Below are 179,240 nucleotides of genomic sequence, written 5' to 3' on the forward strand. Positions count from 1 at the left end.
ATGTGGGAGCTGGCTTGCCTGCGATAGCGATATATCAGTCAACATGTGTATCGACTGATGCGGCGCAATCGCAGGCAAGCCAGCTCCCACAGGGGATTTAGGGTGTCTGCGGAACTCAGCCCTTGAGCTTCTCGGCAATCCAAATAGTGTGCCGCGTGCCTTTGTTGCCATGGGCAAACACCTGCACTTCCTCAGCCTTGAAACCCGCCTTGCGCAGTTTGTCGCTGAACAGCTTGTCGGCACTGGCCGACCACACGGCCAGCACACCCTTGGGGCGCAGGGCCTTGGCGCAGGCAGCCAGGCCACCGGCCGAGTAGAGCCAGCTGTTGGCCTTTTGCGTAAGGCCTTCGGGGCCGTTATCGACATCCAGCATGATCGCGTCAAAGCCTTGAGGCTCGGCCTGCAGCACCTTGGCCACGTCTTCCATGCGGATCACGGTGCGTGGGTCGAGCAGCGGGCGGCCGGACTTTTCACCCAGGGGGCCACGGTTCCACTCCACGACGCCGGGCACCAGTTCGGCGACCACCACTTCGGCCGTCTTGCCCAGATGTTTGAGCGCTGAGGCCAGGGTAAAGCCCATGCCCAGACCGCCGATCAGCACCCGCGAACCCGGGCGCCCGGCCACTTTGCGGCAGGGAATTTCCGCCAGCGCGTCTTCGGAGCCGTGCATGCGCGTGTTCATCAGCTGGCCGCCGTCACCGCCCTGGATCTTGATGACAAAATCCTCGCCGTATTCGAACAGGCACAAGGCACCGCCGTTATCGGGGATCGGGGTGGTGTCGAGCAGAACGAAACGTTTCATTGAAATCTCATTGGGAAGGGCATTCTTGCGCGGTTGGGAGTAGCCTTACGACATTCCGGTCAGGCCATGGAGCCATCGATGAAGTGCAGCATTCTAACGGTCATTGTGCTTGGCGCGCTCACATTGGGTGCGGCCCAGGCCCAGGAGGTGCAAACCGTTCCGGTCGCACCCGCGCCAACGCCCGGTGCGCCGGGTACACCGACACCGACGTTGTACCCGCAAGTCACACCGCCGGTGGCGCCCAAAGCCACCGCCAACGGTTCACCCGCGCTGGTGCCGATTGTGTTGCCAACGCCGCCCAAGGACCAGAGCGCGCCTGGCCTGCTGCAAAATGACAGCAAGCCGAAGACGCCCGGCGGTTAAAACGGTTGTGAGAGCAATTGCCCGTCGGCCATGCGCAGGCGTTTGGACAAGGCGATCGCAATCGCGCGGATGATCTTGGCCGCGACCCTGGGCGCTTCGTTGAGCATTTTTTCCAGGGAATCCTTGCCCAGGTTCAGCAGCACGCAATCACTGGCCGCCAGGCAACTGGCAGAGCGCCGCTCGCCATCGAGCACCGCCATCTCGCCAAACGCCCGCCCACTGCGCAGGGTGGCGATGGTCAGGCGCTGGCCTTCATGGTTGGTTTTCTGCACGGCCACCTGGCCGCTGTGGATGATGCACATGAACGAGCCGGCATCGCCCTCAACGAAGATCACTTCGCCCTGGGCGATGCTGCTGATGTTGAAGTAGCCGGCGGCGACGTGAAAATCTTCCGGCAGCAAAGGGTCGAACAGGCCGCAGTCCATGAGCATGTCGCGGATTTCATTGTTCAATAAAGTTGGTTGAGGCATAGCTGCAATCTTGGTCCATCAATCAAGTAGGCGGTCTGTGTGTTCAGACAGGACCGCCGTCCTAAGTTCCTTAAATCAAGCCCAGCGCCTTGAACACAAATGCGTATTCGAGCGCTACATCACGTAATCCCTGATAACGCCCGCTCATGCCACCATGGCCGGCGCCCAGTTCGGTCTTGAGCAGCAGCAGGTTGTCGTCCGTCTTGGTGTCGCGCAGCTTGGCCACCCACTTGGCTGCCTCCCAGTACTGCACGCGGCTGTCGTTGTAGCCGGCGATCACCAGCAGCGCCGGGTAGGCCTGGGCGCTGACGTTCTCGTACGGCGCGTAGGCCTTGATGCGCTCGTACACCTCTGGTTCTTCAGGGTTGCCCCACTCGTCATATTCGGTGATGGTCAGCGGCAGTTCCGGGTCGAGCATGGTATTGAGCACATCGACGAACGGCACTTCGGCAATCGCCGCCTGGAACAGCTCCGGGCGTTGATTGAGCACCGCGCCGATCAACAGGCCGCCGGCACTGCCGCCGCTGATGGCCAGTTGTTTGGAGGTGGTCAGGCCCTCGGCGATCAGGTGCTCGGCGCAGGCGATAAAGTCGCTGAAGGTGTTCTGCTTGTGTGCCTGCTTGCCGTTGCGGTACCAGGCTTCACCCAGTTCGCCGCCGCCGCGTACGTGCGCGATGGCAAACGCCACGCCACGGTCCAGCAGGCTCAGGCGCGCGTGCGAGAACCAGGGGTCGAGGCTGTGGCCGTAGGCGCCGTAGCCGTAGAGGTACAGCGGCACCGGTTTGCCCAGCTGGTCGCGTTTGACCACCAGGCTGATCGGCACCTGGGTGCCATCGGCAGACGTGGCCCACAGGCGTTGGCTGACGTAGTCATCGGCGTTGAACACGCCGAGTACCGGCGTTTCCTTGAGCACAGCTTGCGCGCCGCTCGCCAATTCCAGCTGGCGCACCTGGGCCGGACGGTTCAGCGCTTCATAGCGCAGACGGATCTTGTCGCTCGGGAATTCCAGGCTGTTTTGCACATAAAGGCTGTAGGCGGCGTCGGGCAATTCGACGCGATAGGCCGGCACGTCCTGAGGGTGCACTTCGATCACCGGCAGGCCGCCGATGCGCAGGCTCAAGGTCATCGCGCTGGCATTGAGGCTCACGCCGTCGAGCATCACTTCGTCGCTGTGCGGGATCAGGTTTTGCCATTGATCTTCGGTGGGCACGCTGCCGGTGTCGGCGGCGACGAACAGCGCGTAGTTGATACCGTCGCGGTTGCTGCGGATAAACCAGGTCCACTCGCCGTTGCGCTGGCCGTGGTCGACATCGTATTCGTGGTCTTCGACCCGTGGCGCCAGGCAAGTGAAGTCGAGGTGCGGCTGGTTGGCGTCCAGCGCCCAGATTTCACTGGTGGTCTTGCTGCCCAGGGCCAGCAGCAATTGACGTTCGGAACTGGAGCGGTAGCAATGCAGGAAGAAACGTCCGTCAGGCTCGTGGAACACTTCCTGCGCCGCCGTGCCATCCAGGCGGTAGCGATACAGTTTGTGTGGGCGATGGGTGTCGTCCAGTTCGCCGAAGAACAGGGTCAGGCTGTCATTGGCCCAGGTCATGCTGCCGTCGCAGTCCTGAAACTCCAGTTCGCTGACTTTGCCGTTAGCCAGTTCCTTCACGTACAGGGTGTAAATCTCTTCACCGCTGGTGTCCAGGCTGTAGGCCAGGCGCTGGTGGTCGGGGCTGATGCTGAACGCGCCCAGCGAGAAAAAGCCGCCGTTGGCGAGTACGTTGGGGTCGAGCAGCAGTTCTTCGCTGCTGTCGTCCACTGTGTTGCTGTCATCTGCCGGGCGGCGGCAGCGGTAATGGCGGGCGTATTCGTCACCGGCGGTGGTGCGCGTGTAATACAGGTACGGGCCCCACGGCGAAGGCAGGGACAGGTCGGTTTCGAGAATACGGCCCTTGATCTCGTCGAACAGGGTGTCGCGCAGCGCCTGCTGATCGGCGAGTTGCGCCTCCTGCCAGGCGTTTTCGGCTTTGAGGTAATCGAGGACTTCAGCCGTGTCACGCGCTTGCAGCCAGGCGTACGGGTCCTGGCCTTCGGCCTTGCGGGCAATCGGGGCGGCAGTGATGTGGGTCGATGAAGGCATGGATCACTCTCTGTCTGGCGGATGGTGGCAGGCATTGCAGCCGAGACACGCAAAAGCCGTTATCATAGCCGCCTGTTTGCCTACCTTGCCATGGACACCATGACCGAGAACGACTATCTGACCGCTTGGGGCCTTTACGCCTTCGCCGCTTTGGGCTGCCTGTTGGTGTGGTGGCGCATGACCCGCTGGATCTGGCGCTGGCTGCGCGAGCCGCTGCAGTTGCTGATGGCGGTGCTGCTGTTCAGCCCGACCATCGTCGATCCGGTCAAGACCCAGTTCGCGCCGGCCGTGGCGATCACGGCCCTGGACCTGGTGCTGCATGTCGGCAATAACGCCTGGCGGGCTATTTCCGATCTGTTCATGTACACGATGATCGCGTTTGGCGTGTATATCGTGTTTGTGCTGATCCGCTGGCCCATCGAGCGCGCCGCCAACGCCCGGCGTGAGCGCAAGGCCGCTGTCGACGCCGCCCTGGCTGCCGAGACGGTTGACGAGGACGACGAGCCGTTCAGTCGCCCGGCGCCTGCCAGCGGAATGCGCGTCGAACCGCGCCTTTGACGTCGTCCGCCCTGCAGCGAGAGCCCTGGCATGTGTGAATTATTGGGCATGAGTGCCAACGTCCCCACCGACATCGTGTTCAGCTTTACCGGGCTGATGCAGCGGGGCGGGCGTACCGGCCCCCACCGCGACGGTTGGGGCATCGCGTTCTATGAAGGCCGTGGCCTGCGCCTGTTTCAGGACCCGGCCGCCAGCAGTGAGTCGGAAGTCGCGCTACTGGTGCAGCGCTATCCGATCAAAAGTGAAGTGGTGATTGGCCATATCCGCCAGGCCAACGTGGGCAAGGTGAGCCTGGCCAATACCCACCCGTTCGTGCGCGAGCTGTGGGGCCGCAACTGGTGTTTTGCCCATAACGGCCAGCTGGCGGACTTCAACCCGCGTGCCACCTTCTACCGGCCGGTGGGAGATACCGACAGCGAAGCAGCGTTCTGCGACCTGCTCAACCGTGTCCGCGAAGCCTTCCCCGAGCCGGTGGACATCGAACAAGTGCTGCCGGACCTGATTGCCGCCTGCGCCGAATACCGCAGCAAAGGCGTGTTCAACTGCCTGCTCAGCGACGGTGACTGGCTGTTTTGCTACTGCTCGACCAAGCTGGCGCAGATTACCCGGCGCGCACCGTTTGGCCCGGCGCGCTTGAAAGATGTCGACGTGATCGTCGATTTTCAGGCCGAAACCACGCCAAATGACGTGGTCACTGTGATCGCCACCGAGCCGTTGACCGACAACGAAAACTGGACCCGCTACGAACCGGGCCAATGGAGCCTGTGGCGACGCGGTGAATGCGTCAGCCAGGGCATTACCGAGTAAGGATATCGACCATGCTGCTCAGTTATCTGCGGTTGGTGCTGTTTGCCATTGGCTTGTTGGTCGGTGTGCAGGTGCCGGGTTTCATCAACGACTACGCCAAGCGCGTCGAGGCCCACCTGATCGAGGCCCAGACCGGCCTCAGCGGGTTTGAAAGCACCGCACGGCAGTTCTTCAACGGTGATTTGCAGGCGTTGGTGGCGCATTACCGCGCCAGCGATGACCCGGTGTTCCAGAGCGACGCCAACAGCCTGGGCACCCTGCTTGATCGACAGGTGGCGTTGGACAAGCAATTCCAGGCCATGCAAGGCCCGTGGTACATCCGCGCCCTGCAAGTGGCGGTGGCGGCGGACCCGGCGATTCGCCTGGAAACCTGGAATGGCTACAGCTATCAGATCCTGCTGACGCCGGAGGCGATGGGCTGGGGCCTGGGCGGGGCGATGCTGTTGTCGTTCGGCATTGAATGCCTGTTCCGCTTGATTGACTGGGTGGTGTTGGGCGGCAAGCGCCTGCGTCAGAGCCGGCCGATTGAAGAGCGAGACCTGAAGGGCCTCTAGAACCGCTGAAAATCTAAATGTGGGAGTGGGCTTGCCCGCGAATGCGGTGGATCAGTCGCCTAATAGGTTGGCTGACACTGCGCATTCGCGAGCAAGCCCGCTCCCACATTTGGCCCCGGTTTTTTCAGTGGCTTAGCACCATATTCGCTTCGCCGACCTCTTCGGCATAGCGGGCCACCACCTTCTGGCACAGCCCGACAATCTCCTCCACCAACTCCACGCCCACCCGCCACGACACCACCACCTGCAAATTCGGCAGCTTCTGCGCCATCGGCAGCATCACCAACTCCCCGCGCGCCAGTTCCTCGCTGACCAGCACCGGCGGCAGTGCGCCAATCCCGAAGCCATCGCGCAGCAGGCGGGTAATCGCCGACACCGAATTCACGCAGTTCATGCGCGGTGCGGCGACGCCGTTGGCCTGCATCAGGCTCAGCACGTCCTGGTGTGGGTGGGAGTTTTTCGAGTAGGTAATGATGCGCTCCTGGGCCAGTTCGGCGAGGGAGGCGTAGTCGCGGTTGTAGAGGGAATGGCTGGCGACGATCCAGGCCATCGGGTGGCTGGCCAGTTCCAGGCTGCGCACGGTTTCCAGGCGCAGCAGGTCGGTTTGCAGGATCAGGTCGAGGAAGCCTTTTTGCAGTTGATCGCTGAGGTTCAATGCGGTATCGGCGACCAATTCGATTTCCACCAACGGGAAGTGGTCCATCAATTCGGCCACCAAGGGGCTGAGCCAGGTGTGAATCACCGTGTCCATCGCGCCGATGCGAATCCGCCCGACCTTGCTGCTGGTGGTTTCCAGTGACTGCTTCAAACCCTGCATGGTCACCATCATCTGCTCGGCGTAATCGAGCACCTTCAAGCCTTCCGGGGTCAGGCTCACGCCGCGTGAGTCGCGTAGAAACAGCTTCACACCCAACTCGCTCTCGAGCACGGCAATGCGGCTGGAAATCGAGGCCTGGGTGGTGAACAACTTCTCGGCGGTCAGGCGAAAGCTCTTGAGCTTGGCCACCCAGACGAAGGTTTCGAGGAACTTCAAATTCATGGGATCAACTTTTCTTATGCATGGATCGGTTTTTATTAGTTGGACGCCGCACCGGGCAAACGCCAAAAATCGAGCTATTCCACGATAAGCGTCGTTGGGGTGTGAGGACAAGTTGCCAGTTCTGTACGAAAAATCCCACACTACAAAAAATACAACGCCTGAAAAACAACGCCTGGAGGAGCACCCACCGTGAGCCGTCTGCTATTGAATTGCGACATCGGCGAAAGCTTTGGCAACTGGACCATGGGTCTGGACGCCGAGGTCATGCCGTTCATTGATTGTGCCAACGTGGCGTGTGGCTTTCATGCCGGCGACCCGAGCATCATGCGCAAGACCGTCAGTCTGGCCTTCAAGCACGGCGTGCAAGTGGGGGCGCACCCGGCGTACCAAGACCTGCAAGGCTTCGGTCGCCGCTCCATGGCCTACACACCGCAGGAAATCCAGGACCTGCTGCACTACCAGATCGGCGCCCTCGACGGCATCTGCCGTGCGCAAGGCGGGCGGGTCAGCTACGTCAAACCCCATGGCGCGATGTACAACGACATGATGGCCAACCCTGCGCAATTGCGCGCAGTGATCCAGGCCGTGGCCGCGTATGGCGACCTGCCGCTGATGCTGCTGGCCACCCGCGACAACAGCGCGGCCCAGGCCTTGGGCGATGAGTACGGGGTGACCTTGTGGTTCGAGGCTTTTGCCGACCGCGCATACGACCCCAAGGGGCATCTGGTCTCGCGCCAGTTGCCGGGCGCCGTGCACCATGACTCCGAAACCATCGTGCAGCAGGCCCTGACGATTTCCCGCGGCGACGCCCTGACCGCCAGCGATGGCAGCGCCATGGTGTTGCAGGCCAACACCTTGTGTGTGCACGGCGACAACGCCAGTTCGGTGGCCGCCGTGAAGCGTATCCGCGAGGCTCTGAAGCCAGCATGAAGCCACGCATTGAAGTGGTGGCGATCGACTGCCTGATGGTGCGTCTGTTTGATGTGATTGCCGAAGCCAACATGCCGTGGATGCTCGCTGCCACTCAACGTCTGCGCGAAGGTTTTGGCCCAGCGTTGGTGGACCTGGTGCCGTCCTACACCACGCTGATGGTGCATTACGATCTCACCGCGTTGAGCCCGGCGCAGGCCAGGGAGTTGATCGGCCAGGCGCTGACCGACCTGCAGCCTCAGGCCCAGGGCAGCGGCCAGCGTCACGTGTTGCCGGTGTGGTACGACCTGAGTGTCGGCCCGGAACTGAGCTTGCTCAGCCAGCGCAGCGGTCTGTCGGTTGAAGACGTGATCCGCCGCCACAGTGCCCATGAATACCAGGTGTTCGCCCTCGGCTTTGCCCCCGGTTTTGCGTTTATGGGGTTGGTGGACGAAATCCTCGCGACGCCGCGCCTGAATACCCCGCGAAAGCGCGTGGCGGCTGGCAGCGTCGGCATCGCCGAGCGGCAAACCGCCGCGTACCCGGTGGTCTCGCCCGGTGGCTGGAACCTGATCGGTCGCACCCCGGCCAAGCTGTTTGACCGCGAACGCGACGGTTACAGCCTGATGCAGCCCGGCGATACGGTGCGTTTCGAGGCGGTCGGCCACGCCGAATTTATCAAGCTGGGTGGCGATGACACGCCGTTGGAGGCGCAGGCATGAGCCGCTTGTTGATCGAGGCCAGCACGCCGCTGTGCCTGTTGCAGGATGCCGGTCGCTTTGGCGTGCGCCACCTGGGCGTGACCCAGGGTGGCGCGCTGGACTGGGTGTCGATGTCCTGGGCCAACTGGCTGCTGGGCAACGTGCTGGATGCGCCGGTGGTGGAAATCACCTTGGGCGGGTTCACCGTGCAGGCCGAGGCGTATTGCTTGCTGGCATTGGCCGGCGCGGATCTGGGCGCGTACATCGATGAGCGTGCGATCAGCCCGGGACGCAGCTTTATCCTGCAAAAGGGCCAGCGTTTGCGCTTTACCCAGCCGTTCAATGGCGCGCGGGCGTACCTGGCTGCGCCAAGCGGGTTTGATGCGCCGCAGGTGCTGGGCAGTTGCGCCACGGTGGTGCGAGAGGAATTGGGCGGGCTTGACGGTTTCGGCAAGGCATTGGTCGAAGGCGGGCGGTTGATGTATTCCGGAACGGGCGGTGCGATGAAGGTGTTGGGTAGCGCGGATTTGCAACCCGCTGCACCACTGGAGGTGATAGTCGGCGCACAAATCGGTCAATTCAGCGGCCAGAGTTTGTTCGATGCCTTCAACACCGAATGGGCGCTGGACAGCCGCGCCGACCGCATGGGCATGCGTCTGCTGGGCACGCCGTTGCAGTATCAGGGGCCGTCGTTGATCTCCGAAGGGATTCCGCTGGGAGCGATCCAGGTGCCGCCGGATGGGCAGCCGATTGTGTTGCTCAATGATCGGCAGACCATTGGCGGCTACCCGCGTTTAGGCGCGTTGACGCCCTTGGCGCTGGCGCGGCTGGCGCAGTGTTTGCCGGGGGAGAAGGTGCGCTTGGCGCCGGTGGTGCAGGAGACAGCGCATCGCCAGCATGTGGACTTTTTGCAGCGCTTCAGCGAAGGCTAACAATGTAGGAGGGGGCTTGCCCCCGATAGCGGTCTTTGAGTGCCAAATGCATTGACTGAGGCGCTGCTATCGGGGGCAAGCCCCCTCCCACATTGGATTTATGGTGCATGTGAGTTACTTGGAGAGAAAACGCATCCCTTCTTCCAGGCCCCGCAGCGTCAGCGGGTACATCTGATCTTCCACCAACTCCCGCACAATCCCCGTCGACGCCGTATACCCCCACGTGTCTTTCGGGTACGGATTAATCCAGATCAGCTTCTTGTACTTGGCCATGAAGCGCTGCATCCACACGTACCCAGGCTCCTCATTCCAGTGCTCGACGCTGCCGCCGGCCTGGGTGATTTCATACGGCGCCATCGACGCATCGCCGATAAAAATCACTTTGTAATCGGCGCCGTATTTATGCAGCAAGTCCTGGGTGGAGGTGCGTTCGGAGGTGCGCCGCTGGTTGTTCTTCCACACCGACTCGTACACGAAGTTATGGAAGTAGAAGTACTCCAGGTGCTTGAACTCGGTCTTGCACGCGGAGAACAGCTCTTCGCAGATCTTCACGTGGGCGTCCATTGAGCCGCCGATGTCGAACAGCAACAGCAGTTTGATGGTGTTGCGCCGCTCCGGACGCATCTGGATATTCAGCAGCCCGGCATCGCGGGCGGTGTGGTCGATGGTGCCGTCGATGTCCAGTTCTTCGGCCGCACCCTGGCGCGCGAACTTGCGCAGGCGGCGCAGGGCAATCTTGATGTTGCGCGTGCCCAGCTCCACCTGATCGTCGAGGTTCTTGTACTCGCGCTGGTCCCAGACTTTTACCGCCTTGCCCTGGCGCTTGCCGGCGTCACCCACACGGATGCCTTCCGGGTTGTAGCCGCCGGAGCCGAACGGGCTGGTGCCGCCGGTGCCGATCCACTTGTTGCCGCCGGCATGGCGCTCTTTCTGTTCTTCCAGGCGTTTCTTGAATTCTTCGATGAGCTTGTCCAGGCCACCGAGGGACTGGATCTGCGCACGCTCTTCATCGCTCAACGAGCGTTCGAATTCCTTGCGCAGCCACTCTTCGGGAATCAGCGCCTGCAGGTGGTCGTCGAGCTTTTCCAGGCCGTTGAAATAGGCACCGAACGCGCGGTCGAACTTGTCGAAATGCCGTTCGTCCTTGACCAGAATCGCCCTGGCCAAGTAGTAAAACTCGTCCATGTCGGCGAAGACCACACGCTGTTTCAGCGCATTGATCAGGTCGAGCAGCTCGCGCACCGACACCGGCACCTTGGCGGCGCGCATTTCATTGAACAGGTTGAGCAACATTATCGATTACCGCGACGGCTCATGAAGGCCAGACGTTCCAGCAACTGCACGTCTTGCTCGTTTTTCACCAGGGCACCGGCCAACGGCGGGATGGCTTTGGTGGGGTCGCGTTCGCGTAACACGGCTTCGCCGATGTTGTCGGCCATCAGCAGCTTGAGCCAGTCGACCAACTCGGAGGTGGACGGCTTTTTCTTCAGGCCTGGCACCTTGCGCACGTCGAAGAACACGTCCAGTGCTTCGCTGACCAGGTCTTTCTTGATGTCGGGGTAGTGCACGTCGACGATCTTTTGCAGGGTGGTGCGGTCGGGGAAGGCGATGTAATGGAAGAAGCAGCGGCGCAGGAACGCGTCCGGCAGCTCTTTCTCGTTGTTGGAGGTAATGATGATGATCGGGCGTTTCTTGGCCTTGATGGTCTCGTCGATTTCGTAAACGTAGAACTCCATCTTGTCGAGTTCTTGCAGCAGGTCGTTGGGGAACTCGATGTCGGCCTTGTCGATTTCATCGATCAGCAGAATCACCCGCTCTTCGGACTCGAAGGCTTCCCAGAGCTTGCCCTTCTTCAGGTAGTTGCGCACATCGTGGACTTTGTCCACTCCCAGTTGCGAGTCGCGCAGGCGGCTGACCGCGTCGTACTCGTAGAGGCCCTGATGCGCCTTGGTGGTGGATTTGATGTGCCAGGTGATCAGCTTGGCGCCAAAGGATTCGGCCAGTTGCTCGGCAAGCATGGTCTTGCCGGTGCCGGGCTCGCCCTTGACCAGCAACGGCCGCTCCAGGGTGATGGCGGCGTTGACGGCCAGTTTCAGGTCATCGGTAGCCACATAGGCCTGGGTGCCTTCGAACTTCATCGGTCATTCCTCGAATTCATCAATGCCCGGACTATACCGCGCGGCCCCGGCGACTGTGAACGCAGACGGGTTATTCAGTCTCTGAATGGCCGGTCACACGCGACCCTTGGCGGCTTTCTCCAACGCGTACGCCCGCGCGTCCGCTTTGTCCCTGAGCTTGCTGCCGCCCCACAGGGCCAGCGCAGCCAAAACCAGTGTGCCGATGCCGGCGAGGATCATCATGCCGGCGAGGGGGCCGCCGTGCATGGCGAACCCCACTATTTTCACGAAGCCTGAATAGGCCAAGAGGTAGCCAAAAATTGTCAGTATCCAGCCTGTGATGCGCATGCTCAGTGTCCTTACTCGTTGTTGTCATTGATCCGTTGGCACGCTAACCGATAGCCCGTTTCCCGGTAGGGCGTAGGACTTAGTTTGCACTGGGCTTGGGTTGTTCATACCGGGCATTGAATGCCTGGATAAAACCATTACGCAAAATCGCCAAAAATGCCGAGAACGCGCTGATATTTTGCTGGTGCACGCTGCCGCTGAGTTCCACGCGAGTGGCAAACTGGTTTTTGTTCTGGTTCTTTAATACGGTCTCGCTGGCGCCGACCACGGCTTCCCAGATCGAGCGGAAGATATTCTTGTCCTTGTTTTCGACATCCTGTTTCCAGTCGAACACCTCTACGTCACGCAGCAGCGGCTTGATATAACCGCTCAGTTGGCCTTTTTCAGCCTGCGCTTCGACCACCACATCGCCCGTGCCGGCCTTGAAGTCGAACTTGCCGTACGCCGACGCGAAGTCATTCAGGCGTTTGAGTTGAATATCCTTGGCGCGAAAGCGGAATTCGAAGTCTTCGAAGTTGCTCAGCGGGTCGAAAGCAGCGGTGGCTTCCAGTGGCGCCTGGCCGAGCAATTGCGCCTTGCCTTCAAAGGTGGCGTCCCGCTTGCCTTTGATGTCCACCACATTGGTCAGGTTGTAGAAGCTGGCGTTGACCTGGGTGGCGTAGATATTCACCGCGGGCTTGGAATTGAAGTTGTGGAAGGCGATCTTGCCGTCCTGAATGCGGACTTCGTTAAGGGTGATCGGCAACAATTTGCCCAACTGTTCACGCCAGTCGGTGCCTTTACCGGTCTGCGATGCCTGTTGGTTGCCACCGTCGACGAAGTTCAGCTCGGGCTGGAAGAACTGCACCTCGGCCACCACCGCATGGTCGTACCACAACGAATGCCAGCTCACCGACACGTCGATCACCGGCGCTTTGACGAACGGAACCGGCACTTTGCCGTCGACTTTGACGATCTGCAGGCCGTTGATTTTATAGGCCCCGCGCCACAGCGCCACGTCCACATCCGTGACCTGGCCGCGGTAATCACCCATGTCGGCGAGCTTGTCGTTCAGGTAGTTGCGCACCAGGTAGGGCAGGGCGAGGTCCAGGGCAATCAGTACTACCACCAGTATGGCGACGATCCATAGCAGCCCACTGTAGCGACGTTTCATGTGCAGGTTCTCCAACGTTATAGGCGATGGACCGCGCGCACCGGCGCAACGTTCCTCTGACTGGACGCCCACCAGCCCGAGGCATACCCTTGTGGCCTTGTTGAAATTGCCTTAAGGACCCGTCATGAGCCGTATCTTTGCAGACAACGCGCACTCCATCGGTAACACGCCCCTGGTGCAGATCAACCGCATCGCACCACGTGGCGTGACCATCCTGGCCAAGATCGAGGGGCGTAACCCGGGTTATTCGGTGAAGTGCCGCATTGGCGCGAACATGATCTGGGACGCCGAAAGCACCGGCAAACTCAAGCCGGGCATGACCATTGTAGAACCGACTTCCGGCAACACCGGCATCGGCCTGGCGTTTGTCGCCGCCGCCCGTGGCTATAAGCTGCTGCTGACCATGCCGGCGTCGATGAGCATCGAGCGGCGTAAAGTGCTCAAGGCGCTTGGCGCCGAGCTGGTGTTGACCGAGCCGGCCAAAGGCATGAAAGGTGCGATCGACAAGGCTGGCGAGATTGTCGCCAGCGACCCGGCCACCTACTTCATGCCGGCGCAGTTCGAAAACCCGGCCAACCCTGCGATCCACGAAAAAACCACCGGCCCGGAAATCTGGAACGACACCGATGGTGCCGTGGACGTGCTGGTGGCGGGCGTCGGCACCGGCGGCACCATCACTGGCGTGTCGCGTTATATCAAGAACACGGCGGGCAAGCCGATTCTATCGGTGGCGGTCGAGCCGATCGTTTCGCCGGTGATCACCCAGGCGTTGGCCGGTGAAGAGATCAAGCCGAGCCCGCACAAGATCCAGGGCATCGGCGCCGGGTTTGTGCCGAAAAACCTCGATCTGTCGATGGTTGACCGCGTAGAGCGGGTGACCGACGAGGAATCCAAGGCCATGGCCCTGCGCCTGATGCAGGAAGAGGGGATTCTGTGCGGTATTTCGTGTGGCGCCGCAATGGCCGTGGCCGTGCGTCTGGCCGAGAAACCGGAAATGCAGGGCAAGACCATCGTGGTGATCCTGCCCGACTCCGGTGAGCGCTACCTGTCGAGCATGCTGTTCAGCGATTTGTTCACCGACCAGGAAACCCAGGCCTGATCGGTTCTCCGTGGCAAGGAGGCTTGTTGTGGCGAGCGGGCTGGTTGTGGCAAGAGGGCTTGTCGTGGCGAGCGGGCTTGTTGTGGCGAGCGGGCTTGCCCCGCGTTGGGCTGCGAAGCAGCCCCCAAAACCTGACGCCGCGGTTTATCAGTTGCACCGCGGCGTCTGAAGTGGGAGCGCTGCGCGCTCCAACGCGGGGCAAGCCCGCTCGCCACAACAGCCTGCAAGCCACAACCAGCCCGCAGGCCACGACAAACCCGCCAGCCACAAGGCCCCCACGGTGTTGATTTATGTCAGCCGGTCGGCCTGGGCCTTCTGCATAATGGCCCAAGTGTTTATCATGGCCGGCTGCTACGTCTGGTTTCCCGTCGACGGGAGGCTGTTGGCCAGGCGCTTATTTCCAGGAGTTGCTGCATGACCTTTTCTTTGGCCGCCAAACTGTCGGTGTTGCTGTTGTTTATCGGCAGCACGCTGTATGTGCACCTGCGTGGCAAGGCGCGTTTGCCGATGTTGCGTCAGTTCGTCAACCATTCGGCGCTGTTCGCACCCTATAACGCCCTGATGTACCTGTTCTCGGCCGTGCCGTCCAAACCGTACCTGGACCGCAGCAAGTTCCCGGAGCTGGATGTGCTCAAGGACAATTGGGAAGTGATCCGCGAAGAGGCCATGCACCTGTTCGACGAGGGTTATATCCGCGCCGCCGAAAAGAACAACGACGCCGGTTTCGGTTCGTTCTTCAAGAAGGGCTGGAAGCGTTTCTACCTCAAGTGGTACGACAAACCGCTGCCATCGGCCGAGGCGCTGTGCCCGAAAACCGTGGCCCTGGTCAGCAGCATCCCCAACGTCAAGGGCGCGATGTTCGCGCTGTTGCCGGGCGGCAGTCACCTCAACCCGCACCGCGACCCGTTTGCCGGTTCCCTGCGCTATCACCTCGGGCTGTCCACGCCAAACTCCGACGATTGCCGCATCTTCGTCGATGGTCAGGTCTATGCCTGGCGTGACGGTGAGGACGTGATGTTCGACGAAACCTACGTGCACTGGGTGAAGAACGAAACCGACCAGACCCGCGTGATCCTGTTCTGCGACATCGAACGCCCGCTGAGCAATCGCCTCATGACCCGCGTCAACCGTTGGGTCAGCATGCAGTTGGGCCGCGCAACTGCGCCGCAGAATCTGGATGATGAACGTGTTGGCGGGATCAACCAGGCGTATGCCTGGAGCAAGACCTTCAGCGACAAGTTCAGCGGCGTGGTCAAGCAATGGAAACGCAAGCATCCCAAGGCCTACCGCATTGCGCGGCCGGTGCTGGCGGTGGTGGTGCTGGTGCTGCTGTGGAAGTGGTTGTTCAGCTGATTTGAAAGGTTAAACACAGGTTGAAATGTGGGAGGGGGCAAGCCCCCTCCCACATTGGTTTTGCAGTGTTGCTTAAGAGGCGATCAACTGGCGCAGTACATAGTGCAAGATGCCGCCCGCCTTGAAGTACTCGACTTCATTGAGGGTGTCGATCCGGCACAGCACCTCGACTTTCTCGCTGCTGCCATCCTCACGCGTAATCACCAACGTCAGGTTCATGCGCGGCTCGATCTCGGCATGGGTCAGCCCAAGAATGTCGATCTTCTCCTTACCGGTGAGTTTGAGCGCCTTGCGGTTCTGATCCAGCTTGAACTGCAACGGCAGCACGCCCATACCCACCAGGTTGGAACGGTGAATCCGCTCGAAGCTCTCGGCGATCACCGCCTTGACCCCCAGCAGGTTGGTGCCCTTGGCTGCCCAGTCGCGGCTGGAACCGGTTCCGTATTCCTGGCCGGCGATCACCACCAGCGGTGTGCCCGACGCCTGGTATTTCATGGCCGCATCGTAGATCGGCATTTTCTCGCCGGTGGGGATGTACAGCGTGTTGCCGCCTTCTTCGCCGCCGAGCATTTCGTTGCGGATACGGATATTGGCAAACGTGCCGCGCATCATCACTTCATGGTTGCCCCGGCGTGAGCCGTAGGAGTTGAAGTCACGCGGCTCCACGCCCTGCTCGCGCAGGTAGCGCCCGGCGGGGCTGTCTGCCTTGATGTTGCCAGCAGGGGAGATGTGGTCGGTGGTTACCGAATCGCCCAGCAAGGCCAGTACATTGGCGCCTTTGACGTCCTCGATCACCGGCAGTGGCCCGGCGATGTCGTCGAAGAACGGTGGGTGCTGGATGTACGTAGAGTCTTTCTGCCATACGTAAGTCGCCGCTTGCGGCACTTCAATCGCTTGCCACTGCTCATCGCCGGCAAACACCTCGGCATATTCCTTGTGGAACATGCCGGTGCTGACTTGAGCCACGGCGTCGGCGATTTCCTGGCTGCTTGGCCAGATGTCTTTCAGGTACACCGGCTGGCCGTCTTTGCCTTCGCCCAGCGGCTCGCTGCTGATATCGATGCGCACCGTGCCGGCCAACGCGTAGGCGACCACCAGGGGCGGCGAGGCCAGCCAGTTGGTTTTCACCAGGGGGTGTACGCGGCCCTCGAAGTTACGGTTGCCGGACAGCACCGAGGCGACGGCGAGGTCGGCTTTCTGGATGGCTTTTTCGATCGGTTCAGGCAATGGCCCCGAGTTACCAATGCACGTGGTGCAGCCGTAACCCACAAGGTCGAAGCCCAGTTGGTCAAGGTATTGGGTGAGGCCCGCTGCCTTGTAATAGTCGGTGACCACTTTGGAGCCAGGCGCCAGCGAGGTTTTTACCCAGGGTTTGCTGGTCAGGCCTTTTTCCACGGCTTTTTTTGCCACCAGGCCTGCGGCCATCATCACGCTGGGGTTGGACGTGTTGGTGCATGAGGTAATCGCGGCAATCACCACGGCGCCGTTTTTCAGGCGATAGGTGTGGCCGTCGTACTCATAGTCGGTTTCGCCCACCAAGTCGGCGTTGCCCACGGCGACACCGCCGCCGCCTTCGCTTTCCAGGCGGCCTTCTTCTTTGCTGGTCGGTTTGAATTGCAGGTCGAGGAAATCGCTGAAGGCCTGGCCTACATTCGGCAGCGACACACGGTCCTGCGGGCGTTTCGGCCCGGCGAGGCTGGCTTCGACGCTGCCCATGTCCAGTGCCAGGGTGTCGGTGAACACCGGCTCCTGGCCGGCGTTGCGCCACAGGCCCTGGGCCTTGGTGTAGGCCTCCACCAGCTTGACGGTTTCGGCAGGGCGGCCGGACAGGCGCAGGTAGTCCAGCGTCACCTCATCCACCGGGAAAAAGCCGCACGTGGCGCCGTATTCCGGCGCCATGTTGGCGATGGTGGCGCGGTCGGCCAGCGGCAGGTCGGCCAGGCCGTCGCCGTAGAACTCGACGAACTTACCCACCACGCCTTTTTTACGCAGCATCTGGGTCACGGTCAGCACCAGGTCGGTGGCGGTGATGCCTTCCTTGAGTTTGCCGGTGAGTTTGAAGCCGATCACTTCCGGAATCAGCATCGACACCGGCTGGCCGAGCATCGCCGCTTCTGCTTCGATGCCGCCCACGCCCCAGCCGAGTACGCCAAGGCCGTTGATCATGGTGGTGTGCGAGTCGGTGCCTACCAGTGTGTCCGGGAAGGCGTAAGTGCGGCCGTCTTCGTCCTTGGTCCACACGGTGCGGCCCAGGTATTCAAGGTTGACCTGGTGGCAGATGCCGGTGCCCGGTGGCACCACGCTGAAGTTGTCAAAGGCGCTTTGGCCCCAACGCAGGAAGGCGTAGCGTTCGCCGTTGCGCTGCATTTCGATGTCGACGTTTTGCTCAAACGCGCTGGTGCTGCCGAATTTGTCGACCATCACCGAGTGGTCGATGACCAGGTCCACGGGGGAGAGCGGGTTGATGCGCTGCGGGTCGCCACCGGCCTTGGCCACGGCGGCGCGCATGGCGGCCAGGTCGACCACGGCGGGCACGCCGGTAAAGTCTTGCATCAGTACGCGGGCCGGGCGGTATTGAATTTCGCGGTCGGACTGGCGCTCTTTGAGCCAGGCGGCGATGGCCTTGAGGTCGGTGCCGGTGACGGTTTTGCCGTCTTCCCAGCGCAGCAGGTTTTCCAGCAGCACCTTGAGGGACATCGGCAGCTTATCCAGGTCACCCAGGCTCTTGGCGGCTTCGGGCAAGCTGAAGTAGTGGTAAGTCTTGTCGTCGATTTGCAGGGTTTTAAGGGTTCTCAGGCTATCAAGGGATGACATTACATGACTCCTTATGGTCCGCACGGCTACGGACCTGACGGGACGAACAGAGCTTTCAACTTAGCCCTGTTTTCATTAGCAGGCTAATAACTGGACTCTATCGTTAAGTCCAAGGTTCCGAACTCGGCTATCATGCGCGCGTTTTCATGACAGGTAGTGCGATAGCGCAATGCCGGTTGATTCACCAGGAGAGTTGATGAACACCCTTTTTATGCACTGCCGGCCGGGTTTTGAAGGCGAAGTCTGTTCCGAGATCGCGGAACACGCCGCGCGCCTGAACGTTTCCGGCTATGCCAAGACCAAGACCGGCAGCGCCTGCGCCGAATTTGTCTGCACCGTCGAGGACGGCGCCCAGCGCCTGATGCACGGCCAGCGCTTTGCCGAGCTGATCTTCCCAAGGCAGTGGGCGCGCGGGGTGTTCATCGACCTGCCGGAAACCGACCGTATCAGCGTGATCCTCGCGCACCTGCAGGGCTTCCCGGTGTGCGGCAGCCTGTGGCTGGAGATGGTCGACACCAACGACGGCAAGGAACTGTCGAACTTCTGCAAGAAATTCGAAGTGCACCTGCGCAAAGCCTTGTTGAATGCCGGCAAGCTGGTCGACGACCCGAGCAAGCCGCGCCTGCTGCTGACCTTCAAGAGCGGCCGCGAAGTGTTCATGGGCCTGGCCGAGTCGAACAACTCGGCGATGTGGCCGATGGGCATCCCGCGCCTCAAATTCCCGCGTGAGGCGCCCAGCCGCTCCACCCTGAAGCTGGAAGAGGCCTGGCACCACTTCATCCCCCGCGACCAGTGGGATGAGCGCCTGCACAGCGACATGACCGGCGTCGACCTCGGCGCAGCCCCCGGCGGCTGGACCTGGCAACTGGTCAACCGTGGCATGTTGGTAACGGCCATCGACAATGGCCCAATGGCCGAAAGCCTGATGGACACTGGCCTGGTTCAGCACCTGATGGCCGACGGCTTTACCTTTGTGCCCAAGCAGCCGGTGGACTGGATGGTCTGCGATATCGTCGAGAAGCCGGCGCGTAACGCGGCCCTGCTGGAAACCTGGATTGGCGAAGGCTATTGCCGTGAGGCGGTGGTGAACCTGAAATTGCCGATGAAGCAGCGTTACGCCGAGGTGAAGCGTTTGCTGGAACGCATTGAAGACGGCTTCAAGGCGCGTGGTATTCGTGTTGAGATCGGCTGCAAGCAGCTGTACCACGACCGTGAGGAAGTGACCTGCCACTTGCGTCGGCTGGTGGATGTGAAGAAACAGAAGTCCCGCTGACACCTTGAGGTAACCACAAGACCAATGTGGGAGCGGGCTTGCTCGCGAAAGCGGTATAACAGTCGAAATTTATGTTGAATGTGCCCGCGTCTTCGCGAGCAAGCCCGCTCCCGTATGTTGAGCGGCGCCCGTTTCAGGAGTGATGTATGAATCAGCCCCTCGATTTGCCGGCAGACGCCGTGCTCGACGCCACCGGCCTCAACTGCCCTGAGCCTGTGATGATGTTGCACCAGCACATCCGCGACTTGCCGCCCGGCGGCTTGCTCAAGGTGATTGCGACCGACCCGTCCACCCGCCGCGATATTCCCAAGTTTTGCGTGTTCCTTGACCACGAACTGGTGGATCAGCAGGAGCAGGCCGGTACGTACCTGTACTGGATTCGCAAGAAGGCCGATTAAACCAGGCGAATCCGCCGGCGCGCGCTGCGTGTCAGGCGGATCACCAGCATCGCCGCGGCGCAGCTCAAGCCCACGATCAGTCCCTGCCACAAGCCACTGGGCCCACTGGCGGCGCCCAGCCAATCGGTCAGCCCCAGCGCGTAACCCACCGGCAGCCCCACGCCCCAATACGCGAACAAGGTCAGCACCATGGTCACCCGTGTGTCCTGATAACCCCGCAGCGCGCCGGCGGCCGTGACCTGGATCGCGTCCGAAAACTGGAACAGCGCCGCAAACACGATCAGCATCGACGCCACGTGGATCACCGAGGGATCTGGGGTGTAGATCGTGGCAATCTGTTCGCGAAACAGCAGCATCAGGCTGCACGACAGGCACGCGTAGGTCAGTGCCGTGCCCATGCCGACCCCAGCGGCAAAACGCGCTTCACGCGGCTCACCGCGGCCAAGGGCCTGGCCGACACGCACGGTAACGGCCATGCTCAGCGAGTAAGGGATCATGAACACCAGCGAACTGAAGTTCAGCGCGATCTGGTGCCCGGCCACTACGCTGGCGCCCAGGCTGCCGATCAGCAGGGCGATCACCGCAAAGATGCTCGATTCGGCAAACACCGCAATGCCAATTGGCAGGCCGATGCTCAGCACACGCTTGATCACCGACCATTTTGGCCAGTCGAAACGCTTGAACAACTCGCTGCTCTGATAGGCCGGTGCCCAGCGGGTCCAGGCGGCCAGGCCGAGCATCATCACCCACATCACGATTGCCGTGGCCCAGCCGCAACCCACGCCGCCCATGGCCGGCACGCCGAAGTGGCCATAAATGAACACGTAATTCAGCGGAATATTCAGCGCCAGCCCGCACAGGCCCATGACCATGCTCGGTCGCGTGCGACCCAGGCCGTCGCTGAAGCAGCGCAGCACGTAATACAGGGCGATGGCCGGCATGCCGGAGGCGATGCCGTGCAAGTAGGCCATGCACGGTTTGATCAGCTCGGGGTCGACATTCATCGCATGCAGGATCGGCTCGGCGCTGACCAGCATCAGCAGCGCGGTGAGCCCGACTACCACGGCCAGCCACAACGATTGACGCACCAGCGGGCCGATCTCGGAGTAGTGGCCGGCACCGAAGCGCTGGGCGACCTTGGGCGTGGTGGCCAGCAAAGTGCCGGTCATCAGCAGGTACACCGGAATCCAGATCGAGTTGCCCAGAGCCACGGCTGCCAGGTCTCGCGGGCTCACGCGCCCGGCCATCACCGCGTCGACGAAGCCCATGGCGGTGGTCGCGAGTTGGCCGATCATGATCGGCAGGGCCAGGGTCAGCAGGCTGCGCACCTCGCGGCTGACGCGTGCGGGGCGGGAGAGGGCGGTGGTGGCGGTGTTCACGTGCGAGTGTCCAGTAAAAGTGTTGCAAAGGACGGCGCAGTCTACGCGCTGACGCACCGGTCAGGAAAAAACCTGTGTTAGCGATTTGTAAGCAATCCCAGAGCCGGCACATAACCCCTGTGGGAGTCGGGCTTGCCCGCGATAGCATCAGCTCGGTGCAGCGGTTGGGCCGAGGTGTCTGCATCGCAGGCAAGCCAGCTCCCACACCAGTCTGGCTCCCACATAAGCACTGCTCACCCGGCATCTGCGGTGTTACACAGATCGCATCCCTGTACACTGCTGGTCCGCGAAAGGAGCCTGCCATGCTGATTGTTGCCGACGAAAATATCCCGCTGCTCGATGCATTCTTCGAAGGGTTTGGCGAGATTCGCCGGGTGCCAGGCCGGTCCATCGACCGCGCCACGGTCGAGCAGGCCGACGTGCTGCTGGTGCGCTCGGTGACCAACGTCAATCGCGCGTTGCTGGAAGGCACACATGTTCGGTTTGTCGGCACCTGCACCATCGGCACCGACCATCTGGACCTCGACTACTTCAAGCAGGCCGGCATCACCTGGTCCAGCGCGCCGGGCTGCAATGCGCGTGGCGTGGTGGACTATGTGCTGGGCAGCCTGCAGACCCTGGCCGAAATTGAAGGCGTCGATCTCAATCAGCGCACCTACGGCGTTGTCGGTGCCGGTGAAGTCGGCGGGCGGCTGGTCAAGGTGCTCAAGGGCCTGGGCTGGAACGTGCTGGTGTGCGACCCGCCGCGTCAGATCGCTGAAGACGGCGATTACGTCAGCCTCGAACAGATCATCCAGCAGTGCGACGTCATCAGCCTGCACACGCCGCTGACCAAATCCGGCAACGGCTCCACCTGGCATTTGTTTGACCGCGAGCGCCTCAACCGCCTCAGGCCTGGCGCCTGGCTGATCAACGCCAGCCGTGGCCCGGTGGTGGACAATGCTGCCTTGCGTGAAGTGTTGCTGGAGCGTGAGGACCTGCAAGCGGTGTTGGACGTGTGGGAAGGCGAGCCCGAAGTGGATGTCGATTTGGCTGACCTGTGCGTGCTGGCAACCCCACATATCGCCGGTTACAGCCTCGACGGCAAGCAGCGCGGCACTGCACAGATTTATCAGGCGTTCTGCGCCCATCTGGGCCAGGCGCCGAGCATCCAGCTAAGTGATCTGCTGCCGCAGCCGTGGCTGGCCGAGGTGCACTTGAACGCTTCGACCGACCCGGCCTGGGCGTTGGCAACCTTGTGCCGCAGCGTGTACGACCCGCGCCGTGATGACGCGGATTTGCGCCGTAGCCTCGGAGGCTCTGTGGACGAGCAGCGCAAGGCGTTCGACCTGCTGCGCAAGCATTACCCGCAGCGCCGTGAGATTGACGGCTTGAAGGTGCGAATCAATGGCGACTCTGCCGCGCTGTCGGCGATCGTCACCGCCCTGGGCGCCGAACTGCTCTGACGCGCGGCGCCGGCAAGGGGCGTGCGCATACGCGCGGCATAAAAAACCCGGCCACAGGGGCCGGGTTTGAAAGAGCTCGGGCGTATCAGCCTTGCTGCGCAGGCTTGACCAGGCGCTGTTCCAGTTCGCGGCACGCTTGCTGGATCATCTCTTCGGTAATCTGCACTTCGCGGCCTTGAGCGTCGATCACGGAGCAAGGCAGATGCTGCGGTTGGCGGATCACTTCAATCTTGGCATCGCTGCTGTTTTGCAAGGTCATGGCCTGTCTCCTCATCAGGTTGTGTACCTACTGTGTTTCTTACATTAAGCCCCCCGCGTGACCAAGCTATTACAACTCCTTACAAAGTCACCGGTTCGAACAACCAGTCCACCAGAAAGCGATACAAATTTCCAGCGGGGGGTTAGACCGATAACCTCTAGGGATCAGCATCGGCGGGCATAATTAACCTGACTCATTGTTATTTACTCAAGTTCCCCCAATGTTGTGGTGTAGATACTTATCTCCCCTGCGCAGGTGATGCCCTCCATGTTCTCAGTCCGTCAACGCCGTGCGATCCGCTTGGCCAGCCGCTTTATCGCGCCCTACCGTTGGCAGGCGCTGGGTGCCTTGCTGGCGCTGATCGTCACGGCCGGCATCACCTTGTCCATGGGGCAGGGCATTCGCCTGCTGGTCGACCAGGGCTTCATGACGCAGTCGCCGCACCTGCTCAACCAATCCATTGGCCTGTTCATGATGCTGGTGCTGGGCCTGGCCGTGGGTACGTTTGCGCGGTTTTACCTGGTGTCGTGGATCGGCGAGCGGGTGGTGGCGGATATTCGCCGGCAGGTGTTCAACCATTTGATCTACCTGCACCCCGGCTTTTACGAAAACAATCGCAGCTCGGAAATCCAGTCGCGGTTGACCACCGACACCACCTTGCTGCAATCGGTGATCGGCTCCTCGCTGTCGCTGTTCCTGCGCAATGCCCTGATGGTCATCGGCGGCATCGTGCTGTTGTTTGTCACCAACCCCAAGCTCACCAGTATCGTGGTGATCGCGCTGCCGCTGGTGCTGGCGCCGATCCTGATTTTCGGCCGGCGTGTGCGCAGCCTCTCGCGCCTGAGCCAGGACCGCATCGCTGACGTCGGCAGTTATGTGTCCGAGACCCTCGGCCAGATCAAGACCGTGCAGGCCTACAACCATCAGGTCCAGGACGAGCAGCGTTTTGCCGTTACCGTGGAGGAGGCCTTTGCCACAGCGCGCAAGCGTATCGTGCAACGCGCCTGGCTGATTACGCTGGTGATCATGCTGGTGCTCGGCGCCGTTGGCGTGATGCTGTGGGTCGGCGGGATGGACGTGATTGGCGGCCGTATTTCCGGCGGTGAGCTGGCCGCGTTCGTGTTTTACAGCCTGATCGTCGGCAGCGCAGTCGGCACCTTGAGCGAAGTGCTTGGCGAACTGCAACGCGCCGCCGGTGCTGCCGAGCGGATTGGCGAGTTGTTGCAGTCGAGCAACGAAATCCAGGCCCCCGCCGATGGCACCGTACAGTTACCGGAGCGCGTCAGCGGCCGCATGGAACTGCAAGACCTGCGCTTTTCCTACCCGTCGCGCCCGGACAGCTACGCCATCGACGGTTTGAGCCTGGCCATCCATCCCGGCGAAACCCTGGCACTGGTCGGCCCATCCGGCGCCGGTAAGTCCACGATCTTCGACTTGCTGCTGCGTTTCTATGACCCCCAGCACGGCCGCATCCTGCTCGAAGGCCACCCGCTGACCGCGCTCGACCCGATGGACCTGCGCCGCCACTTCGCATTGGTGTCGCAAAGCCCGGCGCTGTTTTTTGGCAGCGTCGAAGAAAACATCCGTTACGGCAACCCGTCCGCCACCACCGCGCAGGTCGAGGGCGCGGCGCGCATCGCCCATGCCCACGACTTCATCCTGCAAATGCCCCAGGGCTATCAGACCCACCTTGGCGACGGCGGCATGGGCCTCTCCGGCGGCCAGCGCCAACGCCTGGCCATCGCCCGTGCGTTGTTGGTGGACGCGCCGATCCTGCTGCTGGACGAAGCCACCAGCGCACTGGATGCCCAGAGCGAGCATTTGATTCAGCAGGCGTTGCCGCAACTGATGCAGGGCCGCACCACCTTGGTGATTGCGCATCGGTTGGCAACGGTGAAAAACGCCGACCGCATTGCGGTGATGGACCAGGGCAAGCTGGTGGCGGTGGGCACGCATCAGCAGCTGATCGCGAGCAATCCGCTGTATGCGCGGTTGGCGGCGTTGCAGTTCAATGAGGGTGATGAGGTCGCGAAAAGCGAGGGCTAGCCGGCCTGCATTGCGCTGTTCCTGTGGCGAGCGGGCTTGTTGTGGCGAGCGGGCTTGCCCCGCGTTGGGCTGCGTAGCAGCCCCAAAACCTGTGTACTCGGTTTGAGCGGTTATATTGAGGCGCCTGAATGGGAGCGCTTCGCACTCCAGCGCAGGGCAAGCCTGCTCGCCACATCAAGCTTGCTCACCACAACAGGCCTGCTGGCTACATTAACCCTGCTAGCCACACCAAGCCCCCGCACCAGTAAACCCGCCACTGCCTCTTCGTCAGCCAGCCTTACTGATCATCAAAATACCGCTCATGCCAATCCACCAGCGGCTGCGGTGAGTTGAGCTTTTGCCCGTAGATCACCGAATAAGACAGCACGTTCTGCACGTACTGGCGGGTTTCGTCGAACGGGATGCTTTCCACCCACACATCAAAACTCAGGTGATCCGCACCGCGCAGCCATTGGCGTACGCGCCCTGGGCCCGCGTTGTAGGCGGCGGAGGCAAGCACGCGGTTGCCGTTGAACTGGCTGTGCACCTGGCTCAGGTAGGCGGCGCCAAGCTGGATGTTTTTGTCCGGGTCCAGCACTTGGGCCGGGGAGGCCAGCGGGATGCTGAACTTGCGCGCGGTTTCCTTGGCGGTGCCGGGCATCAGTTGCATCAGGCCGCTGGCGCCGACGCCGGAGCGTGCGTCGTCCATGAAGGCACTTTCCTGGCGGGTGATGGCAAACACCCAGCTGGAATGCAGGCCACGCACCTTGGCTTCGCGCACCAGGGTGTCACGGTGGGCCATCGGGAAGCGGATATCCAGGTCATCCCAGTATTGGGCCTGGCTGATGGTGCGGATCGCCGGGAAGTACCACTTCATGTCGTAGGCCAGCTTGGCCTGGGCGACCATTTCATCGCGGTTGAAGTGGCGGCTCACGTGGTACCACTCGCGGCGGCCATCGACAATCTGGCCACGTGCATAAAACTCCAGCGCGCGGCGTACACCGGGCGTGTTACGGACCTTGTTGACCAGCGCCTGGCTCATCACCAGCGGCTTGTTTTTCAGCTGATACGGCGCTTTGGAGCGGTCGGCGGCGAGGAAACCGTAGAAATCCCGTTCCTGCGCGAGGTTTTTGTACAGCACCAGCGGCTGCGGGTTTTTCGGCTCGGCCAGCTCCAGGCTGCGCGCTTGCCAGTAACGCCAGCGGTTGGTTGTCGCCAGGTCTTGTGGGAGTTTGCGGGTCAACTGGTAGGCATCTTCCCAGCGTGCCAGGCGCAGCAGCAGGCGCAGGCGCCATTCAGAGACGGTGTTATCACGCAGCTCCGGGTCGTATTTGGTCATTACGTCCAGCGCGCGCGGGTCGTAGCGGCGTGCCAGGGTCAAGCCGATTTCACGGGCGATCGACACTTTTTCGTCACGGGAGAAGTGCATGCTGCTGGCGTAGCCGTCGAGCAGCGCCATGGCCTTGTCCGGGTCCTGGCGTGCCAGGCGGCGCAAGCCCAGGCCGACGGCGTCAGACATCGCCTCGTTGGCCGGCAGGAAGCGCGACGGGTCGCTGAGCATGTCCGGTTTTTGGGCCACGTCGACCATCAGGCGGCCTTGGGCGCCAAGGGTTGGCAGGGTTTTCACCAGGCTGTTGGCCAGCGCGTAATTGCGTGCTTCGGCGGCGAGCTTGGCGCGATCCCAGATTTTCTGTTCAGTGAGTTGGCCATCGGCGGCCCACTGGCCGAACGTGGCATCACACGCGGCGGGTTGGGATTTGCCGGTCAGCCAGAGTTTTTCGGTGGTCTTGTAGCCTTCGGCTTTCAAGTTATGGGTGAGCTGGTACTGACCATGCAGGCAGTCCAGTTCGACGAAATTGAGTTTGGCGTCGTAGTACTTTTCAAACGTCTGCCAGTCGCCACGGTCGGCCAGCCAGCGCAACCAGCGCAGCTTCATCCAGTTGGCCTGGGGCAGGTCGCCGTTTTTAGCGAGGAACTGTTCGATTTCCTCGTTGCTCGCGGTTTTCAGGCGCGCGGTCAGCTCGTCATAGGCCAGGTACGGCGTGAGCGGGTAGTCGGCCAGGGCCTGGCTGTATTGCATGTACGGCCCGCTGTCGCCTTTGGCGAGGGCGCGTTTGGCTTCATCGTAATATTGACGTTGGGTGGTGAGGTCCACGGCCTGGGCGGATTGAACGGCGGTGGCGGAAAGAAGCAGACAAGATAAAAAGTTGAAAAGGCGACTGCGCATGAGACGTCCGTGCAGAGAAATCACGACTAGCACCGGCACCGCCGACACTGATTGCCCCTAGCTTAGCCTTTTGCCAGCGACCGGCGAAAGCTTTGCCGGCCGGCTGGCTGAAGTTCATCGTAAATGTCCTGCAGAACGTGTCGCCAGCGAAAATGCCGGCCGCATCCCACCCTCAAGTCAGGTAGAATGCGCGCCCAGTTTTTGGAGAAGCGTATGACCCTGCTCAAATTCAGCGATGTGTCCCTTGCTTTCGGCGCTATGCCGTTGTTGGACAAGGTGTCCTGGCAGATCGCCCGTGGTGAGCGGGTGTGCATCATCGGCCGCAACGGCACCGGCAAGTCCAGCATGATGAAGCTGGTTAAAGGCGATCAGAAGCCCGATGACGGCTCTGTTTGGCGTGCCCCGGGCCTGAAGATCGGCGAATTGCCGCAAGAATTGCCGGTGGCCGACGGACGGACAGTGTTCGACGTGGTTGCCGAAGGCCTGGACGGCGTCGGCGAGTTGCTCGCGCAATACCACCACCTGGCGCAGAACTGCGTCACCGAAGAGGACCTGGACAAGCTGATGCACGTCCAGCAAGACCTCGAAGCCCGTGACGGCTGGCGCTTGCAGCAACTGGTCGACAGCACCCTGAGCCGCCTGCAACTGCCGGCCGACAAGACCCTCGCCGAGTTGTCCGGCGGCTGGCGTCGTCGCGTGCTGCTGGCTCAGGCGCTGGTGTCCGAGCCGGATTTGTTGCTGCTCGACGAACCAACCAACCACTTGGACATCGGCGCAATCGCCTGGCTGGAAGAAGCCCTCAAGGATTTCCAGGGCGCCGTGCTGTTCATCACGCACGACCGTTCCTTCCTGCAGAACCTGGCCACGCGCATCCTCGAACTGGACCGTGGCGGCCTGATCGATTGGAACGGCGACTACGCCAGCTTCCTGGTGCACAAAGAGGCCACGCTGGCCGCTGAAGAAACTGCCAACGCGCTGTTCGACAAAAAGCTGGCCCAGGAAGAAGTCTGGATCCGCCAGGGCATCAAGGCCCGTCGCACCCGTAACGAAGGCCGTGTACGCGCCTTGAAAGCCCTGCGCGTTGAGCGCAGCGAGCGCCGTGAACGCACCGGCAAGGCCAATATCCAGCTGGATACCGCCGACAAGTCGGGCAAGCAGGTGATGGTACTGGAAAACGTCAGCTTCCATCACCCGGACGGCCCGTTCCTGATCAAAGACTTCTCGATGGTCCTGCAGCGCGGCGACCGTATCGGCCTGCTGGGCGCCAACGGCACCGGCAAGACCACCTTGCTCAAGCTGATGCTCAATGGTCTGCAACCGACCAGCGGCACGGTGGAAGAGGGCACGCGCATCGACGTGGCCTACTTCGACCAGCTGCGCCATCAGTTGGACCTGGAAAAAACCGTGATCGACAACGTCGCCGAAGGCCGCGACTTTATCGACATCGACGGCCAGAGCCGCCACGTGCTGAGCTACCTGGGCGACTTCCTGTTCAGCCCGCAACGCGCACGTACGCCGGTGAAAGCCTTGTCCGGTGGTGAGCGTGCGCGCCTGCTGCTGGCCAAGCTGTTCAGCAAGCCGGCCAACCTGCTGGTGCTCGACGAACCGACCAACGACCTCGACGTGGAAACCCTCGAACTGCTGGAAGAGGTCTTGCTGACCTTCAACGGCACCGTGCTGATGGTCAGCCACGACCGGGCATTCCTCGACAACGTGGTCACCAGCACGCTGGTCTTCGAAGGTGAAGGCAAGGTGCGTGAATACGTCGGTGGTTACCAGGACTGGCTGCGTCAGGGCGGCTCGCCGCGCCTGCTGGGCGTGACCGAGAGCAAGTCCGGTAAGGCCGATCTGACCTCCGCCGTCGTTGCGCCAGTGGCTGCCGCTGCTGCTCCGGCCCAGGACGCTGCACCGTCGACCAAGAAGAAGCTCAGCTACAAGCTGCAACGTGAGCTGGAAGCCTTGCCGGGCGATATCGACGCCAAGGAACAGCAGATTGCCGCAGTAGAAGCAGAAATGGCTGACGCAGGTTTCTACCTGCGTCCGGCGGCGGAAACCGCCAAGGTCATTGCGTCCCTGGAAACGTTGAACCAGGAGCTGGAAGTGTTGGTTGAGCGTTGGGCCGAGCTGGATGCCTGATTGATTCAAGCGCACTAAAAAAGCCCGGCGCCCATCTGTATGAACGCCGGGCTTTTTATATGGAGTGCGATTAGACATGTGGGACGGCTTGTGTGGGAGCCGGGCTTGCCCGCGATGCAGGCACCGCGGTGTGTCAGTTGGCCTGCGGTGATGCTATCGCAGGCAAGCCAGCTCCCACATCAGCCCGCTCCCACAGTTGTTTGGCGCCGTTCTTAAGTATTTTTTACCAGTTTTACCGCCAGCACATCACACGGCGCGCCGTGCAGTACGTCATTGGCGGTCGAGCCCAGCAGCAGCGCCAGGCCATGACGGCCGTGGCTGCCGACCACGATCAGGTCGCAGCCCTGTTCCTTGGCCAGGTGGTGGATTTCCTGACGAGGCTGGCCGTAGGTGAGGTGGGAGTTTTCCTTGGTTACTTCCGGGTACTTGAGGATCAACCGGTCCAGGCGCTCTTTGGCCTGGTCAAATTGTTGTTGCTGCAACTGGGAAAGGTCCATCGGCACGTCGCCACCAAACGCCATGGCCATAGGCTCGACGATATGCACGAGTGACAGCTTGGCGCCGTTGGCGATTGCTGAAGCCTGCGCGCGCTTGATCACTGGGTCGCACTCTTCGGTCAGGTCGACAGCGACCAGGATATGTTTGTAGGAGTGTTCGTTGGACATGGCGCGTTCCTCCAGGGGACTGCAATAAGTTCAGTATGGCTGCTTTCAAGCGGATGGGGTTGCGTCAGGTCAAATCCGCTCATCTAGAAATTCGGGAGTACACATATGACGGTCTGGATAGTGGTGTCAATCCTTCTCGTGGTACTGAGCCCTCTGGCATGGTTGCGCCCCTCGCGCCATCAGAGCGGGCGCATGGCCCTGCGGATGGAGGCGCGCCGCATCGGCCTGGCCATGCAATTGGCGCCGCAGGACTGGCCGTACTGGCTCAAGCACGAGCCGCCAAGCCCTTGCGCGCAGTACTGCCGACCGCGCCGCGCAAGTGCGCCGGCCCTTTGGTGTTACTGGCAGCTGGAGCCCGGGGTTTGGGTCAATCAGTGGCGCGAAGTGTGCGTCGATGAGACGTTGTTGGCGCACTTTGCGACCCTGCCGGATAACGTCTACAAGGTCGAGGCGGACAAGCAGATGATCGCCCTGTACTGGGGCGAGAAGGGCGAGGCGAGTGTGTTGAAGGACATTGATGCGCTGCTCAAGGCCCTGGCTTGATGCCTGTCGGATAAAACCCAGGCAATAAAAAGCCCGACATCATCATCGGGCTGGAGTTGGCCAGGCAGGCCGGTAAATCTGTGATGCATGCGTCGGATGTTCATCCAGGCGCATTAAGGTTGTCGCTAGCCTAGCGGCATATCCTGTTCTGTACAGTCTTTTCCTACAAAATTTCCATTATTGATTTCGTGAATAGTTGAATATTGGCCAGGCGTAAGCCGTGGGCCTGGGTTCTGAACTGACTGGAAAGTCGCGTTTTTCCTAGCCTTTCGAGCGATTGACAATTGCCCGGAATTGGATGAAGGTGACGTACCCAAATCAAACGGGCGTATGAATTGAGCGTTTGTCTGTCAGACCGCTCATACAGAACCCCGACTAGCGCGTTGGCGGGTGTGCCTGGCGGATTGGCATGAGCATTGACCCAATAATCAATGTCCAACCAGAGGCCAGCGTCCAATGTGTACTGTTCAGCTTCCATATCGTGGAGATCAGTTGATGATTTACGAAGGTAAAGCCATCACGGTTAAGGCTCTTGAAAGTGGCATCGTCGAATTGAAATTCGACCTCAAGGGTGAGTCCGTCAACAAGTTCAACCGTCTAACCCTGAACGAACTGCGTCAGGCCGTAGACACCATCAAAGCAGATGCTTCGGTCAAGGGCGTGATCGTCTCCAGCGGCAAGGACGTGTTTATCGTCGGCGCTGACATCACCGAATTCGTCGACAACTTCAAGCTGCCCGATGCCGAGCTGGTGGCTGGCAACCTCGAAGCCAACAAGATTTTCAGCGATTTCGAAGACCTCAACGTGCCAACCGTTGCCGCGATCAATGGCATCGCGTTGGGCGGCGGTCTGGAAATGTGCTTGGCCGCAGACTTCCGTGTCATGTCGGCGACCGCCAAAATCGGTCTGCCTGAAGTCAAACTGGGCATCTACCCAGGTTTTGGCGGCACCGTGCGCCTGCCGCGCATCATCGGTGCCGACAACGCCATCGAGTGGATTGCCGCCGGCAAGGAAAACAAAGCCGAAGACGCGCTGAAAGTCGGTGCCGTCGATGCTGTGGTTGCCCCGGACAAACTGGCCGAAGCTGCACTGAACCTGATCAAAGGCGCCATCAGCGGCGAATTTGACTACAAGGCCAAGCGTCAGCCAAAGCTCGAAAAACTCAAGCTCAACGCCATCGAACAAATGATGTCGTTCGAAACCGCCAAAGGTTTTGTGGCAGGCCAGGCCGGCCCGAACTACCCGGCGCCGGTTGAAGCGATCAAGACCATCCAGAAAGCCGCGAACTTCGGTCGCGACAAAGCCCTGGAAGTGGAAGCTGCAGGCTTCGTCAAACTGGCGAAAACCTCGGCTGCCCAGAGCCTGATCGGCCTGTTCCTGAATGATCAGGAGCTGAAGAAAAAGGCCAAGGCCTACGACGAAATCGCCAAAGACGTGAAACAGGCTGCCGTACTCGGCGCCGGTATCATGGGCGGCGGTATCGCCTATCAGTCGGCCTCCAAAGGCACGCCGATCCTGATGAAAGACATCAACGAGCACGGCATTGAGCAAGGCCTGGCGGAAGCCGCCAAGCTGCTGGTGGGCCGCGTTGATAAAGGTCGCATGACCGCAGCGAAGATGGCTGAAGTGCTTAACGGCATTCGTCCTACGCTGTCCTACGGCGATTTCGGCCACGTCGACCTGGTGGTCGAAGCGGTTGTCGAGAACCCGAAGGTCAAGCAAGCCGTACTGGCCGAAGTGGAAGCTCAGGTTAAAGAAGACACCATTCTGGCCTCGAACACCTCGACCATTTCCATCAGCTTGTTGGCCAAGGCCCTCAAGCGTCCGGAAAACTTCGTCGGCATGCACTTCTTCAACCCGGTGCACATGATGCCGCTGGTGGAAGTGATCCGTGGCGAGAAGTCCAGCGAGCTGGCGATTGCTACTACCGTTGCCTACGCCAAGAAAATGGGCAAGAACCCGATCGTCGTTAACGACTGCCCGGGCTTTTTGGTCAACCGCGTGCTGTTCCCGTACTTCGGCGGTTTCGCCAAGCTGGTCAGTGCTGGTGTGGACTTTGTGCGTATCGACAAAGTCATGGAAAAATTCGGCTGGCCCATGGGCCCGGCGTACCTGATGGACGTGGTCGGCATCGACACCGGCCACCACGGTCGTGACGTCATGGCTGAAGGCTTCCCGGACCGCATGAAAGACGACCGCCGTTCGGCGATCGACGCGCTCTACGAAGCCAAGCGCCTGGGCCAGAAGAACGGCAAGGGCTTCTACGCTTACGAGGCCGACAAGAAGGGCAAGCAGAAGAAAGTGGCCGACCCTTCGGTGCACGAAGTGCTCGCGCCGGTCATCTACGAGCAGCGTGAGGTGTCCGATGAGGACATCATCAACTGGATGATGATCGCCCTGTGCCTGGAAACCGTGCGTTGCCTGGAAGACGGCATCGTTGAAACCGCCGCCGAAGCCGATATGGGCCTGGTGTACGGTATTGGTTTCCCTCCATTCCGTGGTGGTGCGCTGCGTTACATCGATTCGATCGGTGTGGCCGAGTTCGTTGCCCTGGCTGACAAATACGCTGATCTGGGCCCGCTGTACCACCCGACCGCGAAGCTGCGTGAAATGGCCAAAAATGGCCAGAGCTTCTTCGGTTAAGCGCCCAGACGACTAGAGCGAGAATATTTATGAGCTTGAATCCAAGAGACGTGGTGATTGTCGACTTCGGTCGCACACCGATGGGCCGCTCCAAGGGCGGCATGCACCGCAACACCCGCGCCGAAGACATGTCGGCGCACCTGATCAGCAAGTTGCTGGAACGTAACGTCAAGGTTGACCCGAACGAAGTCGAAGACGTGATCTGGGGCTGCGTCAACCAGACCCTGGAGCAGGGCTGGAACATCGCGCGCATGGCGTCGTTGATGACCCAGATCCCGCACACCGCCGCTGGCCAGACCGTCAGCCGCCTGTGTGGCTCATCGATGAGCGCGCTGCACACCGCTGCCCAAGCGATCATGACCGGTAACGGCGATGTGTTCGTGGTCGGCGGCGTGGAGCACATGGGCCACGTCAGCATGATGCACGGCGTCGACCCTAACCCGCACATGTCGCTGTACGCGGCAAAAGCCTCGGGCATGATGGGCCTCACCGCAGAAATGCTCGGCAAAATGCACGGCATTACCCGCGAAGCCCAGGACGCGTTCGGCCTGCGCTCCCACCAGCTCGCCCACAAGGCGACGGTGGAAGGCAAGTTCAAGGATGAAATCATCCCGATGAACGGCTATGACGAAAACGGTTTCCTGAAGCTGTTCGACTACGATGAAACCATTCGTCCGGACACCACCCTGGAAAGCCTGGCGGCCTTGAAACCTGCCTTCAATCCAAAGGGCGGCACCGTGACTGCCGGTACTTCGTCGCAAATCACCGACGGTGCTTCGTGCATGATCGTGATGTCGGCGCAGCGTGCCCAGGACCTGGGTATCCAGCCGATGGCCGTGATCCGTTCGATGGCCGTGGCGGGTGTGGACCCGGCAATCATGGGCTATGGTCCAGTACCGGCCACACAAAAAGCCTTGAAGCGCGCGGGCCTGACCATCTCCGATATCGACTTCTTCGAGCTCAACGAAGCTTTCGCCGCACAGGCCCTGCCAGTGCTGAAAGATTTGAAAGTACTCGACAAGATGAACGAGAAGGTTAACCTGCACGGCGGTGCGATTGCCCTGGGCCACCCATTCGGTTGCTCCGGTGCACGTATTTCCGGCACTTTGCTTAACGTGATGAAGCAAAATGGCGGCAACCTTGGGGTTGCAACCATGTGCATTGGTCTCGGCCAAGGCATTTCCACCGTCTTCGAACGCGTCTAAGCGTTGCGTTGACGGAAGCCGGGGCCCAGTGCCCCGGTTTTTGTTTTTTGGAATTTTTAATATTTTTTTCAACAAATTTTACAAGAGGGCCAGAGCATGAAAGTCGAACCAGGGCTCTACCAACATTATAAGGGGCCGCAGTACCGCGTTTTTAACGTGGCGCGGCACTCCGAGACCGAAGAGGAAGTGGTGTTTTACCAAGCACTGTATGGCGATTACGGCTTTTGGGTGCGCCCATTGAGCATGTTCCTGGAGACCGTCGAAGTTGACGGCGAGCAGGTCCCGCGCTTTGCTTTGGTCCAGGCCGAACCCAGTCTTTTTTCAGGGCAATAACGGCAGGTCGCGCAGAATGCTGCGCTTGACCTCACCTTGTTGCCACTATATATAGCGTTGCCGCGACAGGCGCCAACTGCCTTTCACTTCTCGAATTCAGGAATTTTCCGATCCATGGGCAAATCGCTGGTCATTGTGGAATCCCCGGCTAAGGCCAAGACCATCAACAAGTACTTGGGCAACGAGTACGTGGTGAAGTCGAGTATCGGCCATATCCGAGACCTGCCCACCAGCGGTTCGGCTAGCGCCAGCAAGGAGCCTGCCGCCAAGCGCGGCAAGGCGGCTGCGGGCGAAGGTCCGGTGCTCACGCCTAAAGAGAAAGCGCGCAAGCAGCTGGTCTCGCGCATGGGTGTAGACCCTGAACATGGCTGGAAGGCCAAGTACGAGATCCTTCCCGGCAAGGAAAAGGTCATCGAAGAGCTGCGCCGGCTCGCCAAGGATGCTGACACCATCTATCTCGCAACCGACTTGGACCGCGAAGGGGAAGCCATTGCCTGGCACCTGCGCGAAGCCATCGGCGGTGATGACAGCCGCTACAAGCGTGTGGTGTTCAACGAAATCACCAAAAAAGCCATCCAGGAAGCCTTCTCCAAGCCGGGCGAACTGGACATCGACCGTGTAAACGCCCAGCAGGCCCGTCGTTTCCTCGACCGCGTCGTGGGCTACATGGTCTCGCCACTGCTGTGGGCCAAGATCGCCCGTGGCCTGTCGGCCGGTCGTGTGCAATCGGTGGCGGTAAAGCTGGTGGTGGAGCGTGAGCGCGAGATTCGTGCGTTCAACCCCGAAGAATACTGGGAAGTCCACGCTGACCTCGGCACCGCCAAGGGCGCCAACGTGCGCTTTGAAGTGGCCCGCGAGAAAGGCGAGGCCTTCAAGCCGCTGAACGAAGCCCAGGCCATGGCCGCGCTGGAGAAGCTCAAGGCTTCCAGCTACAGCATCGTCAAGCGTGAAGACAAACCGACCAGCAGCAAGCCGTCGGCGCCGTTCATCACGTCCACCCTGCAACAGGCCGCGAGTAACCGCCTGGGCTTTGGTGTGAAGAAAACCATGATGATGGCTCAGCGTCTGTATGAAGCTGGCTACATCACGTATATGCGTACCGACTCCACCAACCTGTCGCAAGACGCGGTGGCGATGGCGCGTACTTATATTGAAACCGAATTCGGCAAGAAGTACCTGCCGGAGAAGCCGAACGTCTACAGCAGCAAGGAAGGCGCACAGGAGGCTCACGAAGCGATTCGTCCTTCCGATGCCAATACCGAGCCAAGCAAGCTGACCGGCATGGAGCGCGACGCTGAGCGCCTTTACGAGCTGATCTGGCGCCAGTTCCTGGCCTGCCAGATGCTGCCGGCGCAATACCTGTCCACCACTGTCAGTGTCGGTGCTGGCGACTTCGAGCTGCGTGCCAAGGGCCGTATCCTCAAGTTCGACGGCTACACCCGCGTGATGCCGCAAATCGCCAAGCCTGGCGATGACGATGTGCTGCCGGACATGGCCCAGGGCGACACGTTGAAGCTGATCAAGCTCGACCCGTCCCAGCACTTCACCAAGCCGCCGGCGCGTTATTCGGAAGCCAGCCTGGTAAAAGAGATGGAGAAACGCGGTATCGGTCGTCCTTCGACTTACGCGGCAATCATTTCGACCATCCAGGACCGTGGCTACGTCGCGCTGCACAACCGTCGCTTCTACTCGGAAAAGATGGGCGACATCGTTACCGAGCGCCTGTCCGAAAGCTTCTCCAACCTGATGGACTACGGCTTCACCGCCGGCATGGAAGAGAACCTCGATGACGTGGCCCAGGGCGAACGCGACTGGAAAAACGTACTGGATGAGTTCTACGGCGACTTCAAGAAGAAGCTCGAAGTAGCCGAAAGCCCTGAAAGTGGCATGCGTGCCAACCAGCCGGTGATGACCGACATCCCGTGCCTGACCTGCGGCCGTCCGATGCAGATTCGTACCGCGTCTACCGGCGTGTTCCTCGGTTGCTCGGGTTACAGCCTGCCGCCGAAAGAGCGCTGCAAGGCCACCGTCAACCTGGTGCCGGGCGATGAAATTGCCGCTGACGACGAGGGTGAATCCGAGTCGCTGGTATTGCGTGGCAAGCACCGCTGCCCGATCTGCAGCACGGCAATGGATGCCTACCTGCTCGATGAGAAGCACAAGTTGCACATCTGCGGTAACAACCCTGATTGCGACGGCTACGAGATCGAAGAGGGCAGCTACCGCATCAAGGGCTACGAAGGCCCGAGCCTGGAATGCGACAAGTGCGGCAGTGAGATGCAGCTCAAGACCGGCCGTTTCGGCAAGTTCTTCGGTTGCACCAACCCGACGTGCAAGAACACTCGCAAACTGCTGAAAAGCGGTGACGCGGCGCCGCCGAAGATGGACCCGGTGAAGATGCCTGAACTCAAATGCGAGAAGGTCAACGACACCTACATCCTGCGTGACGGCGCCTCGGGCTTGTTCCTGGCCGCCAGCCAGTTCCCGAAAAACCGCGAGACCCGTGCGCCGCTGGTGCTGGAAATCGTGCCGCACAAGGACGAGATCGATCCCAAGTACCACTTCCTGTGTGAAGCGCCGAAGAAGGATCCCGACGGTCGCCCGGCCGTGATCCGCTACAGCCGCAAAACCAAGGAGCAGTACGTGCAGACCGAAGTGGACGGCAAGCCTACGGGCTGGAAAGCGTTCTACGACGGCGGCAAGTGGAAGGTCGAGGACAAGCGCCAGGGCGCTTGATCGACTACGTTGCGAAATACAAAGGCCGCCTGCATAGGCGGCCTTTTTTTGCGCTTGCAGGAGTCTCGGCTGATCCGTGACACTGTTGAGCCAGCATCCGGCTTATTTCGTTGTGGAGACTGCCGTTATGGCCAACGAACTCTATACCCGTACCAATCAGAAAATTTACTTCGCGGGTTTGTCCCTGGAAGCCCTTGGTCGTGCCGAGGAAGGGAAGGAGATGAATGCCATCGCGCTGGTCCAAGCGGGGCGTGAGGCTGCATTGTTCCATCTCTACGGCGCCCTGTTGGGGCTGTGCCATGAAATCGCCGGGTTCTACCGTTTGCCCCAGGCCGGTTCGCCGCGTGCAGAACTGATCATGAACCGCGAAGTGCTGGAAAGCATGGCCATTCCTGAGCTGGCCGAGCTGGTGGAAATGGCCCAAAGCCCCGACAGCTGGGTCGCCCGCTTGCTCAAGGCGCATGCCGACATGTTCCAGCCGCCACGCGTGCCGCATGTGCCCAAGGGTGATGTGACACAGCCGCTGATCGTCGCTGTTGCGGTGGAGGAGGATGAGCCCAAGCCGTTGAGCCGCGAAGAGCTGGAGAGCTGGCGCCAAGAGCTGAAGAAGATGGCGTTGCGGTTTCGCGAAGGCTTGAACGAGTGCTAAGAAGCCGTCAATGACTTATGCGATCAAAAATGTGGGAGCGGGCTTGCTCGCGAAAGCGGTCTATCAGCCGGCCTATGCATCAACTGACAGATTGCTTTCGCGAGCAAGCCCGCTCCCACAGTTGAACCAAGTTGCACGGAAAGTCCAGCACGAGGCTCAATGAGCACCATTCATCAAGCCGTAGAGAAACCTGTTCAGATCCTCTGCGAGGCTGGGTGGATGACTGATATAATCCCGGCCTTTCGTGGAGAACAGACTTTTATGCCAACGTCCTTTCTGGAAATTGTTGAATTGCCTGACGGCCGAATCGAGCTGCGTCGGGCTGAGGACGAGGGTTCTCTGGTTATCTTGGATTTTTCCGAAGACGCAAAAGCATTCCTGCAAGGCCAGCACGTGGAAGTGGCGAAAGCCATGTTGAGCGTCGGTGTGCAGATGGCGGGTCGCCTGGCAGAAGGCGAACCGGAGAAGGACGACGGGCCGCGGGTTCTGCACTGAGTTTTGCAGTTAAGTGCACTTTTCGTTGTAGGCGGGCTTGTTGTAGTGAGCAGGCCTATGCAGCAAGCAGGCCTCTGAGGTGAGTGGGTTCGCTGTTGTGGGCGGGCTTGCTGTGGTAAGCGGGCTTGTCGTGGCGAGCGGGCTTGCCCCGCGTTGGGGCGCGAAGCGGCCCTGATGGATTAACGCGGTATATCAGGTATTCCACGGTGCTTGGTTTTGGGGCTGCTTCGCAGCCCAACGCGGGGCAAGCCCGCTCGCCACAACAAGCCCGCTCGCTACATCAGTCCGTTTTGCCACAGAAGCAAGCTCTGCACAGATACCTGTCTGTCACCTACGCAATCAGCCAGCTCCCTGTTACCCCAATCGAATATTCAAGCTCTGCGCATCGCCCGTCCGTGCGGCGCTGATCAGTTGTTGCTTGGCCGCAGTGTTCAACGGGTTCAACCAACTCACCACCGTATGGCTACGGCCCAGACGCAAGGCTTCGCAGGTCAACTGTTGAGCGCTTTGCGCGCCGCGCGGTTGCAGCAGCAGGATACGCTCACGGTTGAGGCCGGCGTCTCGCAGCCAGGCCTGGGTCAGGCTGGCAGGTGGAGCGATCAGCGTCAGCCAGCGTGCGTCCTGCTCCTCGCTCAGTTCACGAAGGATCGGTGCCAGCAGGCTCAGGCAGCTTCCAGCTGCACCGCGCAACGACAATTCACTGAACGCCTCAGGTTCGGAGCCCCACGGGGCCTCGACCGTTTCCTTGAGGATAGGCGCAAGGGGTTGAGCCATGAAGGCCTCGAACAGCGACAGTTGTGTGTGTTGTGGGGTGTGCACGAGCTGCATGGTGCCTCCTTTAGCGGCGAATGACGCCGACGCTCAAGCCTTCGATCACCAGGTCCTGATCTTTCAGGTTCACTTCAATCGGGGCGAACTCAGGGTTTTCGGCCATCAGCCAGACCTTGCTGCCTTCGCGCTTGAAGCGTTTGACGGTGACTTCATCGCCGATACGCGCAACGACGATCTGGCCATTACGGGCTTCACGGGTGGTGTGGACGGCCAGCAGATCGCCGTCGAAAATGCCCACGTCCTTCATACTCATGCCGTGTACACGCAACAGGTAGTCGGCGCGCGGATGGAAGAAGGTCGGGTTGATGTTGCAGGATTCCTCGACGTGCTGTTGCGCCAGAATCGGCGCACCGGCGGCGACGCGGCCAATGATCGGCAGGGTCGATTCGTCGGCCTTGGCTTCAAAGCCAGGGATGCGAATACCGCGAGAAGCTCCTGGGGTCATCTCGATCGCGCCTTTGCGAGCGAGGGCCTTGAGGTGTTCTTCAGCGGCGTTTGGGGACTTGAACCCCAGCTCCAGCGCAATTTCTGCTCGTGTCGGCGGGTAGCCGTTGTCATCGAGGCAGCGCTTGATAAAAGCCAGAATCTCAGCTTGGCGTGGCGTCAGTTTTAGCATGTTGATCGCTCTGTCTTTTTATACAGTGACTGGGATTATATACAGTGAACTGCGCTTGGCAATCATCCTTTTTGAGCACACCGCTGGACGGTCATTCGTCACCCGTCCTACAAGGCAGAAACAGCGCTGCCTACAGACCAGGAAGGATGTGATTAAATAGCGGTTAAATAGATGACTGCCCGGCCGGAAAACGGACTCGCAGGCTTGACAAGACACACCCTGAAACGTATGTTTCAAACAAGTGTTTGTCAGGCGGAGTAGCCATGGCCCAGTCGGAAACCGTTGAACGCATTCTCGATGCTGCCGAGCAATTGTTCGCGGAAAAAGGATTTGCTGAAACTTCATTGCGGCTGATCACCAGCAAGGCTGGGGTTAACCTTGCCGCAGTGAATTACCATTTCGGCTCAAAGAAAGCCCTGATCCAGGCGGTGTTTTCGCGCTTTCTGGGGCCGTTCTGCGCCAGCCTCGACCGTGAGCTGGAGCGCCGCCAGACCAAGCCTGATAACAAGCCGAGCCTGGAAGACCTGCTGGAAATTCTGGTTGAGCAAGCGCTGGTGGTTCAACCACGCAGCGGCAATGACCTGTCGATCTTCATGCGTTTGCTCGGCCTGGCGTTCAGCCAGAGCCAGGGCCACTTGCGGCGTTATTTGGAAGACATGTACGGCAAGGTGTTCCGTCGCTACATGTTGCTGGTCAACGAAGCCGCGCCGCGTATTCCGCCGATCGAACTGTTCTGGCGCGTGCACTTCATGCTCGGTGCTGCCGCGTTCAGCATGTCCGGGATCAAAGCCTTGCGCGCAATTGCCGAGACCGATTTCGGTGTGAACACCTCCATCGAACAAGTGATGCGCCTGATGGTGCCGTTCCTTGCCGCCGGCATGCGCGCCGAAACCGGTGTGACCGACCAGGCCATGGCGGCCGCGCAGTTGCGCCCACGCAGCAAATCCACGCCGGCCGTGGCCAAGGCGTGATTGCCCCGGGTGTGCGCGGCCGCTTGCATCCGCTAAGCTAGCCGCCATGCCGATTTCAGCTATTTACTCGCAACCCGTTGTGCTCACTGCGCTTATCGCGCCAGGTGAGGGCAACGGGTTGTGTGCGTTATTTAAGGAAGGTTTATGACTGCTGCCCTGCAAGGTTCTTTGATGGTTGATGTGGCCGGTACCTGGCTGACGGCCGAGGATCGTCACCTGTTGCGTCAGCCGGAAGTGGGCGGCCTGATCATTTTCGCGCGCAACATCGAGCACCCACGTCAGGTGCGCGAGTTGAGCGCGTCGATCCGTGCCGTGCGTCCCGACCTGCTGCTGGCCGTCGACCAGGAAGGCGGGCGCGTGCAGCGCCTGCGCCAGGGCTTTGTGCGTCTGCCGGCCATGCGCTTGTTGGCGGATAAGCCGAATGCCGAATACCTGGCCGAGCAGTGCGGCTGGATCATGGCCACAGAAGTGCTGGCGGTTGGCCTTGACCTGAGCTTCGCCCCGGTACTGGACCTGGATTACCAGCGCAGCGCCGTGGTCGGCACCCGCTCGTTTGAGGGCGACCCCGAGCGCGCCGCCGTGCTTGCCGGTGCCTTCATTCGCGGCATGAACAGCGCGGGCATGGCCGCCACCGGTAAACACTTCCCGGGCCACGGCTGGGCTGAGGCCGATTCCCACGTCGCCATTCCCAATGACGAGCGTAGCCTGGAACAGATTCGCGCAAATGACCTGGTGCCTTTCGCACGCCTGAGCAAGCAATTGGCCGCCGTCATGCCCGCACACGTCATCTATCCGCAGGTGGATGCCCAGCCGGCTGGTTTCTCGCGGCGCTGGCTGCAGGACATCCTGCGTGGCGAGTTGCAGTTTGATGGGGTGATTTTCAGTGATGACCTGTCCATGGCCGGGGCGCATGTGGTCGGTGATGCGGCCAGCCGGATCGAAGCGGCGCTGACCGCCGGTTGCGACATGGGCTTGGTGTGCAACGATCGTGCGGCCGCCGAGCTGGCGCTGACTGCGGCGCAGCGCATGAAGGTTACGCCTTCGGCGCGGATTGCGCGGATGCGTGGGCAGGCGATTGCTTCGACGGACTATAAGCAGGACCCGCGTTGGCTGGCGGCGCTTACCGCGTTGCGGGATGCTCAGTTGATCGGCTGAAAACCGTGGTGCGCCCATCGCAGGCAAGCCAGCTCCTACACTTGAATGTATTCACACATCAAAATGTGGGAGCGGGCTTGCCCGCGATAGCAATCTGAAGGTCAGCGCTTCTCTTGCTTATTGGGCAACGGCGCAAACAACGCCTCGATATCCTCGTTGCCCAGCTGCCAATCTCCCGTCGTACGCCCATCCAGTACGCCCGCCGCCAGGTCGGACTTTTCCTTTTGCAGGTGTTGGATTTTCTCCTCCACCGTGCCCCGCGCAATCATTTTATAGACGAACACCGGCTTCTCCTGACCGATGCGATACGCGCGGTCAGTCGCCTGGTTCTCCGTGGCCGGGTTCCACCACGGGTCATAGTGGATCACCGTATCGGCTTCTGTCAGGTTCAAGCCCACACCGCCAGCCTTCAAGCTGATCAGAAAAATCTGCAACTTGCCGCTCTGGAAATCCTTCACCGGTGTGCGGCGGTCGCGGGTCTGGCCGGTCAGCAGTGCGTAGGCCACGCCGCGCTTTTTCAGCTCGACTTCGATCAGGCTCAGCATCGAAGTGAACTGCGAGAACAGCAAAATCCGGCGTCCTTCGGCAAACAGCTCTTCGAGCATTTCCATCAGGCTGTCGAGCTTGCCCGAGCTGCTGCCGCGCGCGGGCAGGGCGGCGTCGTTGACCAGGCGCAGGTCGCAGCACACCTGGCGCAACTTGAGCAGCGCTTCAAGAATAATGATCTGGCTACGCGCCACGCCCTTGCGGGTGATCTCGTCGCGCACCTTCTTGTCCATGGCCAGGCGCATGGTTTCGTACACATCACGCTGGGCTTCGTTGAGATCGACCCAGTGGATGATCTCGGTCTTGGGCGGCAACTCCGTGGCCACCTGTTCCTTGGTACGGCGCAGCAGGAAGGGTTTGATCCGACCGTTGAGGTGCTGCAGTCGTACATCACTGGCGCGCTTTTCAATGGGCACGCGGTAATCGCGGTTGAAGCTTTTTACGTCGCCCAGCCAGCCCGGCAGCAGGAAGTGGAACAGCGACCACAGCTCACCCAAGTGGTTTTCCAGCGGTGTACCACTCAGGCACAGGCGCTGGCGCGCATTGAGCTCGCGCGCGGCCTGAGCGGCCTTGCTGTTGGGGTTCTTGATGTACTGGGCTTCGTCGAGGATCAGCACGTGCAAGGGCAGGGCGGCGAGTTGCTCGATGTCTTTGGGCAGCAGCGCATAAGTCGTCAGCAGCAAGTCGTAGTCCTGCAGGTTGGCGAAGTGCTTTTTGCGTGTCGCGCCATACAGCGCCACTACCTTGAGTTGCGGCGTAAAGTGCGCGGCTTCGTCGAGCCAGTTCGGGATCAGGCTGGTAGGCATCACCACCATGCACGGCCGATCCAGGCGCCCGGCGATTTTTTCACTGAGGATATGTGCCAGGGTCTGTAGGGTTTTGCCCAGGCCCATGTCATCCGCAAGAATCCCGCCCACGTCGAGTTGGCGCAGCGACTGCATCCAGCTCAAGCCTTCGAGTTGATACGGGCGCAGTGTCGCGTTCAAGCCTTCGGGCGCCACGCAGGTGAAGTCCTTGATGTCACGCAGGCGCTGGGCGAAGTTGCGGATCTTCTCGCCGCCTTCCCATTGCAGCGGCAGGTCTTCCAGCGGGTTGAGACGAATCGCATCGGCCTTGGCCAGGCGCAAGGTGGTGGTGCCCGATTCCTGCAGGTAAAACTCGCCAAGGGTGGCCAGCACCGGTTTCAAGCGGCCGTAGGGCAGCGCCACTTGCAGCGGCCCGTGGCCGTTGGGCAGGCCGGGGATGTTCACCAGGATCAGCTCGTCATCGCGGCGCCGGGCGAGCTTTTCCGGGTTGAGAATCTCGGTGTGCGAGCGCATCAGGTTCAACAGAATCGGCAGCAGGCTCAGGCGCTCGCCGTTGACGATGATGCCCAACTCCAGGTCAAACCAGTCGCGTTCCGGGCCTTCATCGACGGTCGCGTACCAGTCATCGACGGCGCTCAAGTCGAAACCGAAATCCTCATCGATCTGCAACTCCCAGCCCTCGGCGCGCAAGGTCGGCGAGGCGTTGAGGGTGAAGTTCAGCCAGGCGCTGTCGTTGACCATCTCGAACAATTCGCCGGCGCTTTCCGGCAATGCCTTGCTCTGGCGCGTGGCGATCTTGAAGCCGAGCAGGCGCAGTTGCTCGCGGTACGGTTGCTCCAGCTCCGGATGGCGCTTGATGCGCAGGCTCTGGGTTTCCTGGCGCACGACGATGTCGGCATTTTTTTGCCCGCTGACATAGTTGCCCAGGTAGTTGAACGACAACGCCGCACGGTGCTGGATGTAACGCTGCATCTTGCCATTGCGCGGTTCAAACGCGCTGAACTCGACACTCGCCAGCCACAGGCGCGGCACCGGTCGCACATCCTCCATCACCACCTGCGGCAGCACCACGCGGTTATCCAGCACGGCCTGAAGTTTTTCCAGCAGCTCGGCATCTTGCGCAGCCGCCGGGTAAGCCAGGGTTTCCTGGACCTTGAGCAGCACCGCCGCGATGTGTTTGCAGTTGGTGTGCACCGGGCACGTGCAGCGGCTGTCCACCAGAATCAGCATGCCTTTGGCCGATTCGCGCAGCGAGATGGTCTGCCGGTAAACGTTACCGCCCGAGCCTTCGCAGCTGGCAACAATGGTGCTGTCGCCGGACTCGACGATACGCACGCGGTTTTCCAGGGCGTAGCGTCGCCCGCGCTCAAGGCTTTGCTCTTTAAAGCGATTGGCCCACGAAGGGGCCAGGGGTTTGGTCAGTGACGATGTCAGGGGCATGGCGCTGGATCAGTCCTGAGCGTCGGGCGGTGGTGCGCTGGGTGGTTTGGCGGTCAGCGAGGTGATCTTGATCAGCAGGGCCAAGTGGCCGCCGTCCAGGTAGTTGAGCTGGTTGTTCTTGGTGCGTACACCTTGCTGGCTCAGGTGTTCGCTGGCGATGACGCTGCCGTTGGCGTCGAACTGGTTGATCCAGAAGTCTGCGTCGATATCGGTAAAGCGCCCCAGTTGCAGGTTCAGCGTGCCTTCGATGGGAAACTGGCCAAACTGCTCCTGGCCATCGCTGATGGCCAGCTTCACCGGCTGCTCGCCCAGGTTCTGGTCCCAGGCCCGGTGCAGCAGCACCGTGTAACCGGTGTCGGCACTGAGCTTGTCGACGATGTTGCCCAGCCGCGGCGGGCTGATTTTGTCCGCCGGCAGCCGTGGTGCCCCGGCGTCCCAGTTTTCCGGCGCCGCGCGGCTATTGATCACCGGCTCGGCGTTCTGGCGCACCAGAATCATTTCCACCAGATAGGGGCTGTCGGCAAACGCCGAAGGAGCAACGACCACCAACAACAAGCTCAAAATGCGGAACAGGCGCATTGGGGCGTCCTTCAAGCAGATTTCGGGATGAGGCGCTCAAACAGCGCCTCTAATGTATTAAAGCGTTCTTCGGCACGTTCCATTGGCACCATGAACTTGAACAGCGTAGCCCCTTCGAACTTGTAGCGGTTGGGCTGGCCCTGAATCAGCTTGATCAGCACCAGTGGGTCCACCGGCGTTTGCGCTTCGAACTCGATACGCCCGCCTTGCGGCCCGGCGTCGACCTTCTTGATGCCCAATTGCTCGGCCTGCAATTTGAGCAGGGTCAGGCGCACCAGGTTTTTGGTCGGTTCCGGCAACAGGCCGAAGCGGTCGATCATCTCCACCTGCAGGTCCTTGAGACCTTCTTCGTCGGTGGCCGAGGCGATGCGCTTGTACAGAATCAGCCGCGCGTGCACATCCGGCAGGTAGTCTTCGGGAATCAATGCCGGCAAGCGCAGGTTAATTTCCGGGCCGCCACCCAAGGGTTGATCGAGGTTCGGTTGTTCGCCCTTGCGGATGGCTTTTACCGCGCGCTCAAGCATTTCCATATAGAGGGTGAAACCGACGGCCTGGATCTGCCCGCTCTGGCCGTCGCCGAGCAGCTCGCCGGCGCCACGGATTTCCAGGTCGTTGGTGGCCAGCACAAAACCGGCACCCAGGTCCTGGGTGTTGGCGATCGCCTCCAGGCGCTTTTCGGCGTCGGAGGTAATCTGCTGGCGCGGCGGCGTCAGCAAGTAGGCATAGGCTTGGTGGTGACTGCGCCCGACACGGCCGCGCAACTGGTGCAGCTGCGCCAGGCCGAACTTGTCGGCGCGCTCGATGATGATGGTGTTGGCGCTCGGCACGTCGATACCGGTCTCGATGATGGTCGAGGCGATCAGCACGTTGAAGCGCTTGTGGTAGAAGTCGCTCATCACCTGTTCGAGTTCGCGTTCGCGCATCTGCCCGTGGCCAATCGCGATGCGGGCTTCGGGCACCAGTTCGGCGAGGTCGGCGGCGCATTTCTCGATGGTCTTGACGTCATTGTGCAGGTAGTACACCTGGCCGCCGCGCAGCAGTTCACGCAACAGCGCTTCCTTGACCGTGCTTTTGTTCTGTTCCATCACGAAGGTGCGCACCGACAGGCGACGTGCCGGCGGCGTGGCGATGATCGACAGGTCACGCATGCCCGACACGGCCATGTTCAGCGTGCGCGGAATCGGCGTGGCGGTGAGGGTGAGGATGTCGACTTCGCTGCGCAGGTTCTTCAGTTGTTCTTTCTGGCGCACTCCGAAGCGGTGCTCTTCGTCGATGATCACCAAACCGAGGTTTTTGATCTTTACATCGTCCGACAGCAGCTTGTGGGTGCCGATCACGATGTCGATCTTGCCTTCGGCCAAGTCGGCGACGGCGGCATTCACTTCCTTGGCGGACTTGAAGCGGCTCATCACCTCCACGCTCACCGGCCAGTCGGCAAAGCGGTCGCGAAAGCTGTTGTAGTGTTGTTGGGCGAGCAGGGTGGTCGGCACCAGAATCGCCACCTGCTTGCCACCATGCACGGCAATAAAGGCGGCGCGCATGGCCACTTCGGTTTTGCCGAAGCCCACGTCGCCGCACACCAGGCGGTCCATCGGCTTGGGCGCGAGCATGTCGGCGCGCACGGCTTCGATGGTGGTTTGCTGGTCCGGGGTTTCTTCAAACGCAAAGCCGGCGCTGAAGGTGGCGTAGTCGGCTTTCGGGTCGGCAAACGCGTAGCCTTCGCGGGCTGCGCGGCGTGCATAAATGTGGAGCAGTTCGGCGGCGACGTCGCGCACCTGTTCGGCGGCTTTGCGCTTGGCTTTCTGCCAGGTCTCGGAGCCCAGGCGGTGCAACGGCGCCAGGGCGTCGTCGCTGCCGGTGTAGCGCGCGATCAGGTGCAGGCTGGCCACCGGCACGTAAAGCTTGGCGCCCTCGGCGTATTCCATGGTGAGGAATTCGGCGGCCTGGTTGTCGATCTCCAGGGTTTGCAGCCCGAGGTAGCGACCCACGCCGTGGTCGATATGCACCACCGGTGCGCCTTCGCGCAGCTCGGTCAGGTTCTTGATCACTGCGTCGTTGTTGATGTCGGCGCGTTTTTCACGGCGGCGGCGCTGCATCACGCGCTGGCCGAACAGCGGGCTCTCGGCGATCAGCGCCAAGGCTGGGTCATCCAGCAACAAACCTTCATCCAGCGGCGCGATGGTGATCGCCAGGCGGTCTTTGCTCTTAACAAAGTCCGGCCAGCTGTCGACGGTCTTCGGGCGCAGCTTCAGGCGTTCCAACAGTTCCAGCAGCACTTCGCGACGGCCGGCGGATTCGGCGGTAAACAGCACGCGGCCGGGGAAGTCGCCGAGGAAGTTGGATAACGCTTCCAGCGGCTGCGTGGCTTTGGCCTGGATCGCCAGGTCCGGCAGCATGCTCGCCGGGAAACGCTCGCGGCCGCTGCCGGCGTCCACGTCCTGTTGGCTGGCGACGACGCGCGGCCAGTTTTTCAAGCGGGCGAAGCAGTCTTCCACCGGCAGAAACAGCTCGGCTGGCGGCAATAAAGGCCGCGATGGATCGACGCGGCGCTCTTCATAGCGATTGCGCACATCGTTCCAGAAGTTTTCCGCCGCCTGCTCGATCCCCGGCAGCGAGAACACCTGAGTGTCCTGAGGCAGGTAGTCGAACAGGGTGGAGGTTTCGTCAAAGAACAGCGGCAGGTAGTACTCGATACCGGCCGGTGTAATCCCGCTGCTCAGGTCCTGAAAGATCGGGCAGCGGCGGAAGTCCACGTCGAAGCGTTCGCGAAAGCGGGCCTTGAAGCGTGTGACGGCGTCTTTTTGCAGCGGGAATTCCCGCGCCGGCAGCAGCTTGATCGACTCGACTTTATCAATCGAGCGCTGGTTCTCCGGGTCGAAGGTGCGCAGTGTCTCGATTTCGTCGTCGAACAGGTCGATGCGGTAAGGCAGCTTGCTGCCCATCGGGAACAGGTCGATCAGCGCGCCGCGCACGGCGAACTCGCCGTGTTCGTACACCGTGTCGACGCAGCGGTAGCCGCTGGCTTCCAGGCGCGTGCGCATCTGTTCCACGTCGAGCTTCTGGCCGATATCCAGCACCAGGCTGCTGCCCAGCAGAAACTTGGTCGGCGCCAGGCGATGCAGGGCCGTGGTGATCGGCACCACCAGCACGCCGTGGGCCAGTTCCGGCAAGCGGTACAGGCTGGCGATGCGCTGGGAAATGATGTCCTGGTGCGGCGAAAACAGGTCGTAAGGCAGGGTTTCCCAGTCGGGAAAGTGCAGCACCGGCAAATCGGGGGCGAAGAAGCTCAGCTCCTGCTCCAGCCGTTCGGCGCTTTGGCTGTCGGCGGTCAGCAGCAGGGTAAAGCGCTTGGCTGCGCTGGCAGCCTCGGCGATGGCCAGGCTCAGGGCGGCACCGGGCAGGTTGCCCCAGTGCTGTTTACCTGCCGCAGCAGGGAGAATCGGTAGACGCAGAACGGGCACGGAAGGTTGAGCTCCAAGCGTTGCGACAAAGTCGGTAATTGTAACGGCCCGAGGTGCCGCCTGTCAGTTGCTGACTGAGCCTATTACGGTTTGCAGGAAATGTAGTGGCTAAGACAAACAATGGTGGGTTTTGACTCAATATGTAGTGCCAAAAAGCGCGGATGTTTCGGAGGGTTACGGACAAGTTGGCGGTGCGGCGCCATTGGTGGCCTTCTGGAACCCGCGTATTTACTGGGCTGTAGCGGGGTGGTGTTTTTTTGCAAGCGCTTTTTGTTGTGGTTGGCGCATTGCTCAACGGCCGGTCGGACGACATAATGTAGCCCCTTTTTTCTGCCCCTACATGTGGAAGGTTCCCGTGACTCAGAAGCCCGACCAGTGTCTTGGTGAATGGATCGACCGTGAAGCACTCGCTGAAGCGATGATTCCGCTTATCGGTCAGCTGTACCGCAATAACAATGTGGTGAGCTCGATCTATGGCCGCAGCCTGATCAACCAATCAGTCATCGCGATTCTCAAGGCGCATCGCTTTGCTCGCCATCGTTCCGCCGACGACAGCGAACTCTCCGTCCACGAAACATTCCCTCTGCTTAAAGCCATGAGCGAGCTCAAGCTCGGCGCGGCCTCGGTAGACCTGGGCAAGTTGGCTTACAAATTCCGCAAAGAAGGCGCTGGTCGCACCGCCGAGCAGTTCGTGCGTGAAGAAATGGCCGATGTGGTTGGCCAGCAAAACGCCGCTGCCCGCAAAGGCACCGACGTTGTGCTGTACGGCTTTGGCCGTATCGGCCGCCTGCTGGCGCGCATCCTGATCGAAAAAACCGGTGGCGGCGACGGCCTGCGCCTGCGCGCTATCGTTGTGCGCAAAGGCGCCGAGAACGACCTGACCAAACGCGCCAGCCTGCTGCGCCGCGACTCGGTACACGGTCCGTTCAACGGCACCATCGTCATCGACGAAGAAAACAACACCATCACCGCCAACGGTAACCTGATCCAGGTGATCTACGCGAAGAACCCGTCTGAGGTGGATTACACCCAGTACGGCATCAAGGACGCCCTGCTGGTAGACAACACCGGCGTATGGCGTGATGCCGAGGGCCTGGGCCAACACCTGGCCTGCCCGGGTATCGACCGCGTTGTGCTGACGGCGCCTGGCAAAGGCAAGCTGAAGAACATCGTTCACGGTATCAACCACGGCGAAATCACCGCTGACGACAAGATCGTGTCGGCCGCTTCCTGCACCACCAACGCCATCGTGCCGGTGCTGAAGGCTGTGAATGACAAGTTCGGCATCGTTAACGGTCACGTTGAAACCGTTCACTCGTACACCAACGACCAGAACCTGATCGACAACTTCCACAAAGGCGATCGCCGTGGCCGTAGCGCCGCGTTGAACATGGTCATCACCGAGACCGGTGCTGCCACCGCTGCTGCCAAGGCCCTGCCTGAGCTGGCCGGCAAGCTGACCGGTAACGCGATCCGCGTGCCGACGCCGAACGTGTCGATGGCCATTCTCAACCTGAACCTTGAGAAAGCCGCTACCCGTGAAGAAATGAACGAGTACCTGCGCTACATGGCGCTGCACTCGGACCTGCATAAGCAGATCGACTTCGTTAATTCGCAGGAAGTGGTGTCGACCGACTTCGTGGGCTCGCGCCACGCCGGTGTGGTGGATGCCGAGGCGACCATCACCCAGGACAACCGCGTTGTGCTGTACGTCTGGTACGACAACGAGTTCGGTTACAGCTGCCAAGTGGTTCGCGTGATGGAAGACATGGCTGGGGTTAACCCGCCTGCGTTCCCGCGCTAAGCATTAGCGGTCAATGAAAAAGCCCCGACTGGTTCGGGGCTTTTTTTATGGCTGCTGTTTTTGTGGTGAATGTTCGGGCCTCATCGCGGGCAAGCCCGGCTCCCACAGTGTTGACGTGTGAATACAGTCAAAGGTGGGAGCTGGCTTGCCTGCGATAGCGGTCTATCAGGCGCCGCCAACCACCGAGGCCTGCGCAGTGCGCAGTTCATGCCGATTGCCCTTGAACAGTATCAATGTAGCGATCAAGCCGAGTATCGCCGCACCACTGAGCCAGATCCCAGGCGCGGCCTTGTTGTCCAGCACATGGATCAGGTAGGTGCACGCCGCTGGCGTAAACCCACCAAAGGTCGCCGTCGCCAGGCTGTAGGCCAGGGAAAACCCGGTAGTGCGCACTTCCACCGGCATGATCTCGGTAAGCGCCACCACCATCGCCCCGTTGTACGAGCCATACAGGAACGACAACCACAGCAGCACGATCAGCAGATGGCTGAAGCTCGGATTGGCCACCAGCCACGACAACGCCGGATACGCGGTAAGAATCGCCAGAATCGTCGCGCCCAGCAGCAGGGGTTTGCGTCCGATCTTGTCGGACACCGCGCCCATCACCGGCAGCCAGATGAAATTTGATATGCCCACGCACACCGTCACCAGCAACGCGTCGAAGTCCGACAGGTGCAGCTCGGCCTTGCCGAAAGTTGGGGTGTAGGCGGTGATCAGGTAGAACGACACGGTGGTCATCACCACCAGCGCCATGCCGGCGATGACGATGCCGAAGTTCTGGCCGATCGAGCGCACGATTTCCTGCAGGGTAGGGCGGTGCTTACGCGCCTGGAACTCAGGGGTTTCTTCCAGCGAGCGGCGAATCACGAAGATCACCGGCACGATCAGGCAGCCGATCAGGAATGGCACGCGCCAGCCCCAGTCACCCATCTCTTGCGGACTGAGCCAGTGGTTCAGGCCCACGCCGAGCAACCCGGCGAACACCACCGCGGCTTGCTGGCTGGCGGATTGCCAACTGACGAAGAAGCCTTTGCGCCCGGGTGTGGCGATTTCCGCCAGGTACACCGACACACCGCCCAGCTCGACGCCGGCGGAGAAACCTTGCAGCAAGCGACCAAACAGCACCAGCAACGGCGCCGCCACGCCCAGGGTGGCATAGCCTGGGACGCAAGCGATGAGGACGGTGCCGGCGGCCATCATGGCCAGGGTGATGACCAGGCCTTTCTTACGGCCGTGGCGGTCGATGTAGGCGCCGAGGAAGATCGCGCCCAAAGGCCGCATCAGGAAGCCGGCGCCGAAGGTCGCCAGGGACAGCATCAGCGAGGCGAAGGCGCTGTCGGTGGGAAAGAAGGTTTTGGCAATGGCCGTGGCGTAGAAGCCGTAGACCATGAAGTCGAACATCTCGAGGAAGTTGCCGCTGACAACGCGAAAAATCGCCCTGCCTTTGCCCGTGGTAGTGGACATGTCATGCACTCATTTTGGCTATCTTATTAGTGATCCCTGGTCATCACTCGTCCTTGCTGCGCTTTTGTAACCATATGTGTATTAGCCACTACCGGCAATAGAAAGCGATAGCAAGCTGACTAAATGCGCAGGTGTCTTGGCGGGTAAAAACCACTGTGGGAGCTGGCTTGCCTGCGATAGCGGTGTGTCAGTCAGCAAAGGACGGGCTGATCCAACGCTATCGCAGGCAAGCCTGCTCCCACATGGGTTCTTTGGTGTTTTTGCGAGCGCTGATTAATTCAGCAGAGATTTACGCAGGCTATCCGACAAGCCCTTCGGCGCCAGCCAAATGCCGAGATAGGCTTTCGCCAATTCCTCATCGCGGCTGCTGAACACCACCTTGTCGTTGATCTCCAGATTCAACCCACGGCCAGGTCGAACGTCGAGGGCATACCGATCGCCACTGCGGATATCGCGGAAACTCGCGTGCAGCCGATCCAGTTCGGGCTTCAAGCGGGCTAGGGTGGCGCTGCTGTGCTGGCGCTCCAGGGTCGTGGTGGCCGCCTTGATCACGTCGTTACGGTCGATGTCGCGAAAGTAATACAGCGCCAGGCGCAGATTCTTTTGCTGATCCCAGGCGGCTCTCGCACTGGTATCGGCGGGGGCATACACCGCTGCCGCATACACATCCGCCCAGAGATACACCAGCACCGCCTGGTTTTTCAGGACCAGGTCATGAGATTGCGCAGCAAAACCGGCCTGCTTCAGGCGCTCCGCCTCACTGGCCTGCACTGCCACGCAGAAAATCAGCAATAAACAGAAAACGACATGCCGCATAATGGCTCTTCCTGCAAACGGTGCGTGTCAGCAGTCTAATTGCAATTTGCGGGTTCTGTAGTTAAGGCAAGACTGGCCTACGACGCGACCAAGGGTTAATGTTCGCGGCGTTGAGCCTTCTATAGACTGTGCCCCGGCTCACACACTTGAGCCAAATTGTCCTTCATGCCCGCTGGCCGCGGCATGATTTAGCCAGGCGTCCAACCGTACGCCTGGCCTGTTCTGAGGAGTACGCATGGCTGTCTACAACTACGACGTGGTGGTACTGGGTTCCGGCCCGGCTGGAGAAGGTGCGGCGATGAACGCCGCCAAAGCTGGGCGCAAGGTGGCGATGGTCGATAGCCGTCGCCAGGTCGGCGGTAACTGCACCCACCTGGGTACCATCCCGTCCAAGGCCTTGCGTCACTCGGTGCGCCAGATCATGCAGTTCAACACCAACCCGATGTTCCGGGCCATTGGTGAGCCGCGCTGGTTCTCGTTCCCGGACGTATTGAAAAGCGCCGAAAAAGTCATCTCCAAGCAAGTCGCGTCGCGCACCGGCTACTACGCCCGTAACCGCGTCGACCTGTTCTTCGGCACTGGCAGTTTTGCCGACGAGCAAACCGTCGAAGTGGTCTGCGCCAACGGCGTGGTCGAGAAGCTGGTGGCCAAGCACATCATCATCGCCACCGGTTCGCGCCCGTATCGCCCGGCCGATATCGATTTCCACCACCCGCGTATCTACGATAGCGACACCATCCTGAGCCTGGGCCACACCCCGCGCAAATTGATCATCTACGGCGCCGGCGTGATCGGCTGTGAATACGCCTCGATCTTCAGCGGCCTGGGTGTATTGGTGGAGCTGGTGGATAACCGCGACCAGTTGCTGAGCTTCCTCGACTCGGAAATTTCCCAGGCGTTGAGCTACCACTTCAGCAACAACAACATCACCGTGCGCCACAACGAAGAGTACGAGCGGGTCGAAGGCCTGGACAACGGTGTGATCCTGCACCTCAAGTCCGGCAAGAAGATCAAGGCCGACGCCTTGCTGTGGTGCAACGGCCGTACCGGCAACACCGACAAACTGGGCATGGAAAACATCGGCGTGAAGGTCAACAGCCGTGGCCAGATCGAAGTCGACGAGAACTACCGCACCTGCGTGACCAATATCTATGGCGCCGGTGACGTGATCGGCTGGCCAAGCCTGGCCAGTGCCGCGCATGACCAGGGCCGTTCAGCGGCCGGCAGCATTGTTGACAACGGCAGCTGGCGCTATGTGAACGACGTGCCGACCGGTATCTACACGATTCCGGAGATCAGCTCGATCGGCAAGAACGAGCACGAACTGACCAAGGCCAAGGTGCCTTACGAAGTCGGCAAGGCGTTCTTCAAGAGCATGGCGCGTGCGCAGATCGCCGGTGAGCCGCAAGGCATGCTCAAGATCCTGTTCCACCGCGAGACCCTGGAAGTCCTCGGCGTGCATTGCTTCGGCTACCAGGCCTCGGAGATCGTGCACATCGGCCAGGCGATCATGAACCAGCCGGGTGAGCAAAATACCCTCAAGTATTTTGTGAACACCACGTTCAACTACCCGACCATGGCCGAAGCCTATCGGGTAGCAGCCTACGACGGCCTCAACCGGCTTTTTTGAGCGGCTCCGGCCGGTGGCCTGAGCCGGCCGGGGAGACCGATTTCAGTAATTCTCGAGGGTGGCAGTGGCCAAACCGGGAAAGTCTGTAATCAGGCTATCTACGCCGAAGTCAGCGAGCCTGCGCATCAGCGCCGGTTCGTTGACCGTCCACACGGACACGTGCAAACCCTGGCGCTGGGCTTTTTCCAGACGCTCGGGGGTGCACAACGTCCAGTTCAATGCCAGGTATTCACAGCCGTAGTTTTGCGCGACCTTCAGCGGGTCGAGCCAGGCGTATTCGGCGACCAGGCCGCGTGACAGGTCCGGGGTAAGCTCCACGGCCGCTTTCAAGACTTCCCGCGAACTTGAGGTCACGGTGACCTTGTCCATCAGGCCATGACGCACAGCCATCTCGCGGATTGCCAGTACGGTCGTCGCGGCGCGGGTGCGCGAAGCGCTTTTGACTTCGAGCTGCCAGTGATCGAAGTCGCATTTTTCGAACAGCTCTTCAAGGCGTGGGATCGGGCAGGGGCTGACCCAGCCCGGGCCGCCTTTGCGCGCGTCCATCTTCACCAGGTCGGCTGCCGAATACTCGACGACTTTGCCGCGCCGGTCGGTGGTGCGTTTGAGGGTCGGGTCGTGGATGACCATCAACTCGCCGTCCATGGACAGGTGCAAATCCAGTTCGCAGCGGCGTACGCCGTGCTTGAGGCACTCCTGAAAGCTGGTCAGGGTGTTTTCCGGTGCTTCGCCTTTGGCACCGCGGTGGCCATAAATCAGGGTCACAGTTGCTCCTTTGCGCCAGATAGCCCGGCGGGGTCATACGAGATTCAGGTGTCTTGGGCGTCGCTTTGTTCCCGCGCCAGGCGTCGTTCCTGAGCTTGTTTCTGCAGGATGTAGCGCGCCAGCAATTGGCGTTGGGCATCGGTCATCGATTCGAATTCCGTGCCCACGTCAAAGCCTTCGCCCTTGGCGTCGCAATGCTTCACGCGGGCACGCAGCAGCAAGCCGAGCGCCTGGGGCATCAATACCAGCTTGACCGCCAGGTGCGTGTCGGGCGCCAGCGGCGTTGGGTGCTGGAAGTCGATACCGCCTTCGGAAAGGATCACCGGCTGCGGCGCGCCCACCTCATCGAGCAGGCCGCGGGCCATGATCTGGCTGAGCAGGTCCACGCGTTTGTTCTGGACTTTGAGGAAGGCGGCCAGGCTGCGATCTTTCTCGCTGATCTGGCGCAGCAGGTGCTGGGCTTCGAATTCGCTGAGGTGCAATTCGCTGAGCAGGTTGAACAGCGGCGAATCATCCAGCAACACTTCCTTGCTCGCCGCTTCGGGGGCAGAGAGGGTGCTGATTTGAAGTGCGATCATGTCGTCGATACGGTAGTATTCGCGGCGCTCTTCTTCATCTAATGTCGACATGGCGAACCCAAAGTAGCGGTAATGGTCTGAGTGTAAAGCTGCTTACCTGACCCCGCCACCGGGACGTCTTCTTTTCCTCCGAACAAGCCCCGACATGTTCAGACCTCTCTTCGTATTTATCGGCACGCGTTATACCCGTGCAAAGCGTCGCAATCATTTTGTGTCGTTCATTTCCCTGACCTCGATGATCGGGCTCGCCTTGGGCGTGGTCGTGATGATCGTGGTGCTGTCGGTGATGAACGGCTTCGATCATGAGATGCGCACCCGCGTGCTGGGCATGGTGCCCCACGCGACCATCGAGGGCGATTCGCCCATCAGCGACTGGCCGAGCCTTGCCGACAAGGTCAAGCAGAACCCCAAGGTGGTGGCCGTTGCGCCGTTTACCCAGATGCAGGGGTTGCTGACCAACGACGGCAAGGTGCAGAAAATCCTGCTCAATGGCATCGACCCGGCCCAGGAACGTAACGTGTCGATCATCGACAAGTTCATGTTGCAGGGCAAACTCGACGACCTGGCGCCCGGCAGCTTCGGCATCGTGATCGGCGACAAGGCGGCGGCCAAGCTCGGCGTGAACATCGGCGACAAGCTGACCTTCGTCGCCCCGGAAGTCACCGTGACCCCGGCCGGCATGTTCCCGCGCATGAAGCGCTTCACTGTGGTCGGCACCTTCCACGTCGGCGCCGGCGAGATCGATGGCTACCTCGGCCTGACCAACCTCACCGACCTGGCGCGCCTGCATCGCTGGAAGCCGGATCAGGTGCAGGGCCTGCGCCTCAAATTCAACGACCTGTTCGACGCCCCGCGCGGCGCCTGGGAAATCGCCCAGCACCTGGGTGAATCCCAGTATTACGCCCGCGACTGGACCCGCACCCACGGCAACCTCTACCAGGCCATCCGCATGGAAAAAGCCATGATCGGCCTGCTGTTGCTGCTGATCGTCGCCGTGGCCGCGTTCAACATCATCTCCACGCTGGTGATGGTGGTGAACGACAAGAAAGGCGACATCGCCATCCTGCGTACCCTGGGCGCCACGCCGGGGCAGATCATGGCGATCTTCATGGTGCAGGGCACCGTGATCGGCGTGGTTGGCACCTTGATCGGCACCGCGGTCGGCATCCTGGCCGCGCTGAACGTCAGCGCCGCCATCGCCGCGCTGGAAAAAGTCATCGGTCACAAGTTTCTCAACGCCGACGTCTACTTCATCGACTACTTGCCGTCCCAGGTTCAGGCCCAGGACGTGTTGATGGTAGGCGGCGCCGCGTTGGTATTGAGCTTCCTTGCCACCCTGTATCCAGCCTGGCGCGCGGCACGTACCCAGCCAGCACAGGCCTTACGTTATGAGTGAATCGGGCATGAGTGAAAAAGCAATCCTGAGCTGCCGCAACCTGGGCAAATCCTACGAGGAAGGTCCGGAATCGGTGGTGGTGTTGTCCAACCTGCAACTTGAGCTGCACCCGGGCGAACGCGTGGCGATCGTCGGCAGTTCCGGCTCCGGCAAAAGTACCTTGCTCAACCTGTTGGGCGGCCTGGATACGCCGTCCCAGGGCAGCGTGTGGCTGGCTGGCGAAGAACTGTCGGCCCTGGGTGAGAAGGCGCGTGGCCAACTGCGTAACCGCTCGTTGGGTTTTGTGTACCAGTTCCACCACCTGCTGCCGGAATTCACCGCGCTGGAAAACGTGTGCATGCCGCTGCTGATCGGCAAGACCGCGATCCCGGAAGCCCGCCAGCGCGCCAAGGCATTGCTGGAGCGCGTCGGCCTCGGTCATCGCCTGGAGCACAAGCCGGCCGAGTTGTCCGGTGGCGAGCGCCAGCGTGTGGCGATTGCCCGTGCCCTGGTCAACAACCCAGGCCTGGTGATGCTCGATGAGCCAACCGGCAACCTCGACTCCCACACCGCCCAGGGCATCAAGGATTTGATGCTCGAACTGAGCACCCAGATGCGCACCGCGTTCCTGGTGGTGACCCATGACATGAGCATGGCCCGCCAGATGGACCGCGTGCTGCACCTGCAGGAAGGTCACTTGGTCGCCATCTGACCCGTTTCAAGCCCGGCGCCTGGCGCTGGGCTTTTTCATTTTTTAAACGGTGCCCGCGAATGTTCAGACCGTTATCGATTTTCATCGGCACGCGCTATACCCGCGCCAAGCGCCGCAACCGTTTTGTTTCGTTTATCTCGATGACCTCGATGATCGGCCTCGCCCTGGGCGTGTTGGCGATGATCGTGGTGTTGTCGGTGATGAACGGCTTCCAGCGCGAAATGAGCTCACGCATCCTCGGCATGGTGCCCCACGCGACCATCGTCGGCGTGAACCCGATTGATGACTGGCAGCCGGTGGCCGCCGCCGCCATGAAGAACCCGCAAGTGACTGCCGCCGTACCATTCACGCAGATGGACGGGATGTTCTCCTACAAGGGCGCGATGCAGCCGATCGAGATCAGCGGCGTAGACCCGGCCCAGGAAGGCAAAGTTTCGATCGTGGCCCAGCACATCGTGCGCGGCAAACTGGACGACCTGAAGGCCGGCGAGTTCGGTGTGGTCATCGGCGACATCACTGCACGGCGCTTCCGCCTGAACGTGGGTGACAAGCTGACCCTGATCGTGCCGGAAATCAGCACGGCGCCGGGTGGCATCACCCCACGCATGCAGCGGCTCAACGTGGTCGGTATCTTCAAGGTCGGCGCCGAGCTGGATGGCTCTATGGCACTGATCAACATGGCCGACGCCGCCGAAATCCAGCATTGGCAGCCTAACCAGGTGCAAAGCGTGCGCCTGGCGGTGAAAGACCTGTACGCGGCACCGAAGGTCTCGGCAGACATCGCCGCCAGCCTCGGCGCGGCCTACAAGCCGGATGACTGGACCCACACCCAGGGCAGCCTGTTCAGCGCGATGAAGATGGAAAAGACCATGATCGGCCTGTTGCTGCTGATGATCGTCGCCGTCGCCGCGTTCAACATCATCGCCACCTTGATCATGGTGGTGAACGACAAGGGCGCCGACATCGCGATCCTGCGCACCATTGGCGCCACGCCACGGCAGATCATGGCGATCTTCATGGTGCAGGGCACCGTGATCGGCATCGTCGGCACCTTGATCGGCGGCGTGCTGGGCGTGATTGCGGCGCTCAACGTGAGCGAACTGGTGGGTTGGCTGGAGCGCGTGACCGGGCAACATATCTTCAGTTCGGACGTGTATTTCGTCAGCAACCTGCCTTCGCAACTGCAGGGTGGGGATGTACTGCTGATTTGCACGGCCGGGTTTGTGTTGAGCTTTTTGGCGACGATTTACCCGGCGTATCGGGCGGCGAAGATTGAGCCGGCGCATGCGCTCAGGTATTCGTAAGGGCTGAGACCGCTATCGCAGGCAAGCCAGCTCCCACATTTGAATGTATTCACACATCAAAAATGTGGGAGTCGGGCTTGCCCGCGATAGGGCCGGAGCAGCTTGCATCAATCCCCCTTGGGCAACTCAATCACAAACCGCGTCCACCCAGCTTCAGACTCACAATAAATCCTCCCCCCATGCGCCCGCACAATCGACTGGGTAATCGCCAGCCCCAGCCCCGCATGCTCACTGCTGCCTTCACGGCGCGCCGGGTCAGCCCGATAAAACCGATCAAACAACCGCGGTAACAACGCCGGCGGAATACCTTCGCCCGTATTCTCCACGGTCAGCGTCACACCCCGCGCGGTTTCAGCCATCCGCACCCGCACCTCGCCACCGGCCGGGGTAAACCTGAGCGCGTTATCGAGCAAATTCGACAACGCCCGGCGCAACATGCCGCGATCACCCGCCGTATGCGCCGTGCCCTCGCGCACCAGGCTGACGTGCGCGTCTTCGGCCAGCAACGCGAAGAACTCGATCAACGCTTCCACTTCATCGCCCAGCACCAAGGCCTCGCGCTTGGGCATGAGCAAGCCGTGGTCGGCCTTGGCCAGGTACAACATGTCATTCACCAGCTGGGCCATCCACTGCAACTCTTCCAGGTTGCTGTGCAGCGCCTCGCGGTAGTCCTCCAGCGGGCGCGGCTGGGTGAGGATCACTTGGGTGTGGGTGAGCAGGTTGGAGAGGGGCGTGCGCAGTTCGTGGGCGATGTCGGCGGAGAAGGCCGAGAGGCGCTGGAAGGCGTCGTCCAGGCGCCCGAGCATGGCGTTGAAGGCCTGGGCCAGTTCAGCCAACTCCACCGGCATGTGCTGTTGCGGCAGGCGTTGGGTCAGGGAGTGCGCCGACACGCTGGCGGCCACTTCGCCCATGCGCCGTAGCGGCCGCAACCCGCTGCGCGCGGCCCAGGCGCCGAGCAGCGCGGTGGCCAGGGCCGAGAGGCCGACGGTCAGCCAGATCAGGTGCTGCATGCGTTGCAGGAAGTGCTGGTGATGGGTGATGTCGAGCATCAGCGTCAATTGCGGCGAGCCGGGTTGGCCGGCGACCAGCGGCGCGTTGTACACGCGATACTCAGTCCCGGCATTTTGCAGGCTGTGCAAGCCCGGCGCTTCAGGCAGGCTGATGCCGGGCGCGCCGTCAAACCAGCGCTGGCCTTGGGCAGTAACGCGCAGCGCCAGTTCGGGTTGGCGATTGAGCTCGGCGCGCAGTTGCGCTTCGCGTTGCGCAAATAATTGTGGCGAGTCGACCCCCTGCAAAGTGCTGCGCAGCGCCACCAGCTGGCTGTCGAGTTGTTGCTGGTCCAGCTCGATAAAGTGCGCCTCGCTGGCGTGGTTGAACAGCACGCCGGCGAGCAACGAAACCACGGCGGTGCACGCCGCAAACAGCAGCGCCAGACGGCTGGCCAGGGACAGGCGCTTGATCAATTGCACCGCTCCTCCAGCACATACCCCATGCCGCGCACGGTGTGGATCAGCTTGTTGGGGAAGTGGTCGTCGACTTTCAGGCGCAAACGGCGGATGGCCACTTCGATGATGTTGGTGTCGCTGTCGAAGTTCATGTCCCACACCTGCGAGGCGATCAGCGATTTGGGCAGTACTTCGCCCTGGCGGCGCAGCAGCAGTTCCAGCAGGGAAAATTCCTTGGCGGTGAGGTCGATGCGCTGGCCGTCGCGTTCGACGCGGCGGCGGATCAGGTCCAGGCGCAGGTCGGCCAGTTGCAGCGCGGTTTCCTGTGGCGCGCTGCTGCCCCGGCGTAACAGGCTGCGCACGCGGGCCAGCAGTTCGGAAAAGGCAAAAGGCTTGACCAGGTAATCGTCGGCGCCCAGTTCCAGGCCGTGCACGCGGTCTTCCACGGCATCGCGGGCGGTGAGGAACAGCACCGGAATGTCCAGGCCGGCGCTGCGTACCGCTTGCAGGATTTGCCAGCCGTCGCGGCCCGGCAGCATCACGTCGAGGATCAGCAAGTCGTAATCACCGGTCAGTGCCAAGTGTTGCCCGGTGGTGCCGTCGGCCACCAGCTCGGTGGTAAAGCCCGCCTCGCTCAGGCCCTGGCGCAGGTAATGGCCGGTTTTCGGTTGGTCTTCGACGATCAGCAGTTTCATGGGCGACTCTTGGCAGCGGTGAGCAACGGGCTTTATACCGTGGGTGCCAGGGCAGGGGCGCAACCTGACAAAGTTGTAATCTAGCAGTCAGCTGCCTGGCAGCGGCGCCATCTTAGAGTGCTGACAGAGCTGTTCACACACTTTTGGAGAATCGAGATGGCGCTGCGTACACCTCTGATATTGGCGGGTTGCTTGTTGGCATTGAGTTTTGATGCGCTGGCGGACACGGCCCACACCTTCGCGTTCGGCCAGCCGGCAGCCGCCGATAAAGCCACGCGCACGGTGGAAGTAGTGCTGCAGGACATTTCCTTTTCGCCCAAGGCGTTGGACGTAAAAGCCGGTGAGACCGTGCGCTTTGTGCTGGTGAACAAAGGCCAATTGCTTCACGAATTCAACCTGGGCGACGCGGCGATGCACGCCGAACACCAGAAAGAAATGCTCAAGATGCAAGCCAGCGGCATGCTCACCGCCACCGGCATGGGCAAGATGGACCACAGCGCGATGGGGCACGGCGATATGGCGGGCATGCGGCATGACGATCCCAACAGCGTATTGGTCGAGCCGGGCAAGACCGCTGAGCTGACCTGGACCTTCACCAAGGCCACGGGGCTTGAGTTTGCCTGCAACATTCCGGGGCATTACCAGGCGGGCATGGTCGGCACGCTGACCGTTGAGTGAGGCGATTCTTAAGGGCGGGAGCAAAGGCTGGTAGACTGGCGCGGTTTATTTAGCCAGGTTTCCGCCATGCATCCCGCAGCCGAACATTCGCCGCTGGGCAAGTCCAGTGAATACATCTCCACTTACACCCCATCGTTGCTGTTCCCGATCCCTCGCGCCGCCAAATGGGCCGAGCTGGGCCTGAGCGCCGACACCCTGCCTTACAAGGGTGTGGATTTCTGGAACTGCTTCGAGCTGTCCTGGCTGCTGCCATCGGGCAAGCCGGTAGTGGCTATCGCAGAGTTCAGCATCCCGGCCGACTCGCCGAACATCATCGAGTCCAAGTCTTTCAAGCTGTACCTCAATTCGCTGAACCAGACCGCGTTTGCCGATACGGCCAGCCTGGAAGCGACACTGCGCACCGACCTCAGCGCAGCCGCTGGCAAGCCGGTCAGCGTGCGCATCCGCAGCCTGGCGGAGGTTGAGGCCGAGGGCGTGCAAGCCCTGCCGGGCGTGTGCATTGACGACCTCGACATCAGCATCAGCAACTACGAACACCCGCGCCCGGAACTGCTGCGTTGCGATGACTCGCGCATCGTCGAGGAGAGCGTGCACAGCCACCTGCTCAAATCCAACTGCCCGGTCACCAGCCAGCCGGATTGGGGCAGTGTGGTGGTCGAGTACCGTGGCCACGCGCTGGATCACGCCAGCCTGCTGGAATATATCGTCAGCTTTCGCCAGCACTCGGACTTCCATGAGCAATGTGTGGAGCGGATCTTTCTCGACCTGCAGCGCTTGCTCAAGCCGCAGAAGCTGACCGTGTATGCGCGCTATGTGCGCCGCGGCGGGTTGGATATCAACCCGTATCGCAGCACTGAGGCTGTGCAGTTCCAGAACCTGCGCCTGGCCCGCCAGTAGCCTTCACGCAAAACAATTGTGGGAGCTGGCTTGCCTGCGATAGCGGTCTTTCAGTCATACATCTGGCGACTGATACACCGTCATCGCAGGCAAGCCAGCTCCCACATTTTGGTTGTGTGTTCGGCTTGGGCTCGGGTTAGATCCCGATATTGCCCAAGGTCACCACAATATTGCGCAAGGTCCCGGCAATGCCCGGGTGGTCCAGCTCGAAGCGTTCCACCGCCAAGTTCACGCCATCGGCAATGCTGGGGTCCTGAATCGCGCCTTCCAAAGGCTCTTGAACTTCAAGTTCGGCAATCAATGCTTCGAGTTCGTCGCGTTTCTCCGCCGACATCAGCGGGTCGCTATTCAATTGCTCGCGCAATTCTCTGACTTGGTCTTTCAGCTGTTCGCGGGCAGGCATGGCGTTCTTCCTTTTATCGATAGGCACTGGCATAGACCGCGGCACGCCGGGAAAGGTCTACGGGCTGACCAGTAGATTAATCCACCGGCGCCGACCGTGCATGATCTCGATCAGGGCTTCTCGCCTTTGAGCTGGCGTAGGCTGATGTCCGCCAGGCAGGTGCCGAGCTCGCCGAGGTGATCGATCACCGAATGCACGCCCAGCCCATACAGCGCCACCGTGGCCTTGCCGCGCTTGTGCTCGCGTTGCTGCTCGGTCAGCGCCTGCCATTGTTCGGGCGCCAGGCCGCACAGTGAGCCGCAGGACGCCAGGCCGATGGTCCACAGCCCGGCATTCAGGCCCGATTGCAGCAGGCGCGGTTCGCCGCTGACCAGCACGCAGCCTTCAAGGCGTTCGATGTTCAATTCCATCAAGGCCTGCCAGCACGCATGCGGCGCCGGCCAGCGAATCGAGGAGGGCGATGCTGCTTTGAGCCAATCAGGCAGCACGGCGGCCAGAGGGGTGGTTACCGCGGCAGGCAGTTCATCCAGCCAGGCGCAGGGCACGCCCTGGTCTTTGAGGCTGCGCAGAATCTTCAGCGCGCCAGGTGTGGCGTGAGAGTCGGGGCAAGGGCTATCGGTGCGCGCTTGGGAACCAAAATCCACCAGGCAGCCACTAAGGCCAAACAGTACGGCAGTCAAGGCGGGTGCGCTGGCGACGGCAATCTCGGCGTGAGGCATTTTCAACATCCCTGAAATAGCTGTGACGCTATCGAGGCTGGATGACAAGCGCGTGACATCGGCCGTAATTGTAGGAAATTTGTGCATTTCCTATGAGAGCGATCCTACTGGATGCCTTATTCGACACTTCCGTCATATACTGACGGCCTTATTCAGGGCATAGCGCCCATGACAGACCATTCAAGGAGCAAAAGCTATGCGCTGGAGCCACTATTTCGCTCAGCTATCTGTGTGTGCCACTGTTCTTTTGGCCCCTTTCGCCGCTAACGCTGCGTCGGAAGACGATCCATGGGAAGCCGTTAACCGTCCGATCTTCACCTTCAACGACACCGTTGACACTTACGCGCTCAAGCCATTGGCCCAGGGCTATCAGTTTGTCACCCCGCAATTCGTCCAGACCGGCATCCATAACTTTTTCCGCAACATCGGTGATGTCGGCAACTTTGCCAACGACGTTTTCCAGCTCAAGCCACACGCGGCCGGTGTCGACACCGCCCGTTTGCTGATGAACACCACCTTTGGCGTGTTGGGCTTTATTGATGTCGGCACCAAAATGGGGCTGCAACGCAACGATGAAGACTTCGGCCAGACCCTCGGTTACTGGGGCGTCGGCAGCGGTCCTTACGTGATGCTGCCGCTGCTCGGCCCAAGCACCTTGCGTGATGCGCCGTCCAAATACGTCGACAGCTACACCCAACCGTATCGCTACATGAACGACATCGGCTGGCGTAACAGCACCTTCGGCCTGAACATCGTCGATACCCGTGCCAGCCTGCTCGACAGCGAGAAACTGATCACCGGTGACAAGTACACCTTCATCCGTAACGCTTACCTGCAAAACCGCGAGTTCAAGGTCAAAGACGGCAAGGTCGTCGACGATTTTTAAGCCGTGACGTTTTGAAATGAAAAAGGCGACCCGAGTGGTCGCCTTTTTTGTGCGCGGCTTTTAGTGCATTTTCAGGATCTTGAGGCCCAGGTGCTGACGCTCGCCCTCGTTTTTGGCCCACACCACTTCGGTATCTGCCTCCAGGCCCGCAAGGGCGGCGTGCTCTGAGTCAATGCGCACGGTCAGCCGGTCGCCCACCTGAAACTGGCGGGGTGCCTCAACCTGCATGCCGGAGCTGGAAAGGTCCACGCAGACCCCGGCAATCTCCTGCCCAGCGTGGATCAGCGACACATCGGCATCTACTCGCATGCGGATGAAATCGCGTTTTTCGGCGTAGTCGCGCTCGTGTTCGCTCACGGGTTCCATCCTTACTTTGTGTTGTGGTCGTGGGTGTTCTTATAACTCCCGGTGATTTGCGGTGTAAAGACGCCCGGCGACCATCGGCATGAGCTTGAAACCCCTGACGGATGGGAGTACCGTCTGCGCCTTAGAAGGGCACCTCTGCTTTACCGTTGTGCATGGGCAAAATCCCAGTGCTTTGTAGGACAGAGTGGCTAGAAAGCGAATCCAGTACGTGAGCCCGGCCATTGCCGAGCCGCCTACGCCAACCTAATTCTGGCGCCGTTTGCCCACATGCAAAAAACCAGTGCCACGCTGCTGATAATCGATGACGACGAAGTAGTGCGCGCGAGCCTCGCGGCCTATTTGGAAGACAGTGGCTTCAGCGTCCTGCAGGCCAGCAATGGCCAACAGGGTCTCCAGGTATTCGAGCGCGACAAGCCCGACCTTGTGATCTGCGACCTGCGCATGCCCCAGATGGGCGGCCTCGAGCTGATTCGCCAGGTGACTGAGCTCGCCCCGCAGACGCCGGTGATTGTCGTGTCCGGTGCCGGCGTGATGAACGATGCCGTCGAGGCCCTGCGCCTGGGCGCCGCCGATTACCTGATCAAGCCCCTGGAAGACTTGGCCGTGCTGGAGCACTCGGTGCGCCGCGCACTGGACCGTGCCCGCTTGCTGCTGGAAAACCAGCGCTACCGCGAAAAGCTCGAAACCGCCAACCGCGAACTCGAAGCCAGCCTCAACCTGCTCCAGGAAGACCAGAACGCCGGTCGCCAGGTGCAGATGAACATGCTGCCGGTGAGCCCCTGGACCATTGATGAGTTCAAGTTTGCACACCAGATCATCCCGTCGTTGTACCTGTCGGGTGATTTTGTCGATTATTTCCGTGTGGATGAGCGGCGTGTGGCGTTCTACCTGGCCGACGTTTCCGGCCACGGTGCTTCTTCTGCTTTTGTCACCGTGTTGTTGAAGTTCATGACCACACGGCTGTTGTTCGAATCCAAGCGCAATGGCACCTTGCCGGAGTTCACCCCCTCCGAGGTGCTGGGCCACATCAACCGAGGCCTGATCAGCTGCAAGCTGGGCAAGCACGTGACGATGGTCGGCGGCGTTATAGATGAAGAAACCGGTCTTTTGACCTACAGCATCGGCGGTCACCTGCCGATGCCGGTTTTATACACTCCAGACAGTGTGCGTTACCTGGAAGGCCGTGGTCTGCCGGTGGGCTTGTTCAATGAAGCCACCTACGAAGACCACATCCTGGAACTGCCGCCGACCTTCAGCCTGACGCTGATGTCCGACGGCATCCTGGACCTGCTTCCAGAGCCTACACTCAAAGAGAAAGAAGCCGCCTTGCCTGAAAAGGTCAGGTCGGCGGGCGGCAGCCTGGATGGCCTGCGGCAGGTTTTTGGATTGGCCACGCTAGGGGAGATGCCGGATGATATCGCCCTATTGGTGTTGAGCAGGAATCTTTGATGAGTACCGGAAGAATCCAATTCGCCGAGCAAGACGGGACCTTCGTCCTGAAGTTTGTCGGTGAAGTGCGCCTGACCTTGTGTTCGGCGCTGGATGCAACGATTGAGCGGATTTTCACTGCCCTGAATTTCTCGGCGATCGTGATCGATCTGACCGAAACCCGCAGCATCGACAGCACCACCCTGGGCCTGCTGGCCAAGTTGTCCATTCTGTCTCGGCAGAAGGTCGGCCTGTTGCCGACTGTGGTCACCACCCACGAAGACATCACCCGGCTGCTGCAGTCCATGGGTTTTGACCAGGTGTTCAACATCGTTGACCGCCCGATCCCGTGCCCGGAATGCCTGACCGACCTGCCGTCGCAAGACCAGTCCGAAGAAGTGGTACGGGTCAAGGTGCTCGAAGCGCACAAGATCCTGATGGGCCTGAACGAGTCCAACCGCGAAGCCTTCCACGACCTCGTGAACGCGCTAGAGCGCCACTAGCCTCCAGTCGACACCGTTCAAATGTGGGAGCGGGCTTGCCCGCGATAGCGATGTATCAGCCACCTATTCATTTCTGACCCACCGCTATCGCAGGCAAGCCAGCTCCCACAGTTTGAACTGTGACCGGCATGAGACCAGCGAAAGGCACAAAAAAGGGCGGCACCCGCGAGGGTGCCGCCCTTTTTGCTGCCGCCGCTATTACAGCTTGGCAGTCAACAGCGCCTCAAGCTTCTCTTGGTCCCGAGCAAACTGACGAATCCCCTCCGCCAGCTTCTCAGTCGCCATCGCATCTTCGTTGGACTCCCAACGGAACTGCGCTTCGGTCAAGTGCACGCGCGCTTCACCGGCATGGCCTGGCGCCAACTTGCGCTCCAGCTTGCCTTCATCGGCCGCCAGCTTCTCCAGCAGGTCCGGGCTGATGGTCAGGCGATCACAGCCGGCCAGCTCTTCAATCTGGCTCAGGTTACGGAAGCTCGCACCCATCACCACGGTCTTGTAGCCGTTGGCCTTGTAGTAGTTGTAGATGCGCGTCACCGACTGCACGCCCGGATCATCGGAACCGGTGTAGTCGTTGCCGTTGGCCTTCTTGTACCAGTCGTAGATACGGCCCACGAACGGCGAAATCAGGAACACCCCAGCCTCGGCACAGGCCACGGCCTGGGCAAACGAGAACAGCAGCGTCAGGTTGGTTTGAATGCCTTCTTTTTCCAGCTTCTCCGCCGCGCGGATGCCTTCCCAGGTGGAGGCGATCTTGATCAGCACACGGTCACGGCTGACGCCGGCCTTGTCGTACAGGTCGATCAGACGGTGCGCACGCTTGAGAATGGCGGCTTCGTCGAACGACAGGCGCGCATCCACCTCAGTGGAAATACGGCCCGGTACGACTTTCAGAATCTCTTGACCTACCGCCACCGCAAAACGGTCGCTGGCCAGGCCCACGTCGCCGTTGCAGTCCTTCACGCACTCATCCAGCAGCTTGGCATAGCCTGCGATCGACGCGGCCTTGAGCAGCAGGGAAGGGTTGGTAGTGGCGTCTTGCGGCTTGAGCTTGGCGAGGGTGGAAAAGTCGCCGGTATCGGCTACAACGGTGGTGAATTGCTTGAGTTGTTCCAGCTTGGAAGTCATGGGCGTGCTCTGTCCTGTGGGTCTGATGACATTACCCGAGCGCCGGCAGGCGCTCAAGGGCGCAAATGCGTTCGATCGTTTGCGAGGGCAACAACCTGAAAACAGCCGTTTGAATCACCGGCCGTACTGCTAACTAGGAGACCAAAACCGCCGACAGGTTCAACCCAACTGCCCTACGGACAACGCGGCCCTATAGAAGCCGCCTTCCTGTGGCTAACTGGCGTGGTGTGGAGAGTGAGCTTCCTGTGGAGAGCAAGCTTGGTGTGGAGAGCAGGCTGCCTGTGGCGAGCAGGCTTGCCCTGCGTTGGGGCGCGCAGCGGCCCCAGTAAGGCTGATGCGACTTTTCAGTTAAAACGCATTCATAGGTTTAGGGCCGCTTCGCACCCCAACGCAGGGCAAGCCTGCTCGCCACAACAGCCCAGTCACCCTGACACCCATCACCCAAAACTGTGGGAGCGGGCTTGCTCGCGAAAGCGGCCTGTCAGCCCCAAATAACCCAACTGACACTCAGAAACCATCACCGCCCCTCCAACAACTCCCCAGCCTGATCCAACAACGCCAACGGATCACTCGCCTTATGAATATCCACCGACAACAACTGCCGAAACTTACGCGCCCCCGGAAACCCAGTCCCCAACCCCAAAACATGCCGGGTAATGTGATGCATCACCCCACCACTGGCCAAATGCTCCACAATATAAGGCCGCAACTGCGCCAACGCTTCCGCCCGACTAATCACCGGCGCCTCACTGCCAAACAACCGCTGATCCACCTCCGCCAGCAAATACGGATTGTGATAAGCCTCCCGCCCCAACATCACCCCATCAAACACCTGCAAATGTTCCTGGCACTGCTCCAGCGTCTTAATCCCGCCGTTGAGATTAATCTCCAACTCCGGAAAATCCTGCTTCAACTGCGCCGCCACGTCATAGCGCAACGGCGGAATGTCGCGATTCTCCTTCGGCGACAACCCCTCCAGAATCGCAATCCGCGCATGCACCGTAAAACTGGTGCACCCGGCATCCCTCACCGTCCCAACGAAATCACACAACTCGGCATAACTGTCGCGCCCATTGATCCCGATACGATGCTTCACCGTCACCGGAATCGACACCGCATCACGCATCGCCTTCACGCAATCCGCCACCAACGCCGGGTGCGCCATCAGAATCGCGCCGATCATATTGTTCTGCACCCGATCACTCGGGCAGCCGACGTTCAGGTTCACTTCATCATAACCGGCTGCCTCAGCCATACGCGCACAGGCCGCTAGGTCAGCGGGGACACTGCCGCCCAGCTGCAGCGCGAGTGGATGCTCGGCTTCGTTGTGACGCAGGAAGCGGTCGTGATCGCCGTGCAGGATCGCGCCGGTGGTGACCATCTCGGTGTAGAGCAGGGCGTGCTTGGAGAGCAGGCGCAGAAAGAACCGGCAGTGGCGGTCGGTCCAGTCCATCATCGGGGCGACGGAGAAGCGGCGGGAGAGGGGAGCGCGTATGGCGGTGATTGTTGGCATTGGGGCTACTAAATTGGTGTGGCTTGGAGGTCGGGAGTTTATCAGGAAAGGATGGTCAGACTGGGAGATAACTACTGAGTAAATGACAGGATGCGATTGTTTTGTGCTTTATTTTTTGAAGTCCGTGAAGGCTCTGTGCCATTATTGGGTAGGCATATAGAATGGATGGAGACATGAAAGATAATAAAGGAATCAGTTCTGTATCACAGCTTATAGAAAGGCTGGAGGAGGATTTCGGCGAATACAAAGGGCCTGTCTGGTTTAGGGGGCAGGCTGATGCGAGGTGGGGTTTAATGCCTAGCTATTGTCGTCAGGAATCCAAGGTCTCTGAGTCAACAATCTTAAAGCGATTTAAGCAAAATGCGAATATGTTGCTAGAGAAAGATCCGGGGAGCTCATTTGCCTGGATGTTCCTAATGCAGCATTACGAGCTGCCCACAAGACTTTTAGATTGGAGCGAAAGTCCGTTAGTTGCACTATATTTTGCGGTTGAAAGTTTTGCTAGTCATAGCGATACTGATGCAGTTATTTGGGCGCTAAAACCATGTGAGTTAAATGGGCAGGCGAGTATTCGTGATGAGCAATAAGAATTCTTTATTCCTTCATTTGATGATCAGGAGTTAATAAACTATTCAATTGAAACGTTGGTGCAGGGACCTAATCGAACAAAGTTGTTACCGGTTGCGACGATAGCTACAAGAAATAATCCGCGTATTCAGGCGCAGCAAGGAGTATTCACTATTCATCACCGAGAAATACTACCTATAGAAAATGTCGGTGATGGAAGTCATTGCGTGAAATATGTGATTCCTCAAGCTAAGAAACAGATAATATTGTCACAGTTGAATCTTCTTGGGTTTTCTAGATTTAGTCTGTTTCCAGAACTGGCTAGTATTGGACATAATATTCGGAGGGATCTGGCGTGAGCTATATAGAGACGTTTCCTGTTCAGCATAGTACTATTCTTAGGATTTATTCTGAAAAAGACCAGATAAAATTAGATCCTGAATATCAGCGAATGGGGGGGGTTTGGACTCTAGAGAAAAAACAGCTTCTCATTGATTCTATTCTCAATGACTATGATATTCCAAAAATATATCTTCATGAGTATGATCGTGTTGAAAAGAAGGCCTCGGGGTTTCAGTATGCAGTAATTGATGGAAGACAGAGGCTTGAGACAATATGGCAATTTATAGAAGGGAAATTTACTCTTTCTGATGATATTCAGTACCAAGCTGACCCTGATGTGAAAATTTCAAACCTTGGCTATTCTGATATTGCGTCTGAGTATCCAAAAATCAAAATTAAGTTTGATTCTTTTGTTCTGCCGATTGTAGGCGTGGGAACTGATGATGTTGAATTGATTGAAGACATGTTCTCACGGTTGAATGAAGCAGTTCCGCTGAATGCCGCCGAAAAGAGAAATGCTTTTGGTGGCGGAATGGTTAAAGCAATTCGTGAAATATCTGAGCATGATTTTTTTATTGAAAGAATTTCTTTTAATAATCGTCGCTATCAGTACATGGAGGTGGCTTGCAGGTTGCTATTTGTCGAGGAATGTATTGGTAATGAGGGCAGAATACTTGATACCAAAAAAGTCTATCTTGATGCGATGGTGAAAAATTATAAGGCTGGTAACTCTAAGAAAATAAAAGCGCTAAAGGAGAGGGTGTGTTTGGTCCTTGATTTTATGTCAAGTATTTTTGTCGGTCGTGATGAGTTACTAAGAGCACAAGGTGGTGTTGTTTTATACTATCTATGTGCCAAGAGTGCCTTGGAGCACGCAGAGACTAAAAAGTTTTCTAGAAAGGCACTTATGAAATTTAGAGATGAGGTTAAATCAAATAGGGAGGTTGCTGAAGATAACTATCTTGATGCAAAGTTTGATTTGCTCGAGTTTGACCGGCTTTCCCAGCAGGGAACGAACGATGCATCCAATATCAAGGACAGACTTTCTATCATATGTAGAGCTATTGGCGTGACCCAGTTAGAGGTTTGAGTCGGGTTGGACGTGGCTGTCTCCCTCTACGTGGCGAGAGTATAGGCAGAATCGGGGTCAAGGCAGAATCGGGGTCAGACCCCGGTATTCGTTCTATTCGGGCGGGCGTCAATTAAAGCAAGTTAGATGATCGATGGGTCATCTAACTTGAATGCATAACTAGGCAGCTGGCGCGATCCTGTTTCCGTGAAGGGTTATTTGGACGTGAGGTGCCCCTTCTACTGTGCCGGATAGTGAAACGGTTCCACCTTCATAATCGATATCGCCGTTGGCGTTTAGAATGTAGTTGTCAACGCCTGCGATATTTGTATTACCCGCACGCCACATGCTGATCTTAAACTGTCCAGCAAAGGCTCCTGAGGTAGTCGGTACTTGTCCTTGATAAAGATAGTTGGGGTCTCCTCCATTAACGGAACCGTCTTTGATTACTACGAGGCCGTCTCCGTGATCTGGGCGGTTAGATCTAAAAGCTACTGAAAAAATACCGTTAGACATTTTCATAATTCCTAGATTAATGGCATTTTGATGCTAGCTGCCTGCTAGGAATTAGCAATTTATTAGGAAGGTTACATACGTGGAAATGTTACTTAATGTGTGTCCTGAGAATAACGTGGTCCGAAATTCTCTAGGAAATTTCCCACACTTTTCTCAGCTTGCCCCTCAGACCACCCCTAGCTAACCTCCCCAAACCGCTGCAAACCCAGCGGCCGGATGTGGAAGTCCGTACCAAGCTAAGACGCAATCGTCACAAACACCTACCGGCGTTTTTTTACGCCTGTATCATGTGTTTCGGCGGCTGTGCGCGGGGCACTTCGGTGCGCCGGGTCCTTAGCCCTGGTCTTCCACACCTGCGTACGGCTGCCACCCTCATGTGGAAGTGAGATTGGCAGTTCCTGAACAGTTAAGGAGCTTCGCCATGCACAAGGTCACACCTAATCCGCCTCATGCCTCAGACGCTGGCCCCGCCGATGCCAAACTTCATGCTGCGGCTGAGCGTGCTATCCATCATTATCTGCCACCATCTGACGACAATGCTCCCGCAGAGCAACCAACCGGCAACCTATTCTCCGTCAGCCCCAACATCGACACCGAAACCCTCCTAGCCAACGCCGCCGAAAACCTCGACTCCGCCAACCAAATGGCCGCCAACCTGGCCTTCGACCTTGAAGACCCCCACCGCGCCATCCTCCTCGGCATCCAACAACTCATCGACCTAAGCGCGCTACTCGTCAACCGAGCCCAAGACCAAGTCGCGCCTGCCGCCACAGCCTGACCCCTAACCCCGCCGCCTCACCCCAAGGCGGCAACCTGAACCCATGCTGTCACGCAGCAAAGTTTCATAATTCCCTGCACCGTTGAGGACTACGCTCCCACTTAAGAGACGCCCCCCGCACTTCCAGCCCATAGGGAACTGAAAACATGATCTCGAACCTCGTTAAAGTCGCGATGATTGCTGGCACGTTGCTGTTGGGCGCTTGTTCGACGGGGTCGTCGGGCGGGAGCAGTGACCCTTGTTTTACTGGCGGATGTCAGGCGTTTGGGGACCATAGCCCGAGCAAGGCTGCCAAGATGAATTTTGGCGGGAGTGGGTTGGGGAGTAGTTATGGGGAGTATGGATCGGGGTTGTTGCATGATGATTGATGGGGTGGTGGGGCAGTCATTTGTTGGTTGACTGACCCACCGCTATCGCGGGCAAGCCCGCTCCCACATTAGAGTTTCCACATTGGGTTGTGGTGGTGCGGGAAATATCAGTGGCCGCCCCTCATGCGGCGGGCCATCAGGTAGATGCCCAGGCCGACGAGTGCTGTGGCGGCGCCGATGTAGCCGGTGCTGGTCCAGCCATAACCCGCCGTGATCGCCATGCCGCCAAACCACGGGCCCAGCGCGTTCGCCAGGTTGAATGCCGCATGGTTGGACGCTGCCGCCAGGCTAGGGGCTTCGTGGGCGATGTCCATCAGGCGAATCTGCAGCGGCGCGGCCATGGCAATCATGGTGCCGACCAGGCCGATGCCCAGCAGTACGCTCCACAGCGCACTGGCGGCGAAGGTGAAGAAGATCAGCACGGCCATCGACCACACCATAATCCAGCCCACGGCGCGAAATTGCAGGCGGTCGAACAGTTTGCCGCCGGCGATGTTGCCGATGATGCCGCCGACGCCAAACGCGGCGAGGCCGAAGGGGATCCACTGGGGTGACACTTTGGTGACTTCGAGCATGGTCGGGGCGAGGTAGCTGAAGACGCAGAACATCCCTGCAAAGCCAATCGCGCCAATCGACAGGGCCATCCACACTTGGGGTTTGGTGAAGGCGCGCAGTTCTTTGCGCGGGTCGCTGCGTGGTTCGTCGCGGCGGTCCGGGACGAATTGCCAGACGAGGGCGATGGTGCACAGGGCGATGGCGCTGACCAGGGCGAACGCCGAGCGCCAGCCCAGGTGTTGGCCCAGGAAGGTGGCGATGGGGTTGCCGAGCAGCATCGCCAGGGTGAGGCCCATCATCACACGGGCCACGGCGCCGGCGCGTTTGTCGTTGGGTACCATGCTCGAGGCGACGACGGCAGCGATGCCGAAGTAGGCGCCGTGGGGCAGGCCGCTGATAAAGCGGAAAGCCACCAGCGAGCCGAAGGTCGGGGTGAAGGCGGTGGCGAGGTTGCCCAGCGCGTACAGGCCCATCAGCAATAAGAGCATGTGTTTGCGCAGCAATTTGGCGCCGAGGATGGCCAGCAGTGGCGCGCCGACCATGACGCCGAGGGCGTAGGCGCTGATGGCGTGGCCGACTTGCGGTTCGCTCAAATTCAAATTGTGGGCGATGTCGGGCATCAACCCCATGATGGCGAATTCGCCGGTGCCGATCGCGAAGGCGCCCACGGCCATGGCAGCTTCCATTTTGGCGGCGCTGCGCGCGGGCAGTACGTGCCCGGGTGTTTGCTGGATAGTCATGGGTAACTCTGTTTGGAAGGATTGCACGAAGGACAGCCGCCGATGCTACGCAAGCAGCGGCGAAGGTGTCTAGAACAGCCGTTTGCAGCAGAGTTCAGTTTCATCTAGCCACCTGTGACGCCACGTCGCGCCTGCCTGGCTTGACAGCGGCGCGTTAAAAGCCGCGATTTAGAGCTGTCAATTGGCCAAACGGCGCATAAACGCTCTTTGGCGTGATATTCTGCGCGCCGTCTTGGTCTGGTCTTTCCCGGCACGTACACCCGTATACGTCCCGGCGATGGGCTGTCGCCCAGGTAGCTGAAGCCAATAATGATAAAAAGTCAGCGCAGAAGGGACATAAACAGTGAGGTCGATACGTCGGCCTTGTGTGCCCACCCTGCGGCTCTCTCGTGAATGTGCAAACCCCGCGGCGCGCTGCCTGGCGCGGCGTGATAAAGGGTTGCCCATGCTCAGGGGCGGTAGGGCGGATGGCGTTTTATCATAGGTGCTACTGATGTTTAAAAAAGTAAACACTGCCCTGCTGGGGCTGGCTTTGTCGATGGGGATCACCTCCGTTCACGCGGAAGAGGCAAAGAAAGTCGATGTGCTGCTGATCGGCGGCGGCATCATGAGTGCGACCCTGGGTGTTTGGCTCAACGAGCTGCAGCCGGACTGGTCGATGGAGATGGTTGAGCGCCTGGATGGCGTGGCCGAAGAAAGCTCCAACGGCTGGAACAACGCCGGTACCGGTCACTCGGCTTTGGCTGAGCTGAACTACACCCCGGAAAACAAGGACGGCACCGTTGAGATCCCGAAAGCGGTCGAGATCAACGAAGCGTTCCAGATCTCCCGTCAGTTCTGGTCCTGGCAGGTCCAGCAGGGCGTGTTGAAGAACCCACGTTCGTTCATCAACTCCACACCGCACATGAGCTTCGTGTGGGGCGATGACAACATCAAGTTCCTGAAAAAACGCTACGAAGCCCTGCAAGCGAGCCCGCTGTTCGCTGGCATGCAGTACTCCGAAGACCCGGCGCAAATCGCCAAGTGGGTTCCGCTGATGATGGAAGGGCGTGACCCGAACCAGAAAATCGCGGCCACCTGGACCCCGATCGGCACCGACGTGAACTTCGGCGAGATCACCCGCCAGTTCGTTGCCCATCTGCAAACCACCCCTAAGTTCGACCTGAAACTGTCGAGCGAAGTGCAGGACATCACCAAAAACGCCGACGGTTCGTGGCGTGTGAGCTACAAAAACCTGAAAGACGGCACCAAGACTGAAACCGACGCCAAGTTCGTGTTCATCGGCGCCGGCGGCGGTGCACTGCACCTGCTGCAGAAGTCGGGCATTCCTGAAGCCAAGGAATACGCAGGCTTCCCAGTGGGCGGTTCGTTCCTGGTGACTGATAACCCAACGATTGCCGAGCAGCACCTGGCCAAGGCCTACGGTAAGGCTTCGGTTGGCGCGCCACCGATGTCGGTTCCGCACCTGGACACCCGCGTGCTGGATGGCAAGCGTGTGATTCTGTTTGGCCCATTCGCGACCTTCTCGACCAAGTTCTTGAAAGAAGGCTCGTACCTGGACCTGCTGACCAGCACCACCACCCACAACATCTGGCCAATGACCAAAGTCGGTATTCGTGAATACCCACTGGTCGAGTACCTTGCCGGCCAACTGATGCTGTCGGATGACGACCGCTACAACGCCCTGAAAGAGTACTTCCCGAACGCCAAGAAAGAAGACTGGCGCCTGTGGCAAGCCGGTCAGCGCGTGCAGATCATCAAGCGTGACGAAGAGCAGGGCGGCGTCCTGAAACTCGGCACCGAAGTGGTCAGCTCCGCCGACAACACCATCGCCGGCCTGTTGGGTGCATCGCCAGGCGCGTCGACCGCGGCTCCGATCATGCTGACCGTGCTGCAGAAAGTGTTCAAGGACAAGGTCGCGACCCCTGAGTGGCAGGCCAAACTGCACCAGATCGTACCGAGCTATGGCACCAAGCTGAATGACAGCCCTGAGGCTGTTGCGAAGGAGTGGGCTTACACTGCCGGCATCCTGCAACTGACCCCACCGCCTGCGATTCCGCAGTTGAACGCGCCAAAGGCAACCGAAGCCACCGAGGCTGCCAAGCCTGCGGCTGAGCCGAGCAAGCCGGCGTCTGACCTGGCGCTGTAAGCCAAAAGTCAAACCGCTGTAAGAAGCCCGCTGAACCGGTCACGGTCAGCGGGCTTTTTTGTGCGCGCGTGTTCAGGCGCGCACGCGTTCGACCGGCGGCAGTTCCACCGTGCGTTCGGCAGCTGCTAGCGCCGCAGTTAAACCCGCTTGGTCCAGCGGCACGCAGTACGCAGGTTTTGCCCGCTCAAAACGCCAGCTTTCATCCAGCCCTCCTGCGTCTACGGCATCGAAACCGAGCTCGTCGAGCAGCTTGATGGCCTGCGCCTTCGCTGCGGCGTCATCGGCGGCCACCGGCAGTGCACGGCGGTCGGGCGCGCCGTGGGGGCGGACGTCTTGCGTCAGGTCGGGGGCAAAAATCGCATTGAACACCTTGACCACGTGGGAATGCGGTAGATGCTCGGCGAGCAGCCGGCTGGTGGTGGTTTCAAAGCGGTCCAGCACGGCGATATGCCCGTCGCGGTTGGGGTAGTAATTGTTGGCGTCCAGCACCGTTTTGCCTTCCAGCCATTGCGCGGGCACGCTGCGGTAATGTTCAAACGGAATGGCCACCAGCACGACGTCGCCAAACCGGGCGGCGTCCTCGGCACTGCCCACCTCAACGCCGAGCAGGCCGCTGAGCACGCTGCTCATGGTCTGCGGGCCACGGGAGTTGCTTAACATCACCTCATGCCCAGCGGCCAGCGCCAGCTGTGCCACGGCCCGCCCGATGAAACCTGCTCCAATCACGCCGATCTTCATGGTCTTGCTCCTCGTAAGTCATCGAGCAGTTATGATGATTGGCAACTAGTTGGCGATAAATGAGCGTTTTGGCGTGGGTGTTGTTACTGGGAGTAGGGAATGATGGACCGTCTTTCAAGCATGCATGCCTTTGTGATGGCCGCCGAGTTGGGCTCCTACGCCCGCGCCGCCGAGCGCTTGAACATGTCCGCGCAAATGGTTGCCAAGCATGTTGCCGCCCTGGAGCAACGCCTCGGCGCGCGCTTGCTTAACCGCACCACGCGTCGGCAAAGCCTGACGGAGTTGGGGCACGCGTACTACGAACGTTGCAAACATATCCTGACGGAGGCCGAGGCTGCTGATTCGCTCGCCCAGATCATGAATGACACGCCGCGCGGCAAGCTGAGAGTCACCGCTCCGGTCACCTTCGGTTCCTACAGCCTGATGCCGCTGATTACCGCGTTTTTGCGTGACAACCCGGACGTGGAGATTGACCTGCACCTCACGGATCGCTTCGTCGACTTGGTGGAGGAAGGCTATGAGGCGGCGTTCCGTATCGGCCCTTTGGGCGCCACCGGTTTAACGGCCCGGCCCTTGGCACCTTATCGCTTGGTGGTGTGCGCGGCGCCGGCGTATCTGGCGGAGCGAGGGACGCCACAGTGCCCGGCAGACCTGGCGCAACATGAATGCCTGGGCTACGCCTTTTGGTCACGCCCGGCGGACCGTGAATGGGTCTTCCAACAAGGCGCGACGCCCTACACGGTGCAGGTCGCCAGCCGCCTTCAAATCAACGAAAGCCGGGCGTTGATGTCGGCGGCACTGGATGGCTTCGGCATCGTGCTGGGCGCCGAAGACTTCCTGCGTCCGGCCTTGGCTCGGGGCGAGTTGGTGCAGGTACTGCCGGCATTTGAGGCGCCCAGCCGCCCCATGCACTTGGTTTACACCGCCAACCGGCAGCGCACCGCCAAGTTGCGGCGGTTTGTCGAGGCGGTGCTGGCGCGCTTCGGCCAGGCGTGAGGGCTCAAATGTGGAAGCCCTGTTTTACCTGCGCATACAGATGCAGGGCCAGTGCATTGCTGCTGTCGCACAGCAGGTACAGATGATGCACCGGCAGTGGGGGTAACTCGAACCCTGCAATCTTTTGCGTCAGCCCACTGCCCATGCGGCTTTCTTCGATCAACCCCACCGCCACGCCGCTGCGGATACAGGCCTCGACCGCCGTGGAATTGGGGCTCTCCAGCAATACCCGGTGGTAAATCCCGTGATCCTTCAGCGCCTGCAACGCCGCCGCACGGTACGGGCAGCCGGCAACCGGCACGGTGATCGGCAGCGCCGCATTCGGCGCGCAACTGAAGCCCTCGGCCGCCACCCACAACGGCTGCACCGGCCCCAGGCGTTCGCCCTGGGCCAGCGGTTGTGCGCTGACGGTGATGGCCAGGTCGAGCTGGTTGGCCACAAACATATTCAGCAGCTCACCGCTGGTGCGCGCTTCGACTTCCAGTTCCAGCAAGGGGTTGTCGGCGATCAAGCGCGGTAAAAACGCCTGCATGAACGCCGGCGCATAGGTATCGGGAATGCCCAGACGAATCTTGCCCTGCATGCGCTGTGGCATCAGGGCGATCAGCAGGCGGTCATGGCTCTTGAGAAACTCGGTGGTTTCACCGAGCAGCTTCTGGCCATACAGGGTCAGCTCCACGCCCTGGTTGTTGCGGCTGAACAGGCGCTCGCCGATTTGCTCCTCAAGCTTTTGAATTTGTGTGGTCACGGTCGATGCGCTGCGGTGCACATGCTCGGCCGCCTCGTTGAAGCGCCGAAAGCGCGCCACGGCGTGAAAAGTGCGTAACAAGTCGATGTTCAGTTGTTTGGCCATGATTCCACTATTACGAATTTGTGGTGCAAGTAATTCAAATATACGGAAGCATGCGCGGCCCTTAGCCTTTCAGTCAACGCGCACTCACGGGAGGCCTCATGACGCGATCAACCTTGAAACGGCTGCTGTTGCAGGTGGCATTCGTGCTGTCCTGGAGCTCTGGCTACATCGGCGCCAAGTTGGGTACGCAAGGCAGCGGGGCATTCAACCTGCTTTTCTGGCGCTTCCTGCTGGTGTCGGTGTGCCTGGGGCTGTTTTTGAACGTGAAGCTGTTGAAGGTGAGCTGGGCTCAGGTTCGCCACTACGCCGTGATCGGCTTCTTGTCGCAGTTCCTCTACCTGAGTTGCCTGTATGTGGCGATCCAAAATGGTTTGCCGCCCGGCATTGCGGCCATCATCGCGGCGCTGCAGCCATTGATGACGGCGGCATTGTCGACCGGCAGCGCTGCCGAGCGCAGCGGTGGCTGGCAGTGGATCGGGTTGATGATCAGCTTTATCGGCGTCTCCATCGTGATTGCCGGGCAGTACAGCAGTGGCGGGCAGAGCGCCGGCTTTGTCATGTACTTGTTGCCACTGGCCGCAGCGCTGGGGCTGACGCTGGCGACCTTGTATGAGCGCCGTACCGCGCAGCGCCAGCACGCGGGGCTGGTGTTGCCGCTGTTCATCCAGTCGCTGCTGACGCTGATCGGCTTTTCCGGCGCCGTGCTCTATACCGGCACCTTCAGTGTTCCTCATGACTCGGACGTGTTGATCTCTATCGTCTGGCTGACGGTGTTTTCCACATTCGTCGCCTATTTGAGCTTGTGGATGTTGTTGCGGGTAATGACAGCGACCCACGTGGCAGCGCTGGTCTATCTGGAGCCACCGGTCACCCTGGTGTGGGCGGCGTTGATGTTTGGCGATGCGATCCAGGGCTCAACCTACGCCGGTATTGCGGTGGTGGTGACGGGGTTGGTGCTGGTGCGTCTGAAACAACCGACCGTCGCCTGTGCTTCCTGAGGTCTGCAGGTTCAGCAAGCCGACAGACATCACCTGTTAAAAAGATCCCATAGCCAAGCAGGAGCGCGGCTGAAACATGGGGGCATTTTTTATTGGTGCAGGTGCTGGGCGTACGCGCCCGAGGGTTTTGTATGTTGCTACGTTATGCGGCATTGGCGGCGGTTGTCGTCGCAGCGTCCGGGTGTGTGCAAGAGCGTGTGATGCATGAGCGCGGGCCGGTACAGCGTGAGTATGTCGAAGTGGTCGCGCCGCAACCGCCGCCGGTTCAAGTGATCGAGGTGGAACCTGCGCCGCGCTACGGTTATGTCTGGTCACGCGGCTACTGGCGCTGGGCTGGCGGGCGATACGTCGCGGTGCACGGCCATTGGGAGCAAGTGCGCGAAGGCTATCGTTATGTGCATCCGCACTGGGTGCAGCGCAATGACGGTTACCACTGGCAGGGCGGTGGCTGGGTTCGCTGAACCCTGGCCGAACGCCTGGCCGCAGGCGTGAGCGGGTTCGCGCCTGCAAAAAACCGCTAGGTCGGCTTTTGGGTGCCCAGCAGCCGAACCTCCCGCAGCAACGCGGCACCGAGCTGATCGGTGCCCAATTCCTTGTAGCCCACGGCCTTGATCTCACCGTTTTCTTCGGCCTGGATGATGATCACCGGCGTTTCCTTGCCGGTAGCTTCGTCCACATGCAGGGCGTACTGGGGAATATCCAGCTTGATCGGCGTGCCCGCCGCCTTGCCTTGTACATTGATCAGGAACGCCGCGCAGCCAGTGTCGACATCCACACTGGTGGCGGGCCGGCCGCTGACGAAGCAGGTTTTTGGCAGGTCGGGCCAGGCGATGGTGTCGGCCAGGGTAAAGGTCGGCGTCAGGGCCAAGGCTGCGAGCAAAAGCGTGCGCACGTTGGGTGTCTCTCGATCAAGGGTAGGGGCGGTTTTTACCAAAGCCCGCAATTCGCTGCAACGCTGCCGGTCAGGCCAAGCGCTTCATCCCGGTGGCCTTGGCCGCGTTGACGTCAAAGGTGGCGGTGTATTCACAGCCTGCCGCATGGGCACAGCGCTCTATCAGGTAGTCGGCGAACTCGGCTTTGCCCGCCGTGAATCGTCGCAGTGCCTGCCAGATGATCTCGGCATGTTCGACGGTCAATTCACGCGTACGCAGCAGCGTTTCCAGAACCGTCACCACATCACTCTTGGCCGATTGGTAACAGCTTTGTAACACCCATACCAGTTCCACCACGCACACCAGGCTGACGAAACCCGGCGAAAGCGTGGTGAGCGATTCGATCACCTCGGACGCCTTGGGGGACTGAACGGGATCATCCTGGGTGACATAACGCACCAGCACATTGGTATCCAGGCCGATCATTGCGCTTTTGCTCCCTGCGCAGCGATGGCGCGGTTCATGTCGTCAATCGACACGGCCTGGGCGGGCTTGCGGATCAACCCTTTGAGGTCCTGAACGGTTTTGCTCGCGGCAATGATGGAAAACTTGCCGTCTTCCGTTTCGACAAACTCAACCCGGTCGCCGGTTTCCAGACCCAGTGCGGTCCTGACTTGGACCGGGATGGTGATTTGCCCTTTTGAAGTCAGTGTGGCGGTCGCCATAGTGAAGATCTCCATCGTAATTTTCCTTACCCTAAGGTAAGGATTGATGAAGGACAAGATCCGTTGGTCCATAGGTCGCTCGCTGGTAGACGTGGGTGGGAACAGGTAAAACCCTAGCTCGAAGTTTTCACGTTCACACGCTTTTCAGAGACCCTAAGAGATACAAGCTATGACCGACCGCCACCGCATCATCCCGCCCGCCATGCAACCCATCGTAGAGCGCGCGGGCTACGTGCCTGCCGTAAAAGTTGGCAACACTTTGTATTGTGCAGGCCAGGTCGGCCGTACGCCGGAGTTGGCCGTGATAGAAGACCCCGAGGCGCAATTTATCGCCGCCTGGGAGAACCTGCGGCACGTATTGGAGGAGGGCGGCTGCCGTTTTGAAGACGTGGTCGACATGACCACGTATCACGTTGATATGAGCCAGCACATGGCGGTTTTTCGCGAGGTGAAAAACCGCCTGTTCCCACGCGGGCATTGCGCCTGGACGACCATTGGCGTGTCAGAACTGGCGCATCCCGGGTTACTGGTGGAAATCAAATGTGTGGCGGTACAGCGCTAATTCATTGCACCACGCGATAACACGGCACATACGCGGCACCGCCCGGCAGCTTCATGCGGTGCTGGGCGACAAACGCCTGTAGCAGCTCGTCCAGCGGTTTCATGATGGCCGGGTCGCCGTGGATTTCGTACGGGCCGTGCTGCTCGATCAGGCGAATGCCCTTGTCCTTGACGTTACCGGCCACGATCCCCGAGAACGCGCGGCGCAGGTTGGCGGCCAGTTCGTGGGGCGGCAGGGCGTGGCTCAGTTGCAGGCCTGCCATGTTTTCGTGGGTCGGGTCGAATGGGCGCTGGAAGCCTTCGTCGATCTTCAGCAGCCAGTTGAAGTGGAAGGCGTCGTTGCGCTCGCGGCGGAACTGCTTCACGGCCTTGAGCCCGGCCGTCATCTGGCGCGCCACTTCGGCCGGGTCGTCGATGATGATCTGGTAGTGCGCCTGCGCCGCTTCGCCGAGGGTGGCACCGACGAAGGCATGCAGTTGTTGCAGGTACGGCGCCGCGTGTTTCGGCCCGGTGAGGATGACCGGGAACGGCACGTCGCGGTTGTCCGGGTGCATCAGGATGCCCAGCAGGTACAGGAACTCTTCAGCCGTGCCGGCGCCGCCCGGGAAGATGATGATGCCGTGGCCGACGCGCACGAAGGCTTCCAGGCGTTTTTCGATGTCCGGCAGGATCACCAGCTCGTTAACGATCGGGTTTGGCGCTTCGGCAGCGATGATCCCCGGCTCGGTCAGGCCCAGGTAGCGGCCGCCGGTGATGCGCTGTTTGGCGTGGGAAATGGTCGCGCCTTTCATCGGACCTTTCATCACGCCGGGGCCGCAACCGGTGCACACGTCGAGGCTGCGCAGGCCCAGTTCGTGGCCGACTTTCTTGGTGTATTTGTATTCTTCGGTATTGATCGAGTGGCCGCCCCAGCACACCACGATTTTCGGCTCGACACCCGGACGCAACGTACGGGCGTTGCGCAGCAGGTGGAACACGTAGTCGGTGATGCCCTGGGAATTGCTCAGGTCGATGCGTTGACTGTCCAGCTCGTTCTCGGTGTAGACGATATCGCGCAGGGCGCTGAACAGCATTTCGCGGGTGCTGGCGATCATTTCACCATCGACGAAGGCGTCGGCCGGCGCATTCAACAGTTCCAGGCGTACGCCGCGATCCTGTTGATGGATACGCACTTCAAAGTCTTTGTAGGCGTCGAGGATGGTCTTGGCGTTGTCGATGTGCGCGCCAGTGTTAAGGATGGCCAAAGCGCACTGGCGGAACAACGTGTAGATGCTGCCGGTACCGGCTTCGCTCAGTTGCTGGACTTCACGCTGGGACAGGGTTTCGAGGCTGCCCTTGGGGCTGACGGAGGCATTGATGACTTGACGTTGGGGCATTCTGATTCCTTGAAAGCACAGCCACCGCACCCGGCAGGGGGGGCGATGGCTGGAGAATGGTGAGCGCCGAACTCGGTCGCACGAGACGCACAGTTTGGCAGGCATGAGGCCGTGCGCAAACTCCGTCCAGCACCATCATGCCGCAGAACTTACTGAATCAGCTTCCAGTTTTTGTAGAAAACCCGACGCAGGGTAAACACCAGCCCGGCAAAGCCCGAGATCACGGCGTTGAGCACGGAGGGCAGCAAGGTCGGCCGCACGATATCGATGAACAGGCAGTAACGCTTTGCGTCGTTCTTGTTGAAGGACGCGTGCATCAGCGTGTCATCGAAGATAAACAGCGGGTCGTCGTGCCAGTAATGCTTGTGTTTGCCCACCTGGATGTAAACACCCTCGTGGTGCGGCGCCGGTGCCATGTTGTAGAGCACTCGGAACATCATGCGCAGCGGGCCGAAGTGGAACGACGTCGAGCGGTTTTCGTTGAACACCGACACCCCGATGGTCTTCACGAACGGCAGTTTTTTGCGCAGCTGCGGGATGTCCAGCGTGGTTTCGATCGGGCGGCCGTACCATTGGAAAAACAACATGCCGCGCTTTTTCTCGGCCATGCGTTCGTCCAGGTAACCGATGATTTCGTCCTTGTGGGCCATGGCGTCGTCGATTACCTGTTGCAGGTCTTCACGCCAGGCGGGCGGCAGGTCGTTCATGGTGTAGACGTGGCGGTTGCGCAGGCTGAAGAGGTCGAACAGGGTATTGAACGGCGCCAATATCCAGGTGTTGCGGCCGTTGCCAACGAAGTATTTCTTGATCGTGTCGCGGTCGTACAGGCCGTTGCGCAGGAAGTCATAAATGCCGCAGAACAGCACCAGCAACAGAAATACCAGGCTGGTGCGCGGGAAGCAGTACATGAACAACAGAACGCCCAGCACCCAGGCGGCTGAGACCAGCTTTTTTTGAACAGCACTTTTACTCATGAAGCGTGGCTCCGAACCTGAAACAAAGCGAAACAATGTTGCCATGATAGTGGGTTCCGGCGGCGCTGGGCGTTTTAAATATTGCGAAATTGTGAAGGCCTGGCACAGTTTTTAACCCGCGCGCTGGCGTATCCGGCCTTTTGTGGATTGGATTTTGTAAACAGAAGATTTGCGACTATCGTGACGCTTCGGTTTTTTGGACGTCATAGACCGGTACGATTAAGTTGAATGGCCACCATTGGCCTTCGGCACCTTGGAAGAGGCAGAAATTTTATGATCATCAAACCGCGGGTTCGTGGCTTTATCTGTGTGACCGCTCACCCTGTTGGCTGTGAAGCGAACGTCAAAGAGCAGATCGACTACGTCACCCAGCATGGCGTCATCGAAGGCGGCCCGAAGAAGGTGCTGGTCCTCGGAGCCTCCACCGGTTACGGCCTGGCCGCGCGCATCAGTGCTGCGTTTGGCTGCGGCGCCGATACCTTGGGTGTGTTTTTTGAGAAAGAAGGCGAAGAAGGCAAGCTGAGCTCCGCCGGCTGGTACAACAGCGCAGCGTTCGAGAAGTTTGCCGTTGAAAAAGGCCTGTACGCCAAGAGCATCAACGGCGACGCGTTCTCCGACGAGATCAAGCGCCTGACCATCGAAACCATCAAGAAAGACCTCGGCAAAATCGACCTGGTGGTGTACAGCCTGGCCGCGCCACGCCGTACCGACCCGCAAGGCGTGGTGCACACCTCCACCCTCAAGCCGATCGGCAAGGCCGTGACCCTGCGCGGTATCAACACCGACAAAGGCGTTGTGGTCGATACCACGCTTGAGCCTGCGACCCAGGAAGAAATCGACGGCACCGTGAAAGTCATGGGCGGCGAAGACTGGCAGCTGTGGATCGACGCGCTGCGTGACGCCGACGTGCTGGCTGAAGGCGCCAAGACCACCGCCTTCACCTACCTCGGTGAAAAGCTGACCCAGGACATCTACTGGAACGGCTCCATCGGCGAAGCCAAGAAAGACCTCGACAAGAAAGTCCTGACCCTGCGCGACAACCTCGCCGCACTCAAGGGCGACGCCCGTGTGTCGGTGCTCAAGGCTGTGGTCACCCAGGCCAGCTCGGCGATCCCGATCATGCCGCTGTACCTGTCGCTGCTGTTCAAAGTGATGAAAGAGCAGGGCACCCACGAAGGCTGCATCGAGCAGGTCTATGGCCTGTTCAAGGACAGCCTGTACGGCAAAGAGCCGAAGCTGGATGCCGACGGCCGCCTGCGTGCCGACCTGGCTGAACTGGAGCCCAAAGTCCAGGACGCCGTGGCGGCGCTGTGGAACCAGGTGACTGACGACAACGTTAACGAAATCAGCGACTTTGCCGGTTACAAGGCTGAGTTCCTGCGTTTGTTCGGTTTTGAAATCGACGGCGTGGACTACGACGCTGACGTGAACCCGACCGTGAAGATCAACGGCCTGATTCAAGCCTAAAACACGGTCAAGAAATGTGGGAGTGGGCTTGCTCGCGAATGCGGTATGTCAGTATCAAATACAGTGGCTGACACACCGCTTTCGCGAGCAAGCCCGCTCCCACATTTGCTTTGTGTGAATTCAAAACCCTCCCGCAAGCCATCGCGCTCCCGCCAATGCCCTTAATCTGCCAGACTCCTACGGCTATCAAGCCACGCTAACGGAGGATCTGATGACGATTCGTGCAGTAGTTTTTGATTTCGGCGGTGTCCTGTTCGACTGGAACCCGCACCACCTGTACCGCCAGCTGATTGCCGACGATCACGAGCGGCAACACTTTCTCGACACCATTTGTACCCAAGCCTGGAACACCGAGCAGGACGCCGGTCGCAGCCTGGCCGAAGGCACTCGCCACCTGATCGAGCAGTACCCGGAACACGCACCCTTGATCCAGGCCTATTACGACCGTTGGCACGAGATGCTGCGCGGCGCGTTGCCCGAAGGTGTGGCGATTCTCGAGGCGTTGCATCAAGCCGATATGCCGCTGTTCGGGCTCACCAACTGGTCGGCTGAAACCTTTCCCTATGCGCGGGCCAATTACCCGTTCCTGCAGTATTTCCGCGACATTGTGGTCTCCGGCGAGTTGAAGCAAATCAAGCCGGACGCGGCGATTTATCACGCGAGCCTCGGCCAGGTGCGCGCCCATTTGCCGGATATTCAACCGGGCGAAGTGGTGTTTATCGACGACGTGGCGGGCAATGTCGAGGCCGCCGTGGCCCTCGGTTGGCAAGGCATCCACCACGTGTCGGCCGAGCGTACTGCGGCGCGCCTGCGGGCGTTGGGCGTGGGCTTCTAGCGCGCCCACTTTTCCATGGCGAAATCCACAAAGGCGCGCAGCTTGGGCAGGCGGTAGCGGTCCTGTCTGTAAAGCAGGTGCATGGGGCGGCAGGGCAGCCTGTAGGCGGTTAACAAGGCTACCAACTTGCCGCTCTCCAGGTCCGGTTGCACCAGGGCATCGGCCAGCATGATGATGCCCATGCCGTTTACGGCCGCCTGGCGCAGGCCCTGCGAGCTGTTGATGGTCAATGACCCGGACACCGGCACCTCCACCTCGCCTTCCTCGCCGGTCAGGCGCCACAGTTTGTCGGAATCGCGCCAGTTGTCGGTCGCCGGGTAGGCGAACGCCAGGCAGTCATGGTGCTGCAGGTCATTGGGTGTCTGCGGCGTGCCGCGGCGTGCCAGGTAATCCGGCGAAGCGCAGAGGGTGAGGGTGTAGGCCTGCATAGGCCGTGCGATCAGGCTGGAGGTTTCCAGCTCGCCAAGGCGGATTGCTACATCGAAGCCGCTGTCGACCAGGTCCATCCGCTCGTTGCTGAGCACCACGTAGAGGTTGATCAGCGGGTAGCGTTGGGAAAATTCGCTCAGGGCGGGCGTCAGGCGTTCGGTGCCGAATACCGGTGGCGCGGTGATGCGCAGGTTGCCTTTGGGCGTTTCGCTGTGGGCCTGCTCTGCTAACACTTCAGAGTCGGCTACCAGCCCCAGCACCTCCAGGCAGCGCTGGTAATACTGCCCGCCAAATTCGGTGAGGCTTTGCTTGCGCGTGGTGCGCTTGAGCAAGCTGACGCCCAGGCGCTGCTCCAGGGCGCGCAAGTGATTGCCGACCATGGTGGTCGACATCCCGCACTCCTGCGCGGCGGCCGTCATGCTGCCAGTCTCGACCACTTTGACGTACACCGACATTGCCTGGAACAGATCCATTATCAAGCCTTGGTTTAAAGTCATTACAGGAATGCGCAGTTTATCCAGCTCGGGTGGCTAACGATACTGGTGCCATCACCATGATGCACTGGAGCTTGCCACCATGACCGCCGCCTGCCTGATGACCACCTATCAACCCTTGGCCCTGAGCTTCACCCGTGGCCTGGGCACGCGCCTGTGGGACCAGCAGGGCCGTGAATACCTCGACGCGGTCGCCGGTGTGGCGGTGACCAATGTCGGGCATTCCCACCCTCGGCTGGTGACGGCGATCAGTGAGCAGGCGGGCCTGTTGCTGCACACCTCCAACCTCTACAGCATTGATTGGCAGCAACGGCTGGCCCAGCGCCTGGCACAGTTGTCTGGCCTTGACCGTGCGTTCTTCAACAACTCCGGCGCCGAAGCCAACGAAACAGCGCTGAAACTCGCACGGCTGCATGGCTGGAAAAAGGGCATCGAAGAGCCGCTGGTGGTCGTGATGGAGAATGCGTTTCACGGGCGCACCCTCGGCACCATGGCGGCCAGCGACGGACCGTCGGTGCGCCTGGGGTTTCAGCGCTTGCCGGGGGATTTTCTCAAGGTCGGGTTTGGCGACCTGGCAGCGCTGGAAGCCATCACGCAACACTTCGGCCCGCGCATTGCCGCGGTGCTGCTGGAACCGATCCAGGGCGAAAGTGGCGTGCTGCCAGCGCCGCCCGGCTACTTGAAAGCCCTGCGCGAGCATTGCACGCGCCACGGTTGGCTGATGATGCTCGATGAGATCCAGACCGGCATCGGCCGCACCGGCGCCTGGTTTGCGTTCCAGCATGAAGGCATCGTGCCGGACGTGATGACGCTGGCCAAAGGCCTTGGCAATGGCGTGCCCATCGGCGCCTGCCTGGCCCGGGCCGCGGTGGCCCGGCTGTTCACACCCGGCAGCCACGGCAGCACATTCGGCGGCAACCCGCTGGCCTGCCGCGTGGGCTGCACGGTGCTGGACATTATTGAAGAGCAAGGCTTGCTGCAGAACGCCGCGCAACAGGGCGAGCGGCTGTTGGCACGGCTGCGTGTGGAGTTAAGCGAGCACCCGCAGGTGCTGGCGATTCGCGGGCAAGGCCTGATGGTCGGGATCGAACTGGCACAGCCTTATCGCGATCTGGCCTATCGCGCAGCGCACGAGCATGGGCTTTTGATCAATGTGACGCGCGGCAAGATCATCCGCCTGCTGCCGCCGCTGACGCTGGAGGCCAAGGAGGTGGAGATGATCGTAAGGGCCATCGCCCGCCTGCTGGATTGAACCCCGATCAAAATGTGGGAGCTGGCTTGCCTGCGATAGCATCACCTCGGTCTGACATTAAGACCGAGGCGCTTGCATCGCAGGCAAGCCAGCTCCCACACAAGTCCACATTGAATCGGTGTGACTTTCACAGATCTGGGCCATTGAGCCACTCCTGATTCATGGTTTCGGTGTCGCCCAGGTACTCCAGCAACCAACTCATCGCCGGCGACAACTTGCTCTGCGCCCAGGCCACGCACGACGGGCTGGCCGGGAACGGCCGGCGCAATTGCAGCGCGACCAGCTCGCCGCGTTCGATCCACGGCAACACCTGATGCGCCGGCGCCATGCCGACGCACAGGCCATCGCGCAGGCAATCAAGCGCCGAGGACCAGTTGGGCACCACCAGCCGGCGTTGGTTATCCAGGGTCCAGGTGTCACGCTTGGGCAGGTTGCGCGAGGTGTCGGTCATGCACAGCGACGCGAACGGTCGCAGTTGATCGTCACTGAGCAAGCCGTCCAGCGCCGCCAGCGGATGCTTGGCGCTGACCACACACAGCCAGTTCAGCAGGCCCATGTCGCGAAAGGTGAAGTGGCTGGCCACCGGCACCGCACTGGTGGCGCCGATCACAATGTCGGTGCGTTCATCAGCCAGCGCATCCCATACGCCGTTGTACACCTCGTACTCCAACAGCAATTCCACCTCGGGAAACTGCCGATAGAAGTCCAGCACCAGCTGCCGACAGCGCTGGGGTTTGACGATGGAATCCACCGCAACCTTCAATTGGCCGCTCCAGCCATTCGCCACCTGCTGGCACAAACGCCGTGTACCGAGCATTTTTTTCATCACGCCGCGGGCTTCGTCTATAAATAGACGGCCGGCCGGGGTCAGCTCCACGTCACGATGGCGACGCACAAACAGCGGCACCGCCAGCCATTCCTCGAGCTGACGCACCGTATAGCTGATGGCCGAAGGTACGCGGTGCAGTTCCTGGGCGGCCGCACTGAAGCTGCCGTGGCGCGCAACGGCATCCACCACATCCAGCGAGTATTCGGACCACATGATAGTTGCCTTCAAAATATTTGATAGAGGTGTCCAATTATTATCGCTTCACACCGACACTGTCAGCTTCATAATGGGCGCCAGTCAGCAAATAGTTTGATGGCAAGGTCAGCAAGGCTTCAATGAAAAATTCTTTTGGTTTCACGTGGTACCTGGCGGGGCTGAGCATGCTCGGTTATCTCGCCATGGATATGTACTTGCCGGCGTTCGGCGCCATGGGCGAGCAGTTGCAGATCAGTGCGGGCGCCGTGGGCGCGAGCTTGAGTATTTTCCTCGCCGGTTTTGCGGTGGGGCAGTTGTTGTGGGGGCCGTTGTCCGACCGCCTCGGGCGCAAGCCGGTACTGCTGGCGGGCCTGAGCCTGTTTGTAGTGGGTTGCCTGGGTATGTTCTGGGTCCAGACCGCACCGCAACTGCTGGCGTTGCGTTTTATGCAGGCGATTGGCGTGTGTTCTGCGGCGGTGAGCTGGCAGGCACTGGTGATCGACCGATACCCGGCCGACAAGGCCCATCGCGTGTTCGCCAGTATCATGCCGCTGATGTCGCTGTCACCGGCCCTGGCGCCGTTGCTGGGCGCCATGGTGTTGAATCACTTCGGCTGGCAGGCGATCTTCGGTGTACTGCTGGGCGTGTCGCTGCTGTTGCTGCTGCCGACGTTGTTCCTGCGCAAAATGCCGAAACGTCGGACAGAGGAGGGCGAGCCTTCGCGCCTCGGTTATGGGCAGTTGCTGACCTCTCGCGTGTTCACCGGCAACGTGATGATCTTCGCTGCCTGCTCGGCCAGTTTCTTTGCCTGGCTGACGGCCTCGCCCTTCATCCTGGGCGACATGGGTTACAGCCCGAATGACATCGGCCTGAGCTACGTGCTGCCGACGTTGGCGTTTCTGATAGGTGGTTACAGCTGCCGCAGCGCCTTGCAGCGCTATCAGGGCGAAACCCTGCTGCCCTGGTTGCTGGTGGCTTATTGCATCAGCATGGTGGCGTTGTACCTGGTTGCCACGTTGACCGTGCCCACCCTGACCACTTTGCTGATTCCGTTCTGCCTGATGGCGCTGGTCAACGGCGCCAGTTACCCGATCGTGGTGGCGAATGCGCTGATGCCGTTTGCGGAAAATTCCGGAAAGGCGGCGGCACTGCAAAACACCTTGCAACTGGGGCTGTGCTTTCTCAGCAGCCTGCTGGTGTCGTCGATGATTGACCAGCCGCTGTTGATTACGGTGATTGTGATGCTGGCGACTGCGCCGTTGGCGGTGTTGGGTTATTGGCTGGCGCGGCCGAAGGCGGACGATTCGGAGTTGGCAAACGCCTAAAGCTGAAATGGGATCAAAAATGTGGGAGCTGGCTTGCCTGCGATGGCATCGACTCGGTGATGCTGAAGTACCGAGGTGTCTGCATCGCAGGCAAGCCAGCTCCCACAGTTGATTGGGTTTCTTCAGTGGCTAGAAGGTGATTTCCATATTCAGCGTTGGCGTAGAGGTCCGAGTCCCCCGGCCGCCGTCCACGCCGAATTTGTTGTGCCAGTACTCGTAGCCCACGCCGAGATATAGGTTCCGCTTCACGCTTTTACCCGGCCGCACCGCCACCATCAGCGCGGTGCGCATCAGCGTTTCTGGCGCGGTGTCGCGGCCATGGTAGTCCTCGCCTTTCTCCCCGACGTAATTGATAAAACCCTGGAATTTCGCCGCATGGTTGGCGATGTCGAACGGGCGCATCCACGTCAGGTTGAGCATGTAGGTGTCGTCAAACGTATGGTTTGACTCCTGCGCGCCGGGGATGCCGGTGTGGTTCTTTTCCTTGTAGTACATCAGGCTCAGGTCCAACACACCGACCGCGTTGAACTTCAACGTCGGGCCAATCACCAGTGCGCGCTTTTTGGCTGAGGCGACGTTGTTGTTGCGGTTGGCATCAAAGCCCAGCGTCAGCGCGTAATCCTTGATCAGCCCGGTGCCGAGCGGCACATCAAACACCCGCGAGGCATACAGTTGATGCCGGTAAACGGCATAGACCTCACTGCCACCACGGTCGGTGCCCTTGCGCGGGTCGTGGCTGTCGGACAGGAACACATCCAGGTTCAGGTAGTTGCTGCCGTATTGGTAGCCACTGGCGTGGGTGAAGCTGTAGATGCGTTTACTGAAATCATCGGGGTTATTCGGATTGGTGAAGTGTTGGCCGTAGCGAAATCCTACGCTGTTGTTCATCCATTCCACCGCGACGGCCTCCCCACCGCCGAGAAGGGTCAATGCAACGGTTGCGCCCTGTAATGCCTTTTTCATTGTTTTAGGTCCTTTGGCGTTCTGGCTCATGACGGCCGATTTGTTTTTTTAACGCCGATGGAGGGTATCTTGTTCGATTGATTGTATACAACTCTATGGACATACAGTCCAAACATTGCATACAGTGATCGCACAACAAAAACAGAGAACCCCTCACCATGACTATCCCGAAGGCGTCACCGCAGCGGCCAGAAGATGAGAATCTTGGCGCCGCCGCCAACATGGCTTACGGCCTGCAGCATGTGCTCACCATGTACGGCGGCATCGTTGCCGTGCCGTTGATCGTCGGCCAGGCGGCCGGTTTATCGCCGGCGGATATCGGCCTGTTGATCGCCGCGTCGCTGTTTGCCGGTGGCCTGGCCACGCTGTTGCAGACCCTCGGCCTGCCGTTTTTCGGCTGCCAACTGCCGCTGGTGCAGGGCGTGTCCTTTGCCGGTGTGGCAACCATGGTGGCGATAGTCGGCAGTGATGGCGCCGGCGGGATACCGGCGATTCTCGGCGCGGTGATGGCCGCGTCGTTTATCGGTTTGCTGATCACGCCGGTGTTCTCACGGATCACCAAGTTTTTTCCGCCGTTGGTCACCGGCATTGTGATCACCACCATTGGCCTCACGCTGATGCCGGTGGCGGCACGCTGGGCCATGGGCGGCAACAGCCGCGCGGCGGACTTCGGCAGCATGGCCAATATCGGCCTCGCGGCGTTGACCCTGGTGCTGGTGTTGCTGCTGAGCAAGATCGGCAGCGCGACAATCTCTAGGCTGTCGATTCTGTTGGCGATGGTGATCGGCACGGTGATCGCGGTGTTTCTGGGCATGGCGGATTTCTCCGGTGTGGCCCAGGGGCCAATGTTCGGCTTCCCCACGCCGTTCCATTTCGGCATGCCGACCTTTCAGGTGGCGGCAATCATTTCCATGTGCATCGTGGTGATGGTCACCCTGGTGGAAACCTCGGCAGACATCCTCGCGGTGGGCGAGATCATCGACACCAAGGTCGATTCCAAGCGCCTGGGTAATGGCTTGCGCGCCGACATGCTGTCGAGCATGTTCGCGCCGATCTTCGGTTCATTCACCCAAAGCGCGTTCGCCCAGAACGTCGGCCTGGTGGCGGTGACCGGGGTAAAGAGCCGCTTTGTGGTGGCCACGGGCGGGGTGTTTCTGGTGGTGCTGGGGCTGTTGCCGTTTATGGGCCGGGTGATCGCGGCCGTGCCGACGTCGGTGCTCGGCGGCGCCGGGATCGTGCTGTTCGGCACCGTGGCGGCGAGTGGTATTCGCACCCTGTCCAAGGTGGATTACCGCAACAACATGAACCTGATCATCGTGGCCACGTCTATCGGCTTCGGCATGATCCCCATCGCCGCGCCGAACTTCTACGACCACTTCCCAACCTGGTTCGCGACCATTTTCCACTCGGGCATCAGTTCGGCGGCGATCATGGCGATCCTGTTGAACCTGGCGTTCAATCACTTCACTGCGGGTAACTCGGACCAGCAGTCGGTGTTCGTGGCGGGGACTGAGCGCAGCTTGTGCTTCCACGATGTGGCGGCATTGCGCGACGGGGATTACTTCAGCGGCGGCAAGTTGTTTGATGCCGACGGGAGAGAGATTCCGCTGGTGCCGGATGCGCCCAGGAAGGCCGTAAAACCTGAAACCACCGCAGTCTGAAAATGTGCGGGCGGGCTTGCCCGCTCCCACAGGGGAAGTTAGCCCGCCTTGAGGACGTTGTGCGGCACTGAGCACACCTCATCCAGAAACTTGACCACGGTCCCCATGCACGCCTGGCGCTCTTCCACGTGGGGCATGTGGCTGGAATCTTCAAACAGCGCCCAGCGCACGTTCGCGATCTCATCCAGGAACGGCTTGACCACCAGCGGCGTCGCCTCGTCGTGTCGGCCGGAAATCACCAGGGTCGGCACATTGATCGCCGACAGGCGGCCAAGCACATTCCAGTCCTTGAGGCTGCCAATCACGTGAAACTCGGTCGGGCCGCTCATGGCGTGGTACACCGTCGGGTCGGCGTCCACCGCTGCGAAGGTGCGGGCCACTTCTTCCGGCCACGGGATGACGCGGCACACGTGGTGGTCGTAAAAAATCCGTGAGGCGGCGAGGTATTCCGGGTCCTGGTAGGTGCCGGCCTGTTCGTGTTTGAGCAGGGTTTCATGCACGCCTTCAGGCAGCAGTTTGCGCAGGCGGTTGGCCTCGCTGACCCACGTGCGCATGCAGGTGGGCGAGTTGGCCGGGATAAACGCGCGCAAGCCCTTGGGCTGCAGAATCGCGTGCTCGCTGCCGAGCATGCCGCCCCAGGATTGCCCGAGGATCGCGTAGTTGTCGCTGATCTGCAGGTGGTCCAGCAGGTTGTTCAACTCTTCAAGGAACAAGCCAATGGTCCAGAACGACGGGTCTTTGTCCGGCAAGTGGGTGGAGCGGCCATTGCCCAGTTGGTCGTAGTGAATCACCGCATGGCCGCTGGCAGCCACGTCTTTAAAGGCGTCGACATAGTCATGGGTGCAGCCGGGGCCGCCGTGGATGATCACCAACGGTGTACGGCCGGTGGTCAGGTCGCCAGTGACGCGGTACCAGGTCTGGTAGGCGCCGAATGCCGCATAACCTTCGCGCACTTTCTCGATGAAGTCCATTTCGTACCCTGCTCTGAAAAAAAGGATCAGGGCTACGATAGTCCGCACGTGAAGTTTAGGTAACTAGCAAAACAGCTAGGTTTTGCCCACGGGTCAGTCTTCCAGCAAGCGGTAATGCGTGGCGCGCACCACCGCCTGCACGCGGTTCTTGGCCCCCAACTTGTGCATCGCCGAGGCCAGGTGCAGGGTGACCACCGCCAGCGAGCGGCTCAACTGGGTGGCGATTTCGGCAGCCGTCAGGCCGTCGGCAGCCCATTTCAGGCATTCACGCTCGCGTTTGGTCAGGTGAATATGCGGGTAAGTGCGCAGCTCTTTACTGAACAGCGGGTAGGCCGCTTCCTGCAGGGCATGGGTGATCAGGCTGAAATCCGCCAGGGTCTGCTGCGCATCCTTCAACACTGTACTGGACTTGCCGGTGCGCAAACCGGTCAGTGACGCGAAGCCGCCGCGGGGCAGGTGGATCGGCACGCTGACGCCGCAGGTCAGTTGGCGTTCATGCAGGTAAGAGGACACGGGAGCGTGGCAGGGGTCGATGATTTTTTGCAGCGCGGTCTGGGCTTTTGCCTCGTAGGACCATACGAACGGGGACACCGTGCTCAGGGCCAGGTGTTGCACCGGGTCGATCTGGTAAAACCCTTCGCTGCACCATAACGCATGCCAGTCGGGCGGCGTGTTGCGCAGCTCCAGCACCGAGGGCGTGATCAGCGAGCCGTCCTGGTCGATGGGCACCGGCGTGTAGTCGTACACCAGCGCGTCGAAGCCCAGTTGCTGGGCAAGGATAAAGGTATTGTCCATCTGCTCATCCAGGCTCCTGCCCGGCATCAGACGATTATTGAAGGCAGTCAGCCTGGTCAGCATCCGTTCTGCTCCCGAATTCATTTGAATCTCGACTTGCGGCAAGTAGAATGCCACGCCCCGGCGAAGGACTGCCAGGCCAAACCTATAAGAAATACTAGGTTATGGACGCACGGCATCCTCGGTAGTGTTGGCCTGATTAACGGCCGCTACCTGCCAGGCCGATACAACACAAGGAATGTATGCATGTGGCGTGAAATTGCCCCCGACCAGCAGTACAACGTGCAAGTCGACGGCCATAACCTCGTGGTCTACAGCTTTGGCGCTGGCGATGAGGTGCTCTTGTGTCTCAATGGCGGCCCGGGCCTGCCATGTGACTACTTGCGCGACGCCCATGGCTGGCTCAAAGAGCATAACCTGCGAGTGGTTGCATTCGACCAGCTTGGCACCGGCGCATCAGCCAGACCGACTGATGTTTCCTTGTGGGAAATCAGCCGTTATGTCGAAGAAGTCGAAACCGTGCGCCAGGCCCTCGACCTGGGCCGCGTGCACCTGCTGGGGCATTCCTGGGGCGGCTGGCTGGGCATCGAGTACGCCATCCATTACCCCGATGCGCTGAAAAGCCTGATCCTCGAAAACACCGTCGGCGACATTCCGCACCTGTCCCAGGAACTCGAACGCCTGCGCGGCGCCCTCGGCAGTGAAACCGTGGCCATGATGCAGCGTCATGAAGCCATGGGCACTCTGGACCACCCGCAGTACCAGGCCGCCATCACCTTGCTTAATTACCGCCACGTCTGCCGCCTGGACGAATGGCCGGAGCCGGTCAAACGCTCGCTCGGCGACTGGAACATGGGCCCGTACGAAACCATGCAAGGCCCCAACGAATTCCTCTATATCGGCAACCTCAAGGACTGGAACCGCATCCCCGAGATGGCCGAGTTCAAGATGCCGATCCTGATCACCACTGGCCAGCACGATGAACTCACGCCCGCCTGCGCCCATCGCATGAAGCTGGCCGCCAGGCATGCCGAGTTGCACGTGTTCCCCAACAGCAGCCACATGCCTTTTTATGAGGAGCCCCACGCGTACTTCCCGGTGCTGCTGGACTTCCTCGCGCGTCACCGGGGCTGACGGATGAACCTGGCGCGCTACCGTTTTGTGCTGTCCCGGCCGCTGCAATTGCTGCCGGTGCTGTTTGGCATCAGCCTGATCACCTTTGTGCTGGTGCGCTCGATCCCGGGCGACCCGGCCCGGGCCTTGCTCGGCTCGCGCAGTACGCCGGATGCCTTGCTGAAAATCCGCGCCCAATACGGCCTGGATCAGCCGTTGTGGCTGCAATATTTCTACTTCCTGAAGAACCTGCTCAAGGGCGACCTCGGCCAATCGCTGCTGTACAAAGTCGATGCCTTGAAGCTGATCGTCACCCGCATCGAGCCGACCCTGGTGCTGGTGCTTGGTAGCGTGCTGCTGGCGCTGTTGATTGCGCTGCCGCTGGCGACATGGGCGGCGCGCAATAAAGGCGGCTGGGCGGACAACCTGATCCGCGTGTTCACCACTGTCGGCCTGGGCATGCCGGCGTTCTGGCTGGGCTTGATGTTGATTCTGTTGCTGAGTGTGAAGTGGGGCCTGTTCCCGGTGTCTGGCTACGGCCGCACCTGGCTGGACAAGGCCCACCACATGCTGCTGCCGTGCCTGACCATCGCCCTGGCGCTGTCGGCGGTGCTGGTGCGCAACCTGCGCGCAAGCATGCTGATGGAATTGCAGGCCGATCACGTCACCGCCGCGCGGGCGCGTGGGCTGTCCGAGGCCGCCGTGTTCCGTCGGCATGTGTTGCCCAATTCGCTGGTGCCGGCGGTCAACCTGCTGGCGGTGAACATCGGCTGGCTGATCAGCGGCACGGTGGTGATCGAGAGCCTGTTCGCCATTCCCGGTATCGGCCAATTGCTGGTGCGCGGCATTTTCACCCGTGACTACATGGTGGTGCAGGGCGTGGCCATGGTGCTGGCCTGTGCGACGGTGGTGGTCAACTTCGTCGCCGACGTGGTGACGGTGGCCCTCGACCCACGGGTGAACATGCAATGAGCAGCCGCCCACTGATCGCCCCGTGGCGTTTGCGCCTGCGTTTCGGTTTTCGCAATGGCCGGCTGACGGCGGCGTGGGGCCTGCTGATCCTGCTGGTGTGGTTGGCCCTGGCGCTGTTTGCCCCCTGGGTCGCACCCTTTGACCCGATTGCGCAAAACACTGACATCAGTTTGCTCGGGCCTAGCCTGGCGCACCCGTTCGGCACGGATAACTACGGCCGGGACATCCTTTCGCGGGTGATCTGGGGCGCGCGCATCGACCTGCAACTGGCCATTGTCGGGGTGATTTTCCCGTTCATGATCGGCACCTTCGTCGGCGCGGTTTCCGGCTACATCGGCGGGCGTTTCGACAGCTTCTGCATGCGCGTGATCGACGTGATCCTGGCATTCCCGTTTCTTGTGCTGATGCTGGCGATCATGGCGATTCTCGGCCCAGGCTTGAAAAGCTTTTATATCGCCATGGCGCTGGTGGGCTGGGTGTCGTATGCGCGGCTGATCCGCTCGCAGATCCTGGTGCTCAAGGAAAGCGAGTTTGCGCTGGCCGCCAAAAGCCTGGGCTTTGGCCATGGGCGCATTCTGTTCCGGCATTTGCTGCCCAATGCCATGTTCGGTTCGATTGTGTTTTCCATGTCTGACGCCGTGCTGGTGCTGCTCAATGGCGCCGCCGTGAGTTACCTGGGCCTGGGCGTGCAACCACCGACCGCCGAGTGGGGCACGATGGTGGCCGAAGGGCAGGCGTTTATCACCACGGCCTGGTGGATTTGCACCTTTCCGGGCCTGGCCATCGTCACGCTGGCCATGGGCTTCAGCCTGCTCGCCGATGGCGTGGCGCAAGTGTTGGGGGATCGCGCATGAGCCTGCTGCAAGTGCGTGACCTCAGCGTGATCGCCAACAATGCCGGGCGCGATGTCACCTTGGTCGACCGCGTGTCCTTTGACTTGGCCGAGGGTGAAATCCTCGGCCTGGTGGGCGAGAGTGGCTCGGGCAAGACCCTGACCTGTCGCGGGTTGATGCGCCTGCTGCCATCGCCCAACTTGCGCGTGCAAGGCGCTGCTGTGCGCCTGGCCGGGCAGGATCTTTTGACGCTGGACGATGCCGGCATGCGCGCCGTGCGCGGCGGGCAACTGGGCATGATCTTCCAGAACCCCAGCAGCCACCTGGACCCGTTGATGCGCATCGGCGAGCAGATCGCCGAGGGCATTCGCCTGCACCAGGGCGCGTCGAAAAAAGACGCGCGCCTGCAAGCCATCGACGTGCTGCGCCAGGTCGGCATTCCCGATCCCAAGGCGCGGGTCGACAACTACCCCCACGAGTTTTCCGGTGGCATGCGTCAGCGCGCGATGATCGCTGTGGCGCTGGGCTGCAACCCGAAAGTGCTGATTGCCGACGAGCCGACTACCGCCCTTGATGTCACCGTGCAGGCGCAGATCCTGCGCCTGTTACTGGAGCTGCGCGACCAGCGCGGCCTGTCGATCATCATGATCACCCACGACCTCGGTGTGGTGGCGCAAACCTGTGATTCCATCGCGGTGATGTACGCCGGGCGCCTGTGCGAGCACGGCAGCAAGTACGAGTTGCTGGCCAACCCGCAACACCCGTACACCGCCGGCCTGATTGATTGCCAGCCCGCCCACAGCAGTGGGCACGCGTTGCTGCGCACGATTCCCGGCCAGCCGCCGTTGCTGGACGCACTGCCGCAAGGGTGTCGCTTCAACCCGCGCTGTGCGCAGGCGGGCGCCTTGTGCACGCAGTTGTTGCCGGAAGGCGCGCGGGTGGCGTGTCACTATCCCTTGGGAGACCGATCATGAGCCTGTTGCAGATCAAGGACCTTGAGGTGCGTTTCGCAGCGTCCGGTACCGGTGTGTTCGGCCTGAGTAAACAGTGGGTGAGGGCGGTCAATGGTGTCTCGCTGAACCTGGCCGCCGGTGAAACCCTGGGGCTGGTGGGCGAGTCCGGCAGCGGCAAGAGCACGCTCGGCCGGGCGATTCTGCACCTCAACCCGATCAGCGCTGGCCAGGTGCTGTTCGATGGCGTCGACATGGCCCACGGCAGCGCGATCGATATTGCCCGCCTGCGCCATGAAACCGCGATGATCTTCCAGGACCCGTACGCCGCGCTGAACCCGCGCCACACCATCGGCGAAACCCTTGCCGAAGTGTTGCGCGTGCAGCGCAAAGTCGCGCCGCAGCAGATACCGGCCCGCGTGAATGAACTGCTCGATCTGGTCGGCCTGCGCCCCGAATTGGCCAGTCGCAAACCCGGCTCTCTAAGCGGCGGTCAGTGCCAGCGTGTGGGTATCGCGCGGGCGCTGGCGGTGGAACCGCGCTTGATCATCGCCGATGAATGCGTGGCGGCGCTGGATGTGTCGATCCAGGGCCAGATCATCAATCTGTTGCTGGAACTGCAGCAGCGCATGAACCTGGCGATCCTGTTTATCGCCCATGACCTGGCCATCGTGCGGCGCCTGTGCGACCGCGTCGCCGTGATGTACCTGGGCAAAATCGTCGAGGAAGGCCCGGTGGAAGCGGTGTTTACCGCACCGCGCCATCCGTACACGGCGGCGTTGATCGAGGCGATCCCCGAGATCGATCCGCACCGGCCGTTGCCTGCAGAACCTTTGCCCGGTGAGCCACCGAGCCCGCTGAATTTGCCCACAGGCTGTGCCTTTCACCCGCGTTGCCGATACGCCCGAACGATGTGTTCCGTGGTGTTGCCGCCGACGCATTTCCTGCACGAGCATCGATACAGTTGCGTGCTTGAAGCGCCATTAACCCTTTCTGCCGTCCTAAACAAGGAGTTATGACATGCAATCCCGCCATTTGAAGTTGCTCGCCGCCGCTACGTTGACCGCGTGGTCCCTTACTGCCGGCCTGGCCCAGGCCGCCGGTGTGCTGACCATCGGCTGCCGTGAAGACAGCACCACGTTCGACCCGATCAAAAGCGCGCAAAACCGCGACACCTGGGTGTTCGCCAACGTCTACGACACGCTGGTGCGCGTGGATAACCTGGGCACCAAGATGGAGCCGGGCCTGGCAGAAAGCTGGGACATTTCCAAGGACGGCCTGACCTACACCTTCAAGCTGCGCGAGGCGAAGTTTTCCGACGGCTCGCCGATCACCGCCGACGACGCAGCGTTCAGCCTGTTGCGTATCCGCGACAACAAGGCCTCGCTGTGGAGCGACCCGTTCAGCCTGATCAACACCGCCAAGGCGTCGGACCCGCACACCCTGGTGGTCACCCTGAAAACTCCGGCTGTGGCCTTTCTCTCGCAATTGGCGTCGCCGACGGTGTCGATCCTGTCGGAAAAAGCCATGACCAAGATGGGCGAAGACGCTTACTCGGAAAACCCGGTGACGTCCGGCGCGTTTACCGTGGACGAGTGGCGCAAGGGCGACCGGGTGATTTTGAAGAAGAACCCGAACTTCTGGCAGGCCAACAACGTGAGCCTGGATGGCGTTGAGTGGGTGTCGGTGACCGACGACAACACGCGCATGCGCATGGTGCAGAACAACGAGCTCGACACGGCGATCTTCGTACCGTTCTCCCGCGTGGAAGAGCTGAAAAAAGACAAGAACGTGGTGATCCACTCCGACCCGTCGACCCGCGAAGACCACTTGCTGATTAACCACGCCCACGGCTTGCTGGCCAAACCGCAAGTGCGCGAGGCGCTGGACATGGCCATCGACAAACAATCGCTGGTCAAGACCGCCACTTACGGTCAGGGCACCGTGGCCTATTCCTACATCCCGAAAGGCTCGCTGTACCACTACGCCAACAACCTGCAACGCCCGTATGACCCGACCGCCGCCAAGAAGCTGCTGGAAGAGGCCGGGGCCAAGGACTTGAAGCTCAACTACGTGGTCAACGCCGGCAACGAAGCCGACGAGCAGATTGCGGTGATCATCAAGGACCAGTTGGCCAAGGTCGGCGTGACCGCCAACCTGCAGAAAGTCGACCCGACCCAAAGCTGGCAGATGCTGGTGGACGGTGAGTACGATATTTCGGTGATGTACTGGACCAACGACATCCTCGACCCGGACCAGAAAACCACCTTCGTGCTCGGCCACGACACCAACCAGAACTACATGACCCGCTACAAGAACGACAAGGTCAAGGCACTGGTGGCGGCCGCGCGGATCGAGGCTGATCCGGTCAAGCGTGAGCAGATGTACGTCGAGTTGCAGAAGCTGGCGAAACAGGATGTGAACTGGATCGACCTGTACTACAGCCCGTACATCAATATCTCACGCAAGAATGTGAGCAACTTCCTGCAGAACCCGCTGGGGCGTTTCACCTTGGAAGAAGTGGTGAAAAACTAAACTTCTAAACCCAACGCGGGGCGAAACCTGTGGCGAGCGGGCTTGCCCCGCGTTGGGCTGCGAAGCAGCCCCCGTAGAGCCGGCGCGGTCTAACACAGCGATCGTGGTGGCAGGTTTTGGGGCCGCTTCGCAGCCCAGCGCGGGGCAAGCCCGCTCGCCACAACAGCCACTTCCACAGGTTGGTTCGTGGCAGGTCAGCGGTTATTGCGCATCAAACGCCTGCCCATTAATACCGGTACTGTCCGGCCCCATCAGGTACAGGTACACCGGCATGATCTCTTCCGGCGCCGGCCTTTCCATCGGGTTTTCGCCTGGATACGCCTGTGCACGCATGCTGGTGCGCGTGCCGCCTGGGTTGATGCTGTTGGAACGCACCGATGCGACATCCTCCAGCTCATCGGCCAGGGTTTGCATCAAGCCTTCAGTCGCGAACTTCGACACGCCGTACGCGCCCCAGTAGGCACGGCCCTTGCGCCCGACGCTGCTGGAGGTGAACACCACCGACGCATCCTGGGACAGCTTGAGCAGCGGCAGCAACGTGCTGGTCAGCATGAACATCGCGTTGACGTTGACGTGCATCACCCGCATGAAATTCTCACCGGACAGCTGCTCGATCGGCGTGCGCGGGCCGATGATCGAGGCGTTGTGCAGCAGGCCGTCGAGGCGGCCGAACGCCTTTTCGATCATCGCGGCCAGCTCATCGTATTGATGGGGCAGGGCGGTCTCGAGGTTGAACGGGATCACCACCGGTTGCGGTTGGCCTGCCGCTTCGATTTCGTCATACACCTGAGCCAGGTTGGCTTCGGTTTTGCCCAGCAACAGCACGGTAGCGCCATGGGCGGCGTAGGTTTTTGCCGCCGCCGCGCCAATCCCGCGACCGGCGCCGGTCACCAGGATCACCCGGCCTTTGAGCAGTTCTGGACGTGCGCAGTAATCAAACATAAATAGCCTCGACAGAATTCAAGATATTGCAGCTCTTGAAGTGGAATCCATTTCAGGTGGAGCTGGCTTGCCTGCGATAGCAGAGTGCCTGTCTCCAGATGTGCTGGCTGGCAGACCGCTATCGCAGGCAAGCCAGCTCCCACATTGATCTCAGTGTTGGCGAGATCTTCTAACAATCAGCAACTGCACAGTGCGTTATCCAGCACCTTGCGCAGTTCCAGCGGGTGATCCACCACGACATCGGCGCCCCAGTTGCGGGGGTTGTCGTCCGGGTGGATGTAGCCGAACGTGACCGCTGCGGTACGGGTGCCAGCATCGCGGCCGGACTCGATATCGCGCAGGTCATCGCCCACGAACAGCACGCTGGCCGGGTCCAGGTCGAGCATCTTGCACGCCAGGATCAGCGGCTCTGGGTCTGGCTTGCTGTTTTTCACGTGGTCCGGGCAGATCAGCAGCGCCGACCGCTCGGCCAGGCCCAGCTGCTGCATGATCGGTTCGGCAAAGCGCAGCGGCTTGTTGGTGACCACGCCCCAGACCAGGTTGGATTTTTCGATGTCCTGCAGCAGTTCTTCCATGCCGTCGAAGAGCTTGCTGTGGATCGCGCAGCCCTTGAGGTAGCGCTCCAGAAACTCCAGGCGCAACGCTTCAAAGCCTGGGGATTCCGGGTCCATCGAGAAGGTCACGGCAACCATCGCCCGCGCGCCGCCGGAGATTTCATCGCGAATGTGCTGGTCGTTGATCGGCGCCAGGCCGCGGTCGGCGCGCATCGCCTGGCAGATCGCGATGAAGTCCGGCGCGGTGTCCAGCAATGTACCGTCCATATCGAAGAGAACCGCTCGCAACTTCACAGGCTTACTCCTCGCGCAGGGTCTGGATCATGTAGTTGACGTCAACGTCGTTGGCCAGCTTGTAGTGCTTGGTCAGCGGGTTGTAGGTCAGGCCGATGATGTCTTTGACGGTCAGCCCGGCCTGGCGGCTCCAGGCGCCCAGCTCGGAAGGGCGGATGAATTTCTTGAAGTCGTGGGTGCCGCGCGGCAGCAACTTCATGATGTATTCGGCGCCGATGATCGCGAACAGGTAGGCCTTGGGGTTGCGGTTGATGGTGGAGAAGAACACCTGGCCGCCTGGCTTGACCATGCGGAAACAGGCGCGAATCACCGAGGAGGGGTCTGGCACGTGCTCGAGCATCTCAAGGCAGGTGACCACGTCGAACTGCTCGGGCATTTCTTCGGCCAGGGCTTCGGCGGTGATCTGGCGGTATTCCACGTTTACGCCGGATTCCAGCTGGTGCAGTTGCGCGACGGCCAGCGGGGCTTCGCCCATGTCGATGCCCATCACGGTGGCGCCACGCTGGGCCATCGCTTCGCTGAGGATGCCGCCGCCGCAGCCGACGTCGAGTACCTTTTTGCCGGCCAGGTTGACGCGTTCGTCAATCCAGTTGACCCGCAGCGGGTTGATGTCGTGCAGGGGTTTGAACTCGCTTTCGCGGTCCCACCAGCGGTGAGCCAGGGCTTCGAATTTGGCGATTTCGGCGTGGTCGACGTTGCTCATGGTGAATCCTCTAAATCTGATAAATCGGTTTGCAGGTGTTCAAGCGTAGGTGCAAACCCTGCGTTATTCGCTGTGCCCGCTGATGCGTTGGCCCCAGGCAATGGCCGTGGCGGTCAACTGTTGTTCATCCATGCGGGTCAATTGCCGGTCGTCGAGCAACTGCTTGCCGGCGACCCAAAGGTGTTTCACGCAATCGCGTCCGGTGGCATAGATAAGCTGTGAGACCGGATCGTAGATCGGTTGTTGCGCCAGCCCCGAAAGATCAAAGGCCACGATGTCGGCAGCCTTGCCGACCTCCAGTGAGCCAATCTCGCTTTCCAGGCCCATGGCGCGCGCGCCGTTGAGCGTGGCCATGCGCAGGGCGCGATGGGCGTCCAGGGCGGTGGCCGAACCGGCGACGGCCTTGGCCAGCATGGCGGCGGTACGGGTTTCGCCGAGCAGGTCGAGGTCATTGTTGCTGGCGGCGCCGTCGGTGCCGATCGCCACGTTGACGCCAGCCTGCCACAGACGCTCCACCGGGCAAAAGCCGCTGGCCAGTTTCAGGTTCGATTCCGGGCAATGGATGACGCTGGTGTTGCTTTCTACCAGCAAAGCCAGGTCGTCCTCGCTGATTTGGGTCATATGAACGGCCTGGAAGCGCGGGCCAAGCAGGCCGAGGCGGCCCAGGCGCGCGAGTGGGCGTTCGCCGGTCTGCTCGACGGCCTGCTGCACTTCGAAGGCGGTTTCGTGTACGTGCATGTGGATCGAGGCGTCCAGCTCTTCGGCAATTATCCGGATCTTTTCCAGGTTTTCATCGCACACGGTGTACGGCGCGTGGGGCCCGAAGGTGATCCGGATGCGCGGATGGTGGTTGAGGTCGCCGAACAGCTCGATGCCCTGGCGAATCGCCTCGTCGGCCGTGCTGGCGCCGGGAATCGGGAAGTCGAGGATCGGAATCGCGATCTGCGCGCGCATGCCGCTGTTGTGCACGCAGTCGCTGGCGACCTTGGGGTAGAAGTACATGTCGCAGAAGCAGGTGATGCCGCCCTTGAGCTGCTCGGCGATGGCCAGGTCGGTGCCGTCGCGCACGAAGGCTTCATCGACCCACTTGGCTTCGGCGGGCCAGATGTGTTTTTCCAGCCAGGTCATCAACGGTAAATCGTCGGCCAGCCCGCGAAACAGGCTCATCGCCGCATGGCCGTGGGCGTTGATCAAGCCCGGGCTGAGCAGCATGCCCGGCAGCTCGCGCACCTCGGTGGCGGCCAGCTTCAATGCCGCGGCCCGTGGCCCGATAAAAGCGATGCGACCATCGCGGATGCCCAGGCCATGTTCCTTGAGCACCACGCCGGCAGGTTCGACAGGTACCAGCCAGGTCGGCAGCAGCAATAAGTCGAGCGGGGCGGCAGTGGAGGTCATCGCAGGCTTCTTCCCGGGCAGCTATAAAAGAAGGGCGAAGTATACCCGAGCGTCCTGGCTGGCGGATCGCTATAATCGGCGGCTTTTGTTCATGAGTGCGGGGTAAGGGATGCGCGACCGACTGTTAGCAGCGGAGAAAGTGAAAGCCATCGAATGGCGTGATGGCGCGCTGCACCTGCTCGATCAGCGTGCCTTGCCGTCTCGGGAAACCTGGGTTGCCTGCACCTCTGTGGCTGAAGTGGCCGATGCCATACGCACGATGGTGGTGCGCGGCGCGCCGGCCATTGGTATCAGCGCCGCCTATGGCCTGGTGCTCGCCGCGCGTGAACGCATCGCTGAAGGCGGCGACTGGCAGGCCGCGTGGGAAGAAGACTACGCACTGCTGGCTGATAGCCGGCCGACAGCCGCGAACCTGTTCTGGGCCTTGAAGCGCATGCGCGATCGCCTGGACCGCATCAAGAAGCACGCCGACCCGGTGGCGGCGCTGGAGGCGGAAGCGATTGCGATCCATGAAAGCGATCGGGAGGCTAATGTGGTCATGGCCCAGTTGGGCCTCGAGCGGATTCGCAAGCACCAGGGCAACGCCCAGGCGATCCTGACCCACGGCAATGCCGGCGCACTGGCCACAGGCGGCGTCGGCACGGCCCTCGGGGTGGTTCGCGCCGCGTTTCTGGAGGGGTTGGTCGAGCATGTCTATGTCAACGAGACGCGCCCTTGGCTGCAAGGTTCGCGGCTGACGGCGTGGGAGCTGGCAGGCGAGGGTATTGCGGCGACGGTGAATGCTGACTCGGCTGGCGCGCATATCCTCAAGACCAAGGGCGTGACCTGGGTGATCGTCGGCGCCGACTGCATTGCCGCCAACGGTGATGTGATTGGCACGATCGGCACGTATCAGTTGGCCGTGTGCGCGATGCACCATGGCGTGCGCTTTATGGTGGTGGCGCCAAGCTCGACACTCGATTTGATGATGGCCACGGGTGAAGACGTCGCTTTGGAGGAGCGTGATCCCGGTGAGTTGCTGGAGGTCATGGGGCAACGGTTGGATGTGGCCGCTTTGAATCCCGTGTTCGACGTAACCCCGGCTGATCTGATTGATGTGATCGTGACCGAAAAAGGCATCGTCGAGCGCCCGGACGCCGCCAAGCTGGCCAAATTGATGTGCCGTAAGCGCCTGCATTGAGGGGGTTGGCGACTGTCAGACGGCTATCGGGGCAAGCCCCCGCCCACATTTTGGCTGTGTTCACACTTCGAGTGTGGGAGGGGGCTTGCCCCCGATTGGCCTTATAAGTCAATAAAACCCTTGGATCTGCCCTCAAAAAACAGCACCACCCTACCTCTGAGCCCCTCTCGTCGCCCTCAGGCCCGTCATCCGTCAACTAACTATGCTCCATGCGCATCTGGGGGATAGGTGCGTGGCGGCGATTGTGATAACATCCGGCGGTTTCCAGGGCTGCCTCAAGGGGCTGCCCATAACGTGCAGATCCGTGTCATAACTCGTTGATTTGTCGTAAGTCGTTGTCAGGCACTCTGCCGGCAGCGGCGAGCTTCGTTCGTCCCATAGGATGTGACGAGGTTTCACCCGAAAAAGGAATCAGGCTTCTCATGGGCGAACTGGCCAAAGAAATCCTCCCGGTCAATATCGAAGACGAGCTGAAACAGTCCTACCTCGACTACGCGATGAGCGTAATTGTCGGTCGAGCACTGCCTGATGCGCGCGATGGCTTGAAGCCCGTGCACCGGCGTGTGCTGTTCGCGATGAGCGAGCTGGGTAACGACTGGAACAAGCCGTACAAGAAATCTGCCCGTGTTGTCGGTGACGTGATCGGTAAGTATCACCCTCACGGCGACACTGCGGTGTACGACACCATCGTTCGGATGGCGCAGCCGTTTTCCCTGCGCTACCTGCTGGTAGACGGCCAGGGCAACTTCGGTTCGGTCGACGGCGACAACGCTGCGGCCATGCGATACACCGAAGTGCGCATGACCAAGCTGGCGCACGAGCTGCTGGCCGACCTGCACAAAGAAACCGTGGACTGGGTGCCGAACTACGACGGCACCGAAATGATCCCGGCCGTCATGCCGACCAAGATCCCCAACCTGCTGGTCAACGGCTCCAGCGGTATCGCCGTGGGCATGGCGACCAACATCCCGCCACACAACCTCGGTGAAGTCATCGACGGTTGCCTGGCGCTTATCGACAACCCTGAGCTGACCGTCGATGAGCTGATGCAATACATCCCCGGTCCGGACTTCCCCACCGCCGCGATCATCAACGGTCGCGCCGGTATCATCGAAGCCTACCGCACCGGTCGCGGCCGCATTTACATGCGCGCCCGCTCGATCATCGAAGACATCGACAAGGTCGGTGGTCGTCAGCAGATCGTCATCACCGAACTGCCTTACCAGTTGAACAAGGCGCGTCTGATCGAGAAGATCGCCGAGCTGGTTAAAGAGAAGAAGCTGGAAGGCATCACCGAGCTGCGCGACGAGTCCGACAAAGACGGTATGCGCGTGGTGATCGAGCTGCGTCGTGGCGAAGTGCCTGAGGTGATCCTCAACAACCTCTACGCCCAGACCCAGCTGCAAAGCGTGTTTGGCATCAACGTGGTTGCACTGATCGACGGCCGTCCGCGCATCCTGAACCTCAAGGATCTGCTGGAAGCCTTCGTGCGTCACCGCCGCGAAGTGGTTACCCGCCGTACCGTGTTCGAGCTGCGTAAAGCGCGCGAACGTGGTCACATCCTGGAAGGCCAGGCCGTTGCCCTGTCGAACATCGACCCGGTCATCGCCCTGATCAAGGCTTCGCCGACGCCGTCGGAAGCTAAAGAAGCGCTGATCAAGATGCCGTGGGAATCCAGCGCCGTTGTGGCGATGGTTGAGCGCGCCGGCGCCGATTCGTGCCGCCCCGAGACCCTCGACCCGCAATACGGCCTGCGTGACGGCAAGTACTTCCTGTCGCCGGAACAGGCCCAGGCCATTCTGGAACTGCGCCTGCACCGCCTGACAGGTCTGGAGCACGAGAAACTGCTGGCCGAGTACCAGGAAATCCTCAACCAGATCGGCGAGTTGATCCGCATCCTCAGCAGCGCTGTGCGCCTGATGGAAGTGATCCGCGAAGAACTGGAAGTGATCCGCGCCGAATACGGCGATGTGCGTCGCACCGAGATCCTTGATGCGCGCCTCGACCTGACCCTGGGTGACATGATCCCGGAAGAAGAGCGCGTGGTGACCATCTCCCACGGTGGCTATGCCAAGACCCAGCCGTTGGCTGCGTACCAGGCCCAGCGTCGTGGTGGTAAAGGCAAATCGGCTACCGGCGTGAAGGATGAGGACTACATTGCTCACCTGCTGGTCGCCAACAGCCACACCACGCTGCTGCTGTTCTCCAGCAAAGGCAAAGTGTACTGGCTGAAAACCTACGAAATCCCGGAAGCCTCGCGTGCCGCCCGTGGTCGCCCGTTGGTCAACCTGCTGCCGCTGGACAGTGATGAATACATCACCACCATGCTGCCGGTCGAGGAATACACCGAAGGTCACTTCATCTTCATGGCTACCGCCAAAGGCACCGTGAAGAAGACCCCGCTGGAATCCTTCAGCCGTCAGCGCAGCGTGGGCCTGATCGCCCTGGAGCTGGACGAAGGCGACGTGCTGATCTCCGCTGCCATCACCGACGGCGAGCGTGAAGTCATGCTGTTCTCCGACGGCGGCAAAGTAACGCGCTTCAAGGAATCCGACGTGCGTGCCATGGGCCGTACTGCCCGCGGTGTGCGCGGCATGCGTCTGCCAGAAGGGCAGAAGCTGATTTCGATGCTGATTCCGGAAGAAGGCAGCCAGATCCTCACCGCTTCGGCGCGTGGTTATGGCAAACGCACTGCGATCACCGAGTTCCCGGAGTACAAGCGAGGCGGCCAGGGCGTTATCGCCATGGTCAGCAACGATCGCAACGGCCGTCTGGTCGGCGCGGTCCAGGTGCTCGATGGCGAGGAAATCATGCTGATTTCCGACCAGGGCACCCTGGTGCGTACCCGTGTGGCCGAAGTGTCGAGCCTGGGCCGTAACACCCAGGGTGTGACCCTGATCAAGCTGGCCAAGGATGAAAAACTGGTCGGCCTGGAGCGTGTGCAGGAACCGTCGGAAGTTGAAGGCGAAGAGCTGGAAGAAGGTGAAGAGTTCGACGGCGAGGTGATCGCAGCTGGCGATGACAACGTCGACGAGCCAACCCTCGATGCTGCCGCAGACGAAGAAGAACCGCAGGAATAAGCGGACACACAGGGGGCGGATGAAGATTCGCCCCCTTGTTGTTTGTCCGAACGGAAATATCGACAGCTGTGGAGATCGAGTGTGGGAGCGGGCTTGCTCGCGAAAGCGGACTGACATTCACCAGAGATGTCGCCTGTTGGATCGCTTTCGCGAGCAAGCCCGCTCCCACATTGGATTGGGTGTCGGCTGATATGTTTGTGTGACTACCACCAGATCAGAGTGAGATTGGATGTGAGCAAGAGAGCCTATAACTTCTGTGCCGGTCCCGCGGCGCTTCCTGAAGCAGTCCTGCAGCGCGCGCAGGGTGAACTCCTCGACTGGCATGGAAAAGGCCTCTCCGTGATGGAAATGAGCCATCGCAGCGATGAGTTCGTGTCCATTGCCACCAAGGCCGAGCAGGATCTGCGCGACTTGCTGGACATCCCCTCCCACTACAAAGTGCTGTTCCTGCAAGGCGGCGCCAGCCAGCAGTTTGCTCAACTGCCGCTGAACCTGCTGCCCGAAGATGGCACGGCCGACTATATCGATACCGGTATCTGGGGCCAGAAGGCCATTGAAGAGGCTTCTCGTTACGGTCACGTCAACGTGGCGGGCACTGCCAAGCCTTACGACTACTTCGCCATCCCTGGTCAGAACGAGTGGAAGCTCTCGAAAGACGCGGCCTATGTTCACTACGTCGCCAACGAAACCATCGGCGGCCTGGAGTTCGACTGGGTGCCGGAAGTGGGCGATGTGCCGTTGGTGTGCGACATGTCCTCGGACATCCTCTCGCGGCCGATCGATGTGTCCAAGTACGGCATGATCTATGCCGGGGCGCAGAAGAACATCGGCCCGAGCGGCATCCTGGTCAACATCATCCGTGAAGACCTGCTGGGTCGCGCCCGTTCGGTGTGCCCGACCATGCTCAACTACAAGGTCGCGGCCGATAACGGCTCGATGTACAACACGCCGCCAGCGTTCGCCTGGTACCTGTCTGGCCTGGTGTTCGAGTGGCTCAAAGAGCAGGGCGGTGTCGCCGCCATGGGCAAGCTCAACGAAGAGAAGAAGCGCACCCTGTACGACTTCATCGACGCCAGCGGCCTGTACAGCAACCCGATCAACCTGACCGACCGCTCGTGGATGAACGTGCCGTTCCGTCTGGCTGATGATCGCCTGGACAAACCATTCCTGGCCGGCGCCGACGAGCGCGGCCTGCTGAACCTCAAGGGCCACCGTTCGGTCGGTGGCATGCGCGCCTCCATCTACAACGCTGTCGACATCAACGCGATCCACGCGCTGGTTGCCTACATGGCAGAGTTCGAAAAGGAACACGGCTAATGTCTGAGCAAGAACTCAAGGCCCTGCGTGTACGCATTGACAGCCTGGACGAGAAAGTCCTGGAGCTGATCAGTGAGCGCGCGCGGTGCGCCCAAGAAGTGGCACGGGTAAAAATGGCGTCCCTGGCTGAAGGCGAAGTACCGGTTTTCTACCGGCCTGAGCGCGAAGCGCAGGTGCTCAAGCGCGTGATGGAGCGCAACAAGGGGCCATTGGGCAACGAAGAAATGGCGCGGTTGTTCCGTGAAATCATGTCCTCGTGCCTGGCGCTGGAGCAGCCGCTCAAAGTGGCTTACCTCGGCCCTGAAGGCACCTTCACCCAAGCGGCGGCCATGAAACATTTCGGCCACGCGGTGATCAGCAAGCCAATGGCGGCGATTGACGAGGTGTTCCGTGAAGTGGCGGCCGGTGCGGTGAACTTTGGCGTGGTGCCGGTGGAAAACTCCACCGAAGGCGCGGTCAACCACACGCTGGACAGCTTCCTTGAGCACGACATGGTGATCTGCGGCGAAGTCGAGCTGCGCATCCACCACCACCTGCTGGTGGGCGAGAGCACCAAGACCGACAGCATCAGCCGCATCTACTCCCACGCCCAATCCCTGGCCCAGTGCCGCAAGTGGCTGGACGCACATTACCCGAATGTCGAGCGCGTGGCGGTGTCCAGCAACGCCGAAGCGGCCAAGCGGGTCAAGGGTGAGTGGAATTCGGCGGCAATCGCCGGCGATATGGCAGCGGGCCTGTATGGCCTGACGCGCCTGGCCGAGAAAATCGAGGACCGCCCGGACAACTCCACGCGCTTCTTGATGATTGGCAGCCAGGAAGTGCCGCCGACCGGCGACGACAAGACTTCGATCATTGTCTCCATGAGCAACAAGCCCGGTGCGCTTCATGAGCTGCTGGTGCCGTTCCACGACAACGGGATTGACCTGACGCGAATCGAGACACGTCCTTCGCGCAGCGGTAAATGGACTTATGTGTTCTTTATCGACTTCATCGGCCATCACCGCGACCCACTGGTCAAGGGCGTGCTGGAGAAAATCAGTCAGGAAGCCGTGGCACTCAAGGTGCTGGGCTCTTACCCGAAAGCGGTTTTGTGAGGCTTTAACATGAGTGGCAACTTCCTCGCCCTGGCTCAGCCGGGCGTGCAACAACTGTCGCCTTACGTTCCAGGCAAGCCTGTGGACGAGCTGGCGCGTGAGTTGAACCTGGACCCGTCGAAGATCGTCAAGCTGGCCAGTAACGAAAACCCGCTGGGCCCGAGCCCCAAGGTATTGGCGGCGATTCGTGACGAGTTGGCTGAGCTGACCCGCTACCCGGACGGTAATGGTTTTGCCCTCAAGTCTCTGCTGGCGCAAAACTGCCGGGTCGAGCTGAACCAGGTGACCCTGGGTAACGGCTCCAACGACATTCTTGAATTGGTCGGCCGTGCTTACCTGGCGCCTGGCTTGAATGCGGTATTCAGCGAGCACGCGTTTGCCGTTTACCCGATCGTCACTCAGGCAGTCGGCGCCGACGCGCGCGTTATTCCGGCCAAGGACTGGGGTCACGACCTGCCGGCCATGCTGGCGGCCATCGACGCCCAGACCCGCGTGGTGTTTATTGCCAACCCGAATAACCCGACCGGCACCTGGTTCGATGCGCAAGCGTTGAACGACTTCCTGCAAGACGTGCCGGAGCACGTGCTGGTGGTGCTGGACGAGGCCTACATCGAGTACGCAGAAGGCAGCGACCTGCCGGATGGCCTGGATTTTCTCGCGGCCTACCCGAACCTGCTGGTGTCGCGCACCTTCTCCAAGGCCTACGGCCTGGCGTCGTTGCGGGTTGGCTACGGCTTGTCGACGGCGGTGGTGGCCGATGTGCTGAACCGCGTGCGCCAGCCGTTCAACGTCAACAGCCTTGCCCTGGCGGCGGCGTGTGCGGCGGTGAAGGACGCGGAGTACCTGGAAGAGGGTCGCCGCATCAACGAAAGCGGCATGCTGCAACTGCAGGAAGGCTTCCGTGAGTTGGGGCTGGGCTGGATTCCGTCCAAGGGCAACTTTATTTGCGTCGACCTCGCTCAAGTCGCCGCCCCGGTATTCCAGGGGCTGCTGCGCGAAGGCGTGATCGTGCGCCCGGTGGCCAACTATGGCATGCCGAACCACCTGCGTATCACCATCGGTTTGCCGGCGGAAAACAGCCGCTTCCTGGAGGCATTGGCCAAGGTTCTGGCTCGTGGTTGATGTCACTGCATTGCAACCTGCTGTGCCTATGATCGGTCGCCTGGTGGTGGTGGGTCTGGGATTGATCGGCGGCTCGTTTGCCAAAGGCCTGCGTGAAAGCGGACTGTGCGGCGAAGTGGTCGGTGTGGACCTGGACCCCCAATCGCGCAAGTTGGCGGTTGAGTTGGGCGTGGTCGATCGCTGTGAAGCAGACCTGGCGCTGGCTTGCCAGGGGGCGGACGTGATCCAGCTCGCGGTGCCGATTCTGGCGATGGAGAAACTGCTGGCCTTGCTGGCCGGCATGGACGTGGGGCAGGCGATTCTCACGGATGTCGGCAGTGCCAAGGGTAATGTGGTGCGCGCGGCGCAACGGGCGTTTGGTGGCATGCCGGCGCGTTTTGTACCGGGCCACCCGATTGCCGGTTCCGAGCAGAGTGGTGTCGAGGCGTCCAATGCGCAGTTGTTCCGTCGTCATAAAGTGATCCTGACACCGCTTGAGCAAACCGACCCGGCAGCCTTGGCTGTGGTCGATCGCCTGTGGCGTGAACTGGGTGCGGATGTCGAGCACATGCAGGTCGAGCGTCACGATGAAGTGCTGGCGGCGACCAGCCATTTGCCGCATTTGCTGGCTTTTGGCTTGGTGGATTCGCTGGCTAAACGTAACGAGAATCTCGATATTTTCCGCTACGCCGCTGGTGGTTTCCGCGATTTCACGCGTATTGCCGGCAGTGATCCAGTGATGTGGCATGACATCTTCCTTGCCAATCGCGAGGCGGTGCTGCGCACCCTGGACACCTTCCGCAGCGACCTCGACGCCTTGCGCGACGCGGTGGATGCGGGGGACGGCCATCAATTACTGGGCGTGTTCACCCGTGCGCGGGTGGCGCGTGAGCACTTCAGCAAAATTCTGGCGCGCCGGGCCTATATGGAAACTGCTGTGAACGCCGATGAGCAGACCTTCCTCGCCAACCCGGGTGGCCGCCTGAGCGGACAGATTCGGATGCCGGGCGACAAGTCGATCTCCCATCGCTCGATCATGCTCGGCTCACTGGCTGATGGCGTGACAGAGGTTGAAGGTTTCCTTGAGGGCGAAGATGCCCTGGCGACCTTGCAGGCGTTTCGCGACATGGGCGTGGTGATTGAAGGGCCGCACCATGGGCGCGTGACCATCCATGGGGTTGGCCTGCATGGCTTGAAGCCGGCGCCGGGGCCGATCTACCTGGGCAACTCCGGAACGTCGATGCGGCTGTTGTCCGGCTTGCTGGCGGCGCAGCGCTTCGACAGTGTGTTGACCGGCGATGCTTCGCTGTCCAAGCGCCCGATGAGCCGCGTGGCCAAGCCACTGCGCGAAATGGGCGCGGTGATTGAAACCGGGCCGGAAGGGCGTCCGCCGTTGACCATTCGCGGAGGTCAGGCATTAAAAGGCCTGACCTATACGCTGCCAATGGCCAGCGCGCAGGTTAAATCCTGCCTGTTGCTGGCGGGCTTGTATGCCGAGGGCAAAACCTCGGTGACCGAGCCTGCACCGACCCGTGACCACACCGAACGAATGCTGCGCGGCTTCGGTTATCCGGTGCAGGTGCAGGGCGCTACGGCGTCGGTTGAGTCGGGCCATGCGTTGACCTCCACGCATATTGAGGTGCCGGGGGACATTTCTTCTTCTGCATTCTTTCTGGTCGCGGCGTCGATTGCCGAGGGTTCCGAGCTGTTGCTGGAGCATGTGGGGATCAATCCGACACGGACCGGTGTGATCGATATCCTGCGGCTGATGGGTGCGGACATCACGCTGGAAAACCTGCGTGAGGTCGGCGGTGAACCAGTCGCCGATTTGCGCGTGCGTGCTGCTGCGCTGAATGGCATCGAGATTCCTGAGGCGTTGGTGCCGCTGGCGATTGATGAGTTTCCGGTGTTGTTCATCGCGGCGGCCTGCGCTCAGGGCCGTACCGTGTTGCGCGGCGCTGCAGAGCTGCGCGTGAAGGAATCCGACCGTATCCAGGTAATGGCCGACGGTCTGCTGGCGTTGGGCGTGAAGTGTGAACCGACACCCGATGGGATTATCATTGACGGTGGCCTGATAGGCGGCGGCGAGGTGCATTCCCATGGCGATCACCGGATTGCCATGGCCTTCAGTGTGGCGTCCCTGAGGGCGACAGCGCCGATTCGTATCCGTGACTGTGCCAATGTGGCTACATCTTTTCCGAACTTTCTTACACTGTGTGCCCATGTCGGCATTCGTGTTGCCCAAGAGGCTCAATTGTGAATATCAAAGCACCGGTGATTACCATCGACGGGCCAAGCGGCTCGGGCAAAGGCACGATTGCCGGCATTCTGGCCAAGCGCCTGGGCTGGTGCCTGCTGGATTCCGGCGCGCTGTACCGTTTGCTGGCCTTTGCCGCGCGTAACCACGGCGTCGACCTGACCAACGAAGAATCCCTGAAGCTGCTGGCGGCGCATCTTGATGTGCAGTTCGTCGGCGCGACGGAAGGTCATCCGCAACGCATCATCCTCGAAGGCGACGATGTGACCGATGATCTGCGTAACGAACAAGTTGGCTCCTGGGCCTCCCAGGTTGCCGCGCTGCCGGCCGTGCGGGACGCGCTGCTGCAGCGCCAGCGGGCGTTTCAGGAACCGCCGGGCCTGGTCGCGGATGGTCGCGACATGGGCACCGTGGTGTTTCCAGATGCGCCGTTGAAGATTTTCCTCACCGCCAGCGCCGAAGAACGGGCGCGCCGCCGTTACTTGCAGTTGAAGGGCAAAGTCGATGGTGTTAGTCTGTCGAGTCTGCTAGATGAGATCCGTGCACGCGATGAGCGTGATACCCAGCGTGCGGTAGCCCCGCTCAAGCCGGCGGCTGACGCCATACAGCTGGATTCCACGGAGTTATCCATCGAGCAGGTGCTGGAACGCATCTTGAGTGAAATCGCCATTCGCGATATCACCGGGTGACCAAGAAGGCTGCAGGGGACCAGTCATAGTCCTGCGGTGCTTCTTTTAATTGAAACTGACCCACACCGTCTGGGGTGTGGAGATGGGCGTATTCTTCGCCCTTATCAACAGGAATTAAAATGAGCGAAAGCTTTGCGGAACTCTTTGAAGAAAGCCTAAAAACCCTGAACCTTCAGGCAGGCTCCATCATCACCGGTGTTATCGTTGATATCGATTACCAAGCTCGCTGGGTAACCGTTCACGCTGGTCTGAAGTCTGAAGCTCTGATCCCGCTGGAACAGTTCTACAACGATGCTGGTGACCTGACTATCAATGTCGGTGACGAAGTTCACGTTGCTCTGGACTCGGTTGAAGACGGTTTCGGTGAAACCAAGCTGTCCCGTGAAAAAGCCAAGCGCGCTGAATGCTGGATTGTTCTCGAAGCAGCCTTCGCAGCTGAAGAAGTGGTCAAGGGCGTTATCAACGGTAAGGTTAAAGGCGGCTTCACTGTCGACGTTAACGGCATCCGTGCGTTCCTGCCAGGTTCTTTGGTCGACGTTCGTCCAGTGCGCGACACCACGCACCTGGAAGGCAAAGAACTCGAATTCAAGGTCATCAAACTCGACCAGAAGCGCAACAACGTTGTCGTTTCCCGTCGCAGCGTCCTGGAAGCAGAGAACTCCGCCGAGCGTGAAGCTCTGCTGGAATCCCTGCAGGAAGGCCAACAAGTCAAAGGTATCGTCAAGAACCTCACCGATTACGGCGCATTCGTCGATCTGGGTGGCGTCGATGGCCTGCTGCACATAACCGACATGGCTTGGAAGCGTATCAAGCATCCTTCTGAAATCGTCAACGTTGGCGACGAGATCGATGTCAAGGTTCTGAAGTACGATCGTGAGCGTAACCGCGTTTCCCTGGGCTTGAAGCAGCTGGGCGAAGATCCATGGGTTGCTATCAAAGCTCGTTACCCAGAAAGCACTCGCGTAACCGCGCGTGTTACCAACCTGACCGACTACGGCTGCTTCGCAGAGCTGGAAGAAGGCGTGGAAGGCCTGGTACACGTTTCCGAAATGGACTGGACCAACAAAAACATCCACCCTTCGAAAGTCGTACAAGTCGGCGACGAAGTGGAAGTTATGGTTCTGGACATCGACGAAGAGCGTCGTCGTATCTCCCTGGGCATCAAGCAGTGCAAATCTAACCCATGGGAAGATTTCTCTGGCCAGTTCAACAAGGGCGATAAAATCTCCGGCACCATCAAGTCGATCACCGATTTCGGTATCTTCATTGGTCTGGATGGCGGCATCGACGGCCTGGTTCACCTGTCCGACATCTCCTGGAACGAAGTTGGCGAAGAAGCTGTTCGTCGTTTCAAGAAGGGCGACGAGCTGGACACCGTTATCCTGTCGGTTGACCCAGAGCGCGAGCGCATCTCCCTGGGTATCAAGCAACTGGAAAGCGATCCGTTCTCCGAGTACGTTCAAGAGAACGACAAAGGCGCAATCGTTAAAGGCACTGTGAAAGAAGTTGACGCTAAAGGCGCCATCATCACTCTGGCCGACGATATCGAAGCGACTCTGAAAGCCTCCGAAATCAGCCGTGACCGCGTTGAAGACGCACGTAACGTTCTGAAAGAAGGCCAGGAAGTAGAAGCCAAGATCATCAGCGTTGACCGCAAGAGCCGTGTAATCCAGCTCTCCATCAAGTCGAAAGACGAGATCGAAGAGAAAGAAGCCATTCAGAGCCTGCGCGACAAGCCAGCCTCTTCTGAGCCTTCTGCTGGTCCTACCACTCTGGGCGACCTGCTGCGTGCACAGATGGAAAAACAGAACTAAGTTCTGTCAGACCATAGAAAAAGGGCGACTTCGGTCGCCCTTTTTTGTGCCTGAAATTCGTTGAATCAATACCGAGAACCAAGGTGCGCAGCACAGTGTCAGAACTGGCTATAGTTTTATTAAAAGCACGGTTGTCAGTGATGTTGTTTCAATAAGGATTTCGATGAACAAGTTTATTTTAATCTTCGCCGCAGTCATGCTTGCCGGCTGCTCTACTACCAGCGCCAAAACTCACGTCAAGCGCGGTGTCAGTGGTATCGAGGTCGACTGCTCGGGCCTCGGTGGCAATTGGAGCAAGTGCGAGAAGCGCGCTGCCCGCGAATGCAAGATGCAAGGCTATAAGGTCATCACTCGATCCAGCGATGCCGAGGACGAAGAGGGCGACTATCCGTTCGGCTGGAATCCCGCCGGCGCTGTAACTCGCACTATGCTGGTGATCTGTAATTGAGGCTAAAAGGCGCATGTTGCGGGTGTCCGCCTGTGCAGCAGATAAGTTGTCTAGTGGGCTGTTCAAATTCATCAAGTCATGCTAAAACCTTTGAAGCGCTTTTCCTAGCTGCTTGAAAAAGAAGGGAAAAATATGACGAAGTCGGAGTTGATCGAACGAATTGTCACCCATCAAGGGCTGCTTTCATCCAAGGATGTAGAGCTGGCTATCAAGACTATGCTTGAGCAAATGTCCCAATGTTTGGCTACTGGGGATCGGATTGAGATCCGTGGTTTTGGCAGCTTCTCCTTGCATTACCGCGCACCGCGCGTCGGCCGTAACCCAAAAACCGGGCAGTCGGTCAGCCTTGATGGCAAGTTTGTACCTCACTTCAAGCCTGGAAAGGAATTGCGGGACCGGGTGAACGAAGACGAGGAAGAAGGCGTCTGACTGTTTTTGGGCAGGAGATGGTTATGCGAGGAATCAAGCGCGTGTTTTTGTTGCTGACAGTACTGGCAGCTGTACTGATAGTTTTAGGGTTTGTGCTGGAAAATCAGCAGGGCGTGTCTCTCTCGTTCTTGGGGTTGGCGACTGCGCAGATGCCGGTGTCGGTATTTGTGGTAGTTGCTTTGATTGTGGGGTTGCTGATTGGGCCTTTGCTAAGCGTCTTGTTTCGTGGGCGACGTGTTAAGTCGAGGCATGCTACCCATAATTGAGCGGTTAGGCCTCTCACTTTGCAGTGATCGGTTGGAGTGCTCCGGACACCGTTTGTCAGATAATTTCTTCGTGGCCCGTCCGCCAAGTTGTGCGCAGTTTTGTGAATCTTTGGATTTTCGTGCCGTAAAATCTACGGTGGTATTGGTGCCATATCGGTGATGCTCCATTTTTCTCTCTTCACCCCCCTGCACAGACACCTCCAGGGAACGCTTTGCTAGCATTTTAAGAAATGGCCTACAGACATTTAGAAGCTTGAAATATGTTTTGGAGGTGGCAAAATGGAATCTGTGCCTCGATAACAGGCATTTTTTGCACTCAAGACTCAGAAGCGACGCTGGGTTCTGATGAGTATCTAATTAAAATAAAACACACAATGTAGTATGCATAACGAGCCCGCAGTTTCTCCTTGACGGCAGGTTTTTGTTGTGATTAGTAGCTTCTGCTCCCCCCAGTAAGATCCTCTGACGCCATAGATTTAATAGAGCTATTAAAAGTCGTCTACCTTCAAAAAAAGCTTCTGCTTCTAGTGAGTTTAACGGTTGCGTTGATTGCACGGGTCTACGCGTTTATGGCAACCCCCCAGTACAAGGTCAGCGTGGTGCTGCGCCCTGAAGCCATCAATGAACTGGATGCGCTGAATCGCTCCGAAGCTTACCAATTACCGGCCGACGCGCTGCGCAAGGGTGGGCGAGGCGCTGGAGTCGTACGATACTCGCCTGGCTTTCTTCAAAGCCAATCAGAAGCTGTTCGCAAGCTTCGTTCGCCCTGGAGAAACACTGGAGCTGAGTTTCGAATCGTTCAACCGCAATTCGATTCAGTTGCCGTTGCCCGATCCGGATAAAAAAATTTACCGGGTGCTTATATCAAGCTCGAAATGATTTATCCCAAGGGTATTGACCGGGTTGCTATCCTGAATGGTCGGGTCGACTACGCCATCGGCACTACGCGTGAACAAATCAGTGCTGGCGTGAATGTCATCGTCCAAAACCGGCTCAGTGAGCTCAAAGGAAAAATTGACTCGGCTCGCTCGAACTACAATGTCGAGAAAGAAGCCAAAACCGGTTCGTTACGTGAGGTCGATGCTTTAAAACGTGCACAGTTGCAGGATGAGCTGAGTGCCTTGAGTGCGCAATTGAAAGTGCTACGCAGTGATCGTATCTTTCAACTGAATGAAGCGATAGGAATTGCCGGATCCTTGGGTATGCGAAAACCTGCTACGTTGTTTTCATTCGCTGAGCCCGCCAATACCCGTGCCGGCAGCGTGATTCGCAACGAAGTGAACAACCAGCAAACACCCCTTTGTTTTATGGGTGGGAGGCACTTAAGGCTGAGCTTGCCGCGCTGGGGCAGCGCAAGTCGGATGACTTCGCCGATCCTCGCGTCGCGCAGATCGCGAAGGAGTTTCAATTGCTGGCTACCAACCGCGAAATTGAAGTGCTGAACGCGCGGAAAAAATGAGGATGTTTTCCTCGCGGGTGTTCAACCGGTACGTGCAGAGATGACCCGGTTGAGTCATTTGAATGCTGATATGTCGACCCTCAAGTTGGTCGCTATCGATCAGCAGGCCCTTGAGCCGTTGGCGCCAGCTATACCAAATCGCCTACTCATAGTGGTTCTTGGTTTGATCGGCGAGGCTGTATAGGCTGTTTCATTGCGCTCATCAGGCATCAGGCTCTCGTCTGCGGCGCTTCTGCAGCGGATAGCGCTTCGACCGCTCCCGCTCGTGCGCTTATCGATGCTAAGTCAATCAGTGGTGCTCAACCCATGCTGTCCAGAAGTAGCTGAGCAGCATGGGGTGCTTGATCGAACTGTCTTTATGTTCGGATGGCTTTCATCGCCCTCGATCCTCAGAGCACCGCTGTCTGGCGTGTGCTCATTTTTCTGCGAAAGGTTGGGTAACCCTGATTCTTGAATTTATGCCCGCAGCCATAAGCGACGCTGAATCTTTCAGCTTTCGAATTGGTTTTGACGCGGTTATGGTGCTCCGAGAAAGATTTCTATACATGGTGAAAAAACTCGTCGCGGACCTTTACTGCTCGAGAGGGCGCAGGTGTTAGGATTGGCTGCGTTGATCGGGCGGTATCATCTCAAGGCTGAAGATGGTCGCTTGGGGCATCCGTCGATGGGTATGGCGCGCGTTGATAGGACGCGGAACTGCTTCATAGGCGCATAAATCTTTTGCCATGGCATTTCGGTGCCGTGTTTGAACCAACGTTCCGCGTTGAGCTCTACCAAGAGTTCGAGTGCCGAACGGAGTTTCGAAAAGTATCGAATCAAAAAACTAGAACGATATTTTTTTGTGTGAAGGAACACGTCGAGATCAGTGTTGATACAGGCTATCGTACGTAGTTTGGCGCACGTGAGGGATTCGGCGAACGTCTGTCGAACTCATAAGAGCAAAAAAGCCGTTTTTATGCGTGTGCATTTTTTGAGCCTCAGGCAAACGCGTCAAGACGGTGGGTATTTCAGGCCCTTCGAAGGGAGCTGTGTTAACGACCAAGCGAGGCAAGATTAAGCTGATCGCGAAGAGTCATCACGATACAGTGTTCCTCCTGGTTCGTTATTTTTCCAAAGTCAAGTGCGAAAGCGTAATGACGAATGAGCGCTTCTAGCGCTGTTTGAGTTTAAGGAGAGTGTTTTGAAAATATTAGTGACCGGTGGCGCTGGTTTCATTGGTTCGGCGGTTGTCCGCCATATCATTGCAAATACCAAGGATTCGGTGGTCAATCTCGATAAATTGACCTATGCCGGCAATCTGGAGTCACTGGGAGAAAGCGCCACGAGTAGCCGATATAGCTTTGAGCGCGTTGATATTTGCGATGCCGACCAACTCAAGCGGGTTTTTGAAGAACATCGCCCGGATGCCGTCATGCACCTTGCGGCGGAGTCCCATGTTGACCGTTCGATCAGTGGCCCTTCGGATTTTATTCAGACCAATATCGTAGGGACCTACACGCTCCTGGAGGCGGCACGTCATTACTGGATGGGGCTTGATCCTGAGGCCAAACAGCGCTTTCGCTTCCATCATATCTCTACTGATGAGGTATACGGTGACCTTGATGGTCCGGAAGACCTGTTTACCGAGCAGACGTCCTACCAGCCCAGCTCGCCTTATTCAGCGAGCAAAGCAAGTTCCGACCACTTGGTGCGGGCCTGGGCGCGAACCTATGGTTTACCGGCAATCGTAACGAACTGCTCGAATAACTACGGTCCCTGCCACTTCCCTGAAAAGCTGATACCCCTGGTTATCTTGAATGCACTCGAAGGCAAGCCCCTGCCTATTTATGGTAAGGGTGACCAAGTTCGTGACTGGTTGTACGTGGTAGATCATGCCCACGCTCTTTACAAAGTGGTAACTGAGGGCGAAATCGGCGAGACCTACAATATTGGCGGTCACAATGAGAAGAAGAATCTCGAGGTGGTACACACCGTTTGTACCTTGCTGGATGAGCTTTGCCCTGAATCGCCGCATCGTCCGCACGAGCAACTGATCACCTACGTTCAGGATCGTCCAGGACATGACCAGCGCTATGCGATTGACGCCAGCAAAATTCAGCGTGAGCTGGGATGGAAGCCCGAAGAGACATTCGATTCGGGTATTCGCAAAACGGTTGAGTGGTATCTGCACAACCAAGGTTGGGTAGAGAACGTGAAAAGTGGTAACTACCAGCAGTGGATCGAAAAAAACTACACCGAGCGTAAAGCCTGACATGAAAATTTTGCTGCTAGGTAAAAATGGCCAGGTGGGTTGGGAGCTTCAACGTTCGCTTGCGATGTTGGGCACTGTCGTCGCGCTCGATCGCAATCTAAGCAATGGTCTGTGCGGCGACCTTGCCAACGTCCAATCCTTGCGCGCCACGATCCAGCAAGTAGCTCCGGACATAATCGTCAATGCAGCCGCTTATACTGCAGTGGACAAGGCTGAGTCCGATAAGGATCTGGCGTTGCTAATCAATGCGACGGCGGTGGCGGCAATCGCTGAAGAGGCGAACAAGCTCGGATGCTGGTTTGTGCATTTTTCCACGGATTATGTATTTGACGGCCAAGGCGACGCGCCTTGGCAGGAGAACGACCCTGTTTCTCCAGTCAATTATTATGGCACTACCAAACTGATGGGCGAGCAGGCGATTGTGGCGTCAGGCTGCAAGTACCTTATTTTTCGTACAAGCTGGGTTTACGGCGTAAGAGGCAATAACTTTGCCAAGACGATGTTGCGACTCACTGCGGATCGCGACGAACTTAACGTCATTGCGGACCAGATAGGCGCGCCTACTGGTGCAGATCTTATCGCCGATGTATGCGCAGTCGCTGTCAGGCAAGCAATGGTAGATCCGTCGGTAGCTGGCGTTTATCATGTGGCTGCCGCTGGGTTTACCTCTTGGCACGAGTACGCCCAGTTGGTTATTGATTACGGCAGATCTCTGGCGCTGCCGATGCAGGTACAGGTTGTAAACCCTATTCCAACATCGCAGTTCCCAACGCCTGCCCGTCGACCATTGAATTCACGGCTCAATACCGAGAAACTGCGTCAGACTTTTTCCATCCACCTGCCTGAATGGCGCGGTGGTGTGACTCGGATGTTAAAGGAAGTTTTAGAGAAATGACGGTTATTAAACGCAAAGGCATCATCCTGGCAGGCGGTTCTGGTACGCGCTTGCACCCCTTGACGTTGGGCGTGTCCAAACAGATGTTGCCCATCTTTGACAAGCCGATGATTTTCTACCCGCTGTCCGTGCTGATGCTAGCTGGGATGCGCGAAATCCTGATTATCTCTACTCCAGAAGACCTGCCGTGCTTCAAAAAATTGCTGGGCGACGGTAGCCAATACGGTATCGAACTCACCTATGCAGAACAGCCGAGCCCCGACGGATTAGCGCAAGCTTTCATCATCGGCGAAGAGTTTATTGGTGATGATCCGTGCTGCCTGATCTTGGGCGACAACATTTTCTATGGCCAGCATTTCTCTGATAATCTTCGCTCTGCGATGTCTCAAAACTCCGGCGCGACTGTGTTTGGTTATCATGTTTCGGACCCTGAGCGTTTTGGGGTAGTCGAATTTGACCACACTGGCCGTGCGCTCAGCATCGAGGAGAAGCCAGCTCTGCCTAAGTCAAACTATGCAGTGACAGGTTTGTATTTCTACGATAACCGTGTTGTTGAAGTCGCAAAGAACATCAAGCCTTCGCCGCGTGGTGAACTCGAGATTACAGATGTAAACAAGGCTTACCTGGACGACAAGTCATTAACGGTGGAAATGTTAGGTCGAGGTTTCGCCTGGCTTGACACAGGTACTCACGAATCGTTACTTGAAGCGAGCCACTTTGTTCATACCATTGAGCACCGCCAGGGGCTTAAAGTAGCTTGCCTTGAAGAAATCGCCTTTAACAGTGGTTGGATTTCGGCAAAGCAACTAAGTGAGCAAGCTGAAAAGCTCAAGAAAACCGGCTACGGGCAGTATCTGCAGAAGCTACTCAAAGAGGCTTCTGATAAATGAAACTGATCCAGACCTCGATCCCGGACGTCGTCATAATTGAACCGGCTGTTTACGCAGATGCGCGTGGCTGGTTCATGGAAAGTTTCAACCAAGCAAAATTTCATGCGGCGCTGCAGGATCTTGGTTTGTCTGTCCCGAATGCATTCATTCAAGACAATCACTCCTATTCCGCTAAAGGGGTGTTGCGTGGCCTGCATTTTCAGCGTGCACCCCACGCACAGGGAAAACTGGTCCGGGTTGTGAGGGGCTCAGTCTATGATGTTGCCGTCGATATCCGTCCCGGTTCAGCCACCTATCTGCAATGGGTTGGCGTTGAACTAAACACTGATAACAACCGCATGCTGTGGATTCCGGAAGGGTTTGCGCACGGGTTTGTTTCGTTAGAAGACAATACGCACTTCTTGTACAAAACGACGGATTATTACGATAAACAATCGGAGGGGGCACTTCATTGGAGCGATCCTCAACTTTCCATTGAATGGCCGGGATTTGAAGATTACATTATCAGTGATAAAGATAATGAAGCCCCAGGCGTTGAAAGCCTGTCGGTAGTTGTGGGATGAGTTTAATTAACTTTTTAGATGTTAAGAAGTTGGGTGATCATCGCGGTCACCTTATAGCGCTTGAAAACAACAGAAGTATCCCTTTCGCTATAAAGCGTGTCTATTACCTGACCGATACGCAGGTGGACGTGCCTCGTGGATTTCACGCGCATAAAGAGCTAACTCAAGTCGCGGTCTGTGTGTCAGGACGTTGCCTGATGAAAATGGACGACGGAGTAAATAAAGAAGAAGTTTGGTTGGACGCCTCTGACAAGGCGATTGTCATCGATAAAATGATTTGGCACGAAATGCATGAGTTTAGTGCAGATTGTGTGTTGTTAGTGTTAGCCGATGATTATTACGACGAGCAAGACTACATTCGGAATTACGACGCGTTTTTGGAGCTGACAAAACATGCCTAAAATACATCCACTCGCCGATGTGAAAAGCACACGCCTCGGAAAAGACACTCGAGTGTGGCAGTTTGCAGTGATTTTCGACGGCGCGGTCATTGGTGAAAACTGCAACGTTTGTGCGCATACACTGATAGAAAACGGTGTATCGGTAGGCAACAACGTCACCATTAAGTCGGGCGTATTTCTCTGGGAAGGGACGGTTATTGCTGATGATGTTTTCATCGGACCTAACGCCACATTTACGAATGACGCTATGCCTCGTTCCAAAGTCTACCCGGAGATTTTTTCAGGGATCATTATCAAACGAGGTGCCAGCATCGGTGCCAACGCGACGATCTTGCCAGGCGTGACGATTGGTGAGGACGCAATGGTCGGTGCGGGCGCTGTAGTCGTGTCCGACATTCCTGATCGTGCAGTCGTTGTTGGTAATCCAGCTAAAGTTATTAGGTACTTGACCAAATGATAAGTTTTCTCGATTTGAAATCAATCAATCACCTGTGCCGCCAGGAACTGGTTGATGCGTGCACCCGAGTAATCGATTCCGGTTGGTACATCGGTGGGAGCGAACTGCAGCAGTTTGAACAGCGCTATGCTGAGTATTGCGGAACTAAGCATTGCATTGGCGTCGCCAACGGGCTTGACGCTCTGGTGCTGGTCATCCGCGCCTGGAAGGAATTGGGCTACTTGTGCGAAGGAGATGAAATTCTGGTTCCTTCAAATACCTATATCGCGAGTATTCTCGCCATATCGGAGAATGGGCTGACACCCGTTCTGGTAGAGCCAGATCCAGCAACGTTTAATATATGCCCCCTTAACGCTGAGGCTGCAATTACTAGCAGAACCAAAGCTATTCTGCCGGTGCATTTATATGGTCGTCTTGCGGACATGCCAGCCATCATGGCGCTCGCTGAACGATCTGGCCTGCTCGTGCTGGAAGACTCTGCTCAATCCCATGGGGCCAGCGTTGATGGAAGGAAAGCTGGTAACTGGGGCCATGCTTCCGGTTTCAGCTTCTATCCCGGAAAAAATCTTGGTGCGCTTGGCGATGCAGGTGCAATTACTACAAACGATGACGTACTGGCGTCGACGCTGAGGGCTTTACGTAATTACGGCTCTCACGAAAAGTACAAGAATCTGTACCGTGGAATGAATAGCCGACTGGACGAGATTCAGGCGGCTTGTTTGTGTGTAAAGCTAAAATATCTGGACGATCAAACGGCTCACCGCCGTCAGATTGCCGACTTGTATACCAGGACCATTAACAACCCTGCCATTGTTTTGCCTGAGTCCGAAGGTTTCGAGCCTTCGCAGAATACACGTCATGTATGGCATGTTTACACTGTTCTTTGTGAGCAAAGAGCTGCGCTCCAAGATCACTTTTTGCGAGCGGGCATTCAAACGTTGATTCACTATCCTATTCCTCCACATCACCAGCAGGCCTATGCTGAATTAGCGGGGTGCTCTTTTCCGGTCTCAGAAAAAATACACAGTCAGATCTTGAGCTTGCCTATCGGCCCAACGATGTCACTGAGCGATGCTGAAGCGGTCGTTCAGGCATGCAACAGCTTTGTGGCTAAAGAAACTAAATGAACCTCGTTAAGACCAGCTTTTTTAATGGGATAGCTGTTGTCGTTAAGATGTTGACCCTTTTGGGAATCAATAAGATCTTGGCGCTGTATGTTGGGCCGTCAGGTTATGCAGCATTGGGGCAACTACAGAACGCTCTTACAATGATAATAACGCTCTCCAGTGGTGCTGTTAATACTGGTGTTACCAAATACACAGCTGAATACGCTGAAGAGCCGAGCAAGCAGCACGCGGTTTGGAAGACTTCAACCGCTTTGGCGGTTGTAGGCTCTCTGACTGTGGGCATTGCGGTAGCGGTGTTTAGCCATAGGTTGTCGTTGTATTTTTTTAAAAAAGAAGAATATGCCAGTGTATTTTTGTGGGTCGCTTTATCTTTAGTTTTTTTTACATTAAATGCTTTATTGATGGCTATAATCAATGGGAAAAAAGATGTAAAGACATTAGTCATCGCTAACATTGCCGGCAGCGTCTTGTCTTTGATAGTTACGGGGTTACTCACCTGGTTTTTAGGGCTCTATGGGGCGTTGGTTTCTCTCGGTATCTATCAGGCGCTGGCGTTCGTTACGACTGTTTTCCTATGCAGGCATGCAGACTGGTTTCGCGTCGAATATTTTTTTGGACGGTTCGATAAACGCGTCGCTGTTGATTTAAGTAAGTATGCTGCAATGGCGTTGACGACTGCTGTGTGTCTTCCAATCGCTCAAATATTGATCCGGGACCATTTAACAAACGAGTTCGGCATCGAGTACGCTGGTTATTGGGAAGCGATGTGGCGGCTAAGTAGCGCCTATCTCTTGCTGGTGACAACGACGCTAGGCGTTTACTATCTGCCTCGTCTTTCAGAGCTTTTCGGCTATAATGCGATTCTGAAAGAAGTAATTGACGGTTATAAAATTGTGCTTCCTGTTGCCATATTAGGCTGCGCAGCTGTGTATTTTTTACGCGATTTTGTTATTTCTGTTTTGTTTAGCAAGCAATTTTTACCCATGAGGGATCTCTTCGCTTTTCAGCTCATTGGTGATGTGATGAAAGTGGGAAGCTGGATACTTGCTTATGTCATGCTCGGCAAGGCTATGTATAAGTTATATATCGTCACGGAGGTGCTGTTTTCCATGTCATGGTACTTCTTGGTTTTGCTGTTCACACGGTGGCATGGGTTTGATGGAGTGGTTGAAGCCTATGCATTCAATTATTTCCTTTATTGGATTATTATGGCTGTTTGTGTGATGTACGCACTGAGTACCCATTCCAAGGGTCAAACTGACCCGTCGATGAAGAGCGCCCAATGAAAATTTTAATCCCGATGCTCGCGTTTTCAAGCGCCGGTGGGATGAGGGTATTGTCGAGACTGTCTAGCGAGTTAATAGAGAGCGGCCACCAAGTCGATTTTTTAGGTCCGCATTTCATTAACAAGCCTTACTATCCGACGCTCGCTAATGTCAGAGTTTTTAAGAATGTTTTTAATCGGATACCGGTGCTGCGGGGGATTTTTAACCTCATAGGCATGTTCCTGTTTGTTCTAAGGCATCGGAAAGAATATGACGTTTTTCTGGCGAATTATAATTTAACTGCCTTCCCGGTCGCGCTGGGTGCCCTGGGTACAGGTAAAGGTTTTTACTATATTCAGGCTTATGAGCCCAGCTTTTATGACAGGAAAAGTTTTATAGGTTTTTTTGGCTATCTCATGGCGTCGGCTTCGTATTTCTTACCGCTCCGGCGAATTGTTAATGGCGAAATTTACCAAAGCTATAAGCTGTTAAAAGCAAAATGCGTTGTTGAACCTGGGATTGATTTAGACGTATTCAAATTTTCTCCGAGGCCGTTTCCGTCCGGAGAAATAGTTGTAGGATGCATAGGTCGGGGCCTGGCTTGGAAGGGGACGTATGAGATTGTGCAGGCCGTAAAAATTGTCAGAGCAACCACCGGTAAGAATTTGATCTTAAAAGTGGCTTTCGAGCTTCCTAAAACGGTTGATTTGAATAGTTACGACTTTATTGAAATGAGTGCGCCTCATGGTGATGAGCACTTGGCGGCGTTTTATAGAAGCGTTGACTTGTTTATCGCCACCGGGCTTCTGCAGGACAATGCCTTTCACTATCCGTGTTTAGAGTCTCTGGCGTCAGGTTGTATAGTCGTCTCAAATTACGGGCCGGCCACTGAAAGTAATTCACTGTATGTGTACCGGGTAACGATTGAGAAGATAGTTTCTCAGATACTGCAGTATCTTCAATTGGACGAGCAAGCGTTAGCCACTATGCGGGCTAATGCAGAACAAGACGTGAAAGCCTATGAATGGTCGGCGATAGCAAGAAAAATGCTTGATTCATTTGCTTCTCTACGTTAACTATTTCTTAAGAATATTAATATGAATGCTTCCGTTGCCGCAGTAGTAGTGCTTTTTAAACCTGATTTGGTCGTACTGGACAGATTGTTGCTCAGTATTCACGAGCAAGTTCAGCGTGTGTATATTATTGATAATACACCCGCATCAGGTATTGATGATTACGCGGGCAGGTTTGATGATGAAAAATTGTTTTATAAAGCCCTTGAGGATAACTACGGTATAGCTCGTGCACATAATGTCGGTGCCCAACTGGCTGAACAAGCGGGCTATTCACATGTTTTGCTGCTCGATCAAGACAGCGAATTGCTACCCGGCACCGTCGACACACTGTTGGCCGAGGAGACGAAGTTGCTTGATATGGGCGTTAAAGTTGGTGCAATAGGACCTGTTTTTGTGGATGAAAAAACAGGTGACGCTGCGCCGATACTCAGGCCGTCTTTTTTTGGCACTAAGAAGATTGATATCGATTTAAACTCGACACTGCCGGTGCTCAGTAATTACATCATCGCTTCCGGTTCCTTAATTCGCACGAGTGTTTTTAACGTCGTGGGGTTGATGCAGGAAAGTTTGTTCATTGATTGGGTGGATATAGAGTGGGGCGAGAGAGCCTCCTTAGCTGGTTATGGCTCGTACTTGACGCCACTTGTTACAATGCGTCACAGTATTGGTGATGAGTTTGTAACACTTTTAGGGAAAAGAATTACTCTGCATAGTGATTTTAGAAACTACTTTATTGTGCGCAACGCTGCTTATCTCGCTATGTGGAGTAACACGCGTATTCAGACGCGTTTTGAGTTCGCGCGCAAGGTCCCTTATTATATTGTTTGCTATACGTTGTGTTCCAGGAGGAAGTTTTATTCTGCAAAATTGTTGTGCCAAGCTTTGTATGATGGCATCGCGCGTAACATGTTCAAAGGTAGGTTTTGATGTTGTACTTTTTAGTTTTTTTTACTGCGTTATCCTGCGGATTTTTTTCGTTGGTGCGCGACCAAAAAAACATAGTAATACTTTCACGCCCTTTGTTTGCTGTTTTATTTTTATTTCTATTTCTTTTTGCAGGCCTGCGCGCGCCTGATATGGCGCCTGACTATTTAAATTATATTAGCTGGCTCTATCGGGTCGGTACGTCGCCTGAGTCAATCTTTGAAGAATTCAAAGATCCAGGGTTTTTACTGACGTTCAGCTTTATTCATTGGCTGGGTCTGCCAGATTATGTGTTTTTTTCTTTTGTTTCATTGATTTCGCTATATGCCAAATCGATTTTCTCAAACATAGCGTTGCGTGGTTGTTTTTCTTATCTGCTTTTCTTTATGATTTTTTCTCGATTCTATATCGTTCAAGATATGGTTCAGGTGCGTGTGGGCGTTGCGATAGCACTCGCCTCCTGTGGCATGATGTTTTTTTACACAGGACAGAAAACCAAGGGCCTGATTTATTATTTTTTAGCGCTTAGCTTTCACCTTTCGGTCATCACATTTCTTCCTTGTTTCGCCCTCGTTATGCTTGGCTTTAGATTTGTCGGACGCGTTAGCATTGTTGTGCTGTTGGGCTTAGCTTTTGCGTTGAGTACTCTCATTTCAGGATTTGCTGATCGTTTGAGTGGGTTCAGTCGCCTGGCGCCTTATATTAACGGCGAGTACCATACGAGCGCACTGTCATTATTTTCGTTCTATTTTATTACGCGTATGACATTGGTTACAGGGATTTTGATTGTACTGTATCAACGACTCACAGAAGCTGAGCGTTTTATTTTAAGTCTGTCGGCCATCGGTTTGGCCCTGCAGATTTCCCTCTCATGGAACGATTCTTTTTCATTGAGAGCTGCCGAGATTTTTGGCTTTTTTGATATGGCTTGCTTCGTTATGTTGATGCGATTATTTGACTATCGAAGCAGGTTTCTCTATGGGTTAATGCTGGTTGGGATGGCCGCCGTTTTCTACGTTTCATCTTTGAAGATGGTCGAAGATTATCGCTCGGTCTTTTCTTGATTTTATTCAGGTATAGTTGTGGAACCTAAGTTTCTTGTTCTTCTCGCTGCTTATAATGGTATGCAATGGATCTCCGATCAGGTCCATTCAATACTCAATCAGCACGGTGTTTCGGTGACATTGCTCATCAGCGTCGACAGCTCAAGTGATGGGACTGAGGAGTGGGTCAGTGCGTTGTCTGAGCGTAATCCGAATGTCATTATCCTTGAGCACGGGAAAAAGTTCGGGGGCGCTGCACCTAATTTTTTTAGGCTGATCAACGATGCGCCACTCAACGACTGTAATTACTTTTCCTTTGCCGATCAAGACGATATCTGGCTGCCCAACAAGTTGATTGAGGCTGTTGGAGCCATGTCTTTGGCGGGTGCTCAGGGTTATTCAAGTAACGTCACGGCATTTTGGCCTGATGGCAAAGAAACACTTATCGTTAAGTCTCAACCCCAAGTGCAGTTCGATCATCTGTTCGAAGCCGCTGGCCCAGGGTGTACGTACGTGTTCTCAAAAGAATTATTTGCCGATCTACAGCAGCATATTGCTGATCGGTTTTCGGCTGTGCAGAAAGTGACCCTTCACGATTGGTACTGCTATGCCTTTAGTCGTACTCACGGGTATCAGTGGATCATAGACGCTCACTCATATATGCGTTATCGGCAACATGGTAACAACCAGGTTGGAGTGAACAGCGGTTTAAAAGCTTTCAAAGCTCGACTGTCACAAGTTTTCAATGGATGGTGGCTGAATCAGGCAGCTTTGATTTCGAGGTTGACGGGTGTTGAAAATACGCCATTCGTCCAGCAGTGGATTAGTTTGCGTCGGTTCGGCCTAATTCGTTTAGCCTTCTCCGGTTATAAGTGTCGTAGACGTTTTCGCGATAAAATCGTATTCACAGCATTGTGCGCTGTATTGGCAATTTTGAGACAGAAGAAATGACCAACCTATTGGTTACCGGTGGCAGTGGTTTTGTAGGACGACGTTTAATTGAGACGTTGATAAGCGTTGCGGATTATCAGGTAAGTGCGATAGTTCGTCGCATGCCCGCGCAGCCCGCCCAAGATGTTACTTATCACCACGTGCCCGATTTCTCCGTTATCGATACTGATCTCGACGCGCTGAGAGGCGCTGAGGTCGTGATCCATCTCGCGTCACGTGTCCACGTCATGAACGATACAGAGGCTGATCCTCTGGCTGCTTTTCGTCTGGTTAATGTCGGGCACACGCTCAATCTGGCGCGCAGCGCAGCAATGGCTGGGGCTAAGCGTTTCATTTTCGTCAGTTCGGTAAAAGTGAATGGGGAGGGCACCGTACCTGGTCATCCATACCGGGAAACTGATGTGCCAGCGCCCGTTGATCCGTATGGCATTTCCAAAATGGAGGCCGAAGCAGGCTTACGTCTGATCGCTGCCGAGACAGGCCTGGAAGTTGTCATTATTCGCCCAGTACTCGTTTATGGTCCGGGCGTGACCGCCAATTTCGAAAGCATGATGAAGTGGTTGCAAAGGGGTGTACCGTTGCCATTCGGAGCGATACGGAATCAGCGCAGTCTGGTGGCCTTGGATAATCTGGTGGACTTTATCCTCACGTGCGTGAATCACCCCGCCGCTTGCAATCAGACATTTTTGGTGAGTGATGGTGAGGATGTTTCTACTACGCAACTATTACAAAAACTCGCAAATGTTTTGAACAGTCCCGCACGCCTGCTGTCTGTGCCTGAAGGGGTGCTGAAAGCAGGCGCTAAGCTATTGGGTAAGGCTGCACTTTCTCAACGGCTGTGTGGTTCTCTGCAAGTCGACATTACCAAAGCTCGCTGCTTGTTGGAGTGGAGCCCGTTGATCACTGTGGATCAAGGGTTACGTAAGACAGCAGAACATTTTCTGAACGAGCAAACTAAATGAAGTACTGGTATATTTTTCCGATAGTTGCGTTTTTATCTTTAGCGTTGACGGCGCTGTTGCGACGCTATGCATTGCATCGAAGCATTATGGACATCCCCAACGAACGGAGTTCCCATTCAATTCCTACTCCGCGTGGCGGCGGGGTTGCAATTGTCGTGATGTTTTTGATTTCGTTAGTGTTGCTCGGATGCCTGCAATTACAACCTTATGCCTGGTTAACTGGGTTGCTCGGCGCCGGGAGTTTGGTCGCGGTGATCGGTTTTATGGACGACCATGGGCATATCGCGGCGCGTTGGCGGTTGTTAGGTCATTTCGCAGCGGCGCTATGGGCACTGTTTTGGCTCGGTGGATTACCCCCCCTCAGTCTTTCAGGATTCGTTATAGACTTGGGTTGGGTAGGTCATGTGCTGGCAGTGTTTTATCTTGTATGGATGCTCAACCTTTATAATTTCATGGACGGTATCGACGGCCTAGCCAGCGTTGAAGCAATCACTGCCTGTTTAGGCATGTGCGTCATTTACTTTCTTTTCGGCGCTGGTGATCTGATTTGGGCACCGGCGATACTCGCAATGGCGGTAGCCGGATTCCTTTTTTGGAATTTACCTCCGGCTAAAATATTCATGGGTGACGCAGGTAGCGGTTTCCTGGGGATCACGTTGGGTATTTTGTCGCTACAAGCTGCGCGGGCTGAGCCGGGCTTTATCTGGGCTTGGCTGATTATCCTCGGCGTGTTTATTTGCGATGCGACCTTTACTTTGGTTCGCAGATTGCTTCGAGGGGATAAGGTGTATGAGGCCCACCGAAGCCACGGCTACCAGTTCGCATCGCGTAAGTTTGCTGGTCATTTACCCGTTACTGTCGCTGTGCTGTGTATCAATATTTTTTGGTTATTGCCCATTGCTTTTTTAGTCATGAAATTCCCAGCGCAAGGGTTTTTGGGATTGGTAGTTGCTTATATGCCGCTTATTTTTCTCGCCGTTAAATTTAACGCGGGTGCAGTTGAACAATCTAACTTAAAATAAATGGACAATTTTGGTCTTCACAGTGTGCCGAGGGCATACGATGCGCGTCTCAGGACGTTCAGGGGCAGCTAGTAAAGAACGGCGGGGATTTTATGGATAAAGTTAGATTGTTTCTATTGGCGCTGTCGCGCCGGCAAAAACGTTTCATTCAGGTTGGAACGGACGTCGTGTTGGTCTGGCTTTCGTTGTGGGCGGCGTTTCTCGTTCGCCTTGGCATCGACGAAATGATAAATCCTGTCAGCAGACATCTCTGGCTATTCCTCGCCGCCCCGCTGGTGGCCATCCCTCTGTTCATTCGTTTCGGGATGTACCGAGCGGTGATGCGTTATTTTGGCAACGACGCATTAATAGCAATCATCAAGGCCGTCAGCCTGTCAGCGCTTATCCTTGGTGTGGTTGTGTATTGGTACAGCAATCATGAAAATGTGGTCCCGCGCTCGATCATTTTCAACTATTGGTGGCTCAGCCTGATCATGATTGGTGGGCTGCGCCTGGCGATGCGCCAGTATTTCTTGGGTGACTGGTTTGCAGCGGTTCAACACGTACCATTCACTAGCAGGGATAACGGGTTACCCAGGGTTGCCATCTATGGTGCGGGGGCTGCAGGTAATCAGCTAGTTGCTGCGCTGCGCATGGGCCGAGTAATGCGCCCTGTGGCATTCATTGATGATGATAACGGAATCTCTGGCCGCGTTATCTCCGGGTTGCAGGTCTACAAGCCCAAGCGTATTCAGCAGATGATTGAGGAAACGGGGGCGCAAGAAATTCTACTGGCCATTCCCTCCTCGAACCGAGGTCGCCGCCGGGAAATTCTCGGGTTCCTTGAAGGGTTCCCTCTTCATGTACGAAGCGTCCCCGGATTCATGGACTTGGCCAGTGGACGGGTCAAAGTAGATGATATTCAGGAAGTTGACATCGCCGACTTATTGGGGCGGGATGCAGTACCTGTTCAGGCTGAGCTGCTGGAGCACTGTATCAAGGGGCAAAGCGTCTTGGTAACAGGGGCGGGCGGTTCCATTGGCTCTGAGCTCTGCCGGCAGATTCTCGCTCTGCAGCCGACCACGTTGTTGTTGTTTGAGCACAGTGAATTCAACCTCTACAGCATTCTTTCGGAACTTGAGCAACGTATTACTCGAGAATCGCTATTGGTTAAGGTGTTGCCGATCCTGGGCTCTGTACGTAATGAGTCAAAACTGCTGGACGTGATGAAAACCTGGCACGTTGACACTGTCTATCATGCGGCGGCTTACAAGCATGTGCCTATGGTTGAACACAATATTGCAGAGGGCGTGTTGAACAACGTTCTCGGCACGCTGAACACTGCGCAGGCAGCGCTTCAGGCAGGAGTGTCGAATTTTGTACTGATTTCCACAGACAAAGCCGTGCGGCCGACCAATGTGATGGGCAGCACCAAACGTCTGGCTGAGCTCACCCTGCAAGCTTTAAGCCTTGAGCTGGCACCCGTATTATTCGGTGATAAGTCTAACGTCTCTCGGGTTAACAAAACGCGCTTTACCATGGTGCGTTTCGGTAATGTGCTGGGCTCTTCCGGCTCGGTGATCCCGCTCTTTCACAAACAGATCAAGTCTGGGGGACCGCTAACGGTTACTCATCCGAAAATCACCCGCTACTTCATGACGATCCCCGAAGCGGCTCAACTGGTCATCCAGGCAGGCTCTATGGGGTTGGGGGGGGATGTGTTTGTTCTGGACATGGGCGAGCCGGTAAAAATCGTCGAGCTGGCTGAAAAGATGATTCACTTATCGGGCTTGAGCGTTCGTTCGGAAAAAAATCCGCACGGTGATATTGCTATCGAGTTCTCCGGTTTACGCCCTGGTGAGAAGCTTTATGAAGAGTTGCTAATTGGTGACGACGTTCTTGCTACTCGGCACCCGATGATCATGAGTGCTAATGAAGATCACCTTTCTTGGGATGTGCTCAAGCTCAAGCTGACCGAGTTGCTCGCAGCCGTGGAACAGGACGATTACACGCGCGTCCGACAACTCCTGCGCGACACCGTCAGCGGCTATTCCCCGGATGGCGAAATCGTCGACTGGATCTACCAACAGCGCCGTCTCGACCCTTAATTAAACACCTTGTAACTCAAGCGTTTTTGACGAATTACCAACACCATCTAAGGTTGAAGAGCAGCTTCGGAAAAGCTGCTTCTCTTAGCAATGTCATGGAGCGTCAAAATGCAAAACACCTATTTCACCTCGCTGATCTTCGCTTTCCTCACCACTCTCTCTGTCACCGCCATCGCAGCCCCTTCCGCTAAGCCTGAAGTGACAGCCCCCATCACCGCCCAAATGGCAGCAGCCGAGCAATCCGCCAAGGTCAACTTGAATGCTGCCGACGCTGAGACCTTGCGCCGTGACCTCTTCGGCATTGGTTCGGCTAAGGCGAAGGCGATTGTCGCTTACCGTGAAACTAATGGTCCCTTTACGGCAGTGGATGAGTTGCTGGAGGTAAAGGGTATCGGCAAGGCGCTGCTGGAAAAGAATCGCGATAGGGTGGTAATCAACTAAGTCAATAAAGGAAGCTGAATATTGATCCCAACGCTGTTCACATAGGGTTTGTTGGCTAATCTTCAAGCTGCTGAAAAATCCGGAGTCTGATGAGGGCTCCGGTTTTTTTATGCACGCGTCTCCTTCCTTCAGTACGCGACGCTATCATTCATCAAGACCTGCTACTCCTTGGCACGAAACGTGATTATCTCTCCATAAAAGATTGTTCAACAATCACGAGGTAGCAATGTATCCCCTCAGTCTTCAGCCGACCAGGTTGCCTTGGAGTTGCGTGCCGACATTATCGGCGGGCGGCTGTTGCCTAGGATGGCGTTGGTCGAGGGCGAGTTGGTGAAGGCCTATAACACATCGCGCAATACGATTCGCAAAACATTGCACCGTTTGGGGCAAGAAGGGTTGACCCGCTACTTGCGTAATAAGGGGGTGATGGTTCGCCGATTGGAGCGTGAGGAAGTGCGCGATTTGTTCGTCGTTCGGCGCACTCTTGAGTTGGAGGCTCTCGCCCAGAGCGGTTCGCTCACCGGGCATCAGTCCGAGCGCATGCAGAACGCCATCGATGTCACCACCTTGGCCCGTGAGCGTGAGGATTGGCGCGCGGTGGCCATCCACAGCCTGGTGTTCCATCAGCAGATTGTCGGGCTGATGCGCAGCCCTTTGTTCGATGAGTTTTTCGCCCAGGTTATCGCGCAGCTGCGCCTAGTGTTTTGTGCAGCGCCCGATGAGCAACGTTTTCAGTCTCCTTGGCCCGAGCGCGATCGCGAGACTTACCAACTCCTACTAAACAATGATAAGCCGGCAGCGGGGAGGCAATGAGCCTGTATCTCGATGATTCGGAACGCCTGTCGTTGGCCTTGTTTGATCACCCCTGATGGAGGATTGCCCCATGTATAAAGACTATCCGGCCGCGTACCAGGTCAGCAAAGGTTCTGCGCTGCAGGTTGATACCGCGTTCTATGAGCGCATTCGTGATCGTGCGGACCAACGCACATTGATCGAGCAGTTCGACGTGCCGATTCGCACGGGCAGGGCGTGGAAGGTGCCGGCCGGGCATGTGTTCCGGGTTACCACGCCGGTTGGGCCACAAGTGGGTGACTTCAACGTGTGGAATGCCAACGATCCTCGCGAACGTCTTTGGGCCGCACGCACCCGCCAGTTACAAGGCGCACATGTCAGCACTCATGATCGACTGTGGTCGAACCTGCCGTTTCTGCGGCCGCTGGTGACCATCACCGATGACAGCCTGGCGAGTTATGGCATCGATGAGCATGGCGGGCGCCTGCACGACTTGCTTGGCACACGCTGCGATCCGTATGTGAATCGCATGCTCACCGGCGAAGACTTTCATCACCATTGCCACTCAAACCTGACACGCGCGGTGCTGCCCCATGGTCTGACGGAATTCGACGTGCATGACGTGTTGAACATTTTCCAGTGCACCGGCCTCAATCACGATGACATGTACTTCATGAAAGCGTGCCCGGCGCAGAAGGGCGACTACCTGGAGTTTTTTGCCGAGATTGATTTGCTCTGCGCGCTGTCGACGTGCCCGGGCGGGGATTTGTCGCTGCCGATGTGGGGGCCTGACGCGCAGGATCCGTTGACGGTGTGTCGCCCTTTAGGTGTGGAGATTTATCGTCTGGAGGAGGAGTTGCTCAATGGCTGGAGCCAGCCCGAACGTGCGGCCTATAAGGGCCAGCACGGGTTGCATATCGCCAAGGCGGCGTGGGAGTAGCGCCAGGTTCAGCGGTCCTGGGCGTCCTTTGAGTCTGCCTGGGCGTTGCGCTCGGCCACGCGTTTGCGTTGTTCGTCGGTGAGTTCCACCTTGTTGGCGCTGTCACGCAGCATCAATAAACCACCGACGATCGAACCGATCGCGACCACTAAAATCAACCAGGCATACCACGGCATAGGGCTCTCCTTGAGGCAGCAAACCGTGGGGAAATTTCCCACGGTAATAGCTGCTTTGAGTCACGGGCTTTCTTAGTAGTTCATTGTAGGCCCGTTCTGCCCCAGTAGCCTCACAGCCCCGTCAACATCGCATCGGCCGGTGCGTCGGCGCGGTCCTGCGCGGTCAGTTGGAAGTACACAAACCCCACCACCATGAAGCCCAGGAAAATCAGCCCGATCAGCGCGTTGAACCAGGCCATGGCCACCAGGCAGACCACCGCCAGCACCAGCGCTATGCCGGGCACGATCGGATAGCCCGGCGCACGAAAGGTGCGCTCCAGCAGCGGCTCGGTCTTGCGCAGTTTGAACAGGCTGAGCATGCTCATGATGTACATCACGATGGCACCGAACACCGCCATGGTGATCATCGCGGCGGTCAGCGTCATGCCGCCCAGGTTGATCAGGCCGTCGCTGTAGATGGCGGCGATGCCGACCACACCGCCGGCAATGATTGCCCGGTGTGGTGTCTGAAAACGCGACAGTTTGGCGAGGAAAGAGGGCAGGTAGCCGGCGCGCGCGAGGGCGAAGAACTGGCGCGAGTAGCCGAGGATGATGCCGTGAAAACTCGCCACCAGGCCGAACAGACCGATCCACACCAACATGTGCAGCCAGCCGGAGCTGTCGCCCACCACGGTTTTCATCGCTTGCGGCAACGGGTCATTGATATTCGACAGCGTGCGCCAGTCGCCCACGCCGCCGGCAAAGAACATCACGCCCATGGCCAGCACCACCAGCGTCAGGATCCCGCTGATGTAGGCTTTTGGGATGGTGCGCTTGGGATCCTTCGCTTCCTCGGCAGCCATCGCTGCACCTTCGATGGCAAGGAAGAACCAGATGGCGAAAGGAATGGCCGCAAACATCCCGGCTATCGCCGGCGCGCCGAAGGTGTCGGACCCGGCCCAGCCATTGAGGGCGAAGTTGCTGAAGCTGAACGCCGGCGCTACCACGCCCATGAACACCAACAGTTCGGCGACGGCGAGCACGCACACCACCAGCTCGAAGGTGGCCGCGAGTTTCACCCCGAGAATATTCAGGCCCATGAAGACGATATAGGCTCCGACGGCCGCGTGTTTGGGGTCGAGTGCCGGAAACTGCACATTCAGATAAGCGCCGATGGCCAAGGCTATCGCAGGCGGGGCAAAGACAAATTCGATCAACGTTGCCAGGCCGGCGATCAAGCCGCCTTTCTCACCAAAAGCGCGACGGCTGTAGGCAAATGGGCCACCCGCGTGAGGAATCGCCGTCGTCAGTTCGGTGAAGCTGAATATAAAGCAGGTATACATGGCGGCGACCATCAGCGAGGTCACCAGAAAGCCCAGCGTGCCTGCGACGCCCCAGCCGTAGCTCCAGCCGAAGTACTCGCCGGAAATCACCAAGCCGACGGCAATGCCCCACAGATGCAGGGTGCCCAAGGTGGGTTTGAGTTGTGTGTTCATCGTGTTGCGCTCCCTGAACGGTTTGGAATGATTCAAGGTGTTGCAGCGGCCATGCCAGTGCGCCATTCATTGTCGTAAAGACGCCGAACTGTCGTCGAGGAGACGGTTTGGCGTTTGAAATCTTCTGTCATTGCACCAGTTGAGTGCAGGGGCGTTTGAGCTGCCGTCATCGCGGGCAAGCCCGGCTCCCACAGGGGATTGCGGTTACCTGTGGGAGCCGGGCTTGCCCGCGATGAGGCCCCAACAGCCACCACCGACCTCTGTAAACCCCGCATAAATCCACTCTTTACGCCGTCTTTACGCCCGGCCCCCAGCGTCGCTCTCGTTCCTTTACGCCACTCCTGCGGACAATTGCCTCACACGCGGCAATCGCCGCAAAACGGAGAGACTTCCATGAGCGTTCTGGACGGGGTGTCACTGCTATTGGCCGTGGCGCTGTTCATTTATCTGCTGGTTGCGCTGTTACGCGCGGATCGGAACTAGGAGCAGGCTATGCACAGTTATGACTATTGGCTGATCATCGCCTTCTTTGCCGTGGTGCTGGTGCCGGCACCGTTCCTGGGAAGGTTCTATTACAAGGTGATGGAAGGCCAGCGCACCTGGCTCACGCCGGTGCTCGGCCCGGTTGAGCGCGCGTGTTATCGCCTGTCTGGCGTGGACGAACACCAGGAACAGAGCTGGCAGAAGTACACGCTGGCGCTATTGGCGTTCAATCTGGCCGGTTTCGTGTTGCTGTTCGCTGTGCTGTTGTTCCAGGAATATCTGCCACTCAACCCGCAGAAATTGCCAGGTCAGGAATGGACGCTGGCCTTCAACACCGCGGTCAGTTTCATGACCAACACCAATTGGCAGAACTACAGCGGTGAAGCCTCCCTGAGCTACCTCAGCCAGATGATCGGCCTCACCGTGCAGAACTTCGTCAGCGCCGCCACCGGCCTGGCTGTGCTGGTCGCGCTGTGCCGTGGTATCGGGCGTAAGTCCACCAAGACCCTGGGCAATTTCTGGGTCGACATGACCCGCGCTACCCTCTACGGCTTGTTGCCGTTGTGCCTGGTATTCGCGCTGTTCCTGGTGTGGCAGGGCGTGCCGCAAACCTTCGCGCACTACGTGAATGCCGTGACGATGCAGGGCGTGGACCAGGTGATCCCACTCGGCCCGGCAGCCAGCCAGATTGCGATCAAGCAACTGGGCACCAATGGCGGCGGCTTCTTTGGCGTCAACTCGGCGCACCCGTTTGAGGACCCGACGGCCTGGGCCAACCTGTTCGAGCTGTCGGCAATCATCCTGATCCCGGTGGCGTTGGTGTTCACCTTCGGTCACTACGTGAAAGACCTGCGTCAGAGCCGCGCGATTCTCGGCTGCATGCTGGCGCTGTTCCTGATCGGCGGCGCGACGTCGCTGTGGGCCGAGTACCAACCCAACCCGACCCTGAACAACCCGGCCGTTGAGCAAACCGCACCGCTGGAAGGCAAAGAAGCGCGCTTCGGCACCACCGGCACGGTGTTGTGGTCGGTCACCACCACGGCGGCGTCCAACGGTTCGGTCAACGGCATGCACGACAGCCTCAACCCGCTGAGCGGCATGGTGGCGCTGGTCAACATGATGGTCGGTGAAGTGATCTTCGGCGGCGTCGGTGCCGGTATGTACGGCATGTTGCTCAACGTGTTGATCGCGGTGTTCCTCGCCGGCTTGATGATCGGCCGCACCCCGGAATACCTCGGCAAGAAGCTTCAGGCCAAGGAAGTGCAATTGCTGGTGGTGACCTTGCTGGTGATGCCGGTGGGCACGCTGGTACTGGGCGCCATTGCCGCCAGCCTGCCAGGCCCGGCAGGTGCTATCAGCAACCCTGGGCCGCACGGTTTCAGCCAGTTGTTGTACGCCTACACCTCGGCCAGTGCCAACAACGGTTCGGCGTTCGGCGGCTTCAGTGGCAACACCGCGTTCCACAACCTGATGTTGGGCCTGGGTATGTTGATCGGCCGCTTCGGCTACATCCTCCCGGTACTGGCTCTGGCTGGCAGCCTGGCAATGAAAAAGACCGCTCCGATTGGCCAGAACAGCTTCCCCACGCATGGCCCGCTGTTCGTGACCCTGTTGACCGTGACCATTTTGCTGGTGGGCGGCCTGACTTTCCTGCCGACACTGGCACTGGGCCCAATCGCTGAACACCTGAGCATGGGCTTCTAAGAGGGGATATGAAAATGAATATGCCTGCAAAAAACGCGGCCCCTGTGACCACTCAGGAACCCGTCAAAACCGCCATCTCCGCCCTGTGGCGCCCGGCGCTGATCCAGGCGTTCGTCAAGCTGGACCCGCGCCAGCTGCAACGTTCGCCGGTGATGCTGGTGGTCGAACTGACCGCCATCCTCACCACCGTGTTGTGCTTTGTGCCCGATACCAACGTGCCGACGTTCGTCGCCGTGCAGATCGCCGTGTGGCTGTGGTTCACCGTGCTGTTCGCCAACTTCGCCGAGGCCTTGGCCGAAGGTCGCGGCAAGGCCCGCGCCGACAGTCTCAAGGCTGGCAGTGAAGGCCTCAGCGCACGCCGCAAGGAGGCTGACGGCAGCTTCAAGGTCGTGCCGGCCACCAGCCTGCGCAAAGGCGACGTCGTGCGCGTCGCCGCCGGAGAAATGATCCCCGGTGACGGCGAGGTCATCGAAGGCATCGCGGCAGTCAACGAAGCGGCGATCACCGGCGAATCCGCACCGGTGATCCGTGAGTCCGGCGGCGACCGTTCGGCCGTCACCGGCAACACGCGGCTGGTGTCGGACTGGTTGCTGATCCGCATCACCGTCAACCCGGGCGAGTCCACGCTGGACCGCATGATCGCCCTGGTGGAAGGCGCCAAACGCCAGAAAACCCCCAACGAAGTCGCGCTGGATATCCTGCTGATCGGCCTGACCCTGATCTTCCTGCTGGTGGTGGTCACCCTGCAGCCGTTCGCGCACTTCGCCAATGGCAGCTTGCCGCTCGTGTTCCTGGTCGCACTGTTGGTGACGCTGATTCCTACGACCATCGGCGGCTTGTTGTCGGCCATCGGTATCGCCGGCATGGACCGTCTGGTGCGCCTCAATGTGATCGCCAAATCCGGGCGCGCGGTGGAAGCGGCGGGTGACGTGCATGTGTTGCTGCTGGATAAAACCGGCACCATCACCTTTGGTAACCGTCGCTGCGCGGCGGTGATCGCCGCGCCTGGCGTCAGTGGTCGGGATTTGGCCGAGGGTGCGCTGCTCGCATCGCTGGCAGACGACACCGCAGAGGGCAAATCCATCGTCGAATACCTGCGCACCTTGCACCCGCAGGCTGAGCCGACCCTGGACCAACTGACCTCGGTGCCCTTCAGTGCGGAAACGCGTTTGTCCGGTGTCGACTACGAAGGCCGTGTGTTCCGCAAGGGCGCGGTGGATTCGCTGCTGGCGTTTATCGGCCAACAACGCCGCGACCTGCAACCGGCACTGTCGCGGGAAATCGACAAGATCGCCCAAAGCGGCGGCACACCCTTGCTGGTGTGCGCCGACGGCAAATTGCTCGGTGCGATCCACCTCAAGGACGTGGTCAAGCCTGGCATCCGCGAACGGTTTGCCGAGCTGCGCAAACTGGGAATTCGCACCGTGATGGTGACGGGCGATAACCCGCTGACCGCTGCGGCGATTGCTGCCGAAGCCGGCGTGGACGATGTGCTGGCCGAAGCCACGCCGGAGAAAAAACTCGCGCGCATTCGCCACGAACAGAACGACGGTCGTCTGGTTGCCATGTGTGGCGACGGTGCCAACGACGCCCCGGCACTGGCCCAGGCCGACGTCGGCATGGCGATGAACGACGGTACCCAGGCGGCTCGCGAAGCGGCCAACATGGTCGACCTCGACAGCGACCCGACCAAGCTGCTGGACGTGGTGCAGATCGGCAAGGAATTGCTGGTGACCCGCGGCGCGCTGACCACGTTTTCCATCGCCAACGACGTGGCCAAGTACTTCGCAATCCTGCCGGCGCTGTTCGCCTCGATCTACCCGCAATTGGGCGTGCTCAACGTGATGCATTTGCAGAGCCCGCAGAGCGCGATTCTCTCGGCCATTGTGTTTAACGCGTTGATCATTGTGGTGCTGATCCCGCTGGCGCTGCGCGGTGTGCGCGTGCAGGCGGCGAGCGCGGCGGCGTTGCTGCGTCGCAACCTGCTGATCTATGGGCTGGGCGGGATTGTGGTGCCGTTCGTGGGCATCAAGGCGATCGACATGCTGCTGACCGCGCTGCACCTGGTTTGACCCGATTCCTGGGGGCGCCACGTCGGCGCCCACAGGTTGCAATGACTCACGTGAGGAATCTGAAATGTCCACCATGATCCGCCCGGCCTTGAGCCTGCTGGTACTCATGACCCTGATCACCGGCGTCGCCTACCCATTGGTGGTGACCGGTGTCGCGCAAGTCGCTTTTCCTGACCAGGCCAACGGCAGTCTGGTGCGCGATGCCGACGGCAAAGTGCGCGGTTCCAGCCTGATCGCCCAGGATTTTACCGGCGATCAGTGGTTCCATCCGCGCCCGTCGGCCGGCGCATTTGCGACGGTTTCCAGCAGCGCGAGTAACCTGGGCCCAAGCAACCCGGCGTTGGCCACGCGCGTCTTCGATGATGCCAATAAACAACTGGTGCCAGGCCAGGGGCCGGTGCCGTTGGCCTCGCTGACTACCTCTGGCAGCGGTCTTGATCCACACTTGCCTCCACCGGCGATTGCCTATCAACTGGCGCGGGTGGCAGCCGCACGAAATGTGCCGGTGGCAACCCTGCAGCGCTTGCTGGATGAGCACATCGAAAGCCCGCTGGTGGGGCCGCCGGTGGTGAACGTGTTGGCGCTGAACATGGCGCTGGAAAAGTTGTAAGTCGTGGTGCCGCCATCGCGCGCAAGCCCGGCTCCCACAGGGGAATGCACTCCAACTGTGGTAGCGGGCTTGCCCGCGATGGCGGCCTGAAGGACTCCAAATAAACACCTGAAGGAACCGCAACGCATGAGCGACTCCGGCCGCGCCGACGCCCTGTTAGCCGATCTGCCCCGGGACGGCCGTGGCCGGCTCAAAGTCTTTCTCGGCGCCGCGCCGGGCGTGGGCAAGACCTACGCCATGCTCCAGGCCGCCCACACCCAGCTGCGCCAGGGCGTGCGGCTGATCGCCGGGGTGGTCGAAACCCACGGCCGCGCCGAGACCGAGGCCTTGCTCAGCGGCTTGCCGCAGCAACCGTTGGTGCGCACCGAATACCGCGGCGTGATGCTCGAAGAAATGGACCTGGACGGCCTGCTCGCCGCCAAGCCCAAGCTGGTGCTGGTCGACGAACTGGCCCACAGCAACGCCCCCGGCAGCCGGCATGAAAAACGCTGGCAGGACATTCAGGAACTGCTCGCCGCCGGCATCAATGTGTTCACCACGGTCAACGTCCAGCACCTGGAAAGCCTCAACGATCAAGTGCGCGGGATCACCGGCGTGCAAGTGCGCGAAACCCTGCCGGACTGGGTGCTGCAAGAGGCGGACGAGTTGCTGCTGATCGACCTGCCATCGCGCGAGCTGCTGGAGCGTCTGCGCGACGGCAAGGTGTACGTGCCGGAGCAGGCCCGTGCGGCCATCGACGCGTTTTTCACCCAGACCAACCTGATGGCCCTGCGCGAACTGGCGATGCAGACCGCCGCCGCCCACGTCGATGACGACCTGGCCCAGGGCTATCGGCAACTGGGCCAGGCTGCGCCGGCGGTGCGCGGCCGCTTGTTGGTGGGCGTGGATGGCGATGCGCAGGCCGAACGCCTGGTGCGTCACGCCAGCCGCGTCGCTCAACGCCGACATTTGCCCTGGAGCCTGGTGCATATCGACAACGGCCGTGCGCGCGATGAGCAAGCGCGCCTGCGCCTGCAAAACGCCCAGCAACTGGCCGAGCGCCTTGGCGGCGAAGTGGTGTTGCTGCGGGCGGGCGAGGTGGCGAAGACGCTGATCCAGCATGCCGCCGAACGCCGCGCGAGCCTGCTGCTGGTCGGGCAGTCGCGCATGCGTTGGCGGCGTCGGTTGTTCGGCGGTGGGCTGGCGGCGCGCTTGCTGCGCAATGCGCGCGGTCTGGAAATCAACGTCCTCGACAGCGACGACGTGCCCGCACCGCCGCGACTGCCGGATGTGCGCGGGTTGGTGTGGTTCGATTATGGCCTGGCAGTCGTCGCGACGATCGTGGCGGCGGCGCTGGCCTGGGCGGTGGCCAGCGTGTTGCCGCTGCCGAATATCTCGCTGGTGTTTCTCGCGGCGGTATTGCTGGTGGGCGTGCGCAGCAGCCTGGGGCCGTCGCTGGTGTGTGCGGCGCTGTCGTTTCTGACCTACGATTTTCTGTTTATTCCGCCGAATTTCTCCTTCGCCATCCAGCGTGAAGAGGACGTGTTGACGCTGCTGTTCTTTCTGCTGATGGCGGCGTTGACCGGCAACCTGGCCGCGCGTCAGCGTCGGCAGCTGCAGGCCTTGCGCGATACTCAGGAAGAGACCAGCGAACTGCTCGATCTGTCGCGCAAACTCACCGCCGCCACCGATCGCCAGGCGGTGATCAGTGCGGCGGCCCATCATCTGGAAGGCTGGAGCGATCTGGAGCTTTGCCTGGTCAATCGGGACGCGCATGGCGATTGGCAGGTCGAGACCGGTTCACCGCTGAACCTCACAGAAGCCGAACGCGCCGCCGCCGATTGGGCCTGGCAGCACGATCAACCGGCCGGCATGGGCACCGGCACGTTGCCGTTCGGGCGCTGGTGGTGGTGGCCGCTGTCGGGCGAGGAGGGGCCGCTGGGTTTGCTTGGCGTGAGCCCCAAACCGGGCCTGGAGCTGAGCGGGCAGCGTCGTCGCCTGCTCACCGCATTGAGCCAGCCGCTGGCCCAGGCCTTGGCTCGGGCGCAATTGGCGCAGGAACTTGAATCCGCGCGCTTGCATGGCGAAACCGAGCAACTGCGCAGCGCCTTGCTGGCCTCTGTGTCCCACGACTTGCGTACGCCGTTGACGTCCATGCGCGGCAGCATCGACAGCCTGTTGGCGCTCGGCGAGGCGATTCCTCTGGAGGATCGCCGCGAATTGCTCGAGGGCACCCGCGATGAAGCCGAGCGCCTGGACCGCTATATCCAGAACTTGCTGGACATGACGCGCCTGGGCCACGGTGCGCTGAAACTGGCGCGTGATTGGGTTTCGCCCGGCGATATCGTCGGCAGCGCCCTAGGCCGTTTGCGCGCGGTGCTGGCGCCGCTGCAGGTCAAGACTGACGTGCCGGCCGAGTTGCCGTTGCTGTATGTGCACGCCGCCTTGATCGAACAGGCGCTGGTCAACGTGCTGGAAAACGCCGCACGTTTCTCACCCGCCCAAGGCCGTTTGGAGGTGAGCGCGGGCGTGGCGGATGACCAATTGTTTTTTGCGGTGGCCGATGAAGGGCCGGGGATTCCCGAAGACGAGCGCGCGAAGATTTTCGATATGTTCTACACCGCCGCCCGCGGTGATCGCGGCGGGCAGGGCACGGGCCTGGGCCTGGCGATTTGCCAGGGCATGGTTGGCGCACACGGTGGGCGTATCAGCGTCGCCGAGGGCATTGAAGGGCGGGGCACGTGCATCACCTTGTTCCTGCCGTTGCCGACTCAGCCTGGCCTGGAACGCGAGGCTTGAGCTACCCTCTTTTTTCCACGGATTTTGATTGGACACCATGAGCCAGACCGCGACGATTTTAGTCATTGATGACGAACCGCAGATTCGCAAATTCCTGCGCATCAGCCTGGCCTCCCAGGGCTACAAGGTGATCGAGGCCGGCACCGGTAACGAGGGCCTGGCCCAAGCGGCATTGAGCAAACCGGATTTGCTGGTGCTCGACCTCGGCCTGCCCGACATGGACGGCCAACAAGTGCTGCGCGAGTTTCGCGAGTGGTCGACGGTGCCGGTGCTGGTGCTGTCGGTGCGCGCCAGTGAAGTGCAGAAGGTCGAGGCCCTGGATGGCGGCGCGAATGATTACGTGACCAAGCCTTTTGGCATCCAGGAATTTCTCGCCCGCGTGCGCGCATTACTGCGCCAGGCCCCGGCGGGGGAGGCTCAGGAAGCGGCCTTGAGTTTTGGCCCGCTGACGGTGGACCTGGCCTATCGCCGCGTGCTGCTGGACGGTGCCGAAGTGGCGCTGACCCGCAAGGAGTACGCGGTACTGGCGCAACTGGCGCGGCATCCGGGGCGGGTAATCACCCAACAACAACTGCTCAAGGATATCTGGGGGCCGACCCACACTGAAGACAGTCACTACCTGCGCATTGTGGTGGGGCATTTGCGGCAGAAGTTGGCGGATGACCCGACTCAGCCACGGTTTATCGTGACCGAGGCGGGGGTTGGGTATCGGTTGTTGAATGCCTGAGTTTGGCGGCGCCCGTGCAGGCCTCATCGCAGGCAAGCCAGCTCCCACCATTGAATGTGTTCACAGATCAGAATGTGGGAGCGGGCTTGCCCGCGATAGCGCCATCAGCCACAGCACACATTTCAGCCCTGCTCACTCTCATACTTGTCCAACGTATCCCTGGCAATTTCCCGTCCCAAAGCGATCAACTCCGGCGCTTTGTAAAACTCGAAAAACCGGCACACCCGCTTTGGCACGTTGATCAGCACATCCGGCGGGTAACCGGCGATCTTGTACTGCGCCAGCGATGTCTGCATCACCTCGAAACTCTGGTTGATCAGGTCCAGCAGGGACGCCGGGCCGACGTTGTCGATGATGAACGAACCGGTCGCCGACTTTGGCGCCCCGGCTTCCTCCGGCGCCGCCGCGGGTTGCTGGGATTCTGGTTCGGCCGATTCCAGCCATGGGTTGATCTCAGCTGTCTGAGCGTGCAAAGCCTCCTGCTCAAGCTTCATTAACTGTTCAGCTTGTTTGCGGCGAAACGGCAGGTGTGAACCCAACGACTTGGCCAAGCTGTTGAAGCGACTCTTGAACGCCGGCGGACGCTGGATCACGGGCAGTTGGTAATGTTTTTGGTTGGTGGCGTTGAGGTTGACCGCGATGATCAAGTCGCAGTGGCTCGACACCACCGGCACGATCGGCAGTGGGTTGAGCAGGCCGCCGTCCACCAGCATACGGTTGCCCTGCATCACGGGTGTGAACAGGCTTGGAATCGCCGCGGAGGCGCGCATGGCCTGGTGCAGGCAACCTTCCTGAAACCAGATTTCCTGCTGGTTGGTCAGGTCGGTCGCTACGGCGGTGTAGGGAATGCGCAGTTCTTCGATGTTGATCTCGCCGACGATCTTGCGGATCTGGCCGAAGACTTTTTCGCCACGAATCGCACCCAGGCGGAAGCTTACGTCGACCAGGCGCAGTACATCGAGGTAGTCGAGGCTTTCGATCCAGTTGCGGTACTCGTCAAGCTTGCCGGCTGCATAGATCCCACCCACCACGGCGCCCATGGAGCAACCGGCGATACAGGCAATGTCGTAGCCGCGCCGTTCGATCTCCTCGATCACGCCGATATGGGCATAACCGCGGGCTCCACCGGAGCCCAGCACCAAGGCAACACGTTTCTTCATGGTCCATGTCCTTCACAAAGCAGGTGCCCACAATGCACCCATTGAGGGGCAAGCTTCAATCTTCGCCGGGGGCTGTAATATTTTTCCAGGATCAGCGCAGTGCTCGGGTATGCTCTGACGATAGGCGCTCTGATTTCAGGCTGCGAACAAGGCACTTTTCCTTGTAGGCAACGTCTACACCCTACGACTGTTTTTCTTTATTTGAGGTGTCATCGATGAAAGCCTGGATGTGTGTGCCTGTGATTGTGTTGGCCCTGGCCGGCTGTGCCGGGAAAACCGCATACCGCGACAGCTGTGGCACGCAACTGGATGCCGCGTGGCACGAGCTGGACCTGGCCAAGGCTGAAGGTTTTGCCGGCACCGTGAGCTACTCCAAGGCATTGTCCTTGTTGACTGGCGCCAAGACCCAGCAGCAATTCGAAGCGTTTGAAGGCTGCTCCAACAAGGCCGAAAAGGCGCGGTTCTATATTCGTGAGTCGCGCGCCGGACGTTAATTTCTAGCGTCAAACAGGATTCTCATCGTCAAGGGAGGAAGGCATGTCAGCTTTGGTCGATCAGTTAGTCGCTCAGGTCATTGGCCTGGAAGTAGGGTTACTGAGCTGCCAGGCTCGCCTCGCCGCGGTCACCGACGATGAAGCCCTGCATGACCTGCGCACCACCGTGCGGCGCCTGCGCAGTTTGTTGCGCCCGTTGCGCGGGTTGCCGGGAGTCGAACAACTCGAATTGGCCGCCAGCACAGTCGGCCAAATGACTACGCCGCTACGCGACCGTGAGGTCCTGGCGGCGTATCTGCATCAGCACGGCTATCACCAGGCCGCTGAACGGCGCCTGCGCCTGCAACCCGACGCCTATCGCCAGGTGGCGCAGAGCCCGGAAGTGGCGCACCTGTTGCAAATTCTCGATGCGTTCCCACGCTTTATCCGGGCTTCGCAGCATCAGAAACTGCTCAAGGGCCTACGCCCGCGCATCGAGAAGCGCTTGGGCAAGCAATGGCACAAACTCGGTGATGCCCTCAAAGACCCAACCCATGATCGCCATCGCCTGCGGTTGCTGATCAAGCGTGTGCGCTACGCCGCCGAGGCCTACCCCGAACTGGACAAACTGCCTGCCAAAGCCATGTCGCGCCTCAAACAAGCCCAGGGCGCTCTGGGCGATTGGCACGACTGCTGGCAATGGCTGGCGCAGGCCGGGCACCAAGCGGATTTGCAACCGTGCGTGCCGGTCTGGCATCGCACCATGAGCAAGGCAGAAGGCCAGGCGGATCGGGTGCTGGACAAACTCAGCGCGGATTGTTTCTAGGCCGGTCCGGTTTTTGGCCGGAATGGGCGCTGTACCTCACCGGCTCGATGGTTAAGATCCCTCATCGGTTTTCTTGATGTGAGGTCGCCATGCGCTTTAGTGATTTGCTCGACGCAGCCCGTAACAACCCGTTGGACGTGACCATCCCCGCCGAATGGGCTCAGGGCCGCGCGACCTTTGGTGGCCTGGTTGCCGCGTTGCAGTACGAAGCCCTGCGCGCCCAAGTGCCGGCAGATCGACCCCTGCGATCTTTGGCCATCACCTTTGTCGGCCCCGTTGCGCCGGATGTGCCGGCCAGTTATCAAGTCGAAGTGTTGCGCGAAGGCAAGGCCGTCAGCCAGTTGCTTGGCCGCGTGGTGCAAAACGGTGAAGTAGCGACGCTGGTGCAGGCCAGCTTTGGCGCGCCGCGTGAGTCAGTGATTGAAGTCGCAAGCGAGGCGCCGCCTAGGTTCAAACACTGGGATGAATGCCAGGAGCTGCCCTACATCAAGGGCGTGACACCCGAGTTCATGCGCCACTTGGCGATGCGCTGGAGCGTCGGTGGGTTGCCGTTCACCGGCAATAAATCGCGCGACATGGGCGGTTGGGTGCGCCTGCGCGGGGACGTCAAGGAAGAGCCGCTGACCGAGGCGCATATCCTCGCATTGGTCGATGCCTGGCCCCCGGCCTTGCTTCCGCACCTGACCCAACCGGCGCCGGGCAGCACGCTGACCTGGACCATTGAATTTATCCAGCCGCTGCAAGACCTGACCACTCTCGACTGGTGCCAGTACTACGTCAACATCGAACACGCCCGCGACGGCTACGGCCATGCCGCGGCCGCGCTCTGGAGCCCGGCCGGCGAGTTGATCGCCATCAGCCGCCAGACCGTGGTGGTCTTCGCCTGAACCTCAGAACCGCTGGCTGCCTTGCGCTTCCAGTTTGCGACCGTGGCGCTGAAGCGCCACGCCTGCCAACACGCCGATCACGCCGACGGCAAAACTGGCCAGGCTCAGGCTGAACACGCCGGATGCCATCAGCAGAAAACCGATGATCAGCAGCGGCACCGCAATTAACTGCAGCCCCAGGTTGGTCGGGTGCTGATGGGTTTGTGGGTGAGTGCGCCATTGCCAGGCGGGAAAGTTGGGGTGACGTTTGCCCATGATGATGAATCCTCTGTCCGTTGAAACAACTTGAACAAAGTTTAGATCGCGGGCGGGCGGGGCGGCGAATCAAGGCTGGCTATGGGGGCTATAGCCAACCTTGTTTGGTTTACAACTTCAACTGCCCAATCGCCTTGCTCAATTCCCCGGCCAACGTCGCCAGCTCATTGCTGGTGGTCGCTGAATCCACGGTCTGCTGCACCGTGTTTTCGGTCACATCACGAATGCTCACCACGGCGCGGTTCATCTCTTCGGCGACATGGCTTTGCTGTTCGGCCGCCACGGCGATCTGGGTGTTGCTTTCGCGCATCTGCGCCACGGCGCCGGTGATTTCGGCGAGAGCCGCGCCGGCTTCCTGGGCTTGCTGTACGCAGTCGTCGGCCTTGAACGAGCTTTCCTGCATGAAGTCCACCGCGTCGCGGGTGCCGGCCTGCAGCGCCGAGACCATGTGGGTGATTTCGTCGGTGGAGCTTTGCACGCGTTTGGCCAGGTTGCGCACTTCGTCGGCGACCACGGCGAAACCACGGCCCATTTCGCCGGCGCGGGCGGCTTCGATGGCGGCGTTGAGGGCGAGCAGGTTGGTCTGTTCGGCGATGCTGTGGATCACGCCGACCACGCCGTTGATTTTCTGGCTGTCCTCGGCGAGCTTCTGAATCATCTCGGCAGTCTGTTGCACGCCGGTGGAAAGCCCGGCAATCGAACGCTGTACCCGGCTGACCACTTCCTGGCCGCTGCCGGCGAGGGTGTCGGCGGTTTGGGACAGGTCGCGAGTGGCGCCGGCGTGCTGGGCGATGTGGTAGACGGTGGCGGTCATCTCATTGATCGCGGTAGCGGCCTGATCGGTTTCGCTTTGCTGGCCGAGCATGCCGTGTTGCACCTCGTTCATGCTGCTGGCCAGGCGCGCGGCGCCATCGTCCAATTGCTGCGCGGTGTGTGCCACGGTGCTGACCACCCGCTGGTAGCCGGCTTGCATGGCGTTGAAGGCGCTGGCCATCTGGCCGACTTCGTCCTTGCAGGCCAGGGGTACGCGGGCCGAAAGGTCGCCGGTTTTCTCGACGTGCAGCATCACATCCTTGAGGGTGTTGAGTTGGCTGAGCAAAAAGCGGATCAGCAGTTGCGAGGCACCGAGCATCGCCAGCATCAGGATCAACACCGCCACCGCGTAGTTGGCGAAGCGTTCGCCGAACACTTGGCTCAGGCTGCGTCCGTAGGCCAGCACGGCGACCTGCTGGCCGTCGGCACGCGCGATCACGTTGGCACCGATCAGCGGGTTTTCACCGAACAACGGCATGTGATTGAGCTCGACCCAACCGCTGGCGTTGCCCAGGGCTGACAGATCCTGATCGGCCAGCTGTGGGACTTGTCCACGGGTAAACGTCAGCCAATGCTCGCCCTTGGGCAATGGCTTGTCGGCGGGCCAGGCACTCAGCAACCGCGCCTGCGCCTGTGCCGAAGCCTGGGAGGCATCGCTGCGCGCCTGTTGCTCGAGTTGCACGGCGTAGAGCACGAGCAACAAGGTGGTGATGAAGGCGACCGCGTTGACGGCCCAGAATTTGTATTTCAGCGAGATATTGCTAAGCCAGGCACCCATGGAAGGTTTTCTCTGATAGCGGAAACAGCATTGGCAAGGTGCCATTATTGTGCCGCTACTCAGGAAGCCGGTTTTGACATGGGTCAATGCGCCGCATTAATCCACTTGAGGCAAACCAAAAAACGCGCGCGAACAGGCGGTGCTGTGTGCAGCCAAGTCTTCCAGGGTTTCGTTGCGGTGCAGGGCGACTTCGCGCAGTACTTCCGGCAAGTAGGCCGGTTCATTGCGGCCGTTTTTCGGCTTGGGCCGCAGCGTGCGCGGCAGCAGGTAGGGCGCGTCGCTTTCCAGCATCAGACGGCCACGTGGGATTTCCCTGACCAGCGGGTGCAGGTGCGTCCCACGGCGCTCGTCGCAGATCCAGCCGGTGATGCCGATATGCAAGTCGAGGTCGAGGTAGCTGAACAGCGCCGATTGTTCGCCGGTGAAGCAATGCACCACGGCGGCGCTCAGGTGGTCGCGGTAATCCTTGAGGATCTCCAGCAAGCGCTGGTTGGCGTCGCGCTCGTGGAGAAACACTGGCAGTTTCAGCTCGACGGCCAGTGCCAGGTGTTCTTCGAGGACTTTTTCCTGTTGTGGGCGCGGGGAAAAATCGCGGTTGAAATCCAACCCGCATTCGCCCACTGCACGCACGCGGCTTTCGCTGATCAAACCCCGCAATTGCCGCGCGCTGTCGCCGTTCCAATCGCTGGCGGAGTGGGGATGAATGCCGGCGGTGCTGAACAGGCGCTGGCCGCTGTCATCGAGTTTTATGCAAAGCTCCAAAGCCTGCTCGCTGCCTTCGACACTGGTGCCGGTGAGCACCAATTGCTGCACGCCGGCGGCATAGGCACGGTCGAGAACGGCCTGGTGCCTCTCGTCGAAACTGGGGTTGGTCAGGTTGACGCCGATATCAATGAGTTGCATGGTGCTATCTCCGCCTGCGGCCGGAAAGCATATCAGAGCTGTAGATTTATAAGAAAAACGAAGAACTACAACAAGTTATAGCTGTCTTTGAACGTCGCAAGTGACATTGTGGTCGGTCGTACGCCTTCCTCCATGCCACCGTTGCGCGCCTTGCCAGCGCATAAAGCGCTCTGTTTCTGACCTCCAGCCCTTCGCCTTTCGCAGGGTGCTGGCCAGTATTCTTTCCGGAGAGCGGATGATCCGACCCTCGGCGTTGCTTGTGTTGTGCCTGACGTTACTGCTGCCCATGGCGGCGGTCGCACGTCTGGATGGGCCGCTGGAAGTGACCAAGCCCGGCAAGGTACGCGACCTGGCGCAGATTCGCTCCAGTCGCACGCTGCGTGTGCTGGTCAACCAGAGCCGTAACAGTTCCGGTGAGGTTCAGGGCCAGGCCATCGGTGTTGAGTACCATCGCCTGCGCGCCTTCGAGCAATACCTGAACGGCCACGCCCGTGACGGCGAAGAAATCACTCTCAAAATTATCCCGAAAGCCAAGGACCAACTGCTCGGCGCGTTGGCCCGTGGTGAAGGCGACCTGGTGGCTCCCGGTGAATTGCTTGATGTGAAGGCTGCGCACAAGATCAGCACCAGCGACCCGATTGCCAGTGATGTACCGTTGTGGCTGGTTGGCGTGAAGGGCGAGCGACGCTTTACCAAGTTGGAGCAGTTATCCGGGCGCACACTGGCCCTGACTACCGGCAGTGCAGCGGCGGATGCGATCAATCAGGTCAACCAGCAACTGGCCCTGCACAAGCGACCGCCGGTGAAGGTGGAATGGGTCGATCCGACCTTGGCGGTGGAAGATGTATTGGAGATGGTCCAGGCCGGGATCTTCCACCTCACCATCGTCGAGAAACCCATTGCCGAACGCTGGTCGAAAATCCTGCCCAAGCTGCGCTTTGATCGGCAAGTGGCAATCAGCGAGCCGGGCGATGAGTACTGGTTTGTGCGCCAGGATGCCTCAATGCTGCGGGCCAGTATTGACCGTTTCCTCAAGACCTACCGAACCCCGGCCGACCAGGACGTGGCATTCCAGCGTATCTACCGACGCCTTTATCAAGTGCGCAATCCACTGGCTCGCGCCGACCGTCAGCGCCTGGAGAAACTGCGCCCGGTGCTGCAAAAGCATGCGCGAGAGCAGGGCATGGACTGGTTGAACCTGGCGGCGCTGGCGTTCAAGGAGTCGGCGCTGGACCCCGGCGCGCGCAACAGTGGCGGCCCGACCGGGCTGATGCAGATCACGCCTTCGGCGGCGCAGCGAGTGGGCGTCAACAATATCGAGAGTCTGGACAGTAATGTGCAAGCGGGCGCCCGGTATCTGGCGATGATCCGTCGCAAGTTCTTCGCCAGCCCCAAGCTTAACGAGCGCGAGCGTATGGCCTTCGTGCTGGCGGCTTACAACATGGGGCCGGAGCGGGTGCAAGGCATGCGGGCCGAGGCTCGGCGCCGCGGTCTGAACCCCAACCAATGGTTCTTCCAGGTCGAGCGTATTGCCATGGAGCAAGTGGGCATGGCTGGCGTCAGCTATGTTAATAGCGTGAACAAGTACTACTTGGCGTTTGATCGGGAGCGGGAGTCTCTGGAACCGTCAACGCCAAAACTTGCCTCGCGTAAATAATCGGATTTATAGATGATTATTAAGCGATTTTTGCGCTTTTATCATTGCCTTATCCGATTAATATAGCGGCCAACCCATCCCCTACTTGGAAAAGGATTAGCACCATGAGCCCACTGATCAACCGTATCCTGTCTACCCGCGCTGGTTATGGCCTGACCATCCTGCGAATTTTTGTCGGCATCATCTTCGCTGCCCATGGTTCGCAAAAACTCTTTGGCTGGTTTGGTGGCTACGGCCTGGCGGGCACTGCGCAGTATATGGAAAGCCTTGGGCTGACTCCGGGCACCTTGATGGCGGTGTTGTCGGGCGGCACGGAATTCTTCGCCGGCCTGGCGTTGATCATCGGTTTGCTGGCGCGCCCGGCGGCCTTGGGCCTGACCTTCCTGTCGCTGGTGGCAATCTTCTCGGTGCATATTCATAACGGGCTGTTCATGGCCAACAACGGTTATGAATTTGCCCTCGCCTTGCTCGGCGGCTCTTTGGCGGTACTGCTGGAAGGGGCGGGCAAATTGTCTGCCGACCGCGCCATCGCCCGCTGATACTCAGATAAAACCCGGAAAAAGCCCGCCCTGTGCGGGCTTTTTCGTTGCTCGGGATTCTTGACACTGCCCCACCGGCTTCTCTAGGATGCTGCTCATGCGCCGATTTAAACAGCTAATTGCGGGGCGCCACTGGGCTCGATACAGCCCGACAGAAGCACGCACTCATCGAGAGGCAGGCTTCGAAATACCGCTAAAGCGCTGGTTCGGTGTTGCCTCTCACCTGCCCGCAGACTTTTGAGGCAGAGACACGACACGATGAATGCACTTCGCCCCCTCATACGCCTGGCCCCGATCACCGCGGACCTGACGCAACGCAATCCGAAAATCCTCCTGGGTGGCAAGCACCAGCCTACGCTGCTGCGTTACCTCGATGGCTGGCCGCGTCGCACCGGGCGACCTTCGGCGTTCCTGATCCAGTTTGTGGAAGATGGCGACTCCCTGGCCCGCTTTGCCGCCAACAGTTTCGACCTTGCAGTGATTCAGGCGCCCAGCGCCGCTGATGCCGATGAAGTCATCCGTCATCTGACGCGCATTGCCCGCCAGGGACTGATCGCTCGTCGTTGAGTGTTTAAAGCAGGTTGGCGGTCACGGCTGATCGACGTCGCCGGTTGTAAAGCGACACTGTCCACGCGATAAAGCACAACAGCAGCGGTACGGCGCTGATCAGCAGCAGTTTCAGGGTTAGCTCCAGTTGATGCACCGATGCGTAAGCCTCGACCTTGAGCGCCTGTAACTCCATGGGCAGTCGCAGGCGTTCCTTGTTCAGTGCTTGCAACTGGGTATTGGTATTCACCGCTTGGGTGCCGAAGCCGGTGTCCGGCGGTTTCAAGCGTTGCCATTCGTGCTCGGTTCGCTCAAGCCGTCGTTCAAGTTCCCCTGCCTTTTGGGCGTAGGCCTGTGCAGCGGCTTCGCGCCTGTCTGAAAGCGGGTTGGGTGATTGGCTGGCCATTGCACGGGGCCGAATGCTCGCTAGAACATCAGGAGCCGCCAGGTTATCCAGGGTATTCAAGACAAACGTAACGTTGCCGTTGGCGGCTGAGCTGATGACAGAGTCCATGAGTAAATCAGTGTCGGCGACCACCACCACCTGAATGTCTGCAGCCTTTTGCAAACCAGCGGGCTGCCCATCGACACCGTCTGGAAATGCCGAATAGGCGGGGCCGCCAAGGCGAGCCGCAATCACCTGGCGTTGGCCGACAGCAGACGGTTGATCGATTTGTGAGTCGAGTGCGCTGGCTGATGCAAAGCGCGCAGCGTCCAATAGCGCAGACTGCGTAGAGCTTTGCAGCAGCGGGGTGAGCAGCGTGCGGCTTTTCCTGAGGCGAGAAAGTGCGCCACTGCTCGAGACAATCATCGTATTCAGTTTCCACGCGCTGACGTCGTCCGCCGTCATCGCCTGGCGTGGCAGGCTCAATCTGGCCGGATGGAAGACGGTTGGCTCGCCAGCGCCGGAAGACGCGGACGAGGCATAGAGATTATCCACCAGCAGCTTGTCCGCCGGCATCTGTACGCCCCACGCCGCAAGCAGGCCGTCCAACGTGGAGTTTGCCGGCGCGGCGTCTGCCGCGCTCTCGCTCAAAGGGTCGAGAAAGATCATCAACTTTCCGCCCCTGAGTACAAACTGTTCGATCGCGTACAGGGTTCGCTCGGGCAGTGCACGCGGGTGGACGACCATCAACGTCCCGATCGATTCAGGCACCTGTGGAATGTTCGATGCCAGGCTTTCGAGGGTGAAGTGCTGACGCATTTTCGTCAGTAACTGCCCGGCGGACTCGTTCAACGCCAGCCCTGTCAGCACGCCAACAGTGGGTGGCGCTGGGTGCCCCAGTGTGTAGATCAAGTGGCTTATTGCATATTCGAGCACCGGCTCGTCATCCAGGCTGAATGCGTCGATACGTTGTGCGGCCTGGCCTGCACGCACGCCTATCAGACCGAGGAACCCATGGGTGTCGTCCAGCCCGAACAGGCCCGCTTTATAGGCCTCTTCTGAATAAGGCGCCGGATCAATAACGTGCAAGTTAATCCTGCCCTTGGCGGCTTTTTCGAGCTCTTCAAGCAGGTCTTCCACACGCTCGCCATAGCGTTTCAACGCCTGGCTTTTTCGCGGGTCATGGCGTGAGTTGAAGTAATACAAATCCACGGGGGCCTCAAGTGAGGCGAGCAGTTGCCGTGCCTGCGGCGACAACGTATGGATTTTGTGTTGTGAAAAGTCCCAACGGATGTCGGGAAGGTTGTTTACCCAGACCAGATTAAAGGCCAGAAAGAGTAATGATATGACCGTAAGTGTCATACCCGTGCGAATAGCGGATCGCATGCGGTGCTTTCCTTCTCAACGGGCTTTGTAATTGAGTGTGACTGCTGTTGCCGCAAGAAAGGCAAGGATCACGCTGACGAAGTACAGGCTGTCATGGAGTGTCAGTTTGCCGTTGTCGAGAGCGCCAAAGCGTAAGATCGGGTCAAGCGCGATCAAACTGTCTACTACCCAAATAGGCGCCTGGTGCTCAAGGGAGTCCAGTGCTGAAGAAAGCATGCTGACGGTAAGCAGCAAGCCGAGCGTCAGTAGGAAAATAACGATGCGCCGGTGGGTCAGCGCGCAGATAAAGCATCCCACCGATAGATAACTTCCCGCGAGCAACCCGCTTGCCAGAAATTGTGACGTGATAACGGCGTTGTCCGCGGCGCCCAGGTAGTTGGCGACAACCACCAGAGGAAAGGTCAGGGCCAAGGCAATGCCACACACGACCCATGCGGCCAGAAATTTTCCCAGCACGCGTTCGACGGTCGTGATGGGCAGCGTTTTCATCATGTCGCGCATGCCAGGGTGATGTTCGTCCGACCACAGCTGCGTTGACAAGGTTGGAATCAGCAGCAGGTAGAGCCAAGGGTGTAGCTGGAAAAACACTTGTAAGTCAGCACCGCCTTCTTCGAGCCACGGGCTCGTATTCAGCCCCAGTGCCGCGCACAGCAGCACAAACGCAGCAACACTCAAGTACGTGCCTGGCGTACGGGCATAGCTGACGAGTTGACGCTTGAAAATCACCGGCAGCAGTTTCACAGAGATACCTCATGACTCAAATGGCGAACGACTTCGTTCAGGCGCCCTGTTTCCAGTTTCAATGACGTTATGTTCCAGCCGCGGTTGGCGATCAGTGCGTTGATAGGGGGATAGATGCTGTGCCCGGGCAGGGCCAGAACGGTCACGGTGCCGGGTGTATGCCGGTCTTCTTCTATGCCTGCGACGCCCGGTAAGACGGCCAGTGCGAGTAAATCCAGAGGGGTTTCTGCGGCCAGGGTGACTGCCCGGTAGTGTCGGGATTTGCGCTGAAACTCGGACAGCGGCGTGTCAGCCACCAACTGGCCGCGCGCGATGACCAGCGCCCGCGTGCAAAGGCTGGCCAGTTCGTCGCAATGACGCGAGGCGATAATCACCGCCATTTCTTCGGTCAGGGACTGGACCAGTGTTCTGAATTTGAGTCGTTGATTCGGCGCCAGTCCTTCGCTCGGTTCATCCAGCAGAAGCAGGCTGGGTGTATGCAGGATGGCTTGGGCGATGGCTACCTTGCGCTTCAAACCTACGCAAAGCGCACTGATAGGAACATTGAGCACACGCGACAACTCCAGGCGCATGGCCGCTCGATCCACCCTGCTGCGTTTTTCAGCCCCGCTGAACCCTCGCACGTCGGCAATGAAATTGAGAAAGCCTTTAACGGACATCGTCTGATGGCTGAGCCCGGCCTGGAGTTGATAGCCGAGAACTTTGCGTGCTTGAAGTGGATGGGTCTGGGTGTTGAACCCATGGACGGTGATGGACCCGGAGGAGGGGTTAGCGATACCGGAGATCAAGTTCAGCAAGGTTGTTTTGCCGGCGCCGTCTTCCCCGAACAGACCGATACACTCCTGGCGCTGAGCAAACAATGAGAAATTGTTGATTACATTACTTTTGCCCAAGTGCTTAGTCAGGCTGCTTATCTCGAGCATGTTTTTACCGATTAAGTTTGGCTGAGCGTATGGAACGTGCGTGTTGTGTATGGATGAACTTTAAAAAGGTTACGTTTAATCAATACGCTTGGGAACGCGCGGGCGAAGTTATAAGAAAACTCCTACGTCAAGCCGGATAACTTACTGAAACAATTGCGCTGTTTCGAGAATGGTTAACGGTCGGATTTTTTATCTGGCGTTTATGTAAGGTTTGCTCTTTTGTAACGAGACCTGATTATCATGATGCTTCTACGTACTCTTGTTCTTGAACGCAGTGGCCAGGACGCCCCGGTTAACGGTGCTCTGCTCTGCGGATTTGCTGTTGCCCAGATCGACTGCAACTTTCTCGTCTATAGCCTTGATGAAGAGACTGAGCCGGGTAACTCCAGGGTTTATATCGCCGCGTTGCGTAAAAAACTCGACCGGCATTTTCTGGGCAGTATCGAGTCCAAAGAAGACCTGCAAGTGGCCATGCAAGTCTTCAAGCAAATCCTGATGGCCGCGGCAGCCTCCGGCACTAAAGCCAGCGCAGTGAACGACAGTTCGATTGCATTCCATTTCATTGATTTGAAAGGCTGCAAATTACCGCCCGCCAGGCCCGAGGATCATCATTCGATGATCATCAAGAAGGCATTGGTAATGAAGGTGATTACCCTGGGCATGTCTGCGCCTGTCTTGCCTGCGATCGAAAGTGCTTCCTTGATCGTGCCGTCCATTCGCTTCTCATCACAAATGATCCCGCCCGCCAGAACTTCAAATCTACCCACCCCCGTCGAGCCGCCGGTGCTTGAGCCTGTGGTTGCTGAGGCGTTGGATATTCCCGTCGCAACTGCACAGAAGGAAGCGCTGGCAGAGCCCGTTGCGCAGCCGGCTCAATTGGCACCGAGTGAACCCGCGTCATTGCAGCGCCCCGTTGAAATGGAACATGCATTGATGCCTGAGCTGGACAGTACGCTGACCAATCTTGCCAAGGTCGCCCAGGACCTGACGCAACAAAAAAACGCGGTGATTGAGCGAGAAAAAGTGCTTGAGCAATGGCAGGCCCGGCTGCAACAAAAACAGGGCGAACTGGATGAAAAGGATCGTCAGTTGGAGCAGCACGCGACGCAACTGCAGGAGCAGCAAGCATACGTCAGCCAGAAGGCCCAGAAGCTGGCGCTGGCGATGTCTCAGGTGTCGGGTATGCGACAACGTTTGCAGGGCGTGCTGCTTGAGTTGGATCAAACCCTGGAAGGCTAGAGTGACGCAATGTGCTTGCCGATCTGGTTACTTTTCATAGTTCATTTATCATCACCCCTGCCAGTCGACGCCAAGGCATGATGCTGTGGCGTTTCGGCACCATTGGACATTGTCTGGGGATGCAAGCGTTTGAGTACCAAGCTGATTACCAAAGAAGGTCATGAGGCGCTAAAAAAAGAGCTGGATTATCTGTGGCGTGAAAAACGTCCGGACACCACGCGTAAAGTGACCTGGGCAGCGTCTCTGGGGGATCGCAGCGAAAACGCGGACTACCAGTACAACAAGAAGCTGCTGCGCGAAATTGACCGGCGGGTGCGTTACTTGCGCAAGCGGCTGGAAGATATGCGCGTGGTGGAATACATGCCTGAGCAGGAAGGCAAGGTATTCTTCGGCGCCTGGGTTGATATCGAAAACGAGCAGGGCGAGACCAAGCGTTTTCGTATCGTTGGCTATGACGAGATTTATGAGCGCATGGACTACATCTCCATCGACTCACCGATGGCCCGGGCGTTGCTCCGTAAGGAGGTCGACGATGAGGCCATCGTGCAAACCCCGACCGGCGAGGTGTGCTGGTGGATTACCGGTATCGAGTATGTGAAATAAACGCTGCTGGCCCGTACTCCGAATAGCGTACGGGCCATCAATGTTTCAACCTTCGCGCAATACCGTCAGTGGGCTGGCATTCAACGCACGGCGCGTGCCGAATACGCCGGCACCGCCGATCAGCACGGCACCGATCACCGGCAGCAGCAACAGCCACGGGTGAGGGTGCCAGGCCAGGTCGAACGCGTAGCGGTACAACACCCATGTCACCAATTCCGTACCCAGCGCTGCCAGCAGGCCGCTGACTGCGCCGAGCAAGCCGAACTCGATGCGGCGTGCCTTGACCAGCAACTTGCGCTCTGCACCCAGTGCACGCAGCAGCGCCCCCTGGCGAATGCGCTCATCCAGGGTGGCCTGCAAGCCGGAAAACAGCACCGCCATGCCGGCCGCCAGTACAAACAACAGTACGTATTCCACCGCCAGGGTCACTTGGGCGAGGATGCTGCGCAACTGCTCCAGCAAAGCCTCGACCTGCAGGATGGTGACGGCCGGGAACGCCCGGGACAGGTCAACGATCTGCTGATCATGGCCTGGCGCCAGGTAGAAGCTGGTCAAGTAGGTCGCGGGCAGGTCCTTCAAGGTGCCCGGTTGGAAGATCATGAAGAAGTTGGGCTGGAAGTTATCCCAGTTGATGGTCCGCAGGCTGGTGACGCGCGCTTCACGATTTTCTCCGCCGACGGTAAAGATCAGATGATCGTTGAGTTTGAGCTTCAGGCTTGCAGCGACCTTGGCTTCCACCGAAACCCCGGGGACTTCATCGCCTGGTTGCTGAGACCACCAGGAGCCGGCTGTCAGCACATTGCCCGGTGGCAGGTCGGCGGCCCAGGTCAGGCTCAAGTCACGCTGCACCGCTCGGTCGCCGCTCGAGTCTTTGCTGACAATTTCCTGCACCGCTTCGCCATTGATGCTGATCAGCCGGCCCGGCACCACGGGGTACAACGGCGCCGATTGCGCCTGTACGTCCAGGAGTCGGGCGCTGAAGGCGTCCTTGTCGGCCGGCAGGATGTTCAGGGCGAAATAGTTGGGCGCATCCTTGGGCAGCTGGTTTTGCCAGGTGTCCAGTAACTCGCCACGCAGCAGGGCGATCAAGCCCATGGACAGCAGGATAAGACCAAACGCCAGCGACTGCCCGGCCGCCGCCAACGGATGACGCAGCAACTGCCCAAGACCCAGACGCCAGGGCAGCGTGGCGCGAGCCAACAAGCGCCGCAAGCTTTGCAGCAACAGCAGCAGCAAGCCGCCGAGGATCAGCGCAGCCACTACACCGCCGCCCAGCAAGGCGAAGGTCAGCACCAGGTCGAGGCTAAGGCGCCACATAATCAGGCCGAGCGCGAACAGCGCCGCGCCATACACCATCCAGGTACTGGACGGGATCGGCAGCAGGTCACGGCGCAATACCCGCAGCGGTGGTACACGCCCCAGCGCCGCCAGCGGCGGCAAGGCGAAACCGGCGAGGGCGACCAGCCCGGTGCCGATGCCTGCGACCGCCGGCAGCAGCCCGCCGGGCGGCACGTCCGCCGGCAGCAGGTCGTGCAGGAAATAGAACAGGCCAAACTGCGCCAGCCAGCCAAGCAGGGCGCCGGCCAGGCTTGCCGCCACGCCCAGCACGCTCAGTTGCAGGGTGAACAGCAACATTGCTTCGCGGCGCGACAGCCCAAGGCAGCGCAACAGTGCACTGGCATCGAAGCGTCGGCTGGCGAAGCGATTGGCCGACAATGCCACCGCCACGCCGGCCAGCAAGACCGCCACCAGGCTGGCCATGTTCAGGTAGCGCTCGGCCTTGCCCAGCGCGCCGCCGATCTGCTGGTTGCCGTCTCGCGAATCCTGCAGGCGCTGGTTGGCGGCGAGGCCCGGCTTGACCAGGTCGCGATAGGTTTGCAGTGCCGTGCTGCCTTGAGGCGCGCGCCACAGTTCACGGTAACTCACGCGGCTGCCGGGCTGCACCACGCCGGTGGCATCGAGGTCGGCAAGGTTGATCATGACGCGGGGTGTAAGGCTGTAGAAGTTACCGGCGCGGTCTGGCTCGTACGTCAGTATGCGCGTCAGTCGCAGGGTCTTCATGCCGACATCGATGCTGTCGCCGACTTTCAGGTCCAGCGCCGTCAGCAGCCTTGCTTCCACCCAGGCCTCACCGGGCTTGGGTCCACCGCCAGGAGTTTCAGTGCCGAACGGTTCTGCCGCACTTTTGAGCTCGCCACGCAGCGGGTACTGCTCGTTGACCGCCTTGATGCTGGAAAGCTGAATGCCATTATCCGTGGCGATGACGCTGGAAAACTCAACGATGCGGGCATGATCCAGGCCCAGTTCAATCCCGGACTTGATTTGTTCGGGACGGGCTGGCGAGCTGCCTTCAAGCACCAGGTCGGCGCCGAGGAACTCGGTGGCACGCAACAGCATGGCGCCATTGAGACGCGCACCGAAGTAGCCGATGGCAGTGCTGGCCGCCACGGCCACCACCAGCGCGAAGAACAATACGCGCAACTCGCCGGCGCGGGCATCGCGCAGCAATTGACGCATGGCAAGGCTGAACAGGCGCAACAGCGGCAAACGGGCCATCAAGGCTCCAGGGGCGCGACCATCAGGCCGGCTTCAAGGCGGATCAGGCGTCGGCAACGGTGGGCCAGGCGCTCGTCGTGGGTGACGAGTACCAGGGTCGTGCCGCTTTCTTTATTAAGTTCGAACAGCAGGTCGCTGATGCGTTCGCCGGTGTGGCTGTCGAGGTTGCCGGTGGGTTCGTCGGCAAACAGCACATCCGGTTCGGCGGCGAAGGCTCGGGCGATGGCAACCCGTTGTTGCTCGCCACCGGAAAGCTGGCGTGGCGAGTGGGTCAGCCGCTGGCCCAGGCCGACGCGCTCGAGCAGGTGTTTGGCGCGCTCGCGGGCGTCCTTGCGGCCGTCCAGCTCCAGCGGCAGCATGACGTTTTCCAGGGCATTGAGACTGTCGAGCAGCTGGAATGACTGGAAGACGAAGCCGACGTGCTCGGCGCGGATGCGTGCGCGTTGGTCTTCATCCAGGGTGCTCAAGGCTTGGCCTGCCAGTGTGACTTCGCCACTGCTGGGCAGATCGAGGCCGGCCAACAGGCCCAGGAGGGTGGATTTGCCGGAGCCGGAGCTGCCGACGATAGCCAGGCTATCGCCCTTGTTCAGTTCCAGGCTAAGTTCGTGCAGGATAGTCAGTTCACCTTCCGCGCTGGGAACCACTTTGCTAAGGTTTCGCGCGGTGAGAATGCTTGCGCCCATGGAGAATCCGATGCGAATGTGGTTTTTGAGTGCTGGCCTGGCCTTGATGTGCATGGCCCAGAACGCAGCGGCGGGTACAGTCCTGATCGTTGGCGATAGTATCAGTGCCGGTTTCGGCCTGGATACCAGCAAAGGGTGGGTGGCCTTGCTGCAGCAGCGGCTCAAGCAGGAAGGTTTTGACGACAAGGTGGTCAATGCGTCCATCAGCGGCGACACCAGCGCAGGTGGTCTCGCGCGGCTGCCGGCGGCGCTTGCAGAGCATAAGCCGGACCTGGTGATTCTCGAGCTGGGCGGTAACGACGGCCTGCGCGGTCAGCCGCCAGCGCAATTGAAACAAAATCTTGCGTCGATGATTGACCAGTCCAAGGCCGGCGGCGCCAAGGTGCTGCTGCTGGGCATGCAGTTGCCGCCCAACTACGGTCCCAAATACACCACGGCGTTTGCCGAAGTGTATGGCGCCTTGGCCAAGGAAAAAAGTATCCCGCTGGTGCCGTTTTTCCTTGAAGGTGTGGGCGGCCATCCGGAGTTGATGCAGGCCGATCAGCTGCACCCGGCGGTCGGTGCCCAGGGCAAGTTGCTGGAAAATGTCTGGCCAACGCTAAAACCGCTGCTATGACGCTTTTATACCGGCAGGCTTTCGGCTAAGGTGGCGCCCCCCCGATCTGGAGCCCCCGATGTCGCGCCCTGCCTGGTCCCTGTTCAATTACCAACTGATCGAGCCTGACGAGCAGCTGGACCTGTTCGCCTGCCAGGAAGTTCGGGTGCATCTGGTCGCGCGGCAATTGGAGCTGGGCGGCTCGATCGATCGCACTCTTTGCGGGACTTTATTGCCCGCACAACCGCGTTGGTCATCTGTCGACCGCTCGATCTTTCAAGACCAGCGACTGTGCCCCCTGTGCCGAGCCATCCTCGAATCGCAGAAGCGTGGCACACCGCCGATCTGGCCGGAGCTGCGTTTCGAGCTGTAAAGGCTTGCGCACGGTCGCAGGCCCTCTGCCTTCCCCTCTGACACCCGTGTACAATCAGTTTTTTCCTACCCGTCGTTCTGCGAAGGATTTTCCGGATGTTGTCGCGCCTTTCCGTCGTTTCCTGCTGCCTGTCCCTCGCTGCGCTCTGTGCAGCCGGTTCGGCATCAGCGCTGCAGTTGCCCTTGCCGCCGCCCGGTGAAGACATTGTCGGTCAGGTTCAGGTGATCAAGGCCAAGTACGAAGACACCTTCGCCGACCTTGGCACCACCTACGACCTGGGTTATTCGGAAATGGTCGCGGCCAACCCTGGCGTCGACGCCTGGTTGCCGGGGGCCGGTACCGAGATCGTGCTGCCGACGCGCTTCATCCTGCCGCCGGGTCCTCGCGAAGGCATTGTGATCAACCTGGCGGAATACCGGCTTTACTATTACCCCAAGGGCCAGAATGTGGTTTACACGTTCCCCTTGGGCATCGGCCGTGAAGGCTGGGGTTCGCCGGTTGCGCACACCACCATCACCGGCAAGATCCCCAACCCGACCTGGACGCCGCCCGCGTCGATCAAGGCCGAGCACGCTGCCAATGGTGACCCGCTGCCTAACGTGGTGCCTGCCGGACCGGACAACCCACTGGGCCCGTTCAAGTTCACCTTGGGCACGCCGGGTTACTTGATTCACGGTTCCAACATGAAATTTGGTATCGGCACGCGTACAAGCCACGGCTGCTTCCGCATGTTCAACAACAATGTGCTGGAGATGGCCGACATGGTGCCGGTCGGCACATCGGTGCGCATCATCAATGATGCCTACAAGTTCGGCAGCAGTGGCGGCAAGGTCTACCTTGAGGCGCATACACCGCTGAACGATGACGGCACGCCGTCCGTGGTCGACAAGCACACGGCGGTCATCAATGCTTTGCTCAAGCGTGAAGACTTGGCCAATAACCTGCGGGTGAACTGGGATCAGGTGCGCGATGTGGTGGCGGCCGAAGACGGTCTGCCAACGGAGATTGGTGTACCGGGCGCCACTGCGCCGGTGGCGTCCAGCACGCCGGTCGATCTGCAGCAGTAAGCCTGCTCGATCCCTGGCCCGCCTCAGCCTTGCGCTGCGGCGGGCTTTTTATTGCCCGGGCTTCAGGGCCGAATCCCGGGCAATAAAAAGCCGACCCAAGAATGGATCGGCTTGATAACAACCCCGAAGGATTATTACTTGCGGCTTGCTTTTTCAAGCATGCGCAGAGCGCGCTCGTTAGCTTCGTCAGCAGTCTGTTGTGCTTTTTGAGCAGCAGCCAGAGCTTCATCAGCTTTACGGTAGGCTTCGTCTGCACGAGCCTGGGAGCGAGCTGCTGCGTCTTCAGTTGCAGTCAGACGAGCTTCGGTTTCTTTGGAGACGCTGCTGCAACCGGTAGCCAGAACTGCGGCCAGAGCCAGAGCAGAGAATTTCAGAACGTTGTTCATCGTGTTCCCCTTCAAGGACTTTCTATTAAATGGCTACTTTCTCAGAGTGAGCGGATAGCCGGCGTACATACTACTCATTACTTGTAGTAAGTAAACTGACGTAGCGCAAGAAGCAAAAAAAATTCTTGCGCCGAATCTGTTTTGGCTAATCTTTAGGAGGTTTGTATAAAAACCCTACAGATTTTTTCATTTCCCTGGGAACTCGATCCAGGCTGAGAGGTCCGGCCCGCATGTGCCGGGTCCGGTAAACAGGTAAAGATTTATATATCGAGGTTGACACTTTTTTTCAGTGGGCCGTTACCGCCTCGCGCATCTTTTGCGTATGTAGAGGTGACTTTAAGAGCGGCAGTTCGTCTCAAGATTCAACTGCCGGCAATGTTCAGGCTATCGATCACTGATTGATCGAGGCCCTTTCTGTAACCGCCAGCGGCAAGGGATGACGAGTGCGCCTTGAGCTATTGCAGCATTGGTGACTACTATTCCCTACGTGCTGGTTGTGAGCGCTATAGGTTTTCTCGTTGTCGAAACCGGCACGGGGTGGCGTAGATGTTCCTTCGCCGGAAAAACATCGGTAAGGTAGGGGTCAAAATCCAAGACCCGCGAGGAGTAGTGATGAGCGAGGCGTTGTCCATCCACCATGACCAGGCAGGTCATCAGTTCGAGACCAATGTGGACGGTCATCGTGCCTATCTGACCTATATGGACCTCGGTAAACAGACCCTGGATATCTATCGCACCTTCGTGCCCAACGCGTTGCGGGGCCGTGGCATTGCTGCGGCGTTGACCGAAGAAGCGTTGAAGTTCGCCGAAGAGGCCGGCTACACGGTGATCCCGTCGTGCTCTTATGTAGAGCGCTACATGGAGCGCCACCAGCGCCATGCCGCGAAGCTGTAACTGAGCGACCGCACCACGAAAAACGCCGGGCTAAGCCCGGCGTTTTTGTGTGCGCGATTCAGCGGTTCAAGTGCGTTTGCGTTTCGGCAATACGTCCTTGAGCTTGGCGTGCATGCTGCGCAGGGTGGTTTCGGTGGCGGACCAGTCGATGCAGGCATCGGTGATCGACACGCCGTACTGCAAGTCGGCCAGGTCTTTTGGAATGGCCTGGCAACCCCAGTTCAGATGGCTCTCGACCATCAGGCCGATAATCGACTGGTTGCCTTCGAGGATCTGGTTGGCGACGTTTTCCATCACCAGTGGCTGCAGGGCCGGGTCCTTGTTGGAGTTGGCGTGGCTGCAGTCGACCATGATGTTCGGCTTGATGTTGGCCTTGTTCAGCGCCTGCTCGCACAGCGCAACGCTGACCGAATCATAGTTGGGTTTGCCGTTGCCGCCGCGCAAGACCACGTGACCATAGGCGTTGCCCTTGGTGGTGACGATGGACACGCCACCTTCCTGGTTGATACCCAGGAAGCGGTGCGGGCTGGACACCGATTGCAGCGCGTTGATCGCGACGGTCAGGCCGCCATCGGTGCCGTTTTTGAAACCCACGGCCGAAGACAGGCCGGACGCCATTTCGCGGTGAGTCTGGGATTCGGTGGTGCGCGCGCCGATGGCCGACCAGCTGATCAGGTCCTGCAGGTACTGCGGGGAGATCGGGTCGAGGGCTTCGGTGGCGGTGGGCAGGCCCATTTCGGCCAGGTCCAGCAGCAATTGACGACCGATGTGCAAGCCGTCCTGAATCTTGAACGAGTCGTCCAGGTACGGGTCGTTGATCAAACCTTTCCAGCCGACGGTAGTGCGCGGTTTCTCGAAGTAGACGCGCATCACCAGGTACAAGGTGTCGGACACTTCAGCCGCCAGCACTTTGAGGCGCTCGGCGTATTCGTGGGCAGCCTTGAGGTCGTGGATCGAGCAAGGGCCGATCACCACAAAGAGGCGGTGGTCGGTGCCGTCGAGAATGTCACGGATGACTTCGCGGCCCTTGGTGACGGTCTGCAGGGCAGCGTCGCTCAAAGGGATTTCGCGCTTGAGCTGATCGGGCGTGATCAGGGTCTCGTTGGATTCGACGTTAAGGTCATTGATCGGTAAATCAGCCATCGTGTTACTCGTCAGGGTCACGGGTGCCGGCCGCCAGCCATCCCCGTGCGGCGGAGCACAGCATGATTTGAATGCAGGGGGGAGGAACCTTAGCGCGTAACACGGGCCCGCGACAATGGGCAAAACCGGCTTTAATCCAGCGCCGGCGCCACAAAAGTCTCGCGGGAGAACTCACCGGCATGGCGCGAGACCCACTCGCGAGCCATGGCTTCGAGTTGCGCAGGCGTCGGCTCGGCGTCTTCGTGCAAGCGGCAGTAGCGTTCGATCTGGCACACTTGCTCGCCCATTCGCGCACCGAACAAGGCGTGCTCATCGGTAAAAGAGATGCCGATGCGATAGCCTTTTTCAAGCTTGCGACACCAGGCTACATAGCCCGGATAACGGGCGCTGGCGCCCAGGGATGGGATGCGCAGATCAACCGCAGTGCCCTGGCGCCAGGCACGCGGGCAATTGCAGGCGACGCCGCCCAGGCCGATAGTGTGCAGGCGTTGGCGGGGAATGGCAGGAGCGGGGCGTTGGATTAACTCGACAGCGACATCATCAGGGTGAGGTAAAAAACGACCCATGTACACGGACTCCGAGCACCGTCCAGTTGACGGCGGTGGCAGCAGTATAGTGAAGGAACTGGAATTGACCGACCTGGATATTGACCAGCAACTGCTGGGATTGCCAGGTATTTCGCTGGTGGTATTTACCAGTGTCGGTTGTTCCAGTTGCCGCTGGGCACGCCAGCAGCTGCCCGGCTGGCGTTTGCCGGTCGACCGCGTGTGCTGGGTGGATGCCGGGCACAACGGCGGTGCGGTCGAGCGCTACCAGATCTTTCATTTGCCCGCGTTATTCCTCGTGTGCGAGGGTCAATTTCTTGGGCAGTTGCACACCCGTCTTGCACTTGCCGACCTCACCGAGGCAGTGAATCAAGCACTTACCCGCACACCAGAGGATTTGCCATGACCGCAGTTGCATCCCCGTCGCCACGCATTGGCATTATCGGCACCGGTGCTATCGGTGGGTTCTACGGCGTGATGCTGGCGCGTGCCGGGTTCGACGTGCACTTCCTGTTGCGCAGCGAATACGCGGCGGTCAGCGAGCACGGCCTGCACCTCAACAGTACGCTGCATGGCACGTTGCACCTGCACCCGGTGCAGGCCTACGCCCACGCTGCGGACATGCCGGCGTGCGACTGGCTGCTGGTGGGCACCAAATCCACCGGCAACGTGGACCTCGCGCCGACCATCGCCCAGGTCGCCGCCCCGGACGCCAAGGTGGTGCTGTTGCAAAACGGCCTCGACGTCGAGGACAGCCTGCGCGAACACCTGCCGCCGTCGCTGCACTTGCTGGGTGGCCTGTGCTACATCGGCGTGCACCGCTCTGCGCCGGGCGTCGTCGAGCATCAGGCGTTGGGTCGGGTCAATCTTGGTTACCACAGCGGCACAGCGGCCAACGATGAATCGCGCCAGCAGGCGATTGTCGAAGAGGGCGCCGCGCTGTTTCACAAGGCCGGTATCGAGTCCCAGGCCATGGCCAATGTGCACCAGGCTCGCTGGCACAAGCTGGTGTGGAATGTGCCGTACAACGGCCTCTCCGTGTTGCTGGGCACTGGCACCACCGCGCTGATGGCTGATGAATCGAGCCGCGAGTTGATCCAGGCATTGATGGCTGAAGTGGTCAAAGGCGCGCACGCCTGCGGCCATGAAATCCCTGCCAGTTACGCCGAGCAGATGTTCGCCATGACCGAAACCATGGACGACTACCTGCCCAGCATGTATCACGACCATGTGCACAAACGTCCGCTGGAACTGGCGGCGATCTACGCCCGGCCATTGGCCGCAGCAAAAGCGGCGGGTTGCGAATTGCCACGCATGCAGGCGCTTTACCAGGCCTTGAGTTTTATTGATCGGCACAACCGCTGATTCGGGGGAAACACCATGGCGAAGGGATTGGGCGACAAACTGGTGCTGGCGATTTCGTCGCGTGCACTGTTCGACCTGAGTGACAGTCACAAGGTCTACCTGGCCGAAGGAGTAGAGGCTTACCGCAAGTACCAGATCGAGCACGAGGAAGAAACCCTCGAGCCTGGCGATGCCTTTCCTTTGGTCAAGAAGCTCTTGAGCCTTAACGCCAGCTTGGGCCGGGCCCGCGTCGAAGTGGTGCTGGTGTCGCGCAACAGTGCCGACACCGGCTTGCGCGTGTTCAATTCGATCCAGCATTACGGCCTGGATATTTCCCGCGCCGCGTTCGTCGGCGGGCGCAGTCCCTATCCTTACCTGGCCGCATTTGGCTGCCACCTGTTTCTGTCGACCCATGCCGAAGATGTGCGCAGTGCACTGGATGCCGGGTTTGCCGCGGCGACGATTCTGTCGGGCGGCCCGCATCGGGCCTCGAGTGAAGAATTGCGGATTGCGTTCGACGGTGACGCGGTGCTGTTTTCCGATGAGTCCGAGCGTGTCTATCAATCAGGCGGGCTGGAGGCGTTTCTGGCCAACGAGCGCGAGTCGGCGCGCCAGCCGTTGCACGGTGGTCCGTTCAAGGGGTTCCTGGCGGCGCTTAACGTGTTGCAGAGCGAGTTCGCAGACGAGGCGTGCCCGATTCGCACAGCGTTGGTTACCGCGCGTTCGGCGCCGTCCCACGAGCGGGTGATTCGTACCCTGCGCGAATGGGATATCCGTCTGGACGAGTCGTTGTTCCTCGGTGGTCTGGAGAAATCCGCGTTTCTGGAGGCGTTCGCCGCCGATGTGTTTTTCGATGACCAGGCCGGTCATTGCGAGAAGGCCAGGGAGGTGGTGGCCACCGGGCATGTGCCCCACGGCATCAGCAATGAGTTGAAAATCCACACCGAGAGCTGAGCCCCAGTCCCGCAGGCGCTGCTAAGCTCATTCAATCCCCGCCATCCTGGCCGTCCAGGAGGTTCTATGATTCGTTCGATGCTGTACGCCACGGACCTCGGTCTGTATGCGCCCTATGTCATGCAGCATGCGCTGGCACTGGCCCGAACGTTCAAGGCGGATTTGTATGTGATTCATGTGGTCGAGCCGCTCGGGCTGTTCGCCGAATCGGTGTTGCAAAGCTACCTTGATGAGAAAGCCCTGAACGAATGGCAGAGCCAGGGACTGACCACGGTGATGGCAACCATCGAGCAGCAGGTGCTGGACAGTTTTCGCGAGGAGCTGGGGGAAGGGGAGCAGGACCTGAAATTGATTCGCTCGGTGCGCGTGATCCAGGGCGACCCGTGCGAGGTGATTCTCGACCAGCTGCGAAAACTTTCCGTCGACTTGTTGATCGTAGGAAGTCACAGCCACGCAACGGCCGCTGCCACGCCCCTGGGGCGCACGGCCGCGAGGGTGCTGCAGTTGGCGACGGTGCCGGTTTATATGGTGCCCTCGCTGCAGCGCCGGCGCAGTGACGATGCCTGATCGGTAAAAACGATAAAAAGTTCTAGATTTATCCGTCTAACCTTTAATATAGTTATATACCGTCGCTGATACCCGTGGCGTCTATCTGCTTTGAGGGACACATATGAAGCTTCAACAACTGCGCTACATCTGGGAAGTGGCGCACCACGACCTCAACGTTTCCGCTACCGCTCAAAGCCTTTACACCTCGCAACCCGGTATCAGCAAGCAGATCCGCCTGCTCGAAGACGAGCTGGGCGTCGAAGTGTTCGCGCGCAGCGGCAAGCACTTGACCCGCGTCACCCCGGCCGGCGAGCGCATCATCACCACCGCCGGCGAGATCCTGCGCAAAGTCGAAAGCATCAAGCAGATTGCCCAGGAATTCTCCAACGAGAAAAAAGGCACCCTGTCGATCGCCACCACGCACACCCAGGCGCGTTATGCCTTGCCGCCGGTGATCCGCGATTTCATCAAGCAATACCCGGACGTCGCCTTGCACATGCACCAGGGATCGCCGATGCAGATCGCCGAGATGGCCGCTGACGGCACCGTCGATTTCGCCATCGCCACCGAAGCCCTCGAGCTGTTCGGCGACCTGGTGATGATGCCGTGCTACCGCTGGAACCGTTGCGTGGTCGTGCCCCAGGGTCACCCGTTGGCCAAGCTGCCGAAGTTGACCCTCGAAGCCCTGGCCGAATACCCGATCGTGACTTACGTGTTCGGTTTCACCGGCCGCTCCAAGCTCGACGAAGCCTTCAGCCATCGCGGCCTTACGCCGAAAGTGGTGTTTACCGCCGCCGACGCCGACGTGATCAAGACTTACGTCCGACTGGGCCTGGGCGTGGGTATCGTGGCCAAGATGGCGGTCGATACCAACCTCGACAAAGACCTGGTGGTGCTCGACGCCAGCGAGCTGTTCGAGTCCAGCGTGACCAAGATCGGTTTCCGTCGTGGCACGTTCCTGCGTGGCTTCATGTGCGACTTCATCGAGAAATTCGCGCCGCACCTGACCCGTGAAGTCATGGCCAAGGCGATCCAGTGCCACAACAAGCAAGAACTGGAAGAGCTGTTTGACGGCGTAGAACTGCCCGTCCACTGAGTGGCTTATCGGGCGTCGGTAACCGTGAAGTGTTGCCGGGCGCCCGCCACCAGAATCTCCACCTCATCACCCTCGAACTTGCCCAGCAGGCTTTTGCCCAGCGGCGAGCGCGGGGTGATGACAGTCACCGGTTGCCCCACCACATCGACTTTCAAGCCCGCCGCATCCGGCGCCAGGAACAGCCACTGCTGGCGACCGTTCTCGTCTTCCAAACCCAGTAGCGTGCCGACTTCTATGCCGCGCTGATCGTCGTAAGCACGCAACTGCAGGTTCTGGCACAGCGCCAGCGATTGCTTGATTTCTTCGACGCGCTTGGCTTGCCCGGCCGCGAGGTAAGACGCCTCCAGCCCCAGCGTGTCGTATTTGTTCTCGGCGATATTCTCTTCGTGGGTCGCGGTCTCGTAGGCGGTCTGCGCGGCGCGCTGGGCAATGTCGAGGTCGACGGTGAGTTTTTCCAGGATCAACTGGAGGACGGCGTGCTTATTCATGGGCATCAATCGCAGAATTGCAGGACATTCGCCTTGCTCTTTTCATTGGGCGCGTTCTGGTCCTGTTGCAGCCAGAACTGGCATTTGGGGTTGGACAGGTTGCGCGCGTTGTTGCGCGCCTGGTCCAGGGTTTGCTGCTGTTCCTGCTTGCGAAGGTTTTCCTGGTACTGCTCGAACATACGGTTCGGCGGCTCTGGCGCAACAACGCTGGCGGGCTTGCCCAGTTGCTGGACGGCCTGCGCCACCGGCGCCAGGCTTTGCGGGAACACGTAGCGCGACGCCAGCCAAGTGGTCAGCACAATGGCGATAAACCCCAGCCACAGGCCGAACGCCACTGCGATACTGAGCTTGAACAGCGACAACGAACGATCAGACATAGTGGCCTCCTGGCGGGCATTTGCGGCGTGGCGGCGATTGTCGCACAGCCACTGTGCAGAATAATCGCGATCAAGCCTTCTGCATCGGCGCATTTATGCGGACAATCGAGCCTTTGAGTGTTGGAGCCCGGAATGAAAGCCCGCTGGGATATTTTTTGCAGCGTCGTCGACAACTACGGCGACATCGGCGTGACCTGGCGCCTGGCCCGGCAATTGGTGGTGGAGCACGCCTGCGACGTGCGCTTGTGGGTCGATGACTTGCGTGCTTTTGAACGCATGTGCCCAGAGATTGATGTGCAACTGAACCAGCAATGGCAGGAGGGCGTAGAGGTGTGCCATTGGCCGGCACAATGGCGCGACACGCCTTGCGCCGATGTAGTGATCGCAGCCTTTGCCTGCCAGTTGCCACCTGAGTACATGGAAGCCATGGCCGCGCGCGACCGCACGCCGTTGTGGATGAACCTGGACTACCTCAGCGCCGAAGACTGGGTGGTGGGTTGCCATCGCCTGCCGTCGGTGAAGTTCAAGGGCGTACAGAAGTATTTCTTCTTTCCTGGCTTTCGGCCGGGCACTGGCGGGCTTTTACGCGAAGGCGGCTTGCTGGAGCAGCGTCAGGCTTTTCAAGAGGATCGCGCCGCACAGCGACAATTCCTGCAAGCGCTGGGCGTATTTCCGGCAGATGGCGCGCGTTTGATGTCGCTGTTTGCCTACGAAAACGCCGGGCTCGCCGGTTGGCTGGACGTGCTGGCGACGGACGGGCGTGCCACTCATCTGTTGGTGCCGGAAGGGCGCATCCTTGGCGATGTGCAGCGCTGGCTCGGCGTGGAAGGGCTGTCGGTGGGGGCGGTGCATCAGCGCGATGCCCTGACGGTGCAGGTATTGCCGTTCGTACGCCAGGAGCAATATGACCGCCTGCTGTGGTGCTGCGACTTCAACGCCGTGCGCGGCGAAGACTCGTTCGTACGCGCCCAATGGGCCGGTCGGCCGATGCTGTGGCACATCTATCGCCAGGACGAAGACATCCATCTGGACAAGCTCGATGCCTTCCTGCAGCTGTACACCGGCGCCTTATCGCCCGCCGCCAAGGCAGCGGTGGTTGCCCTTTGGCAAGCCTGGAACGCTGATGGCGATATGGCACAACCGTGGAAAATGCTGCTGGAGCACTGGCCAGAGGTGTGTCAGAACGCCCAGGCGTGGTGTCTGGAACAAGGCTTGCAGGCTGATCTTGCGACGGCGCTGGTACAGTTTTATGAAAGTTGGATATGATACGCGACCTTGATTTTTGTAAATCCCATCCAAATTTCGGATATACGCAATGAAAACTGGTAAAGAACTGAAACCCGGTACAGTGATCCGTCTCGAAAACGACCCTTGGCTGGTTCAGAAAGCTGAGTTCACCAAGTCTGGTCGTAACAGCGCAATCATGAAGACCAAGCTGAAGAACCTGCTGACCGGTTACAAGACCGAGATCGTTTACAGCGCCGACGACAAACTGGACGACGTGATCCTCGACCGCAAAGAAGCGACCCTGTCCTTCATCAGCGGCGACACCTACACGTTCATGGACACCACCGACTACACCATGTACGAGCTGAACGCTGAAGATATCGAAGCTGTTCTGCCGTTCGTTGAAGAAGGCATGGAAGACGTCTGCGAAGCGATCTTCTTCGAAGACCGCCTGGTTTCCGTAGAGCTGCCGACCACTATCGTGCGTAAAGTTGCCTACACCGAAGGTTCCGCTCGCGGCGACACTTCGGGCAAGGTCATGAAGCCTGCCAAACTGGCTAACGGTACCGAGCTGCAAGTGGCTGATTTCATCGAAATCGACGACCTGATCGAGATCGACACCCGTGAAGGTGGTTCGTACAAAGGTCGCGCCAAGAAGTAATTCTGGCCCCGCCGATACGAAAAAAAGCCCGACCTTGAGTCGGGCTTTTTCATGGGCGCCTGTTTAGTTCAGGTGTTGCTTGAGCGCTTGCGAGGCCTGCTGCAAGGCTGAACGGACTTCCGGCACCTTGGGTCGCGTGTACGGACCGGACACATGGTTGACGGGTGTGCGGGGACATGGTGGACACTTTTG

General features: G+C 59.3%; 170 protein-coding genes and 2 pseudogenes. 109 read left to right on the forward strand and 63 right to left on the reverse strand.

Annotated elements, in window-relative coordinates:
• Positions 1-115: 115 nt before the first annotated feature.
• Positions 116-802, reverse strand: coding sequence for a spermidine synthase (locus FPT15_RS16880; RefSeq protein ID WP_058411058.1), 687 nt, complete (start codon positions 800-802; stop codon positions 116-118).
• A gap of 78 nt (positions 803-880) precedes the next feature.
• On the opposite strand from FPT15_RS16880, the gene FPT15_RS16885 reads away from it, so the two are divergent.
• A complete protein-coding gene (locus tag FPT15_RS16885) occupies positions 881-1,165 on the forward strand; it encodes a hypothetical protein (protein ID WP_145162993.1) in 285 nt (94 codons plus the stop codon).
• Here FPT15_RS16885 and FPT15_RS16890 read toward each other — a convergent pair.
• Together FPT15_RS16890 and FPT15_RS16895 are read right to left on the reverse strand one after the other, a co-directional pair.
• The gene (locus FPT15_RS16890) at positions 1,162-1,635 is read right to left on the reverse strand and encodes a cyclic nucleotide-binding domain-containing protein (RefSeq protein WP_145162995.1); all 474 of its coding nucleotides are present in this window, start codon (positions 1,633-1,635) and stop codon (positions 1,162-1,164) included. The two genes, FPT15_RS16885 and FPT15_RS16890, sit on opposite strands and share 4 nt — an antisense overlap.
• 70 nt (positions 1,636-1,705) lie before the next feature.
• Positions 1,706-3,760 (reverse strand): S9 family peptidase, encoded by a 2,055-nt coding sequence (locus FPT15_RS16895; protein WP_145162997.1) that lies wholly within the window; start codon positions 3,758-3,760, stop codon positions 1,706-1,708.
• Positions 3,761-3,781: 21 nt separating this feature from the next.
• On the opposite strand from FPT15_RS16895, the gene FPT15_RS16900 reads away from it, so the two are divergent.
• The 3 genes from FPT15_RS16900 to FPT15_RS16910 are packed head-to-tail and all read left to right on the forward strand — an operon-like array spanning position 3,782 to position 5,679.
• Positions 3,782-4,318, forward strand: a complete 537-nt coding sequence (locus tag FPT15_RS16900; RefSeq protein WP_145162999.1) for an MFS transporter — start codon at positions 3,782-3,784, stop codon at positions 4,316-4,318.
• 30 nt (positions 4,319-4,348) lie between these two features.
• Positions 4,349-5,125, forward strand: coding sequence for a class II glutamine amidotransferase (locus FPT15_RS16905; protein WP_064451362.1), 777 nt, complete (start codon positions 4,349-4,351; stop codon positions 5,123-5,125).
• 11 nt (positions 5,126-5,136) lie between these two features.
• Positions 5,137-5,679 (forward strand): DUF2937 family protein, encoded by a 543-nt coding sequence (locus FPT15_RS16910; RefSeq protein WP_145163001.1) that lies wholly within the window; start codon positions 5,137-5,139, stop codon positions 5,677-5,679.
• Between the two features lie 124 nt (positions 5,680-5,803).
• On the opposite strand, the gene FPT15_RS16915 is transcribed toward FPT15_RS16910, so the two are convergent.
• On the reverse strand, positions 5,804-6,718 hold the full coding sequence (locus tag FPT15_RS16915; RefSeq protein ID WP_145163004.1) for a LysR family transcriptional regulator: 915 nt from the start codon (positions 6,716-6,718) through the stop codon (positions 5,804-5,806).
• Between the two features lie 189 nt (positions 6,719-6,907).
• Between FPT15_RS16915 and FPT15_RS16920 the strand changes: the two genes are divergently transcribed.
• Genes FPT15_RS16920 through FPT15_RS16930 form a run of 3 tightly spaced genes read left to right on the forward strand, consistent with a single transcriptional unit; the run spans position 6,908 to position 9,260 of the window.
• Positions 6,908-7,648, forward strand: a complete 741-nt coding sequence (locus FPT15_RS16920) for a 5-oxoprolinase subunit PxpA (RefSeq protein WP_145163006.1) — start codon at positions 6,908-6,910, stop codon at positions 7,646-7,648.
• Positions 7,645-8,349 carry a 5-oxoprolinase subunit PxpB gene (gene pxpB, locus FPT15_RS16925; RefSeq protein WP_145163008.1) on the forward strand — a complete coding sequence of 235 codons (705 nt, stop codon included), beginning with the start codon at positions 7,645-7,647 and terminating at the stop codon, positions 8,347-8,349. The genes FPT15_RS16920 and pxpB overlap by 4 nt, the downstream gene beginning before the upstream one ends.
• A complete protein-coding gene (locus tag FPT15_RS16930) occupies positions 8,346-9,260 on the forward strand; it encodes a biotin-dependent carboxyltransferase family protein (protein WP_145163010.1) in 915 nt (304 codons plus the stop codon). The genes pxpB and FPT15_RS16930 overlap by 4 nt, the downstream gene beginning before the upstream one ends.
• A gap of 114 nt (positions 9,261-9,374) precedes the next feature.
• Here FPT15_RS16930 and FPT15_RS16935 read toward each other — a convergent pair whose 3' ends face one another.
• From FPT15_RS16935 to FPT15_RS16950, 4 genes are all read right to left on the reverse strand, one after another.
• Entirely contained in the window at positions 9,375-10,553 is a 1,179-nt protein-coding gene (locus FPT15_RS16935) for a VWA domain-containing protein (protein WP_017137401.1), read from the reverse strand.
• Positions 10,553-11,398: a MoxR family ATPase gene (locus FPT15_RS16940; RefSeq protein WP_003210690.1), complete on the reverse strand. Its 846-nt coding sequence runs from the start codon at positions 11,396-11,398 to the stop codon at positions 10,553-10,555. The genes FPT15_RS16935 and FPT15_RS16940 overlap by 1 nt, the downstream gene beginning before the upstream one ends.
• Before the next feature lie 93 nt (positions 11,399-11,491).
• Positions 11,492-11,725: a hypothetical protein gene (locus FPT15_RS16945; RefSeq protein WP_145163012.1), complete on the reverse strand. Its 234-nt coding sequence runs from the start codon at positions 11,723-11,725 to the stop codon at positions 11,492-11,494.
• A 79-nt stretch (positions 11,726-11,804) separates the two neighbouring features.
• Entirely contained in the window at positions 11,805-12,878 is a 1,074-nt protein-coding gene (locus FPT15_RS16950; RefSeq protein WP_145163014.1) for a DUF748 domain-containing protein, read from the reverse strand.
• A 124-nt stretch (positions 12,879-13,002) separates the two neighbouring features.
• Here FPT15_RS16950 and cysK point away from each other — a divergent pair, with 124 nt between their 5' ends.
• The gene (gene cysK / locus FPT15_RS16955; RefSeq protein ID WP_145163016.1) at positions 13,003-13,977 is read left to right on the forward strand and encodes a cysteine synthase A; all 975 of its coding nucleotides are present in this window, start codon (positions 13,003-13,005) and stop codon (positions 13,975-13,977) included.
• A gap of 414 nt (positions 13,978-14,391) precedes the next feature.
• Positions 14,392-15,330: an aspartyl/asparaginyl beta-hydroxylase domain-containing protein gene (locus FPT15_RS16965; protein ID WP_145163021.1), complete on the forward strand. Its 939-nt coding sequence runs from the start codon at positions 14,392-14,394 to the stop codon at positions 15,328-15,330.
• A gap of 72 nt (positions 15,331-15,402) precedes the next feature.
• Here FPT15_RS16965 and acnA read toward each other — a convergent pair whose 3' ends face one another.
• Positions 15,403-18,144, reverse strand: a complete 2,742-nt coding sequence (acnA, locus tag FPT15_RS16970; protein ID WP_145163023.1) for an aconitate hydratase AcnA — start codon at positions 18,142-18,144, stop codon at positions 15,403-15,405.
• A 196-nt stretch (positions 18,145-18,340) separates the two neighbouring features.
• Between acnA and rlmM the strand changes: the two genes are divergently transcribed.
• Both rlmM and tusA read left to right on the forward strand, forming a co-directional pair.
• A complete protein-coding gene (gene rlmM, locus FPT15_RS16975; protein ID WP_145163025.1) occupies positions 18,341-19,417 on the forward strand; it encodes a 23S rRNA (cytidine(2498)-2'-O)-methyltransferase RlmM in 1,077 nt (358 codons plus the stop codon).
• A gap of 146 nt (positions 19,418-19,563) precedes the next feature.
• Complete coding sequence (gene tusA, locus FPT15_RS16980) at positions 19,564-19,815, forward strand: sulfurtransferase TusA (RefSeq protein WP_145163027.1); 252 nt, start codon at positions 19,564-19,566, stop codon at positions 19,813-19,815.
• On the opposite strand, the gene FPT15_RS16985 is transcribed toward tusA, so the two are convergent.
• A complete protein-coding gene (locus tag FPT15_RS16985; RefSeq protein ID WP_145163029.1) occupies positions 19,812-21,194 on the reverse strand; it encodes an MATE family efflux transporter in 1,383 nt (460 codons plus the stop codon). The genes tusA and FPT15_RS16985 overlap by 4 nt on opposite strands.
• 302 nt (positions 21,195-21,496) lie before the next feature.
• Between FPT15_RS16985 and pdxB the strand changes: the two genes are divergently transcribed.
• Complete coding sequence (pdxB, locus tag FPT15_RS16990) at positions 21,497-22,639, forward strand: 4-phosphoerythronate dehydrogenase PdxB (protein WP_145163031.1); 1,143 nt, start codon at positions 21,497-21,499, stop codon at positions 22,637-22,639.
• Positions 22,640-22,724: 85 nt separating this feature from the next.
• Here the strand turns inward: pdxB and FPT15_RS29800 are convergent, their stop codons facing one another.
• On the reverse strand, positions 22,725-22,898 hold the full coding sequence (locus tag FPT15_RS29800) for a PA1571 family protein (protein WP_027604248.1): 174 nt from the start codon (positions 22,896-22,898) through the stop codon (positions 22,725-22,727).
• A gap of 258 nt (positions 22,899-23,156) precedes the next feature.
• On the opposite strand from FPT15_RS29800, the gene FPT15_RS16995 reads away from it, so the two are divergent.
• Positions 23,157-24,944: an ABC transporter transmembrane domain-containing protein gene (locus FPT15_RS16995; RefSeq protein WP_178119708.1), complete on the forward strand. Its 1,788-nt coding sequence runs from the start codon at positions 23,157-23,159 to the stop codon at positions 24,942-24,944.
• Between the two features lie 277 nt (positions 24,945-25,221).
• Here the strand turns inward: FPT15_RS16995 and FPT15_RS17000 are convergent, their stop codons facing one another.
• A complete protein-coding gene (locus FPT15_RS17000; protein ID WP_106576941.1) occupies positions 25,222-27,150 on the reverse strand; it encodes a transglycosylase SLT domain-containing protein in 1,929 nt (642 codons plus the stop codon).
• A 213-nt stretch (positions 27,151-27,363) separates the two neighbouring features.
• Between FPT15_RS17000 and FPT15_RS17005 the strand changes: the two genes are divergently transcribed.
• The gene (locus tag FPT15_RS17005; protein ID WP_145163036.1) at positions 27,364-29,286 is read left to right on the forward strand and encodes an ATP-binding cassette domain-containing protein; all 1,923 of its coding nucleotides are present in this window, start codon (positions 27,364-27,366) and stop codon (positions 29,284-29,286) included.
• A gap of 212 nt (positions 29,287-29,498) precedes the next feature.
• On the opposite strand, the gene FPT15_RS17010 is transcribed toward FPT15_RS17005, so the two are convergent.
• Positions 29,499-29,951 (reverse strand): universal stress protein, encoded by a 453-nt coding sequence (locus FPT15_RS17010; protein WP_145163038.1) that lies wholly within the window; start codon positions 29,949-29,951, stop codon positions 29,499-29,501.
• Between the two features lie 105 nt (positions 29,952-30,056).
• Here FPT15_RS17010 and FPT15_RS17015 point away from each other — a divergent pair, with 105 nt between their 5' ends.
• The 7 genes from FPT15_RS17015 to FPT15_RS17045 all read left to right on the forward strand — a co-directional run bounded on the left by FPT15_RS17015 (position 30,057) and on the right by FPT15_RS17045 (position 38,555).
• Complete coding sequence (locus FPT15_RS17015; protein ID WP_106576938.1) at positions 30,057-30,494, forward strand: hypothetical protein; 438 nt, start codon at positions 30,057-30,059, stop codon at positions 30,492-30,494.
• A 495-nt stretch (positions 30,495-30,989) separates the two neighbouring features.
• Complete coding sequence (fadB, locus tag FPT15_RS17020) at positions 30,990-33,137, forward strand: fatty acid oxidation complex subunit alpha FadB (protein ID WP_124416715.1); 2,148 nt, start codon at positions 30,990-30,992, stop codon at positions 33,135-33,137.
• A 29-nt stretch (positions 33,138-33,166) separates the two neighbouring features.
• Positions 33,167-34,342 (forward strand): acetyl-CoA C-acyltransferase FadA, encoded by a 1,176-nt coding sequence (gene fadA, locus FPT15_RS17025; RefSeq protein ID WP_106576936.1) that lies wholly within the window; start codon positions 33,167-33,169, stop codon positions 34,340-34,342.
• A 96-nt stretch (positions 34,343-34,438) separates the two neighbouring features.
• The gene (locus tag FPT15_RS17030) at positions 34,439-34,675 is read left to right on the forward strand and encodes a DUF1653 domain-containing protein (protein WP_021490990.1); all 237 of its coding nucleotides are present in this window, start codon (positions 34,439-34,441) and stop codon (positions 34,673-34,675) included.
• Positions 34,676-34,789: 114 nt separating this feature from the next.
• Positions 34,790-37,411 (forward strand): type I DNA topoisomerase, encoded by a 2,622-nt coding sequence (gene topA, locus FPT15_RS17035; protein ID WP_119739192.1) that lies wholly within the window; start codon positions 34,790-34,792, stop codon positions 37,409-37,411.
• A gap of 127 nt (positions 37,412-37,538) precedes the next feature.
• Positions 37,539-38,060 (forward strand): DUF6586 family protein, encoded by a 522-nt coding sequence (locus FPT15_RS17040; RefSeq protein WP_145163040.1) that lies wholly within the window; start codon positions 37,539-37,541, stop codon positions 38,058-38,060.
• 261 nt (positions 38,061-38,321) lie between these two features.
• On the forward strand, positions 38,322-38,555 hold the full coding sequence (locus FPT15_RS17045; protein ID WP_053255041.1) for a hypothetical protein: 234 nt from the start codon (positions 38,322-38,324) through the stop codon (positions 38,553-38,555).
• Between the two features lie 354 nt (positions 38,556-38,909).
• On the opposite strand, the gene sulA is transcribed toward FPT15_RS17045, so the two are convergent.
• Both sulA and lexA read right to left on the reverse strand, forming a co-directional pair.
• Positions 38,910-39,383: an SOS-induced cell division inhibitor SulA gene (gene sulA, locus FPT15_RS17050; RefSeq protein ID WP_106576933.1), complete on the reverse strand. Its 474-nt coding sequence runs from the start codon at positions 39,381-39,383 to the stop codon at positions 38,910-38,912.
• Positions 39,384-39,393: 10 nt separating this feature from the next.
• Positions 39,394-40,002, reverse strand: a complete 609-nt coding sequence (gene lexA, locus FPT15_RS17055) for a transcriptional repressor LexA (RefSeq protein ID WP_017137423.1) — start codon at positions 40,000-40,002, stop codon at positions 39,394-39,396.
• 263 nt (positions 40,003-40,265) lie between these two features.
• Here lexA and FPT15_RS17060 point away from each other — a divergent pair, with 263 nt between their 5' ends.
• Together FPT15_RS17060 and nagZ are read left to right on the forward strand one after the other, a co-directional pair.
• Positions 40,266-40,973: a TetR/AcrR family transcriptional regulator gene (locus tag FPT15_RS17060; RefSeq protein WP_106576932.1), complete on the forward strand. Its 708-nt coding sequence runs from the start codon at positions 40,266-40,268 to the stop codon at positions 40,971-40,973.
• Between the two features lie 144 nt (positions 40,974-41,117).
• Entirely contained in the window at positions 41,118-42,128 is a 1,011-nt protein-coding gene (nagZ, locus tag FPT15_RS17065; protein WP_145163042.1) for a beta-N-acetylhexosaminidase, read from the forward strand.
• A 101-nt stretch (positions 42,129-42,229) separates the two neighbouring features.
• Here the strand turns inward: nagZ and FPT15_RS17070 are convergent, their stop codons facing one another.
• Genes FPT15_RS17070 through mfd form a run of 3 tightly spaced genes read right to left on the reverse strand, consistent with a single transcriptional unit; the run spans position 42,230 to position 48,960 of the window.
• Positions 42,230-44,920, reverse strand: a complete 2,691-nt coding sequence (locus FPT15_RS17070) for a DEAD/DEAH box helicase (RefSeq protein WP_145163044.1) — start codon at positions 44,918-44,920, stop codon at positions 42,230-42,232.
• A 9-nt stretch (positions 44,921-44,929) separates the two neighbouring features.
• On the reverse strand, positions 44,930-45,499 hold the full coding sequence (locus FPT15_RS17075; RefSeq protein ID WP_124416717.1) for a CsiV family protein: 570 nt from the start codon (positions 45,497-45,499) through the stop codon (positions 44,930-44,932).
• A gap of 11 nt (positions 45,500-45,510) precedes the next feature.
• Positions 45,511-48,960, reverse strand: coding sequence for a transcription-repair coupling factor (gene mfd / locus FPT15_RS17080; protein ID WP_145163046.1), 3,450 nt, complete (start codon positions 48,958-48,960; stop codon positions 45,511-45,513).
• A 340-nt stretch (positions 48,961-49,300) separates the two neighbouring features.
• Between mfd and FPT15_RS17085 the strand changes: the two genes are divergently transcribed.
• Positions 49,301-50,764: a glyceraldehyde-3-phosphate dehydrogenase gene (locus FPT15_RS17085; RefSeq protein ID WP_023659083.1), complete on the forward strand. Its 1,464-nt coding sequence runs from the start codon at positions 49,301-49,303 to the stop codon at positions 50,762-50,764.
• A 165-nt stretch (positions 50,765-50,929) separates the two neighbouring features.
• Here FPT15_RS17085 and FPT15_RS17090 read toward each other — a convergent pair whose 3' ends face one another.
• Together FPT15_RS17090 and FPT15_RS17095 are read right to left on the reverse strand one after the other, a co-directional pair.
• Entirely contained in the window at positions 50,930-52,228 is a 1,299-nt protein-coding gene (locus FPT15_RS17090; protein ID WP_145163047.1) for an MFS transporter, read from the reverse strand.
• A 273-nt stretch (positions 52,229-52,501) separates the two neighbouring features.
• A complete protein-coding gene (locus FPT15_RS17095; protein ID WP_145163048.1) occupies positions 52,502-53,044 on the reverse strand; it encodes a chalcone isomerase family protein in 543 nt (180 codons plus the stop codon).
• Positions 53,045-53,279: 235 nt separating this feature from the next.
• On the opposite strand from FPT15_RS17095, the gene sthA reads away from it, so the two are divergent.
• Positions 53,280-54,674 carry a Si-specific NAD(P)(+) transhydrogenase gene (sthA, locus tag FPT15_RS17100; RefSeq protein ID WP_005786183.1) on the forward strand — a complete coding sequence of 465 codons (1,395 nt, stop codon included), beginning with the start codon at positions 53,280-53,282 and terminating at the stop codon, positions 54,672-54,674.
• Positions 54,675-54,716: 42 nt separating this feature from the next.
• On the opposite strand, the gene FPT15_RS17105 is transcribed toward sthA, so the two are convergent.
• On the reverse strand, positions 54,717-55,439 hold the full coding sequence (locus FPT15_RS17105; protein WP_106576925.1) for a glycerophosphodiester phosphodiesterase family protein: 723 nt from the start codon (positions 55,437-55,439) through the stop codon (positions 54,717-54,719).
• A 44-nt stretch (positions 55,440-55,483) separates the two neighbouring features.
• Positions 55,484-56,068, reverse strand: coding sequence for a PilZ domain-containing protein (locus FPT15_RS17110; protein ID WP_145163050.1), 585 nt, complete (start codon positions 56,066-56,068; stop codon positions 55,484-55,486).
• A 94-nt stretch (positions 56,069-56,162) separates the two neighbouring features.
• On the opposite strand from FPT15_RS17110, the gene FPT15_RS17115 reads away from it, so the two are divergent.
• Genes FPT15_RS17115 through FPT15_RS17125 form a run of 3 tightly spaced genes read left to right on the forward strand, consistent with a single transcriptional unit; the run spans position 56,163 to position 59,408 of the window.
• A complete protein-coding gene (locus tag FPT15_RS17115) occupies positions 56,163-57,413 on the forward strand; it encodes a lipoprotein-releasing ABC transporter permease subunit (RefSeq protein ID WP_145163052.1) in 1,251 nt (416 codons plus the stop codon).
• Between the two features lie 7 nt (positions 57,414-57,420).
• A complete protein-coding gene (gene lolD, locus FPT15_RS17120; RefSeq protein WP_017477213.1) occupies positions 57,421-58,104 on the forward strand; it encodes a lipoprotein-releasing ABC transporter ATP-binding protein LolD in 684 nt (227 codons plus the stop codon).
• A gap of 59 nt (positions 58,105-58,163) precedes the next feature.
• Positions 58,164-59,408: a lipoprotein-releasing ABC transporter permease subunit gene (locus tag FPT15_RS17125; RefSeq protein ID WP_145163054.1), complete on the forward strand. Its 1,245-nt coding sequence runs from the start codon at positions 58,164-58,166 to the stop codon at positions 59,406-59,408.
• A gap of 107 nt (positions 59,409-59,515) precedes the next feature.
• On the opposite strand, the gene FPT15_RS17130 is transcribed toward FPT15_RS17125, so the two are convergent.
• Positions 59,516-60,871 (reverse strand): heavy metal sensor histidine kinase, encoded by a 1,356-nt coding sequence (locus FPT15_RS17130; protein ID WP_145163246.1) that lies wholly within the window; start codon positions 60,869-60,871, stop codon positions 59,516-59,518.
• Positions 60,868-61,548: a heavy metal response regulator transcription factor gene (locus FPT15_RS17135; protein ID WP_145163057.1), complete on the reverse strand. Its 681-nt coding sequence runs from the start codon at positions 61,546-61,548 to the stop codon at positions 60,868-60,870. The genes FPT15_RS17130 and FPT15_RS17135 overlap by 4 nt, the downstream gene beginning before the upstream one ends.
• Before the next feature lie 156 nt (positions 61,549-61,704).
• On the opposite strand from FPT15_RS17135, the gene FPT15_RS17140 reads away from it, so the two are divergent.
• Positions 61,705-62,226, forward strand: coding sequence for a plastocyanin/azurin family copper-binding protein (locus FPT15_RS17140; RefSeq protein WP_119739217.1), 522 nt, complete (start codon positions 61,705-61,707; stop codon positions 62,224-62,226).
• Positions 62,227-62,292: 66 nt separating this feature from the next.
• Positions 62,293-63,123 carry an NADPH-dependent 7-cyano-7-deazaguanine reductase QueF gene (gene queF, locus FPT15_RS17145; RefSeq protein ID WP_145163059.1) on the forward strand — a complete coding sequence of 277 codons (831 nt, stop codon included), beginning with the start codon at positions 62,293-62,295 and terminating at the stop codon, positions 63,121-63,123.
• Between the two features lie 136 nt (positions 63,124-63,259).
• On the opposite strand, the gene FPT15_RS17150 is transcribed toward queF, so the two are convergent.
• Together FPT15_RS17150 and FPT15_RS17155 are read right to left on the reverse strand one after the other, a co-directional pair.
• Positions 63,260-63,526 carry a DUF4404 family protein gene (locus tag FPT15_RS17150; protein ID WP_106576917.1) on the reverse strand — a complete coding sequence of 89 codons (267 nt, stop codon included), beginning with the start codon at positions 63,524-63,526 and terminating at the stop codon, positions 63,260-63,262.
• A 110-nt stretch (positions 63,527-63,636) separates the two neighbouring features.
• Positions 63,637-64,245 (reverse strand): HAD family phosphatase, encoded by a 609-nt coding sequence (locus FPT15_RS17155; protein ID WP_145163061.1) that lies wholly within the window; start codon positions 64,243-64,245, stop codon positions 63,637-63,639.
• Positions 64,246-64,441: 196 nt separating this feature from the next.
• Here FPT15_RS17155 and FPT15_RS17160 point away from each other — a divergent pair, with 196 nt between their 5' ends.
• A complete protein-coding gene (locus tag FPT15_RS17160) occupies positions 64,442-65,131 on the forward strand; it encodes a VacJ family lipoprotein (protein ID WP_106576915.1) in 690 nt (229 codons plus the stop codon).
• A gap of 60 nt (positions 65,132-65,191) precedes the next feature.
• Here the strand turns inward: FPT15_RS17160 and FPT15_RS17165 are convergent, their stop codons facing one another.
• Complete coding sequence (locus tag FPT15_RS17165; RefSeq protein ID WP_145163063.1) at positions 65,192-65,488, reverse strand: PilZ domain-containing protein; 297 nt, start codon at positions 65,486-65,488, stop codon at positions 65,192-65,194.
• A gap of 276 nt (positions 65,489-65,764) precedes the next feature.
• On the opposite strand from FPT15_RS17165, the gene rssB reads away from it, so the two are divergent.
• Together rssB and rssC are read left to right on the forward strand one after the other, a co-directional pair.
• Positions 65,765-66,946 (forward strand): two-component system response regulator RssB, encoded by a 1,182-nt coding sequence (gene rssB, locus FPT15_RS17175; RefSeq protein ID WP_145163067.1) that lies wholly within the window; start codon positions 65,765-65,767, stop codon positions 66,944-66,946.
• Complete coding sequence (rssC, locus tag FPT15_RS17180; protein ID WP_003172602.1) at positions 66,946-67,428, forward strand: anti-sigma factor antagonist RssC; 483 nt, start codon at positions 66,946-66,948, stop codon at positions 67,426-67,428. Before rssB ends, rssC begins: the two co-directional genes overlap by 1 nt.
• Before the next feature lie 198 nt (positions 67,429-67,626).
• Here rssC and tal read toward each other — a convergent pair whose 3' ends face one another.
• Positions 67,627-68,553, reverse strand: a complete 927-nt coding sequence (gene tal, locus FPT15_RS17185) for a transaldolase (protein WP_145163069.1) — start codon at positions 68,551-68,553, stop codon at positions 67,627-67,629.
• 517 nt (positions 68,554-69,070) lie between these two features.
• Complete coding sequence (dusA, locus tag FPT15_RS17190) at positions 69,071-70,066, reverse strand: tRNA dihydrouridine(20/20a) synthase DusA (protein ID WP_145163071.1); 996 nt, start codon at positions 70,064-70,066, stop codon at positions 69,071-69,073.
• 173 nt (positions 70,067-70,239) lie between these two features.
• On the opposite strand from dusA, the gene FPT15_RS30065 reads away from it, so the two are divergent.
• Positions 70,240-70,653 carry an FRG domain-containing protein gene (locus FPT15_RS30065; RefSeq protein WP_256676476.1) on the forward strand — a complete coding sequence of 138 codons (414 nt, stop codon included), beginning with the start codon at positions 70,240-70,242 and terminating at the stop codon, positions 70,651-70,653.
• A 335-nt stretch (positions 70,654-70,988) separates the two neighbouring features.
• Complete coding sequence (locus tag FPT15_RS17200) at positions 70,989-72,065, forward strand: DUF262 domain-containing protein (RefSeq protein ID WP_145163073.1); 1,077 nt, start codon at positions 70,989-70,991, stop codon at positions 72,063-72,065.
• A 159-nt stretch (positions 72,066-72,224) separates the two neighbouring features.
• On the opposite strand, the gene FPT15_RS17205 is transcribed toward FPT15_RS17200, so the two are convergent.
• Positions 72,225-72,560 (reverse strand): GrlR family regulatory protein, encoded by a 336-nt coding sequence (locus FPT15_RS17205; RefSeq protein ID WP_145163075.1) that lies wholly within the window; start codon positions 72,558-72,560, stop codon positions 72,225-72,227.
• Between the two features lie 421 nt (positions 72,561-72,981).
• On the opposite strand from FPT15_RS17205, the gene FPT15_RS17210 reads away from it, so the two are divergent.
• Together FPT15_RS17210 and FPT15_RS30070 are read left to right on the forward strand one after the other, a co-directional pair.
• On the forward strand, positions 72,982-73,338 hold the full coding sequence (locus FPT15_RS17210; protein ID WP_145163077.1) for a DUF6124 family protein: 357 nt from the start codon (positions 72,982-72,984) through the stop codon (positions 73,336-73,338).
• A gap of 146 nt (positions 73,339-73,484) precedes the next feature.
• Positions 73,485-73,706: a hypothetical protein gene (locus tag FPT15_RS30070; RefSeq protein WP_145163079.1), complete on the forward strand. Its 222-nt coding sequence runs from the start codon at positions 73,485-73,487 to the stop codon at positions 73,704-73,706.
• Positions 73,707-73,813: 107 nt separating this feature from the next.
• Here the strand turns inward: FPT15_RS30070 and FPT15_RS17220 are convergent, their stop codons facing one another.
• Positions 73,814-75,001, reverse strand: coding sequence for an MFS transporter (locus FPT15_RS17220; protein ID WP_145163081.1), 1,188 nt, complete (start codon positions 74,999-75,001; stop codon positions 73,814-73,816).
• A gap of 493 nt (positions 75,002-75,494) precedes the next feature.
• Between FPT15_RS17220 and mqo the strand changes: the two genes are divergently transcribed.
• A complete protein-coding gene (gene mqo / locus FPT15_RS17225; protein ID WP_124416773.1) occupies positions 75,495-77,150 on the forward strand; it encodes a malate dehydrogenase (quinone) in 1,656 nt (551 codons plus the stop codon).
• 72 nt (positions 77,151-77,222) lie between these two features.
• On the opposite strand, the gene FPT15_RS17230 is transcribed toward mqo, so the two are convergent.
• Positions 77,223-77,888, reverse strand: a complete 666-nt coding sequence (locus FPT15_RS17230) for an NADPH-dependent F420 reductase (RefSeq protein ID WP_145163083.1) — start codon at positions 77,886-77,888, stop codon at positions 77,223-77,225.
• 99 nt (positions 77,889-77,987) lie between these two features.
• On the opposite strand from FPT15_RS17230, the gene FPT15_RS17235 reads away from it, so the two are divergent.
• On the forward strand, positions 77,988-78,884 hold the full coding sequence (locus tag FPT15_RS17235) for a LysR family transcriptional regulator (RefSeq protein ID WP_145163085.1): 897 nt from the start codon (positions 77,988-77,990) through the stop codon (positions 78,882-78,884).
• A 4-nt stretch (positions 78,885-78,888) separates the two neighbouring features.
• Here the strand turns inward: FPT15_RS17235 and FPT15_RS17240 are convergent, their stop codons facing one another.
• Complete coding sequence (locus FPT15_RS17240; RefSeq protein WP_145163087.1) at positions 78,889-79,737, reverse strand: LysR substrate-binding domain-containing protein; 849 nt, start codon at positions 79,735-79,737, stop codon at positions 78,889-78,891.
• A 98-nt stretch (positions 79,738-79,835) separates the two neighbouring features.
• Here FPT15_RS17240 and FPT15_RS17245 point away from each other — a divergent pair, with 98 nt between their 5' ends.
• Positions 79,836-80,735: a DMT family transporter gene (locus tag FPT15_RS17245; RefSeq protein ID WP_145163089.1), complete on the forward strand. Its 900-nt coding sequence runs from the start codon at positions 79,836-79,838 to the stop codon at positions 80,733-80,735.
• Between the two features lie 131 nt (positions 80,736-80,866).
• The gene (locus FPT15_RS17250; RefSeq protein ID WP_145163091.1) at positions 80,867-81,196 is read left to right on the forward strand and encodes a YXWGXW repeat-containing protein; all 330 of its coding nucleotides are present in this window, start codon (positions 80,867-80,869) and stop codon (positions 81,194-81,196) included.
• Between the two features lie 56 nt (positions 81,197-81,252).
• On the opposite strand, the gene FPT15_RS17255 is transcribed toward FPT15_RS17250, so the two are convergent.
• The 3 genes from FPT15_RS17255 to FPT15_RS17265 form a co-directional block, all read right to left on the reverse strand.
• On the reverse strand, positions 81,253-81,627 hold the full coding sequence (locus FPT15_RS17255; protein WP_145163093.1) for a hypothetical protein: 375 nt from the start codon (positions 81,625-81,627) through the stop codon (positions 81,253-81,255).
• Positions 81,628-81,697: 70 nt separating this feature from the next.
• Positions 81,698-82,093: a PIN domain-containing protein gene (locus FPT15_RS17260; protein ID WP_145163095.1), complete on the reverse strand. Its 396-nt coding sequence runs from the start codon at positions 82,091-82,093 to the stop codon at positions 81,698-81,700.
• Positions 82,090-82,347, reverse strand: a complete 258-nt coding sequence (locus FPT15_RS17265; RefSeq protein ID WP_106576898.1) for an AbrB/MazE/SpoVT family DNA-binding domain-containing protein — start codon at positions 82,345-82,347, stop codon at positions 82,090-82,092. Before FPT15_RS17265 ends, FPT15_RS17260 begins: the two co-directional genes overlap by 4 nt.
• A gap of 154 nt (positions 82,348-82,501) precedes the next feature.
• Here FPT15_RS17265 and FPT15_RS17270 point away from each other — a divergent pair, with 154 nt between their 5' ends.
• Positions 82,502-82,894 (forward strand): RidA family protein, encoded by a 393-nt coding sequence (locus tag FPT15_RS17270; protein WP_145163097.1) that lies wholly within the window; start codon positions 82,502-82,504, stop codon positions 82,892-82,894.
• A gap of 1 nt (position 82,895) precedes the next feature.
• Here FPT15_RS17270 and ppnN read toward each other — a convergent pair whose 3' ends face one another.
• Together ppnN and FPT15_RS17280 are read right to left on the reverse strand one after the other, a co-directional pair.
• Positions 82,896-84,269: a nucleotide 5'-monophosphate nucleosidase PpnN gene (ppnN, locus tag FPT15_RS17275; RefSeq protein ID WP_145163099.1), complete on the reverse strand. Its 1,374-nt coding sequence runs from the start codon at positions 84,267-84,269 to the stop codon at positions 82,896-82,898.
• A 149-nt stretch (positions 84,270-84,418) separates the two neighbouring features.
• Positions 84,419-85,243, reverse strand: coding sequence for an aspartyl/asparaginyl beta-hydroxylase domain-containing protein (locus FPT15_RS17280; protein WP_145163100.1), 825 nt, complete (start codon positions 85,241-85,243; stop codon positions 84,419-84,421).
• Between the two features lie 273 nt (positions 85,244-85,516).
• On the opposite strand from FPT15_RS17280, the gene fabV reads away from it, so the two are divergent.
• Both fabV and FPT15_RS17290 read left to right on the forward strand, forming a co-directional pair.
• Complete coding sequence (gene fabV, locus FPT15_RS17285) at positions 85,517-86,710, forward strand: enoyl-ACP reductase FabV (protein ID WP_145163102.1); 1,194 nt, start codon at positions 85,517-85,519, stop codon at positions 86,708-86,710.
• 211 nt (positions 86,711-86,921) lie between these two features.
• Positions 86,922-87,545 carry an HAD family phosphatase gene (locus FPT15_RS17290; protein WP_145163104.1) on the forward strand — a complete coding sequence of 208 codons (624 nt, stop codon included), beginning with the start codon at positions 86,922-86,924 and terminating at the stop codon, positions 87,543-87,545.
• Here FPT15_RS17290 and FPT15_RS17295 read toward each other — a convergent pair.
• The gene (locus FPT15_RS17295) at positions 87,542-88,447 is read right to left on the reverse strand and encodes a LysR family transcriptional regulator (RefSeq protein WP_145163107.1); all 906 of its coding nucleotides are present in this window, start codon (positions 88,445-88,447) and stop codon (positions 87,542-87,544) included. The genes FPT15_RS17290 and FPT15_RS17295 overlap by 4 nt on opposite strands.
• A gap of 103 nt (positions 88,448-88,550) precedes the next feature.
• On the opposite strand from FPT15_RS17295, the gene FPT15_RS17300 reads away from it, so the two are divergent.
• A complete protein-coding gene (locus tag FPT15_RS17300) occupies positions 88,551-89,720 on the forward strand; it encodes an aspartate aminotransferase family protein (RefSeq protein WP_145163109.1) in 1,170 nt (389 codons plus the stop codon).
• 127 nt (positions 89,721-89,847) lie between these two features.
• Here FPT15_RS17300 and punR read toward each other — a convergent pair whose 3' ends face one another.
• Positions 89,848-90,762, reverse strand: coding sequence for a DNA-binding transcriptional activator PunR (gene punR, locus FPT15_RS17305; RefSeq protein WP_145163111.1), 915 nt, complete (start codon positions 90,760-90,762; stop codon positions 89,848-89,850).
• Positions 90,763-90,884: 122 nt separating this feature from the next.
• Here punR and punC point away from each other — a divergent pair, with 122 nt between their 5' ends.
• Positions 90,885-92,069, forward strand: coding sequence for a purine nucleoside transporter PunC (gene punC, locus FPT15_RS17310; RefSeq protein ID WP_145163113.1), 1,185 nt, complete (start codon positions 90,885-90,887; stop codon positions 92,067-92,069).
• Between the two features lie 129 nt (positions 92,070-92,198).
• On the opposite strand, the gene FPT15_RS17315 is transcribed toward punC, so the two are convergent.
• Positions 92,199-93,032 (reverse strand): nucleoside-binding protein, encoded by an 834-nt coding sequence (locus FPT15_RS17315; protein ID WP_145163115.1) that lies wholly within the window; start codon positions 93,030-93,032, stop codon positions 92,199-92,201.
• A gap of 158 nt (positions 93,033-93,190) precedes the next feature.
• Here FPT15_RS17315 and FPT15_RS17320 point away from each other — a divergent pair, with 158 nt between their 5' ends.
• On the forward strand, positions 93,191-94,693 hold the full coding sequence (locus FPT15_RS17320; protein WP_145163117.1) for a nucleobase:cation symporter-2 family protein: 1,503 nt from the start codon (positions 93,191-93,193) through the stop codon (positions 94,691-94,693).
• Positions 94,694-94,731: 38 nt separating this feature from the next.
• Here the strand turns inward: FPT15_RS17320 and FPT15_RS17325 are convergent, their stop codons facing one another.
• Both FPT15_RS17325 and FPT15_RS17330 read right to left on the reverse strand, forming a co-directional pair.
• On the reverse strand, positions 94,732-95,664 hold the full coding sequence (locus tag FPT15_RS17325; protein ID WP_145163119.1) for a proline iminopeptidase-family hydrolase: 933 nt from the start codon (positions 95,662-95,664) through the stop codon (positions 94,732-94,734).
• 93 nt (positions 95,665-95,757) lie between these two features.
• Complete coding sequence (locus FPT15_RS17330; protein WP_145163121.1) at positions 95,758-96,522, reverse strand: LuxR family transcriptional regulator; 765 nt, start codon at positions 96,520-96,522, stop codon at positions 95,758-95,760.
• 183 nt (positions 96,523-96,705) lie between these two features.
• On the opposite strand from FPT15_RS17330, the gene FPT15_RS17335 reads away from it, so the two are divergent.
• The 6 genes from FPT15_RS17335 to FPT15_RS17360 are packed head-to-tail and all read left to right on the forward strand — an operon-like array spanning position 96,706 to position 102,862.
• The gene (locus FPT15_RS17335; RefSeq protein WP_145163123.1) at positions 96,706-97,593 is read left to right on the forward strand and encodes a proline iminopeptidase-family hydrolase; all 888 of its coding nucleotides are present in this window, start codon (positions 96,706-96,708) and stop codon (positions 97,591-97,593) included.
• 3 nt (positions 97,594-97,596) lie between these two features.
• The gene (locus tag FPT15_RS17340; protein WP_145163125.1) at positions 97,597-98,544 is read left to right on the forward strand and encodes an ABC transporter permease; all 948 of its coding nucleotides are present in this window, start codon (positions 97,597-97,599) and stop codon (positions 98,542-98,544) included.
• Positions 98,541-99,398, forward strand: coding sequence for an ABC transporter permease (locus FPT15_RS17345; protein WP_106576881.1), 858 nt, complete (start codon positions 98,541-98,543; stop codon positions 99,396-99,398). The genes FPT15_RS17340 and FPT15_RS17345 overlap by 4 nt, the downstream gene beginning before the upstream one ends.
• Positions 99,395-100,351: an ABC transporter ATP-binding protein gene (locus FPT15_RS17350; protein WP_145163127.1), complete on the forward strand. Its 957-nt coding sequence runs from the start codon at positions 99,395-99,397 to the stop codon at positions 100,349-100,351. The genes FPT15_RS17345 and FPT15_RS17350 overlap by 4 nt, the downstream gene beginning before the upstream one ends.
• Positions 100,348-101,346, forward strand: coding sequence for an ABC transporter ATP-binding protein (locus FPT15_RS17355; protein WP_145163129.1), 999 nt, complete (start codon positions 100,348-100,350; stop codon positions 101,344-101,346). Before FPT15_RS17350 ends, FPT15_RS17355 begins: the two co-directional genes overlap by 4 nt.
• Before the next feature lies 1 nt (position 101,347).
• Positions 101,348-102,862, forward strand: coding sequence for an ABC transporter substrate-binding protein (locus FPT15_RS17360; RefSeq protein ID WP_145163131.1), 1,515 nt, complete (start codon positions 101,348-101,350; stop codon positions 102,860-102,862).
• Between the two features lie 201 nt (positions 102,863-103,063).
• Here the strand turns inward: FPT15_RS17360 and FPT15_RS17365 are convergent, their stop codons facing one another.
• The 4 genes from FPT15_RS17365 to FPT15_RS17380 all read right to left on the reverse strand — a co-directional run bounded on the left by FPT15_RS17365 (position 103,064) and on the right by FPT15_RS17380 (position 106,750).
• Positions 103,064-103,804, reverse strand: coding sequence for a YciK family oxidoreductase (locus tag FPT15_RS17365; protein ID WP_145163133.1), 741 nt, complete (start codon positions 103,802-103,804; stop codon positions 103,064-103,066).
• 176 nt (positions 103,805-103,980) lie between these two features.
• On the reverse strand, positions 103,981-104,652 hold the full coding sequence (gene mupP / locus FPT15_RS17370) for an N-acetylmuramic acid 6-phosphate phosphatase MupP (protein ID WP_106576876.1): 672 nt from the start codon (positions 104,650-104,652) through the stop codon (positions 103,981-103,983).
• Between the two features lie 4 nt (positions 104,653-104,656).
• Positions 104,657-105,355: a bifunctional 2-polyprenyl-6-hydroxyphenol methylase/3-demethylubiquinol 3-O-methyltransferase UbiG gene (gene ubiG, locus FPT15_RS17375; RefSeq protein WP_010211967.1), complete on the reverse strand. Its 699-nt coding sequence runs from the start codon at positions 105,353-105,355 to the stop codon at positions 104,657-104,659.
• Between the two features lie 63 nt (positions 105,356-105,418).
• The gene (locus FPT15_RS17380) at positions 105,419-106,750 is read right to left on the reverse strand and encodes a TRZ/ATZ family hydrolase (protein ID WP_145163135.1); all 1,332 of its coding nucleotides are present in this window, start codon (positions 106,748-106,750) and stop codon (positions 105,419-105,421) included.
• A gap of 109 nt (positions 106,751-106,859) precedes the next feature.
• Here FPT15_RS17380 and mtnA point away from each other — a divergent pair, with 109 nt between their 5' ends.
• The 31 genes and pseudogenes from mtnA to FPT15_RS17535 all read left to right on the forward strand — a co-directional run bounded on the left by mtnA (position 106,860) and on the right by FPT15_RS17535 (position 139,971).
• Entirely contained in the window at positions 106,860-107,930 is a 1,071-nt protein-coding gene (mtnA, locus tag FPT15_RS17385; RefSeq protein WP_145163137.1) for an S-methyl-5-thioribose-1-phosphate isomerase, read from the forward strand.
• 422 nt (positions 107,931-108,352) lie between these two features.
• The gene (gene gyrA, locus FPT15_RS17390; RefSeq protein ID WP_145163138.1) at positions 108,353-111,010 is read left to right on the forward strand and encodes a DNA gyrase subunit A; all 2,658 of its coding nucleotides are present in this window, start codon (positions 108,353-108,355) and stop codon (positions 111,008-111,010) included.
• 231 nt (positions 111,011-111,241) lie between these two features.
• Positions 111,242-112,327 (forward strand): 3-phosphoserine/phosphohydroxythreonine transaminase, encoded by a 1,086-nt coding sequence (gene serC / locus FPT15_RS17400; RefSeq protein ID WP_145163139.1) that lies wholly within the window; start codon positions 111,242-111,244, stop codon positions 112,325-112,327.
• Positions 112,327-113,421 (forward strand): prephenate dehydratase, encoded by a 1,095-nt coding sequence (pheA, locus tag FPT15_RS17405; RefSeq protein ID WP_053132458.1) that lies wholly within the window; start codon positions 112,327-112,329, stop codon positions 113,419-113,421. The genes serC and pheA overlap by 1 nt, the downstream gene beginning before the upstream one ends.
• 9 nt (positions 113,422-113,430) lie before the next feature.
• Positions 113,431-114,543 (forward strand): histidinol-phosphate transaminase, encoded by a 1,113-nt coding sequence (gene hisC / locus FPT15_RS17410; protein WP_145163141.1) that lies wholly within the window; start codon positions 113,431-113,433, stop codon positions 114,541-114,543.
• 28 nt (positions 114,544-114,571) lie between these two features.
• Positions 114,572-116,782, forward strand: coding sequence for a bifunctional prephenate dehydrogenase/3-phosphoshikimate 1-carboxyvinyltransferase (locus FPT15_RS17415; RefSeq protein ID WP_256676489.1), 2,211 nt, complete (start codon positions 114,572-114,574; stop codon positions 116,780-116,782).
• Complete coding sequence (cmk, locus tag FPT15_RS17420) at positions 116,779-117,468, forward strand: (d)CMP kinase (protein WP_145163144.1); 690 nt, start codon at positions 116,779-116,781, stop codon at positions 117,466-117,468. Before FPT15_RS17415 ends, cmk begins: the two co-directional genes overlap by 4 nt.
• A 119-nt stretch (positions 117,469-117,587) precedes the next feature.
• Positions 117,588-119,282 (forward strand): 30S ribosomal protein S1, encoded by a 1,695-nt coding sequence (gene rpsA, locus FPT15_RS17425; protein ID WP_064451489.1) that lies wholly within the window; start codon positions 117,588-117,590, stop codon positions 119,280-119,282.
• Positions 119,283-119,445: 163 nt separating this feature from the next.
• Entirely contained in the window at positions 119,446-119,730 is a 285-nt protein-coding gene (locus FPT15_RS17430) for a hypothetical protein (RefSeq protein ID WP_145163147.1), read from the forward strand.
• Between the two features lie 132 nt (positions 119,731-119,862).
• Positions 119,863-120,159, forward strand: coding sequence for an integration host factor subunit beta (gene ihfB / locus FPT15_RS17435; protein ID WP_003218804.1), 297 nt, complete (start codon positions 119,863-119,865; stop codon positions 120,157-120,159).
• Between the two features lie 23 nt (positions 120,160-120,182).
• Positions 120,183-120,425 carry a LapA family protein gene (locus FPT15_RS17440; RefSeq protein ID WP_145163149.1) on the forward strand — a complete coding sequence of 81 codons (243 nt, stop codon included), beginning with the start codon at positions 120,183-120,185 and terminating at the stop codon, positions 120,423-120,425.
• A 527-nt stretch (positions 120,426-120,952) separates the two neighbouring features.
• Positions 120,953-121,267: a hypothetical protein gene (locus FPT15_RS30075; RefSeq protein ID WP_256676484.1), complete on the forward strand. Its 315-nt coding sequence runs from the start codon at positions 120,953-120,955 to the stop codon at positions 121,265-121,267.
• A 33-nt stretch (positions 121,268-121,300) separates the two neighbouring features.
• Complete coding sequence (locus FPT15_RS30080; RefSeq protein WP_256676486.1) at positions 121,301-121,867, forward strand: hypothetical protein; 567 nt, start codon at positions 121,301-121,303, stop codon at positions 121,865-121,867.
• 1,197 nt (positions 121,868-123,064) lie between these two features.
• Positions 123,065-124,135, forward strand: coding sequence for a dTDP-glucose 4,6-dehydratase (gene rfbB, locus FPT15_RS17450; RefSeq protein ID WP_145163151.1), 1,071 nt, complete (start codon positions 123,065-123,067; stop codon positions 124,133-124,135).
• A 1-nt stretch (position 124,136) separates the two neighbouring features.
• Positions 124,137-125,030: a dTDP-4-dehydrorhamnose reductase gene (gene rfbD, locus FPT15_RS17455; RefSeq protein ID WP_145163153.1), complete on the forward strand. Its 894-nt coding sequence runs from the start codon at positions 124,137-124,139 to the stop codon at positions 125,028-125,030.
• On the forward strand, positions 125,027-125,920 hold the full coding sequence (gene rfbA / locus FPT15_RS17460) for a glucose-1-phosphate thymidylyltransferase RfbA (RefSeq protein WP_145163155.1): 894 nt from the start codon (positions 125,027-125,029) through the stop codon (positions 125,918-125,920). The genes rfbD and rfbA overlap by 4 nt, the downstream gene beginning before the upstream one ends.
• Positions 125,917-126,483: a dTDP-4-dehydrorhamnose 3,5-epimerase gene (gene rfbC / locus FPT15_RS17465; RefSeq protein ID WP_145163157.1), complete on the forward strand. Its 567-nt coding sequence runs from the start codon at positions 125,917-125,919 to the stop codon at positions 126,481-126,483. The genes rfbA and rfbC overlap by 4 nt, the downstream gene beginning before the upstream one ends.
• Positions 126,480-126,884: an FdtA/QdtA family cupin domain-containing protein gene (locus FPT15_RS17470; RefSeq protein ID WP_145163159.1), complete on the forward strand. Its 405-nt coding sequence runs from the start codon at positions 126,480-126,482 to the stop codon at positions 126,882-126,884. Before rfbC ends, FPT15_RS17470 begins: the two co-directional genes overlap by 4 nt.
• Positions 126,877-127,341: an acyltransferase gene (locus tag FPT15_RS17475; RefSeq protein ID WP_145163161.1), complete on the forward strand. Its 465-nt coding sequence runs from the start codon at positions 126,877-126,879 to the stop codon at positions 127,339-127,341. The genes FPT15_RS17470 and FPT15_RS17475 overlap by 8 nt, the downstream gene beginning before the upstream one ends.
• Positions 127,338-128,468, forward strand: a complete 1,131-nt coding sequence (locus FPT15_RS17480; protein WP_145163163.1) for a DegT/DnrJ/EryC1/StrS aminotransferase family protein — start codon at positions 127,338-127,340, stop codon at positions 128,466-128,468. The genes FPT15_RS17475 and FPT15_RS17480 overlap by 4 nt, the downstream gene beginning before the upstream one ends.
• The gene (locus tag FPT15_RS17485; RefSeq protein ID WP_145163165.1) at positions 128,465-129,754 is read left to right on the forward strand and encodes an O-antigen translocase; all 1,290 of its coding nucleotides are present in this window, start codon (positions 128,465-128,467) and stop codon (positions 129,752-129,754) included. Before FPT15_RS17480 ends, FPT15_RS17485 begins: the two co-directional genes overlap by 4 nt.
• Positions 129,751-130,809 (forward strand): glycosyltransferase family 4 protein, encoded by a 1,059-nt coding sequence (locus FPT15_RS17490; RefSeq protein WP_145163167.1) that lies wholly within the window; start codon positions 129,751-129,753, stop codon positions 130,807-130,809. The genes FPT15_RS17485 and FPT15_RS17490 overlap by 4 nt, the downstream gene beginning before the upstream one ends.
• 21 nt (positions 130,810-130,830) lie before the next feature.
• Positions 130,831-131,736 carry a glycosyltransferase family 2 protein gene (locus FPT15_RS17495; RefSeq protein ID WP_145163169.1) on the forward strand — a complete coding sequence of 302 codons (906 nt, stop codon included), beginning with the start codon at positions 130,831-130,833 and terminating at the stop codon, positions 131,734-131,736.
• Positions 131,736-132,797, forward strand: coding sequence for an EpsG family protein (locus tag FPT15_RS17500; protein WP_145163171.1), 1,062 nt, complete (start codon positions 131,736-131,738; stop codon positions 132,795-132,797). The genes FPT15_RS17495 and FPT15_RS17500 overlap by 1 nt, the downstream gene beginning before the upstream one ends.
• Before the next feature lie 18 nt (positions 132,798-132,815).
• Complete coding sequence (locus FPT15_RS17505) at positions 132,816-133,727, forward strand: glycosyltransferase (RefSeq protein ID WP_256676488.1); 912 nt, start codon at positions 132,816-132,818, stop codon at positions 133,725-133,727.
• Complete coding sequence (locus FPT15_RS17510) at positions 133,724-134,689, forward strand: SDR family oxidoreductase (protein WP_145163173.1); 966 nt, start codon at positions 133,724-133,726, stop codon at positions 134,687-134,689. Before FPT15_RS17505 ends, FPT15_RS17510 begins: the two co-directional genes overlap by 4 nt.
• On the forward strand, positions 134,686-135,711 hold the full coding sequence (locus FPT15_RS17515; protein ID WP_145163175.1) for a glycosyltransferase family 4 protein: 1,026 nt from the start codon (positions 134,686-134,688) through the stop codon (positions 135,709-135,711). The genes FPT15_RS17510 and FPT15_RS17515 overlap by 4 nt, the downstream gene beginning before the upstream one ends.
• Before the next feature lie 92 nt (positions 135,712-135,803).
• Entirely contained in the window at positions 135,804-137,798 is a 1,995-nt protein-coding gene (locus FPT15_RS17520) for a nucleoside-diphosphate sugar epimerase/dehydratase (RefSeq protein ID WP_145163177.1), read from the forward strand.
• A gap of 108 nt (positions 137,799-137,906) precedes the next feature.
• Positions 137,907-138,239 carry a ComEA family DNA-binding protein gene (locus tag FPT15_RS17525; RefSeq protein WP_145163179.1) on the forward strand — a complete coding sequence of 111 codons (333 nt, stop codon included), beginning with the start codon at positions 137,907-137,909 and terminating at the stop codon, positions 138,237-138,239.
• A gap of 226 nt (positions 138,240-138,465) precedes the next feature.
• A pseudogene (locus FPT15_RS17530) lies at positions 138,466-139,108 on the forward strand (GntR family transcriptional regulator).
• Positions 139,109-139,122: 14 nt separating this feature from the next.
• A complete protein-coding gene (locus tag FPT15_RS17535; RefSeq protein WP_145163181.1) occupies positions 139,123-139,971 on the forward strand; it encodes a DUF1989 domain-containing protein in 849 nt (282 codons plus the stop codon).
• A gap of 8 nt (positions 139,972-139,979) precedes the next feature.
• Here FPT15_RS17535 and FPT15_RS17540 read toward each other — a convergent pair whose 3' ends face one another.
• Together FPT15_RS17540 and eat are read right to left on the reverse strand one after the other, a co-directional pair.
• Positions 139,980-140,147, reverse strand: coding sequence for a DUF2897 family protein (locus FPT15_RS17540; protein ID WP_083359476.1), 168 nt, complete (start codon positions 140,145-140,147; stop codon positions 139,980-139,982).
• 110 nt (positions 140,148-140,257) lie between these two features.
• The gene (gene eat / locus FPT15_RS17545) at positions 140,258-141,622 is read right to left on the reverse strand and encodes an ethanolamine permease (RefSeq protein WP_145163183.1); all 1,365 of its coding nucleotides are present in this window, start codon (positions 141,620-141,622) and stop codon (positions 140,258-140,260) included.
• A gap of 393 nt (positions 141,623-142,015) precedes the next feature.
• On the opposite strand from eat, the gene kdpF reads away from it, so the two are divergent.
• The 6 genes from kdpF to FPT15_RS17575 all read left to right on the forward strand — a co-directional run bounded on the left by kdpF (position 142,016) and on the right by FPT15_RS17575 (position 149,996).
• Positions 142,016-142,105, forward strand: coding sequence for a K(+)-transporting ATPase subunit F (gene kdpF, locus FPT15_RS17550; RefSeq protein WP_003218754.1), 90 nt, complete (start codon positions 142,016-142,018; stop codon positions 142,103-142,105).
• A gap of 9 nt (positions 142,106-142,114) precedes the next feature.
• On the forward strand, positions 142,115-143,809 hold the full coding sequence (gene kdpA / locus FPT15_RS17555; protein WP_145163185.1) for a potassium-transporting ATPase subunit KdpA: 1,695 nt from the start codon (positions 142,115-142,117) through the stop codon (positions 143,807-143,809).
• 14 nt (positions 143,810-143,823) lie between these two features.
• A complete protein-coding gene (gene kdpB, locus FPT15_RS17560; protein WP_372241480.1) occupies positions 143,824-145,881 on the forward strand; it encodes a potassium-transporting ATPase subunit KdpB in 2,058 nt (685 codons plus the stop codon).
• Positions 145,882-145,945: 64 nt separating this feature from the next.
• The gene (gene kdpC, locus FPT15_RS17565; protein WP_106576850.1) at positions 145,946-146,491 is read left to right on the forward strand and encodes a potassium-transporting ATPase subunit KdpC; all 546 of its coding nucleotides are present in this window, start codon (positions 145,946-145,948) and stop codon (positions 146,489-146,491) included.
• 126 nt (positions 146,492-146,617) lie between these two features.
• Positions 146,618-149,269, forward strand: a complete 2,652-nt coding sequence (locus FPT15_RS17570) for a sensor histidine kinase KdpD (protein ID WP_145163190.1) — start codon at positions 146,618-146,620, stop codon at positions 149,267-149,269.
• Positions 149,270-149,306: 37 nt separating this feature from the next.
• Entirely contained in the window at positions 149,307-149,996 is a 690-nt protein-coding gene (locus FPT15_RS17575; protein WP_106576848.1) for a response regulator, read from the forward strand.
• A gap of 122 nt (positions 149,997-150,118) precedes the next feature.
• On the opposite strand, the gene FPT15_RS17580 is transcribed toward FPT15_RS17575, so the two are convergent.
• Positions 150,119-151,156 (reverse strand): patatin-like phospholipase family protein, encoded by a 1,038-nt coding sequence (locus FPT15_RS17580; RefSeq protein ID WP_145163192.1) that lies wholly within the window; start codon positions 151,154-151,156, stop codon positions 150,119-150,121.
• 215 nt (positions 151,157-151,371) lie between these two features.
• Between FPT15_RS17580 and FPT15_RS17585 the strand changes: the two genes are divergently transcribed.
• The 3 genes from FPT15_RS17585 to FPT15_RS17595 all read left to right on the forward strand — a co-directional run bounded on the left by FPT15_RS17585 (position 151,372) and on the right by FPT15_RS17595 (position 153,342).
• Entirely contained in the window at positions 151,372-151,650 is a 279-nt protein-coding gene (locus tag FPT15_RS17585) for a hypothetical protein (RefSeq protein WP_010176194.1), read from the forward strand.
• Between the two features lie 43 nt (positions 151,651-151,693).
• The gene (locus FPT15_RS17590; protein ID WP_145163194.1) at positions 151,694-152,455 is read left to right on the forward strand and encodes a CHAD domain-containing protein; all 762 of its coding nucleotides are present in this window, start codon (positions 151,694-151,696) and stop codon (positions 152,453-152,455) included.
• An 89-nt stretch (positions 152,456-152,544) separates the two neighbouring features.
• Positions 152,545-153,342: an acyl-CoA thioesterase II gene (locus tag FPT15_RS17595; protein WP_145163196.1), complete on the forward strand. Its 798-nt coding sequence runs from the start codon at positions 152,545-152,547 to the stop codon at positions 153,340-153,342.
• A 6-nt stretch (positions 153,343-153,348) separates the two neighbouring features.
• Here FPT15_RS17595 and FPT15_RS17600 read toward each other — a convergent pair.
• The 3 genes and pseudogenes from FPT15_RS17600 to FPT15_RS17610 all read right to left on the reverse strand — a co-directional run.
• Positions 153,349-153,597: pseudogene (locus FPT15_RS17600) on the reverse strand (terminase); the annotation flags it as partial.
• 109 nt (positions 153,598-153,706) lie between these two features.
• Positions 153,707-155,188 (reverse strand): methyl-accepting chemotaxis protein, encoded by a 1,482-nt coding sequence (locus tag FPT15_RS17605; protein WP_145163198.1) that lies wholly within the window; start codon positions 155,186-155,188, stop codon positions 153,707-153,709.
• Positions 155,189-155,284: 96 nt separating this feature from the next.
• Positions 155,285-156,091, reverse strand: a complete 807-nt coding sequence (locus FPT15_RS17610) for a TatD family hydrolase (RefSeq protein WP_145163200.1) — start codon at positions 156,089-156,091, stop codon at positions 155,285-155,287.
• A gap of 235 nt (positions 156,092-156,326) precedes the next feature.
• Between FPT15_RS17610 and FPT15_RS17615 the strand changes: the two genes are divergently transcribed.
• The 3 genes from FPT15_RS17615 to FPT15_RS17625 all read left to right on the forward strand — a co-directional run bounded on the left by FPT15_RS17615 (position 156,327) and on the right by FPT15_RS17625 (position 158,854).
• The gene (locus FPT15_RS17615; RefSeq protein ID WP_145163202.1) at positions 156,327-157,748 is read left to right on the forward strand and encodes a transglycosylase SLT domain-containing protein; all 1,422 of its coding nucleotides are present in this window, start codon (positions 156,327-156,329) and stop codon (positions 157,746-157,748) included.
• 104 nt (positions 157,749-157,852) lie between these two features.
• Positions 157,853-158,287, forward strand: coding sequence for a DoxX family protein (locus FPT15_RS17620; protein WP_145163204.1), 435 nt, complete (start codon positions 157,853-157,855; stop codon positions 158,285-158,287).
• A 258-nt stretch (positions 158,288-158,545) separates the two neighbouring features.
• Positions 158,546-158,854: a class I SAM-dependent methyltransferase gene (locus FPT15_RS17625; RefSeq protein WP_145163206.1), complete on the forward strand. Its 309-nt coding sequence runs from the start codon at positions 158,546-158,548 to the stop codon at positions 158,852-158,854.
• 4 nt (positions 158,855-158,858) lie between these two features.
• Here the strand turns inward: FPT15_RS17625 and FPT15_RS17630 are convergent, their stop codons facing one another.
• The 3 genes from FPT15_RS17630 to FPT15_RS17640 are packed head-to-tail and all read right to left on the reverse strand — an operon-like array spanning position 158,859 to position 162,268.
• The gene (locus FPT15_RS17630) at positions 158,859-160,604 is read right to left on the reverse strand and encodes a Gldg family protein (RefSeq protein ID WP_145163208.1); all 1,746 of its coding nucleotides are present in this window, start codon (positions 160,602-160,604) and stop codon (positions 158,859-158,861) included.
• A gap of 15 nt (positions 160,605-160,619) precedes the next feature.
• A complete protein-coding gene (locus FPT15_RS17635) occupies positions 160,620-161,345 on the reverse strand; it encodes an ABC transporter permease (RefSeq protein WP_145163210.1) in 726 nt (241 codons plus the stop codon).
• Positions 161,342-162,268, reverse strand: coding sequence for an ABC transporter ATP-binding protein (locus FPT15_RS17640; protein WP_145163211.1), 927 nt, complete (start codon positions 162,266-162,268; stop codon positions 161,342-161,344). The genes FPT15_RS17635 and FPT15_RS17640 overlap by 4 nt, the downstream gene beginning before the upstream one ends.
• Positions 162,269-162,508: 240 nt before the next feature.
• On the opposite strand from FPT15_RS17640, the gene FPT15_RS17645 reads away from it, so the two are divergent.
• Positions 162,509-163,507, forward strand: coding sequence for a hypothetical protein (locus FPT15_RS17645; protein ID WP_145163213.1), 999 nt, complete (start codon positions 162,509-162,511; stop codon positions 163,505-163,507).
• Between the two features lie 129 nt (positions 163,508-163,636).
• Positions 163,637-164,110 carry a transcription elongation factor GreB gene (gene greB, locus FPT15_RS17650; RefSeq protein WP_083360479.1) on the forward strand — a complete coding sequence of 158 codons (474 nt, stop codon included), beginning with the start codon at positions 163,637-163,639 and terminating at the stop codon, positions 164,108-164,110.
• Between the two features lie 45 nt (positions 164,111-164,155).
• Here the strand turns inward: greB and FPT15_RS17655 are convergent, their stop codons facing one another.
• Both FPT15_RS17655 and FPT15_RS17660 read right to left on the reverse strand, forming a co-directional pair.
• Positions 164,156-166,666: an ABC transporter permease gene (locus tag FPT15_RS17655; protein ID WP_145163215.1), complete on the reverse strand. Its 2,511-nt coding sequence runs from the start codon at positions 166,664-166,666 to the stop codon at positions 164,156-164,158.
• Positions 166,666-167,349: an ABC transporter ATP-binding protein gene (locus FPT15_RS17660; RefSeq protein ID WP_016972350.1), complete on the reverse strand. Its 684-nt coding sequence runs from the start codon at positions 167,347-167,349 to the stop codon at positions 166,666-166,668. Before FPT15_RS17660 ends, FPT15_RS17655 begins: the two co-directional genes overlap by 1 nt.
• 10 nt (positions 167,350-167,359) lie before the next feature.
• Between FPT15_RS17660 and FPT15_RS17665 the strand changes: the two genes are divergently transcribed.
• The 3 genes from FPT15_RS17665 to FPT15_RS17675 all read left to right on the forward strand — a co-directional run bounded on the left by FPT15_RS17665 (position 167,360) and on the right by FPT15_RS17675 (position 169,384).
• Complete coding sequence (locus FPT15_RS17665) at positions 167,360-167,965, forward strand: arylesterase (RefSeq protein WP_178119709.1); 606 nt, start codon at positions 167,360-167,362, stop codon at positions 167,963-167,965.
• A gap of 58 nt (positions 167,966-168,023) precedes the next feature.
• Positions 168,024-168,317: a hypothetical protein gene (locus FPT15_RS17670; protein WP_016972348.1), complete on the forward strand. Its 294-nt coding sequence runs from the start codon at positions 168,024-168,026 to the stop codon at positions 168,315-168,317.
• Positions 168,318-168,412: 95 nt separating this feature from the next.
• Positions 168,413-169,384, forward strand: a complete 972-nt coding sequence (locus tag FPT15_RS17675) for a L,D-transpeptidase family protein (RefSeq protein ID WP_145163219.1) — start codon at positions 168,413-168,415, stop codon at positions 169,382-169,384.
• Positions 169,385-169,518: 134 nt separating this feature from the next.
• Here FPT15_RS17675 and oprI read toward each other — a convergent pair whose 3' ends face one another.
• Positions 169,519-169,770, reverse strand: a complete 252-nt coding sequence (gene oprI / locus FPT15_RS17680; RefSeq protein WP_003172710.1) for an outer membrane lipoprotei OprI — start codon at positions 169,768-169,770, stop codon at positions 169,519-169,521.
• Between the two features lie 612 nt (positions 169,771-170,382).
• On the opposite strand from oprI, the gene FPT15_RS17685 reads away from it, so the two are divergent.
• On the forward strand, positions 170,383-170,664 hold the full coding sequence (locus tag FPT15_RS17685; RefSeq protein ID WP_003189869.1) for a GNAT family N-acetyltransferase: 282 nt from the start codon (positions 170,383-170,385) through the stop codon (positions 170,662-170,664).
• 66 nt (positions 170,665-170,730) lie between these two features.
• Here FPT15_RS17685 and FPT15_RS17690 read toward each other — a convergent pair whose 3' ends face one another.
• Entirely contained in the window at positions 170,731-171,807 is a 1,077-nt protein-coding gene (locus FPT15_RS17690; protein WP_145163221.1) for a 3-deoxy-7-phosphoheptulonate synthase, read from the reverse strand.
• Between the two features lie 131 nt (positions 171,808-171,938).
• A complete protein-coding gene (locus FPT15_RS17695) occupies positions 171,939-172,373 on the reverse strand; it encodes a PilZ domain-containing protein (RefSeq protein ID WP_106576830.1) in 435 nt (144 codons plus the stop codon).
• On the opposite strand from FPT15_RS17695, the gene FPT15_RS17700 reads away from it, so the two are divergent.
• From FPT15_RS17700 to cysB, 5 genes are all read left to right on the forward strand, one after another.
• Positions 172,372-172,758 (forward strand): thioredoxin, encoded by a 387-nt coding sequence (locus FPT15_RS17700; protein WP_119739477.1) that lies wholly within the window; start codon positions 172,372-172,374, stop codon positions 172,756-172,758. The two genes, FPT15_RS17695 and FPT15_RS17700, sit on opposite strands and share 2 nt — an antisense overlap.
• On the forward strand, positions 172,755-173,717 hold the full coding sequence (locus tag FPT15_RS17705; RefSeq protein ID WP_145163223.1) for a putative 2-dehydropantoate 2-reductase: 963 nt from the start codon (positions 172,755-172,757) through the stop codon (positions 173,715-173,717). The genes FPT15_RS17700 and FPT15_RS17705 overlap by 4 nt, the downstream gene beginning before the upstream one ends.
• A 15-nt stretch (positions 173,718-173,732) precedes the next feature.
• The gene (locus FPT15_RS17710; RefSeq protein WP_145163225.1) at positions 173,733-174,650 is read left to right on the forward strand and encodes a 5'-nucleotidase; all 918 of its coding nucleotides are present in this window, start codon (positions 173,733-173,735) and stop codon (positions 174,648-174,650) included.
• Positions 174,651-174,716: 66 nt separating this feature from the next.
• Entirely contained in the window at positions 174,717-175,217 is a 501-nt protein-coding gene (locus FPT15_RS17715; RefSeq protein WP_145163226.1) for a universal stress protein, read from the forward strand.
• 103 nt (positions 175,218-175,320) lie between these two features.
• Positions 175,321-176,295: an HTH-type transcriptional regulator CysB gene (cysB, locus tag FPT15_RS17720; RefSeq protein WP_003189876.1), complete on the forward strand. Its 975-nt coding sequence runs from the start codon at positions 175,321-175,323 to the stop codon at positions 176,293-176,295.
• Positions 176,296-176,300: 5 nt separating this feature from the next.
• Here the strand turns inward: cysB and FPT15_RS17725 are convergent, their stop codons facing one another.
• On the reverse strand, positions 176,301-176,783 hold the full coding sequence (locus FPT15_RS17725; RefSeq protein ID WP_145163228.1) for a GreA/GreB family elongation factor: 483 nt from the start codon (positions 176,781-176,783) through the stop codon (positions 176,301-176,303).
• A 5-nt stretch (positions 176,784-176,788) separates the two neighbouring features.
• Positions 176,789-177,160 carry a hypothetical protein gene (locus FPT15_RS17730; RefSeq protein WP_145163230.1) on the reverse strand — a complete coding sequence of 124 codons (372 nt, stop codon included), beginning with the start codon at positions 177,158-177,160 and terminating at the stop codon, positions 176,789-176,791.
• A 132-nt stretch (positions 177,161-177,292) separates the two neighbouring features.
• Between FPT15_RS17730 and earP the strand changes: the two genes are divergently transcribed.
• Positions 177,293-178,426: an elongation factor P maturation arginine rhamnosyltransferase EarP gene (earP, locus tag FPT15_RS17735; protein WP_145163232.1), complete on the forward strand. Its 1,134-nt coding sequence runs from the start codon at positions 177,293-177,295 to the stop codon at positions 178,424-178,426.
• A 49-nt stretch (positions 178,427-178,475) separates the two neighbouring features.
• On the forward strand, positions 178,476-179,048 hold the full coding sequence (locus tag FPT15_RS17740; protein WP_003218698.1) for an elongation factor P: 573 nt from the start codon (positions 178,476-178,478) through the stop codon (positions 179,046-179,048).
• Positions 179,049-179,240: the final 192 nt, after the last annotated feature.

Source organism: Pseudomonas sp. RGB (assembly GCF_007713445.1).
In the GTDB taxonomy this organism is placed as follows: Bacteria; Pseudomonadota; Gammaproteobacteria; order Pseudomonadales; family Pseudomonadaceae; genus Aquipseudomonas.

Coding starts and splice junctions, on each gene's coding strand:
- FPT15_RS16880 (WP_058411058.1), bottom strand. CDS start 802: ATGAAACGTTTCGTTCTGCTCGACACCACCCCGATCCCCGATAACGGC.
- FPT15_RS16885 (WP_145162993.1), top strand. CDS start 881: ATGAAGTGCAGCATTCTAACGGTCATTGTGCTTGGCGCGCTCACATTG.
- FPT15_RS16890 (WP_145162995.1), bottom strand. CDS start 1,635: ATGCCTCAACCAACTTTATTGAACAATGAAATCCGCGACATGCTCATG.
- FPT15_RS16895 (WP_145162997.1), bottom strand. CDS start 3,760: ATGCCTTCATCGACCCACATCACTGCCGCCCCGATTGCCCGCAAGGCC.
- FPT15_RS16900 (WP_145162999.1), top strand. CDS start 3,782: ATGGTGGCAGGCATTGCAGCCGAGACACGCAAAAGCCGTTATCATAGC.
- FPT15_RS16905 (WP_064451362.1), top strand. CDS start 4,349: ATGTGTGAATTATTGGGCATGAGTGCCAACGTCCCCACCGACATCGTG.
- FPT15_RS16910 (WP_145163001.1), top strand. CDS start 5,137: ATGCTGCTCAGTTATCTGCGGTTGGTGCTGTTTGCCATTGGCTTGTTG.
- FPT15_RS16915 (WP_145163004.1), bottom strand. CDS start 6,718: ATGAATTTGAAGTTCCTCGAAACCTTCGTCTGGGTGGCCAAGCTCAAG.
- pxpB (WP_145163008.1), top strand. CDS start 7,645: ATGAAGCCACGCATTGAAGTGGTGGCGATCGACTGCCTGATGGTGCGT.
- FPT15_RS16930 (WP_145163010.1), top strand. CDS start 8,346: ATGAGCCGCTTGTTGATCGAGGCCAGCACGCCGCTGTGCCTGTTGCAG.
- FPT15_RS16935 (WP_017137401.1), bottom strand. CDS start 10,553: ATGTTGCTCAACCTGTTCAATGAAATGCGCGCCGCCAAGGTGCCGGTG.
- FPT15_RS16940 (WP_003210690.1), bottom strand. CDS start 11,398: ATGAAGTTCGAAGGCACCCAGGCCTATGTGGCTACCGATGACCTGAAA.
- FPT15_RS16945 (WP_145163012.1), bottom strand. CDS start 11,725: ATGCGCATCACAGGCTGGATACTGACAATTTTTGGCTACCTCTTGGCC.
- FPT15_RS16950 (WP_145163014.1), bottom strand. CDS start 12,878: ATGAAACGTCGCTACAGTGGGCTGCTATGGATCGTCGCCATACTGGTG.
- cysK (WP_145163016.1), top strand. CDS start 13,003: ATGAGCCGTATCTTTGCAGACAACGCGCACTCCATCGGTAACACGCCC.
- FPT15_RS16965 (WP_145163021.1), top strand. CDS start 14,392: ATGACCTTTTCTTTGGCCGCCAAACTGTCGGTGTTGCTGTTGTTTATC.
- acnA (WP_145163023.1), bottom strand. CDS start 18,144: ATGTCATCCCTTGATAGCCTGAGAACCCTTAAAACCCTGCAAATCGAC.
- rlmM (WP_145163025.1), top strand. CDS start 18,341: ATGAACACCCTTTTTATGCACTGCCGGCCGGGTTTTGAAGGCGAAGTC.
- tusA (WP_145163027.1), top strand. CDS start 19,564: ATGAATCAGCCCCTCGATTTGCCGGCAGACGCCGTGCTCGACGCCACC.
- pdxB (WP_145163031.1), top strand. CDS start 21,497: ATGCTGATTGTTGCCGACGAAAATATCCCGCTGCTCGATGCATTCTTC.
- FPT15_RS29800 (WP_027604248.1), bottom strand. CDS start 22,898: ATGACCTTGCAAAACAGCAGCGATGCCAAGATTGAAGTGATCCGCCAA.
- FPT15_RS16995 (WP_178119708.1), top strand. CDS start 23,157: ATGCCCTCCATGTTCTCAGTCCGTCAACGCCGTGCGATCCGCTTGGCC.
- FPT15_RS17000 (WP_106576941.1), bottom strand. CDS start 27,150: ATGCGCAGTCGCCTTTTCAACTTTTTATCTTGTCTGCTTCTTTCCGCC.
- FPT15_RS17005 (WP_145163036.1), top strand. CDS start 27,364: ATGACCCTGCTCAAATTCAGCGATGTGTCCCTTGCTTTCGGCGCTATG.
- FPT15_RS17010 (WP_145163038.1), bottom strand. CDS start 29,951: ATGTCCAACGAACACTCCTACAAACATATCCTGGTCGCTGTCGACCTG.
- FPT15_RS17015 (WP_106576938.1), top strand. CDS start 30,057: ATGACGGTCTGGATAGTGGTGTCAATCCTTCTCGTGGTACTGAGCCCT.
- fadB (WP_124416715.1), top strand. CDS start 30,990: ATGATTTACGAAGGTAAAGCCATCACGGTTAAGGCTCTTGAAAGTGGC.
- fadA (WP_106576936.1), top strand. CDS start 33,167: ATGAGCTTGAATCCAAGAGACGTGGTGATTGTCGACTTCGGTCGCACA.
- FPT15_RS17030 (WP_021490990.1), top strand. CDS start 34,439: ATGAAAGTCGAACCAGGGCTCTACCAACATTATAAGGGGCCGCAGTAC.
- topA (WP_119739192.1), top strand. CDS start 34,790: ATGGGCAAATCGCTGGTCATTGTGGAATCCCCGGCTAAGGCCAAGACC.
- FPT15_RS17040 (WP_145163040.1), top strand. CDS start 37,539: ATGGCCAACGAACTCTATACCCGTACCAATCAGAAAATTTACTTCGCG.
- FPT15_RS17045 (WP_053255041.1), top strand. CDS start 38,322: ATGCCAACGTCCTTTCTGGAAATTGTTGAATTGCCTGACGGCCGAATC.
- sulA (WP_106576933.1), bottom strand. CDS start 39,383: ATGCAGCTCGTGCACACCCCACAACACACACAACTGTCGCTGTTCGAG.
- lexA (WP_017137423.1), bottom strand. CDS start 40,002: ATGCTAAAACTGACGCCACGCCAAGCTGAGATTCTGGCTTTTATCAAG.
- FPT15_RS17060 (WP_106576932.1), top strand. CDS start 40,266: ATGGCCCAGTCGGAAACCGTTGAACGCATTCTCGATGCTGCCGAGCAA.
- nagZ (WP_145163042.1), top strand. CDS start 41,118: ATGACTGCTGCCCTGCAAGGTTCTTTGATGGTTGATGTGGCCGGTACC.
- FPT15_RS17070 (WP_145163044.1), bottom strand. CDS start 44,920: ATGCCCCTGACATCGTCACTGACCAAACCCCTGGCCCCTTCGTGGGCC.
- FPT15_RS17075 (WP_124416717.1), bottom strand. CDS start 45,499: ATGCGCCTGTTCCGCATTTTGAGCTTGTTGTTGGTGGTCGTTGCTCCT.
- FPT15_RS17085 (WP_023659083.1), top strand. CDS start 49,301: ATGTGGAAGGTTCCCGTGACTCAGAAGCCCGACCAGTGTCTTGGTGAA.
- FPT15_RS17090 (WP_145163047.1), bottom strand. CDS start 52,228: ATGTCCACTACCACGGGCAAAGGCAGGGCGATTTTTCGCGTTGTCAGC.
- FPT15_RS17095 (WP_145163048.1), bottom strand. CDS start 53,044: ATGCGGCATGTCGTTTTCTGTTTATTGCTGATTTTCTGCGTGGCAGTG.
- sthA (WP_005786183.1), top strand. CDS start 53,280: ATGGCTGTCTACAACTACGACGTGGTGGTACTGGGTTCCGGCCCGGCT.
- FPT15_RS17110 (WP_145163050.1), bottom strand. CDS start 56,068: ATGTCGACATTAGATGAAGAAGAGCGCCGCGAATACTACCGTATCGAC.
- FPT15_RS17115 (WP_145163052.1), top strand. CDS start 56,163: ATGTTCAGACCTCTCTTCGTATTTATCGGCACGCGTTATACCCGTGCA.
- lolD (WP_017477213.1), top strand. CDS start 57,421: ATGAGTGAAAAAGCAATCCTGAGCTGCCGCAACCTGGGCAAATCCTAC.
- FPT15_RS17125 (WP_145163054.1), top strand. CDS start 58,164: ATGTTCAGACCGTTATCGATTTTCATCGGCACGCGCTATACCCGCGCC.
- FPT15_RS17135 (WP_145163057.1), bottom strand. CDS start 61,548: ATGAAACTGCTGATCGTCGAAGACCAACCGAAAACCGGCCATTACCTG.
- FPT15_RS17140 (WP_119739217.1), top strand. CDS start 61,705: ATGGCGCTGCGTACACCTCTGATATTGGCGGGTTGCTTGTTGGCATTG.
- queF (WP_145163059.1), top strand. CDS start 62,293: ATGCATCCCGCAGCCGAACATTCGCCGCTGGGCAAGTCCAGTGAATAC.
- FPT15_RS17150 (WP_106576917.1), bottom strand. CDS start 63,526: ATGCCTGCCCGCGAACAGCTGAAAGACCAAGTCAGAGAATTGCGCGAG.
- FPT15_RS17155 (WP_145163061.1), bottom strand. CDS start 64,245: ATGCCTCACGCCGAGATTGCCGTCGCCAGCGCACCCGCCTTGACTGCC.
- FPT15_RS17160 (WP_106576915.1), top strand. CDS start 64,442: ATGCGCTGGAGCCACTATTTCGCTCAGCTATCTGTGTGTGCCACTGTT.
- rssB (WP_145163067.1), top strand. CDS start 65,765: ATGCAAAAAACCAGTGCCACGCTGCTGATAATCGATGACGACGAAGTA.
- rssC (WP_003172602.1), top strand. CDS start 66,946: ATGAGTACCGGAAGAATCCAATTCGCCGAGCAAGACGGGACCTTCGTC.
- tal (WP_145163069.1), bottom strand. CDS start 68,553: ATGACTTCCAAGCTGGAACAACTCAAGCAATTCACCACCGTTGTAGCC.
- dusA (WP_145163071.1), bottom strand. CDS start 70,066: ATGCCAACAATCACCGCCATACGCGCTCCCCTCTCCCGCCGCTTCTCC.
- FPT15_RS30065 (WP_256676476.1), top strand. CDS start 70,240: ATGAAAGATAATAAAGGAATCAGTTCTGTATCACAGCTTATAGAAAGG.
- FPT15_RS17205 (WP_145163075.1), bottom strand. CDS start 72,560: ATGTCTAACGGTATTTTTTCAGTAGCTTTTAGATCTAACCGCCCAGAT.
- FPT15_RS17210 (WP_145163077.1), top strand. CDS start 72,982: ATGCACAAGGTCACACCTAATCCGCCTCATGCCTCAGACGCTGGCCCC.
- FPT15_RS30070 (WP_145163079.1), top strand. CDS start 73,485: ATGATCTCGAACCTCGTTAAAGTCGCGATGATTGCTGGCACGTTGCTG.
- FPT15_RS17220 (WP_145163081.1), bottom strand. CDS start 75,001: ATGACTATCCAGCAAACACCCGGGCACGTACTGCCCGCGCGCAGCGCC.
- mqo (WP_124416773.1), top strand. CDS start 75,495: ATGTTTAAAAAAGTAAACACTGCCCTGCTGGGGCTGGCTTTGTCGATG.
- FPT15_RS17230 (WP_145163083.1), bottom strand. CDS start 77,888: ATGAAGATCGGCGTGATTGGAGCAGGTTTCATCGGGCGGGCCGTGGCA.
- FPT15_RS17235 (WP_145163085.1), top strand. CDS start 77,988: ATGATGGACCGTCTTTCAAGCATGCATGCCTTTGTGATGGCCGCCGAG.
- FPT15_RS17240 (WP_145163087.1), bottom strand. CDS start 79,737: ATGGCCAAACAACTGAACATCGACTTGTTACGCACTTTTCACGCCGTG.
- FPT15_RS17245 (WP_145163089.1), top strand. CDS start 79,836: ATGACGCGATCAACCTTGAAACGGCTGCTGTTGCAGGTGGCATTCGTG.
- FPT15_RS17250 (WP_145163091.1), top strand. CDS start 80,867: ATGTTGCTACGTTATGCGGCATTGGCGGCGGTTGTCGTCGCAGCGTCC.
- FPT15_RS17260 (WP_145163095.1), bottom strand. CDS start 82,093: ATGATCGGCCTGGATACCAATGTGCTGGTGCGTTATGTCACCCAGGAT.
- FPT15_RS17265 (WP_106576898.1), bottom strand. CDS start 82,347: ATGGAGATCTTCACTATGGCGACCGCCACACTGACTTCAAAAGGGCAA.
- FPT15_RS17270 (WP_145163097.1), top strand. CDS start 82,502: ATGACCGACCGCCACCGCATCATCCCGCCCGCCATGCAACCCATCGTA.
- ppnN (WP_145163099.1), bottom strand. CDS start 84,269: ATGCCCCAACGTCAAGTCATCAATGCCTCCGTCAGCCCCAAGGGCAGC.
- FPT15_RS17280 (WP_145163100.1), bottom strand. CDS start 85,243: ATGAGTAAAAGTGCTGTTCAAAAAAAGCTGGTCTCAGCCGCCTGGGTG.
- fabV (WP_145163102.1), top strand. CDS start 85,517: ATGATCATCAAACCGCGGGTTCGTGGCTTTATCTGTGTGACCGCTCAC.
- FPT15_RS17290 (WP_145163104.1), top strand. CDS start 86,922: ATGACGATTCGTGCAGTAGTTTTTGATTTCGGCGGTGTCCTGTTCGAC.
- FPT15_RS17295 (WP_145163107.1), bottom strand. CDS start 88,447: ATGGATCTGTTCCAGGCAATGTCGGTGTACGTCAAAGTGGTCGAGACT.
- FPT15_RS17300 (WP_145163109.1), top strand. CDS start 88,551: ATGACCGCCGCCTGCCTGATGACCACCTATCAACCCTTGGCCCTGAGC.
- punR (WP_145163111.1), bottom strand. CDS start 90,762: ATGTGGTCCGAATACTCGCTGGATGTGGTGGATGCCGTTGCGCGCCAC.
- punC (WP_145163113.1), top strand. CDS start 90,885: ATGAAAAATTCTTTTGGTTTCACGTGGTACCTGGCGGGGCTGAGCATG.
- FPT15_RS17315 (WP_145163115.1), bottom strand. CDS start 93,032: ATGAAAAAGGCATTACAGGGCGCAACCGTTGCATTGACCCTTCTCGGC.
- FPT15_RS17320 (WP_145163117.1), top strand. CDS start 93,191: ATGACTATCCCGAAGGCGTCACCGCAGCGGCCAGAAGATGAGAATCTT.
- FPT15_RS17325 (WP_145163119.1), bottom strand. CDS start 95,664: ATGGACTTCATCGAGAAAGTGCGCGAAGGTTATGCGGCATTCGGCGCC.
- FPT15_RS17330 (WP_145163121.1), bottom strand. CDS start 96,522: ATGCTGACCAGGCTGACTGCCTTCAATAATCGTCTGATGCCGGGCAGG.
- FPT15_RS17335 (WP_145163123.1), top strand. CDS start 96,706: ATGTGGCGTGAAATTGCCCCCGACCAGCAGTACAACGTGCAAGTCGAC.
- FPT15_RS17340 (WP_145163125.1), top strand. CDS start 97,597: ATGAACCTGGCGCGCTACCGTTTTGTGCTGTCCCGGCCGCTGCAATTG.
- FPT15_RS17345 (WP_106576881.1), top strand. CDS start 98,541: ATGAGCAGCCGCCCACTGATCGCCCCGTGGCGTTTGCGCCTGCGTTTC.
- FPT15_RS17350 (WP_145163127.1), top strand. CDS start 99,395: ATGAGCCTGCTGCAAGTGCGTGACCTCAGCGTGATCGCCAACAATGCC.
- FPT15_RS17355 (WP_145163129.1), top strand. CDS start 100,348: ATGAGCCTGTTGCAGATCAAGGACCTTGAGGTGCGTTTCGCAGCGTCC.
- FPT15_RS17360 (WP_145163131.1), top strand. CDS start 101,348: ATGCAATCCCGCCATTTGAAGTTGCTCGCCGCCGCTACGTTGACCGCG.
- FPT15_RS17365 (WP_145163133.1), bottom strand. CDS start 103,804: ATGTTTGATTACTGCGCACGTCCAGAACTGCTCAAAGGCCGGGTGATC.
- ubiG (WP_010211967.1), bottom strand. CDS start 105,355: ATGAGCAACGTCGACCACGCCGAAATCGCCAAATTCGAAGCCCTGGCT.
- FPT15_RS17380 (WP_145163135.1), bottom strand. CDS start 106,750: ATGACCTCCACTGCCGCCCCGCTCGACTTATTGCTGCTGCCGACCTGG.
- mtnA (WP_145163137.1), top strand. CDS start 106,860: ATGCGCGACCGACTGTTAGCAGCGGAGAAAGTGAAAGCCATCGAATGG.
- gyrA (WP_145163138.1), top strand. CDS start 108,353: ATGGGCGAACTGGCCAAAGAAATCCTCCCGGTCAATATCGAAGACGAG.
- pheA (WP_053132458.1), top strand. CDS start 112,327: ATGTCTGAGCAAGAACTCAAGGCCCTGCGTGTACGCATTGACAGCCTG.
- hisC (WP_145163141.1), top strand. CDS start 113,431: ATGAGTGGCAACTTCCTCGCCCTGGCTCAGCCGGGCGTGCAACAACTG.
- FPT15_RS17415 (WP_256676489.1), top strand. CDS start 114,572: ATGATCGGTCGCCTGGTGGTGGTGGGTCTGGGATTGATCGGCGGCTCG.
- rpsA (WP_064451489.1), top strand. CDS start 117,588: ATGAGCGAAAGCTTTGCGGAACTCTTTGAAGAAAGCCTAAAAACCCTG.
- FPT15_RS17430 (WP_145163147.1), top strand. CDS start 119,446: ATGAACAAGTTTATTTTAATCTTCGCCGCAGTCATGCTTGCCGGCTGC.
- ihfB (WP_003218804.1), top strand. CDS start 119,863: ATGACGAAGTCGGAGTTGATCGAACGAATTGTCACCCATCAAGGGCTG.
- FPT15_RS17440 (WP_145163149.1), top strand. CDS start 120,183: ATGCGAGGAATCAAGCGCGTGTTTTTGTTGCTGACAGTACTGGCAGCT.
- FPT15_RS30080 (WP_256676486.1), top strand. CDS start 121,301: ATGATTTATCCCAAGGGTATTGACCGGGTTGCTATCCTGAATGGTCGG.
- rfbD (WP_145163153.1), top strand. CDS start 124,137: ATGAAAATTTTGCTGCTAGGTAAAAATGGCCAGGTGGGTTGGGAGCTT.
- rfbA (WP_145163155.1), top strand. CDS start 125,027: ATGACGGTTATTAAACGCAAAGGCATCATCCTGGCAGGCGGTTCTGGT.
- rfbC (WP_145163157.1), top strand. CDS start 125,917: ATGAAACTGATCCAGACCTCGATCCCGGACGTCGTCATAATTGAACCG.
- FPT15_RS17470 (WP_145163159.1), top strand. CDS start 126,480: ATGAGTTTAATTAACTTTTTAGATGTTAAGAAGTTGGGTGATCATCGC.
- FPT15_RS17475 (WP_145163161.1), top strand. CDS start 126,877: ATGCCTAAAATACATCCACTCGCCGATGTGAAAAGCACACGCCTCGGA.
- FPT15_RS17480 (WP_145163163.1), top strand. CDS start 127,338: ATGATAAGTTTTCTCGATTTGAAATCAATCAATCACCTGTGCCGCCAG.
- FPT15_RS17485 (WP_145163165.1), top strand. CDS start 128,465: ATGAACCTCGTTAAGACCAGCTTTTTTAATGGGATAGCTGTTGTCGTT.
- FPT15_RS17490 (WP_145163167.1), top strand. CDS start 129,751: ATGAAAATTTTAATCCCGATGCTCGCGTTTTCAAGCGCCGGTGGGATG.
- FPT15_RS17495 (WP_145163169.1), top strand. CDS start 130,831: ATGAATGCTTCCGTTGCCGCAGTAGTAGTGCTTTTTAAACCTGATTTG.
- FPT15_RS17500 (WP_145163171.1), top strand. CDS start 131,736: ATGTTGTACTTTTTAGTTTTTTTTACTGCGTTATCCTGCGGATTTTTT.
- FPT15_RS17510 (WP_145163173.1), top strand. CDS start 133,724: ATGACCAACCTATTGGTTACCGGTGGCAGTGGTTTTGTAGGACGACGT.
- FPT15_RS17515 (WP_145163175.1), top strand. CDS start 134,686: ATGAAGTACTGGTATATTTTTCCGATAGTTGCGTTTTTATCTTTAGCG.
- FPT15_RS17520 (WP_145163177.1), top strand. CDS start 135,804: ATGGATAAAGTTAGATTGTTTCTATTGGCGCTGTCGCGCCGGCAAAAA.
- FPT15_RS17525 (WP_145163179.1), top strand. CDS start 137,907: ATGCAAAACACCTATTTCACCTCGCTGATCTTCGCTTTCCTCACCACT.
- FPT15_RS17535 (WP_145163181.1), top strand. CDS start 139,123: ATGTATAAAGACTATCCGGCCGCGTACCAGGTCAGCAAAGGTTCTGCG.
- FPT15_RS17540 (WP_083359476.1), bottom strand. CDS start 140,147: ATGCCGTGGTATGCCTGGTTGATTTTAGTGGTCGCGATCGGTTCGATC.
- eat (WP_145163183.1), bottom strand. CDS start 141,622: ATGAACACACAACTCAAACCCACCTTGGGCACCCTGCATCTGTGGGGC.
- kdpF (WP_003218754.1), top strand. CDS start 142,016: ATGAGCGTTCTGGACGGGGTGTCACTGCTATTGGCCGTGGCGCTGTTC.
- kdpA (WP_145163185.1), top strand. CDS start 142,115: ATGCACAGTTATGACTATTGGCTGATCATCGCCTTCTTTGCCGTGGTG.
- kdpB (WP_372241480.1), top strand. CDS start 143,824: ATGAATATGCCTGCAAAAAACGCGGCCCCTGTGACCACTCAGGAACCC.
- kdpC (WP_106576850.1), top strand. CDS start 145,946: ATGTCCACCATGATCCGCCCGGCCTTGAGCCTGCTGGTACTCATGACC.
- FPT15_RS17570 (WP_145163190.1), top strand. CDS start 146,618: ATGAGCGACTCCGGCCGCGCCGACGCCCTGTTAGCCGATCTGCCCCGG.
- FPT15_RS17575 (WP_106576848.1), top strand. CDS start 149,307: ATGAGCCAGACCGCGACGATTTTAGTCATTGATGACGAACCGCAGATT.
- FPT15_RS17580 (WP_145163192.1), bottom strand. CDS start 151,156: ATGAAGAAACGTGTTGCCTTGGTGCTGGGCTCCGGTGGAGCCCGCGGT.
- FPT15_RS17585 (WP_010176194.1), top strand. CDS start 151,372: ATGAAAGCCTGGATGTGTGTGCCTGTGATTGTGTTGGCCCTGGCCGGC.
- FPT15_RS17590 (WP_145163194.1), top strand. CDS start 151,694: ATGTCAGCTTTGGTCGATCAGTTAGTCGCTCAGGTCATTGGCCTGGAA.
- FPT15_RS17595 (WP_145163196.1), top strand. CDS start 152,545: ATGCGCTTTAGTGATTTGCTCGACGCAGCCCGTAACAACCCGTTGGAC.
- FPT15_RS17605 (WP_145163198.1), bottom strand. CDS start 155,188: ATGGGTGCCTGGCTTAGCAATATCTCGCTGAAATACAAATTCTGGGCC.
- FPT15_RS17610 (WP_145163200.1), bottom strand. CDS start 156,091: ATGCAACTCATTGATATCGGCGTCAACCTGACCAACCCCAGTTTCGAC.
- FPT15_RS17615 (WP_145163202.1), top strand. CDS start 156,327: ATGATCCGACCCTCGGCGTTGCTTGTGTTGTGCCTGACGTTACTGCTG.
- FPT15_RS17620 (WP_145163204.1), top strand. CDS start 157,853: ATGAGCCCACTGATCAACCGTATCCTGTCTACCCGCGCTGGTTATGGC.
- FPT15_RS17625 (WP_145163206.1), top strand. CDS start 158,546: ATGAATGCACTTCGCCCCCTCATACGCCTGGCCCCGATCACCGCGGAC.
- FPT15_RS17630 (WP_145163208.1), bottom strand. CDS start 160,604: ATGCGATCCGCTATTCGCACGGGTATGACACTTACGGTCATATCATTA.
- FPT15_RS17640 (WP_145163211.1), bottom strand. CDS start 162,268: ATGCTCGAGATAAGCAGCCTGACTAAGCACTTGGGCAAAAGTAATGTA.
- FPT15_RS17645 (WP_145163213.1), top strand. CDS start 162,509: ATGATGCTTCTACGTACTCTTGTTCTTGAACGCAGTGGCCAGGACGCC.
- FPT15_RS17655 (WP_145163215.1), bottom strand. CDS start 166,666: ATGGCCCGTTTGCCGCTGTTGCGCCTGTTCAGCCTTGCCATGCGTCAA.
- FPT15_RS17660 (WP_016972350.1), bottom strand. CDS start 167,349: ATGGGCGCAAGCATTCTCACCGCGCGAAACCTTAGCAAAGTGGTTCCC.
- FPT15_RS17665 (WP_178119709.1), top strand. CDS start 167,360: ATGCGAATGTGGTTTTTGAGTGCTGGCCTGGCCTTGATGTGCATGGCC.
- FPT15_RS17670 (WP_016972348.1), top strand. CDS start 168,024: ATGTCGCGCCCTGCCTGGTCCCTGTTCAATTACCAACTGATCGAGCCT.
- FPT15_RS17675 (WP_145163219.1), top strand. CDS start 168,413: ATGTTGTCGCGCCTTTCCGTCGTTTCCTGCTGCCTGTCCCTCGCTGCG.
- oprI (WP_003172710.1), bottom strand. CDS start 169,770: ATGAACAACGTTCTGAAATTCTCTGCTCTGGCTCTGGCCGCAGTTCTG.
- FPT15_RS17685 (WP_003189869.1), top strand. CDS start 170,383: ATGAGCGAGGCGTTGTCCATCCACCATGACCAGGCAGGTCATCAGTTC.
- FPT15_RS17690 (WP_145163221.1), bottom strand. CDS start 171,807: ATGGCTGATTTACCGATCAATGACCTTAACGTCGAATCCAACGAGACC.
- FPT15_RS17700 (WP_119739477.1), top strand. CDS start 172,372: ATGTACACGGACTCCGAGCACCGTCCAGTTGACGGCGGTGGCAGCAGT.
- FPT15_RS17695 (WP_106576830.1), bottom strand. CDS start 172,373: ATGGGTCGTTTTTTACCTCACCCTGATGATGTCGCTGTCGAGTTAATC.
- FPT15_RS17705 (WP_145163223.1), top strand. CDS start 172,755: ATGACCGCAGTTGCATCCCCGTCGCCACGCATTGGCATTATCGGCACC.
- FPT15_RS17710 (WP_145163225.1), top strand. CDS start 173,733: ATGGCGAAGGGATTGGGCGACAAACTGGTGCTGGCGATTTCGTCGCGT.
- FPT15_RS17715 (WP_145163226.1), top strand. CDS start 174,717: ATGATTCGTTCGATGCTGTACGCCACGGACCTCGGTCTGTATGCGCCC.
- cysB (WP_003189876.1), top strand. CDS start 175,321: ATGAAGCTTCAACAACTGCGCTACATCTGGGAAGTGGCGCACCACGAC.
- FPT15_RS17725 (WP_145163228.1), bottom strand. CDS start 176,783: ATGAATAAGCACGCCGTCCTCCAGTTGATCCTGGAAAAACTCACCGTC.
- FPT15_RS17730 (WP_145163230.1), bottom strand. CDS start 177,160: ATGTCTGATCGTTCGTTGTCGCTGTTCAAGCTCAGTATCGCAGTGGCG.
- earP (WP_145163232.1), top strand. CDS start 177,293: ATGAAAGCCCGCTGGGATATTTTTTGCAGCGTCGTCGACAACTACGGC.
- FPT15_RS17740 (WP_003218698.1), top strand. CDS start 178,476: ATGAAAACTGGTAAAGAACTGAAACCCGGTACAGTGATCCGTCTCGAA.